Consider the following 229,202-nt stretch of genomic DNA (forward strand, 5'->3'; position numbering starts at 1 on the left):
TGAGGGTGGCCGGTTTGGGCGCCAGGTCGTCCTGGTGGACGGCGATGAGTTCGGCGAAGGTACCGATGCGGTCCTTGTCGGGCCGGGCGTAGACCTCGTCGCCCACCGCGAAGCGGGTGACGGACGGGCCGACCCGGACGACCGTCCCGGCGAGGTCGTTGCCCAGAATGAGCGGGAGGCGGTATGGCATGAACGCCTTGAAGTCCCCGTTGCGGATCCTGAGGTCCAGCGGGTTCACGCCCGCCGCGTGGATCTTGACCAGGACGTCGTCGGCACCTACCTGGGGGTCGGGTGTCTCGGCGGCGCGCATCCCGGCCTGGTCGCCGTACTTCTCGACCATGAAAGCCTTCATCGTCGTCTCCGTTCCGTTTCCCGTCCGTGAAAGGTCGGGGTCTCCGCTCGCCCCGGGCTTCCCCCAGAACGAGATAGCTGTGTTGCGCTCTTGGCTGCGGCGCGGGCGCACCTCGTCCTCAGCCGCGTTCACCCATCAGGCCACCGGCACGACCGGGGCGGTGACGCGGTCGGCGGCGCCTCCCTGGAGGCGGTCCAAGGTGGCGGCGATCCCTTCGTGGGGCTCGCCGAGCGGCACCGCGCTGACCTCGGCCAGGCGGTTGTACTGCTCATCGGTCAGCTGGACGTCGAGGGCGCCGAGGTGGCTGTCGAGTGGGAGAGACCGCGCGGGCCGATGATCGGGACGAGCGTGACGACGGAGCGGGCGGCGCGCTCGCGCACCCAGGCCACCGCCACCTGGGCGGGCGTCACGCCGGTCTCCTCGGCGATCGCCAGGACGGTGTCGACGACGGCGGTCTTCTGGCCGGTGCTCTCGGTGTGGATGACCATGCCCAGGTCGCTCAGGCGCCCCTCGGCGGAGCGGCGGTACTTGCCGGTGAGCAGTCCGCCGCCGAGCGGGGACCACAGGGCTGCGCCGAGCCCGAGTCCCGCCGGCCTCGCCGAACCGGTCGAAGATCCGCCGGGCCTCGTCGGGCTCGGCGCCTGCGCCCCAGCCGGTGCCGAAATTCGCGGTGCCGAGCGCGTACTCGGAGACGCGCAGCCCGGTCCGGTGGCCGAAGGCCGTGTAGCGCATGAGATGTCCTTGCATGAGGGGTGTGAGGGTGGTCGCGCCGGGGTGGAGGGGTGAGCGTCAGTCCGCGTTCGGCTGGGGTGCCGCGGACAGGCTCTGCTTGACGTACCGGCTGGTCTCGTCGGCGAGGATCTCGGGCAGGCCGGTCTCGATGCCGTACAGGGCCTGGGCTGCGACGTCGGCGGCGGCGACCTTCTGATCGGCGGGCACGCCGGCGGCCATGTCGGTGTCCATGTAGCCGACGTGCAGCGCCGAGACGGTGATCCCGCGCGGTGCCAACTCCTCACGGGTCGCGTCGCTCAGCGCCCAAGCGGCGGCCTTGGACGCGGCGTAGGAGCCGAGTCCTGCCGGGTGGAACCAGGACAGGGCGGACAGGACGTTGAGCACGGCGCCGCCGCCGTTGCCCTCGATGACGGGGGCGAAGGCGCGGGTCGCGGCGAGCGGGCCGAAGAAGTTGGTCTCCATCTCCCGGCGCACCTCAGCCACGTCGCCTGCGATGAGCGTCGCGCCGGTGGAGATGCCCGCGTTGTTGATCAGCAGTGTCGCGTCGGACGCCACGCGCGCGGCCTCTCGTATCGACGCCTCGTCGGTGACGTCCAGCCGCAGCGGGATGACGCCCGGCACGTCGACCGTCTCGGGGCCTCGGGCCGAGCCGTACACCCTCGCGCCGCGCTGGACGAGCTGGGCGGCCAGGTGCCGCCCGAAGCCCCGGTTGGCGCCGGTGACGACTGCGACCGCGTTCCTCAGTTCCACGTTCACTCCTGGCCGTGGCGGGCGACGGCGGCCACCCGCAACTGTTTAGATTATGAAAGCAATCTAAACATGGGTCTATGATAGATGCCAGTCGACATCTAAATGGGAGGTGACCATGGGCCGTGTATCGCAGGCGCAGGCGGAGGAAAATCGCAGGCGGGTGGTGGACACTGCATCCCGGCTGTTCCGGGAGCAGGGCATGCAGGTCAGCGTCGCCGACCTGATGAAGGCGGCCGGTCTGACCCACGGCGCCTTCTACAAGCAGTTCGCCTCCAAGGAGGCACTCGTCGACGAGGCCACCGCGCACGCGTTCGCCGAGCTCGCCCAGCGCTACAGCGCCGGGCTCGAGCGGCACGACGGGCAGCGCGCCGCCGCCCAGCAGGCGCTGATCGACGCCTACCTCTCCGTCGAGCACCGCGACGACCCGGCGGGCGGCTGCCCGGTCGCCGCGCTCGCCACCGACATCGCGCGCGAGGGCGGGGGGCGCGAGGCCCGTCGCGTCTACGCCGAGGGGGTGGCCGACTACGCCGGTTTCCTGGCCAGTGACGACCAGGACGGCATCGTCCGCCTGTGCACCCTGTTCGGTGCGCTGGTCCTGTCCCGGGCCACCAAGGGCTCCCCGCTCTCCGGGGAGATCCTCGCCGCCGCGCACGCGGCCTTGACTGAAGCAGGCTGATCACGGGCGCGGTGGCCGCGTCGTGGCAGCCGTCCGGTCCCCGGGGAGGTGACGAGCCGGTCGTCATGACGCTCGTTTGACGCTCTGCGCACGTGGAGAGGGAGGCAGAGAGCCGACATAGCGCTCTGACCTGGTATTTCACAGCATCTGCTCAGGCCGACATCTTTCCGATGACGCATCAACGTGGAGTGCGTGGCGATTCTGGAGCCTGCGCAGAAGAGGGTCTGACCTGCGGTTTCATCTGATTTCGCAGGGTCCGGGTGCAATGCGTCGACGTGTTTCCGTGCCGGCGCGACGTGGAGTGCGCCGCTTGCCGGACGAGCGCTCCGACATGCGGTTTCAGCGAGTGTCGGGGAAGGACGGGTGCGGTTCCTCCCGTCTTCGCACATCCTGCGCAAACCGTTCTCGACGCTCGTTGGGCGCCGCACAGCGAACAGATCCTCGGCCGGCCCCCGAAGGGCGACAACCAGTCGAACGTGGCTCCCGGTCGTACGTCCTGTGCGGTTTGCCGGCGCCTTCGCACGATCCCGTTGAGGGCCATCCGGTCCGATGCCGGTGCCTCAAGCGTCCACCGCGTCGAGGTGCTCTTGTAGGACGCGGGAGATCTCGTGCAGATCGCCGGTCGCCGGGATTCGCCCGTATTCGGTGACGCCCAGTTCCAGAGCCCTTTCGCTGGTGAAGTGCACGAGGTTCGGTGTGGGCGCGTACCGGTCCCTGAGCCAGCGTGCCAGGACGGCTGCCTCGTCGGCGGTGGCGTCCAGGGCCATGACGCCGCCGACCTTCGGGTACGGCGTATTCACGAGACCCTCCATGCGGGCGCCTCCGCCCAGTGGCATGTCGAACCCGAGGCCCTCCTGGGGGTGTGGTGCCTGGGAGCCCAGCGGCCAGGTTTCTGTGCCCGGGAAGCCCTGCATCAGGCGGTTGGCGAAGTCGTTCAGTTCGATGCGCCACGCTGCGGCGTCGTCCACGGGAGGCGCGAAGCCGAATGTCGTGCGTCGGGCGTTGCTTTCAGTCATGTCTGCCTTCGCTAAGGGCTGTCGCACAACTGATCTCGGCCTGAAGGTGGTTGGTCAGGACTGGATCCTGGGGACTACTGGGGCGCTCCACCGCCACGGTCGCGTCGTTCTCGTGGACTGTCCGGTTTGATCACTTGGCGTCCAAGGCGTCCCAGGATGCGACGGGTGACGGGCGGATCTGCCTGGGGAAATGAGCGGCAGGGTCCCCCTGGTACGCGGTACGGTGCGCCGATGTCAGCGATCAGGAAGTTCCAAGTCACCTTTGACTGCGCAGAACCTGAGCGCCTCGCTCGCTTCTGGTGTGAAGTGTTGGGGTACGTCATACCGCCGCCACCGGAGGGGTTCACCACCTGGGATGATTTCAACCGCACTCTGCCTCCTGAGAAGCAGGGATCATGGTTCGCCTGCAGTGATCCCTCAGGCGTGGGCCCGCGCCTGTACTTCCAGCGCGTCCCCGAAGGAAAAATCGTTAAGAATCGGGTGCATCTCGACGTCCGGGTCGGCACCGGGCTCGTGGGGGCCGAGCGCCTCGCCGCGCTCGAAGCCGAGTGCGCACGACTGGTCGCGCTCGGCGCGACCCACGTGCGAACGCTGTACGCCGATGAGGAAAACGAGTCGTGCATCCCGATGCTCGACATCGAGGGCAACGAGTTCTGTATCGACTGAACATTCTCCGAGCCGGGGAGGTGGGGCGCTTCGGTCCGGCCGCGTTCACGGCGGTGCGGAATGAGCAGGCCGGTGCCCCGATAGCCGCCGTCCGCGATGACCGTGGCCCGGCCGACGGCGGCCTTCGCACCGGAAAGTTCCCACGCCTTGCAATCTTTGCGGTTGCCCGTGACCGGTCGGCCGACGGCGACGACGAGTCTGAGCACCCGCACCCGGAGCTCGTCTCCGCGCCCCACCACGCACTCGCCCCCGCCGGCCCTCCGCCGCAGCTGCCCACGGCCGGGCCAACTCCTCAACCAATGACGCCAGATGTGCCATCGAGATGCCCGTGAACAACGGATGCGCCAACACCGCCCGATCGACCATGCCCCTCACCGCGAGAGCATGCCCACCCGCTATCACGCACCAACTCATTAGATGCCCAGCTGGTCTTGCTTCCCACTTCACCGGTCGCCGTGCTCAACGATTTCTTGCAAGAGAGCCTAAGGGCGTGCCGTTGAGGCCCAGGCTTTGCCGGACAGCGATGAAGTATCGCCCTCGGCGCAGGTCAGCGGTCTGGTCCGCTTGGCAGTCCAGACCGCTGGCCAGGGATAGCGCGGAGGGGTGCTCACCCGAGCTGCATCACCTCAGGGCGAGGGATTCCTGCCTGTCGAATCACTGTGGTTTGGGCTCGGTTCCACAGTCGGTTGCTCTTGCTGCGAGCCAAGTCGGCTCCTCAGTATGGGGATCGAGGCTGCCATTACGGCAGCAGCTGTGCTCACTGGCGCCGCAAGGTGAGGGAAGATCCACACGGTAGGGATGATTCCCAGCGAAAGGATCCCCCACAGGCAGAACGACAGTCCGGCGCGGGAGCTCTGTGGTCTGGAGCGAACTCCCGATGGCGCGGGGGCCGCTCGCCCTAGTGGCCTTGCCCGTCGCGGACGACATGGCGCCGGGTCCCGTCCAACTCGTGCGTTTCTTCGACGTAGCACAGGAGGCGGAGCGCCGCGTGGCCCTCATGCAGCGTGAACTAGGGCCGAACGGGGCCGCTCGACGGAGCCGACTGCGAGGCGTCAGACCCTTCCCAGGCCACGGGAGTCGCGCGCGGCTCCGCCGTCGTTCTACTCCTGCTGCCTTGGCTGAACGCCACGCCGTCTCCAGGGTCATTCCCGTGGGGGTGTCGGCTCGCGCCTAACTTTGAGGGTGGGCAGCAGTGATCGTGGATCATCCGTACTGTCCGGCCGGGGCCGGGTGGCTCGGACAAGAAGCCGGTCCGCCGCGCCTGTGTCACCTGCGGCGCGGCGGACCGGTCCGGTCAGCGATGAAGGGGCGGCAGAGCTCCGCGAGCGGCAGTGCTTCGCGAGCGGCAGTGCTTCGCGAGCAGCAGAGTTCCGCGCTCGAAGCAGCTCCACGGTGCCGCCACTTCACCTTCTCGAAGCAGCCCTTCAGTGCCCCAGCTTCACCTTGCTGAGCGCCGCCACTCCGAGAGCGGCCAGCGCGATCTGGAGGAGCCATTCGACCCAGTCGACGCCGTTGGTGTCGGCCACGCCGATGCCCGCTGCGACGGCCGTGCCGATGAAGGCGGCGACGATGCCGATGACGATCGTCCACAGGATGCCGATGTGCTGGCGGCCGGGGACGACGAGTCGGCCGAGGACACCGATCACGATGCCGATGACGATCGCGCTGATGATGCCCGAGATCTCCATGCGGTCTGTCACCCCTTCACTAGTTCGTGCCACTCGGGTGCCCGGAGGAGCCGCCGGCACTCCACTCCCGGTCTATCGTTTTGATGGTTGCGCAATCTGGTAACTATGAGCCGACTCCCTGCCCGGGATGACGAGTGGTGGGCGTGCAGACGGTGAGGCCTTCAGGCATCGGGGGACGTATGGCGGAAGTAGGTCCGATGCGGCCGGAGTTGGAGCCGGAGCTCGGTGTGGTGTTCGAGCGGGTGCTGGACCAGGCCATGGGCCTCGGGCAGGTCGTGGAGGCGATCGGGCGTTGCGAGCGTCTGATCGCGCGCGAGGAGCTGCGTGCCAGGGCGCTTCAGCGGATGCGGGCCATCGTGGCTTTCGCGCACATCGAGTACCGCGAGTATCTCGAAGCCATGGCCGCTGCTTCCGGCCGTCACGGCAGCCGGCCGACCGCGCGCGGCGGCGGGCCGGTGTCGTCTGACGCCGACGGACCGCCGATTGTGCCCGCGGTGCGTGTGTCGGCTGCGGCAGGGTTGGTCCTCCTACTGTCCGGCTATGGGCTTTGCTCCTACGGTGGTTGGCCCCATCTCGGCGATGGCCTGGTCACGGCAGGGCTGGTGCTGGGCGTGGTGGCTGTCGGTGCCGTGATCGGTGACGTGATCTGGCAGCTGGTGGCGGCGACTCCTGGCCACTCGGCTGCCGGCGGAGGTGCGGTGTGCCGCGCGGAGGCCGAGGTGGTGCAGGCGCGCCAAGCGTGGGAACTCGCCTTGCTGGAACGAGGGGTGATCCCCTTTCTGCTGGGCCGCCTTGAAGAGGCGCGCATAGCGGAACAGCGGAGTCGCGCCGTCACTCGTGATCATCACGGCAGCCCTGGAGCAAGGGGAGTCGACATGGTCCTGGGGGATCGCATCAAGGACTCGGTGTCGCAGATGCAGACCCGGCTGGTGGCAAAGAAGAGCGGCCTCTAGAGCGGCGCGTTCCGCGACGCGAGCATGGTGAGGACAACCTCAACAAGCCGACCGACGACTTCCACTTCGGCCGGCCACCAGGCCGCCGGGCCGTCCCGCCCGCGCAGGACTGCGGGAGACCCGCCCTTACCATGGGTGGGCGCATGTGCGTCGACTGTGAGCAGGGCCGGGACGGGAGAAGGTTGTGACGGAGAGCGCCGGTGGCTTCCAGGATCCGCCCTCCGAGGTGCTTACGGCGGCAGCCGCCGCCTTCGGTCTGCTCGCCTCATCGGCCCGACTGCACCTGATGTGGGCCCTCTCGCAGGGTGAGAGCGACGTGACGCACCTTGCCGGCCGGGTGGGCGGTGCGCTGCCGGCGGTGAGCCAGCACCTGACCAAGCTGAAGCTCGGCGGGCTCGTGCGCTCCCGGCGTGAAGGCAGGCGGCAGGTCTACTACATCGACGACCCCGACGTCGTGACACTGGTCCGGGTGATGGTCGGGCAACTCACCGCACGGTCGCAGCACGCCTCCGCGCCGGTGCACCGACTGCGCGGGATCGGCGGCTGAGAGCGCCGCGCCACCCGGTCCGGAGGTGCAGGCGCCGGCTACCGATGCCTCGGCAGTGCCGGGTGGCAACCGGGCTGCCGCCGCACCATCCGATCCTGGGCGCCGTGCACCGACCGTGCTCGAAGTGCTGCGGGAACTGGAGTCGCCGGCCCCGAACATTGCAGAGGTTGCGCAAGTATTGGTGAGTAGGCTCCGTGGGCACGTACGGGGAGTCGCGCGGCGCGAGGCCGCTCGGGTGATCGCGTGCGGTTGGGCGCTGTCGGCGGTCGCCGCGGCTTGCCTCGGCTTCTTCGACGACCCGCAAGGTCGAACGTCGCCGTGCCCGTGGTGGTGCTGCTGAACCGCTGGTTCGGTCCGCCGGCGCAAGGAACGCCTGTGGGCTGACCCGTCTTCCGGGGTGAGGGCTTGGCGGCCCGGCCCTCAGGAGGTGCCGGGAACCCGCGAGCGGTCACGATCGTTTCCCGAACACCACTGCTATGAGAGGAGCGCAAGCCTTGTCCGCCAGATCGACGGATCCCTCGTGGCGCAGTTTCCGACCACCCCGCCAGGTTCTTCCTGGGTACGGCACGCGGCGGGATGGTCTTCGATGAGCGCCGTGCCGGGACGCTGGGCGTTTCAGGACGCCGTTGCCGGTCGGCATTCCGCAGGGGCTGCCACGCCGCATCGCTCGGATAGCATGTTCGAACTCGCGATGGTCACCCTCATCGCTTTTTATATCCGACCTATTCGAGTAAATCGGCCAAACGATTGATATCTAGAGCGTCGCGGGTGTTTTCGCGGATAAACGGCATAACTGCGTTGGTCGCGTGGCGTCAACGGCGCGCGGTGCTGTGGGTCGCAGCGGGTGTGGTGGCTCTCGGATTCCTCGTCGCGCTGGAGATCGCCGCACGCCGATACGGTGAAGCGGGGCCGATTACCAGCCAGGTGGAGGGGCTGGTATTCGCCCCGAAACCGGGGCCGCTGTACGGCGGTCTGGCGTTGATGATGGTGGTGCTCACCTGGCGGCAGCGGTTCGTCGCGGCTGGTGTCGCGATCGGTATCGACGTCGTCTTCGTGCTGGTGCGGTGGGCGGTCGGCGCCAAGACGACCGACGGCCATCTCTTCGGCAACGGCGCGTTGTGGGTGATGCTGGGCTGCGCGGTCATCGCTGTCACGCGCCGCACCGGCCGGGAACGCGCCCTGCTGCTGAAGGGCGTCGGGCTGGGCCTGCTGCTGGTGGCCGGCCGGAAGACCGGCGACACCTGGCTCCTCATCACATCCAAGGCCCGCCCGGCGGTGCTCGACCAGTATGTGGCGACCGCCGATCAGGCGCTGGGCAACCCGTCGTGGCTGGTGGGCCGGATCGTCAACGCCACCGACCCGATCGGCCCCGGTCTTCTGCACCTGGTCTACGGGCAGCTTGCGGTGGCCGCGGTCGTCGTCGCGCTGTACCAACTGCGGAACGTGGCGGTCGAGCGCCGCTTCCCGAGCCATCATCTGGTGCGCACCTTCCTGGTGATCGGTCTCCTCGGGCCGGGCATCTACATGATCTTCCCGGTGGTCGGACCGGTCTTCGCCTACGGTCCGGGTGCCTCCGGCACCGGCGGCGTGCAGTGGGCGGTGGCCAACCTGTGGCCGGACACGCTGCCGCCGATCAGCACCCCGCACCCGATGACGTACGACGCGATCACCCCCCGCAACTGCATGCCCAGCCTGCACACGGCGTGGGCTACGGCGATCTTCATCCATTCCCGCAAGGGCCCACGGGCTCTGCGTTTCGCAGGCACGTTCTGGCTGACCGCCACGCTCACCGCGACGCTGGGATTCGGCTACCACTACGGCACGGATCTCGTCGCCGGCGTGGTGTTCGCGCTCACCGTCGAGGCGGCGTTGCGTTCGCTCGACCGTGGCTGGGACCGGGCAGGAATCCACCTGGTCAGCTACGGCACGACGGTCTTTGCCGCGCTCTTGCTGTCGTACCGCTATCTGCCGATGGAAATGGCAAGACATCCGTGGGTGTTCGGGCCACTTCTCATTCTGGTGATGACCTCAGTGATCTACGGCTACGTACAGACCACCAGACTGTGGGCACCGACGGCCGTACCGACGCGCCAGCCGGAACCGCAACCCGAACCCGTTTGAGCCGTGTTGCTCCGCGGGCCGAGTCGGCGGGCGCCCGTGATCCGGCTGCCGGGCCCCCGGTAGGCGCCCGCTCGGGGCCACTATCGTGCGACCATGAGCACTTCATCGCAGACGGCTGAGCGGACCCGGAACAAGCCCGCGTGGGTGAGCGCGTGGGCCGCCTTCGCCGGCGTGGTCTACGCGAGCGGTTCCGTCATGGGTGGCTGGCTGACGGTGACGTACTCGGCGGCCATCCTCAGCCTCCTGATCGTGTGCGCGCTGGTCGCCATCGTCTCCGGGCACATCGGGCGCCGCCGCGCCAAGAAGCATGGCATCGAGGGCCGCTGGCTGTCCTTGGCGGCCATCGTCGTCGGATGGCTGTGCATTCTGTACGCGGTGCTGGTCAACCTGGTCGTCATGGGGCTGATCGCAGCCCTGGCGGTGCTGGTCGACTCGGCCGGCTGACGGCCGGGCCGACCGCGGCCGAGACCAGTGCCGTCTGCACCGCTTCCGAGGCCCACGGGCGCGGCCACGCCGCCCGCCTGGTCGGCGCGCTCGTCGCACGGATCGTGGCGCGCGGCGAACGGCCCGTCCTGCACGTGGCCGAGGCGAAGGCCGGAACGATCGCACTCTACGAGCGGCCAGGGAGGGGAGGCCGGCCGCGTGGAAGGCCGGTTCGATCTCTTGCCGGAGCAGGTAATGGCGGCGACCGGGGTGAGCAGCACCGGATGCGCGCCTCTGGCCAGGGCGGCCCGCGCCATCATGGTGATCAGCTGCTGGTAGCGGGCCCGGCCGACGTGCCGAGGGCAGGTCGAGGAGGAGTAGACGCCGGCCTTCATCCCGGTGCTCGCGTTCGGCATCGCCTGCCAGCGCGCCGAGCACGTGGGAGACGTGATGACGCACTCGCCGTCGGCGTGTCCAGTTCGGCGAGCGCGGCCGCGGTGGCGATCGCCCCGGCGGTCGCGGTGCCTGCCTTGAGCAGGGTCCGGCGGCTGATCTGCCCGGAACCGGATACGTGGGTGGGGGACATGTTCGCTCCCTTCGGTGCGCCGGCCGCGCCGCGGGAAGACGGTGCGGCCGGCGGACGGTTGGTCGTGGGGGTGTGGTCAGGAGCCGGTGCGCGTGAGCGGGGCGGTGGGCGGTGTGCCGCCGGTGACGGACCCGAACGTGCTGGAGCCGGATGCCCGCAGCGAGCTGTCGCCGGAGGCGTTGCGCGCCGTCGCCGCCGAGCCGCTCGTACCGAAGGTGCCCGGCGGTACTACACGGTGCGGGCGGTGGTGAACGGCACGGAGCAGCCGGCCTCCGAGCACGCGCTCCAGTTCCGCGCCGGGTATCTGGACGTGCCGATCTCCCCGCCGGCCGGCGGCACGACCCCGGACGGGGTGGCCTACACCTACGAGGCCACGACGCCTCCGTCGGCGACCTCGACGGCGACGGCAAGGCCGAGGTCGCCATGAAGACCGCCGACGGCACCCGGGACGGCACCGGCACCGTGATCGGCAGCTCCTCGGCCGACTACCGCAATGCGAACGGATACGTCCTGTCCGGGCCCGAGTACCTGACCATGTTCAACGGGCAGACGGGCAAGGCGATGCAGAGCGTCGACTACGTCCCGGCCCGCGGCACGGTCTCCTCCTGGGGCGACTCCTACGGCAACCGCGTCGACCGTTTCCTGGCGGGCACGGCCTACCCGGACGGCTCCCGCCCGTCCCTGATCATGGCCCGTGGCTACTACACCCGCACGGTCATCGCCGCCTGGGACTGGCGGAACGGCCAGTTCACCCGCCGCTGGACCTTCGACACCACCTCCTCCACCAACAGCGGAAAGGGCTACGACGGCCAGGGCAACCACAGTCTGTCGATCGCGGACGTCGACGCCGACGGCAAGGACGAGATCGTCTACGGCGCCATGACCGTCGACGACAACGGCTCCGGGCTGTGGACCACCAAGCTGGGCCACGGCGACGCGGCGCATCTCGGCGACCTCAACCCCTCCCGTGCGGGCCTGGAGTACTTCAAGGTCTCCGAGGACTCCGGCCAACCCGGCTCCTGGATGGCCGACGCACGCACCGGGCAGATCCTGTGGCAGACGGCCTCGGGCTCCGACAACGGCCGGGGCGTCGCCGCCGACATCTACGCCGGCAGTCCGGGCGCCGAGGCGTGGTCGGCCTCCGACACCACCCTGCGCTCGGCGACCGGCGCCTCCCTCGGCCGGGAACCGTCCAGTATCAACTTCCTTTCATGGTGGGACGGTGACACCGTCCGGGAACTCCTCGACGGCACGCACATCGACAAGTACGGCACCTCCGGCGACACCCGCCTGCTCACCGGCTCCGGTGTCTCCTCCGACAACGGCACCAAGTCCACTCCGGTGCTGTCCGGGGACCTCCTCGGCGACTGGCGCGAGGAGGTCGTCTGGCGGACCGGCGACAACCGCGCCCTGCGCATCTACTCGACCCCCCACCAGACCGGCACCAGGATCACGACCCTGCTCCACGACAGCCAGTACCGCACGGCCCTCGCCTGGCAGAACACCGCTTACAACCAGCCCCCGCACCCCAGCTTCTTCATAGGCGCCGGCATGCCCACCCCGCCGCGTCCCACCGTCCACACCCCCTGAAACGGCGGCCGTCGAAGAGCCTCGGACGACGGCCGGGCTCCTCGGGGAAGGCCCGGCCGCGCGGACGGCCCGCACGAGTGATGCGAGGCCACCGACGACGGCTCTCCTGCCCCGGCGACCGGCCCGCCGCATTCGTGAGCGCGGCGGGCCGGAGGCGGTTCGCTCAGGTGCCGGGTGACGGCGCCGTACGGCCCTCGAACGCCGCCAGGATGCGTTCCGCCGCCAGTGTCGCCGTCAAGCGGCCCTCTCTGACCTCCCGTTCCAGGTCCGGCGCGGCCTCACGCACCGCCGGGTCGGCGTGCAGCCGGCCGAGCAGTTCGTCGCGGACCATCGCCCAGGTCCAGCCGACCTGCTGGTCCCGGCGCTTGGCGGCCAGCCGGCCGGTGGAGTCCAGCAGGGTGCGGTGCTGCTCCAGGCGTTCCCACACGGTGTCCAGACCGCTCGACTCCCGGGCGGAACAGTGCAGCACCGGCGGTGTCCAGAAGGCGTCCCTGCCGTGCATCAGCCGCAGCGCGCCCGCCAACTCCCGTGCCGCGGCCCGCGCGTCGCGCTCGTGCGGGCCGTCCGCCTTGTTGACGGCGATCACGTCGGCCAGTTCGAGGACGCCCTTCTTGATGCCCTGGAGCTGGTCACCGGTGCGGGCCAGGGTCAGCAGCAGGAAGGAGTCGACCATGTCCGCGACCGTCGTCTCCGACTGGCCCACCCCGACGGTCTCCACGAGGATCACGTCGTAACCGGCCGCCTCCATGACCACCATCGACTCCCGGGTGGCCTTGGCGACCCCGCCCAGCGTGCCCGCGCTGGGGGAGGGCCGGACGAAGGCCGCCGGGTCGACCGCCAGCCGCTCCATCCGTGTCTTGTCACCCAGGATGGAGCCGCCCGTGCGGGTGGAGGAGGGATCGACGGCGAGGACGGCCACCCGGTGGCCCAGCGAGGTCAGCATCGTGCCGAACGCGTCGATGAAGGTCGACTTGCCGACACCCGGCACCCCGCTCACGCCGATCCGCCGCGCCCGGCCGCTGTGCGGCAGCAGCTCGGTGAGCAACTGCTGTGCCAGCGCCCGGTGCTGTGGCCGGGTGGACTCGACGAGCGTGATGGCGCGGGCCACCAGGGCCCGCTTACCGTCGAGCACACCCTTCACATACGTGTCGAGATCGATCGCTGCCATCGCCGCTAGAGCTCGTGGCCCAGGTCGGCCGACAGCTGCTTGACCAGGTCGTGGGCCGCGTCCGGGATCACCGTCCCGGGCGGGAACACGGCCGTGGCACCCATCTCCAGCAGGGTCGGCACATCCTGCGGCGGAATCACCCCGCCGACCACGATCATGATGTCCTCGCGGCCCTCCTCGGCGAGCTGCTCGCGCAGCGCCGGAACGAGCGTGAGGTGACCGGCGGCCAGCGACGACACCCCGACCACGTGCACGTCCGCCTCGACCGCCTGCCGGGCGACCTCCTCGGGCGTCTGGAACAGCGGGCCGACGTCGACGTCGAAGCCGAGGTCGGCGAAGGCGGTGGCGATCACCTTCTGGCCGCGGTCGTGGCCGTCCTGGCCCATCTTGGCGACCAGGATGCGCGGCCGGCGCCCCTCGGCCTCCTCGAACGCGTCCACCAGGGCCCGGGTCCGGTCCACGGACGGGGACTGGCCTGCTTCGTTGCGGTACACGCCGGAAATCGTACGGATCTGGCTGGCGTGCCGCCCGTACACCTTCTCCAGGGCGTCCGAGATCTCGCCGACCGTCGCCTTGGCACGGGCCGCGCGCACGGCCAGCTCCAGCAGGTTCTCGCTGCCGTCGGCGGCCCGGGTGAGCGCGTCCAGGGCGTCCTGGCAGGCCTGCTCGTCCCGCTCCGCGCGCAGCCGCCGCAGCTTCTCGATCTGCTGGGCGCGCACGGAGGAGTTGTCGACCTTGAGGACCTCGATCGCCTCGTCGTTCTCCACCCGGTACTTGTTCACGCCGATCACCGGCTGCCGTCCGGAGTCGATACGGGCCTGGGTCCGCGCGGCCGCCTCCTCCACGCGCAGCTTCGGGATGCCGGCGTCGATGGCCTGCGCCATGCCGCCCGCCTGCTCGACCTCCTGGATGTGCTGCCAGGCCTTGCGCGCGAGGTCGTACGTCAGCCGCTCCACGTAGGCGCTGCCGCCCCACGGGTCGATGACCCGGGTGGTGCCGGACTCCTGCTGGATGAGCAGCTGGGTGTTGCGGGCGATGCGCGCCGAGAAGTCGGTCGGCAGCGCCAGGGCCTCGTCCAGGGCGTTGGTGTGCAGCGACTGGGTGTGGCCCTGGGTCGCGGCCATCGCCTCCACACACGTGCGCGTGACGTTGTTGAAGACGTCCTGCGCGGTCAGCGACCAGCCCGAGGTCTGCGAATGGGTGCGCAACGACAGGGACTTGCTGTTCTTCGGCTCGAACTGGGAGACCAGCTTGGCCCACAGCAGCCGGGCCGCCCGCAGCTTGGCGACCTCCATGAAGAAGTTCATGCCGATCGCCCAGAAGAACGACAGCCGGGGCGCGAACGCGTCCACGTCCAGGCCGGCCTCCCGGCCCGCCCGGATGTACTCCACGCCGTCCGCCAGCGTGTACGCCAGCTCCAGGTCGGCCGTCGCGCCCGCCTCCTGGATGTGGTAGCCGGAGATGGAGATGGAGTTGTAGCGGGGCATCCGCTGCGAGGTGTACGCGAAGATGTCGGAGATGATCCGCATCGACGGCTTCGGCGGATAGATGTAGGTGTTGCGGACCATGAACTCCTTCAGAATGTCGTTCTGAATGGTTCCGGCCAGCTTCTCGGGCGGTACGCCCTGCTCCTCCGCCGCCACGATGTACAGGGCGAGCACCGGCAGCACGGCGCCGTTCATCGTCATCGACACCGTCATCTTGTCCAGCGGGATGCCGTCGAACAGCTGACGCATGTCGTAGATGGAGTCGATGGCCACGCCCGCCATGCCGACGTCACCGGTCACGCGCGGGTGGTCGCTGTCGTAACCCCGGTGCGTGGGCAGGTCGAAGGCGACCGACAGGCCCTTCTGGCCGGCCGCGAGGTTGCGCCGGTAGAACGCGTTGGACTCCTCGGCGGTCGAGAAGCCCGCGTACTGGCGGATGGTCCAGGGCTGGTTGACGTACATCGTCGGGTACGGGCCGCGCAGATACGGCGCGATGCCCGGGTAGGTGCCCAGGAAGTCCAGGCCCTCCAGGTCACGGCCGGTGTACAGCGGCTTGACCCCGATGCCCTCCGGGGTCTCCCACAGGGGCTCGGTGCCCCCGGTGGCCCGCTCGACGGCCGTACGCCACTCGGCGTCGGTGGCGTCGGCGACCGGGGTGCCCAGCTCGATGCCGGAGAAGTCGGGGATTCCCATCAGGACACTCCCATGCGGTCGAGGGTCGCGGACAGCACGTCCACGGCGTCACAGCCCGCGAAGACGTACGAGTCGATGCCGGGGTGGTCTCCCCGGCCTGCCAGGAACACATGCCGGGCCCCGGCCGCGCGCAGCGACTCGGCCGTCCGCCCGGCCTCTTCGGCGTAGCGCGCGTCGCTGGAGCACAGCACGGCCTCGGCCGCGCCGCTGTCCTCGAAGCGGCCCTCGGTGACCGGCTCGATGCCACCCGCCTGGAAGAGGTTGGCGGCGAAGGTCGCGCGCGCGGTGTACTCGGCGGGGGAGCCGATCGTGGCGAGGAAGATCCGGGGCCGGGCGCCGGTCGCCGCCAGGTGGGCGTCGGAGCGGGCGCGCAGCTCCTCGTAGGCCTCGTCGCGGCGCACCCGCGGCAGCCCGCCGGAGGGCGGCTCGGGCGCGGGCGCGCGCTCCACCGGCTTCTCGGACAGCAGCGGGAACTCGCTGACCCCGGTGATGGGTTCGCGCCGCTTGGCGAGCTTCTTGGAGCGCTCCGCCCAGGTCGTGGCCAGGTCGGTGCGGAGCCGGCCGGAGCGCAGCACGGCCGCCTGACCGCCGTCGCGCTCGATGGTGCGGAAGAACTGCCAGGCTGCCTCGGCGAGTTCGTCCGTCAGCCGCTCGACGTACCAGGAGCCGCCCGCCGGGTCGATGACCCGGGCCAGGTGGGACTCCTCGATCAGGATGGCGGAGGTGTTGCGGGCGATCCGCCGGGCGAACGCGTCGGGCAGCCCGAGCGCGTGGTCGAACGGCAGGACGGTCACGGAGTCGGCGCCGCCCACCCCGGCGGCGAGGGTCGCGATCGTCGTGCGGAGCATGTTCACCCACGGGTCGCGGCGGGTCATCATCACCGGCGAGGTCACCACGTGCTGCACCTGCGCGCCTGCGCCCGGTGCCCCGCACACGTCGGCGACCCGCGCCCACAGCCGGCGGGCCGCGCGCAGCTTGGCGATGGTCAGGAACTGGTCGGCGGTGGCCGCGTAGCGGAACTCCAGCTGGGCCACGGCCTGTTCGACGCCGAGCCCGGCCTCGGTCAGGTCCCGCAGATAGGCCACACCGGTGGCCAGCGAGGCGCCCAGCTCCTGTGCGGCCGAGCCGCCCGCCTCGTGGTACGGCAGCGCGTCCACGGTCAGCGCGCGCAGGCCCGGGTACTGCCCGGCGCAGCGCGCGGCGAGGGCGGCGTACGGCGCGAAGTCCAGTGCGGTGCCGGTACGGGCTTCGTACCCGAGCGGGTCGGCACCCAGATTGCCGCGTACGGCCGTGGCGTCCACGCCCTTCTCCGCGTGGAGCCGTAGCAGGGCCTCGGCGGCCTGCTCGGTGTCGCGGCCCGCGTCCAGGACGACCGGCGCCAGGTCGAGGTAGACGCCGTCGAGGGCGCGGCCCAGCTCGGAGACCGGGATGCCGCCCTCGCCGAGGACCAGCCAGAGGGAGGTGCCGCCGTTCTCCAGGTCGGCGAGCACGGCGTCCGCTGTGCCGGCGGCGAGTGCCGTGTGCCGCTGCCGTACGTCCCAGCCGCTCGTGATGCCGCCCTCCGGGCGGCTGCCCCGCACGAAGGGGGCGAAGCCCGGCAGGCCGGGGTCGGGCGCGCTGTCGCGCGCGGTGTACAGGGGCCGGGTGCGCAGCCCGTCCTCCAGCGTCGTGGACAGGGCGTCCTCAGCTGCCGCGCCGGAAAGCTCCTTGCCCGACTTGCGCAGTACGCCCTCGACCAGGCGTTGCCACTGCTCATGTGTCGCGTCGGGGAACTCGGCGGCCAGGGAGAGCCCGTCGTCAGGCAGGACCGTCATGGCTCGGATGCTAGGGCAGCGCGCTGGAGTGCGAGCAGGGCGCGGGCTGTGAGGTTTCCCTCCTTTGGGCTGTGGCCTGGCTCTCTTGCCTGATGGGGGCCGGTTTCAGGAGGCCGGCTTCGGGTGCAGGGAGCAGGGGGCGGTGCGCGGCGGGGGGACCGCCGCGACGATCTGGCCGGAGGGGTGCGGGACCCGCCAGGCGGTCCGGATCGCCATGATCAGCGAGCGCGCGCTGTACGGCGACACCTCCAGCTCGTGCCGGGCCTGCGCCAGTACGTCCGGGTCGCCGTCCGTGCGGAGTGCCGCCGCTGTCCTGCGCCGCGCGAAGTCGGGGGCACCGAAAACATCCAGCAGCGTGAGCGAGAAGAGCACATAGGTGGAGGCCTCCTGGAGCAGCGAGCGTGCCTTGTCCGAGAGGCCGCCGGCCGCGTTCCCCAAGTGCTGCTCCGGGTCGTAGAAGGCGATGTGGTGCAGTGCCCGGTGCAGGTTGCCGTCCGGACACGGGCACACATGGCGCAGATGCCCCATGAGGGTCCGGAAACTCAGCAGCACCGCGCTGGTCTCACCGGTCCACTCCTGTTTGGCGAGCAGGGTGCGGAAGCCGGCCAGTGTCTCCGCCAGCTCCTCGAGGATCATCTGCCGGGAGATGTCCGTCAACTCGAAGAAGCGCGTCTTGTCCTCGATCTCCATGATGCGCAGGCCGTAGCGGATGAGGTCCCGCGGTATGCCCCCGGAGAGCGCGTGGGCCAGCAGGCTGTACGGCTCCGACAGTCCGGGCGCTCGGCGTTCGAGGATGTCTTTCGACTCCTCCAGCGTGCAGGGCTGCACATGGACGATGTCGTCCAGCGAGCTGTCGGTCACCCCGCGGTGCGGCAGACCACGGCGGACGAACGACGCGCCGACGTCCTCGGCCACCGAGATGAGGTAGTGCACATGCGGCACACCCAGGATCGCCTTGATCTCCCCGAGGAACGCCAGAGCCTGCGTGTCGGAACCGAGCCGGTCGACCTCGTCGATGGCGATGACCACCCGGCCCTTCTTGGCGAACCGCTCCCGGGCGATGCTCGTCAGCAGCTCCCGGAAGTCGGAGACCAACGTGGGAAAGCTGGGCGGCACGGTGGACAGAGACGTCGTGTGAGCGGACACCAGGGCGGCCGGGCCCGTGGTGACGGCGGAGGACGAGGTCTGCACCGTCTGGAGCCGGTAGAGCTGGTTGCGGCACCGGGTGACGAGCGGAGGCTCCGGCTGCGGGGGGGTCCAGGTACGGGCCCGCAGAAGCAGCAGACCGAGCAGCACACAGGCGGCCCGTAGGGTGTTGCCGGTGTCGGTCACCATCGCGTGCAGGGGCGGAGTCCGGTAGAGCAGGACCAGGGCGCCGGCCAGCAGGACACCGTAGACGGGCCGACGGGCGAGGCTGAACCGGCCCACGGTCCATTGGGACCGGCTGTCCAGACGCAGGAGGAAAAAGCCCGTGAGCACCACGGTCAGGGCCGCTCGCGACATTCCGTCGAGCGTCTCCCGGGTGCCATGCCGGATTCCCTCGTCGAAGTAGAGGGAGACCGGGGCCGCGAGAATGAGGAGCATGCCGCCCACGGTGGTGACCAGCAGGCGCAGCGTTCCGAACAGCGCGCCCCAGCCGTTCCACCGGCGCAAGCGCCACAGCAGCACTCCGGCGACGGTGACCGCCAGGGCCGCGCCCACCCGCTCGCCGCGCCAGATGGCCTGCGCGGTGTCGGTCAGGTCCGCCCAGAGCCCCTGCGCACCGTCGCGCACCCCGTCCTCGTACCGCGCCTCCACGGAGCGTGTCGCGGCCGCCAGCCCGAGGACGACCAACGCGCTCGCGGGCAGGGCGAAGCCGAGCCACCGCACGACGCGCCGGGCCGTCGGGGCGAACTGCCGGGCGACTCTGCGCAGCAGGGTCAGCCGGGCGAACTCCGGGGCGTCGTGGCCCTGCTCGGTGAGGTACCGCTCGCAGACCTCGATGTACAGCGACACGAGGAACTCGTGCGGCGAGTAGGTCGCGGGCGCCTGGACCACGACCGCGAAGTCCGCCTCCTCCGCACAGCTCTCCAGCAGGGTCGACTTCCCCGCCCCGCGCGGTCCGCTGACGGCGATGGTGCCGCCCTCCAGCTGTGCCATCTTCCGGGACAGCCGCTGGGACGCCTCGTTGTCGATCACGTACTGCCGGTTCCGCGGGGAACGGAGCCCCTCGTAACTGTCCGGCAGGAGCAGCGAGTCGCGGTCCTCGCCCAGGAGCGCCTCGACCACCCGTGCCATCAGCGGACCGGCGCCGTCGGCTTGCAGTGCGCGGCGCCAGGCCCGCTCCCTCGAGTCCGAGAGGGCCTCGTACACGGGCCTGATCGATGTCAGGGCCAGTTCTGCCGCGTTGTGCCGTACGTGCATACGCCACACGGGATGGCGCCGGACGGCGAACCCGGCCACGGCCGGCGGGATCGCCGCCACGGCCGTCACCGTCCACGGAGCCACGGCGAGGACGAGCAGGAAGCCGAGTGAGAGCAGGAGGAGAACCACCGTCTCGGGGGCGACCGGGTCGTGCAGGTAGTCGATCCGTGTCCGTACGGACTCGTACCGGCGGAGCGCGGCACGGAACCGCTCCTGCTGTGCCCGGCACGGTTCGAGCGCCCGCCCGACGTTGGCTTCCGTCAGCATGGTCGCGCGGACGTTCTCCGCTGTGGCCTGGGGTCTCATCCCCAGCCGTCGTGCGATGTCCCGCTCGGCCAGACAGGCGTCGAGCACGCCGTCGTAGGCGGTGGCTTCCCGCTCGTACGCGAAGTGATCGGCGACCTGCCATGGTGCGGCCCGGCGGCGTCCCGGCATGGTGTGGCGAACCTTTCGGAGTGCGGAAACGGTGTCAGGAGGAAGGCCGGGAAGCCCGCAGGGCCACGAGGCGCTGCCGCGGTATGCGCGTGCCTCGCTCGTGCTTGATCCGGAAGAAGGCGGCGAGCCCCGGTTCTTCCTGACGGTCGCCGTAGGTGACCGCGTGGGCCGACCCGTCGTCCAGCAGTCGGCCCACGCACTGAGCGAGGGTGCGGGGCCCCGAGCCGTTGTATCCCCAGGAGAGCCCCGGAGCTTCCAGGCACGGCGCCGGATAAAGGGTGCCGTCCGTGGTCCGGACCCAGATCGGTTCGTCGAGGACGACCTCTTTGAGGACGGAACCGGCCGGTAGCCGTTTGGGTGCGCTGCTCAGGTAGCTGATCTCGCGGCGGTCGCGGTGGGCGAAGCGGCCCCTGAACGCGAGCACGGGACCGCCGGTGACGGGGTCGACGAACGTCCCCACGGGAGCCTCCCCGTTGCCCGTCCACAGCCGGTGGATCGCCGTCGGGCTGACGCGGCGCAGCCGGTTGATCCACTCCGCGCCCTCGCGGGAGACGTCGGTGCGCGTGATGCTGAAGACACCACCGAACGGCAGGTGCTCTCCGCTCCACATGCTGATCTGTTCGAGGCACTCCACCGAGTGGTCGTCGGTGCGCCGGCACAGTTCGGCGAGGCCGAGTGCGACGACGTCGGCGGAGACGGTCTCGGACCGGCCGGGGTCCTCGGTCGCGGGGACGGCCGGAAGAACCATCGCCGCCCTCTCGGCCACCGCCTCGGGGCTCTTGCCGCTGCCGAAGTCCCCCAGGGGGGCGAGGATCTGCGTCACCTCGTGCTCGATCCACTCGACGGCCTTCGTCCTCATCTCGTGCCCGATCGTGAAGCACGCGCCCCGCACCGGCGACCCCTCGGGTTCCGTCCGGGCCAGCTCGTACAGCGGCTCCCAGGACGGCCAGGTGACCACGTCCACGGGGACCGGATCGTCGCCCGGACGCCACGCGGTCAGGTGCTCGGGACGCCGCAACAGACTGGGCCACCAGGGGACCTGGGTGCCGATATGCGCGGCGACCTCCGACCACATGGGCTCGTACTGGAGGTCGGGAAGGGCGCGGTCGACCGCCTCCAGGGAGGGGCCGTAGAGGCCGTAGTCGGGCTGGACGGTCACGACGGTCGCGGCGTTCTCGTGGAACTCCAGGAGATCGCGAGGGGCGCGGACAGGGGATCGCGGATAGATGACCGCCACGACCCCGGCGCGGGTCTCCCACAGCCCGGCGAAGTGCTCCCGGTCCCACCCCGCCTCCTCGGAGGTGGCGTAGCGACCGCCCAGGTAGCCGGGTTTGGAGACGGGCGCCGGGTGGAGCAGGGACGGGACCTTGCCGGCCAGCAGGGGGTGCTGACGGGCCAGCCAGCGGGCGAAGAACTGTCCGGCCCACTTGGTGACGCCGTCCGTGTACTTCGGATCGGTCGGCTCGGGCATGTCAGGGCTGGAGGTGATCTGCTCCCAGCTGTTCGCCGACAACCCGAACGTGCTCTGCAGTTCGGCCGCAGTCATGGCCTCCAACGCATCCCCCCGCGACTCTCGCCGTGTCTCCGCCCCATCATGCACGGCCCCACTGACAGTCCCGGCCCCGACAGGAGCGGGGCGGCTCAGCGGTCCGCGTGGTCCGCTACGAGCGCGCCACGGCCGCTCGCCGGTCGGGGCCCGTGGAGCCGGTGAGGGCCTGGCGGACCGTTCCGCGAGCAGTTCGGCCTGGGCTGTGACCAGCTGGGCATGATGCGCGGCCCGACCACGGTGACGGCCGCGCTCCGCTTCACCCGGGCGGCCGGCTGAGACCCAGCTCGGCCCGCCGCACCTCCCGGGTGGACAGCGTCTGCGGGCCGGCCGTGAAGGCGCGCAGCCTGAGCCGGGTGCCCCGCTTCGACGGCACCCGGAAACCGCCCGACGGCGCCCGGAGCTCGACGGTCGCCGTCCCGTGCGCGGGCAGGCGTGCCGGGCCGCGCACCAGTGACCAGTACCGGCTCATGCCCGGGCCGGTGGTGAGCATGTAGTGCGGAGTGAGTGCGGTGTCGCCGGTGTTGGTGACCCGCAGGGTGAGCCCGGACAGCGTCTGCTGCGAGGTGTGCCGGGCCGTCGCGACGTTCATCCGCAGCGGCGGGGTCCCCGTCGCCGCCAGGGTCGCGCTCACCAGCGCGGGCGCCAGCAGGGCCGCGACGGCCACGGCCAGGGCGGTCCGGCGGCGCGGGCCGGTCAGCGGGCGGGGCCGCGGCTGCCAGGCGTGGGCGAACTCCGCCGGCGGCGCGGTGACCGCCGCGGCCAGCCACAGCGGGGTCATCATCAGGTAGTAGCCGTCCTGGGAGCGGGTCGCCACATAGAAGGCGCACCACGGCAGCACGGTCGCGGCCGGCCCCAGCCGCCGGACGAAGAGCACGAACACCGCCAGCAGGGCCGTGGCGAGCAGCGCGCTCGCACGGCCGTACCAGTCGAGCCGGTCGCTGCCGTGGGTGAAGTACAGCGAGACGTCCACCAGACCCTGGCCGTGCAGCACCGCGCCCTGGGTCAGCGGCAGGGCGATGCCCCCCAGCCACGCGCCCGGCTCGCGCACGACGAAGTACGTGTTGATCAGCAGCCAGGTGAGCACCGCGATCCCCGTGATCCGCAGCACCACCCGCGCCGCCGCCCGCCCGCCCAGCTCGCCGCGCCGCACGGCGTAGATCCCGGCCAGCAGGAACGGCGTGACGAACCAGGGCAGTTGCTGGGCCGCGCAGGCGGCCCCGAGGCACGCCGCCCGCGCGATCCCGGCCGCGCCGAGCCGGCCGCGCGCGCCGAGCCGGGGCCAGCCCACCACCACCGGCACCAGCAGGGCCATGCCGATGATCGCCGGATAGCCATGTCGGGCGTACCCGGGCAGGAAACCGAAGCCCAGACAGCTCATCGTCGCCGCCGAGCGCCACGGCACCGGCAGCAGCCGCCACAGCCCGATCGTGCCCACGACCAGCGCCACCGTCGCCGCCGCCGTGGCCGGGGCACCTCCGTGGCCCAGCCACAGCAGGGGCGCGGTGAGCAGCGGCGCCAGTGGGGGATAGCCGTACGTGAAGTCGTACCCACCGTCCATGGTCGGCGTCAGTGCCACGCCCTTGCCCTGGAACAGCCAGGGCCAGGGCTGCCCGTACACCGGGTGCCCGGCGGCGAGTTCCCGCGCGGCCTGGGCGGTGAGGACGGCCTCGTCGCCGCCCGTGTGGTCGAGCGCCCAGGCGCACAGGGCCAGGGTGACCGCGGTCACCAGCACCAGCAGGTCCAGCCGGGCCAGCGAGCGGGTCCGGCGGACCGTCAGGGTCAGTACGCCGGTCACCAGGATCGAGGCGTAGCAGACCGAGATGACCCCGGCGAGGACCAACTGGTGCGTGGCCGCCTGCTTCCACACCGCGCGCGTGCCGATGAACAGGCTCATGGCGGCGAGCAGTGTCAGCACGCGGTGCCACTGGGCGGGGGAGTCCGGGGCTTTTGCGCGCGCCCCCGGGCCGCTGGACATCGCTGAGGGTGCCCACCGGTCGGCTGTCAGCTGTGTTTCTGCCACGTGCACGGCACGGGACGCTAGCGGCGGCCGGTGAGCGAGTCGCGGAGGCCGGTGAAGAGTCGGGTGTGAGCCGGGTAAGAAGGGGACGAATGGGTGAATACGGCGCGGACTATGGCGGGGAAGGGCGGCCGAGCCGGTCGCGCACCGTGTCGTTGTTGGGCCGAACAGGTGACTTGGCGTAAGAATTGGCTGGTGCAGGCATTGAGTGCGAGTCAGGTCGGGGGGAGCCGGTGAGCCGTTACGACGTCACCGATGAACAGTGGGAAGGGCTCGCCCAGGTCGTGCCGCTGCGGGGCCGGGACGCCTGGCCGTCCGCGGTGAGCCACCGCTCGCTGCCCGACGCCGAGACCGAGACCCGGCGCCGGTTCGTGGTTTTGCGTGTCAACGTCTTCGCGGACGCCCGCGAGGTCGCCGAGACCTTGATGGCCGGCGTTCCGGTCCTGCTCGACCTGTCCGGCGCGGAGGGCGACGTCGCCAAGCGCGTCCTCGACTTCAGCACGGGCGTCGTCTTCGGCCTGGGCAGCGGGATGCACCGTGTCGACCGCAACGTCTTCCTCCTCACGCCGCCCGGCACGGAGGTCAGCGGCCTGATGGAGGGCGCCGGCATGTCGGGGACGTGACGCCGGGGTGTCACCGAGGTCCGGGAGGGGCGCGGTGACACCGGCACGCCGGCGGGGCAGGGTCCGGCAAAGCCTTGGCGGTATTGACGCGCCGGCTGAGGGTCCGGCAGGGCGTGCGCGGTGCCGGCATGTCCTCGTGGACCTGGGAGCGGATGCGCGGCTCGCTCGTGCTCGGTCGGGCGGCGCACGCCGTGTCAGTACGGCTTCCGGGGCCTGTACGTGGATGTGTGGCTCGGCTCGGCCGTGTCCGGCCGGGCCCGACGCACGGTGTTCCACGGCGCACCTGCCGGCGGCCTGTTGGGCGCCGTCGTCCGTGCGTGCCGGGCAGGTGTCGGGGTGCTGAGCGTCCCCCGATCGTAGGAAGGCGCCGGAGGTGAAACGGTTCGTCGGTGGGGTGGAGCCTTACGGTCCGCATATGGCCGTGCCTTCCGTGCCCTCCGTGCCTTGCGTGCCCTCCGCGCCTCCCGTGCCCTCCGCGCCTCCCGTGCCCGCAGAGCCGCCGGTGGCCGACGCGTCCGCCGGGACCGTCCCCGCGCCGTCCCGCGCGCCCCTCGACGTCCGTGCCCGGATCACCGAGCTGCGGCTGTCGGCCTTCGCCGGGCACCGGCGGGCCGGGTTTCCGCTGGGGCCGGTCACCTTGTTCGCGGGGCCCAGCGGGTCCGGCAAGACGACCGCGCTCGCCGCGTACGAGGCGCTGGCCCGGCTCGGCGGCGGAGCCTCGCTCGCCGAGGCGTTCCCGGACCCGGTCGCCTGCGTACCGGAGCGGGCGCGCCCCGACGCCCAGGGGCGGCGGGGCTTCCGGATCGGGTGTACGGCCGACGGGGCGGAGGGCCCGGTCCGGCTCGACATCGCCGTACAGGCCGAACCGGACCTGCGGATCGTGGGGGAGCGGCTCACCGCGGGCGGAGTCGTCCTGCTGGAGACCGCCCTGCGCGATCCCGGGCGCCGGACCGTCCAGGCCGCCTGGCACACCGCGGGCTCCGCCCCGGTGACCCGTGCCCCGCTCCCCGACGATCGTCTCGGCACCGCCCTGCTGCCGTTGCGCGTGGCCGGCAAGACGGACGGACAGCGCCATGTGCTGGCCGCGGCCGAGCAGATGGTCGTCGCCCTGCGTTCCGTCTTTCCGTGCGACCCCCGCCCCGAGTGCATGCGCATCCCCGTCCCCACCGGCTCCGGCCGGCTGCTGCCCGGCTGCGACAACCTCGCCGACGTCCTGTGGCGCACGCGCGCGGAGTGCGGCCGGCGGCACGGCCGGCTGGTCGAGGCGCTGCACACGGGCTGCGCGGGCCGGGTGACCGACCTGATCGCCGAACCGCTGGCCGACGGCACGGTGCGGGCGCTGCTCGACCGCGGTGACGGCTTCCGCACCGACATCGCCCGCATCGGTGACGGCGAGCTGCGCTATCTCGCGCTGACGCTGGTGCTGTTGACCGGGCCGGGCGTGCTGGACATGGACGCGCCGGGCGAGGTGCCGGACGCCCTGCGCACCCTCACCGTCCTCGCCGACGGGTTCGACCGCGGCCTGGATCCGTCCCAGCGGCGGGAGTTGCTGCGGCTGGCGGCCCGGATGGGTGAGCGCGGGCACATCCGCTGTGCGGCCGCGGTGCACGACGCCTCATGGGCCGCGAAGACGCCGGGGGTCACGGTGGTACACCTGAACCCGTGACGGAACACTCCGACCTAAGCCGACTCCAGCGCAGGCTGGCCGAGTTCGCCGCCGCGCGGAACTGGCAGCCCTACCACACGCCCAAGAACCTCGTCGCCGCCCTCTCGGTGGAGGCCTCCGAACTGGTCGAGATCTTCCAGTGGCTGACCCCGGAGGAGTCCGCCCGGGTGATGGACGACCCCGGTACGGCGCACCGCGTCACCGACGAGGTCGCGGACGTCCTGGCCTATCTGCTCCAGCTCTGCGAGGTCCTCGGCGTCGATCCGCTGGCCGCCCTGTCCGCCAAGATCGAGCGCAACGAGCGGCGCTTCCCGATTCCGGGTGCACCGGGCTGGCAGGACGCCGGTCCGGAGGACCAACAGGCGGACTCCTGAACTCCGCCATTACTCTCCGGAGTCAAAACGCGCGTCGAATCCGAATTGTTGTCCGCAGATTTCGGTCTTCCTCTGGCTTTTCGCCCCATGGGCCTTCACTCTGGGTAGTGGACAAGAAAGTTCAGGCAGACGTGCGAGAGCGCACGGCGGAGGGACGGGGGCACGGCATGGATGCGATACGGCTCATCCTCACGAGCAGGCGCGCCCTGGCGGGTGGCGCCGACGCGGTGGAGATGATGGCGGAGGTCTGGCAGGCGCAGGCCCTGGCGCAGGCGATCGGGAGCCGCCTCGCGGTCTCCGGCCCGCCGGAGCTGCGCGGTGAGGCGCTGGGGCTGACCGAGCTGGCGGGTCGGGGCTGCGGAGTCCTGGATCCGCCCGTGATCGACCCCGGCGACCTGCGCGCCGCCCAGCTCACCGAGCTGGCCGACGCCCGCGAGACTCTGCTGTGCCTCGGCGGCCTGCTTGCCGAGGTCGGTATGGCGCTGGTCGGCATGGCCAGCGCCGCGGCGGACGAGACGACGTACTGGCAGTGCATGGAGGCCATCGACGCGGCCGACGAGTCCCGCGACCGCGTCCTGGAGATGCTGCGCAAACTGGCGGCGCGGGAGGAGGTGTTACCGGAGGACACCCAGGACAGCCCGTCCGGCGTGTGAACGACCAGCCTGCGCACGAGCCCCGTCCGACGCACCCCGCACGCCCTCCGGATCACCCCGGCTCGTCCGTCGAGCCGCGTACAGGTGCCCCGGACCGGAGGTCCGCCAGTGCCGACAGGTCCGCGTTCAGGGCTGCCATCAGTTTGCCCGACGATCATCGCCGGGGCCGGTCACCGGCCTGGAGCAACGCCCGCGCGCAGGGTGAACGATTTTCACCCGACCGGGAACGGCCGTGCCGGGCGGTACCGGCGCGGTTGACGCGGCGGGCGCCGTGCAGGATAGGTGTATGGACCTTCGAATCTTCACCGAGCCCCAGCAAGGGGCCACGTACGACACCTTGCTCACCGTGGCGAAGGCCACCGAGGACCTCGGTTTCGACGCCTTCTTCCGCTCCGACCACTACCTGCGCATGGGCACCGTGGACGGCCTGCCCGGCCCCACGGACGCCTGGATCACGCTGGCCGGCCTGGCCCGCGAGACCAAGCGCATCCGCCTCGGGACCCTGATGACCGCCGGTACCTTCCGCCTGCCCGGCGTGCTCGCCATCCAGGTCGCCCAGGTCGACCAGATGTCCGGCGGCCGGGTGGAACTCGGCCTCGGCGCGGGCTGGTTCGAGGAGGAGCACAAGGCGTACGGCATTCCGTTCCCGAAGGAGAAGTTCGCCCGGCTGGAGGAGCAGCTCGCGATCGTCACCGGGCTGTGGGCGACCGAGGTGGGCAAGACCTTCGACTTCCACGGCACGCACTACGACCTCACCGACTCGCCGGCGCTGCCCAAGCCCGCGCAGAAGAAGGTCCCGGTGCTGATCGGCGGTCACGGCGCGACCCGGACCCCGCGGCTCGCCGCCCGGTACGCCGACGAGTTCAACATCCCGTTCGCCTCGCTCGAGGACAGCGAGCGGCAGTTCGGCCGGGTGCGGGCCGCCGCGGTGGAGGCGGGCCGCGGCGCGGACGAGCTGACGTACTCCAACGCGCTCGTGGTCTGCGTCGGCAAGGACGATCGGGAGGTGGCCCGGCGCGCCGCCGCGATCGGCCGTGAGGTGGACGAGCTGAAGGCCAACGGGCTGGCCGGTTCCCCGGCCGAGGTCGTCGACAAGATCGGCCGGTACGCCGGGATCGGCTCGCAGCGGATCTACCTCCAGTTGCTCGACCTCGGTGACCTGGAGCACCTGGAGCTGATCTCCTCCCAGGTCCAGTCGCAGCTGTCGTAGCCCCCGGGGCGCGGCCCGTCCGGGGCCGGTCCGAGCCGTGGCAACCCTGTGACCGGAACTATGGCTTCCGTCATGGCTCGGCCGGAGCCGCCCTGGTGGGGGTGATGGCCGCAAGGGCGTCCGGCCGCCGGGGTGCCGGGGGGAGCCGGTGATCCCCCCGGCCGCGCTCGGTCGTTACCGCGTGAAGCCGTAGTCGAGGATCTTCTTGGCGTCCGCGAAGCGCTGGTCCGGCGAGGTGTCCGCGAGCAGGGTGCCCACGACCGTCTTGGAGCCGCGGGTGGCGGCGAACACCAGGCAGAACTTCGCCTCCGGCCCGGAGCCGGTCTTCACACCGATCGCGCCCCGGTAGGAGCCGAGGAGCTTGTTGGAGTTGTTCCACGGCTTCATGGCGTGCGTTCCGCCGCCGGGCCGGTACGACTTCATGTCCTTGTAGACCGGCGTGCCGACGACCTTCTTGAACGTCTTGTTCTTCAGCGCGACCTGGGCCAGCTTGGCCAGGTCACGCGGCGAGGAGTAGTTCTTGCCGTTGGACACCCCGTCGAAGGAATCGAAGTGGGTGTTCCTCAGGCCGAGGTCGCGCGCCTTGCCGTTCATCTTGGCGATGAACGACTTGGTCCGCTGGGCCGTCGTCGAGCCCGTGCCGTAGGTGTCGGCGAGTGCGTAGGCCGCGTCGCAGCCGGAGGGGAGCATCAGGCCGTACAGCAGGTCGCCCACCGACATCGAGTCGCCGAGGAACAGGTTCGCGCTGGAGTAGCGCTGGACGTGCGTCGCCGGGTCGATGACGTAGTCGGTGTACGCCTTCTTGATCTTCACCTTCTGACCCAGGTTCACGTTCCGCTGGGACAAGACCACGAGAGCCGTCATGATCTTCGTGGTGGAGCCGGTCCGCAGCTGCGCGTCCGGCGCCTTGCCGTAGAGCTGCTTGCCGGTGGCCGCGTTCATCGCGTACGCGCCCTGGGCCGGGACCTGCGGTGCCGCCGCGGCGGTCCGGGCCGCCCCGGCCGTGGCCGGCGCCGGGGCCGCCTGGGCGGGAGCGGAGGCGAGGACCCCCGCGCCCAGGACGGCCCCGGCCGTCAGCGCGACGGCCGCTCTTCTGTGTCCGCGGACACCCTGGCCGATCGTCATGGTTCCCCCTTCGATCAGTGGTCAGTTGACGAGGGGTCACTCCATCAGGTCCGGCCCCCGGACGGCCATAACGGAGATCACATGAGGTTTCTGTGCACGGCTTGTAGCGGAACTGTGGGCTCCATCACGGCGCACTTGATCCGGGGCTGATCGTATGACCGCGTGCGTAAAATCCTCCCCCTCGCTCTCACTGGCCTGCTCGCCGTGTCGGCATGCCAGTTCCTCGGCGACGACGACGCCGGCGACGAGGCACACCGCCTCAACACGATGAAGTCGTTCCCGCTGAACGCCTACCTCGGGGACCCGACGTCCACCGACGGAAAGGCCGTCGGCACGGCGCAGTGGCTCCTCGCCAAGAAGTGCATGGTCCGGCTCGGGTTCACCGGCTTCAAGACGCTCGACATCAGGACGGTCGACTCGACGTACCCGGTGCGGCAGGGCACCCTCGCGAGCCGCAGCAAGGTCGGTGACGACAGCCCCTACGGCGTGGACGATCCCGACCTGGCGGCCGAACACGGCTACCACAACCGGGTGCAGGACGAGGCCACCGACCAGCCCATGGAGTGGCCCGCCGACCAGTACACGGCCCTGACCGGCACCTTCGAGTCCGGCGACAGCCACCGGGCGCACGGCCACCCCATCCCCGAGAGGGGGTGCATGGGCGAGGCGGTCCGCAAGATCGTCGGCCCCGCGCCCAAGCCGACGAAGATCGGCGGCGTGCAGCTCACCGGCTACTCCTCGGTCGCCGCGACCCTCTGGTACCAGGCGCACAAGGAGGCGAGGAAGGACCCCGCCTGGAAGAAGGCCGACCGCGCCTGGTCGAAGTGCATGAAGGAGAAGGGCTTCCGCTACCCGGACCCGGACAAGGCGTCCATCGACTCCGACTGGTTCGGCACCGACCAGCCGTCGGGCAAGGAGAAGAAGACCGCCGCCGCCGACGCCCGGTGCAAACTCGACACCGAGTACATCCAGACGGTGCACGCCATCGAGAGCCGCACCCAGAAGTCCGCCATCGCCAAGCACAAGAAGCTGCTGGAGGAGCGGCGTGCGGCCGACGGACGGACCATGGCGAACGCCCGGAAGATCGTCGACGCCGAGTCGTGAGCGCGGCGGCCGGCCCCGCGCACCCCGGCCGGCCGCCCAGGGGAGGAAAACCGGTGGTCGGCGCGGGTCCGGCCAGGGAGACTCGACAGCATGTTCGTGACGATCTCCACCACCGGTACGGCCGAGAGGCCGGCCACTGACCTCGGGTACCTGCTGCACAAGCACCCCGGCAAGGCGCAGGCCTTCTCCACCTCGTACGGCAAGGCGCACGTCTTCTACCCCGAGGCGGACGCCGAACGCTGCACGGCCGCCCTGCTGCTGGAGATCGACGCCGTCGCCCTGGTCCGCCGGGGCAAGGGCAAGGGCCGCGGCGGCGCACCCGACGCGGCCCTCTCGCAGTACGTCAACGACCGCCCCTACGCGGCCTCCTCGCTGCTCGCGGTCGCGCTGAGCGGCGTCTTCTCCAGCGCCCTGCGCGGGGTGTGCAACGCCCGCCCGGAGCGGGCCGCCGCCCCACTGCCGCTGCGCATCGAGGTGCCCGCGCTGCCCGCCCGCGGCGGCCCGGACCTGGTACGGCGGCTGTTCGCACCGCTCGGCTGGACGGTGACCGCCGACCCCGTCCCGCTCGACACCGCGTTCCCGGAGTGGGGCGACTCGCGGTACGTGCGACTGCTGCTGGAGTCGGAGCGACTGACCCTCGCCGAGGCGCTGCGCCACCTGTACGTGCTGCTGCCGGTGCTCGACGACGCCAAGCACTACTGGGTCTCCTCCGACGAGGTCGACAAGCTGCTGCGGGCCGGCGAGGGCTGGCTGGCCGGCCACCCCGAGCAGCAGCTGATCACCAACCGCTATCTGTCCCGGCGCTGGTCGCTGACCCGGCAGGCGCGGGAGCGGCTGGAACTGGTGCGGCTGGCCGAGGCCGACGACAGCGCGGTGGAGGAGATCGACAACGCGGTCGCGGAGGAGACCGAGGCGGAGGAGAAGCCGACCCCGCTCGCCGAGCAGCGCCGGGCCGCGATCCTGGCCGCGCTGAACGCCTCGGGTGCCGCCCGGGTCCTCGACCTCGGCTGCGGTGAGGGCCAGTTGGTGCAGGCGCTGCTGAAGGACACCCGGTTCACCGACATCGTCGGCGTCGACGTGTCCGTACGCGCGCTGACCATCGCCGCCCGGCGGCTGAAGCTCGACCGCATGGGGGAGCGGCAGGCGGCCCGCGTCCGGCTCGTCCAGGGCTCCCTCGCCTACACCGACAACCGCCTCAAGGGCTACGACGCCGCCGTGCTCAGCGAGGTGATCGAGCACCTCGACCTGCCCCGGCTGCCTGCCCTGGAATACGCCGTGTTCGGCCACGCCCGCCCGCGCACGGTCGTCGTGACCACCCCGAACGTCGAGTACAACGTCCGCTGGGAGAGCCTGCCCGCCGGCCATGTCCGGCACGGCGACCACCGCTTCGAGTGGACCCGCGAGGAGTTCCGCGCCTGGGCCGCGGCGGTGGCCGGACGGCACGGCTACGACGTGCAGTTCGTTTCCGTCGGCCCCGACGACCCGGAGGTCGGGCCGCCCACCCAGATGGCCGTTTTCGAGATGAGCACGGCCACGATGCACACCCTGAAGGAGGCGAAGACAGCATGACCGCGACAACGCACAAGGGACGGGTCCTCCCCGTCACCGACCTCTCCCTGGTCGTCCTCGTCGGCGCCTCCGGCTCCGGCAAGTCCACCTTCGCCCGGCGGCACTTCAAGCCCACCGAGGTGATCTCCTCCGACTTCTGCCGCGGCCTGGTCTCCGACGACGAGAACGACCAGAGCGCGACCCGGGACGCCTTCGACGTCCTGCACTACATCGCCGGCAAGCGGCTGGCCGCCGGCCGCCGTACCGTCGTGGACGCCACCAGCGTGCAGCAGGACGCCCGGCGTCAGCTGATCGAGCTGGCGAAGAAGCACGACGTGCTGCCCATCGCCATCGTGCTGGACATGCCCGAGGAGGTGTGCGCCGAGCGCAACGCGGCCCGCACCGACCGGGCCGACATGCCCCGCCGGGTCATCCAGCGGCACATCCGCGAACTGCGCCGCTCGCTGCGCCACCTGGAGCGCGAGGGCTTCCGCAAGGTGCACGTCCTGCGCGGGGTGGAGGAGGCCGAGAACGCCACCGTCGTCACCGAGAAGCGCTACAACGACCTGACCCACCTCACCGGCCCCTTCGACATCGTCGGCGACATCCACGGCTGCTCGTCCGAACTGGAGTCGCTGCTGGCCGAGCTGGGCTACGTGGACGGCGTGCACCCCGAGGGCCGTACCGCCGTGTTCGTCGGCGACCTGGTCGACCGCGGCCCGGACAGCCCGGGCGTGCTGCGCCGGGTGATGGCGATGGTGAAGTCGGGCAACGCGCTGTGCGTGCCGGGCAACCACGAGAACAAGTACGGCCGCCACCTCAAGGGCCGCAAGGTCCAGCACACCCACGGCCTCGCCGAGACCGTCGCGCAGATGGAGGGCGAGAGCGAGGAGTTCAGGGCTGAGGTGCGGGAGTTCATCGACGGACTGGTCAGCCACTACGTCCTGGACGGCGGCCGGCTGGTGGTCTGCCACGCCGGCCTGCCGGAGAAGTACCACGGCCGCACCTCCGGCCGGGTCCGCTCGCACGCCCTGTACGGCGATACCACCGGCGAGACCGACGAGTTCGGGCTGCCGGTGCGCTACCCGTGGGCGGAGGACTACCGGGGCCGCGCGGCCGTGGTCTACGGCCACACCCCGGTCCCGGAGGCCACCTGGCTCAACAACACCATCTGCCTGGACACCGGTGCCGTCTTCGGCGGCAAGCTGACCGCGCTGCGCTGGCCGGAGCGCGAGCTGGTCGACGTACCGGCCGAGCAGGTCTGGTACGAGCCGGCGAAGCCGCTGCGCAGCGAGGCGCCCGGCGGGCAGGACGGCCGGCCGCTGGACCTGGCGGACGTGCACGGCCGCCGGGCCGTGGAGACCCGGCACGCGGGCATGGTGGCGGTCCGCGAGGAGAACGCGGCGGCCGCCCTGGAGGTCATGAGCCGCTTCGCGACCGACCCGCGCCTGCTGCCGTACCTGCCGCCGACCATGGCACCCACGGCGACCTCCGAGGTCGAGGGCTACCTGGAGCACCCGGAGGAGGCCTTCGCGCAGTACGCGCGGGACGGGGTGGCGCGGGTGGTGTGCGAGGAGAAGCACATGGGCTCGCGGGCGGTGGCCCTGGTGTGCCGGGACGCGGAGGCGGCGCGCAAGCGGTTCGGGGCCGGGGGTACCTCCCGCGCGAACGAAGCCGAGCGTGGGGGAGGGCCCACCGGCTCGCTGTACACCCGTACCGGCCGGCCGTTCTTCGACGACGAGAAGGTGACCGAGGAGATCCTCGGCCGGCTGCGTTCGGCGATCACCGACGCCGGTCTGTGGGACGAACTCGGCACGGACTGGCTGCTGCTGGACGCCGAGCTGATGCCGTGGTCGCTGAAGGCCTCGGGGCTGCTGCGCGGACAGTACGCGGCCGTCGGCGCCGCCGCCGGCGCGGTGTTCCCCGGCGCGCTCGCCGCTTTGGACGCGGCGGCCGCGCGCGGTGCCGACGTGGGCGGCCTGCTCGCCCGGCAGCGGGAACGCGCCGCCGACGCCGCCGCGTTCACCGCCGCCTATCGCCGCTACTGCTGGACCACCGAGGGCCTGGACGGGGTCCGGCTGGCCCCCTTCCAGCTGCTGGCGGTCCAGGGCCGCAGCCTCGCCGCGCTGCCGCACGACGAGCAACTGGCCCTGATCGACCGGCTGGTGGAGCACGACGGCACCGGACTCCTCCAGACCACCCGGCGGCTCTACGTCGACACCGGCGACCCGGAGTCGGTCCGCGCGGGCGTCGACTGGTGGCTGGAGATGACCGGCCGGGGCGGCGAGGGCATGGTTGTCAAGCCGCTCGGCGCGCTGGTGCGCAACGGGGAGGGACGGCTGGTGCAGCCCGGCATCAAGTGCCGGGGCCGCGAGTACCTGCGGATCATCTACGGTCCCGAGTACACCCGGCCGGACAACCTCGCCCGGCTGCGGCAGCGGTTCCTGAACCACAAGCGGTCGCTGGCCCTGCGCGAGTACGCCCTCGGCCTTGAGGCCCTGGACCGGCTCGCCGACGGTGAGCCGCTGTGGCGAGTGCACGAGGCGGTGTTCGGGGTGCTGGCGCTGGAGTCGGAGCCGGTGGACCCGCGCCTCTAGACCGTCCGTCACACAACGCCCTTGTGTCGCACACACATCTGTCCATATGGTGGACAGCCGTGCGGCACAAGGGTGTTCGCATGCCGTGAGGGGAGTGGTGGACGTGGAGATCAAGAAGGTCGTGGTCCGCGAGGACCGGCGGAGCACCACCCGCCGGCCGGCGATCCTGGAGAAGCGGCCGACCCGCTGAGCATGCGCGTCCATCTGGTCACCATGCCGTGGCATCCGCTCGACCTGCCCTCGCTCCAGCTGGGCCTGCTGAACCGGATCGTGCGGCGGGCCCGCCCCGGGGACGAGGTGACCGAGTTCCACGGCTCCCTGCGCTGGGCCGAGTTCCTGCTGGAACACTCCGGCGGCCGGCTGCGGCCGGGTGACTGCGTCGAGGTCGGCAGCGACGCGATCTTCCATGGCCTCGGCGACTGGGTCTTCTCCGGCGCCCTGTACGACGACCCCGGCTGGGGCACGGCCCGGCTCCGGGACTACGCGGCCGACCGGGGCGTCTTCATCGACACGGCCCTGGCGATGCGCCCGTACGCGGCTCCCTTCATCGACGCCTGCGCCACCGAGGTGCTGGCGGCCGCGCCGGACGTGGTCGGGTTCACCAGCACCTTCATGCAGAACGTGCCGTCGCTCGCCCTGGCCCGCGAACTCAAACGAAGACGCCCGGCGCTGACGGTCGTCCTCGGCGGCAGCAACTGCGACGGCCCGATGGGCCACGCCCTGCACCGCAACCACCCGTTCGTCGACCACGTCGTCCGCGGCGAGGCCGAGTACGCCTTCCCGGCCCTGTTGCACCACCTCGACGCGGGCACCGAGCCCGTGGACGTCCCCGGCCTGTGCTGGTGGGACGGCGCGGTGTCCCGGGCCAACACGGAAACCCGGCGGACCGTCGCCCCCGCCGACATACCCTCGCCCGACTACGACCAGTGGCAGGCCGCCCTCGACGCCTCCCCGGTGCAGGAGTACCTCCACCCGAAACTGGTCGTGGAAGGCGCCCGGGGCTGCTGGTGGGGCGAGAAGCACCACTGCACCTTCTGCGGGCTGAACGGCACCACGATGGCCTTCCGGGCCAAGCCGGGCGACCGGCTGTGGGCGGAGATCGAGCGGCTGGTGCGCCGCCACCGCATCCTCGACGTGGTCACCGTCGACAACATCATCGACATGGCCTACTTCCGCGACTTCCTGCCCCGCGTGACCGCGAGCGGCTGGGACCTGCGGCTGCACTACGAGGTCAAGTCGAACCTCACCCCCGCCCAGCTCCGGCTCCTCGGCGCCTCCGGCACGGTGCACATCCAGCCCGGCATCGAGAGCCTGGGCAGCCGCGTCCTGGACCTCATGGACAAGGGCGTCACCGGCGCCCGCAACGTCCGCACCCTGCGTGAGTGCGAGAACCACGCCCTGACGTGCTCCTGGAACCTGCTGTACGGCTTTTCCGGCGAGAGCGCCGACGACTACACGCCGGTCATCGACCAACTCCCCGCGCTGGTCCACCTCCAGCCGCCCAGCGGCGCCCACCGCATCCAGCTGGAGCGGTTCAGTCCGCACTTCACCGACCCGGCCCTCGGCTTCGGCAAGCGCCGCCCGGCCGAGATGTACCAGCACGTCTACGACCTGCCCGAGGAGGAACTCGCCGACCTGGTCTACCTGTTCGACACCGAGCCCACCGGCATCACCGGCCCGGTGGAACGGCGGCTGACGGAGGCGGTGGCCGCCTGGCGGGCCGGACACGCGGACTCCCGACTGCTGTTCGAGGAGGACGGCCCCGAGCTGCTGGTGCACGACCGCCGGCACGGCCGCCCGCCCGCCACCCACCGCTTCACCGGCTGGCGCGCCACGGCCCTGCGCCACCTGGAGGACGGCCGGACGGTCCCCGCGCTGCACCGCCTGCTGACCGCCGACGGCCACGAGGTGCCGGAAGAGGCCCTGGACGCCTGGGTCCGGCAGGCGCTCGTTCTGGGGCTGCTGTTCCGGGACGGCGCCACCTTCGTGTCCCTGCCGACCTGGGGCGAGCCGGTCCGGCTGCCCGAGGGGTCCGGATGAGCGGGCTGCCCGGCACCGTGCCGCACCGGCTCACCGGGCGCCGGGTGACGGCCGCCGAGCCCCTGGACCTGAGCGGCGAGGGCCGTCGGACGGCGGAGGCCGTGCGGTTCCTGCGGGAGTGCCAGAGCCTCGGCCTGCACGTCGGCTGGCGGGCGACGGGCCGGCCGGCGTACGACCCGCGCATCCTGTACCACCTGACCCCGCCCGCCGAACTGCCCGCCGCACAGGGGGCGTTGACCGACTGGCAGGAGGCTTACGGCCATGGGCTCCTCTACCACCGGCGTGGCCCGGGCTTCGTCACGGTCCTGGACCGCAGAGAGCGCGGCACGGCCGTCCGGCTCACCCTGGACCATCCCGCTCTGCTCGCCGCCTTCCTGCGGCTGCTGGAGCCCACTCCCGTCGGCGCGCTGGACGCGGTCGAACAGGAGGCGCTCGGGCTGCTCGTCGCCGAGCGGCTGGCCCTGGCCTGCGGAGGCTGGGCGGTGACCCTGCCTCCGCGCATCCGCCGGTGGCCCGTGCCGTGCACCGCGATCTGAGGAGCGCCGCGGTCGGCGGGCGGCACCGGAAGCTCCTTCTCGTCGGCAGGATGAAAACAGGAAGGGGCGGAAACGGCCAAGAAGGGCGTGAAGGCGGGCGTCTATGGCCAGGATGGTGGCATGGCATACCACGTCGACTCCGAGGCCGGGCGGCTGCGCCGCGTGATCCTGCACCGGCCCGACCTCGAGCTCAAAAGGCTCACTCCCAGCAACAAGGACGCCCTGCTGTTCGACGACGTGCTGTGGGTGCGCCGGGCGCGCGCCGAGCACGACGGGTTCGCCGACGTTCTGCGCGATCGCGGGGTCGCCGTCCACCTCTTCGGCGACCTGCTCGCGGAGGTGCTGGAGCTGCCGGCCGCGCGGGCGCTCGTCCTGGACCGGGTCTTCGACGAGAAGGAGTACGGTCCGCTGGCCACCGATCACCTCCGGGCCGCCTTCGAGACCCTGCCCGCGCGCGAGCTGACCGAGGCCCTCGTCGGCGGGATGACCAAGCGGGAGTTCCTGGAGGCGCACGAGGAGCCGACCTCCGTGCGGTTCCACGTCATGGACCTGGACGACTTCCTGCTCCGCCCGCTGCCCAACCACCTCTTCACCCGTGACACCTCGGCGTGGATCTACGACGGCGTCTCCATCAACGCCATGCGCTGGCCGGCGCGGCAGCGCGAGACCGTGCACTTCGAGGTGATCTACCGGCACCACCCGCTCTTCCGTGACGAAACGTTCCACATCTGGTCCGAGGGGCAGGCGGACTACCCGTCGACCATCGAGGGCGGCGATGTCCTGGTGATCGGCAACGGTGCCGTCCTCATCGGCATGAGCGAGCGCACCACCCCGCAGGCCGTCGAGATGCTCGCGCACAAGCTGTTCGCCGCCGGGTCGGCGCACACGATCGTCGCGCTCGACATGCCCAAGAAGCGTGCGCTGATGCACCTCGACACCGTGATGACCATGGTCGACGGCGATGTCTTCACCCAGTACGCGGGCCTCGGCATGCTCCGCTCGTACACCATCGAGCCGGGCAGCGCCGACAAGGAGCTCAAGGTCACCGACCATCCGCCGGAGCACATGCACCGCGCGATCGCCGCCGCCCTCGGGCTGAGCGAGATCCGCGTCCTGACCGCCACCCAGGACGTCCACGCGGCCGAGCGCGAGCAGTGGGACGACGGCTGCAACGTCCTGGCCGTCGAGCCCGGTGTCGTCGTCGCCTACGAGCGCAACGTCACCACCAACACCCATCTGCGCAAGCAGGGCATCGAGGTCATCGAGATCCCGGGCAGCGAGCTGGGGCGGGGAAGAGGCGGCCCCCGGTGCATGAGCTGTCCCGTAGAGCGAGACGCCGTATAGAAATGTGAAGGCTCGTATAGAATTCCATCATCATCCCTTGTAGTCGTACCTCTGGAGCGCCCCATGGCGACAGTCCCGACCGCCCTCGCCGGCCGCCACTTCCTCAAGGAGCTGGAATTCACCGAGGAGGAGTTCCGGGGCCTGGTCGAGCTGGCCGCCGAGCTGAAGGCGGCCAAGAAGGCCGGGACCGAGACCCGGTATCTCCAGGGGCGGAACATCGCGCTGATCTTCGAGAAGACCTCGACACGCACTCGCTGCGCGTTCGAGGTCGCCGCGGCCGACCAGGGCGCCTGCACGACCTACCTCGACCCGTCCGGCTCGCAGATCGGGCACAAGGAGTCGGTGCGGGACACCGCCCGTGTGCTGGGCCGGATGTACGACGCCATCGAGTACCGGGGCGACAGCCAGGCCAAGGTCGAGGAGCTGGCAGCATACGCCGGCGTGCCCGTGTACAACGGCCTCACCGACGACTGGCACCCCACCCAGATGCTCGCCGACGTGCTCACCATGACCGAGCACAGCAGCAAGCCGCTGCGGAAGATCACCTTCGCCTACCTCGGTGACGCCCGCTTCAACATGGGCAACTCCTACCTGGTCACCGGCGCCCTGCTCGGCATGGACGTGCGGATCGTCGCCCCGAAGTCCTACTGGCCCGCCCCGGAGATCGTCGACCGTGCGCAAGCACTCGCCGCCGCCAGCGGGGCGCGCGTCACGCTGACCGAGGACGTCGCCGAGGGCGTCGCGGGCGCCGACTTCGTCGCCACCGACGTCTGGGTCTCCATGGGCGAGCCCATGGCGGTGTGGGACGAGCGGATCGCGGCCCTTTCCCCGTATGCCGTGACCATGGACGTGCTGCGCGCCACCGGCAACCCGGACGTGAAGTTCCTGCACTGCCTGCCGGCCTTCCACGACCTCGGCACCACGGTCGGCCGGCAGATCCACGACACCCACGGCCTCACGTCGCTGGAGGTGACGGACGAGGTCTTCGAGTCCGCCCACTCCGTCGTCTTCGACGAGGCCGAGAACCGCCTGCACACCATCAAGGCGGTGCTGGTCGCCACACTCGCCCGGGAAACCCTTGCCTGACCCGCCTCACCAGGCCGTATCCTGGCCGGCGGCCCGGAGCCACCCCTTCCGAGGCCGCCGCCGCGCCGCTACGACAGGCGCCCGCACCACCAGAAACGAGCACCACCCGCATGCCCGCTCCCCGCATCAAGTCCCCGCACCTGCTCGTCGCCGAATCCGGAGCCGACCGCGAGGGACACGGCCTGAAGCGCACCATGGGCCTCTTCCAGCTCATCTGCTTCGGCGTCGGCGCCATCGTCGGCACCGGCATCTTCGTCGGCCTCTCCGACTCCGTCGCCCAGGCCGGCCCTGCCGTCGTCGTCTCCTTCATCCTCGCCGCGCTGACCTGCGTCTTCACCGCCTTCTCCTTCGCGGAGCTGGGCGGCGCGATCCCGGTCTCCGGCTCCTCGTACTCCTTCGCCTACGCCGGCCTCGGCGAGTCCACCGCCTTCCTGGTCGGCTGGTGCCTGCTGCTGGAGTACGGCATCTCCATCTCGGCCGTCGCGGTCGGCTGGAGCGAGTACGTCAACGAGCTGCTGCACAGCCTCACCGGAGTCCAGCTCCCGGCCGCCCTGTCCGCGGGCCCCGGCGACGGCGGCGTCGTCAACCTCCCCGCCGTGCTCGTCATCGCCATGGCCTCCGTGCTGCTGGTGCGCGGGGTGCGCGAGAGTGCCCGGGCGACGGCCGCCATGGCCGCGGTCAAGCTCGCGATCCTGCTCGCCTTCTGCGTCATCGGATACAGCGCCTTCAAGGACGGCAACCTCACCCCGTTCTCCCCGGCCGGCCTCGGCGGCATCGGCGCGGGCACCACCGCCGCGTTCTTCTCCTACATCGGCTTCGACGCGATCACCACGGCGGGTGAGGAGGCGAAGAACCCGCGCCGGGACATCCCCGTGGCGATCCTCGTCTGCATGGGCCTGGTCACGCTGCTCTACTGCGCGGTCGCGCTCGCCGCGATCGGCGCCATCGGCGGCGACCAGGTCGCCGGCCGCCCCGCCGCCCTCTCCTACGTCGTCAACCAGGTCACCGGCTCCGCCGTCGGCGGCGGCGTCATCGCCTTCGGCGCGGTCGTCGCCATCGCCTCCGTGGTCCTCGCCGTGATGTACGGCCAGACCCGCATCCTGATGTCGATGTCCCGGGACGGCCTGATCCCGCGCGTCTTCGAGAAGGTGTCCCCGAGGACCTCGACGCCGGTCGCCGGCACGCTGATCGTCGCCGTCGTCTTCGCGGTCCCGGCGGCCTTCGCCTCGCTCGACGCCGTGATGAACCTGTGCACCATCGGCACGCTCGCCATCATGGCCGTCGTCAACATCGCGGTGATCGCCCTGCGCCGCCGCGAACCGGCCCTCGCCCGCAGCTTCCGGGTGCCGCTCTACCCGGTGGCCCCGCTGCTCGGCGTCGGCTTCTGCCTGTACCTGATGTACGAGACCGGCTGGCAGACCTGGCTCCAGTTCGCCGTGTTCCTCGTGGTGGGCCTGCTGGTCTACGTCGCCTACGGCCGCCGGCACTCCACGCTGGCGCAGCCGGCGTCCGAGGTCACGTCGGCCGTCGCTGAGCGGGAACCGCAGGCAGTCTGAACCACACCGCCTTGCCCGACGGGGTCGGGCGGTGACCGCAGGAGGAGCTGAGGGCGCGGATCAGCAGCAGGCCGCGCCCGCCCTCCTGCCACACGTCCGGCTCCTCGATCACGGGCCGGGTCAGCTGGCCGGGCGGCGCCGGGTCCGGGTCGTGCACCTCGACCTGGCAGCCGGTCGGCGCCAGCTCCACCACCAGCTCGATCGGCCCGCGCCCGGCGGTGTGTTCCACCGCGTTCGCCACCAGCTCGGCCGTGAGCAGCTCCGCCGTGTCATGGTCGGCCGTGTGCTGCACCTCGGTGAGCGCCGTACGCACCAGGGCGCGCGCCACGGGCACCGCGGCGGTGGTGTGCGGCAGCGCGATGCGCCAGGAGGCCGATGGGGCGGGGCGTTCGTGCAAGGCGAGTCCGTTCATGGAGCAGGCTGTCCTGCTTTCAACCTCAGAAATGGTACGGGGCCCGGCCACAGGGACCGTCGTCGGGCACCGCCCGGGACCTTCGGCCCCGGCTACCGGGCGGCTTACCCAGGCCGACCGGCCGCCTCGCGCGCCCGCGCCCTCTGTTACCGCGCTGTCGCCAACCGGTGACCGATGTGACCGGCGGCGGGCGGACCCCGACAGACGTGTCGCGCGCCGGTGACGACAGTCACAAACAAGTGATAACTTCGTGGGACAGAGCAACGTACGGCACCGCCGCCCTAGGAGGCCGCACGTCATGAGTCCCTTCACCGGCTCCGCCGCCCGCACCGCGGCCTGGGAGCATCTGCGGGTCCGGGTCGCCGACGGGGTGGCCACCGTCAGCCTCGCCCGCCCCGACAAGCTCAACGCCCTCACCTTCGGCGCCTACGCCGACCTGCGCGACCTGCTCGCCGAACTGTCCCGGGAGCGCTCGGTCCGCGCCCTGGTGCTGGCCGGAGAGGGGCGCGGCTTCTGCTCCGGCGGCGACGTCGACGAGATCATCGGCGCCACCCTGTCCATGGACACCGCCCAGCTGCTCGACTTCAACCGGATGACCGGTCAGGTCGTACGGGCGATCCGCGAATGCCCGTTCCCGGTGATCGCCGCGCTGCACGGCGTGGCGGCCGGCGCCGGCGCGGTGCTCGCCCTGGCCGCCGACTTCCGGGTCGCGGACCCCTCGGCCCGCTTCGCCTTCCTCTTCACCCGGGTCGGTCTGTCCGGCGGTGACATGGGCGCGGCCTATCTGCTGCCCCGGGTCGTCGGTCTCGGCCACGCCACCCGGCTGCTCATGCTCGGTGACCCGGTACGGGCCCCCGAGGCCGAGCGCATCGGCCTGATCAGCGTACTGACGGAGGAGGGCCACGCCGACGAGGCGGCCGCCGAGCTGGCCCGCCGCCTGGCCGACGGCCCGGCCCTGGCCCACGCCCAGACGAAGGCCCTGCTCACGGCCGAGCTGGACATGCCGCTGGCGGCATCCGTCGAGCTGGACGCCGCGACCCAGGCGCTGCTGATGAACGGCGAGGACTACGCGGAGTTCCACGCGGCCTTCACGGAGAAGCGCCCGCCGAAATGGCGGGGGAGGTGAGTCCTCATGCGCGTGGCGATCATAGGCGGCGGTCCCGGCGGGCTCTACGCCGCCGCCCTGCTGAAACGCCTCGACCCCGCCCGGGAGATCACCGTCTGGGAACGCAACGCCCCCGATGAGACCTTCGGCTTCGGCGTGGTCCTCTCCGACGAGACCCTCGGCGGCATCGAACACGCCGACCCGGTCGTCTACGAAGCTCTCCAGCGGGACTTCGTCCGCTGGGACGACATCGACATCGTGCACCGGGGCGTACGGCACCGCTCCGGCGGCCACGGCTTCGCCGCACTGGGCCGGCACCGGCTCCTGGCGATCCTGCACGAACGCTGCCGCTCGCTCGGCGTGGAGCTGCGGTTCTCCACCGAGGCGCCGCCCATCGGCCGGCTCGCGGAGGACTACGACCTGGTCGTCGCCGCCGACGGTGTGCACAGCACCACCCGCGAGCGCTATGCCCATGTGTTCGGCCCCCATGTGGCCACACACCGCTGCCGCTATGTCTGGCTCGCCGCCGACTTCGCCTTCGACGCCTTCCGCTTCGAGATCGCCGAGACCGAACACGGCGTGATGCAGCTGCACGGCTACCCCTACGCCCGCCCGTCTCCCGACCCCCACTCCTCGACGAGGCCCTCCGGGCCGCAGAGCCGATTCGGCGCCTCCACCGTGATCATCGAGATGCGCGAGGAGGTGTGGCGCGCGGCCGGATTCGGGGAGCTCGACCCACAGGAGTCCCTCGAACGCTGCGCCAAGATCTTCGCCGACGCGCTGCGCGGACGCCCGCTGCGCTCCAACAACTCCGCCTGGACCACCTTCCGTACGGTGGTCAACGACCGCTGGTCGCACGGCAACGTCGTCCTCCTCGGCGACGCCGCCCACACCGCCCACTTCTCCATCGGCTCCGGCACCAAGCTCGCCGTCGAGGACGCCCTGGCCCTCGCCGCCTGCCTGCGGGAACAGCCGGACGTCCGCAGCGCGCTGGCGGCCTACGAGGAAGAGCGCAAGCCCGTCGTCGCCTCCACCCAGCGGGCCGCCCGGGCCAGCCTGGAGTGGTTCGAGAACCTGCGGCTGTATCTGCGCCAGCCGCCCCGCCAGTTCGCCTTCAACCTGCTCACCCGCAGCCGTCGCGTCACCCACGACAACCTCCGGCTGCGTGACGCCCACTTCACCGGGGCCGTGGAGCGCGAGTTCGGCTGCCCGCCCGGCACGCCCCCGATGTTCACCCCGTTCCGGCTGCGCGGCCTGACCCTGCGCAACCGTGTCGTCGTGTCCCCGATGGACATGTACTCCGCCACCGACGGCGTCCCCGGCGACTTCCACCTCGTCCACCTGGGCGCCCGCGCCCTCGGCGGCGCCGGCCTCGTGATGACCGAGATGGTGTGCGTCAGCGAGGAGGGCCGGATCACCCCCGGCTGCGCCGGCCTGTACACCGGCCGGCAGGCCGAGGCGTGGCGGCGCGTCACCGACTTCGTGCACCGGCAGGCACCGGGCACCGCGATCGGCGTACAGCTCGGGCACTCCGGCCGCAAGGGCTCCACGAAGCTGATGTGGGAGGGCATGGACGAGCCGCTGCCCGCCGGCAACTGGCCGGTCGCCGCCGCCTCCCCGCTGCCGTACAAGCCGGGCAGCCAGACCCCGCGCCAGCTCTCCCGCGCCCAGCTCACCGACATCCGCGAGCAGTTCGCCGCCGCAGCCTGGCGGGCCGCCCGGGCCGGCTTCGACCTGCTCGAACTGCACTGCGCCCACGGCTATCTGCTCTCCGGATTCCTCTCCCCGCTCACCAACCGCCGCACCGACGCCTACGGCGGCTCGCTGGAGCGGCGGCTGCGGTTCCCGCTGGAGGTCTTCGACGCCGTACGCGGGGTGTGGCCCGCCGAGCGGCCGATGACCGTCCGGATCTCGGCCACCGACTGGGCGGAGGGCGGGACGACCGCCGAGGACGCCGTCGAGATCGCCCGCGCCTTCGCCGCGCACGGCGCCGACGCCATCGACGTCTCGACCGGGCAGGTGGTGGCCGAGGAGGAACCGGAGTTCGGGCGGTCGTACCAGACCCCGTTCGCCGACCGGATCCGCAACGAGGCCCGGATCCCGGTGATCGCCGTCGGCGCGATCTCCTCCTGGGACGACGTCAACTCGCTGATCCTGGCGGGCCGTACGGATCTGTGCGCGCTGGCCCGGCCGCACCTGTACGACCCGCACTGGACCCTGCACGCGGCGGCCGAGCAGGACTACACGGGCCCCGGTGCGCTCTGGCCCGCGCCCTACCGGGCGGGCAGCCGGCGCCCCCGGACCGGACGCACCGACGCCCCCAAGCCCCGGCTCTCGCTCAGCGGCTGAGGCCCACCGTCCCGGCGGTCGGCGTGCTGCCGTCCGCCGGGCCGGTCAGCAGGAACGCGCCGGTGCGGCGGGAGACGGCGTACGCGTCATGTCCCGGGTACCCCGGAGACGAGTGACGGGCGTTACAGCCCCGCGAATTCCGCGCCCGCGTCCCGCAGCCGCTCGTGCAGCGCCCGGAAGACCTCCGTCGAGCGGGCGCCCGGCCAGCCGGCGGGCAGGAGGTGGGCGGGCAGGCCCGGGTCGGCGTAGGGGAGGTGGCGCCAGGAGTCGAGGGCGAGGAGGTAGTCGCGGTAGGCGTCCTCGGGCGGGGTGTCCGCGCGGCGCTGCCAGGCGTGCAGCACGGGCGCGTGCGCGTCGAGGAAGCGCTCGTGTTCCTTGGCGATCGCGGCCAGGTCCCACCAGCGGGCCACCGCCTCGGCCGTCGGCGCGAAGCCCAGGTGCTCGCCGCGGAAGAAGTCCACGTACGGATCCAGGTGCAGCCGGCGCAGGGTGTGTTCCGTCTCCTCGTGCAGACGGGCCGGGGCGATCCACACCCCCGGGGCCGCCGTGCCGAAGCCCAGGCCGGCCAGCCGGGAGCGCAGCACGTGCCGCTTCTGCCGCTCCGACTCGGGGACCGAGAACACCGCGAGCACCCAGCCCTCGTCGGCCACGGGCGCGCCGGCATAGATGCGCCGGTCGCCGTCGTCCAGCAACTGCCGTGCCTCGGGGGAGAGTTCGTACCCGGCCGCGCCGGACTCGGTGCGGGCCGGCAGCAGCAGGCCGCGCCGTTTGAGCCGGGACACCGATGAGCGCACGGAGGGCGCGTCCACGCCGACCGCGGCCAGGAGCCGGATCAGCTCGGCGACGGGCACCGGGCCGGGCACGAAGCGGCCGTACGCGCCGTAGAGCGTGACGATGAGGGACCTGGGGGCGTGCTGCTCGGACACGTTGATCATTTTAGGTCGTCGGCATCACTGCTGGTCACCTTCGGTGCGCAGCCGGAACCGCTGCAGCTTGCCGGTGGCCGTGCGGGGCAGCGCGTCGAGGAAGACGAACGCGCGCGGACATTTGTACGGCGCCAGTTCGGCGGTGAGGAACGCGCGCAGCGCTTCGGGGTCGCGCCGGGCTCCCTCGCGCAGCACCGCGTAGGCCACGACCACCTGGCCGCGGGCCTCGTCGGGGCGGCCGACGACCGCCGTCTCGACCACGTCCGGATGGCGCAGCAGCGCCTCCTCCACCTCAGGGCCCGCGATGTTGTACCCGGCGGAGATGATCATGTCGTCGGCGCGGGCCACATAGCGGAAGTAGCCGTCGGGCTCGCGGACGTAGGTGTCGCCGGTGATGTTCCAGCCGCCCTGGACGTACTCCCGCTGCCGCGGGTCGGTGAGATAACGGCAGCCGACCGGCCCGCGCACGGCCAGCAGACCCGGCTCGCCGTCCGGTACGGGCTTGCCGTCGGCGTCCTGGACGCGCGCCTGCCAGCCCGGTACCGGCACGCCCGTGCTGCCCGGTCTGATGTGCTCGTCGGCGGCGGATATGAAGATGTGCAGCAGCTCGGTCGCGCCGATGCCGTTGATGATGCGCAGGCCGGTGCGGTCGTGCCAGGCCCGCCAGGTGGCCGCGGGCAGGTTCTCGCCGGCCGACACACAGCGCCTGAGGGATGAGACGTCGTACGCGTCCAGGTGGTCCAGCATGGCGCGGTAGGCGGTCGGCGCGGTGAACAGGACCGAGACGCGGTGCTCGGCGATCGCCGGGAGCAGCTGCTTGGGGCCGGCCTGTTCGAGGAGGAGAGCGCTCGCGCCGGCCCGCATCGGGAAGATCACCAGTCCGCCGAGGCCGAAGGTGAAACCGAGCGGGGGACTGCCGGCGAAGACGTCGTCCTCCCGGGGGCGCAGTACCCGGGCGGAGAAGGTGTCGGCTGTCGCCAGTACGTCCCGGTGGAAGTGCATGCACCCTTTCGGGCGACCCGTGGTACCGGAGGTGAACGCGATCAGGGCGACATCGTCGGCCGCGGTGTCCACCGCCGGATAGGGGGTGGCGGGTGCCGGGCGGCGCAGAAGGTCGTCGGGTGTGTCACCGCCGTACGTAGTGATCCGCAGCCCGGGTATGCCGGCCTTCGCCAGGTCGTCCACCGCCCGGATGTCGCACAGCGCGTGCCCGACCCGGGCCATCTCGCACAGGGTGGCCAGCTCGTGCGGGCGCTGCTGGGCCAGCACGGTCACGGCGACCGCGCCGGCCTTCAGCACCGCCAGCCAGCAGGCGGCGAGCCAGGGCGTGGTGGGGCCGCGCAGCAGGACCCGGTTGCCCGGGATGACGCCCAGGCCGTCGGTGAGCACGTGCGCGATCCGGTCGACGTGCGCGCGCAGCTCGCCGTACGTCCAGGTCGGGCCGGCCGGGGTGTGGAACACCGGGCGGGCCGGGTCGGCGTGGTCCAGCAGCTCCGCGGCGCAGTTCAGCCGATCGGGGTACCGCAGTTCCGGCAGGTCGAACCGCAGCTCGGGCCACTCGTGCGGCGGGGGCAGATGGTCGCGCGCGAAGGTGTCGACATGGGCCGAGAGATGCATGACGGTCCGCCCCCTTGCCGTGACAGATGTCCGGGACAGATGTCCGAACGGGCTTCCTGGTGGGCTCGCGCATCGAGCGTATCGTGTTGGTGACGGCAGTCAACTGTGCGCGATAAGGTCGGTGGGGGTGGGTAGGAAAGGGCAGGGCGGGTGGGCCCCGGCCTCCCCCCGCACGAGGTGACGGGAAGGCCGCCCCCGGCGCCCGGAGGGCGATGGGCCGTTCTGGGAGGCGCCCGGAGGGTGACGGGGCCGGTCCTGGGAGGCCGCCCGGACGGTGACGGGGACGGTCCTGGGGGCCGCCCCGGAAGGAGGACCGGCTGTGTCCGCATTCTCACTCGGCCCGGAGCAGACCGCCTGGTGCGCCGAGCTGCGCGAGCTGGCCGCCCGGCGGCTGCGCCCGCTCGCCGACCGGGGCGAACCCGGCCGGGTCAACCGGCCGCTCCTCGCCGAACTCGGCCGGCTGGGCCTGCTCTCGCGGCTGTTCGACTCCGGTGCGCTGGATCTGTGCCTGATGCGGGAGTCCCTCGCCCAGGCGTGCACCGAGGCCGAGACCGCGCTCGCCCTCCAGGGCCTGGGCGCCCACCCGGTGCACGCCCACGGGACCCCGGCCCAGCGCGAGCGCTGGCTGACCCGGGTCGCCGACGGCAGCGCGGTCGCCGCCTTCGCGCTGAGCGAGCCCGGAGCCGGATCGGACGCGGCGGCGCTGTCCCTCGCCGCCGAGCCCGACGGCGACGGCTGGCGGCTCACCGGCGCCAAGAGCTGGATCTCCAACGCCCCCGATGCCGACTTCTACACCGTCTTCGCCCGCACCACACCCGGCGCCGGAGCCCGCGGGGTGACCGCCTTCCTGGTCCCCGCCGACCGGCCCGGACTCACCGGCAGCGCCCTGGAGATGATCTCGCCGCACCCCATCGGCGCCCTCGACTTCGACGCCGTGCCCGTCACCCCCGCCGACGTGCTCGGCGAGCCCGACCGCGGCTTCGCGGTCGCCATGGGCACGCTCAACCTCTTCCGCCCCAGCGTCGGTGCCTTCGCGGTCGGCATGGCCCAGGCCGCGCTGGACGCCACCGTCGGCCACACCAGCCGGCGCGAGGCGTTCCACGGCAGGCTGATGGACCTTCAGGCCGTGTCCCACCAGGTCGCCGAGATGGCCCTGCGCACCGAGGCGGCCCGGCTGATGGTGTACGCGGCGGCCTCGGCGTACGACGCGGGAGCCGCCGACGTCCCCCGGCGCGCCGCGATGGCCAAGCTGCTCGCCACCGAGACCGCGCAGTACGTCGTCGACACCGCCGTCCAGCTGCACGGCGCCCGCGCCCTGCGCCGCGGCCACCTCCTCGAACACCTCTACCGCGAGGTGCGCGCGCCCCGCATCTACGAGGGTGCCAGCGAGGTGCAACGGGGCATCATCGCCAAGGAGTTGTACGCCACGGCACAGAAGGAGGCCCGGTGACGACCGAGCGCGTCAACCCGCCCGAGCTGTCCCCGCCCACGGGCTTCTCGCACGCCGTCGTCGCGGCCGGCTCCCGCGTGGTGTTCCTCGCGGGCCAGACCGCCCTGGACACCGACGGCGAGATCACCGGTGACACGCTGCCGGAGCAGTTCGAAAAGGCCCTCGGCAACCTGCTCACCGCCCTGCGCGCGGCCGGCGGCACACCCGCCGACCTCGCCCGGGTCACCGTCTACGCCACGGACGTCGCCGCGTACCGGGAGCACGCGCGCCGACTCGGCCGCATCTGGCGGGAGTCGGCGGGCCGGGACTATCCCGCGATGGCCGTCGTGGAGGTCGTACGGCTGTGGGACGAGCGGGCGCTGGTGGAGCTGGACGGGTTCGCCGTACTGCCGTAGCCCCGCCGGCGCTCGGGCCGTCGGTCCCGCCGTGACCGGCCCGGACGGTTGCATGACGCGCCACCGATGGGGTGACGATCGCGGCCGCCGGCACGGCCGCCGGGTACCAGTGGAAGCCCTCGTCCCACGGAACCGGGAGGCATTCCATGCCCGTACGCCCCGTCATCGCCACGGCTCTCGGGGCCGCAGCCCTGCTGTGCGCCGCCGTCGGCCCGGCCGGCGCCGACCCCTCCGAGCTCATCACCGTGGACCCCGTCGGCCGGATCGCGCCCGACGGCACGGTGACGCTCTCCGGCAGCTACCGCTGCACCGGCGGCACCGTACCGGTGTTCGTCAGCTCCTCGGTCAGCCAGGCCGACCCGGGCCTCAAGCACGGCATCGGCGGCGGCACCGCCCGGTGCGACGGCTCCGAACACCGCTGGGAGAACTCCGGGAAGGTCTCGCCGGAGGCGCTGAAGGCGGGGGTGGCGCGGGTGGAGGCCACCCTCACGGAGCTGCGCCACTCGGGCGTCCTCCTGCTGCCGGCCTTCCACGCGGTGACGGACCGGGACGTCACGCTCACCCAGGAGTGACCCCGGGCGCCGTCGCCCGGCCGCCGTCCGGCCCTTGTCGAAGGGGCCGGACGTTCGTGTCTCCGGCGGTCCGTCAGGCGCCGTGCGCATCGTGTCGTCGCTGCGCAGGTGAGGTGGAGGGCCAGGTCGGCCGGGCCGCGTAGTGCCGCGTCCGGTCGGCCTCCGCGACCGTGCCCTTCCGGGGCGTGCCCTTCCTGTCCGTGCTCTTCCGGTCCGTGCTCATCTTGGCGTCTCCATCGCCGACGGCGCCGGCCGCCAGGACAGCCCGGTCGGCGAGTGCGGCCCCCGCCCGAACACCCCCTGGTTCAGGCGAGGCTGAGCCCGTCCCGGTCCGGCGGAGCCGTTCTCCGCCGGACCACCGGGGTGCCCGGCCGGCGCAGGGCGGCCACGAACTTGTAGCGGGAACCCCGGTACACCGAGCGCACCCACTCCACCGGGGTGCCCTCCGCGTCCCGCGAGTGCCGGGACAGCAGCAGCATCGGCAGCCCCACGTCGGTGCCGAGCAGCTGCGCCTCGCGCGGGGTCGACAGCGAGGTCTCGATGGTCTCGTCGGCCTCGGCGAGATGGACGCCGTACACCTCGGCGAGCGCCGTGTACAGCGACGGGCAGGTGGCCAGGGACCGGCGCAGGCCGGGGAAGCGCCGCACGGACAGATGGGTGGTCTCGATCGCCATCGGGTCGCCGCTGGCCAGCCGCAACCGCTCGATGCGCAGCACCCGTTCACCGATCCCGATGCCGAGCAGGCCCGCCAGCTTCTCGTCCGCCGGGACCTCTCCGACGTCCAGCATCTGCGAGGCCGGGGTGAGGCCCTGGGCGCGCATGTCCTCGGTGTGCGAGGTGAGCTGGAGCGTGCGGTACAGCTTGGGCTGGGCGACGAAGGTGCCCTTGCCCTGGATCCGGTCGAGCCGGCCCTCGCCCACGAGCTCCTGGAGCGCCTGCCGGACGGTGGTCCGGGAGGTGTCGAACCGGACGGCGAGCAGACGTTCCGCGGGCATGGCCGAGCCGGGCTGGAGCGCCTCGGCCATGGTGAGGAGCTGCTGCTTGATCCGGTAGTACTTCGGCACGCGCGCGGTGCGGCCGGACGCCCCCCTGTGCGGCTGGGCGCTGCTGACGTCGGTGGTCATGCCTGCCTTCCCGACTGTGTCGATGGGCTCCCGTTATAGCGACCAACTGCCCTATGGTCTAGTCCAACCGAACGGTCCGGGGCGAAAGGGATGGATCCGGACGGACGTGCTCCGGTGACTTTCTCGTAACGGCCGGGACCGGCTTCCCGAACCACCCTTGACACTCCAAAAGGTCTAGGCCAAGCTCCACCGTACTGGTCTACACCATTAGTGGCCAGGTCCCGAGCCCTACGTGCAACAGCGTCGTACGCAGGTCACCGCCGAGGGCGTGGGGGGTTAGTGGCATCCCTGAGGAGGGTGGCGTGAAGCGCAAGCTTGCGGCCGCGATCGTGATCGCGGGCATGATGGTCTCCGTGTCGGCGTGCGGCGGAGACGACGGCGACGACAGCGGCAAGAACGCGGGACCGGACAGCTTCAAGGGCCAGACCCTGACGGTCTGGGCGATGGACGGCTCCACGCCGGACCAGTGGGTCAAGGACGTCACGGCCGCGTTCGAGAAGAAGACCGGCGCGAAGCTGAAGTTCGAGACGCAGAAGTGGGACGGGATCCAGCAGAAGATCACCACCGCCCTCTCCGAGTCCAACCCGCCGGACGTCCTGGAGGTCGGCAACACCCAGACCCCGGCCTACGCGGCCACCGGCGGCCTCGCCGACCTGAGCGACCTGAAGCAGGAGATCGGCGCCGACTGGACGCCGTCGGTCTCGCAGTCCTCCGTCTACGACGGCAAGCAGTACGCCGCGCCCTGGTACTTCACCAACCGCGTGGTCATCTACAACAAGAAGATCTGGGCGAAGGCCGGCATCAAGGACACCCCGAAGACCCGGGACGAGTTCTTCAAGGACCTGGACACCATCGGTAAGAAGACCGACGCCGAGCCGCTCTACCTGCCCGGCCAGAACTGGTACTTCTTCGACGGCCTGACCATCGGCCAGGGCGCCGACCTGGTGAAGAAGGACGGCGACAAGTACGTCTCCAACCTCGCCGACCCGAAGGTCGCCAAGGCCATGGAGATCTACAAGAAGTACGCGTCCTACTCCAAGGCCCCCAAGGACAAGGACGAGGCCACCCCGCAGCAGGCCGAGGTCTTCGCCAAGGGCAAGACCGGCGCGTTCATCGGCATGGGCTGGGAGGCCGGCACCGCCGTCACCGCCAACAAGGCGATCGAGAAGGACCTCGGCTACTTCACCGTCCCGGGCGAGACCGCGGACAAGCCCGAGGGCGTCTTCCTCGGCGGCTCCAACCTGGCCGTCGCCCAGGGCAGCGAGAAGCAGGCCCTGGCCAAGGAGTTCCTGAAGATCGCCCTGTCCGACCAGTACGAGGGCGAACTGGCCAAGCTCAACGGCGTCATCCCGAACAAGAAGGCGCTGGAGTCCAACCTCAAGGGCAACGCCGTCGCCGAGGCCGCCGTTCCGGGTTCCGCCGTCGGTGGCACCACCCCGCTGATCCCCGAGTGGGGCGCGGTGGAGAACAACCCGAACCCGATCAAGTCCTACATGACGGCCGTGCTGAACGGTAAGTCCCCGGCGGCCGCCGCCGGTCAGGTCGAGGACGAGATCAACAAGCGCCTGGCCCAGCAGAACTGATGACCGCGCCGGGGGCGCCACGAGGGGGCGCCCCCGGCCACACCTGCGCCGTGCCCCGGGCACGGCCATGGTTTCGTACGGCCACGGAAGAGATGGCAACTCATGTCAGTGCAGACCGAAGGCACGGACACGGCCGGGGAGCCCGCTGTCCGCAAGGCCCGGGTGCCGGCCCGGCCGCCAGGTGACGACCGCACCTCCACCCGCCCGTCCCGGCGCCACGCCACCGCCCCCTACCTGCTCCTGCTGCCCGCGCTGCTGGCCACCGTGGTCCTCCTCGGCTGGCCCCTGGTCAAGAACGGCATGCTGTCGTTCCAGAACCTCAACCCACGGCAGCTCATCCAGCACCTCACCGAGTGGAACGGCGCCGACAACTACCGGGAGGTGCTGACCGGCGAGGACTTCTGGCGCGTCGTCGAGCGGTCCGTCGTCTTCACCGCGGTCAACGTCGTGCTGATCATGGTGCTCGGCACCCTGACCGGGTTGCTGCTGGCCCGGCTCGGCACGAAGATGCGGCTGCTGCTCATGGTCGGCCTCGTCCTCGCCTGGGCCATGCCGGTCATCGCCGCCACCACCGTCTACCAGTGGCTGTTCGCCCAGCGCTTCGGCGTGGTGAACTGGGTGCTGGACAAGCTCGGCTGGCACTCCATGGCCGAGCACAACTGGCTGGAGACCCAGTTCTCCACCTTCGCCGTGGTCACCCTGCTCCTGGTCTGGCAGTCCATACCCTTCGTGGCGATCAACCTCTACGCGGCCACCACCACGATCCCCCGGGAGCTGTACGAGGCCGCCTCCCTGGACGGTGCCGGCGCCTGGAAGGGCTTCACCTCGGTGACCCTGCCCTTCCTGCGGCCCTTCCTGTACGCCACGACCTTCCTCGAGGTCATCTGGATCTTCAAGGCGTTCGCGCAGATCTTCGCGATGAACGAGGGCGGTCCCGACCACCTCACCGAGACCCTGCCGATCTACGCCTTCGTCGAGGGCGTCGGCAACCAGCACTTCGGACTCGGCGCGGCGATCTCCTTCCTGACCATCCTGGTCCTGCTCGCCATCACCTCGTACTACCTGCGCATGGTGCTCAAGCAAGAGGAGGACGAGCTGTGAAGCGCTCGCTCTTCGGCCGTTTCTGGCCCAACGCGACCGCCGTCGTCCTCTTCGTCGGCTTCGTGTTCCCCGTCTACTGGATGTTCGCCACGGCCTTCAAGCCGACCGGCGACATCATCTCCGACGACCCGGTGTGGTTCCCGACCCACGCCACCCTCGAACACTTCAAGAAGGCCGTCGACGCCGACCACTTCTGGACCCTGGTGGTCAACTCCGTCACCGTCACGGTCCTGTCGGTCGTGTTCTCGCTCGTCGTCGCCCTGTTCGCGGCCTTCGCGCTCGCCCGGATGCGGTTCCGGGGCCGGCGCGGCCTCATCGTGACGTTCATGCTGGCGCAGATGGCCCCCTGGGAGGTCATGATCATTGCCATCTACATGATCGTCCGCGACAACGAGATGCTCGACAGCCTCGTCCCGCTCACCGTCTTCTACACGATGATGGTGCTCCCGCTGACCATCCTGACGCTGCGCGGCTATGTCGCCGCCGTGCCCAAAGAGCTGGAGGAGTCGGCGATGGTCGACGGGTGCACCCGCATCCAGGCCTTCGTCAAGGTGATCTTCCCGCTGCTCGCGCCCGGCCTGATGGCGACCTCGCTGTTCGGCTTCATCACCGCCTGGAACGAGTTCCCGCTCGTCCTGATCCTCAACAAGGACGTCGAGAAGCAGACCCTGCCGCTGTGGCTGTCCCAGTTCCAGACCGCCTTCGGCGACGACTGGGGCGCCACCATGGCCGCCTCGTCCCTGTTCGCGCTGCCCATCCTGATCCTCTTCATCTTCCTCCAGCGCAAGGCTGTCAGCGGTCTGACCGACGGCGCCGTGAAGGGATGAGCCTCCGATGACCACCATCGCCACCAGTACGTCCGGCAGCGGCTCCGCCGCGCGCGACACCCTCACCCGCGACGCCCTCGCGGTGCTCCAGCCGGGGTTCGACGGCACCACCGCGCCCGACTGGGTGCGCCGCCGCCTCGGCGAGGGCCTCGCCTCCGTCGCCCTGTTCGGCCGCAACGTCGTCAGCGAGGAGCAGGTCACCGCCCTCACCGCCCAGTTGCGGGCCGAGCGCGACGATCTGCTGGTCGCCATCGACGAGGAGAGCGGCGACGTCACCCGGCTCGACGTACGCACCGGCTCCTCCTTCCCCGGCAACCACGCCCTCGGCGCCGTCGACGACCCCGACCTCACCCGGGCCGTCTCCCGCGAGCTGGGCCGGCGCCTGGCCGCCTGCGGCGTCAATTTCGACTGGGCACCGTCCGCCGATGTCAACGCCAACCCCGACAACCCCGTCATCGGCGTCCGCTCCTTCGGCGCGAGCCCCGGCCTGGTGGCCCGGCACACCGCCGCCTGGGTCGAGGGCCTCCAGTCCACCGGCGTCGCCGCCTGCACCAAGCACTTCCCCGGCCACGGCGACACCAACGTCGACTCCCACCACGCCGTACCGCGCATCGACGTCGACGCCGACACCCTGTACGAGCGCGAACTGCCCCCGTTCCGCGCGGCGATCGCGGCCGGCACCCGGGCGATCATGAGCGCGCACATCCTCGTCCCGGCCCTGGACCCCGACCGCCCCGGCACCCTCTCCCGGCGCGTCCTCACCGAGCTGCTGCGCGGCGAACTCGGCTACCAGGGGCTGATCGTCACCGACGGCATGGAGATGCGCGCGATATCCGGCAGCTACGGCCTGGAACACGGCGTGGTCCTGGCCATCGCGGCCGGCGCCGACGCCATCTGCGTGGGCGGCGGGCTGTGCGACGAGGGCACCGTGCTGAAACTCCGCGACGCGCTCGTGGCCGCCGTACGCTCCGGTGAACTGCCCGAGGAACGGCTCGCCGACGCGGCCGCCCGGGTGCGGGCGCTGGCCGCCTGGACCCGGGCGGCCCGCGGCGACGCGGAGAAGACCGCTCCCGCACCGGAGATCGGCCTGGTCGCGGCCCGCCGCGCGCTCACCGTGACCCGCGCCGGTGCCGCCGCACCGGTCACCGAACCGTTGTTCGCCGCCCAGTTCAACCCGGTCCCCAACATCGCCGTCGGCGACCAGACCCCGTGGGGCGTGGCCGCCGAGCTGGAGCGGCTGCTGCCCGGCAGCACCTCCGGCTCCTTCACCGGCGAGGGCGCCGGTGCCGCCGCCCTCGCCGCCGCCGGCGGACGCCGGATCGTCGCCGTGGTCCGCGACGCACACCGGCACGACTGGATGCGCTCCGCGCTCGACACCCTGCTCGCCGCCCGCCCCGACACCGTCGTCGTGGAGATGGGCCTGCCGCAGGCCGCCCCGCGCGGTGCCCTGCACATCGCCACCTACGGCGCCGCCCGCGTCTGCGGCGTGGCGGCGGCCGAGGCCGTCCTCGCCGGCTGACCCGCCCGCCAGGCCGCCCGCACCTCCCCGCGGGCGGCCGACTTCCTCATCCGTCAGGGAATCCGGTGGCTGCGCACGCCCACGCGCTTGCCACCGGCACATGTCTCACGTCCGACCCCACGGTGTTTTCCTCCCGATCACCCCGGAGTGAACGCATGCACACGCCCGCCCCCTACCTCCACCGAGCGGCGACCGGCCGCCCCTGTTTCAGCGCCGACGGCGAGACCTACCTCGCCCCCACCCCCCTGCGCGACCTCGTGAAGACCCAGCCGCTGCGCGTGCTCTCCGAGGAGGACTTCGCCTTCTGGCAGACCTACGGCTACGTCGTCGTCCGCGAGGCCATCACCCCCGGCGAGGCCAAGGGCCTGCTCGACTTCGCCTGGCGGTTCCAGGGACTCGACCCCGACCGCCCCGACACCTGGTACGACGCACCGGAGTTCCGCTCCGCACTCGACCAGCACCTCTATGTCTACGGCTTCGTCGAGGCGTACCACCACCAGCTCATCTGGGACAGCCGGCAGACACAGCGCGTCTACGACGCCTTCGTGGACGTCTGGGACAGCCCGGAGCTGTGGGTCACCCTGGACCGGCTCAACCTCAACCCGCCCAACATCCGCACCCGTTCCCGCTCCCTGATCGAGCCCACCGACCAGGGCTTCGACATCGAGCTGCACTGGGACGTCGACACCACCCTCGCCGTGCTCCCGCAGCGCGTCCAGGGCATCGTGGCGCTCACCGACACCCGTCCCGAACTCGGCGGCTTCCAGTGCGCGCCCGAGCTCTTCCGCCGCTTCGAGGAGTGGCGCGTCGCTCAGGCGCCCGGCCGCGACCCCGTCCGGCCCGCCGTCGACCGCGCCGAGTTCCCGGTGATCCGCCCCGACCTCCAGGCCGGCGACCTGCTGATCTTCAACGGGCTGCTCGCCCACGGAGTGGCACCGAACCTCTCTGACAACGCTGTCCGAGCCGTGCAGTACCTGTCGATGATGCCCGCGCTGGAAGAGCACACGGCCCTGCGCGACTCCCGCGTGGAGTCCTGGCGCACCCTCGCCACCCCCGACTGGAACGCCACCCTGCTCGGGGACGCCCGCGAACCGGAAGCCCTCCGCTACGGCCCCGCCACCCTCAGCCCCCTCGGCCGGAAGCTGCTGGGGCTCGACTCCTGGACGACACCGGGGACCGCACAGTGAACCAGGCGACCGCACCGCACCGCATCTGCCTCTGCCTGCCCACCAACCGGGCCTGCTCCGCCACCATCACCGCCCTGCACGCCGAAGCCGGCTACGCCGCCCGCCGCTTCGGCGCCGACGTCCGGCTGCTGATCCTCGACTCCGCAGACGACCGCACCCGGGCCGCGCACACCCGCACGGTCGCCGCCCTGCCCGAGCGGCCCGGCGTGACCGTCCACCATCTCGACGAGGAACGGCAACGCGCCTGGCTGCGCCGCGTGATCGCGCGCGCCGGCCTGCCCGAGCCGGACCGGCTGCTCCGCCTCATGCTCCCGCCCGCCGTCTCCTACGGCGCCTGCACCAACCGCGCCTTCCTGCTGGCCGCCGCCCTCGGCTGCCGCTCGCTGCACCGCAGGGACTCCGACAGCACCTACCAACTCCACGCGGGGCGACCGGTGTTCCCGGTCCACCACGAGCTGCCCTGGCTCGGCAGGCCCGCCGCCGAGGCCGCGGCCGCCGTCAGCCGCACCGACCTCGACCCGGCACCGGCACACCGCCCCGTCTCCCTCGCCGGCGCCTCCTTCATCGGCGAACTCTCCGTCGACATCGGGGAGATACGGCGGCTGGACGAGGGCGTCTACCACGACATCGTCAGCCTCTGGGCACCCGGCGACTGGCCCGAGGACCGCACACACGCGCTGGTCGAGGAGTCCTTCACGGGCGCGGGCACCGCCCCGTTCACCGGGGACCACTCCACGCTCACCTTGGTCGACCCCATGCGCGTCGACATGTGCAACATCGCCTTCGACCGGGAGGTGTACGAGCGGATCCCGCTGCCGCCCGCCACCGACACCATCGGCAGCGACTACTTCCTGCTGCACCTGGTCCACGACGCCGGCCTGCCCGGCATCCTGCACAACCGGCACATCGAGAACTTCCACACCCCCGAACGCCGATCCGACACCGGCTTCCCGGCCTACCAGCGGCGGTTCGTGAAGTTCCTGCTGTCGATGCTGTACTTCCACGACGTCTACGACCGGATGGCTGCCGAAGGTGCCGGGTTGCTGGACGAGCGACACCGGGTGCGCGCCGAGACGGTCACCGGTTTTCTGCGTGAGAGCACCGGCCTGGACCGCACCGAGAACGTCTGGCGCCTGGACCGGGTGGACGCCGGGTACCGCAAGCTGGGCGGTCGTTACGCTGCGTTCGCCGATCAACTCGCCGCGGAACGTGACCGGTTACTGGACGAGGCCCAGTCGGACATGGAGGACTTCGCGTACCTGGCCGAGGCTTGGCCGGTACTGATCGAGACGGCCCGCGCATGAGCGCCCCGAAGGGGCGCGGGGCCCGGTCCGATGCGCGGCTACCGCCGCGTGAGCGCGACCAGCCACAACGAACCGGCAGAAGACCACTCGGCGAACCCCTCGCCACCGAACTCGCCGCAGCCGAAACCGACTGCATCATCTACGACCTGACCGGCATAGAGCACCAATACGACATCCTGCTCGACGAGTTGCCCGGAACCCGCATCCGCTTCGCCCTCAAGGCATGCCCGGTGGACGAGGTCCTGCACTGCCTCGCCGAGCGCGGCGCCGGGTTCGACGCAGCAAGCCCCGCCGAAATCATCCAGGCCCTCCACGCCGGGGCGGAGCCCACCCGCATCCACTACGGCAACACCGTCAAGTCCGACCAGGACATCGCCGAAGCCCACCGCCTGGGCGTCCGTACCTTCGCCACCGACAGCGTCGAGGACGTCACCGCCATCGCCGCGCACGCGCCCCGCGCCCGGGTCTTCTGCCGCCTGGCCACCAGCGGGGAGGGCGCCCTGTGGGGCCTGAACCGCAAGTTCGGCTGCGCCCCGGACGACGCCGTCCGGGTCCTGGCCACCGCCCGCGCGGCCGGCCTGGTCCCGGCCGGTCTGTCCGTGCACGTCGGCTCTCAGCAGATGACAGGCGAGGGCTGGCAGCAGGCCCTGGACACCGTCGCCGGGACCCTCACCGCCCTGGCCGCGCAGGGGATCGTGCCCGACCACGTCAACCTCGGCGGCGGCCTGCCCGCGCTCGGCTACCAGGACCGCCACGGCAACCCCCTCGAACCGGCCCTGGACAAGATCCTCACCGTCATCCGCGAAGGCATGGAACGCCTGAGCGACCTCACCCCCGCCCCGCTCGCGTTCGTCATGGAACCGGGCCGTCACCTGGTCGCCGACCACGGCGCCGTACGCGCCCGGGTCTCCCGGCTGACCCGGCGCCGGCAGCCGGACGGCGAGGACGCGCACTGGCTGTATCTGACCTGCGGCAAGTTCAACGGCCTGTACGAGATGGACCAGGTGACGCACCGGCTGGTCTTCCCCGGACACCAGGACGCCACCGACCAGGTCCGCGCGATCGTCGCGGGCCCCACCTGCGACAGCGACGACGCCTACGGCGGCGGCCGGTACCCGGTACCCGTGCCCCGGTCCGTCGCCTCCGGCGACCCGGTCTGGATCCTCTCCGCCGGCGCCTACGCCACCAGCTACACGACCCAGGGGTTCAACGGCATCCGCCCGCTGCCGTCCGTGTGCGTACGCGCCACCGGCACCGGATCCCCCGCCCCCGAAGCACGGCACTGACCCCGGAAGAACGGCATTGAAAGGACACCCCATGCGCATACGGGGGATCACCGAGGCCGACTGGCCGCGGCTGGCCGCCCTGGAGAGCGAGGTGTACGCGGACCTCTCCCTCGCCGAGGGCGAGGAGATGCTGCGCTCCCGCTCCCGGGCCTCGGCCGGCACCTGTTTCGTCCTCGATCTCGACGGTCGCCTCGCCGGCTATGTCCTCGCCCTGCCCTACCCCCGATTCCGCTGCCCCGACCTGACCCGCCCGGAGCAGACCGTCCACCACACCACCAACCTCCACCTGCACGACCTGGTGGTCAGCCCGCGCCTGCGACGCCAGGGCCTCGGCACCCGGCTGGTGCGCCATCTGACCGAGGCGGCCCGCAGCCGCGGCTTCGCGACCATGTCGCTGGTCGCCGTCGCGGGCAAGGAGCCGTTCTGGCGGGGCAACGGCTACCGCACCGACCCCGCGGCCCCGGTCCCGCCGGACTACGGCAGCGACGCGGTCTACATGTCGGCCAGGGTGGCCGCCGCGCCCCGGCGCCAGGGAACCCGGGAGGCCGTCTGATGTCCGAGCCCTCCTTCCGGCGCGCCAAGTGGTCGATCGCGGCGCTGTTCTGCTTCCTCGGCTTCCAGTACGGCACCTGGGTTTCGCGCCTGCCCGCGCTGAAGTCCCGGCTGGACCTGGGCGCCGGCGAGGTGGGGCTGCTGCTGATGGCCTGCGGGGCCGGCGCGGCGGCTTCCTTCCCGCTGGTCGCCGCCCTGATGCGCCGGCTCGGCTCCCGGCTGCTGTCCCTCGCCTCCGCCGGCTGCCTGGTCGCGGTGCTCGCGGCCCTGTCCGCCGTACCGAACTACCCGCTCGCACTGCTCGTCGTGTGCGCCGACGGAGTCGCGGTCGGCTGTCTCAACGTCGCCATGAACGCGCAGGGCGCCGCCCTGGAGAGCGCCCACGGTCGTACGGCCATGTCCCAGCTGCACGCCACCTTCAGCGGCGGGCTGCTCGCCGCCGCCCTGCTGGCCTCCGGCGTCACCGCCCTGACCGGGTCGATCCCGGCCCACTTCGCGCTCGCCGGGGCTGTGCAGCTGCTCCTGCTCGGCTGCGCCCGCCCGGGCCTGCTCACGCACCGGGAGCCGAGCCCCCCGGCACCGGACGGACCGAAGCGCCGCACCCGCCGTGCCCTGCCGTCCGCCACGACCCTGCTCATGGGCTGCGCCATGGCCTTCGGCACGATCACCGAGGGCGCCATGAACGACTGGTCGACGCTCTACCTGAAGGACGTCGTCAGGGCGTCGGCGACCGTCGCCCCGCTCGGCATCGCGGTCGTCTCCGTGATGATGCTGCTGGCCCGCCTCCGCGCGGACCGGTGGCGCACCCGCTGGGGCGACGGACGCGTGGTCCGCACCGGCAGCGCCGTCGCCGCCGCCGGCCTGGCCCTCGCCCTGGTCGCCGGCGGGGTGGTCCCCACGCTGCTCGGCTTCGCCTGCGTCGGCCTCGGCGCGGCCGCGGTCACCCCGTGCGTGTACGTGGCGGCGGCCAGCCGCGGCTCGGACGCGCTGGCGCTGGTCGCCGCGATGGGCACCACGGGCCTGCTCGGCGGTCCCGCCGCGATCGGCTTCGTCGCCGGTGCGGTGAACCTGACGGTCGGGATGGCCACGGTGGCCGGCTCGGCACTGATCGTCACCCTGGCCGCCCTCCGGATCCCCTGGCGGACCCGCACCCCGGCACCGGCCGGCTGACCCACCCTCGGCTCGGGGACGTGCCGGGGCCGAGGTGGTGGGTGATTCTGGACAGGTGTGGGGTGTCCCAGTCGGACGGCTGCCGGCGGCCTACGTCGCCTCCGCCCGTCGTGCGCTGCGCGTGACCCTGGCCGCCGCGGCCGGCTTCTACCTCTTCCGCTACGGCCTCGGCCGCCCCGTGGCGGCCACCTACGCGCTGTTCACCGCCGTGGCGCTGGGCGGGCTGTCCAGGATCCCCGGCACCGGGCGGCAGCGTTCGGCGCTGATGCTGCGCCTGCTGCCGGTGTGCTGGGTGCTCGTGGCCGTCGGCACCTGTCTCTCGGTGCGGACGTGGAGCCCGGTGGCCGGCATGCTGGTGGTCGGCTTCTCGCTGGCCTTCGCCGCTGTGGGCGGGCCGCGCCCGGCGGGGGCGGCACCGGGCTTGCAGCTCCTCTACATCCTGCCGTCCTTCCCGCCGTACGATCCCGGCTCGCTCGGGCAGCGGCTGACCGGCACGACCACGGGGGCGGTCCTGCTGGTCGCCGCCGAGGCGCTGCTCTTCGCCGAGCCGCGCCCGCTGCCGTACCGGGAGCGGGCGGCCCGGGGTGCGTTGGCCGCCGAACACTGCGCGGCACTGCTCGCCGCACCCCCGTACGCCCTGACCGGCCCGGACGTCCGGGCCGCCCATGACGCGGGCCAGGCGCTGCGGTCGCTCACCGTGCCGGAGGGGGACCGTCCGGCCGGGCCGGGGGTGCGCGAGCGCGCCCTCGCCCACACCGGTCTCGCCATTCGCACCCTGCTCGCCCGACTGGCCCGGCCGCCCGCCGTGCCGGGGCGGGATCCGGGCCCGGAGGTGACCGCCGTCCTGCACGCGGTGGCCCGACTGGCCACGGCGACCGCGGCCTGCCTGCGGACGGGACCGTCCCCCGCGGCCCGCCTGACGGAGCTGGCCGCGGCCCGCGCCCGCCTGTCCGCCGTGTCCGCGGGCGCTCCCTCTGCCACGGCTCCCGACCGGATCGCGCCGGGGCCCGGCCTCCCGCCCGCCGTCCTGCGCTGCCACGCCGCCGTGCTGGAGATCGCCGACGCGGCGCTGGCGATGGGCACGGCGGCGGATCTGGCGGTACGCGGTCGGCACGCCACGGTGCGGGTGCCGCCCGGCCGTTTCTGGTACGCCACGGTCCGGGCCCCGCTCCTGTGGTGGCACCGGCTGCGCGGCCACGCCGGGCGCCGCTCGGTGTTCTTCCAGAACGCGGTCCGCATCGCCCTGGCCCTGACCGCGGTCCGGCTGGTGGCCGGGGTGGACACGCTGCCGCACGGGTTCTGGGCCATGCTGGCGACGCTCACCCTGACCCGTACCACCGTGGACCAGACCTGGCGGACCATCCGCGTGGCGCTCGCGGGCACCCTCGCCGGGGCCCTGGTGACCGCCGGAATGCTGAGCGTCGTGGGGTCCGACACCACCGTGTACGCCGTCGTGCTGCCGGTGTGGATGCTGTTCGGCTTCACGGTGGGGCCGGTCCGGGGCGTCGGCTGGGCCCAGGGGCTGTTCACCGTGCTCGTCGCTCTGGTCTTCGCCCAGCTGGCGCCGCCGACCTGGCGGCTGGCGGAGGTCCGGATGCTCGACGTGCTCGTCGGCAGCGCGATCGGCGCCGTCTTCGGCGTGCTGGCCTGGCCGCGCGGCGCCCATGACGAGCTGCGCCACGCGGCGGCCGAACTCCTGCGCCGGGCCGCGGAGATCGTGGTGGCCACCGGTGCCGCGGTGACGGGCGGCGCGGCGGCCGCGGTGCCCTCGGGGGTGCCCGGCCCCGGCCATCGGTCGCTCCAGCACGCCGTCGTCCTCGCGGAGTCGGCGTACGCCCAGTTCCTCAGCGAGCCGACGCCGCTCGGCGGCCGGGGAGGCAAGGGGGAGCTGCCCGACGTGGACTGGCAGGCGGCCCTGATCGCCGGGCACCACACCCTGTGGGGGTCCGCCCGGCTGCTGGAGGGGCCGCGCACCGCGCTGAGCCCGGCGGCGGCCGAGTCGGCCGGCGTGCTCGGGGAGCGGGTGGCCGGGCGGATGCTGCTGGTCTCGGCGGCGCTGGACCCGGGAGACGACACCCCGGCGGCGATACCGATGACGGACCGCGCCTTCGCGGCCGTCACCGACCTCGCCACCGAGCCGCCCGGCGCACCGCGGCTGTACTACGCGACCGTCTCCTGGCTGGCCGCACTCCTGACCGACCTGACCCGGCTCACCCACACCGGCCCCACGACGGAGGCCGGGCGCGACAGCGAGGGCCGGCACTGAGCGGGCGGTGCGCACGGACAGGCATCGGGTCTGCGCGAAGCCGCTGCGACAGGAGCCACGCGGTGAGGGATGCGAGGATGGCCGCATGGACGTGCGCATCAGGAACCACGTCAGGCTGACCGGCCGTGAGGACGGGCCGGTGGTGGTGCTGTCGCACGGATTCGGGTGCGACCAGAACATGTGGCGCCTGGTGGTACCGGCGCTGGAGCCGGACTTCCGGGTGGTCCTCTTCGACCACGTGGGCGCCGGTCGTTCGGACCTGTCGGCGTGGAGCGAGGAACGGTACGCCTCGCTGGACGGCTATGCGCAGGACGTGCTGGAGATCTGCCGGGAGCTGGACCTGGGGCCCGTGGTCTTCGTGGGGCATTCGGTGAGCGCCATGATCGGGGTGCTGGCCGCCGGTGCCGAGCCGGAGCGTTTCGCGGGACTTGTCCTGCTCACGCCGTCGCCCTGTTACATCGACGACCCGGCGGCCGGTTACCGGGGCGGCTTCAGCACGGAGGACATCAATGAACTCCTGGAATCGCTGGAGTCGAACTATCTGGGCTGGTCGGCGGCGATGGCCCCCGTCATCATGGGCAACCCGGAGCGACCCGAGCTGGGGCAGGAGCTGACCAACAGCTTCTGCCGCACCGATCCGAAGATCGCCCGCGTCTTCGCCCGCGCCACGTTCCTGTCCGACAACCGGACCGACCTGGCCTCGGTGACCGTACCGACCCTGATCGCGCAGTGCTCCAGCGACGCGATCGCCCCCGCGGAGGTGGGCGCGTTCGTCCACGCGCAGATCCACGGCAGTCGGCTGGTCACTCTCACCGCGACCGGACACTGCCCGCAGCTGAGCGCGCCCGAGGCCACCGCCGCGACCATTGCCGCATTCGCGTCCGAAGTGGGCCGGTGATGTGCGCGACCGGTGACGGCCACGACCCCGATCCGGACCCGGAAGGCGAGCCGGACGACGAGCGGGCCCGTTTCTCCGCCCTGCCGGAGGACAGCGCCGAGGACCTCTACGAGAACGCGCCCTGCGGCTACCTCTCCACCCTGCTGGACGGACGGATCGCCAAGGTCAACGCGACTCTGCTGAACTGGCTCGGCTACCAGCGCGACGATCTGGTCGGACGCAGACGGTTCGCCGATCTGCTCACCGTGGGCGGCAAGCTGTACCACGAGACTCACTACGCCCCGCTGCTGCGCATGCAGGGTGAGATCAGCGGCATCGCCCTGGAGCTGAAGGCCGCGGACGGCAGTCGGCTGCCGGTCCTGGTCACCTCCACCGTCAAGACCGGCAGCGAGGGCGAGCCGCTGCTGATCCGTACCACCGTCTTCGACGCCCGCGACCGCCGCGCCTACGAAACCGAACTGCTCCGCGCCCGGCAGGAAGCCGACCGGGAACGTGAACGCCTCCAGCGCCTGGCCGGCACGTTGCAGCGGACACTGCTGCCGCCCACCCTGGACAGTGTTCCCGGTCTGGAGGTGGCCGCGCACTACCACATCGCCTCCATCGACGAGGTCGGCGGCGACTTCTACGACCTGTTCCCCCTCTCCCAAGGCACCTGGGGACTGTTCCTGGGGGATGTGCGCGGCAAGGGCGCCGCCGCGGCAGCCGTCACCTCCCTGGTCCGCTACACCCTGCGGGCCGCAGCCGTGTACGACCCCGACCCGGCCGCCGTACTCGCCAATCTCAACACCGTCCTCCACCAGGAATCCAACGGCACGGACCCCCGCTTCTGCACCGTCATCTTCGGCCTGCTCACCCCCTGCGACACCGAGGGGTTCCGGATCGTGCTGGCCAGCGGCGGACACCCACCGGCCTTGCTCCTGCGCGCCGACGGCAACGCCGACTACCTGCCCACCCCCGGAGGGCAGCTCGTCGGCGTCCTGCCCGACGCCCACATCGCCACCGCCACCGTCCACCTCGCCCCCGGTGACACGCTCCTGCTGTACACCGACGGCCTCACCGAAGCCCATACCGGCCGACCCGGTGAACGCTACGGCGACGAAGCCCTGCTGGACTTCGCCCGTGCCCTGGCCCCCACCACCGCATCGGCCGCCATCGACGCGTTGAGCGGCCTGCTCGACACCTTCGGCACCGGCCTGGACGACGACACCGCGGTCCTCGTCGTCAGTGTGCCCCGACGCACCGGTGAAGAGCGGCAGTGACCTGGGCGGCATCACCTACTGCGACTCCAGTGGCATCACCGTGCTCATCGCCGCCCGCAACCACGCCCTCCAGGCAGACGCGGACATCATGCTGGCCGCCGTACCGGAACGCATCGACCGGATCTTCCGCGTCGTCGGCCTGGACGAAGTCTTCGCCACCCACTCCACGGCCCGCTCCGCCACGGACGCTGGCAAGCGTCGACTTCCGCGGAACGACCACGGCACACACTCGGCCGCCCCGCAGACACAACCGCACCTCGACGTGCGAAGAATGCCGGTCGGAGGCGGGACATGAACGGATCCTCGGCCGGCCCCGAGGGTTCGGCCCCTGCTTCCGCACAGGCACCGGACGGCGACCGCGCCCTCGGCTCGCACAGGCCGTCCCCCTCCGGACAAGAGGCGACACAGGGACCCACCCCGCTACGCGCCCGACGCCCGCACGCATCGTGGAGCAGAACACCGCGAGCGACCTGATCGCCGGCACCGCCTTGTCGAACGGGCTCTGGCCGACCGGGTCCGCCAGTCTGCTCCCCGGACGCAGCCACCTGCCGAGGACCATGTCGCCGAAGCCGCCTCCAGGGAGAGGGTCGACGGAGTAGAGGGCCCGGATGTGGCCGCGGTCGCCCGACACGCGGGGAGCCGGACGGTGGTGGTACGGCGGAGCTGTTGCGGGGTAATCCTGTGGCGCTTTGCCGCTCACATACCGAGGTGGATATGGGCCGGACCGTAGTGATCTTTGCCGCAGGGTCCCGGGGAGACGTCCAACCGTGTCTGGCACTGGGCCGAGGACTGAGACGTCGGGGTGATGCCGTACGGGTGATGGCCAGCCACCGGTATCGCGGCATGGTCGCGCAGGCAGGCCTGGACTTCCACGCGCTCTCGCTGGATCCCGCCGAGATCATCGCGTCACCCGAGGGCCAGGAACTACTGGCCGGTGGACGCAGCGCGGTCAAATTCATTCGCGGTATGCACCGGATTCTGGGGCCGCTGATCGCCCGCATGCTCTCGGAGGTGCAGACGGGCGCCAAGGGAGCCGATCTCTTCCTGACTCCCAGTCTGAGTTTTCTCGGCCTCCATTTGAGTCAGTATCTGGAGGTCCCGTACGCGGTCATCCACTTCCAGCCGAGCCAGCCCTCCGGGGCATTCCCGCACCCCTTCCTTCCCGCCGCGCGCTTCCTGGGCGCGTTCGGCAACCGTCTGAGTTTCTACGCGGTCGACCTGGCCCTTTGGCTGGCATCACGTCCAGCGGTCAACACCTGGCGGTGCGAGGAGCTCGGCCTTCCTGCCATGTCCCCTCTCGGCCCTTTTCGCCACGCCCGTGACACCCCCGTGCTGTGTGCGTTCAGCCCCGTCGTCGTGCCCCGCCCTGGCGACTGGGGATCGAATGTCCATCTGACCGGTTACTGGTTCCATGAGGAGCCGTCCTGGACCCCGTCGCCAGACCTCCTCGCCTTCCTGGAGAGCGGGCCGCCGCCCGTCTACGTGGGCTTCGGCAGCATGAGCACCAGTGACGGCGGGGTGACCGGCCGCGTCGTACGGGCGGCGCTCCGGCGCGCCGGTCTGCGCGGTGTGCTGACGGGGGACTCCGCGACCAGCGACGACGATGTCCTCGTGGTCGACGACGTCCCCCACGGCTGGCTGTTCCCGCGCATGGCGGCGGTGGTTCATCACGGCGGCGCGGGCACCACTGCCGCGGCGCTGCGAGCCGGCGTGCCCTCCCTGGTCTGCCCCTTCTTCGGGGACCAGCCCTACTGGGCGGAGCGGGTACACCGTCTGGGCGCGGGCCCGAAACCGCTTCCGGCCCGGCACCTGACGGTCCCGGCTCTCGCTGAACGGCTGCGCGCCGTCGCCGGGAACAGCGAGTACACCGAGACTGCCCGGCGACTGAGCCGGGCGCTGAACGCCGAGGACGGCGTGGCAGAGGCCTGCCGGGTTCTGGACCGGCTTGTTCTTCTCTAGCGTCCGAGTTCGTGCATCACCGTGGGCCAGATGAGGTGCAGTTCGCGTCTCCAGTAGGGCCAGGAGTGCGTCCCGGGGTTGTAGATGTGCGTCGTGACGTCCACACCCGCGGCGCGCAGTGCCTGGGCGAACCGCTCCTGGCTCGGCGTGAAAATGCTCTCTGACGTCGACGCGATGGCCGAGACGGCGTCTCGGCCCGCGTCCAGAGGACCCAGAGCACCGGTCCCGACGCACAGGTGGACTTTCATGCCGCGGTAGGCGGTCACCATGGCGGACGGGTTGTGCGCCCGCCAGATGTCCGGATGTTCTGTCGGGTCACCCCAGGCACTGATCAGCTTGTGGCCGTGTAAAGCGTCGTAGACCCGGAGGAATCTGCGGGTCGCTGGGTCGTCGAGGTCGACGATTCCGCTGAAGCTGGCCGCGTAGCGGAACATGCCCGGGTGCCGGCCCGCATAGTTGAGCGCACCGAGTCCGCCCACGGAGAGGCCGACGACTGCCCGCGCGGTATTCGCTCGGAGCTTCCGTTCCATGAGACGGGGCAGTTCGCGGGTGTGAAAGGTCTCCCAGCGCGGCTGGCCGACGTACCAGTCGGAATACTGACCGTCCTTGCCGCCGTCGGGCATCACGATCAGCGCTTCGGCATCCTTAGCCAGGTCCTCGATGTCCGTCTCGCGGGTCCACGAGGTGTAGTCGTCCTCCCCGCCGTGGAGCATGTAGAGCGTGGGGTGGCTCCCTCTCGGCTCGCTGCTCCAGCTCTTGGGAAGAATGACACGGACAGGCACCGTGCGCCCCATGGCCGGTGACCACACGGTGAGATCCAGTGTTCGGGCATCAAGTCTCTTCACGGCCGTGACCCGGGCGCCACTGTCCTCCGGGGCCATAGGACCGGAGGCGGACGCGGTCGGCCCGGCAACGAACGGCACTGTGACGAGGATCAGCGATCCGAGGACGGAATAGCTGATCAGCTTCGCTTGGCCGAGGCTCTGTCTGAAGTCAAATGGCATGCGCTGAGGACCGCCTTAGCAAGTCGGACGGGTTTTCCCTTACTGCGGAGACTCAGACGCAGCGTCGCATGACATGATGTCAGGTTCGGTATTTGATTTTGCAGACCATTATAAGATTGACTCGTTCGGCGGCGGTCTCTGCGGTACGTGAGGCGGGCCGTCCACGCGAGGGCGGCGCAGGGCCCATACGGCGACCGGGGCTCCCGCGCCGACGAGTGCCGCCGCGATGCACAGCCCGGCTTGATACCCGGCCAGGGAGGCTTCGGCGCGGGAGAACTGCCGGGATGCGCACAGGCGCTGCACGAACGTCACCACCGCGCCCACGAGCACGATGCCGAACACGCCGGACAACTCGCGTGTGGCACTGAAGAGGCCGGCCGCGAAGCCGGAGAGGTGGCCGGGGGAGGACGCCAGCGCCCGCGTGGTCAGGGGGATGGCAAGGGAAGAGCCCGCGCCGACAGCCGCCAAGCCGGGAATCAGATCGGCCAGCCCGCCGTGCTCACTGCCCAGCGCAACCAGCAGCAGCCCCAGGGCGACCAGGAGCAGACCCGTCGCGCAGACGCGGGCCTCCCCCCACCGCCTGACCATGGCGGTGACGAACGGGGCTGTGCACAAGAGCGCCGAGAACACGGGAGTGAAGGCCAGGCCCGCCTGTACGGGGCTCAGCCGTAAACCGCTCTGCAGAAACTGGCAGGTGTAGAAATAGACACCGCTCACTCCCAGGCCCCACAGGAGCTGGGTGACAAGCCCGCCGCTGTAGGGTCGCTGCCGCAGGAGCTGTCCCAGAGCCGGATGGCGGCCGAGTTCGCCGCGGCCCAATGCGACCACGCTTGCCGTCGCCACCACCCCGCACAGGACCACGGGCGCCCTGGTGAATCCGTAAGCGGGTCCCTCGATCAGGCAGTACACGAAGCAAGCCAGACCCATGCAGGCCAAGGCGATCTGGTGGTTCGGTACGGGGACCGCGGTCCCGCTGCCCGGACGGTTCCGGCGGCCGGACGGTCCGGGAACGGCCACGGCTCCGACAACGAAGGCGGACACCCCCAGCGGAGCGTTCATGAGGAAAAGCCATTCCCACCCCAGGTGCTGTGTCACCACACCGGAGAGAACCGGCCCGAAAGCCAGGGCACAGGCCGCAGCGGCGGTCGTCGCGCTGAACGCGGCGGTGCGCACCCGGGGCGGCAGGTCCTGCGCCGTCAACGCCAAGGACGCCGGCAGGACGAAGGCCGCCCCGACGCCCTGCAGAGCCCGGAAGAGGACGAGCGTCCCCCCGGTAGCCGACAGCGCACAGCACACCGACGACACGGTGAACACCGCCACTCCGGTGAGCAGGGCCCAGCGCCGCCCTCTGGCGTCCGTCAACTGACCGGCCCCCAGGAGAGAGCCGGCCAGCGCCAGCGGGTACGCCGTCCCCACCCATTTCACATCGGTCTCCGTCAGGTCCAGCTGGGCGCGGATCCGAGGCAGAGCGATATTCACCACGGTGTTGTCCAAAGCCGTGAGGAAAGTGCAGCAGACGACGGCCGTAATAACGCTCCAAAGACGCAGCCGACTCAGCACGAAGTCAGCACCGCCCTCCCGTCCTTGTCCACGGCATTCACCGGTATCCGTATGCCGTGAACCTGAACCCTAAGCCTTTCCTGGTCCAGGAGGTGTGAGCGCAGGCGGTGGTATTGGCGTGTCGACATAGGAGGACGACTGCCGCGTGTTTTGCTGGCCCTTGCCGACGCGTCCGCTTCTGCACGCTGAAAAAGAAGGTTCGGTGAGCCAGTGCTGCCATCATCGGTGACAGATACACTCAGCCACCATCTCGCCCACTTCGCCGCTCTCACACCGGACGACACCGCCTTCACGTTCGTCGACTACAGCGCACACGTCGAGGGAGCGGTGTCCTCGCTGACCTGGCAGCAGCTTCAGGAGCGGGTCCGTACCGTTGCGACCGGAATGCGTCGGCTGGTGGCGGAGGGCGAGAGGGTGGCCATCGTCGCGCCGCAGGGTCTCGAATACGTGGTGGGCTTCCTCGGCGCCGCTTGTTCCGGAGCGATCGCGGTCCCTCTGTTCCCCCCGACCCTGCCCGGGCACAAGGAGAAGCTGGCCGCGGTCCTCCGGGACGCCGCCCCCACGATGCTGCTCACTGTCGAAGCCCAGAGCCGGCTGCTCGCGGACTTCTGCGCGCAGCACGGTCTCGCCTCCGGTCGCCGCATCATCACCGAGCGGGAGCTGGGCCAGGAGGCTGAGCACGCGCAAGCCGGGTTCACCCCGCCGCAGCCCGACGACGTCGCATACCTGCAGTACACCTCGGGCTCCACCCGCACTCCGTCCGGTGTGGAGATCACGCATGCCAACGTGTGCGCCAACGCCCGCCAGGCCCTCGAAGCCTACGACATCCGCCGAGGCCGCAACTGCACCGTCGGGTGGCTGCCGCTCTACCACGACATGGGTCTCGTGCTGGCGATCGCGCTGCCGGTCGTCGGCAACATTCCCTCGGTCCTCATGGACCCGTTGGCCTTCATCCAGCAACCGGTGCGCTGGCTGCGCCTGCTCAGCCGGCACACCGGGGCCCTGACCGCCGCGCCCAACTTCGCCTACGAGTACTGCGCCCGGCAGGTGGACGCCGACGAGCGTGCCGGACTGTCGCTGGGCTCGGTCGCCGCCATGGTCAACGGCAGCGAACCCATCACACCAGGCACCCTCGAACGGTTCCAGAGCGCCTTCTCCTCGGCCGGCATGCTGCGCACGATCATGCGCCCCTCCTACGGGCTGGCCGAGGCGACCGTGTTCGTGTCCGCCTCACCCGCGGGCGAGGAACCGACCGTCATCGCCGTCGACCGCGAGGCGCTCGGCCAGGGCATGGCCCGCCCCGTGGAGATGGACGACCAGCCAGCGGCGGTGGAACTGGTGGCGTGCGGCCGGCCGACCGGCCAGGAGGTCGCGATCGTCGACCCTGCGACGTGCCGGCGCAGAGAAGACGGTCACATCGGTGAGATCTGGGTGCGCGGCCCCAACACCGGACGGGGTTACTTCAGCCGCCCCGAGCAGAGCGAGGCCACCTTCCGCGCGGTCCTCCACGGCGAGGAGCAGGGCGGGCCCTGGCTGCGTACCGGAGACCTCGGTGTGTGGCACGAAAAGCAGCTGTATGTGACCGGCCGGTTGAAAGACCTGGTGATCATCGACGGGACCAACCACTATCCGCACGACATCGAAGAAACGGTGCAGGGCGCCCATCCGGTCATCCGCCCGCACCACATCGCCGCCTTCGCCGTGGCCACCGGCGACGGCGAACATCTCGTAGTCGTGGCCGAGCACCGCCGTGACGCGAGCACCGGCGACATCAGCCGGCATGAGGTGACGGACGCGGTGCGAGCGGCGGTCAGCGGCCGGCACGGCGTCGCCGTCCACGACTTCCTACTGGTGCCGCCCGGCAGCGTGCCGCACACCACCAGCGGCAAGGTCGCCCGCGGGGCGTGCCGCGAGCAGTACCTGGCCGGCGCCTGGACCACGGATGCCAGAAGCTGAAACGCCGCCGGACGGCACCATCTCAGGGTGCAGGCAGAGAGAGGGAGATGAAACCAGACAGGGCATCGGCCACAGCGACCGGGCAGGCCCCGGCCGGCGCTGACGAACTTCGGGCAACGCTGCGCACGCTCATCACCGAGACCTGCGGCATCACCGAGGAAGAACTCGACGACAGCCGCCCCCTGATGGAGTTCGGTCTCGGCTCCCGTGCCGCCGTCGGCCTGACCGGACGTCTGGAACGCGCACTCGGCCGGCCCCTGCCCGCCACCCTGCTGTGGGAGCAGCCGACCGTCGAACGACTCGTGCGGCACCTCAGCACGACCCGGCAGCCCGCACCGGAGGCCCGGCCGGAACGCCGGGAGCACGCCTCGCCCCGCGGCCCACACGAGATCACTGCGACCACCACCGGCGCAGACGGCGACGGACCGGCCCCGGGGCTCTGCCCCATCGCCGTGATCGGCGTCGGCTGCCGCCTTCCTGGTGGGGTCAACGGACCCGAGGAGTTCTTCAAGCGTCTCCTGTCGGGCAGCGACCTCGTCGGCCACGTCCCCGGCAGACGCCGACGGGACTTCGCCACCGCCCCCGGCGCGCCGGCGGAACAGACCACCCGCCACGGGGCCTTCCTCGACGACGTCGCGGCCTTCGACGCCGGCCACTTCGGCATCACCCCGCGCGAAGCCGACGTCATGGACCCCCAGCAACGCCTGCTGCTGGAAGTCGCCTCCGAAGCGCTGGACCATGCCGGACGCCCTGCCTACAGCCTCGAAGGCAGCGACACCGGGGTGTTCGTCGGCATCAGCGCGGTCGAATACGGCCAGCTGACCACCGCGGACCCCGCGTGCCTGACCCCGTGGACCAGTACCGGGGCCGCCGGCAGCATCATCGCCAACCGGCTGTCCTACGTGTTCGACCTGCACGGTCCGAGCCTGACCATCGACACGGCCTGCTCCTCGTCCCTGGTGGCGGTGCACCAGGCATGCCGGAGCCTGGACAGCGGCGAGTGCGACACCGCCCTGGCGGCGGGCGTCAACGTCCTGCTCTCACCGGTGGTCATGGCGTCGATGGGGCAGATGGGGGCACTCGCCGCGGACGGACGCTGCAAGCCGTTCGACGCGTCGGCGAACGGCATCGTCCGGGGCGAGGGCTGTGGCGTCGTCGTACTGAAGCGACTGGCCGACGCCCAGCGCGACGGCGACCGGATCCTGGCCGTCATCAAAGGCACAGCCGTCAACTCCGACGGCCGCTCGGCGGGTCTGATGGCCCCCAACCCCGCCGCTCAGGAGCGTCTGTTGCGCAGTGCGCTCGGCAACGCGCAGGTCGACGCCACCGACATCGACTACGTCGAGGCACACGGCACCGGGACACTGCTGGGGGACCCCATGGAGGCAGCCTCCCTGGGGGCCGTCCTCGGCCGTGGCAGGCCGGCCGACCAGCCCCTGCTGATCGGCTCCGTGAAGAGCAACCTGGGCCACCTGGAAGGCGCCGCGGGCATCGTCGGACTGATCAAGACGGTCCTGGCACTGCACCATCGGCGCATCCCGCACAGCCTGCACTTCCACACGCCCAACCCGCACATCGACTTCCGCGCGCTGTGCCTGCGCGTCGTCACGGAGCCCACTGCCTGGCCCCGGCGAGGCCACCCGCCGCGGGCCGGCGTCTCGGCGTTCGGCTTCGGTGGCACCAACGCGCACGTCGTCCTCGAACAGGCACCCGCGAGCCCACCCGCCGGCGGCCTGTCCGCACGCGGCGACGCCCGGGCGGAAGGCCCGCACGCACTGGTCGTCTCTGCCCGCTCTCCGCAGCGCATCGGCGACGTCGCGGCCGGCCTGGCCCGGCAGACGGCGGCCTCCGACGGGCCGGCGTTGAAAGACCTCGCGCACACTCTGGCCCGGCACCGCAGGGGCCCGGCGTGTGCCGCCGTCGTCGCACGCACCCACCAGGAGGCGGCCGCCCGGCTCGCCGCCCTGGCCAGGGGCGAGGAGGTCCCCGGCCTCCTGCCGCCCTGCACCGACAACCACGCCGGCCGCTCGTCCGGCACCCGCCGCCCCGTGTTCGTCCTCTCCGGCCACGGCTCGCAGTGGCAGGGCATGGGTCTGCGCCTGCTCCAGGACGACCCCTTCTTCGCCGCCGCAGTGGACGAGCTGGACTGTGCTTACCGGGAACAGGCCGGCGTCCCGCTGAGGGACATGTTCAGCCGGCTCGACCCCGGAAGCGGCTTCGAGCACCTCCAGCCCGCGCTGTTCGGGATGCACATCGCCCTGGCCCGCACCCTGCAGGCCTACGGCGTGCACCCTGCCGCCGTCATCGGCCACTCGATGGGAGAAGTCAGCGCCGCCGTCATCGCCGGAGCCCTCGACCCGGCCGACGGCCTGCACGTCATCCTCAGCCGGTCGGCGGCACTGGCCACCCTGGACACCGAAGGCGCCGGCGCGATGGCCGCCGTGGAGCTGGCCGACGAGGACCGCGCGGAGGTTCTGTCACGCTTTCCCGGCGTGGAGATCGCCGTGGACTCCTCCCCGCGCCGGTGCACGGTCGCCGGACCCGCACACACCGTGCGGCAGCTGGTCGACGCACTCTCCACCGACGGCCGTTTCGCGCGGCTTCTGGACATCGGGGCAGCGGCGCATTCCCCCGCGGTCGACCACCTCCTGCCCCAGGTGCGGCAGACCCTGGGCGGACTGAGCCCGCATCCGGCCGGCATCGCCTGGTACAGCACCGTGCTCGACGACCCACGAGCCGACGTGGCCGCGGACGCCGCGTACTGGTGCGCCAATCTGCGCCGTCCCGTACGCCTGCACCAGGCGGTCGCCGCCGCCGCGGCCGACGGCCACGAAATCTTCCTGGAGGTCTCGCCCCACCCGATCGCCCTCATTCCCCTCGACGAAACCCTGCAGACGGCGGCGAACGCCTCCGCGGCCCTCGCCCTGCCCACACTGCGCAAGCAGGGTGACGAAGCAGTCGACCTGCGCACGGCACTGACCCGGCTGCACTTCGCCGGGGTACCGGTGGAGGAGAACCGCCTGTGGCCCCGGGGCAGGCGGATCCCGCTGCCCAGCCCCGTCTGGCGCCACGAGCGCCACTGGTTCGGCCACCGCGGCCCGGCAACCGGTGGCGGTGCGTCCCGCACCGCGCTGGGCCGCCGTATCGACGACCCCCGCTCGGGCGCCGTCCTGTGGCAGACGGACCTCGGCACCGGTGATGCACGGGCCGCCGGACGCCACCTCCACGGCCGGCCCGTCCTGGACCTGCCCGCAGCCGCCGCACTCATGATCATGGCGGCGCAGGACATCCACGGGCGGGACTGTGTCGACGGCCTGCGCATCGAGGAGCTCGCCGTTCACCGGTGGCTGCCGCTCGCCCGCAGTACACCCGTCACCCTCACCTGGGAGCCCATGGACTCCCACGCGGCCGTCGCGGTCAACGCCCGGTCCGCGGACGGCACCTGGCACTGCTACGCATCGGCACGGATGCACACCGACCTCGCGCCGTTCAAGGACGGGACCCCCGACACCCCGCCCGCCGTCGTGACGCACTGGAGCCCCACCACGGCGGAGGAACCCCGCCCGCGCTCCTACGAGGAACTCCTCACCGCCCTGTTGTACGCGCCGGCCGAGAGCGGCGCGGCCATCTCGGCGAGCGACGCCACCTCCGACGACGCCCGCACCGAGAACGTCCCCGCCCTCGTGCGGAGCCTGCGGCTCGAAAACCTCACCGACATCGGCACGTCCTACACGGTTCAGGCCTTTCCCCAAAGCGATGATCAGGGGCTGAGCTGGACGGTCGTGGCCGGCGCGGCACCATCGAGGATCACTGCGACAGGCCTGCAGTTCGGTCCGGCCTCGCGTTACGACGTTCCCAAGCCCCTGGAAGCACTCACCTACGAGATCGAGTGGCAGAAGTCGCCCGTTCCGCTCCCCGGCCGGCTCGCCAGCGCCCTGCTCCTCGTCGACGAGCCGGCAGCCGGCACGGACAGCACCCTGGCCACCGCCCTCGGCGCGGCGCTGCAGGCGCGGGACGTGTCCGCCACCACCGAGGCCCTCGTGGCGGCCGACGCCGGGCAACTGGTCGGCCAATGGCTGCGGAAGACCGCGCCGGAGGAGCCCAGGGCGGTCGTGCTGCTGCTCACCAGCCCGGCCCGGACGCATGACCTGACGGCTCTCCACTCCGCCGCGCAGATCGCCCGTCGCCTCGCCTCCCGCCCCGGCGGAGTGCAGCCGCCCCGGTTGTGGCTGGTGACCGAGCGTTCCCGTTGCACGGCGCCCGGGGAACCCGGCCGGCCGGACCTGGCCTGCCTGCGGGGTCTGGTGCGCACCCTCGCCATCGAGGAGCCCGCCCTGCGGGTCTGCCTGCTCGACATCGACACCCACCCGGAAGCCGTCGACAACCTCGTACAGGAACTGCTCGGCAACAGCACCGAGGACGAGGTCGTCTGGAGGGCCGGGACTCGCCTCGTCGCCCGTTTGACCTCCGCCGACCTGTCGGGACAGCAGTACGAGGCACCGTTCGTCCGCGGCAACGGCGCCTACGTCATCACCGGCGGCCTCGCCGGTCTCGGCCTCGAAACGGCTCGCCGCCTCGCCGAACAGGGGGCCGGCCGTCTCGTACTCAACGGCCGGCGGGCTCCCACCCCCGAGGCCGAGGAGATCATCACCCGGCTCGGCGCCTGCGGAACCTCCGTCACCGTGGTGCGAGGAGACATCACCGATCCCGGCGTCGCCGAGCGCCTGGTGCTGGCCGCGGTCAGCGAGGGACACACCTTGCGCGGAGTCGCCCACTGCGCGGGCGTGCTGTACGACCGCATGATGACCGACCTGGAGAGCACCGATCTCGACACCGTGCTACGGCCCAAGGTCATCGGAGCGCTGAACCTCGAGGCCGCCCTGGCTGACCACGACATCGACTGGTGGGTGTTCTACAGTTCGGCGGCGGCCCTGCTCGGCTCGCCCGGGCAGGCCGCACACGCGTCCGCCAACGCCTGGCTGGACGCGATGGCGCAGCGTCGCAGGGCGGAGGGCAAGCCCGCCACGTCCATCGCCTGGGGCCCCTGGCGTGACGCCGGCGCCGTCGCCGACGATCGCGTGCTGGGCCTGGACTCCCTCACCGTGGAGGAGGGACTGGATGCCCTGCAGACACTCGTCGCCCACAACCGCACGCACACCGGCGTCCTCCATCTGGATGCCCCGCGCCTCCTGGAGGCATTCCCCGGTCTTTCGGGCATTCCCTTCTTCTCCCACAGCCTCCGAACCGCCGACCTGTCCCCGGAGGACTGGAGGGGCCCCGCCGGCATCGACTCCCTCGGTGCCGAAGCGGCGGACAAGGTGCTCCAGCGCCTGGCCTGCCGCGCCGCCGCCATCATGGGCTTCGGCGCATCGGGCCTCGACGAAGCCGTGCCGTTGCCGCGGCTCGGCCTGGACTCGCTGATGGCGGTGCGCATCCGGAACGCCGTCCAGCAGGACTTCGCCGTCGACCTGCCCCCGGACCTCATGCTGCGCGGCGCCGCGCTCCGCGACGTCGGCGACACCGTCCTGCGAACACTCGGACTCCGACGGGGGGAGGCCGACACAGCCGCACCGCCGGCACGGCTCGACGCAGCCGAGACAACCGAAGCCGACGCCGACACGGCCGAAGCCGACGCGGCCGGTCATACCACGCCACCCGGCACGCCCTCCGTCACGCTGCCGTCCACCATCCAGCCGCGCGATGCCGCCGAACGGCTGGTGGCCGGCGCCTGGACGGAGGTCCTGCGGCAGCCTCCCACCGACGTCCGCGCCGACTTCGTCGCGGCCGGTGGCAACCAGCGCGCGGCCGAAGAGCTCGTCGGCATCGTCCGCCGCCGTCTGGGCGGCGTCCAGCTGGCCCTCGCCGCCCCCGACGTACTCGAGCAGCGCACCGTCGCCGCCATCGCGGAACTGATCCGCCCGGCCGTCAACCCGGCCGGCGAGCACGTGGTGAATGTCCTGCGTCCGCCCCGAACAGGCTCCCCCAGGCTTCCGCTGTTCACCTTCCACCCGGGCGGCGGCCCCACGTCCGTCTACCAGCCCCTGGCCCAACTCCTGCCGCCGGACCAGGCCGTGTACGGGATGGAACGGGTGGACGCGCTCGGCACCATGGAGGAGAAGGCCGCGCATTACATCACTCTGATCAAAGAGCTCCAGCCGCAGGGACCCTATCGGCTCCTGGGCTGGTCCTTCGGCGGTGGCCTCGCGTACGAGACGGCGCAGCAGCTGACGGACGCCGGGGAAACCATCGACTTCCTCGGTCTCATCGACACCATCCTGCCCGCGTCCCTGCCGGACGTGGACTCCTCCCAGGTGCTGCTCGAACGCTTCGGCAGCTTCGTCGAATACATCGCGAAGACCTACGGCCACCGTGTGGAACTCCCCTACGAGGAACTGGCGGTCACCCCCACGGAGGAACAGATCGACGTCGTGATGCGCCTGGTGGCCGAGTCCGGCCTCGACATGAGCCCGGGGATCATGGAGCACCAGCGGACGTCCTACATCGACGCCCGGGTCGGCGAGCGCTACCGGCCCCGCCCCTACCACGGCCACGTGGTGCTCTACCGTGCCCGGCAGGCCAACAGCCTCATCACCGCGCTCGACCCGCGCTATGCGAGGACGGAAGCCGACCTCGGTTGGGCGTCCTTGTGTCCGAGCCTCGAAGTGGTGCCCGTCGACGGCGACCACCTCTCCCTCATCGATCCGCCCCACGTCACCACGATCGCCGACCACCTCGGGCAGTCCTTCAGAGCGTGACCGCGAAGCAAGCGGACCGGCGAAACGGCATGGGCGGGGGAGTGCCGGTCACGGTGCAGGTGGCCGATGGCGGGTTGTGGAGGCAGACGTGAGGTGAGTCGGCCGGGTCGGGTGCCGATGACGTAGGCGCCGCGGGCCTTGGCGATCTGGACGGCCAGATGCCCGACTCCGCCCGCCGCGGCGTGGATCAGCACCCGCTGTCCGGGGCGGACATCGGCGGTGTCGACCAGCGCCTGCCATGCCGTGAGACCGGCCAGGGGCAAGGCGGCGGCCTGGGTATGGGTGAGCTCGGACGGCTTGCGCACCAGATGCCGAGCCGGGGAGGTGACGTATTCGGCGTAGCCACCCGCGGGCCGCGGATGGCGTGGCATCCCGAACACCTCGTCTCCGGGTGCGAGGGTCGTGACACCCGCTCCGACGGCCTCTACCACGCCCGACACTGATGGGGGCGTCGCCACCTGCCAGCCCGGCGCTGGAACGGTGCCAGGCGTCGGTCGGGTTGACCCCTGCCGCCACCACCCGCACGAGCACCTCGGCGGGCCCCGCCTGAGGCCGCACCGCCTCGACCATCTTCAACACTTCGGGACCACCGAAAACGTCCTGGCCGATCGCCCGCATCATCATGGTTCCCCTGTTTCCGCTGGTCGGGATCACGTGTCGACCACTCAACCGCCCCGCTGCGCAGGCCATCAAGGCACGATCGCAACAGGGCTGTTTAGCGAAACTCAAGGGCTCGGGCAGTGCCAGCGCTGTGGGAACGGGCACGGAGGCCGGCGCGTCGTGTCATTCCATGGGCCGGCTGGTGACATAGAGGGTACGGAGGACGATGGCGGCGGAGAGAATCAGGAGGTTGAAGCCCGTCAGCCCGTAGAGCCCGAGGCTCTCGCTCACGCGCGGCCCGCCCTCCATACCCAGGAGCTGGAGGCCCGCGAACCCGAGGAAGATACCGACGAGGGCGTGCACCATCCGCCCGACGAGCTCGCCGACGACCCGCCGGTCTCGGGGATCGGCGAAGAGCCGCACATTGAGCCCGAGCCGACCTTCCTCGAGCGCACCGCCGAGGCGGTCGAGGCGGCGGGGCAGCCGTCGCAGGACGGGCAGCAGGGCGATCAGTTCGTCGCGGGCGGTGTCACGGGCACTGCCTGGTCCCAGCCGGTCGGCGAGCCGGGCTGAGGCGTACGTACGGGAGGCCTCCAGCATGTTGAATCCGGGGGAGAGGCGGACCAGTGTGCCCTCCAGGGTGGCCAGGGCCCGGAACACCGCCGCGACTTCCGGCGGAACCGCCAGCCGGAAGTCGGCGACCAGCCGGAACAGATCGTTGAACATCTCCACGTCGGGCGCGGATCCGCGGCCCAGGTGGCGGGCACTGAACTGCCCGAGTGCGCGCAGCAGCCGCTGTTCGTCGACCTCCTCGGGACGGCCGGTGATCTCCAGGAGGGCCTCGCGCAGGGCGAGCGGATCGCCGCGGTCGACGGCGAGGAAGAGACCGCCCATCGCCTCGCGGAGCCCGACGTCGAGCCGTCCGACGGATCCGAAGTCGAGCAGGGCGGCCGTGCCGTCGGGCTGGAGCAAGATGTTGCCGGGGTGCGGATCGGCGTGGAAGACGCCGTCCAGCATGATCTGGTTGAGCAGCGTGCTGAGAAGGGTCTCCGCCAGGTGGGTGCGGTGTCGCTCGTCGTCGGGGACCGCCTTGCCGAGCGAGGTGTCCTCGACCCGGCTCATGACGAGGACACGCTCCGTGCTGAACTGCCCGTGCAGGACGGGGACGGCGACGCTGGAGTCGCCGCGAGCCTCGGCGGCCCGACGCACCGCGGTCATGTTGCGGGCCTCGACGCGGAAGTCCAGCTCCTCGCGTAGTGCGACGGCGAAGCCCTGCGCCAGCTCCTTCAGCCCGAGGCCGCGCCCCCACGCGGTGCGGTCGCTCAGCGCGGCTGCCAGGCGCCCGACGATGTCCAGATCCCGTTCCACGAGTTCCGGTATCCCGGGCCGCTGCACCTTGACGACGACCTCGGTGCCATCGTGCAGGACGGCCGCGTGCACTTGCGCGATGGAGGCCGCGGCCAGCGGGACCCGCTGAAACGTGGCGAACACCTCCCGCACCGGCGCACCCAGGCTTTCCTGAAGCAGTGTCTCGACCTCGCTCCACGGCGCGGGCGGCACTTGGTCCTGAAGCAGACTGAGCTCCTCGGCATACACCTCGGGCAGCAGGTCCCGCCGGGTCGACATCAGCTGCCCCAGCTTCACGAACGTGGTTCCGCCGGCCTGCAAGGCCTGCCGCAACTCCCGCGCCAGCAACTCGTGCCGTACCCCGGGCGCGCGCCGCCGGCCCCGCAGATACGGCCCGAGCCCGTGCCGGCCGGCGATGCGCACCACACTGGAGTATCGCCGCGCCCGCGCGATCCGCCCCCGCACCGACTGCGCCCACCCGAGCGGCCGTACGGCGCCCATGGGCATCACGATGTCCAGCACGACGAGAACCACCATCGAGGCGAGCATCCCCACCCCGACCATCAAGGACAGCAGCGGCGCGAGCTCCCCAGACTCCTCCAGCCGGGGCCCGAACAACCCCCCCGGACACCGCGAGTCCGCACGCCCCCGCGGTCGCGACCCGCACCGCCCCCGCCCGCACCCCCAGCAGCCGCCGCCCCACCACCGCAGGGCCCACCACTACAAGCAAGAAGACAAGCGTCCCGACCAACGCACCGGTCATCCACATGACGCCATTCAATAGCACATGCGTGCGATTCTCGGCCTGTGGTATTCCGACGAAGTTGCCCAGCGCGTACGTGACTTGACGGGCCTGGTGTCGGGGCCGGCGTGCCCTCCCGTGTGTCGGCGCGGTCCTCGACAAGCCGCTGCGATCAGCGGAATCAGCAGTCGAGCTCATTCGCTCGGCGAGGCACGGCGCAGACGTCGACGATGGCCTGCGTGTCCCAGTAGAACGGACGGACCTCGGTGATCCGCCCGTCTTTGACCGTGATCGCCTGCAGGATCGGGAAGCCGAGTTCCCGGCCTGTCGCACGGGCGCGGGCGCGGACCTGTGTGAGCACCACCGCAGTTTCACCGGTGGCGAGAAACGCCTGCTCCACCATGTCAAACCTCTCCCACACCTGGCCCATCACAAGGAAGAACTGCGCCATGCCGTCGTGCCCGCGCCACGTGCCGCCGTAGGGCAGAGCATCTGCTTGATGCAGCTCGACATCTGGCGCGAAAAAGGGCGCGAGCAGGTCGAACGAAGCCTCGCCTGGGCCTCCGGCCGCCAGGTGCTTGGCTTCGGCCGCATACATGTCAGTGAGGACTGAGCGTGAGTCAGTGGTGGATGAAATCGTCATGTAGCCAGCATGATCAGCGGCGGCGGATCCCGCTGGCGGCAATCAGACATCGTCATGCAGGACAGTCAGCACTTCCGTACCGCGCCCCGGAAACTTCTGGAACTGCCGTCTCGACCCCGGGGACTCCGTGATGTTCTCCGCCCACGGAACGGCGACCTGGCGCGGGCGCCAGTACGCCTGGAGCGTCGGGCAGAACTTCGGTGGCGGAGGCCGCTACTCCTGACCCATTCTGAATCCCGGCCGGCGGACCCCGCCGGCCGGGCCCCTTTCACGGAGCGACATGTCTGCAGAAACCTCCCCGGCCACGGACGACCCGGCGTTCCGGACCTGGCTCCGCATGCTCGCTGACGACCTCGACACCGACCTCGAGGACCACCTCGGCTCACCGGATGTCCGCGACTTCCTCTGGACCACCTTCACGCGCAACGGCGCCATGCAGGCCTCCTACTTCGCCCCGCTATCGGGGACGTACCGGCGGGAAATCGCCGAGCGGACAGTCGCCGCACTCCTCGCGCGGATGCACCGGGACACCGGCCGCGTCCTCGACGTACCGGTCTTCTACGAGCCACCCAGCGAGCGCGAACCGACCGGCCATCTCACCGTCGGACACGACAGGGTGCGAGGCATCGACCCGGTCGACATCACCGTCGAGACGGCGGAGGGCGTGCAGTACTTCCTCGCCGACCGCGACCATCCCGTCTGGCCTCTTTGCCCCGACCACCGCGTCGCCCCACACCCGGCTCGCATTCCCACCAAAGCGGCCTGGGTCTGCTCCGTCACCTCGCATGTGGTGGAGACGCTCCCTGTCTGACCCCGCCGGGTGCGTCGCCGACTACAGCCATGACAGTGGCAGGGGGCCCTTGTTGCTCCCAGGGCGCCGATCGTCAGCGGGTGGAGCGCCGACCGGCTCGCGCACCCAATCAAGGAATGCGGGAAGGTATGGGGGGACTGGAAAGGGACCAAACTCCAGTGTGATGAATACCCCTTCGCATCCACGAAGGAAGGATCAACCAAAGGCGACAATCGGTTCTCCGTAAGGCTGATCGATGGTGCGGACAATGAGACAGGCGGTCGCAGGCTAGACCAGATGTATACCCTCAATCGAATTCTAGACGGCGACGCCTTCTATATGAAGATCACCAACTAGTCGAAGGGCGGCGGCAGCGTGGAACTGCTTCAGGAGTACAACTGCAAGGCGAAACCGGCCCGATGCTCTGTAGAGGTCATGGACGCCGAGGCTGATCTCTACGATGAGGATGCCGCGACTGCTGCCCGCAGTCAGGTGGTAGCCGGCAACGGCTACCACCTGTACATCCATACCTTGCAAGCCGACATCGACGTCGCAGTCACCATTCGCGTCTGGGATGCCCCGCCGACCGCCCCCGCGCAGGCAGAAGGCAGTGTCCCCGTCAGCATCGAATCGGAAACTGGAATCCTCGTCGTCTACCAACTGGAATACGGACCCGCCGGCCAGATGACCCTGCCCCGACCCGGCGTCTACGAAGGTCACGCCTGGTGGGGGAACCGGCAAGCAACGGCCGACTATTACGAGACGACACTCGACTACCCCCCTGACGACACATTCGAAAACCACCTCGACCAGGCATGGAAGAACTGCCCGGTCACCGAGCGCTACGTCCTGGATCTCGCCTACACCGGAGAACCCGAACCCACCGACGATGACTTGTGATGTTCAAACGCCAGGGCATCCCGGTTCTCGCCGATCGTGCCTATATGGGAGCCGGCCCATGGGTGACGACGGCCCTCAGACGCCCGCCGTGCCGTGACCTCACACCCGCGCTACAGACCGTCAACCACGCACTGTCCGCAGCACGGGCACGGGTCGAGCGCGGCGTCGCACGACTGAAGTCATGTCGGATCTTCCGCAAGGCCCGGTGCAGCCCGAATCGAACGACGTCGATCGCCGCCGCCGTCCTCACCCTGGAGCGGCAACGCTGAAAGACCTCTTGGTTGTGGCAGCCTGTTCCCTCCCGGAGAGGAGGGATGTGCTGTGCGTCATGACGCTCGTTTGACGCTCTGGTCTCCCGCAGACGGGACAGCGAGCCGAGAAATGGCCTCTGACATGGCCTTTTCCGAGACCCGCTCAAGCCGACATCTTTCCTATGACAGATCACGTGAAGTGACATTCACTCGACAACCGTCACGCCCGGCCAGAAGTCCCAGAAAAGTCCCAGAGGTGCCTACGAATCCCCTCCCGCCTGGTAATTCGTGCCGGTCAGGAGGGGATTGAGGGGATTTTTTCTTGGAGTCCTCAGATGTCCCGGAAGATCTCGATCTGCGCCCCGATCGAGTTCAGGCGCTCGGCGAGGTCCTCGTAACCGCGGTTGATGACGTACACGTTGCGCAGCACCGACGTGCCCTCGGCCGCCATCATCGCCAGCAGGACGACCACCGCGGGCCGCAGGGCCGGCGGGCACATCATCTCGGCGGCGCGCCAGCGGGTCGGGCCCTCGACCAGTACCCGGTGCGGGTCCAGGAGCTGGAGCCGGCCGCCGAGGCGGTTGAGGTCGGTCAGGTAGATCGCCCGGTTGTCGTAGACCCAGTCGTGGATGAGGGTCTGGCCCGAGGCGACCGCCGCGATCGCCGCGAAGAACGGGACGTTGTCGATGTTCAGGCCGGGGAACGGCATCGGGTGGATCTTGTCGATCGGTGCCTCCAGCTTGGAGGGCCGGACCGTCAGGTCCACCAGCCGGGTACGGCCGTTGTCCGCGAAGTACTCGGGGCTGCGGTCGTGGTCGAGGCCCATCTCCTCCAGGACCGCCAGCTCGATCTCCAGGAACTCGATCGGCACCCGGCGCACCGTCAGCTCCGACTCGGTGACCACCGCGGCGGCCACCAGGCTCATCGCCTCGACCGGGTCCTCGGAGGGGGAGTAGTCGACGTCGACGTCGATGTTCGGCACGCCGTGCACGGTGAGCGTGGTGGTGCCGATGCCCTCCACCTTGACGCCCAGCGCCTCCAGGAAGAAGCACAGGTCCTGGACCATGTAGTTGGAGGAGGCGTTGCGGATGACCGTGACGCCGTCGTGCCGGGCGGCGGCCAGCAGCGCGTTCTCGGTCACCGTGTCGCCGCGCTCGGTCAGGACGATGGGCCGGTCGGGACGGACCGAGCGGTCGACCTGCGCGTGGTACTGGCCCTCGGTGGCCGCGATGTCCAGGCCGAACCGGCGCAGCGCGATCATGTGCGGCTCGATGGTCCGCGTGCCCAGGTCGCAGCCGCCGGCGTACGGCAGCTTGAAGTGGTCCATGCGGTGCAGCAGCGGGCCGAGGAACATGATGATGGAGCGGGTGCGGACGGCGGCCTCCGCGTCGATCGCCGCCATCTCCAGCTCGGCGGGCGGGACGAGCTCCAGGTCGACGCCGTCGTTGATCCAGCGGGTGCGCACGCCGATGGAGTTGAGCACCTCCAGCAGGCGGTACACCTCCTCGATCCGCGCCACCCGGCGCAGCACCGTGCGCCCCTTGTTCAGCAGCGAGGCGCACAGCAGGGCCACGCACGCGTTCTTGCTGGTCTTCACGTCGATGGCGCCGGACAGGCGGCGGCCGCCGACCACGCGCAGATGCATCGGACCCGCGTAGCCCAGCGACACGATCTCGCTGTCCAGGGCTTCACCGATTCGGGCGATCATCTCAAGGCTGATGTTCTGGTTGCCGCGCTCGATGCGGTTGACCGCGCTCTGACTGGTGCCGAGCGCCTCCGCGAGCTGCGCCTGTGTCCAGCCCCGGTGTTGCCGGGCGTCACGGATGAGCTTGCCGATGCGTACGAGGTAGTCGTCTGACATGAGGTTGAGGCTATCTCAGATATGAGATGGCGCCCGTCAGGGGGTCCGTTCGAGTGGTGTCGGTGACGGTCCGTCAGTGGCGCCTGGCGTAACGGTATGACGATGCCCGGAAAGATCCGGGCAAATCAGCTGATGTCCTGTGACGCCCGGTCGTCCAGGCAACCCCGGCCCGTGTGTGTCCCTCTCAGTCCCCGAAGGGGGATACACGTGAACACCAAGATGTATCGGTATGTCGCCGCCGCGTTGCTCGCCGGCTGCTGCTCGCTAGTCGCCTGCGGTACGCAGCACGCGGGCGCGGACGCGGGCCGGGGCGGCCCATCGGTGCCGCGCTCGTCCGCGGCCGACGCGGAGTGCGCCGTCAGGGAGGTCCCGGACACCACGGACGACGACGGAGAACTCCCGGACACCACGTCCGACGACCAGGAGCTCCCGGACGCGACCAGTGACGACCAGGAGTTTCCGGACACCACGAGCGATGACCAGGAGCTTCCGGACACCACGTCCGACGACCAGGAGCTCCCGGACGCGACCAGTGACGACCAGGAGTTTCCGGACACCACGAGCGATGACCAGGAGCTCCCCGACACCACCAGCGACGACCAGGGTCCCCCCGTGGACGACACCACGGAGGACGACGCGGGCGTGCCGGACGTCGGTCCGCACCGCTGGTTCTCGATGACCCGCGACTTCCGTGCGTATCTGAAGGCGAGCGCCCGGGAGGGCGACGCCGCCATCGCCGCCCATGTGGAACGGGTCTGTCTCCGGATGCCCGAGGGCGACGGCCGCATGGTGGCCAGTGTGTGGGTCGACTACGGCGTGTGGGAGGACGACGAGCTGGACCGCGCCGCCCGGGCGTTCGCCCACTGGCGGAAGGCCGTGTACGGCGATCACGGCCATGTGTCCGTCCTGGCGCCCGCCAAGATGGACTCCGATCTGGACTGGTAGCCGCCGCCGGGCCGGCCCGGAGTGCGCGCCGGGCCGGTGTCCTGTCTCAGTTGATCTGAGGCATCACACCCGGCTTGGCCAGAGGTGCATCAGATTGATTGAGACGTCGGTGTCGGAGTCGTCTCAATCAATCTGAGGCAACGGTGAGAGATCGGGTTGAGCAAGATCGATGGCGCCGTGAGGCGGTGGGTGCGTGATTCAGGCCGCGGAGGCATTTTCGGCGGCTTGGAAGTGGGCCTGCTGCGCGTTCTGGAGACTTTGCGCCCAGCGGACCGCGAGTGGTGCTGCCAGGCCCGTCAGCGCGAACATGGCTCCCACGACATACCACCCAGGCCGCCCCCAGGTGATGCAGAGCCAGATGAGCAGTCCGGGCCCGACGGCCTCCGCCAGCCCGGCGCCGAGACCGAACACGCCCAGGTACTGACCGGTGGCGTGCGGCGGAGCGAGGGCGAAGGACACCTCGAATCCGGCGGCGGAGTGCCATAGCTCGCCGACTGTGTGGATCACCACTGCGCCGATGAGCAGCGTTGCGGCAGCCCACGCCGGTATCCCTCCCGACATCGAGATCATCAAGCACGCGATGAGGAAGGCGATTCCTGCTCGGCGGTAGGCGTTTCCACCGGCTGTGGGGGAATCGATGTTGCGGCTGGCCCTAACTTGGAACGCGACGACGATGACCGTTCCGGTGAGCATGGTGCCCGAGATGAGCCAGTGCGGGGCGGTGGTGGCGCCGACGATCCAGAGCGGGATGGCGACGGTGAGCACCTTGAACTGGATGGCCATGATGCCGTCGAGGGTGGTGAGTAGTAGGTAGGGGCGGTCTTGCAGGGCGATCCAGCGAGGGCCGTCGGTGCTGGGGAGGGGCTTGACCGACGGGAGGGAGACCAGGAGTGTCGCGGAGACGACGAAGGCGATCGCATTGCCGATGACCATGAGCTGGTAGGCGGTGAGGGTGCCCACTTGCACTACCCATCCTGCTCCCACGGCGCCGAGGGAGATGCCGAGGTTGGTGACCGCGCGGAGATAGGCGCGGAACTCCTGCGGCCGATCTCCGCCGTAGTGCCTGATGAGCGGAGAGCGGGCGGCTATCCCGGCTGCCTTCGCCCCGGCGGCTGCGCAGACCACGAGGACGAACGGCCAGAAGCTGTCCGCCAACACGAAGCCGGCCGTGGCCAGAGCCTGGACAATCAGGGTGGCCGCATAGACGCCGCGGGCTCCATGCCTGTCCGCGAGGTGGCCAACGGCGATCCCCAAGGCCAGCGAGATGAATCCCGCGATCCCGAGTCCGAGGCCCACCTGGCCGGCAGGCAAGTGGGCAGCCTGGGTGAAGTAGAGGACGCCTGCCGTCAGATAGAGGCCGCTGCCGATGGTGTAGACGAAGTTCGACGCGGCTAAGACGCGTTGCGGTCCGGTATCCGGCAGCAGTTGGGGCACGACTGGCTCCGCATCCAGGTCGGTTGGTAAGGACCTGAATAGCTTGTTGCATGTTACTTGCAATAGCAAGAGGATTGCGGTTCTGTCCGCCTGCCTGGTCGGCGCTCAGCCGACCACAGTGCGTACTCCCACGTCAGTAGCGGGGGAAGGTCAAGGGGCAGGTGCGGAAGTCTTTTGTCGGCTGCTTGGTGGCCCTGCGGGTTGTCTCGTTGCGCAGGATCAGCGAGAGCGTGTCCCATCCGGCGTGATGAAGGGCGAATTTGTAGTGGGTGAGGCGATCGCGGACCCACTTGATGAGGGGGTCGTCGATGTCATCCGGTTCGTAGCCGACGACGATGCCGCGGGCGCTGACTTCGCGGATGAACGGGGCAAGGCCGCCGTCCCGCAAAGCGGTTCGCTCCCAGTGGTCGGAGGCGAGCAGGCCGCAGAGCGCGACGATTTCGGGGTGGAAGCCAGCCGCGAGGGCCAGTCCGTGGGCCACGGATTTCCCGGAGGGGTAGGTCAGGGCTGTCAGGCGCCGGACGATGGCTTCCTCCGGGCCGAACTCGTAGCGCTCCTTCCAGGCGAGGAAGATCTTCTTCGCGTCGTGGAAGGCGAGGTTGACCCAGCGCCGCCCGTGGCGCGCGATGAGGTTGCGGTGCTGCCGATGGGCCAGAACGGTAGTGGGCAGTGGGGAGATGTCGACCTGCTCATCCGGGTTCTGACAGCCGTCACCGATCCAGAGCCAGTGGCGGAGACAGACATTGCGGTCGTGGGTCATCCAGCAGATGACCGGCTCGGCGATGCCCGCCCGGAGGGTGCAGAGACGGCAGGCGGGACGCTGGGGTGTGCGGTCGTTGACCAGAGGCCGGTCGATGAGGCCAGGGGTGTCGGTGTTCTTCACCGTGATGAACTCAGGCAGGGCCAGGGTCAGTTGGTGCTCGGTGTAGCCGGAAACAGTGGCGAGCGGTTCTCGCAGCACCGTGACGGGGGTCTTCTTCAGCATGCGGACATTGAGAAGCGCTCGGAGTTCTTCGGTGTCCACGTGGTTGGCTGCGGCGATCCGGGCCAGGAACGAGTCGACTGTTTCGTCCCGAAAGAGGGGAGCGAGTCTGGGAAGCCGACGAGTAGGAGGCATCAACTGTCCCGCGTCCGCAGATAGACGATGATCGTGGACAGGCTCACAGACGTGTCGTACTCGTTCATCAACCGCGTCCAGATCTCCCGGGCCCGGCAACCGCGTGCCGCCATGGCGTCGATCGTCGGTTGCAGCGATGACAGTGCCGAAGGCCCGCGACGGCCGGCGGAGCGCGTCGGCGGAAGATCGAGTGTGAGGGCATGCCGGAGAGTGCGTCGGCTGATGCCGTGTCGGCGGGCCAGCACCGGCAGCGGCAGGGGGCGGAGTGCGGCATCGTCTCGGGCGGCCCGGAGCTGGTCGGCGAGGACGCCGGGCCAGGCGGCGCGGGTGGGCGCGGGCTTGCGGCGCCGGCGCGGGGAACTCGCATCTGCCAGAGCGGGCTGCAGTGCGTCGCTGCTGTGGCCGGTCAGGGCGGCGAGACGTGTCAGATGAGGCTTGCCGAACCAGTTCGGCGGCCCGCAGAGGAACCCATGGAGGTAGCTGGGCCTGAGATGGTTGGCGCGGGCCAGCCGCCGGATGTACGAATCAGTACTCTCGCCCAGGTGCGGCCGCACTCTCATCGGCAGTCGGGCCAGTTCCGCGGTCATGGCTGCTTCGCCTTGGCGAGCTTCGCGCGGCGGTCGGACTCAGCGGCGAAGTCCAGCGGGACGGCTTCGATCCCCGCTTTGGTGATCTTCTCGGTGTTGGTGAGGATCGCGTCGATGGCCGCGCCGCGGACGGCGTGGGACAGGGCGCCGATCATTCCGCCCGTGTGCGTATGCAGCCAGCCGTCGAGCCGACGCAGACTACCCGGCTGGTGGCGACGCAGCCGGAGGGTGTCCTCCAAGGTGGCGACCAGACGGCTCCACTCCGGTCCCGGCGGGAAGGGCGCGGTCCGGATCAAGGTGAATCGTCCCGCGATCTGCGCGCCGCGGGTGCCTTCCAGCAGGCCCTTGCTGTCCAGGTCGAGCCCGGCATAGACGAACGTGGCCGGGATGCGTTCGGAGAAGTACTTGAGCGTGTCGGAGACTTCGGCGCCGTTGCGGGTGGTCAACGAGATGTTGTGCACCTCGTCGACCAGGACCAGGCTGCAGCGGGCGTCGATGAGCACGCCGACCACGGCCTCGATGATGTCCGTCATGTTCAGCCGGGCACGGACCGGCAGGCCGAGAAAACGGGCGAACTCAGCCGCGATCATCCGGGCGTCGCGGCAGGCGGCACGGTCACGTAGATCGCCGGAATGCGGTCGACCACGCCGGGGTGCCGTGCCCGGTCGGCGAGCTCGTGCGAAAGACCGAGCTGAGTGATGGCGATGGATTTGCCGGTGCCGGCCGGGCCGGACACGAGCAGGCCCCGGCGGGCGCCCCGCTCGTGGCGGTTCATCAGCACCTGGCGACGTCCACAGGTCACGATGTGCCGGATCGCCGGCGTGGCCACCACGAGCGTGCGTGCGTGGTAGTCGATGCGATCCTCGTCGTTCAGCACCTGCGCGCTCTTCGACAGCGCCTGGTGTTCCTGCTCGGTCAGCAGCGGGGGCGGCGGCGGAGTGTCGGTGACGAAGTCCCGCCATCCTTCCAAGGTGGTCAGCTGCAGCTGTGTTTCGGCGTCCCGCTCAGCGAGAGAGCGTGACGTGGACTGATCGCTGGTCGTCATGAACGCCTCCAGGGATCCTCGCGCGGATCGAACAGGCCAAGAGGGATCACATCCGCCGTCTTCTCCTCCGCTTCCGGCTCGGCCGGTGTGGCCCGCTCAGTGCGCGGTGGGATCGCGGGTCGGGGATAGGCGGGCTCGGCTGTGGCGCGGGTGCGGGCGGCAACCCTGCGGTTGCGCCGACGGGCTCCCTTGCCCTGCCTGGGCCTCTCCTGCGCCGGAGATTCGGGCCCGGCGGCCATGACGTTCAGCAGATCCGCCGCAGCCTGGCTGATCGCCGTCTCGTTGTCGCGGCCAGGGCCACGTTCGGCGACGATCCTGCGGGCGTGGTCCCAGGCCAGCTCTCCCATGGGAACCGGCGCCGTGCGCAGATGCCGCCAGAACACAGTGATCCATTCGCGGGTCTCGGGGTGGCGCACCCAGACACGGGAGATGTCGTAGGGATCGTGGTGGACATCCCAACGATGTCCACCACGGCCGCTGCCCATGTGCCCCCGCGCAGATCAGCCAGTTCCGGGCCGTCATAGATCCGGTGATTGATCCTGAAGCCGTAGGAGTTGAGGGTCCGCTCCTGGCGAGGGAGCAGCCCGACGTACTCGTCCGGCGACAGTGTGATGGGGACATGGCCGGCCGTGGTGACCAGCACGGCGTACTTCTCGTTCGGGCTCAGTGGCCGACCTGGCATCAAGGGATCACGTAGTCCGTCATGCGGCCGGTTCTGCCACCGGGCCACGGTCCACTCCTCCAGGAGCGCCTGCAACTGGTGGATCGACCAGACCGCTTCCTCCTCCGGCGCCCTGCCGCGATGCTCGGTGCTGCGGCCCGTATGGCCCGGCAGGAACTGGACGAACATCGACGCCACCGACTGGAGCGTCCGCTCGACATGCGGCTTGTCCGTCGGAGTGTCCGGATGCGCAGGCTGCAGAGAAATCTCCAGTGTGTGACAGGCCCGGCGGAACGTCTCGGACACGAACACTTTGCCGCGATCGCACACGATCGTCTCGGGTGTGATCACCGGCACCCCCGCGGCCTGGGCCAGCCGCGCGTCGAGATCCAGCAGCGAGACGTGGGGCAGCACCGACCGGGTCATGCGCAGTGCCTACGGCCAGCCGGGCCGCATCGGCTCGGGCGTCATGGCCCGGGCCAGCAGTAGTGCGGCGTCCACCGCCTTCGTCGTTGGGCGCAGCACCGCGGCCGCCAGCGTCCGCGTCGCCAGATCCACCAGGCCGGTCAGTTCGCAGGAATCCGTCGTGCCGTCGTCGTGGACCACGAGAACGTCCAACGGCGTCGAGTCGATCTCCATGACCTCGCCAGGCCGAACCGCCGTCAGCATCCCGAACATGCCCTCCGGACGCTTGGCCAGCGATCGGCGAGTGCGGGCCGAGCCCAAAGTGTGACGGCCTGCGCTGACCGCGGACAGCAGCCGGTAGAACGTCGCCCGTGAGGGCAGCGACACCGCGTCCCGACCGTGATCGGCCTCCAGAGCGCGTTCCATCCGGTGCCGCAAGACCTCGCCGGAGACCGTCGACCGCTCGGGCTGAGCAGCCACCACCTGCTCCAGCGCGGCCACCACCCGGGGATCCACCCGGCCCGTCGGCCGACAGACCGCCCGTGAGCGCCGGTCAACCAGCCCGGCAATGCCCTCGGACTCGAACCGGGCCCGGAAGCGCTGGAGCCGGGACAGAGATACCGGCGTTCCGCACTCCCGCAGCTCGGCAAGCTTGGCGAGCTCCCGCTGCCTCAGAGAGCGAGTCGCCGGGTCGTACTTCTCGCGGACCGGGCCCCCAGGATCATCCAGCGGCCGGCCGGTCAGCACCTCCACCAGATGCCGCTGCCACCACTCCGCCCGCTCCACTGCCTCCTGAGGCAGCCCGTCCAATACTCCCGAGGCCGCCACCGGCGGTCGGGCGGGAACAGCACTGAGGACCTCGAAGTCCTCCGACCCCACCAGATGCGTCAGCAGCACCACGGCGGCTTCCTGGTCGTCGTCGACCAGCCGCACCCGCGGCCCGGACAAGGCCACCACAGTCTGCTCCCGGCCAGCGAACCGGACCCGGTCACCCACCGACAGCAGCCGCGGACGCATCACCATCCCCGCTCCCTTCCCGCGCCACCCGGCCCGGCGTCACCCATGCGGACGCCGACAACGGCGACGACTCCAGGTCGACCGCCAGCTGCCTGCACCACAGCAAGTGGTAGACCACCGGAAGCACGTGAACCGGATCACCGCAGGCCCGAACCCCGGCCAGCAAGCCGGCTCCACCCACGAACACCTTCCGCAGAGCCGCCGCGGTGTCCTCCCGCATCACCCGCGCATGCCGGAACCCCGCCAGCCAACGCAGATTCGCCGCGAACACGGGATCCAACTCGCCGACCCGCTCGTACCCCCAGCCGACCAGAGTGCACGCAGCCCGGGTTCCGGCGAACTTCACCGTGTAGCGGTCGCCGATCCGGTCGTCCGGCCTGACATCTACCACCAGACCCGTTCCATCGGTCCGCCGCGCGAAGAAGTCCGGTGTGTGCGTCAGCGGACCCAACTCGCTGTCCCGCCAGGACAACCCGAACGGCTGGGCAGCCACGGCCAGTACCTCGGAATCGAAATCGAGCCGCATGAGGTGATCACGCTCCAGCCAGGACTCATACGGAACATGCCCTTCAGCCGTCGCCGACCAGTACCAGCCCGTGAAGTTCCGCTGCCCGCGATACGACGGAAAGGACCGCGACGGCATCCCGGACTCGAACCGCACCGGCCACATCGCAGACAGCGGCCCCTCACGCCGGACACCATCCGGCCCGACCAGCCGCACCCAGAAGTCCGCTGCATCCATCCAAGCCCCCACGACCAAGCACCGACGCGGTACAGCGACCGTAGGGAAGGCGCGGCAGCGGTGCCTCAGGAAGAGTGCCCGAGTAAGACTGAGACGCGGCCACCGATGCCACAGAAAGACCGAGACTGCCCCAGCTCCGCTGAGACAGGACAGCCGGGTCGGGCATGACCAGCCGCCACCCATGTACTAGAGTTATCTCGACATCGAGATATCTGCCGAGGCGCACCGCAGCCGCCACCCAGTAAGGGTTACCTAACTTAGCCTTACCTCAGCGGATTGGCCAAGCCGGCGTGGCGGCACGATTGACGGTGGTACGCGCACATCAATGAAGGAGACTGTCGTGTCGGCGAACAGCTTCGACGCCCGCAGCACGCTGCAGGTGGGCGACGAGTCGTACGAGATCTTCCGGCTGGACAAGGTGGAGGGCTCGGCCCGCCTGCCGTACAGCCTCAAGGTCCTGCTGGAGAACCTGCTCCGCACGGAGGACGGCGCGAACATCACCGCCGACCACATCCGTGCCCTCGGCAGCTGGGACTCCCAGGCCCAGCCCGCCCAGGAGATCCAGTTCACGCCGGCCCGCGTGATCATGCAGGACTTCACCGGCGTTCCCTGTGTCGTGGACCTCGCCACGATGCGTGAGGCCGTGAAGGAACTGGGTGGCGACCCGGCCAAGATCAACCCGCTGGCGCCGGCCGAGCTGGTCATCGACCACTCCGTCATCGCCGACAAGTTCGGCACGAACGAGGCCTTCGCGCAGAACGTCGAGCTGGAGTACGGCCGCAACAAGGAGCGCTACCAGTTCCTGCGCTGGGGCCAGACCGCCTTCGACGAGTTCAAGGTCGTCCCGCCGGGCACCGGCATCGTCCACCAGGTGAACATCGAGCACCTCGCCCGCACCGTCATGGTCCGCAACGGGCAGGCCTACCCCGACACCCTCGTCGGCACCGACTCGCACACCACCATGGTCAACGGCCTCGGCGTCCTCGGCTGGGGCGTCGGCGGCATCGAGGCCGAGGCCGCCATGCTCGGCCAGCCGGTCTCCATGCTCATCCCGCGCGTCGTCGGCTTCAAGCTCACCGGCGAGCTGCCCACCGGCACCACCGCCACCGACCTGGTGCTCACCATCACCGAGATGCTCCGCAAGCACGGTGTGGTCGGCAAGTTCGTGGAGTTCTACGGCGAGGGCGTCTCCGCCACCTCGCTCGCCAACCGCGCCACCATCGGCAACATGTCGCCGGAGTTCGGCTCGACCGCCGCGATCTTCCCGATCGACGACGAGACCATCAAGTACCTGAAGCTCACCGGCCGCTCCGAGCAGCAGCTCGCGCTCGTCGAGGCCTACGCCAAGGAGCAGGGCCTCTGGCTGGACCCGAAGGCCGAGCCGGACTTCTCCGAGAAGCTCGAGCTGGACCTCTCCACGGTCGTCCCGTCCATCGCCGGCCCGAAGCGCCCGCAGGACCGCATCGTCCTCGCCAACGCCGCCGAGCAGTTCAAGCAGGACGTCCGCAACTACGTCGACACCGTGGACGAGGCGGGCCAGGAGTCCTTCCCGGCGTCCGACGCCCCGGCGATCCACCCCAACGGCGCCCCGTCGAACCCGGTCACCGTGACGGCCCCCGACGGCTCGACCTACGAGATCGACCACGGTGCGGTGACGGTCGCGGCCATCACCTCCTGCACCAACACCTCGAACCCGTACGTCATGGTCGCCGCCGCCCTGGTGGCCAAGAAGGCGGTCGAGAAGGGCCTGACCCGCAAGCCGTGGGTCAAGACCACCCTCGCCCCGGGCTCCAAGGTCGTCACGGACTACTTCGACAAGGCGGGCCTGACCCCGTACCTCGACAAGGTCGGCTTCAACCTCGTCGGCTACGGCTGCACGACCTGCATCGGCAACTCCGGCCCGCTGCCGGAGGAGGTCTCCAAGGCCGTCAACGACCACGACCTCGCCGTCACCTCGGTCCTCTCCGGCAACCGGAACTTCGAGGGCCGTATCAACCCCGACGTCAAGATGAACTACCTGGCGTCCCCGCCGCTGGTCGTCGCGTACGCCCTCGCCGGCTCCATGAAGGTGGACATCACCAAGGACGCCCTGGGCACCGACCAGGACGGCAACCCGGTCTACCTGAAGGACATCTGGCCCTCCGAGGCCGAGGTCAACGACGTCGTCGCCAACGCCATCGGCGAGGACATGTTCAACAAGTCCTACCAGGACGTCTTCGCGGGCGACGCCCAGTGGCAGGCGCTGCCGATCCCGACCGGCAACACCTTCGAGTGGGACGCGGAGTCGACGTACGTCCGCAAGCCTCCGTACTTCGAGGGCATGACGATGGAGACCACCCCGGTCTCCGACATCACCGGCGCGCGTGTGCTCGCCAAGCTGGGCGACTCGGTCACCACCGACCACATCTCCCCGGCCGGTGCCATCAAGGCCGACACCCCGGCCGGCAAGTACCTCACCGAGCACGGTGTGGAGCGTCGTGACTTCAACTCCTACGGCTCCCGCCGAGGCAACCACGAGGTCATGATCCGCGGTACGTTCGCCAACATCCGCCTGCGCAACCAGATCGCGCCGGGCACCGAGGGCGGCTACACCCGCGACTTCACGCAGGACGGCGGCCCGGTCTCCTTCATCTACGACGCCTCCCGCAACTACATCGAGCAGGGCATCCCGCTGGTCGTCCTGGCCGGCAAGGAGTACGGCTCCGGCTCGTCCCGCGACTGGGCGGCCAAGGGCACCGCGCTGCTCGGCGTCAAGGCCGTCATCGCCGAGTCGTACGAGCGCATCCACCGCTCGAACCTCATCGGCATGGGCGTCCTGCCGCTGCAGTTCCCGGAGGGTGCCTCCGCCCAGTCCCTCGGCCTGACCGGCGAGGAGACCTTCTCCATCTCCGGCGTCACCGAGCTGAACGAGGGCCGCACGCCGCGCACGGTCAAGGTCACCACCGACACCGGTGTCGAGTTCGACGCGGTCGTCCGCATCGACACCCCCGGTGAGGCCGACTACTACCGCAACGGCGGCATCATGCAGTACGTGCTCCGCAACCTGATCCGCAAGTAAGCGACTGCGGCACGGCCGTCAAGGGCCGCATCCCCGGTGTCGGGGGTGCGGCCCTTCGCCCATTCGCTCGATCCGCAGCGGCCGGCCGCACGCCGCGCGGACCACCCGAAACGACGGTGAACACCAGCAGCAATGCGCCGGCGGCCCACAGCCCGGCCGGTCCGAGCGGCGGTCATCCCGCACACTCAGGCGGAACACAGGGCTCCCCCAGGAGACCGGCACACAATCGCTACATGTCCGGTACCCCTGGGTCCCGCGGATGAGCCCCCGGCCGCGGGTCCGTTCGCTCCACGCCCGCCTGCAGCTCCTCGTCACCGCGGCCCTCGCCGTGGTGTGCGCCGCGCTCGTGCTCACCGCCGTCCTCGCTCAGCGCGCCTTTCTGCTGGGCGCGTTGGACGACCGCGTCACCGACGCCGCCGAGCACGGCGTGGGCGGTGCCGCGCGCCACCCCGAGGCCCCCGCCGGCCTCGCCTTCCTCGAGGAGCGCGGCCACCCGGCCGGGCTGCTCGCCGCCCGGCTGGACGCCCGGGGCCGCATCGTGTCGGCCGCGGTCGTCCCCCGGAACGCCTCACCGCGCCCCCTCACCCCCGCCCAGCGCACCGCTCTCACCGGCATCCGGCCCGACGGCTCGGCGCACACCCGGGCCGTGCCCGGGCTCGGCACCTACCGGCTCACCGCCCTCGACGCGAGCGGCATCCGCGTCCTCACCGGCCTGCCCATGGATGCCGTACAGGCCACCCTCCGCCGACTGGCCGAGACCGAGGCGGTCGTCGGGGCCGCCGGACTCGCGGTCGGCGGCGGAATCTGCGCGGTGGTCGTCCGGCGGCAGTTGAGGCCGCTCGGCCGGATCACCGCCACCGCCGTCGAGGCCACCCGGGTGCCGCCCGGCCACGGCCGGGGCGCCGCGCTGCCCCGGGTCCCGGCATGCGACACCGACCCCCGCAGCGAGGCCGGCCGGGTCGGTGCCGCCCTGAACGGGATGATCGAACAGGTCGAGGCCGTGCTCGGCGAACGCCGGCGCGGCGAGGAGGCCATGCGCCGCTTCGTCGCCGACGCCGGCCACGAACTGCGCACCCCGCTGGCCGCCATCGCCGGGTACGCCGAGCTGATGAACCGCGTCGCGCCCGACCCCGCCTGGCGCCGGGTCTCGGCCGAGTCGGCCCGTATGACCGGCCTGGTCGAGGACCTGCTGCTGCTCGCCCGCCTCGACCGGGGCCGCGCGCTGCACCGCGACCGGGTGGACCTCGCCGCCGTGGTCCACGAGGCGGTACGCGACGCCCGTGCGGCCGGCGCCGACCATGTGTGGCGGCTCCCAGCGCTCCGGCACGGACCGGCGTGGGTGACGGGCGACGCGGCGCGGCTGCGGCAGGCGGTGGCGGCGCTGCTGGCCAACGCACGCGTGCACACCCCGCCCGGTACGACGGTCGTCGTCAGCGTCGACTCCACCGCAGGCCACCACGTCGTCCGCGTCCGGGACAGCGGACCCGGCATCCCGCCCGCGGTCCTGGCCACCGTGTTCGACCCCTTCACCCGTGCCGACCCCTCCCGCACCCGGACGGGCCTCGCCGAGGGCGGCTCGGGACTGGGGCTCGCGGTGGCGGCGGCGATAACCGGCGCACATGAGGGGCGCATCGATGCGCGCAGCGAGCCGGGCCGCACCGAGTTCAGCATCCGGCTGCCCTCCGCCGAGCCCGCCCGCCCCGCCGTGACCGGCGAACGAAGAGCCGTACCGGGGTGAACCTCCGGTCCGTACCGACAGGGCGTCGAGCCCACAGGGCGCCCGAAGTCGTAGGCCACTTCGACCGGTTCGGGTATGGAAGAGAAGGGCCGCCGTCTTCTAGGCTTGTTTTCGGTAGCTGAGAGTAGTCTTCTGGGTGCCGCGGGTGGCGGGCGATCAGGGATCCGTCCCGCTTTTCGGGGTACTCGCCTGCGGCGGTGCACAACCGTCCACTAACATGAACGGGCGCCGCAGTCCAGGCACATCGGGGGAGCAGGAGGGGCTGAGGTGGGGCATGGGGGGGGAACCCTTATGGCGCAGGAGCAGCATGTGTGGCAATGAGAACGAATGCCTGGAGGTCGCCGTGCGAGAGGGCCGGGTCTTCGCGCGCGACTCCAAGCAGCCTCGACACGCGCCCCTGTCCTTCACCGCTGCCGCCTGGACGGAGTTCCTCCGTGCCGTCATCCAAGTGGATTCGCACGGCCCGTGACGTTCTCATCGAGCCATCGGCAACAGGTAGGGGGACTTATGCGTGCCGAGGCACCTCCAGTGCAGCATGCGGGAGGCGGGGCACCGAGGCCGAAGCGGGCCGTGACCGGTGCGGTCGCGCTCTCCCTGGGTGCGGGCGCGGCGGCCACGCTGGCCGCGGCACTCGCCTCGATGCTCGTCGACAACCTGACGGCGAGGCGGATCCTGTGGGTCGTCGTCGCCGTCGCGGTGGCCGTCGGGGCGGGCCTGTGGTGGGCCGAGGGCGGGCCTACGGCGCCCCGACCTGATTCTGATCGCCTTGCGCACCGTTCTGCGCCTGGTTCACCGGAGCAGTAGCGGCGGCCCGGCGTTCTTTGCGCCGCTTGTGCAGCAGTGCGGTCGCCAGCGTGATCAGCGTGGTGCTCACGAAAGTGCCGGCCACGGTGGCTATTCTCGGCCAGGGCAGCTTCAGGTGCCCGACCGCGTGCAGAGACACGAGCGTCCACGCCGCTATCGCCAGGGCCACGAGGAGCACCCCGCCCGCGATCAACGCGAGTTGAACCTTCCACGCATGGCGCGCTTTCTCTATCGCTATCAGATTCCGGGTGTGCTCCGGATTCTGCATGGCCTGAGCCTTGAGCTCCTCATCGGACATTCCGGCTGCCTCAGCGCCGGGTCCATTGCTGAGGGCCAGGCTCTGCAGACCCTGCCATATCGACCTGAAGACCACGTCGGTCCTCCCCCTGGCTCCGCCGCCCACGGATGCCGCGTGTACTAGCGGGCCCCGAGGTCCTGCCTGATGCGACCGATCAGGTCGAGGGACTCGGTCTCACCGAGCGCAAGATCCATGATCGTTTGGAAGCACTCCTGATAGCGGGCCAGCAGCTCCATGTCCTCACCGCCGGTCATGCTGCCCGCCGCGTGCTCCAGATACAGCAGATCGTCGTCGTCCGGAAAGCCCAGCAGGACGAAGCTGCCCAGTGTGCTGTAGTGCGCGCCGGCCGAGAAGGGCAGCACGCGGAGCCGTACCCGCTCGCGGGCGCCGAGGTCGAGCAGCTGCTCCAACTGCCCGGCGAGCACCGCCTTCCCGCCGATCTCCCGGCGCACCGCGGCCTCGTCCAGGACGAGCGTGGCGACGGGCCCCTCCGTGCCCTCGAGCATGCGCTGCTGCCGCTCCATCCTCAGGTCCACCACGCGCCGGGCCCGTTCGGGGTCCAGGCCGCGCGGGGCGAGGAGCGCCTCGGCGTAGCCGCGGGTCTGGAGGTGGCCCGGGACGACGATGGGGTGGTACGTGTTCAGGGACGTCGCCGCGCTCTCGTAGCCCAGATACTGCGCGAACTGCGGGGTGACGACCTCGTGGTACTTGGACCACCAGCTGGGGCCCTTGCTTCCCCGGGCGGCCTCCTCCAGCTCATGGACCCGGTCGGCGTCGGAGATCTCGTACAGACCGAGCAGCGCCCGCAGATCGCTGACGGACACGCTGACCGTGCCGGTCTCCACCCGGATCAGCTTCGACTGCGACCATTCGACCCGCTCCGCCGCCTCCCGCTGGCTCAGGCCGGCACGCTCACGCGCCTGCCGGAGGGCAAGGCGCAGTTTGCGCCGGTTGAGGCTGGGGTCCACAGGGGGTGTCATCGCCGCTCCTTCGACCGTGCACGTACCCGGAACCCGATCGGCCATGCACAGAACGCTCCAAGCTGTTGGACAACTCCATTATGCCCCGAGCTTTCTGCATAGAGCCGAACGATGATGGCGAACCCGGGCGTTGTCCGTCTGCCCCCTTTGACTCCCTCAACGCACGAACGGCCGTCGCGGATCCCGGAACGCCGTCCGGACTCCGCCGGACGGGAGTGAGGGGGGCGCGCACGGGCGTGAAAACGGCGAAGGGGGCGCCGGTTCGCGCCCCCGGGTGTCCGGAGCCGTCCCGGGCCGAGCGCGCGCCGACCTCCGGCTCGGCACCGCGACCGGCCGCGCTCAGCCGGCGAGCAGCCCGGCGAGGTCCGGCAGCGTCAGTTCGGCCCAGATCACCTTGCCCTGCGGCGTGTAGCGGGTGCCCCAGCGCTCGGCCAGCTGCGAGACCAGGAACAGGCCGCGGCCTCCCTCGTCGGTCGACGCGGCGTACCGCAGATGCGGCGAGGTGCTGCTGCCGTCGGCCACCTCGCAGATCAGCGTGCGGTCGCGGATCAGCCGCACATGGACCGGATCGGAGCCGTAGCGGATGGCGTTGGTGATCAGCTCGCTCAGCACCAGTTCCATGCCGAAGCCCAGCTCGGACAGGCCCCACTCCTCGAGCTTGTCGGACACGGCCAGGCGCATGCCCGACACGGCCGCGGGGTCGCGCGGCACGTCCCAGTCGGCGACGTGCTCGGCCGGCAGCGCCCGGGTGCGCGCGATGAGCAGGGCGACATCGTCTCCGGGGCGCTCGGGCAGCAGCTCCTCCAGCACCGCCCGGCAGCTCTCCTCCGGTGACCGGCCGGGGTGCCCCGCCAGCGCCCGGCGCAGCAGCTCCATGCCCTCGTCCAGATCGCGCGTGCGGTCCTCGATGAGGCCGTCGGTGTACAGGACGAGCTGGCTGCCCTCGGGCAGCACCAGCTCGGCCGTCAGGAACGGCATGCCGCCCAGACCCAGCGGCGGACCGGCCGGCAGCTCGGGGAAGGTGACACTGCCGTCCGGCGCGACCAGCGCGGGCGCCAGGTGCCCGGCCCGGGCCATGACGCAGTGGCGCGTCACGGGGTCGTAGATCGCGTACAGACAGGTGGCGCCCACGACCTCCCCGGCCGTCTCCGGGCAGGCCTCGTCCTGGTCGATGCGGCCGACCAGCTCGTCCACATGACTGAGCAGTTCGTCGGGCGGCAGGTCCAGGGTGGAGAAGTTGTGTATCGCGGTCCGCAGCCGGCCCATCGTCGCCGCGGCGTGCAGGCCGTGGCCGACCACATCGCCGACGGCCAGCGCCACCCGGCCGCCCGGCAGCGGGATCACGTCGAACCAGTCGCCGCTCACGCCCGACTGCGCGGGCAGATAGCGGTAGCCGACCTCCAGGGCGCTCTGCTCGGGCAGGGCCCGCGGCAGCAGGCTGCGCTGGAGGGTGACCGCCAGCGCGTGTTCACGGGTGTAGCGGCGGGCGTTGTCGATGCTGACTGCGGCCCGGGCCACCAGCTCCTCGGCCAGGGACAGCTCCTCCTCGTCGAAGGGCTCCCGTTTGGAGCGCCAGAAGTTGGCCATGCCCAGCACCACCCCGCGGGCCTGGATCGGGGCGCTGATGAGGGAGTGGATGCCGTAGTCCAGTATCTGCCGGGTCCGTTCCGGGTCCTGCGCCTGCCAGCCGTCGGCGGTGGACAGGTCGGTGACCAGCTCGGAGCGGCCGGTGCCGTAGCCGCGCGCCTGGGGCGTGGACGGCAGGAAGTCGATCAGCCGGCCCTCTTCGTAGAGGGGGTGGTCGTTGCGGATGCCGCCCACGGCGACGCGCCGCATGTCCGTCGCGGTGGGGGCCGGCTCCTCGCCGTGCAGCACCGCGTCGGCCAGGTCCACGGTGACGAAGTCGGCGAACCGCGGGACGGCGACCTTGGCCAGCTCGTCGGCCGTGCGGACCACGTCGAGGCAGGTGCCGATGCCGAGGCCAGCGTCGTACAGCAGCTCCAGCCGCTCCCGGGTGACCTCCGCGCGGCCCGAGACCGCCTGGAGCTCTGTGGAGTCCCGGAGCGTCACCACGGTGCCCTTGGGGCCGCCCGCGTGGTCCGTGGGCCGCTGGTTGACCGCCAGCAGGCGTCCGCCCGCGAAGTGCACCTCGTCGCTTGCCTCGCGCCCGGAGACGAGCAGCTCCACCGTGGCCGGCTCCAGGTCCGACAGCTCCCGCACATCGCGCCCCTCGGCCTCGGCGGGCAGCTCCAGCAGCCGCCTGGCCTCGTCGTTGGCGAGCAGCAGCCGTCCGTCGTCCCCGATGATGAGTACGCCCTCGCGCACCGAGTGCAGCACCGCGTCGTGGTGCTCGTACATGCGGGTCATCTCGTCCGGGGCCAGGCTGTGGGTCTGCCGCCGCAGCCTGCGGCCCACCAGGGCCGTGCCGCCGATCGACACCGCGAGCGCTCCGGCCCCGGCGGCCAGGATGATCGGCAGCTGCCGGTCCACCTGGCTGGTCACGTTCTTCACCTTCATCCCGGCGGAGACGAGGGCGGTCACGTGACCGTCGGCGTCGTTGACGGGAACGGTCGCCTGCACCTCGTCGCCGAGCGGGCCGTGGACGCTCTCCGTGTACACCTTCCCGGCCAGCGAGGGGCCGATGGTGCCCACGAACCGGTGGCCGATCTTGCCCGGCATGGGATGGGTGTAGCGGATGCCGTTGGTGTCCATGACCACGATGAAGTCGACGCCCGCGGACTTGCGTCCCGCCTCGGTGAGCGGCTGGAGCACCTTCGACGGGTCGGCGGAGTCCAGCGCCCGCACGAGGCCGGGGGAGTGCGCGAAGGTCTGTGCGACGGCTATGGAACGCCGCCGGGCCTCCGTGCTCGTGTCACGTTCCGACTGGAGGACGAGAGCGATGACGCCGCAGATGACGAGCAGTATCACCAGCGCCACCTGAAGAAGCAGAACCTGCCCGGCGACGCTGCGCGGGCTCCGGCCAGCCACGGCACGCCATGCAATACGCCTGAATCGGGCGAATGGGTCCGACATGCGGCATTTGTAGCACCGGCTGATGGTCGTGACTACGGCGTCCCAGTAGATGGACGCAGGTTTTGTGACCTCATCAAGCCCACTAGCCCACATTTGTCACATAAGCCCCATGCGTATCACCTCCGTAAGCGCTCCGACGCGCCCTGTGCTCTGGGCGGACCCGGTGGATGTGCGCACCGGGTCCGCGAGCCGGGCAGGGGAGGGGGGTGGGGGCCTGCCCGGAGGGGATGGCTCGAAGGGTGCGCGGCTTGTGCGCCGGTCGGCGCGCGACAACGTTGTCGAATGGTCTATACATGACTCTACCGCCTCAACGGACAACGATGTCAACCCACTTGGGGTAGCCCGACCGAGTGATCCCGGCGCGCGCCGGCGCGGGCGCACGCGGTCTTCCGTGGTAGGGCCGGCGCGCGCTACTGTCCCTGCGGCTTGTGCGACCTGTGGTGCGCGACCCGTCCGTCAGGAGGAAGGGCCGCGCCATGCGTTTCAGACCCACGTCCCTGCTGCTGGCCGCGCTGCTCGCGACCGGCGCCACCCCATCCCCCGCCCTCGCGGCGACCGCAGCTGCTCCCGGCCTCGTCAAGGACCCGACCCCGTACGTGGACCCGCTGATCGGTACCAGGAACGGCGGAGACGTCTTCCCGGGCGCCGTGGTGCCGTTCGGCATGCTCTCCTGGAGCCCGGAGAACACGCGCGGTGACGCGACGAGAACCGCGGCCCCGGGCGGCTACCAGTACGACGCCACCCGCATCCGCGGCTTCAGCCTCACCCACATGTCCGGCACCGGCTGCGCGGGCGGCAGCGGTGACATCCCGTTCTTCCCGTACGCCGGCGAGGTCACCTCCTCCCCGGCGAGCGACACCGAGGACTCCGTCTACGCGGCGGACTTCAGCCACGCCGACGAGACCGCCGAGCCCGGCCACTACCGGGTCGGCCTGGCCTCCGGCGTCACCGCCGACCTCACCGCCACCGCGCGCACCGGCTCGGCCCGCTTCACCTACCCGGCCGGGAAGCCCGAGTCCCTCCTCGTGCGCACCGCCAACTCCGAGGTGGGCTCGACGGGCTCGACGGTCAGGATCGACCCGGACACGCGCACCGTCTCCGGCTCGGTCACCTCCGGCAACTTCTGCGGCTACCTCGACCCCGAAGGCCGTCGCGCCTACTACACCCTGCACTTCACCGCCCGCTTCGACCGTGCCTTCCAGGCCACCGGCACCTGGCACGACGACACGCTGGAGCCCGGCTCCAGGGAGGCGTCCGGCGGCACCGGGGGCTTCGCGCACGGCGGGCGGCCGGTGGCGGGCAAGGGCGCCGGCGGGTACGTCGAGTTCGCGCCCGGTGACGGCCCGGTGCACGTCAAGGTCGGCATCTCGTACGTCAGCGAGGCGGCGGCCGAGGCGAACCTCGCCGCCGAGAACCCGCCGGGCCGCTCGTTCGACGCCGTCCGGGACGCGGCCCGGCGGGCCTGGCGGGAGCGGCTGGGCGCCATCCGGGTCGGCGGCGGCACGGACGCCGAGCGCACCACCTTCTACACCGCGCTGTACCACTCACTGCTGCACCCGAACGTCATCAGCGACGCCGACCGCCGATACCGCGGCGGCGACGGCAAGGCGCACACGGTCGGCAAGGGCCACCGGGCCCAGTACGGCACCTTCTCCGGCTGGGACGTCTACCGCGACCAGGTCCAGCTGCTCACCCTCCTCGACCCGGACACCGGCTCCGACATCGCTCAGTCGCTCTACGCGCTCGCCCGGCAGAACGGCGGGGTCTGGGACCGCTGGCTGCACGGCGCGAGCGGCACCCACGTCATGAACGGCGACCCCGCGCCGACCGCGCTGGCCGGCATCCACGCCTTCGGCGGCACGGACTTCGACCTGCGCGGCGCGCTCGCCTCACTCGTCCGGGCGGCGACCGTCCCCACGGCACAGGACCTGTCCGCCGCCGGGAAGCCCGTGCTGTCGGTGGGACAACGGCCCTCCCTCGACAAGTACCTCAGGCTGCACTACATGCCGTCCGTGTCCAACGCCTGGGGCGGCGCCGCCGAGACCCTGGAGATGTCCACCGCGGACTTCGCCCTCGCCCGACTCGCCCGCGCGGCGGGGGAGAAGGACACGGCGGACGCCTTCGCCCGCCGCGCCCAGTGGTGGCAGAACGCCTTCGACATCGCGGCCGATCCCGGCGGCGGCTACATCGCCGGCCGCAAGGCCGACGGCAGCTGGGTCACCGGGTTCACCCCCGGCACCGGCAACGGGTTCGTCGAGGGCACGGCCGCCCAGTACACCTGGATGGTCCCGCACAACCCGGCGGGCCTCTTCGCCGCGATGGGCGGCCGGGACAGGGCGCTCGCCCGGCTGGACGACTTCTTCCACGACGCCGACGGCCACTGGGCCTTCACCGGCAGCGGCGGCACCAAGTCCGAGCTGGACAACGAGCCGTCGATCAACGTCCCGTACCTGTACGCCTACGCGGGCGCGCCCCACAAGACGCAGGAGACCGTCCGCGCGGCGATGCGGCAGCTGTGGTCCACCCGGCCCGGCGGCATCCCGGGCAACGACGACCTCGGCGCGATGTCGGCGTGGTACGTCTTCTCCGCTCTCGGCATGTACCCGCAGGTACCGTCCCGCGCCGAACTGGTCCTCGCCTCACCACTGTTCGAGCGGATCGAGATCCACCGGCCGCAGGGCAACGACATCTCCGTCCACGCGGTCGGAGCGGCGGCCGGCGCGCCCTACGTCCGGTCCCTGAGGGTCGACGGCCGCGGCAGCGACCGACCTTGGCTGCCCGCGTCCTTCGTCCGGGACGGCGGCCGGCTCGACTACACCCTGTCCGCCACCCCGGACCGGAGCTGGGGCGCGGACAGCCCGCCGCCGTCCTTCCGGGAGGGCGAGCAGCCGTACCAGATCGGCGTCGGACCCACCAGCGCCACCCTCGCCCCCGGGGCCGGCACGAAGATCGCCGTCCGGGCGCTGTCACTGACCGGCGGCACCGGCCCCGAGGTACGCTTCCGGGTCCGGGCCCCGGCCGGGGTGACGGCCACACCCGCACAGGGCACGGTCACCGACGGCGTCCAGGAGATCACCCTCACGGCGGCGCCGGACGCCGAGCAGGGCTTCGCCGACGTCGGGGTCACGGTGACCTCGGGCGACTCGTCGTACGAACAGCCGGTGGCGCTCACCGTGGCCGCGCCGGGCACCCTGCTCGCCGCCTACGACAACACCGGCGTCTCCGACGACGACGGCGACCACGACGAGGCCGACTACGACGGCGGTGGCTGGAGCTACTCCCGCCAGGCCCTCGCGGCGGCCGGTCTCACCCCGGGCGCCCGCGCCACGGTCGACGGCCTCGCCTTCACCTGGCCGAACTCGCCCACAGGCCGCCCCGACAACGCCTCCGCGGCCGGCCAGACCGTCCGACTGACCGCTCCCGCGGACGCGTTGTCGTTCCTCGGCAGCGCGGTCAACGGCAACCAGCAGGCCAGGGCGACCGTCACCTACACCGACGGCACCACCGACACCGTCGACCTGTCCCTGACCGACTGGACCGTCGGCGGCGGAGGCGGCACCGTCCAGTACGGCAACGAGGTCGTCGCCCGGACCGCGTACCGCAACGTGGCCGGCGCGGACCGGGACCCGGTGGCGACGTACGTCTTCGCCACCGAGCCGTACCGGGCACCGGCGGGCAAGCACATCCAGAGCGTCACGCTCCCGCGGAACGGGGACGTCCACGTGTTCACCCTCGCCACGGGCTGACCCGCGCACACCGCAGCGGCCCGCGCCCGGACTCCGGGCGCGGGCCGCTGCCGCACGACGCGCTCGTCGTCAGGCCAGCAGTTCCACCTCCGCAAGAGTCGACTCGCCGTCCAGGATCAGGCGGTACTTCGTGTAGACGCCCGGTGCCGCGAGGGTGAAGGCACGGGTCTGCCGGCCCCAGGCGAACGTTTCCCCCGAGCGGTGGTCCAGGGTCTGCCAGGCCGTGCCGTCGGTGGAGCCCTGGAGTCTCCAGCTGGTCGGCGCCGACGCGCGGTCCGCCGCCGAGGTCAGCGTGTACTGCACCGGCCGCACCGCGCCCTCGGCCGGCAGGTCCGCCGAGGTGAGCGTCGCGCTCGTCGCCGAGGTGTCGTCGAAGAGCGCGCCCGCGCCCTTCAGGACGTCCGCGCGGGGCGCCGGCACCTTGTCGTCCTGGGTGACGGAGACCGGCGCCGCGTCCTTGCCGGAGCCCCACGCCGATGGCCTGGAGCCCATGAAGAAGTCCAGCACCCCGCCCTTGGACAGCAGCGAGTGCGGGAGCGATGTGGACGTCCAGGGGCGGCCGTTGACCATGACGCCCTGCACGTACACGTTCTTCGCGCTGTTCCTCGGCGCCCGCACCACCAGGTCCCGGCCGTTCTCCAGGTGCACGGTCACCTTCTTGAACAGCGGGGAGCCGATGGAGTACTCGCCGCTGCCCATGACCAGCGGGTAGAAGCCGAGCGCGGAGAAGAGGTACCAGGCCGACTGCTCGCCGTTGTCCTCGTCGCCGTGGTAGCCCTGCCCGATCTCGCTGCCGGTGTAGAGCCGGGAGAGCGCCTCGCGCACATACTGCTGTGCCTTCCAGGGCTCACCGGCCGCGTCGTACATGTAGATGACGTGGTGCGCGACCTGGTTGGAGTGGCCGTACATGCCCATCCGGACGTCCCGGGCCTCGGTCATCTCGTGGATGACACCGCCGTAGGAGCCGACGTAGTCCGGGGAGGCCGTCTCCGGGGTCGCGAAGTACTCGTCCAGCTTGTCGGCGAGGCCCTGCCGACCGCCGTACAGGTTGGCCAGGCCCCGGCTGTCCTGCGGGGCGGTGAAGGCGTAGCCCCAGCCGTTGGTCTCCGTGTAGTCGTAGCCCCACACACGCGGGTCGTACGTCGCGGAGTCCACCCGCCAGTCGCCCTTGGCGTCCCGGCCCTGGAAGAAGCCGGCCTTGGCGTCGAACAGCCGCACATAGCCCCGGGCCCGGTTGAGGAAGTACTCCGACTCCTCCCGGTAGCGCTTCTCGCCCGTCTTCCGGTAGAGCGCCTCGCCCATCTTCGCGATGCCGTAGTCGTTGACATAGCCCTCCATCGCCCACGACAGGCCCTCGTGCGTGTCGGTGGAGGTGTAGCCGAGGAACGGCGAGGTGGTCATGCCCTTGCGGCCCACGCCCGACATCGGCGGGACGACGGTCGCGTTCTTCACGGCCGCGTCGTACGCCGCCTTCGCGTCGAACTTCACGCCCTTGACGTAGGCGTCGGCGAACGCCACGTCCGAGGAGGTGCCGGTCATCAGGTCGGCGTAGCCGGGGGAGGACCAGCGGGAGGTCCAGCCGCCGTCCTTGTACTGCTGCACGAACCCGTCGACCATCTCGCCCGCCTGGGAGGGGGTCAGGAAGGAGTACGCCGGCCAGGTGGTCCGGTAGGTGTCCCAGAAGCCGTTGTTGACGTACACCTTGCCGTCCACGATCTTCGCGCCGGTGTGGTCCGGGGTGTCCGGGCCCGGCATCGGGGAGAACGGGGACGCGTACCGGTCCGTCCCGCCGACCTTCTCGAAGCCGGAGTTGGGGTACAGATACAGCCGGTACAGGCCCGAGTAGAGCGTGGTCAGCTGGTCCGGGGTCGCGCCCTCCACCTCGACCCTGCCGAGCAGCTCGTCCCAGGCGTGCCGGGCCTGCGCCTTGACCGTCTCGAAGGACGTGCCGTCCGGAATCTCCTGGCGCAGGTTGTCCTTCGCCTGGTCGAGGCCGATGAGCGAGGTGGCCAGGCGCAGGGTGACGGTGTGGTCGGCGCCCGCGCCGAAGCGCAGGAAGCCCTTCACACCGCTGGAGCCGCCGTCCGTCACCGGCCTGTCGAACTCGCCGTACACGAACAGCCGGGTCGCGCCCGTGGACAGTCCCGACTTCACGTCCGAGTAACCGGTGACGGTCCCGTGCTCCGCGTCGAGCGTCAGGCCGGCCTGCTCGGTGACGTTGTCGAACAGCACGCTCGCGTCGTCACCGGGGTAGGTGAAGCGGAGCACGGCCGCGTGGTCGGTCGGGGTCATCTCGGCCTTGAGGCCGTTCTCGAACCGGACCCCGTAGTAGTAGGGCCGCGCGGTCTCGTTCTCGTGCCGGAAGGCCAGCCCGCGCGCCGCGCGGCCGGTGTCCGGGGTGCCGGCCACTGCCGACGGCATCACCTGGAAGGTCTGCCGGTCGCCCATCCACGGACTCGGCTCGTGGCTCGCGCTGAACGCCTGGATCGTGGGCAGGTTGTCGGCGTTGTTCGCCCGTGCGTACTCGTACAGCCAGCTCAGCGAGGACGCGTTGGTCACCGGCGTCCAGAAGTTGAAGCCGTGCGGAAGCGCCGTCGCCGGGAAGTTGTTGCCGCGTGAGAAGCTGCCGCTGGAGTTGGTGCCGCGGGTGGTCAGCGCGTAGTCCACCGGATGCGCCTTCGGCTTCTCGGGTGCCACCGGCTTCAGGGACACGTCGTCCAGCCAGCCGCGGAACTTCGCCGGGCCGTCCGGGGAGTCGTACGCCACCAGGATCCGGTCGACGGTCTTGCCGGCCGCGACCGAGCCGATCCGCGCGCTCACGTGGTTCCACTGGTTGACGTACAGCGCCTTCGACGCGCCCTGGCCGCGCGGGGAGAGCGGGAAGCCGTGCTGGTCCAACGCCCCCAGGCCGCTCAGATAGGTGCCGTCGGTGAAGGCCAGGTCCACGGAGACGTCGGTGGCGTCGTAGTCACGGTCGCCGTCGGCCATCGACGGGAAGATGCGGTACGACAGCCGGGTGTCGCCGCCGACCTTCACGTTCACGTCGAAGACCTTGTTGAAGGAGTACGCCCGGCCGTCCGCGGTGTGCCGGCCGGCGTAGCGCAGCGCACGCTTTCCGGTGAATCCCGCCCGCGCCTTGGCGGTCGGTGAGCCGCTCGGGCCCTTGTCGACCAGGGTCAGCATGTCCTGCGGCACCGGCCCGCCGCCGCCCCCCGTGGCGAACTGCACATCGGCGAGCTGGAGGATGTCCGGGGCACCGCCGTTCTCCGTCACCTCCAGCCGGAAGTGCTGGTATTCGACCGGTTCGGGAAGGTCGTAGGACTTCGTCTGGAAGCGCTCGGCGAAGGTCTCGCCCGTGCGGGTGTCGAGCGTCTTCCAGTCCGTGCCGTCGGCGGAACCCTTCAGGGTCCAGTCCCTGGGGTCGCGCTCGGCGAAGTCGTTGGCCGAGGTGAGCGCGTACGTCGCTATCTTGATCGGCTTGTCCAGGTCGAACTCCACCCAGCCGGTGGGCTCGAAGGACAGCCACTTGGTGCCGGGCTCGCCGTCGACGAGGTTCTCCTTCACCTCGCCGGCGCCCGTGTTCTCGCCGCTCGCCCGGACCTCGGTGACATGGTCGGTGACATTGCCCGGAACGCCTGTGCTGTAACCGCCGTCGACGCCCGAGGCACGCTTGCCGCCGTCCGGCCCGGTGTCCACCGTGTTCAGCCAGTCCGGCGCCGGATCGCCCGTCTCGAACGAGGATGCGAACTCCCGGTCGGCCGCCGGAGCCTTGGCGGGCAGGGCGACCGCCGCGCCCTGCGCGCCGACGGCCATGACAAAGGCGGCCGTGAGGACGACCGCCGGACCCCATCTGTGCCGAGTTCTCCGCTGCATCTACGGATTTCCCCTCCTGCGCCCCCTCCGGACAACGTTGTCAGCTACGGGCGCAGGAACCAGTAGGTGGTCAAGTGGTCCGTGATGTCAAGGGTGTTGGCTGTGGCATTCAGGGAGTTATGCCGCGAATTCTTCGCGCGCGGCAGGTGCTCAGGGCTCATATTTCCGCGAGGTCTCAACTCGGAAAAGACCCATCGCGAACCTTGCATTCGATCTTGCTCCGCCGACGGTAAGTGGACTATACCTGTCGGCGCCCGGTACGAACGCACTTCCGGCAGAACGCGCACTCAGTACTTCCTGCACCACCCAGCTTGACCCGACCGCGGTGCCGGGGAGGATCCGGTTCACCGCCTGAGTCCTGGAGAAGGCGAGGACTTGAGCATGGGATCCACTTCCGACGAGAACCACGGTTCCGCAGGTGTCGGCCGCCGCGACCTGATCAAGCGGTCCGCCGCGCTCGGCCTGATCAGCGTGCCGACGATGAGCTTCCTGTCCGCGTGTGCCAGCGGCGGAGGCGACAGCTCCGACGACGACACCACCAAGGGGAAGACGTCCAAGGACAACCCCTTCGGCGCCAAGAAGGGCAGCAAGCTCGACGTCGTCGTCTTCAAGGGCGGATACGGCGACGACTACGCCAAGGCGTGGGAGGCCGACTTCGGCAAGAAGCTCGGCATCACCTCCACCCACACCGGCACGCAGGAGATCACCGGCAAGCTCCAGCCGCGCTTCAACGCCGGCAACCCGCCGGACATCGTGGACGACTCCGGCGCGCAGCAGATCAAGGTCGACGTCCTGTACAAGAACGGGCAGCTGCTGGACCTCGCCGAGGTGCTGGACGCGCCGTCGGTGGACGACCCCGCCAAGAAGGTCCGCGACACCCTGATCCCCGGCACGCTCGACCCGGGCATGCAGGCCGGCAAGGTCGTCGCGCTGAACTACATCTACACGGTGTGGGGTCTGTGGTACTCCGGCAAGCTCTTCAAGGAGAAGGGCTGGGAGGAGCCCAAGACCTGGGACGACTTCCTCGCCATCTGCAAGGACGCCAAGTCCCAGGGCATCGGCGGCCTCGCCCACCAGGGCAAGTACCCCTACTACATCAACGTCGCCATCATGGACCTGATCGCCAAGAAGGGCGGTCTGGACGCCATGAAGGCGATCGACAACCTCGACCCCAAGGCGTTCGTCGGCTCCGAGGCGGCGCAGGCCGCCGCCGAGGCCGTCTACGAGGTGGTCGAGAAGGGCTATCTGATGCCCGGTACGAACGGCCTGACCCACACCGAGTCGCAGACCCGCTGGAACCAGTACAAGGCCGCGTTCATCACCTCCGGCTCCTGGCTGGAGAACGAGCAGCTGAAGCAGACTCCGACGGACTTCGACATGAAGTTCCTGCCCATGCCGCTGCTGTCCGGCAGCAAGCTGCCGTTCGAGGCCATCCGGGCCGGCTCGGGCGAGCCCTTCATCATCCCGGCCAAGGCGAACAACCTGCCGGCCGCCAAGGAGTTCATGCGGCGCATGCTCTCCAAGGAGTGGTCGACGCTCTTCGCCAAGCAGGCCAACTCGCTCACCATCCTCAAGGACGGCGTCGACCCGGGCGTCCGGTTGCGGCCGGGCACCCAGTCCACGGTCGAGGCGTCCAAGGCGGCCGGTGACAACACCTTCCGGTACCTGTACACCGAGTGGTACAGCGAGATGGGCACCGCCATCGAGGCCGCGTCCAATGAGCTGATGGCCAAGCGTATTCAGCCGAAGGAGTGGCTGAAGAGGTGTCAGGCGGCGGTGGACAAGCAGGCGAAGGACCCCGCGTCCAAGAAGAACCACCGGGATTAGTTCGCTGGAGCGCCGCAGGGGTGCGGGTGGTGTGGCGGCCGCGGGCTCGTCCCGGCCGGTCGCGCCGGCGCGACGGAGCCGCATGCCGACACAGCTCCGCACCCCTTTCGGGGCGCTCTACCACAGGGCAGGGAAAAGTCCATGCGCAAAGGGCAGTACCGGTTCGTCGCGGGGTTTCTCCTCGTTCCCGTGGCGCTTTATGTGATCTTCGTGATCTGGCCGTACATCCAGACGTTCGGCTATTCGCTGACCGACTGGAAGGGGCAGTCGCAGACCTTCCGCTTCGTCGGTCTGGACAATTACAGGGCGCTGTTCCAGGACGACGTCTTCCTGAAGGCCATCTGGCACAACATCCTGTTCCTGATCTTCATCCCGGTGATCACGATCCTGCTCGCCCTGTTCTTCGCCTTCATGCTGAACGCGGGCGGGCGCAGCAGGGCCGGCGGGGTGCAGGGAGTCGCCGGATCGAAGTTCTACAAAATCGTCTACTTCTTCCCGCAGGTGCTGTCGCTGGCGATTCTCGCGGTGCTGTTCAACGCGGTGTACCGCAGTGACGGCGGCGGTCTGCTCAACGGCTTCCTCATCAAGCTCGGACTGGTCGACGCGACCAGCCCCGTCGAATGGCTGAACGAGCCCGACATGGTGCTGTGGGCGCTGCTGCTGGTCGTGGTCTGGCACGGCGTCGGCTTCTACCTGGTGCTGTTCTCGGCCGCCATGCAGTCCATTCCGAGGGACATCTACGAGGCCGCCCTGATCGACGGCGCCGGCCGCAACCAGTCCTTCTTCCGCATCACCCTGCCCCTGCTGTGGGACACCGTGCAGACGGCCTGGGTCTACCTCGGCATCGTCGCCATGGACATGTTCGTGCTGGTCTCCTCCATGACCCAGAACATGGGCGCCTACGGCGGCGGCCCCGACCACCACAGCGACGTGATGTCGACGGTGATGATGCGGAACTTCCTGTACTACGGCAAGAGCGGCTACGCCTGCGCCATGGGCGTGGTCATGCTGCTGCTCACGCTGGTCCTGTCCGTGGTCACGCTGCGCGCCACCCGCCGCGAGCGCATCGAGTTCTGAGCGGGAGAGACGACGATGAGCGCACCCCTGAAGGAGACCGCCCCCGCCCGCCCCGAGCGGGCCGTCGCGAAGGTCCCGGCCCGGCCCGGCGACCGGCGCGGCGAGGGCGTGGTCCTGAACGTCTTCTCACACGGCTTCCTCGCCCTGTGGGGACTGCTGATCGTGCTGCCGCTGCTGTGGCTGGTGCTCAGCTCCTTCAAGACCGACACCCAGATCGGCGGCTCGGCCTTCGGCTGGCCGCAGCACTGGTCCCTCGACGTCTTCGGGCGCGCCTGGGACAAGGGCATCGGCGACTACTTCCTCAACACCGTGATCGTCCTGTTGTTCTCCGTACCGCTGACCATGCTGTTCGGGTCGATGGCCGCGTACGTGCTGGCCAGGTACCGATTCTGGGGCAACCGGCTGCTGTACTACTTCTTCGTGGCCGGCGCGATGTTCCCGGTGTTCCTGGCCCTCGTGCCGCTGTTCTTCATGGTCAAGCGGCTGGACATGCTGAACACCTACCAGGGGCTGATCCTGGTCTACATCGCCTACTCGATGCCGTTCACGGTGTTCTTCATGCACGCCTTCTTCCGGACCCTGCCCACGGCGGTCTTCGAGGCGGCGATCCTGGACGGCGCCTCGCACACCCGGACCTTCTTCCAGGTGATGCTGCCGATGGCGAAACCCGGACTGATCAGTGTGGGGATCTTCAACACTCTGGGGCAGTGGAACCAGTTCATCCTGCCCACGGTGCTGATGCAGCCGCAGAGCGGCGACGACCCCGAGCGGTACGTCCTCACCCAAGGCCTGATCCAGCTCCAGCAGCAGCAGGGATACGCCTCCGACCTGCCCGTTCTGTTCGCGGGTGTGACCATCGCCATGATCCCGATGCTGGTGGTCTACCTCTCCTTCCAACGCCAGGTGCAGGCGGGTCTGACCTCGGCCACCCTGAAGTAACCGCACGTCACGACGTCCGCGCGCACGCCGCTCCGGGTCACCCGGGCGGCGTGCACGCGTGCGTAGCGGGTACCCGGAAACGGTTCAACCTCTTGACGGAAGTCGCCCCGAACGGCTCAGCTTAGAGTTCACTAGTTGGACATACACGGGGCCTCGCCGAAGCGGCCCCGCGCTCAGGAGGTCGTCGTGGAGACTCCAGGGTCGCAGTCATCGCTGCACCGAGCCAACCTGGAGCGGGTCGTCCGGGCCGTTCGCCTGGCCGGGTCCCTCACGCAGGCGGAGATCGCGCGGACGACCGGACTGTCCGCCGCAACCGTCTCCAACATCGTGCGGGAGCTGAAGGACGGCGGAACCGTCGAGGTCACGCCCACGTCGGCGGGCGGGCGGCGCGCCCGCAGCGTCAGCCTGAGCGGGGACGCCGGCATCGTGATCGGCGTCGACTTCGGGCACACCCACCTGCGGGTCGCCATCGGCAACCTCGCCCATCAGGTGCTGGCCGAGGAGGCCGAGCCGCTGGACGTCGACGCCTCCGCCGACCAGGGCTTCGACCGCGCCGAACAGCTGGTCAACCGGCTGATCGCGGCGACGGGCGTGGACCGGGGCAAGGTGGCCGGCGTGGGACTCGGCGTGCCGGGCCCGATCGACGTGGAGTCGGGCACGCTGGGCTCCACCGCGATCCTGCCGGGCTGGGGCGGCACCAAACCCGCCGAGGAGCTGCGCGAGCGGCTCGGCGTGCCCGTGCACGTGGACAACGACGCCAACCTCGGGGCCCTCGGCGAGCTGGTCTGGGGCAGCGGCAAGGGCGTGCGCGACCTGGCGTACATCAAGGTCGCGAGCGGTGTCGGCGCCGGCCTGGTGATCGACGGGAAGATCTATCGCGGCCCCGGTGGCACTGCGGGCGAAATCGGACATATTACACTCGATGAATCCGGCCCGGTCTGCCGTTGCGGCAACCGTGGCTGCCTGGAGACCTTCGCGGCGGCGCGCTACGTGCTGCCGCTGCTCCAGCCCAGTCACGGCACCGATCTGACCATGGAGGGCGTCGTGCGGCTGGCCAGGGACGGTGACCCGGGCTGCCGTCGGGTGATCGCCGACGTCGGCCGCCACATCGGCAGTGGAGTGGCCAATCTCTGCAATCTGCTGAACCCGAGCCGGGTGGTCCTCGGTGGTGATCTCGCCGAGGCCGGTGAGCTGGTGCTCGGGCCGATCAGGGAGTCCGTCGGCCGCTACGCGATCCCCAGTGCGGCGCGCCAATTGTCCGTTCTCCCGGGGGCACTTGGGGGCCGCGCCGAGGTGCTCGGGGCACTCGCCCTCGCCCTCAGCGAGATGGGTGATTCGACCCTTTTGGAGGGTGCGGTACCCGTGGCGACCCCTGCCTTCACTTAGAGAACGGATGGCACCGTTGCCATCTCGTTAAGGATTTACTTCTTGACGTCGCACGTGTGGCCGAGTTGACTTCCAGCCACCTCGGCCGCAACGACGCGGCCTCGTCAGGGAGGTTTCTGAAGTGAACGCACGTATGCGTCGTGCCGCCGTTGTCGTAGCCGCCGGTGCGATGGCCGTCTCGCTCGCAGCCTGTGGCAGCGCCAAGGAGTCGAAGGGCAACGACGGCTCTTCCTCCGCGTCGGCCAAGAAGGGCGACGACATCAAGGTCGGCCTGCTCCTTCCGGAGAACAAGACCGCGCGCTACGAGAAGTTCGACCGGCCGCTGATCGAGAAGAAGATCAGCGAGCTGACGAACGGCAAGGCGAAGGTCGACTACAACAACGCCCGCCAGGACGCGAACCTGCAGGCCCAGCAGGTCGACACCATGATCACCAACAAGGTGGACGTCCTCATCGTGGACGCGGTGGACGCCAAGGCGATCCAGAACTCCGTCAAGAAGGCCGTGGACGCGGGCATCAAGGTCGTCGCCTACGACCGCCTCGCCGAGGGCCCGATCAGCGCCTACACCTCGTTCGACAACGAGCAGGTCGGCAAGACCCAGGGCGAGGCCCTGCTGAAGGCGCTGGGCGACAAGGCCAAGAAGTCCACCAAGATCGTCATGGTGAACGGCTCGGTGACCGACCCGAACGCCGCCCAGTTCAAGAAGGGCGCGCACTCCGTCCTCGACGACAAGGTCACCGTCGCCAAGGAGTACGACACCAAGGAGTGGTCGCCGGACAACGCCAACTCCGAGATGGAGGCGGCGATCTCCGCGGTCGGCAAGGACAAGATCGCGGGCGTGTACTCCGCCAACGACGGCATGGCCGGCGGTATCATCACCGCCCTCAACGCCGCCGGCATCAAGGTCCCGGTCACCGGCCAGGACGCCGAGCTGGCCGGTGTGCAGCGCATCGTCGCCGGTGAGCAGTACATGAGCGTGTACAAGCCGTACGCCCCGGAGGCCGAGGCCGCCGCCGAGATGGCCGTCGCGCTCGCCCAGGGCAAGTCGCTGGACTCGGTCGCCAAGGACAAGGTCTCCAGCGCCTCCCAGAAGGACGTCCCCGCGGTGCTGGTCCCGGTCACCTCGCTGACCAAGGACAACATCAAGGACACGGTCATCAAGGACGGCGTCTACACCGCCGCCGAGATCTGCACCGGCAAGTACAAGGCCGCCTGCGACAAGCTCGGCCTCACCAAGTAAGCAGTGCACGGCCGCTGCCCGGCCGCGAGCGTTCACCCCGTGAACACCCGCGGTGAAAGCGGCCGGCTGCCCCCAGGCTCCTCCGGCGCCCCGGCGCATTCAGACAGCCCCGCAAGCTCGGCTCCGGGGCGCCGGACGGAACTCCCACGGGTTTCCCCAACCCGCCCACCCAGATTTCTGCACAACCTCCCGCCGGGTCAGGCGGCGAAGGAGATGGTTCACGTGTCCGCTACGCCCGTGCTGGCGTTGCGCGGGGTCTCCAAGCGGTTCGGTGCCGTTCAGGCGCTCACCGACGTAGAGCTTGAGGTCCACGCCGGTGAGGTGGTCGCCCTGGTCGGCGACAACGGTGCCGGAAAGTCCACGCTGGTCAAGACGATCGCCGGCGTCCACCCGATCGACGAGGGTGCCATCGAGTGGGATGGCAAGCCCGTGTCGATCAGCAAGCCGCACGACGCCCAGGCGCTGGGCATCGCGACGGTCTACCAGGACCTCGCGCTGTGCGACAACATCGACGTCGTCGGCAACCTGTTCCTCGGCCGTGAGCTGAGGAAGTGGGGTGTCCTGGACGAGGTCGAGATGGAGCGCCGCGCTCGCGAGCTGCTCACCACGCTCTCGATCCGCATCCCGAGCGTCCGCATCCCGATCGCCTCGCTCTCCGGCGGCCAGCGCCAGACCGTGGCCATCGCCCGCTCCATGCTCGGCGACCCCAAGCTGGTCATCCTGGACGAGCCCACCGCCGCCCTCGGCGTCGAGCAGACCGCCCAGGTCCTCGACCTCGTCGAGCGCCTGCGCGAGCGCGGCCACGCCGTCATCCTCATCAGCCACAACATGGCGGACGTGAAGGCGGTGGCCGACAAGGTCGCCGTCCTGCGCCTCGGCCGCAACAACGGCGTCTTCGAGGTCAAGACGACCTCGCAGGAGGAGATCATCTCCGCCATCACCGGCGCCACCGACAACGCCGTGACCCGCCGTGCGGCGCGCACGAACGGGGAGGTTTCCAAGTGAGCATCGACAAGACCTCCGCGACCCCGCAGGACGAGCACGTCGTCGAGAACCCCGAGGCGGCGGCCGCGGCCGTCACCGCGGTCGACCCGCGTCTCCTCGTGCGCGAGCAGGGCCTGCTCGGCTACTGGAGCGAGTTCAAGCGGAAGATGAAGGCCGGCGAGCTGGGTTCCCTCCCGGTCGTGCTGGGCCTCGCGATCATCTGCATCATCTTCCAGGTCCTGAACTCCGAGTTCCTCTCCGCGCAGAACATCAGCAACATCACGGTCACGATGGTCGGCACGGGCATGATCTCCGTCGGCATCGTCTTCGTGCTGCTGCTCGGCGAGATCGACCTGTCGGTCGGTTCGGTCAGCGGCGCGGCCAGCGCCCTCGCCGCCGTCCTCACGGTCAACCAGGGCTGGCCCGAGTGGCTGGCCGTGCTCGTCGCCATCGCCGCCGGTGCCGCCATCGGCGCGCTGCACGGTTTCTTCTTCGCGGTGCTCGGCGCCCCCGCCTTCGCCGTCACCCTGGCCGGCCTGCTCTTCTGGCTCGGCTTCATGCTGAAGGTGCTGGGCGAGGACGGCACGATCAACCTCGACAGCGAGGGTCTGATCGGCAAGCTGACCACGTACACCTTCACCGACATCGCCGCCGCCTACGGTCTGGCCGTCGTCGTGGTCGTGCTGTTCTTCCTCAGCTCCTACCTCGGCAACCGGCGCCGGGAGGCCGCGGGCGTCCCGTCCCGGCCGCTCAGCGACACCGTGCTGCGCACGGCGCTGCTGGCCGTGGTCTCCTTCGCGGGGGCCTACATGTACAACCAGTACAAGGGCCTGCCGCTGGCCACGGTGATCTTCCTGGCCTTCCTGGTCCTCACCGACTTCGTGCTGCGGCGCACCACCTACGGCCGCAAGGTCTTCGCGCTCGGCGGCAGCGTGGAGGCGTCCCGCCGTGCGGGTATCAGCGTCACCGCGGTGCGGATCTCCGTCTTCGCGATCTCCGGTGGGTTCGCGGCGATCGGAGGCCTGTTCCTGGCCTCGAAGATCGCTTCCGCCAACCAGAGCGCCGGTACGGGCGACCTGCTGATGAACGCGATCGCCGCGGCCGTGATCGGTGGCACGTCGCTGTTCGGTGGCCGTGGTCGTACCTGGAACGCGCTGCTCGGTGTGCTGGTGATCGTCTCGATCCAGTACGGTCTCCAGCTGGAGTCCATCGCCGAGCCGGTCAAGTACATGATCACTGCGGCTGTGCTGTTGACCACGGTTGTGATCGACTCGGTCACCCGTAAGACACAGAAGACGGCGGGGCGCGCGTAGCGCGGTTTCGCCGCAGGGGTGCGGGTGCGGGTGCCGGTCCGCTGAGGCCGGTCGCGCATTCGCCCGCGCCCCTGGGTGCAAGTCGCCCGGCACCGGAAAGGTGCCGGGCGCTGTCATGTGCCGGCAACCCGGAACATTAGACTCGGGCGAGCCCGGCGAAAGCTCGATCAGCTACTGCAAGGAGGCACGGGTGCCGCTGCTGACCCGCATCAGGGGACCGCGCGATCTGGACCGGCTCAGCCTGGAGGAGCTGGACCAGCTGGCAGAGGAGATCCGGACCTTCCTCGTCCAGGAGGTCTCCAAGACCGGCGGGCACCTCGGCCCCAACCTCGGTGTGGTGGAGCTGACCATCGCCCTGCACCGGGTCTTCGAGTCCCCGAAGGACAAGGTCCTGTGGGACACCGGCCACCAGTCCTACGTGCACAAGCTGCTCACCGGCCGGCAGGACTTCTCCCGGCTGAAGATGAAGGGCGGTCTGTCGGGCTACCCCTCCCAGGCCGAGTCCGAGCACGACGTCATCGAGAACAGCCACGCTTCGACCGTGCTCGGCTGGGCCGACGGCATCGCCAAGGCCAACCAGCTGCGCAAGCGGGACAGCCACGTGGTCGCCGTGATCGGTGACGGCGCACTGACCGGCGGCATGGCCTGGGAGGCGCTGAACAACATCGCCGACGCCAAGGACCGCCCGCTGGTCATCGTCGTCAACGACAACGAGCGGTCGTACGCCCCCACCATCGGCGGTCTCGCCAACCATCTGGCGACGCTGCGCACGACGGACGGGTACGAGCGGTTCCTCGCCCGGACCAAGGAGGTCCTGGAGCGCACCCCGGTCGTCGGCCGGCCGCTGTACGGCACCCTGCACGGCGCCAAGAAGGGGCTGAAGGACTTCATCGCCCCGCAGGGCATGTTCGAGGACCTGGGCCTGAAGTACGTCGGCCCGATCGACGGGCACGACATCGAGGCGCTGGAGTCGGCGCTGGCCCGGGCCAAGCGGTTCGGCGGCCCGGTGATCGTGCACTGCCTGACCGAGAAGGGCCGCGGCTACCAGCCCGCTCTCCAGGACGAGGCCGACCGGTTCCACGCCGTCGGCAAGATCCACCCGGACACCGGACTGCCGATCGCCTCCTCCGGCGCCGACTGGACCTCGGTCTTCGGCGACGAGATGGTGCGGCTCGGCGAGGAGCGCGAGGACATCGTCGCGATCACCGCGGCCATGCTCCAGCCGGTCGGCCTGGACAAGTTCGCCAAGCGCTTCCCCGAGCGTGTGTACGACGTCGGGATCGCCGAGCAGCACGGCGCCGTCTCGGCGGCGGGCCTCGCGCACGGCGGTGTGCACCCGGTCTTCGCCGTCTACGCCACCTTCCTCAACCGCGCCTTCGACCAGGTCCTGATGGACGTGGCCCTGCACAAGTGCGGGGTGACCTTCGTGCTGGACCGGGCCGGCGTCACCGGCACCGACGGCGCCTCCCACAACGGCATGTGGGACATGTCGATCCTCCAGGTCGTGCCGGGGCTGCGGCTCGCCGCGCCGCGTGACGCCGAGCAGGTCCGGGCCCAGCTGCGCGAGGCCGTCGCCGTCGAGGACGCGCCGACCGTGGTGCGCTTCTCCAAGGGCGCCGTCGGCCCCGCCGTACCCGCGGTGGGCCGCGTCGGCGGCATGGACGTGCTGCGCGAGCCCGGCACCGACCGCCCGGACGTGCTGCTGGTCTCCGTGGGCGCCCTCGCCCCGATGTGCCTGGAGATCGCCGAGCTGCTGGACCGGCAGGGCATCTGCACCACCGTGGTCGACCCGCGCTGGGTCAAGCCCGTCGACGAGGCCCTCGCCCCGCTGGCCGATCGGCACCGGGTCGTCGTCACCGTGGAGGACAACAGCCGCGTCGGCGGGGTCGGCTCCGCCGTGGCCCAGGCCCTCAGGGACGCGGGCGTGGACGTGCCGCTGCGCGACTTCGGCATCCCGCCGCGCTTCCTCGACCACGCCTCCCGCGCCGAGGTCATGGCGGAGATCGGGCTGACCGCGCCCGACATCGCCCGCCAGGTCACCGGACTGGTCGCCAAGCTGGACGGCCGGTTCGACCGTACGGCCGAGGCGGTGGACTCCGTGGAGCCCGCGCGCGACTAGCGAAATGCCCCCACGGGCCGGTTCCGCCTCTCTCCCCCGGTGGCGGAACCGGCCCGTTTGCGTGAACCTGCCTGTGCCGGGGAATACGCTCCCCGACCCTCTCGATCATGTTGAGCCATATCGAGGCCTCACAAGCGTGGGAGGCAGGCACGTGAGCAACGCGCTGTTTAGGACGAAGAACGTCGAGCAGTCCATCCTGGACACCGAGGAACCCGAGCATTCGCTCAGGAAGTCGCTGACGGCTCTGGATCTGACCGTCTTCGGCGTCGGCGTCATCATCGGCACCGGCATCTTCGTCCTCACCGGTACGGCGGCCAAGAACACCGCCGGTCCGGCCGTATCGCTGTCCTTCGTCGTGGCCGGTGTCGTCTGCGCGCTCGCCGCCCTCTGCTACGCGGAATTCGCCTCCACGGTCCCCGTGGCGGGCTCCGCCTACACCTTCTCCTACGCCTCGCTCGGCGAACTCCCCGCCTGGATCATCGGCTGGGACCTGGTCCTGGAGCTGGCGCTCGGCACGGCGGTGGTCGCGGTCGGCTGGTCCGGCTACATCCACTCGCTGCTCGACAACGCGGGCTGGGACCTGCCCGCGGCGCTCTCCGGCCGGGACGGCGCCTCCGGCTTCGGCTTCGACATCCTCGCCGCGGCCCTCGTCCTGGTGCTCACCGCCATCCTCGTCGTCGGCATGAAGCTGTCCGCGCGGGTCACCTCCGTGGTCGTCGCGATCAAGGTGGTCGTGGTCCTCGTCGTGATCATCGCGGGTGCCTTCTTCATCCACAGCAGCAACTACGACCCGTTCATCCCGAAGGCGCAGTCCGCGGAGGCGGGCGGGAACCTCAAGGCCCCCCTGATCCAGTTGATGTTCGGCTGGGCGCCCTCCCACTTCGGCGTCATGGGCATCTTCACCGCGGCGTCCGTGGTCTTCTTCGCCTTCATCGGCTTCGACGTCGTCGCCACCGCCGCCGAGGAGACCCGTTACCCGCAGCGCGACGTCCCCCGCGGCATCCTGGGCTCCCTGATCATCTGCACCGCCCTGTACGTCGCCGTGTCGATCGTCGTGACCGGCATGCAGAAGTACACCGCGCTGTCCGTGAAGGCGCCGCTCGCCGACGCGTTCAAGGCCACGGGTCACCCGTGGTACGCGGGCCTGATCAGCTTCGGCGCCGCCGTCGGCCTGACCACGGTCTGCATGATCCTGCTGCTCGGCCAGTCCCGGGTCTTCTTCGCCATGAGCCGCGACGGGCTGCTGCCCCGGTTCTTCTCGCACACCCACCCGAAGTTCCGCACCCCGTACCGGTCGACCATCCTGCTCGGCGTCGTCATCGCGATCGTGGCCGGCTTCACCAGCCTGAGCGAACTGGCCGAGCTGGTGAACATCGGCACGCTGTTCGCGTTCATCGTGGTCGCCCTCAGCGTCATCATCCTGCGCAGGACCCGCCCGGACCTGCACCGCGCCTTCCGCACCCCCTGGGTGCCGGTCGTCCCGATCCTGTCCGTGTGCGCCTCGCTGTGGCTGATGCTCAACCTGCCCGCCGAGACCTGGATCCGGTTCGCCGTCTGGATGGTCATCGGCTTCTTCGTCTACTTCTTCTACGGCCGCTCGCACAGCCGGCTCGGCCGGCACCAGGAGACCACGGTCAGCGAGGTCATGCGCCCGCCGGGCGGAACCGCCGAGTAGCCCCGCAGACTCCCGCTCCGGCCCCGTATGTCCCGCTTCGGCTGGGACCGCGGGGCCGGATAGCGTGCTGACCATGCTCGCCGCCCCGCTCGCCCCCACACGGACCGCGGTCACCCGGACGGCGTACTGGGCGCGGCTGCTGCCCCTCCTGGCGGTCCTGGCCTGCCTCACCCGGCTGCCCTCCTTCGTCCGGCCGCTGTGGAACCCGGACGAGGGCTTCCTCGCCGTACAGGCCCGGCTGCTCGCCCAGGGCGGCCAGCTGTACGACACGGTCGTGGACCGCAAGCCGCCGCTGCTGCCGTGGCTGTACCAGGCCGCGTTCGCGCTCTGCGGCTCCGGCTCACTGACCCCGCTGTGGGTGCTCGCCGTCCTCGCCCAGCTGCTCACCGCCGTGCTGCTGGCCTCCCTGTCCCGCCGCCGCTGGGGCGACCGCGCCGGCCGCACCGCCGGCGTGCTGTACCTGCTGGTCTCGGTCGGGCTCAACCCCGAGGACGCGCAGGCCGCCACCTTCGAGGTGTTCATACTGCCCTGGACGGCGGCCGCCCTGTGGTGCGCGGACCGGGGACGCTGGGGCGCGGCCGGGGCCGCCGTCGCCGCCGCGTTCCTGACCAAGCAGACCGGCGGCGCGGTGCTGCTGCCGGTGGTCTGGCTGCTGTACCGCCGGGGCGCCCGGCGCGCGGGCCCGGCCCGGCTCGCGGCCGGATTCGCCCTGCCCGTGCTCGGCGTGGCCCTGCTGACGGACCCGGCCGGCTTCCTGTTCTGGACGGTGACCGGATCCGCCGCGTACGCCTCCGTCACCGGTTCCGAACTCCACGTCCTGGCTCGCGCGGTGACCAACACCGCGATCCTGGCGGTGGCTTCGGCGGGGCTGCTCCCGCCGGTCGTCCGGGCCGCGCGCCGCGCCAGCGCCGTAACGGCCGAGTTGTGGCTGTGGCCGGCCTCCTCGGCCGTCGCGGTGGCCCTCGGCTGCCACTTCTTCGGCCACTACTACCTCCAGCTCATCCCGCCACTCGTCCTGCTGGCCACCGCCGCGCTGCACGGCCTGCCCCGGGAGCGGCACACGGCCGCCGTCCGCACCTCGGCCTGCGCCTGCGCCCTCTTCGTCGGCTGGGGCCTCATCGCCCCGCGCCCCGAACTCGCGCACGCCGAGCGGCTGGCGGCCGCCGTCGCCCACCGCACCGCGCCCGCCGACCGGGTCCTCGTCTGGGGCATACACCCGGAGACGTACTGGCTGGCCGGCCGCACCCCCGCCACCCGCTACCTCACCGCGGGCCTGCTCACCAACTACAGCGGCGGCCGGGACGGTCCGCAGGTCGGCGAGAAGTACGCCGTCGACGGCGCCTGGCCGGTCTTCCGGCGGGAGCTGACCGCGCACCCCCCGGCCCTCGTCGTCGACGACTCCCGGGGCAAGCCGTACGCCCCCGACCGCGTCCCCACGCTGCGCCGCCTGCTGGCGGCGGAGTACGCGGAGGTGGGCAGGGTGGACGGGGCGGTGCTGTACGCCCGGCTGCCGGGGGAGTAGCGGGCGCGGCTCAGCCGAGGACCGTACGCGGGCCGGCCACCTCCGCGCCCAGCTCCGTCACCCGGCGCCGCAGCTCGCGGTCGGCGGTCACCACCAGCCGGGCCCGGCCGGTGCTCGCGGCGGCCAGCTCCACGATCCGGTCGTCCCCGCTGCCCGGGGCCGACTCCACCCGGACGCCCGGCACGGACGCCACGCCGCGGGCCGCGCCCTCGACCACGAGCACGATCTCCACGGCTCCCGTGTGCCCGGGCAGACCGTCGCCCGCCAGCCGGTCCCGCAGCCGCTCGGCCGCTCCCTTGCGGTCCCGCCACCAGCCGTCGGGCCGCGAGCCGACGACGTTCGCGCCGTCCACGACTACGAGCAGCGGGGCGGGGGTGGCGGGGGTGTCCGGGGAGTCGCCGGGAGCGTTCATACGGCAAGGGTCCCACGGCCCGGGAGGCGGGGGCCGGGCCCCGGACCCGGTGCCGAGCGGCTTAAAGTGAACCGGTGAACGGCGACTGGCTCATTCGCGGCCGAGACGGCCGGCTCAGTGTCTACCAGCTGTCGGACGACGCCGTCCTGTGCCGGGCGGAGCGCGGCCCCGGCGGCCCCTGGTCCGCCCCGCGCAAGGTGGGCGGCGAGCAGAAACTGCACCGCGTCCTGGCGGTCGGCCAGGGCGCCGACGGCTATGCCCATCTGGTCTCGTGGCGGCCCACGGTCAAGGGCGAGTCCGGGCTGGTGCACTCCACGCACTTCCGCCCGCATCTCGCGGCCCTGGACTGGAACCCGATCGGGCACCCGCACAAGAAGGGCGACCGGACCGGCACCCCGGCGGTCGCGGTCGACGCGCAGGGCCGCGCCCATGTGTTCGTCCCGAACAAGGACGGCGGGGTGAGCATGCTCGCGCAGAGGGAGAAGGGCGGCTGGGACCCCTGGCGGGACCTGAAGGGCCGTGAGGTGCGGGACGGCCTGGCCGCGGTCACGGGGGAGTCCGGCCGGGTCGAGCTGTACGCGGCCGTCCCGCAGGGCCTGCTGTACTGGCGTCAGGAGGAGCCGGGCGCCCAGCCCGTGCTCCAGGAGGCCCTCAAGGCCGCGGTCCGCCCGGGCACGCTGCGGGCCCTCGCCACCTCACCCGACAGCACGACCGTGTTCTACACCGACACCTCAGGCGAGCTGTGCGCCTGGCGCCCGGGCGGCAAGCCGGCCACCCTGCTGCCGGTGGCGGGCCCCGGCCCGGTGTCCGCGGTCCGCTGTGACCTGGACGGCCACGACTGCACCCTGCTGGTCCAGCGGTCGGAGAACCGCCGGGTCGCCTTCACCGCGTACCCGACCGAGCTGGAGTCGGCGGGTGCCTGGTGGACCGAGTCGGGCCCCGAACTCCCGCTGGACGCGCTGGTGAGCCTCGCGAAGGACGCGGAGGACCGGGTGGTGGCGGCAACGTTGTCCCCGTCGACCGGACGGCTGCTGCTGACGCGACGGAAGGACGAGCCGGGACTGGCGCTGGAGGCGTGGCGGGAGAGGTGAGCCTCTCCGGCGATTGAGGACGAGGCCGACGGCCGATACGGAAACGCCGGGTGCCCGCACCCCGACAGGAGTGCGAGCACCCGGCGTTCACCGGTGGAGCGTTACGCGGGCACGCTCGCCACGCCCGGAGCGAGGAACCGCTTGCCGTTCACCCGCTCGGAGACGCCCTCACGGTCCAGGTACGGCGTGATGCCGCCCAGGTGGAAGGGCCAGCCGGCGCCCGTGATCAGGCACAGGTCGATGTCCTGGGCCTCGGCGACGACGCCCTCGTCCAGCATGAGGCCGATCTCCTGCGCCACCGCGTCCAGGACGCGGTCGCGCACCTGCTCCTCGGACAGCACGACATCGCCCTGCTTGAGCAGCGCGGCGACCTCCGGGTCCAGCTCCGGCTTACCGCTGTCGTAGACGTAGAAGCCGCGCTTGCCCGCCTCGACGACCGCCTTGAGGTTCGGGGAGACCTTGAAGCGGTCCGGGAAGGCCCGGTTGAGGGTCTCGGAGACGTGCAGGCCGATCGCGGGACCGACCAGCTCCAGCAGCACCAGCGGGGACATCGGCAGACCGAGCGGCTCGACGGCCTTCTCGGCGACCTCGACCGGGGTGCCCTCGTCGATGACGTTCTGGATCTCGCCCATGAAGCGGGTCAGGATGCGGTTCACGACGAACGCCGGGGCGTCCTTGGTGAGAACGGCGGTCTTCTTCAGCTTCTTGGCGACGGCGAACGCCGTGGCCAGCGAGGCGTCGTCCGTCTTCTCGCCGCGGACGATCTCCAGCAGCGGGAGGATGGCGACCGGGTTGAAGAAGTGGAAGCCGACGACCCGCTCGGGGTGCTTGAGCTTCGACGCCATCTCCGTCACGGACAGCGAGGAGGTGTTGGTGGCGAGGATCGCGTGCGCCGGGGCGACCGCCTCGACCTCCGCGAACACCTGCTGCTTGACGCCGATCTCCTCGAACACGGCCTCGATGACGAAGTCCGCGTCGGAGAAGCCCTCGGCCTTGTCCAGGACACCGGTCACCAGCGCCTTGAGGCGGTTGGCCTTGTCCTGGTGGATACGGCCCTTGCCGAGCAGCTTGTCGATCTCGGCGTGGACGTAGCCCACACCCTTGTCGACGCGCTCCTGGTCGATGTCGGTCAGCACGACCGGCACCTCCAGGCGGCGCAGGAACAGCAGGGCGAGCTGCGAGGCCATCAGACCGGCGCCGACGACACCGACCTTGGTGACCGGGCGGGCCAGGCTCTTGTCCGGGGCACCGGCCGGGCGCTTGCCGCGCTTCTGCACCAGGTTGAACGCGTAGATGCCGGAGCGCAGTTCGGCGCCCATGATCAGGTCGGCGAGGGCCTGGTCCTCGGCGTCGTACCCCTGCTGGAGGTCGCCGTTCTTGGCGGCGGCGATGATGTCCAGGGCGCGGTATGCGGCCGGGGCGGCGCCGTGCACCTTGGAGTCCGCGATGAAGCGGCCCTTGGCGACGGCCTGGTCCCAGCCCTCACCGCGGTCGATGACCGGGCGATCGACCTGGATGTCGCCCTTGAGTACCTGGGCCGACCAGATCAGCGACTGCTCCAGGAAGTCGGCGCCCTCGAAGATGGCGTCGGCGATGCCCAGGTCGAAGACCTGCTTGCCCTTGAGCTGCTTGTTCTGGTTCAGGCTGTTCTCGATGATGACCGAGACGGCCTTGTCGGCGCCGATCAGGTTCGGCAGCAGGGTGCAGCCGCCCCAGCCCGGGACGAGGCCGAGGAAGACCTCGGGCAGCGAGAACGCCGGGATCACCTTGGACACGGTCCGGTAGGTGCAGTGCAGGCCGACCTCGACGCCGCCGCCCATCGCCGCGCCGTTGTAGTAGGCGAAGGTGGGAACGGCCAGCTGCGACAGGCGCTTGAAGACCTCGTGGCCGCCCTTGCCGATGGCGAGCGCGTGCTCGTGCTCCTTCAGCAGCTCGACGCCCTTGAGGTCGGCGCCGACCGCGAAGATGAACGGCTTGCCGGTGATGCCGACACCGACGATCTCGCCGTCGGCCGCCTCCTTCTCGACCTGGTCGATGGCGGTGTTGAGGTTCGCCAGCGAGGCCGGGCCGAAGGTGGTCGGCTTGGTGTGGTCCAGGCCGTTGTCCAGCGTGATCAGCGCGAAGCGGCCGGCGCCGAACGGCAGGTCGAAGTGGCGCACGTGCGCACTGGTGACGACCTCGTCGGGGAACAGGTCCGAGGCCTGCTTCAGAAGCTCGGCGGTGGTGCTCACTTGTCCCCCTCGAAGTGCGGGTTCTCCCAGATGACCGTCGCGCCCATGCCCAGGCCGACGCACATGGTGGTCAGGCCGAAGCGGACCTCGGGCTGCTCCTCGAACTGGCGGGCCAGCTGGGTCATCAGCCGGACGCCGGAGGCGGCCAGCGGGTGGCCGAAGGCGATGGCGCCGCCGTACTGGTTGACGCGCTCGTCGTCGTCCGCGATGCCGTAGTGGTCGAGGAAGGCCAGGGCCTGGACGGCGAAGGCCTCGTTGATCTCGAAGAGACCGATGTCGGAGATGGACAGACCCGCCTTGGCGAGCGCCTTCTCCGTGGCCGGGATCGGGCCGTAGCCCATGACCTCGGGCTCCACGCCCGCGAAGGCGTAGGAGACGAGCCGCATCTTGACCGGCAGGCCGTTCTCGCGGGCGAAGTCCTCGCTCGCGATGATCGACGCGGTGGCGCCGTCGTTCAGACCGGCCGCGTTGCCCGCGGTGACCCGGCCGTGCACGCGGAACGGCGTCTTGAGGCCGGCGATGGCCTCCACGGTCGTGCCCGGGCGCATCGGCTCGTCGGCGGTGACCAGGCCCCAGCCGGTCTCGCCGGCCTCGGGGCTGGTGCGACGCACCGAGATCGGGACCAGGTCCGGCTGGATCTTGCCGTTGGCGTACGCCTTTCCGGCCTTCTCCTGCGAGCGCACCGCGTACTCGTCGGCGCGCTGCTTGGTGATGTGCGGGTAGCGGTCGTGCAGGTTCTCCGCGGTCATGCCCATGAACATGGCGGACTCGTCGACCAGCTTCTCGCTCACGAACCGCGGGTTCGGGTCGGCGCCCTGGGCCATCGGGTGACGGCCCATGTGCTCGACACCGCCGGCGATGGCGACGTCGTACGCGCCGAAGGCGATGGAGCCGGAGACGGTGGTGACGGCGGTCAGCGCGCCCGCACACATGCGGTCGATCGCGTAGCCGGGCACGGACTGCGGCAGACCGGCGAGGATGCCCGCGGTACGGCCGATCGTGAGGCCCTGGTCGCCGACCTGCGTGGTCGCGGCGACGGCGACCTCGTCCACGGTCTTGGGGTCCAGGCCGGGGTTGCGGCGCAGCAGCTCCCGGATCGCCTTCACGACAAGGTCGTCGGCACGGGTCTCGTGGTAGATGCCCTTCGGGCCCGCCTTGCCGAACGGGGTGCGGACGCCGTCGACGAAGACGACGTCCCTGACGGTACGAGGCACGATGGCTCTCCTCCAGGGTGCGGGATGGCACTGCTGCGATGCGCTGAGCGCGCGCTCAGGACCATGCTACTTATGAGTAACGTAGCTGCACAGTCCTCACCCCTGGAGCGGCGAACGTCACACCCGCGGCGGAGCCGTCGACCCCCGGGGAATCAGCACCGGCGTCGGCACCGGACGGGACCCCGGACCGCCCCCCGTGATCAGTCCGAACAGCGTCCTGGCCACCTCCGCCCCGAAACCGTGCACGTCATGGCTCATCGCCGACAGCGTCGGGTGCGTCAGCCGGCACAGCTGGGAGTCGTCCCAGGCCAGCAGGGAGACGTCGGCCGGGACCCGCAGGCCCATCTCGGCGGCCACCGCGAGCCCGGCCACCGCCATGATGTCGTTGTCGTAGACGATCGCCGTCGGCCGGTCCCGCGGTGTCGCCGTCAGCAGGGAGCGCGTCGCCCGCGCCCCCGACTCGCCGGAGAAGTCGGTCGCCACCTGCCACGCCCCGGCCAGCCCCAGCGCCCGCCCCGCCTCGTCGAACGCCGCCGCGCGGATGCCGGTGTGCCCGAAAGCCGCCGCGCCGCCGACACGGGCGATCCGCCGGTGCCCGAGCGCGGCGAGATAGCGCACCGCCTCGGTGACGGCGGTGGCATCGTCCGTCCACACGGAGGTGAGCCCGCCGGTCAGCGACGGGTGCCCGACGGCGACCACCGGCAGCCCGAGCCGCCGGGCGACCGGCACCCGGGGGTCGTCCGCGCGCAGGTCGACGAGGAGGGAGCCGCCGATGTGCCGGCCCTTCCACCACGACTCCAGCAGCCCGGCCTCCTCCTCGGGGCCGCGCACCAGCCGGAGCAGCAGTGAGCAGGAGTGCTCGCTCAGCACGCTCTCCACGCCCGAGACGAACTCCATGTAGAACGGCTCCAGGCCCAGCATCCGGGCCGGCCGGCAGATCGCCAGGCCCACCACGTCCACCCGGGCCCCGGCCAGCGACCGCGCGGTGTGGCTCGGCGTCCAGCCCAGCTCCCGGGCCGCCGCGAAGATCCGGTCGCGGGTGGCCTCCGACAGCCCCGGCTTGTGGTTGAAGGCCAGGGACACGGCCCCCTTGGAGACACCGGCGCGCGCGGCGACGTCCTTGATGGTGATGCGGTCAGGCCGGGTCGAGGACATCAGGCGGGCTCCATGCAGGACAGCGCGGAACGGGCGGCGGACGCGTCGGGAGTCTGTCGGCCGTGCACGCCGATCGTGACCCGTTCGCGGGGGAGCAGGGTGACCAGTCCGCGGTCGGCCCGCGCGGCCGGGTCCAGCCGGTCGGCTCGGAGCAGCAGGTCACGCACCAGCGTACGGGCCGTCACCGTCACCGCACCAGGAGCGACCTCCACCTCGAACTCCGGCCTCGGGTAGGGGATTTCGCGATCCGGAGCCGGGAGGTGCAGGGCGCGCGGGCTGCCCCCGCTCCCGGCCTCGCCCGAGCGGGGCCCCATGCGTCGGCCACCAGGAACTCCTCCGGGCCGTCGGGTCCCGGTCTCCCTGGACGAGGCGGCCCGGCTGGACGGGGCGAACGCGTTCACCGTCTACCGCCGGATCATCCTGCCGCTGCTCAAGCCGGCGATCGCCACGGTGGTGATCGTGAAGGGGACAGCCGTCTACAACGACTTCTACATCCCCTTCCTCGACATGCCGTCCCAGGATCTTGGCGTGATCTCGACGTCCCTGTTCCGCTTCCGCGGCCCCTACGGCGCACACTGGGAAGTCATCTCGGCGGGCACGATCCTGCCGACCCTGATCGTCTTCCTCGCACTCCAGCGGTTCCTCTACAACGGCTTCATGCGAGGAGCGACCAGATGACGTTGCTCAGGCGCCCTTGGCCACCAGCGCATCCACCAGCACCGGGGTGACCAGCCCGACCTGCCACGGACGCGCGCCGTACCCGGCCAGCGCCGCCTCCACGGACTCGGCGTCGACCACCTTCGGCGGCTCCCAGCAGATCCTGCGCACCGTATCCGGAGAGATCAGGTTCTCCTGAGGCATGGTGAGCCGCTCGGCGAGAGAGGACACCCCCGCGCGGGCGGCGGACAGCCGAGCCGCGGCGGCGGGGTCCTTGTCGGCCCACGCCCGCGGCGGGGGCGGCCCGGCCACCGGCTGCCCCGGCTGCGGCAGCGCCGTGTCCGGCAGGGCCTTGGCCCGGTCCACCGCGGCCTGCCACTGCTCCAGCTGCCGCCGTCCCGTCCGGTGCCCGAACCCGTTCAGCGCGCCCAGGGCGTGCACAGTGCTCGGCAGGGCCAGCGCGGCCTCCACGATGGCCGCGTCGCTCAGCACCTTGCCCGGCGACACGTCCCGGCGCTGCGCGATCCGGTCGCGGGTCTCCCACAGCTCCCGTACGACGGCGAGCTGCCGGCGCCGCCGCACCTTGTGCATCCCGGACGTACGGCGCCAGGGGTCCTTGCGCGGCTCGGCCGGCGGCGCGGCCGCGATCGCGTCGAACTCCTGGCGCGCCCACTCCAGCTTGCCCTGCCGGTCCAGCTCCTTCTCCAGCGCGTCCCGCAGGTCGACGAGCAACTCGACGTCGAGCGCGGCGTACCGCAGCCACGGCTCGGGCAGCGGCCGGGTCGACCAGTCGACGGCGGAGTGGCCCTTCTCCAGGACGAAGCCGAGGACGCCCTCCACCATGGCGCCGAGGCCGACCCGCGGGAACCCGGCGAGCCGGCCGGCCAGCTCGGTGTCGAACAGGCGGGTCGGGATCATGCCTATCTCGCGCAGGCAGGGCAGGTCCTGGGTGGCCGCGTGCAGCACCCACTCGACACCGGAGAGGGCCTCGCCGAGGCCGGACAGGTCGGGACAGGCGACGGGGTCGATCAGCGCGCTGCCGGAGCCCTCGCGGCGCAGCTGCACCAGGTAGGCACGTTGGCCGTAGCGGTAGCCGGAGGCGCGCTCGGCGTCCACGGCGACCGGGCCGGAGCCGGCGGCGAAGGCGGCGATCACCCGGGCGAGGGCGGCCTCGTCGGCGACCACGGGCGGAATGCCCTCGCGGGGTTCGAGCAACGGAGTCGGCGCCCCCATCACAGAAGATCCGGCATCGTCCGGAGGCGTGCCTCCGGTGATGCGCAGGGAGCTGTCTGCTGCGGTCTCTTGGGCGTCGGTCACCTGTCAAGGGTATCCGTGTGTGGACGGCGCCCGTCGACGGAACGTTCCGTCGACGGGCACGGGAGGGGCGTAAACCAGTCAGCTCGCGGCACCATCCCGTTCACCTGGGTGAACACGGGATTCCGCCGAAGGGGGCATCCGGTGGGCTCAGTGGATGATCCCCGTCCGCAGGGCCACGGCCACCATGCCGGCCCGGTCGCCCGTGCCCAGCTTCCGAGCGATCCGGGCGAGGTGGCTCTTCACGGTGAGGGCGGACAGGCCCATGGAGACGCCGATCGCCTTGTTCGACTGGCCCTCCGCGACCAGCCGCAGCACCTCGACCTCGCGTCCGGACAGCTCCCGGTAGCCGCCCGGGTGGCTCGGGGCACCCGGGGGGCGGCGGTGCATACGGGCGGCGGCGCCGAGGGGGGTCGCACCGGGTCGGGTGGGGAGCCCGATGTTGGTGCGGGTGCCGGTGACGACGTAGCCCTTGACGCCGCCGGCCAGCGCGTTGCGGACCGCGCCGATGTCGTCGGCGGCGGAGAGTGCGAGTCCGTTGGGCCAGCCCGCGGCGCGGGTCTCGGACAGCAGGGTGAGGCCGGAGCCGTCGGGGAGGTGGACGTCGGCGACGCAGATGTCGCGGGGGTTGCCGATGCGGGGACGAGCCTCCGCGATGGACGAGGCTTCGATGACATCGCGCACGCCGAGCGCCCACAGATGGCGGGTGACGGTGGAGCGGACGCGCGGGTCGGCCACGACCACCATGGCGGTCGGCTTGTTCGGGCGGTAGGCGACCAGGCTTGCGGGTTGCTCGAGGAGAACGGACACCAGGCCTCCTGGGTGGGGGGACGGGGCCGGCTTGTGGGGATGAAGCCGGGACGAACCGTGCTTTCAAGGTCACAGTCGTCTTCGGCAGCAAACTCGTCCGCCTTTAGAGAACGATCACGATCTAGTGAGTAACAATCTGTGCAATTCGGACACGCGATCGATCATCCGAAGATCGAGTCGGTTCAAGCGGGTGCGATTCGAGTGCAGAAAGTGGCCGTATCGACAAAGAGATGGTCAACCGGGCGTTTCGCGGCGACCGCTCAGGCGCGACGGGCGGGACTTAGCGGGGCTGCGGGCCCCTGCGCTGCGGCAGGGTCACCACCGAAGCGTCACCCGGACCGGCCGGCGGCAGCCCCCCGACCTGCGCCAGCAGATCGCACCAGGCGGCCAGATGGGCAGCGGTGTCCGGCACCCCGCCGAGGCCCTCCCGGGGCGTCCAGGACGCCCGGATCTCGATCTGCGAGGCGGCCGGCCGCTCGGCCAGCCCGCCGAAGTAGTGCGAGCTCGCGCGCGTGATCGTGCCGCTCGGCTCGCCGTAGCCCAGCCCGCGCGCCGCCAGCGCCCCGGTCAGCCACGACCAGCACACCTCGGGCAGCAGGGGATCGGCCGCCATCTCCGCCTCCAGCTCCGCGCGCACCAACGTGACCAGCCGGAACGTGCCCCGCCAGGCGTCGTGCCCGGCCGGGTCGTGCAGCAGCACCAGCCGCCCGTCGGCCAGCTCCTGCTCGCCGTCGACCACCACCGCCTCCAGCGCGTACGCGTACGGGGCGAGCCGCTGCGGGGCGGGCGTCGGCTCCACCTCGACCTGCGGCCGGAGCCGGCTGTTGCGCAGAGCCTCGACCGCGGAGCGGAAAGCGGGCGGACCCGAGGCACTGGAGTGCCGGTCCGCCTCCTCGGTGTCCTTCACGTCGCCCGTTCCGTCAGCGCTGTCCGACATTCGTCCGTGAGCCGCAGCCATGCGGGGAAGAGTAAGGGGAAGCGGGGCCCCGTGGAGGGCAAGACACCCCGCGCCGCCGGTCACCGATGTCATGCGAGACTTGCCTCGTGACCGCCAACGACACCACGCAGCCGACAGCGACGTACGACAGCGCCTTCCTCAGGGCGTGCAGGCGCGAGCCCGTGCCGCACACCCCCGTGTGGTTCATGCGGCAGGCCGGCCGCTCGCTGCCGGAGTACCGCAAGGTGCGCGAGGGCGTTCCCATGCTGGAGTCCTGCATGCGGCCCGAGCTGGTCACCGAGATCACCCTCCAGCCGGTGCGCCGGCACGACGTGGACGCGGCGATCTTCTTCAGCGACATCGTCGTCCCGCTGAAGGCCATCGGCATCGACCTCGACATCAAGCCCGGCGTCGGCCCGGTCGTCGAGCAGCCGATCCGCACCCGCGCCGATCTGGCCCGGCTGCGCGACCTCGGCCCCGAGGACGTCCCCTACGTCACCGAGGCCATCGGCATGCTCACCCGCGAGCTGGGCGCCACCCCGCTGATCGGTTTCGCGGGCGCGCCTTTCACCCTCGCGAGCTACCTGGTCGAGGGCGGTCCCTCGCGCACGTACGAGAACGCCAAGGCGATGATGTACGGCGACCCCGAGCTGTGGGCCGACCTGCTGGACCGCCTCGCCGAGATCACGGCCGCCTTCCTGAAGGTCCAGATCGAGGCCGGCGCGAGCGCCGTCCAGCTCTTCGACTCCTGGGTTGGTGCCCTGGCCCCCGCCGACTACCGGCGCTCGGTCATGCCCGCCTCGGCGAAGGTCTTCGACGCGGTCGCCGGGCACGGCGTCCCGCGCATCCACTTCGGCGTCGGCACCGGCGAGTTGCTGGGGCTCATGGGCGAGGCCGGCGCGGACGTCGTCGGTGTCGACTGGCGCGTCCCGCTGGACGAGGCCGCCCGCCGCGTCGGCCCCGGCAAGGCGCTCCAGGGCAACCTGGACCCGACCGTCCTGTTCACCGACAAGGACACCGTCGCGACCAAGGCCCGCGAGGTGCTCGACGCCGCCGCCGGCCTGGAGGGGCACATCTTCAACCTCGGCCACGGTGTGCTGCCGACCACCGACCCCGACGCGCTGACCCGGCTCGTGGAGTACGTCCACACCGCCACCGCGCGCTGACTCACCAGGAGTAGTGGGGCCGCGCCCGCCTACCGAACAGCAGGCCGGGCGGCTCCGGTGGCTGCGGGGTGCCGGGCTTGAGCGGCCAGGCGAGCAGCATGCCCGCCACGAAGCCGACCACATGGGCCGCGTACGCCACGGTGCCGGCGCCGGAGACCCCGTGCCCGGACGAGTACACCGCCTGGAGCCCGAACCAGAAGCCCAGCACCAGCCAGGCGGGCAGCCGCAGCGGCAGGAAGATCAGGAACGGCACCAGGACCCACACCCTGGCCTTCGGGTAGAGCACCAGATAGGCGCCGAGGACGCCGGCGATCGCGCCGGACGCGCCGATCAGCGGTTCGCCGGAGCCGGCGTTGAGCAGCGCGAAGCCGTAGCCGGCCGCGTAGCCGCAGGCGACGTAGAAGAGGAAGTAGCGGATGTGGCCCATCCGGTCCTCGACGTTGTTGCCGAAGATCAGCAGGAAGAGCATGTTGCCCAGCAGGTGCAGCCAGCCGCCGTGCAGGAACATCGCCGTGAAGACCGACAGCGCCGGCGACTTGTCGTAGGCGGGCGGTTGCACGACACAGCCGGGGCCGTGCGGGCCCACGCCGACGTCGCCGGTCGGGACGACCCTGGGCATCTGATGGTGGATCAGCTCGCGGGGGACCGCCGCGTAGTGGTCCATGAAGGCCTGGAGATGGCAGAGCTGCACCAGATCGTTGCCGCCGGCCACGGCACCGGCTATGCCGGGCGTGGTGACGAACGCCAGCAGGTTGGCGGCGATGAGGGCGTACGTCACCCAGGGGGTGCGGCGCACCGGATTCACGTCATGGACGGGGATGACCACACAGAAGTAGTGCCCGCGATGCGGCGGGCGAATCGGTGAACGCCGCCGGGCGGGTGTGCGTATCTGTTCTCAACCGACGTGAGGATCAGGCGATGACGAACGCTCCGCAGGTTTCGGCGATGCACGCTCTGCCCGATGGCGAGGCCGAGCTGTCCTTGGTGGTACGCCTCCCCTGGGAGGATCTCGCCCGGCTCGGTCAGGAGGCGGGGCGGCTCGCTTCGCAGATGCAGCGGCCGGTGACGCTGGACGAGGCGGTGAGTTACCGCTTGCGCTCGACCCGGCCGTCCGCCTCCCACGCGAAGCCCTCCGGGGAGCAGCCTTCGGCTGTGTCGACGGCGGTCACGTCGTTGCCGCGGATCAGTGGGACGGCCTAGGCGGGGGTTTCCCGCGCCCGCACTTTGGAGGCGGCCTTCCTCGCCGCCACCAGCACCGGGTCCCACACCGGTGAGAACGGCGGGGCGTACCCCAGGTCCAGGGCCGTCATCTGTTCCACCGTCATCTGCGCGGTCAGCGCCACCGCCGCGATGTCGACCCGTTTCGCCGCGCCCTCCCTGCCGACGATCTGCACGCCCAGCAGCCGGCCCGTGCGGCACTCGGCGAGCATCTTGACCGTCATGGGGGCGGCGCCGGGGTAGTAGCCGGCGCGGCTGGTCGACTCGATGGTGACCGTCTCGAAGCGGAGCCCGACCCGGCGGGCGTCCTTCTCGCGCAGGCCGGTGCGGGCGATCTCCAGGTCGCAGACCTTGCTGACCGCCGTACCGACGACCCCCGGGAAGGTGGCGTAGCCGCCGCCGGCGTTGGTGCCGATGACCTGGCCGTGCTTGTTGGCGTGGGTGCCGAGCGGGACGTACTGCACCTGACCGGAGACCAGGTTCAGCACCTCCACACAGTCGCCGCCCGCCCAGATGTTCTCGTGCCCGCGCACCCGCATCCCGAGGTCCGTGAGCAGGCCGCCGTGGGCGCCGAGCGGCAGGCCGGCCGCCCGGGCCAGGCTTGTCTCCGGACGGACGCCGATACCGAGGATCACCAGGTCGGCGGGGTACTCGGCGTCCTCCGTGGCCACGGCCCGGACCCGCCCGTCCTCGCCCGTGAGGAGCTTGGTGACCTCGGCGTCGTTCACCATGGTGATGCCGAGGCCCTCCATGGCCCGGTGCACCAGCCGGCCCATGTCCGCGTCGAGCGTCGACATGGGCTCCCGGCCGCGGTTGACCACCGTCACCTCGAAGCCCCGTTTGATCAGCGCCTCGGCCATCTCGACGCCGATGTAGCCGGCCCCGACGACCACCGCCTTGCTGCCCTGCGTGCGGGCCAGCGTGTCCAGCAGGCCCTGGCCGTCGTCCAGGGTCTGCACGCCGTGCACGCCGGGGGCGTCCGCGCCGGGCAGGTCCGGGCGGACCGGGCGGGCGCCGGTGGCGATGACGAGCTTGTCGTACGGCGTCCAGGACTCGGCGCCGGAATCGACGTCACGCGCGCGTACCCGCTGTCCGGCCACGTCTATCTCCGTGACCTCGGTACGCAGCCGCAGATCGATCCCGCGCGCGCGGTGCTCCTCGGGCGTACGGGCGATGAGCCGGTCCCGCTCGGGGACTTCGCCGCCCACCCAGTACGGGATCCCGCACGCCGAGTACGAGGTGAAGTGGCCGCGCTCGAAGGCCACGATCTCCAGCTCCTCGGGGCCTCTCAGCCGCCGTGCCTGCGACGCCGCGGACATGCCCGCGGCGTCGCCGCCGATCACGACCAGCCGTTCCCTGCCGCTGCCGTCCCGCCCACCGCTCATGCTCATGAAGAACACGCTACGCGGCGCGGGTTGTCAGTCGCGCTCCGGCTCCTCGGCCCAGCCGGGTGCCGGGCGGGCCGACGGCAGCGGGCCGAGCGCGGTCGTCGCGGGCGTGGACTCCGCGCGGCGCGGCAGCCGGGGGCGTACGACCCGCAGCCACAGCACCACCACGAGCGCGGCGAGGGCCACGAACGGCAGGGCGGCGCCGAGCGCGAGGACGATCCAGCGCAGCATGGCGACGAACACGTGCCAGCCGCCCGCGAGCGCGTCCGTGATGCCCGGCCCGTCGTCCGCCTGCCGCACCGGGGTCTCGGACAGCGACAGGGTGATCGTGGCCAGGCTCGTGCGGTCCTTCAGGGAGGCCTGACGGGCCAGCAGCGCCTCCAGGTCGGCCTGACGGCTGCTCAACTCGCCCTCCAGGGAGACCACGTCGCTCAGCTTGGTCGCCTTGTCCATCAGCGCCCGGATCCGGGCCACGCTGGCCCGCTGCGACGTGATGCGGCTGCCGACGTCCACGACCTGGTCGGTGACGTCGACCGCCTTGGCCGTGCGGTCGACCACCCGACCCGTGCCCTGCAGCCCGGCGAGGACATCGTCGTACCGGTCGGTGGGCACGCGCAGCACGACCCTGGTGTGCTCGTGGCCGTCGGCGTCGCGGCTCGTCGTCTCCCTGCCGACGAAACCGCCCGCCTCCTCGGCGGTCGTGCGGGCCGCCGTCAGCGCCTTGGGCGCGTCCTTGACCTCGACGGTGAGGGACGCGGTCCGGATGATCGCGCTCGGGGCGAGCACGGGGGTCGCGTGCGGGGTCTTCCCGTCCCCCTCGTCCGCCCCGCCGCCGGGGGCGCCGGCCGGCAGGGCCCTGGAGTCCGAGGCGGCCTTGGCGGAGCCGCCGCTCGTGTCGTCCGCGCCGCTGCATCCGGCCAGCGCCAGGGATGCGGCGAGCAGGATCCCGGCCAGGGCCTGCGGGGAACGTGCGGAGCGGGCGGCGCGTGGTGTGCGCATGGTCGGTACCCCCCGAGGGCTGTGGTGTGTGACGGTCCTTCGACGGCAATACGGGCCGGAACGTTTGACGTGGCCGGTCCCGATGAGGTCACGGTCCGGACTCGTCCCGGCCACCGGGGCCCCGCGGGAGCGTCGGTGGGGTCTGAGAGAGTGGGAGGCATGAGCGCAACGGGTAGGGGCTTGGGGCACGTCGTCGTCATCGGGGCCGGTATCGCCGGGCTGGCCGCCGCGCACCGGCTGCTGGGGCGCGGGGCCCGCGTGACCGTGCTGGAGGCCGGCGACAGAGTCGGCGGCAAGCTGCTGCCCGGTGAGATCGCCGGTGTGCGGGTCGACCTGGGCGCCGAGTCCATGCTCGCCCGCCGCCCCGAGGCGGTGGCCCTCGCGCGCGAGACCGGCCTCGCCGAGCAGCTCCAGCCGCCGGCCACCGCGACCGCCTCGATCTGGACCCGGGGCGCCCTGCGGCCCATGCCCAAGGGCCATGTGATGGGCGTGCCCGGTACCGCCGCCGCGCTCTCGGGTGTGCTGTCCGACGAGGGCCTGGCCCGCATCGAGCGCGACACCGACCTGCCCCGCACGGAGATCGGCGACGACGTCGCCGTGGGGGAGTACGTGGCGGCCCGGCTCGGCCGCGAGGTCGTCGACCGGCTGGTCGAACCCCTGCTGGGCGGGGTGTACGCGGGCGACGCCTACCGCATCTCGATGCGCTCGGCCGTCCCGCAGCTCTTCCGGGCCGCCCGCGCCCACACGTCCCTCACGGAAGGCGTCCGGGAGATCCAGGCGAAGGCCGCCGCGCAGCAGCAGACCGGGCCGGTCTTCACGGGCATCGCCGGCGGGGTCGGGCTGCTGCCGCTCGCGGTCGCCGAGTCGGTGCGCGCCCGGGGCGGCGAGATCGTGACCGGGACGCCCGCGCGCGCTCTGCGCCGCGAGGCGTCCGGCGGCTGGCGGATCACCGCCGGGGAGCGCATGCTGCACGCCGACGCGGTGATCGTCGCCGTGCCCGCCCCGGCCGCCGCCGAGCTGCTGCGCGCCGAGTCCCCGGGAGCCGCCGTCGAGCTGGCCGCCGTCGAGTACGCCTCGATGGCCCTGATCACCCTCGCCTACCGGCGCGCCGGCCTGCGCCTGCCCGAGGGCAGCGGCTTCCTGGTGCCGCCCGTCGACGGCCGCACCATCAAGGCGTCCACGTTCGCCTCCCAGAAATGGGGCTGGGTCGCCGAGGAGGACCCGGACGTGGTCGTGCTGCGCACCTCCGTCGGCCGCTACGGCGAGACGGAGGTGCTCGGCCGGGACGACGCCGACCTGGTGGAGGTCTCCCGGCACGACCTGCGGGAGGCCACCGGCCTGGACGCCGTACCGCTCGAGACCCGGGTCACCCGCTGGACCGACGGCCTGCCCCAGTACCCCGTCGGGCACCACGCGCGCGTGGCCCGCATCCGCGAGCAGGTCGCGAAGCTCCCGGGGCTCGCGGTGTGCGGCGCGCAGTACGACGGCGTCGGCATCCCGGCGTGCATCGCGAGCGCGTACGCGGCGGTGGACCAGCTGGACGGAGACCTGAGCGGTGTGGAGGAGCTCACCGCCAACCCGGTGCAGAGTCTCCACGGAGGAGCGGGAGAATAAGGGACATGAGTGACGACGCCCCCACCACCGAGTCCGGCAGGATCCCGAACAAGGGCAAGCTGGCCAAGGACCTCAACGAGGTCATCCGCTACACCCTCTGGTCGGTCTTCAAGCTGAAGGACGCGCTGCCGGAGGACCGCGCGGGATACGCCGACGAGGTCCAGGAGCTGTTCGACCAGCTCGCCGCCAAGGACGTGACGATCCGCGGCACCTACGACGTCTCCGGCCTGCGCGCCGACGCCGACCTCATGATCTGGTGGCACGCCGAGACCAGCGACCAGCTCCAGGAGGCGTACAACCTCTTCCGCCGCACGAAGCTGGGCCGCGCGCTCACGCCCGTGTGGTCGAACATGGCGCTGCACCGCCCGGCCGAGTTCAACCGCTCGCACATCCCGGCGTTCCTCGCCGACGAGACGCCGCGCAACTACGTGAGCGTCTACCCGTTCGTGCGTTCCTACGACTGGTACCTGCTGCCCGACGAGGACCGCCGCCGCATGCTCGCCGACCACGGCAAGATGGCCCGCGGCTTCCCGGACGTGCGCGCCAACACGGTCGCCTCGTTCTCCCTCGGTGACTACGAGTGGATCCTGGCCTTCGAGGCCGACGAGCTGTACCGCATCGTCGACCTCATGCGCCACCTGCGCGCCTCCGAGGCCCGGATGCACGTCCGCGAGGAGATCCCGTTCTTCACGGGCCGCCGCAAGGACATCGCGGAACTGGTGGCGGGCCTGGCCTAGGCGCCCCGAAGGGCGCGGGGCTGTATCGCCAGGCGGCTCCGCCGCGCGGGCGCGACCGCCACGATGCTCCCGCACCCGCCGGACGGCACAGCGCGCACCCCGGCAGGCGGCCTAACGCAGGTCGCCCTTCCCCTTGAGGGCCTCCCGCTGGACCTTCTCACCGGCCGGACCGCCGGAGGCAACCGGTTCAGGGCGCGGCGCGCACGACGCGTGCCGCGCCGGGATCCGGTCCGCCAGCAGATAGGCGTCCAAGTAGCCGTTGACGCACTTGTTCGGGCCGCCCCCGATGCCGTGCGTGCCCGCGTCCCGCTCGGTCACCAGCACCGAGCCGGCCAGCCGCCGGTTCATCTCCAACGCGCCCGCGTACGGCGCGGCGGCATCCCGCTCGGCCGCCAGGATGAGCACCGGCGGCAGCTCACCCGGCCCGGTCCGCACGTCCAGCGGCCGCTGCCGGGGCGCCGGCCAGTAGGCGCACGGCAGGTTCATCCACACGTTGTCCCAGGTCTCGAACGGCGCGACCCGGGCGAGTCGCGTGTTGTCGCGGTCCCACACCTTCCAGTCGGCCGGCCAGGGCGCGTCGTTGCACTCGACGGCCGTGTACACCGCGCTGCCGTTCTCCGCCTCGGCGGCCGACTCCGGGCTCGGCGCGGCCAGCCGGACCAGCCTCTCGGGGTCACCGCGCAGAAAGGCCGAGAGGGCCTCGGCCCGGCTCGGCCAGAAGTCGTCGTAGTAGCCGGCGGTCAGGAACACGTTCTGGAGCTGGCCGGGACCGACCTTGCCGGCCGCCGCCTTCCCGGCCAGCCGCTCGCGCGCGGTGTCGTAGCTGCGCTGCACCTTCGCGGGCGTGTCACCGAGCCGGTAGACGTCGTCGTGCCGGGCGATCCAGTCGCGGAAGTCCGCCCAGCGCTCCTCGAAGGCGGCCGACTGGTCGAGGTTGCTGCGGTACCAGATCTTCTCCGGGTCCGGGTTCACCGCCGAGTCCAGCACCATGCGCCGCACGTGGGAGGGGAACATCGTCGCGTACAGCGCGCCGAAGTAGGTGCCGTACGACGCCCCCATGAACGTCAGCCGGTTCTCGCCCAGCGCCGCCCGCAGCACGTCCAGGTCCCGGGCGTTGTCGAGCGAGGTGTAGAACCGCAGCCGGCTGCCGGACCGCCGGGCGCAGCCGCGGGCGTGCGCCTTCGCCTGGGCGATGCGCTGCTGCTTGTACGCCTCCGACGGGTGCGTCGGGGACCCGGTGGGCGCCTTGAAGAAGCGCTTCGGGTCCTCGCAGGACAGCGGCGCGGACCGGCCCACCCCGCGCGGGGCGTAGCCGACGAGGTCGTAGGCGGCGGCGATCCGCTTCCATTGGGGGACCGTGCCGATGAGCGGGAAGTACATGCCGGATGCGCCGGGGCCGCCCGGGTTGTAGACCAGGGCACCCCGCCGGGGCACCTTCCGCTTGCTGTTGTGCGGGTCCTTCTGGGTGGCCCGGGCACGGCTGACGGTCAGCTGGATCTGCTTGCCGTCGGGGTGGGTGTAGTCCAGCGGGACGGTCACCGTGCCGCACCGTACGTCGGCCGGCGCCTTCGGCACGTCGTCGGGGGAGCAGGGGCCGAAGTCGATGCCGGCCGCCCGGGCACGGGCCACGGCCACCCCGGTGCCGTGCAGTTCGGCCGTGTCGGGGGCACCCGGCGTGCCCGGGGTGCCGGGTGTGCCGCCCGCCGGGGCCGCGGCCAGGGTGGTCAGGAGCAAGGACCCGGCGGCCGAGTAGAGGGCGGCAGCTTTCATCGCGTATCCCTTCGGTGCGCGGCGGCGATGGCACGGCTGCCACGGCCCGGCGACGACACAAGGGATGTTTCGTTCGGTTGTGGGGGAAGGCAAGCACCACCCGGCCGGTGTCGGCGCCAATGCCCCCTGTGCGCCCCTCGAAAGCCGCCCTCACTCCCGCCAGGGCTGGTCGCGGTGGGTGAAGGCCGCGCGCAGCTCCGGCTCGCCGATCGCACGGATGCCCCGGACGGCGACCGAGGTGAGGAGCGACCGCTCGTCACCGGCCGGCCTCCCGGTCAGGGCGATCAGCAGCCGCTGCCCGGCCGGGGAGGCCCAGCGCGAGTAGGGATGCACCTCGAACCGGGCGATGGCCAGGCAGCTCAGCGACAGCGTCAGGGGCAGCGCGAACCACAGGCCCACCAGCAGGCGGGGCGTATCGGTCTGGAAGGGCAGCAGCAGCGCGGTCACGCCCAGCGCCGCCACGGCCAGCGCGGCGGCCCGCACCTGGCGGACAACGGCCCCCACGCTGGTCCCCGCGCCCTCGGGCACCGCGAGCCCCGCGCGCACCAGCCCGTCGGCCAGCCGGCGCACGGCCTCGGCGCCGGCCGCCCGGGCCCGTACCGGCGCGATCCGCGACTGCCCCTCGGGCCCTATGGCCCCTATGACGGACCGCTCCATCTCGTCCCGCCCCCGCGGGTCCACGACCGTGGCCCAGCCGGTGTGCGCGAGCAGCAGCCGGCGCTGGCGGGCCATGGAGACCAGGGTGACATCGGCGACCCGTGCCGGGCCGCCGGAGAGGAAGGCCGCCTCGTACAGCGTCAGATCACGCTCCCGGTCCGCCGGCGCGTCGCGCATGTCCACGGCTGCCGCGCGGACGGCCGTCAGGCACAGCCGGGCGCAGGCCGTACCGGCGAACGCCCAGGCCAGGAGCAGGAGAAGGACCCAGAACATGACGTGTTTGTAAGCCAGGGGACCGGGTGAACGCCATGCCTTTTCAGCATCCGGACGGAGTGTTGTAGGTATGTGACGTTCCGTTTCCCGGGCCGGTCAGCGGCGGTCACAGACCGTCAGGGGCACCGTCTCCCGGCGAGGGAGCGACCGGTACCGCCGCGCTCGGGTCGACCTCCGGCGGGGTCGGCACCGGGGACGCGGAGACCGTCAGCTCCTCGGCCAGCCCGGCGAAGTCGACGTAGCCCGTCGCCTCCAGGACCTTGATGTGGTCCAGCACGGTCGCGTTGGCGTCGTCGGCGAGATCGCGGACCAGGGAGTTCTGGGTGCCGGCCCGGACTTGGGCGACCAGGGAGAACACCCGGCCGTGCGCGAGCCGCAGAATCGCGGCGAACTGGCGGTCGAAGTCCTGCCCCTGGGCCGCGTTCAGGGTGGCGAGCCACTCCTTCTGCTGCGCGTTGGGCTCGTTGGGCAGGGCAGCGCCCAGCTGGGTCGCGACCGTCCGGACATGCGCGTCCAGGGAGGTGTGGCCGTCGACCAAGTGCCGGCCGGCGGTGCGGACGGCCGCCGTGGTCCCCTTGTGCTGTGCCAGCTCTCCGGCGGGCAGCTCCCACAGGCCCGCGAGGCGGACCTTGGTGATGAAGTCCCGGTCCTGAGCCGACAGCGGACCGAACGGGGTCGTCACCGTCTGTGCGCTCAGCACGCTCGCGCTCGCCGGGTCCTGCCGGTCGGCGTACGACCAGAGCGGGACCAGCAGCGCGACGACCGTGGCCGCGAGGGCGGTGATGATGAGTCCGGTGCCGCTGAGTATGCCTCGGCCGTGGACGGGGGGACGCGGTCGCATGGTGCCTCCTGCACCGCACGCCGGGGGTGCTTGGGGGGTGGGTGCGGGGTTGGCATATTACTGGGCGGCCGGGACCGGCTTTCGTGCGCAGGCACGTCGTGGCCGGTCGTCCGCGGCGCAGGCCGCGAATCGGCCGGGTGCGTCGTGGCCGGTCGCGCTCACGAGGCGGAGGCACGTATCGGGCAGGTAGGTGCGGCCGGTCGCGCTCAGGCGGCGGAGGCCGCCTACCGAGCAGGTGCGTGCGGCCGGTCGCGCCCACGCGGCGGAGCCGCGCGTCGAGGCAGCCCCGCGCTCCTCCGCAGCGGGCTGCCGCACGTCGAGGCAGCCCCGCGCTCCTCGGGAGCGCGCAGCCGCACCGGCTCAGCCCCGGCGCCGCAGCACCCGGGCCGCAAGCCCCCGCCGGCGCGGCGCCGGTCCGGACCGGTCCAGCCACCAGTCCCGCAGTTCCCGCCGCGCCCCCGCACCCGCCGGCCGCCCCAGCTTCAGCAGATGCCCGGCGAAGTCCAGCGCGTCCTGCCGGTACCCGCCCCGCATCGGCCGCTGCCGCGCGTACTCCAGGAACGCCTCCCGGTACGCCGCCCCCAGCATCACCGGCAGTTCGGGCGCCACCTTGGCCACCACACCCGCCCGCTTCGCCGCGAGCGCCCGAGCCTGCACCCCCATCCGCACCCGGTCGAACCCCTCCGGCACCGGCGTCCCCGCGACCAGGGACGACAGCACGGCGGTCTGCGCCACCCCGACCCGCTCACGCACACCGGCCACCGGCCGCGCCAGCACACCGACAGCCCCGGCCCCCGAGCCGGCGGCGCCCGCCGGCACCGTACCCCCGGCCGCCGTACCCCGTGCCGCGCGCGCCCGACCCGCGGCGACAGCACCCCGAATGGCCGCCAATTCCCGCTCCAGCTCGGCCGGTTCGGGGAAGTCCTCGTCCCGTTCCAGCAGTACCCCGGGCGGCGCGACGCGGGCGGCGAGGCCGGTGAGGATGTCCAGTACCGGGCGTGGCACGGGGTGGGCGTGGCTGTCGTGCCAGACGCCGTCGCGTGCGAAGCCGCCCGCGACATGGACGTAGGCGATCGCCTCCAGGGGCAGCGCGGCCAGCGCCTCGGCCGGGTCCTCGCCACGGTTGACGTGGTTGGTGTGCAGGTTGGCCACGTCGATCAGCAGCCGTACGCCGGTCCGCTCGACCAGCTCGGACAGGAACTGACCCTCGGTCAGCTCCTCGTCCGGCCAGGAGAACAGCGCGGCGATGTTCTCCAGGGCCAGCGGCACCGGCAGCGCGTCCTGGGCGATACGGACGTTCTCGCACAGCACGTCCAGGGCGTCCCGGGTGCGCGGCACGGGCAGCAGATGGCCGGCCTCCAGCGGCGGTGACGCGGTGAGGGCGCCGCCCGCCCGGACGAACGCGATGTGCTCGGTGACCAGGGGCGCCCCGAGGGCCTCCGCCCGCTCGGCGAGCGCGGTCAGCCGCCCCTCGTCGGGACGGTCCGCGCCGCCGAGACCGAGGGAGACGCCGTGCGGGACCACCGTCACCCCGCGTTCGCGCAGGCGCAGCAGCGACTCCGGGAGGTGACCGGGGCAGGCGTTCTCCGCCACGACCTCCACCCAGTCGATGCCCGGCATGCGCTCCACGGCGTCGGCGATCTCCGGCCGCCACCCGATCCCCGTCCCCAGTCGCCACATGGTTCCTCCCCCTCCTCGGCAGCTTGCTCGCGCGTCGAGTGAGGGGGGTATGGCCCCGGCGAACGGCCCCGAACCTCCCGTGCCCCCGGTTCAGAGCAACATTTGAGGTTCAGCCCCGGCTCCTCACCGGCGCGCGGGCCCCTGTCCGGTCCGGCCCCTCAGCGCAGCGCGGGATGGTCGGCGACCACCGTGCACGACCCCGGTGCGATCTCCGTGAAGCCGGCGTCGCGTACCACCGGCAGGGCGCCGCTGGTGAGCCGGGGCCAGTCGGCGGGGGCGGCCGGGCGGACGGCGAGCGGGAAGCCCGCGTCCCGCCAAGCGGTGCGGTCGGGGCCGGAGAGCGCCCACCAGGCCAGCTGGGCACCGTGGCCGGCCTGGGCCATCGCCTTGCCCGCCGACATCTCCAGGTCCGGGTTCAGCCACAGCACGGGCCGCGCCGGCTCGGCGGCGGCGGGCGGCTCCGGGTCGTCCAGCTCGGTGCCCGACACCTGGAGCTTCGCCAGGTCCTTGGGCCAGCCGTCCAGGGGGATCGGCGGGAAGACGCGGACCTCCGCGGACGTGCCGGTCACCGTGATTCCGGGCAGTGCCTCGGCGCGCCGCCACTCGGCGCCCCGGGCCCGCCGCACCACCTTCCGGATCCGCGCGTCCTCCCAGTTCCGCACCGCCTCGGCCCACTCCCCGTCGCCGTGCGCGCGCTCGTCGCCGAGCAGCACGAGGACGGCCCGGGCGGCCGTCTCCAGCGCGTCGGTACGGGCGGGCGGTGCGCTCCGCTCGATCCGTACGACGAGCGGCAGCACGAACTGCGGCGCCTCGTCGCGGGCCTGGCGTGCGGGCCGGAGGGAACTGTCGGCGGAGGGTGCGGGAACGTGGCTCACGGAAGCCCACCCTACGAAGCCGCGTCCGGGCCGATCAACGCGCGGTGCCCCGGGCGGACGTTCCGGCGACCGGCGATGAACCACCGGCCACGCTCACCCGTCCTGATCACCGGAGGGGGGAGTGCAGATGATCCATTACGTCGAGAAGGACTGCACACAATGACTCATGCACCGTGATCTGCGCCTGACCGCCGTGGGCCGCCGCTACGGCATCCGCGGCCCGTGGGTGTTACGAGGCGTCGACCTCGCCATCGCCCCCGGCACCCTCACCCGGATCGAAGGGGCGAACGGAACCGGCAAGTCCACCCTGCTCCGGCTGCTCGCCCGGCTCGACGCGCCCAGCGAGGGCCGGATCACCGGCCGCCCGCGCACGGCGTACGTGCCCGAGCGGTTCCCGTCCGCCCTGCCGTTCACCGCCGCCGGCTATCTGACCCACCTCGGCGCCGTCCACGGCCTCGGCCGGAAGGCCGCCGCCCACGCCGCGGGAACCTGGCTGGAGCGGTTCGGCGCGGGCGCGTACGCCGGTACGCCGATGACGCGGCTGTCCAAGGGCAGCAGCCAGAAGGTCGCCGTGGCCCAGGCGCTGCTCGGCGACCCGGAGCTGCTGGTGCTGGACGAGGCGTGGACCGGCCTCGACGCGGCGGCGCGGGACGAGCTGGAGCGGGCGGTCGCCGAGCGGACGGCCGCCGGCGGCGCGGTGGTGTTCGTGGACCACGACCCGCGCCGCCTCGCCGGGGCACCGGACGCCACCTACACGGTGCTCGACGGCGCCCTGCACCGCCGTACCGGCAGTGGTGGTTCGCCGGCCGGGCCGGTCACGCTCGTCAGCGCGCAGGGGCCGGCGGGCGGGCAGCTGCCGCCCGACGTGGTCCGGGCCGCCGTGTCCACCGAGGAGACCGCCCCCGGCAGCTACCGCCTCGCCGTCCCCGCCTCCCACTCCGACGTCCTGCTGCGCGCCCTGCTCACGGCCCGCCCGCCCTGGCACGTGGTGCGCGTCGAACCCGCCGGCGCACCGCCCCCCGACCCCGGAAGCCGTCCATGACCGCACTCCTGCGCTACCAGGCCGACCTGCTGCTGCGCTCCCAACGCTGGCTGCCGCCGGTGATCCTCTACGCCGTGTTCCTGGGGATCGGGGTGCGCGGCGGCGAGCCGGTCCTGGACTCGCTCGGCTACGCGGCCGCCGCCCTGCTGCCGGTGGCGGCCTGGCTGGTGCGGATCTGTGCCACCGGCGAGCCGGACGCGGCCCGGACCTGCGTCGCTGCCGCCCGCGGCCCCGCCCGGGCGCACCTCGCCTGCCTGCTCACCGCCCTGCTCGCGGCCGTACTGCTCGGCGTGACCGCCACCGTGGTGGTGACGCTGATCAGCGACCCGGCGAGCAACGGCCACCGGGTGCACGTCCCCCCGCTGCGGGCCGCGGCGGCCGGGCTGCCGGCCGCCCTCGCCTGCGCGCTGCTCGGCAGCGCCGTCGGCGCGCTCACCAACCGGCCGGTGCTGCGTTCCACCGGCCGCGCGGTGCCCGCGATGCTGCTGGGCGCGCTGCTCGCGGTGGTCCTCACCGGCTCCCCGGCGCAGGCCGCGGTGAGCGGCCTGGTCACCGGCTCGCAGTCCGGCCGGGCGCCGCTGCCGCTGCTGTCGCTGGTGGGCGCGGCCCTGCTCACGGCCGCGGCCTTCGCCGTCGCGGCCGGGCTCACCGCCCGCAGGTCACCCTGAACGCACCGCACAGCGGAGCCGTTCACCCGGAACAAGCGGTGCGCTGTGCCTCCTGCCACTCGCACCGGGGGCACAGCGTGATGCCCTTGTACGACTCCGGGTACTCCGTAGGCTCCCGGCACAGTACGCACTCCGCGTACGGCGGCCCGTCGGCCTTCGCCGGCTTCACCGCCTCGACGATCGTGCAGTAGTCCTCGTCGCTCATACCCTCAGCGTAGGACGGTCACGGGTGTGCGCGGGTCTGGCCGATCAGCTCGGAGACCTTCACGAACCGGTAGCCGCGCCTGCGCAGCTCCGGGACGACCGTGCGGACGACCCGCTCGGTGGTCGGGGCGGCGCTGCGGGTGCAGTGCATGACGACCACCGAGCCCGGCTTCACCCCGTCGAGCACCTGCCGGGCCACCGCGTCGGCGTCCGTGGCGAACGCGTCGCCGCTCACCACGTCCCACTGCACCGCGGTCACCCCGAGCCCGCTGAGCGCGCGCAGCGCCCGCTGGTCGTAGCAGCCGCCGGGAAAGCGGAAGTACGGCATCGGGTTCGGCACGCCCGCCGTTCGGAGGGAGGCGTACGCCCGCTGGACGTCCGCCCGCATGCCGTCGGCGGCGACGGTCGGCAGGCCGTAGCAGTCGTCGGTGAAGGCGTAGTGGCTCCAGGAATGGTTGGCGACCTCGAACCGCGGGTCGTGGCCGAGATCGCGGGCCTCGGCCGGGTACTGATCGGCCCACCGGCCGGTCATGAAGACGGTCGCCGGCACCTTCAGCGTGCGCAGGGTGCCGATCAGGCCCGGGTTGTCGAAGTGCTCGCCGGAGGCCGCGCGGGGCCCCTGGTCGGCGGTCATGTCGGCGTCGAAGGTGAGCGCGACGGTCTTGCCCCGGGTGCGCGGGCCGTGCTCGAAGACCGGGGTGAGCCCACCGGGGCCCGGAGCCAGCACGGGCGGACGGGCGGGGGAGGCGGAGGCAGCGGTCGTGGCCGGACGCCCGCCTCCCCCGCTGTCGCAGGCGGCGAGGGCCGCGCCCAGGACGCAGACGGCGGTGATACGGCGTACTCGTGGGATCACCGTACGAACGTAGGGCGAGATTTCTGTTTATGAGGTGATATGACTAATGGCGCGGCCGTGCGGTCACCCGCCTGGCGGGCGGCACCGCGTGCGTCACTCCAGCTTCCGTCGCTCCAGCGGCTTGACCGCCGGGCCCTGGATCACCGTGCCGTCGACGGCGAAACGGGAGCCGTGGCACGGGCACTCCCAGGCGCCCTCGGCACGGTTGAAGGAGACCAGGCAGCCCAGGTGGGTGCAGCGGGGCGACAGGGCGTGCAGGGTGCCGTCCCCGTCCCGGTGCACGGCAAGCCGTTCGCCGCCCGCCCGTACCAGCGCACCGTCGCCGGGGGCCAGCTCGTCCACCGACGTGGGCGGTTTCAGCCGGTCGCCGACGAAGTGCCGAGCCACCTCCGCCTGCGTCTTCAACAGCGACCCGGCCTCGCGGACCACCGACTTCAGCCGCCGTGGGTCGTACAGCTCCCGCCAGGCGCAGTCCCCGCCGGTGATCAGCGCGGTCAGCAGCAGACCGCTCATGACGCCGCTGCTCATGCCCCAGCCGCCGAAGCCGGTGGCGACGTACGTGTGCCGGGCGCCCGGATGGAAGAGGCCGACCAGCGGGACCGTGTCGGTGGACGAGTTGTCCTGGGTCGCCCAGGCGTGCTCCATGGTCGCGCTCGGGAAGTGCTCTTCGGCCCAGGCGGCCAGCCGGTCGAAGCCGGCCTGCGGATCGCCGGTGCCGGGCGTGAAGTGCTCGCCGGTGATGATGAGCAGCCGCTGCCCGTCCGGGCCGTACGGCGCCGTGCGCACCGAGCGGGTGTTCTCGTCGGGGGTGATGTACGTGCCATCGGGGTCCGGGCCGTCTCCCAGCGGTCCGGCCACGACCAGTTCCCGGCGCGGGGACAGCCGGGCGAACAGCAGGGCCCGGTCGAAGACCGGGTAGTGGGTGGCGATCACGACGTCCCGGGCGGTCACCGTGGCGCCCGCCTCGGTGGTCAGCCGGCACGGGTCGCCCTCCGCCAGGCCGGTGACCCGCGTCTGCTCGTACAGCCGGCCGCCTCGCGCGAGCAGGTCGGCGGTCACCGCCCGCAGGTACTTGATCGGGTGGAACTGCGCCTGCCCGGTCACCCGGACCGCGCCCGCCACCGGGAACGGCAGCCCGGTCTCCGTGGTGAACTCGGCCGGCAGCCCCGCCGACCGGGCGGCCTCCGCCTCCGCGCGCACCTCGTCCACCCGCGACCGGTCCACCACATACGTGTACGCGTCCCTGGTCTCCCACTCGCAGTCGACGCCCAGCTCGGCCGCCAGGGCCGCCGCGTGCTCGATCGCCTCCGTCTGGGACCGGGCGTACAGCCTCGCCGCCTCCGGGCCCCGGGTGCGCCGGAGCCGGTCGTAGATCAGCGTGTGCTGGACGGTCACTTTGGCCGTGGTGTGGCCGGTGACGCCGGCCGCGGCCCGCCCGGCCTCCAGCACCGCCACCCGCCGCCCGGCCCGGGCCAGCTCATGGGCGGTGCTCAGCCCGGCGATGCCCGCGCCGATCACGGCCACGTCCACCTCGATGTCCCCGTCCAGGGCGGGGTGGGACGGCCCGGGGGCGGTCCGCAGCCAGTACGAATCGGTGACTTTCCGCTGCTCGCGCATGCCCGCCGGGTACCCCGCCCGGTCCGGGTCACGTCTGCTGCAGCAGCCGCTCCCGGCACTCCGCCACGTCGAACCCGGCCGCGGGGTAGCGCGGATCCAGTTCCCGCAGATGCTCCAGCAGCAGCCGGGTGATGGCCCAGTTGCGGTACCACTTGCGGTCGGCCGGGACCAGATACCACGGCGCGTACGGGGCCGCGCAGCGCTCCAGGGCCAGCTCGTACGCCTCCTGGTAGGCGGGCCACAGGGCGCGTTCCTCGATGTCGCCGGGGTCGAACTTCCAGTGCTTGTCGGGGCGGTCGAGGCGGCGCAGCAAGCGGCGCTTCTGCTCTGCGGGGGACACGTGCAGGAAGCACTTGACCAGGGTGACGCCGTCCTCGGCGAGGGACCGCTCGAAGTCGTTGATCAGGCCGTAGCGGCTGCCGATCTCGGCGGGCCGGGCGAGGTGCCGGACGCGGGCGACGAGGACGTCCTCGTAGTGCGAGCGGTCGAAGATGCCGATCTCGCCGGGCTCGGGCAGCGCGCGCCGCACCCGCCACAGGAAGTCGTGCCGCCGCTCCTCCTCGGTGGGTGCCTTGAACGCCGTGATCCGGCAGCCCGCCGGGTTGAGCTGGCCGATCACATGCTTGACCGTGCCGCCCTTGCCGCTGGTGTCCATGCCCTGGAGCACCAGCAGCACCCGGCGGCGGTCGCCCGCGGTGCCCGCCGCCCACAGCTGCTCCTGGAGCCTGGCCAGCCGTCTGCCGGTACGGGCGGCGTCCGCCAGCGCGGCCTCCTTGCCGTCCGGGGCGCCGGGCGTGGCCCGGGCGTCGTACCCGGCCAGATCGATCCGCTCGCCCTCCGGGAGGCGCAGCAGCTGCCGGAGGGCCTGGTCCTTCTTCCCGGCCGGGTTCTTCGGCACGGGCGCTCCTTCCGTCCGGGATCTCACGGGTCCCCGGTGCGGGCCGGGTGCCTCCAGAGTGCCCCGGCACGCTAGCCGGGATGCGCTCCGCCGTCGGTGTGCGGTGTGAGGGCCTGCTCCTGGAGCTGCGGCTGGCCGCCCCGCTCCAGGAAGTGCAGCAGCTCCACCGGGATGGGCAGGACCAGCGTGGAGTTCTTCTCGGCCGCCACCGCCATCACCGTCTGGAGCAGCCGCAGCTGGAGCGCGGCCGGTGTGCCGGACATCTGCTGGGCGGCCTCAGCGAGCTTCCTGGACGCCTGGAGTTCCGCGTCGGCGTTGATGATCCGGGCCCGGCGCTCCCGGTCCGCCTCGGCCTGGCGGGCCATCGACCGCTTCATCGTGTCGGGCAGGGACACGTCCTTGATCTCGACCCGGTCGACCTGGATGCCCCAGCCCACCGCCGGGCTGTCGATCATCAGCTCCAGGCCCTGGTTGAGCTTCTCGCGGTTGGAGAGCAGATCGTCCAGATCGCTCTTGCCGATGATCGACCGCAGGGAGGTCTGCGCCATCTGCGACACCGCGAACTTGTAGTCCTCGACCTTCACCACGGCACTCGCCGCGTCGACCACCCGGAAGTAGACCACCGCGTCCACCCGGACGGTGACATTGTCGCGGGTGATGCCCTCCTGGGCCGGGATCGGCAGGGTCACGATCTGCATGTTGACCTTCTGGAGCCGGTCCACGAAGGGGATGATCAGGTTCAGGCCCGGCGGCCGCACATCCCCCGCGACCCGGCCGAGCCGGAACAGCACACCGCGTTCGTACTGCTTGACCACCCGCGCCGCCGCCGCCAGGTACACCACACCGGCGGAGGCCACCCCCGCCAGGATCAGCAGCAGGTCCTCGACCATGGTGACCTCCTCGCCCAGAGGTCGGGTTTGTCCGCTGCTGCCACGATAGGCCCGTGGGGCCGGGATGCCGAGAGGTCACGGCGGCCCGGCCCCACGGGCGGGACTCAGTGGCGGGCGCTCACGCGGCCGTGACCAGCTTCACCGGTTCCGTGCCCGCCGCGCTGTGCCGCGCGGCCCAGTTGTCCAGGGCCGTACGGCAGGCGTGGTCCAGGTGGTGCAGCCCGGACAGGTCCAGTCGGACCGGCCGGTCCTGGGGCAGTGACTCCAGGCTGTCCAGGATCTTCGGCAGCCGCAGGAAGGTCGCGTTGCCCGACAGGTGCGCCTCGATGGGGCCCGCGCCCTTGTCCACGACCTCCAGCCGGACGTGCGAGGCCTCCCAGGCGGTCTTCACCACCGCCAGCGCGAGACCGATGAGCACGCCCTCGAACATGCTGACCGCGACGATGGAGACGGCCGTGGCGGTGAGGACCAGCGCCTCCCCGCGATGCTCGCGCCACAGTCCGGCGAGCGACCGGACCGGGATCAGCTTGGCGCCCGCGTGGATCAGGATGCCCGCGAGGGCCGGGATCGGGATGTACGCGAGCACGTCGGGCAGCAGCGCCGCGAACAGCAGCAGCCAGACTCCGTGCAGCACCCTGGAGGCCTTCGTCCGGGCGCCGGCCTGGACGTTGGTCGCGCTGCGCACGATCACCGCGGTCATCGGCAGCGCGCCGAGCGCGCCGCACACCATGTTGCCGGCGCCCTGGGCGACGAGTTCCTTGTTGTACTGGGTGCGCGGTCCCGAGTGCAGCCGGTCGACGGCCGCCGCGCTGAACAGCGACTCGGCGGACGCGATCAGGGTGAAGGCGACGACCGTGCCCAGCAGGCCGACGCCGGCCAGCTCGCCGAAGGCGCTCAGCGGCGGCGGCTGGATCGAGCCGAGCAGACCTTGCACCTCGACCGTGGCCACGGGCAGGTCCAGCGCGAACGCGGCCAGCATGGCGAGCCCGACCGCGGCGAGCGGACCGGGCAGCGCGCGGACCTTCGCCGGGGTGTGCTTCCACAGCAGCAGCACCGCGACGGTGCCCGCGCACACCGCGAGCGAGGCCAGGGCGGCGGTGTCGCCGAAGGCGTCCCAGAACGCGCCGGGCAGCTCGAAGATCTTGTCCAGGCCGGAGTCGGGTGCCTTGGTCGCCATCGCCGGGTACAGCTGCCCGGCGATGATCACCAGGCCGATGCCGGCCAGCATGCCCTCGACGACGGAGACGGAGATGGCGCGGAAGTAACGGCCGAGCCGGAGCAGGCCCATGGCCACCTGGACGACACCGGCGGCGAGCACGATCACGCCGAGCACCGGCAGCCCGAACTCCTTGATCGCCTCGAAGACGAGCACGGTCATGCCGGCTGCCGGGCCCGACACCTGAAGGCTGCTGCCGCGCATCAGTCCGGTGACGAGACCGCCCACGATGCCGGTCACCAGGCCGAGTTCGGCCGGCGCACCGGAGGCGACGGACACGCCCACGCACAGCGGCAGCGCGACCAGGAAGACCACGAGCGAGGCCGCGAAGTCCTCCTTCAGGTAGGGGAAACGGGATATGAGGGTGCGGTTGTCGGTCATCGGCGCGCTCACAAGGCCTCGAAGGTGTCGGTCTGCGGGCGGTGCGTCCGTACGGCGCCGGTGTGCACCTCGTAGTACCAGGCGTGCAGGTCCAGCTGACCCTCCTTCAGCTTCCGCTCGACGCAGGGGTACGAGCGCAGCCGCAGCAGCTGGGTCAGGACATGGCTCTGCACGCCCTCGGCGACCTCCGGGTCCTCGGCCGCGCCGGCCGGGCGCGGGGTGGCGGAGACCAGCCAGTCGCGCACGGCGGGTACGGCGTTCAGGTCGTCACCGCGCACCAGCGCGCCTACGGCGCCGCAGTGCGAGTGGCCGCAGACCACGATGTCGCGGACGCCGAGCACCTCCACGGCGTACTCGATGGTGGCGGCCTCGCTGGTCGGGTGTTCGGAGGCGTACGGCGGGACGATGTTGCCCGCGGTGCGCAGCTCGAACAGCTCGCCGGGGCGGGCGCCCGTGATCAGGGCCGGGACGACCCGGGAATCGGAGCAGGTGATGAAGAGCACCTGGGGGGACTGGCCTTCGGCGAGCTTGGCGAACTCCTCAGGGCGCTGTCCGAAGGTACGGGCGTTGTCGATGAGGGGCTGCATGTGTGTGGGTTCCTCCTGGCGCGCCTGCCTGGCGCGTCGGACTTGAACGAGATTGTGGGGGGGAGAGAGAGAGCGGCCCGGCTGTCAGCAGCGGAAGACCTGAAGCGCTGCCGATGTGTGGGCTCGGGAGGCTCTGGGGGCGCGGGGGTGCGGGGCGCCGGAGGGCTCCGACGGGCCCGCCCCGGCCGCCCGGCCGGATATGAGGGGGTGCTCCTGGGTCCACCCGGACGCGGTTCCGCGGTGGCGGTGGCACACGTGCGGGGCGCCCAGGGGTTCACCCGGGTGGCCGGGGGTGCGGACGGTGTCCGCCCCTCTCGCCCGCAGGTTGCACGGAGGGGGTGATTCCGGTCGCTCGGCCTTGGCCATTGCCTGACCGGGAGTGTGCGCGGATGCGAAGGTTCCGGCAGGGGTGAAGAGCTGGAACGCGAGCAGCGTCACGCCGAGGAGGGCGAGCAGGGTCCGGGCTGTCGTACCTCGGAACATGAGCCCCCCTCCGTTGTGTTCACGTTTCTTGTCCAGACCAAGTGTTGGTCAATGGATGGTCAAGAAACACGTTAACCCTGCAAAGTCCTTTGCAGGGTCAACTGCGCGTTACGCGCACAAGAGAGCGTGAAAAGTGCGGGTGGCGTGGCGTGAACTCGCCCTTGACCCGCAGAGGCTTGATCGACTATTGGGTGGCCGCGAGGAGGGTCGGCTAGGCGCCGATGAGGCCCTTCGCGTCCCGGGCCAGTGCGGTGAGCCGGGATATGGCGCGGAAGTACTTCTTGCGGTAGCCGCCCTTCAGCATCTCCTCGCTGAACAGCTTGTCGAAGGGCAGCCCCGAGGCCAGCACCGGGACCTCGCGGTCGTAGAGGCGGTCCGCGAGGACCACCAGCCGCAGCGCGGTGGACTGGTCCGGGACGGGCTGGACGCCGGTCAGGCAGACCGCCCGCACGCCGTCGGTCAGCGCGCCGTAGCGGCTCGGGTGCACCTTGGCCAGGTGCTCCAGCAGGTGCGGGAAGTCGTCCAGCGAGGCGCCCTCGGTGGCGAAGGCCGTCTTCATGACCTCCTCGTCGGAGAAGGGCGCCGGCGCCTCGGGCAGGCCGCGGTGGCGGTAGTCCTCGCCGTCGATGCGCAGGGCGCGGAAGTGGGCCGAGAGGCCCTGGATCTCGCGCAGGAAGTCGGCGGCGGCGAAGCGGCCCTCGCCCAGCTTGCCGGGCAGCGTGTTGGAGGTGGCGGCGAGTGCCACGCCCGCCTCGACCAGTTTGCCGAGCAGCGTCGAGACGAGGACGGTGTCGCCGGGGTCGTCCAGCTCGAACTCGTCGATGCACAGCAGGCGGTGGCCCTGAAGCGTCTGCACGGTCTTCTGGAAGCCGAGCGCCCCGACCAGGTTGGTCAGCTCCACGAAGGTGCCGAACGCCTTGAGCTCGGGCTCGGCCGGGGTGGCGTGCCAGAGCGAGGCGAGCAGGTGGGTCTTGCCGACGCCGTAGCCGCCGTCGAGGTAGACGCCCCGGGGGCCGGCCGGGGCCTTCGGGGCCTTCGGCCGCCCGAACCCGAAGAAGCCGCGCTTGCCGCCGCCGACGGCGTGCGCCCCGCCGAGTCCGGCCGCGAAGCCTTCCAGGACCCCGACGGCCTCGGTCTGGCTGGGCTGGTTCGGGTCCGGGATGTACGTGGAGAAGCGGACCGAGTCGAAGCGCGGCGGTGGCACCATCTCGGCGACCAGCCGGTCGGCGGGGACGTGCGGCTCGCGGGTGCACAGGGACAGCGGGCCCGCGTCCGGCAGAGGGCTGGATCCAGGGGCGGCGGAGGAGAACGACACGGGTTTCATGCTAAGCGCCGTGCCAGACTGCACGACATGCGACGCCTGTTCCCTGTGACCGAAGAAACAGCAGCCCAGGCCCCCGGTGGGGGCGCCGAGTCGGCCGGCCGGGGCCCGGCGGAGGAGGGGGTGAGCACGTCAGGCGCGGACGTTCGCGCCGGTGGGGCGCGTGCGGCGGCCGAGACCGCGGTGCCGGACGGTGGGGCCGAGGCGCACACCGGTGCCGGTGCGGCGGGCGCCGGAGGACCGGTCGGGGCCGCCGCGCTCGCGGACCGGGAGTGGAGTCTGGCCGAGCTGGCCGCCGCCTACGCCTACCCGGAGCCCGCCCCGGGCGCCCCGCGCCCGTGGCTGCGGGCCAACATGGTCTCCTCCCTCGACGGCGCGGCCCAGCACGAGGGCCGCTCCCAGCCCATCTCCAGCGCCACCGACATGCGGATCTTCGGCACGCTGCGGGCGCTCGCGGATGTCGTCGTGGTCGGCGCCGAAACGGTACGGCAGGAGGGGTACCGGCCGGCACGCGCGCGTGCGGAGTTCGCCGGGGCCCGCGAGGCCGCCGGACAGGGCCCGGTGCCGGCGATCGCGATCGTCACCGCGAGCCTGGAGCTGGACTTCACGCTCCCGCTGTTCACCTCGCCCCTGGTGCCCACGCTGATCCTGACCGGAGCCGCGGCCGCCCCCGACCGGGTCGCCGCCGCCGAGAAGGCCGGCGCCCGGGTGGTGATCGCCGGTGCGGGCATGGGTGTCGAGCCGGCCCGGGCGGTCCAGGCCCTCGCCGGGCTCGGGCACACCCGGCTGCTCACCGAGGGCGGCCCCCGGCTGCTCGGCCAGCTGATCGCGGCCGAGGTGCTGGACGAGCTGTGCCTGACCGTCTCGCCGATGCTCACCGCGGGGGACGCCCAGCGCATCGCCGGGGGGCCGTCGGTCGCCGTGCCGCGCCGGTTCGAGCTCGTGTCCCTGCTGGAGGAGGACGGATTTCTGTTCAGTCGTTACCGTCGGTCCTGACATCAGCGGAATGTTTCGTTCCGCTTAGCTTCCGGCGGGCAGACTTAGTCCGGCAGTACCCGTGCGATCACGGGGAAGGATGGTTTCCGCAGGGGCCCTCCCGGGCCCTCTAAGGAGAAGAGGCGCCTGGTGTTCACAAGCGTTCTGATGATCGAGAAGGCCCTGACGTCCGCCGACGTGGAGTTCGTCACCACCTTGCACGGAGACGAGCCCGTCTCCTTCCACGTGCTGCTCCAGCCCCGCGGCGACCAGGCGGACCGGCTGCTGCGGGCCATCGACGACATCGCGCTCGGCGAACTCGACGAGGCGGTGCGCGAAGGGGAGACGCCGGAGGGCCACGAGGCGCGGAGCGTGGGCCGCCAGGCCCTCGACGTGTCGCTCCAGGCGTTGCGCTCCGCGGGGAGCGCCGCGGAGGGGCGGCTGGTCGAGGATCACCCGCTGGACGCGCTGAAGTCGCTGGTCGCCGAGGTGGGCGCCGACGAGGTGATCGTGCTGACCGATCCGCACTATGTGGAGGAGTTCTTCCACCGGGACTGGGCTTCCCGGGCTCGGCACAAGGTGGGGGTGCCGGTGCTGAAGCTCTTCTCGCACAGCAAGGCGTAGGCGCCGTGGGGGCGGTGCGATTGCGGGTGCGGCGCCGTTGCGGCCTGCTCGCGCCCACGCGGCGGAGCCGCACATCGGCCCGGTCCCGCGCTCCTGGGGTCGGACCGGTGCCCTCCTTGCGAGGCGCCCGGTGTCCGAGCGCATAGGCTAGGTCTGCTTCCAGCTCGTACCGTCTCTGGGGAGAAACGCATGGCACCCGGCCTTCCTACCGCCATGGACCGACCGCACTTCATCGGCATCGGCGGCGCCGGAATGTCGGGTATCGCCAAGATCCTCGCCCAGCGCGGGGCCAAGGTGGCCGGCAGTGACGCCAAGGAGTCGGCGACCGCCGAGGCGCTGCGCGCGCTGGGCGCGACCGTGCACATCGGGCACACCGCGGAGCACCTCGCCGACGACGCGAGCTGTGTCGTCGTGTCGTCGGCGATCCGCAACGACAACCCCGAGCTGGCCCGCGCCGCCGAGCTGGGGATTCCGGTCGTGCACCGCTCCGACGCGCTGGCCGCGCTGATGACCGGACTGCGCCCGATCGCCGTGGCGGGCACGCACGGCAAGACCACGACGACCTCCATGCTGGCCGTCTCGCTGACCGAGCTGGGGCTGAACCCCTCGTACGCCATCGGCGGCGACCTGGACGCACCCGGCTCCAACGCGCTGCACGGCGAGGGCGACATCTTCGTCGCCGAGGCCGACGAATCGGACCGGAGCTTCCACAAGTACGCCCCCGAGGTCGCGATCGTCCTCAACGTCGAGCTGGACCACCACGCCAACTACGCCTCGATGGACGAGATCTACGAGTCCTTCGAGACCTTCGCCGGGAAGATCGTGCCCGGTGGCACGCTGATCGTCTCCGCCGACCACGAGGGGGCCCGGGAGCTGACCCGGCGGCTGGCCGGGTCGGTGCGGACCGTGACGTACGGCGAGGCCGAGGACGCCGACGTACGCGTCCTGTCGATCGTCCCGCAGGGACTGAAGAGCCAGGTCACCGCCCTGTTCGACGGGCAGGAGCTGACCTTCGTGGTGTCCGTGCCCGGCCGTCACTACGCCCTCAACGCGGTCGCCGCGCTCGCCGCCGGTGCCGCCCTCGGCGTCCCGGCCGCGGAGCTGGCGCCCGCGCTCGCCGCCTACACCGGTGTCAAGCGGCGCCTCCAGCTCAAGGGCGAGGCGGCCGGCGTCCAGGTGATCGACTCCTACGCCCACCACCCGACCGAGATGACCGCCGACCTGGAGGCCATGCGCGCCGCCGCCGGAGACGCCCGCATCCTCGTCGTCTTCCAGCCGCACCTCTTCTCCCGCACCCAGGAGCTGGGCAAGGAGATGGGGCAGGCGCTGGCCCTCGCCGACGCCTCGGTGGTGCTGGACATCTACCCGGCCCGCGAGGACCCGATCCCCGGCGTCACCAGCGAGCTGATCATCGAGTCCGCGCGCGCGGCGGGCGCCGACGTGACCGCCGTGCACGACAAGACGGAGATCCCGGCGGTGATCTCGGGAATGGCGAAGCCCGGTGATCTCGTTCTCACCATGGGCGCGGGCGACGTGACCGACCTGGGCCCGCTGATCCTGGACCGCCTGTCGCAGTAGAGGGGCTGAGAGCTCATGTCGTACGACGTCGAGAAGCCGGACGAGCAGTGGCGCGCGGAGCTGACCCCGGCCGAGTACGCCGTGCTGCGCCAGGCCGGCACCGAGCCGGCCTTCATCGGTGAGTACACGGACACCAAGACCAAGGGCGTGTACTCCTGCCGGGCCTGCGGCGCCGAACTGTTCACCTCCGAGACCAAGTTCGCGTCGCACTGCGGCTGGCCGTCCTTCTACGACCCGAAGGACACCGACGCCGTGGAGCTGGTCGACGACCGCTCCCACGGGATGGTCCGTACCGAGGTGCGGTGCGCCCGCTGCGGCTCCCACCTCGGGCACGTCTTCGAGGGCGAGGGGTACCCGACCCCGACCGACCAGCGCTACTGCATCAACTCGATCTCCCTGCGCCTGACCCCCGACGAGGGCTGAGCCGGGAACCGCACCGCCTCGGCGCCCGGTGAGGGACGGTGCGCCGGGCCTTTCCGGTCCCCCGGGACGCGGCGCGGCGCGCTTCTCCGCCGGGGACGCCCTCGAAGCGGTGCCGGAGTCCATCCTCGGCCGCCTGGACGCCCGGCACGCGGAGGACGACGTCGCCCTCCGCGCCGCCCGCCCGCACACCCGGCAGGCGACGCCGGTGACTCCGTCGTAGGCGGACGGGCCGCCGGCCGGCGCCTTTCCCGGGGGCGCCCGCCCGTGCGGCCCGGCGAGTGGCGGTCTCCGCGTCGGCGGTCGCCCGCTCAGGAACCGGCGTGGGCCAGCGCGGCCCAGGTCCAGGGGCGGTCCGGGGCGGCCGTGCGCAGGGCGCGGACCGTGTCGTGCAGGGCGAGCGCCGCGGGCAGGGGGGCGGTGGACGGCAGGGCCGGGGCCAGGGCGTGGTGGAAGGCGGCCGCGGCCTCGGCGGCGAAGGCGTCCCCGACCTCCCAGAGGGTCGCCACCGACTGGGTGTAGCCCGCCAGCTGGAAGACCGAGGCGAGATGGATGACCTCGTCGACGAAGGCGGGTGAGGCACTTCCACGGGCCGTCCCGCAGGCCGACAGATACGCCAACTCGGCCGACTCCAGGTGCAGTTCGGCGATCTCCGAGACGTACAGGTCGCCGTCGGCGAGCAGCAGCCGGCCCGCCGCGGCGTCCTCGGGGTCGCTGTCGGCGTGGCAGGCGAAGTGCACCACGGCCGCGTCCGGCAGCGCTCCGCGCACCGCCGCCCGGGTGGCGTCCGGGCCGATCAGCCGCGCGCCGCCGCTCGCCGCGACCGCCACCCCGGCCTCGGCCACGGTCCGCGGCAGCGGCGCCTGCCCCGGCGTCTGGGGCATGGCCACCGCGAGGACACCGCGCCGCCCCGGCACCGCGCGCCGGCGGGCCCGGCTGTACAGCAGCGCCCGCAGCGTCGGCGTATAGGAGGAGGCCACCCGGTCCAGGACCGCCGCCCCCGCGGGCGCGCCCGGCCCGTGGTGCCCGGCGGCGTGCAGCGGGAAGGAGTTCAGCACGCCGGACGGCGACCACCACAGGCGGGGCCAGGACGCGCCCGGGACGGGCGGCCCGGTGAACCCCAGGGCGTTCAGGACCGGTTCGGCCAGCACGTCCCACAGCCAGGCCAGTGTGCCGGTGAAGACCTCCCGCGCCCCCTCGAACAGCGGATGGCGCGATCCGGCGGTGAGCGCGCCGACGGCCAGCCCGAAGGATTCGGCCTGGGCGGCGAGGTCGGCGGCGTCCAGCCCGGGCAGCGGCACCGGCAGCACCCCCTCGGGGCGCAGCACCAGCGCGTCACAGCGCCGCGGATGGACGTTGACGCTCACCACCGGGCCCTCGGCGGCGGCCGGCCGCAGGTCGTCCAGGCCGAGCGGCAGCGGGGTGAGGAACCGCCGGAAGCCCGGGCGCTGTTGCAGCTCGGTGATCAGCCGGGCCGCGTCCTCGCCGGCGGCGCGCTGCTCGGCCAGCTCCTCGGGACCGGGCCAGCGGCCGGGGTCCACGCTCCGGCGCAGCGCGCGCAGCCGGTCAAGGGCGGACCGCAGCCGGCCGTGCAGCTCGGCGTCGGCGCCTTGCAGGACGGCCAGTTCCCGGCGGGCGTTGAGCGCGGTGGACAGCAGATGGGCCCGGCCGTCCTCCAGGGTTTCCAGGGCCCCCACCGGGTCGTGCCGGTCCAGCGCCTGGGCGGCGCCGTCGGAGGCGAACCGGGTGATCACGCTGGGCGAGCGTCCGGCCCCGGCCGGTTCCGCCTCCAGCAGCCGTGCCCGCTGGATGCGGTGTTGTGCGGCCGAGGCCCAGTGGTGCACCAGCATGGCGGTGCGCACGTCCGGCTCGGCGCCGGCGAGCAGCTCCCGGGCGAGGGCCTCGGCCTCGGTGTAGTCGGCCTCCTCCGCCCACATGCCGTGCCGGATGAACAGGTGCAGGGCCAGCGTCGTACGGGTGTCGTCGTACTCCCGGGTGCCCGGCGCCGGCCCGGCCAGCCTGCGGCGGGCGCCGCGTACGCCGTCCTCCAGCGCCTGAACCCGGTCGAACGGCGAGTCGTACGCGAACGCCAGCGACGCGTGCCCGGCGAAGAGGTCGGAGCTGATGCCCACGTCCTCGACCAGTTGCGGCAGTTCCTCGTACAGCTCGCGCAGCACCGGCAGCGTCTCGCGCATCCGTGCCAGGACGGCGGCCGTGTCGCCCGGGGCGTGCATGCCCCGCATGACGACCAGCCCGGAGCGGCCGGTCCGCAGCAGGCGGTGTTCGCGGGAGCCCGGCGGGGCGGCGGCGAGCAGCCGGTCGTAGACGGCGAGGATCTCGTCCAGGGTGCTGGTGTCGGCCGGTTTCGGCGGGACCGGATCGGAAGCGTCGTCCCGCAGAAGCTCGGTGAGGGCCTGCGCGCGCTCGGCCTCGGGCATCCTGGCGAGGCGCTGGAGCTCCAGTTCCACGCCATGGCGGAAGATGTCGCCCAGCGAGGCGTCCGCTGGGTGGCCGAGGACGAGCTTGCCGAAGTCGAGCAGCTCCTGGCCGCGTCCGCCGCCACCGCCGTGCGGGCCCATGCCGAGCAGGCCCAGTACGGCGGCGATCGGGTGGCTGCCGTCCTCCCCGGACATCGCCGGGCGCACGATGGCGTCGATGGCGTCCGAGTCGGCCTGCAGCTCGGGCGGGAGACCGGCCTGGGCGGCCGGCACGTCCGGTCGGATGATCTCCTCGCGCAACTCCTCGGCGGCCTGGCGCAACAGGTCCGGCTCGGCGAACATCGGGGCGGAGGCGACGAGGAGGGCGGCGCCTTCCTCGGCCCGCCCCGCGGCCATCAGGTTGGCGAACAGCCGGGTCCGGACGTCCTCCCGCTCGGGGTGGCCCGCCGGGGTCAGGTCGAGCAGCCGGCGGAGCGCCTCGGCGGCGTCCGCGGCGAGTTCCGCCGCGCCGGCCGGGCCGGCCCCGGGCAGGCCGATCAGCGCGGCGCGGGAGAGCCGGTCGAGGTGGGTGCGGACCGCCTCGTGATCCTCGGCCGGGGTGAGGTCGAGGGCCCGCCGGAGCGCGGCGACGGCCTCCTCCCGGACGGCGGGTGCCGCCTCCTCCGCCCCCTCGCTGCCCATGGCGTGCAGGGTCAGGACGTACCCCAGGTCGGAGTGCAGCTGCGCCGCGTTGCCGTCGGCCGGGCCGGCGCTCCGGGTCGCCGTGCGCAGCAGCTCGATCACCTCCGGCAGCAGGGCGGGGTCCTCCGTCCGTGCCGCGGTGGCCAGCAGTGCGGACGCGAGGCCGCCCGCGCAGCGGGCGTGGTCCGGACGGTCCGGGGCAGTGGCCGCGAACGCCGTGCGGAACACTCGACCGCCTCGTCCAGTTGTTCGGGCCGGGGGCTGCCGGGCCGGCCGCCGAGGATCAGCAGTGCGTAGCCGAGGTTGCAGCCGGCCACCGCCCGGTCGGGCCCCTCCGGCGCCAGGTGCGGCAGGGCCCCACGGGTCAGCACGGCGCACGTCTCCAGCGCCTCGGGCCAGGACAGGCCGATGCCCAGCTCCAGCAGCAGGAAACCGAGGTTGGTCAGGGCCGCGGCATGCTCCTGGACGGCGGCCCGGGGGTCCTCGGGCCGGCCGGTGCCCAGCAGCTCGTCGAGCCCGGCGCGCAACGGCGGCGGCAGGACGTCGGGGGTGCCCGGCGGATGGAAGTGGAAGGGGCCGAGCAGCAGCACGCCCATACGGGTGTCCGCCGCGCCGGCGTCACCGCGGCCGTCGGCGCGGAGCAGCAGGGTGACGCCGAGCGCGTACGCCACCTCCTGGTCCACCCCCGGGCCGCCGTCCGCCTCGGCGAGCACCAGGTGCCGCAGCAGGGCGTCGGTCTCGGCACGGGCCTCCTCGGTGAGCAGCCCGCCGCTGCCGCCCGCCCCGGCCAGCCGCCCCCGGACGGCCCGTAACAACCGCTCCCGCTCGACCGCCGGGTCGGCGCCGGCCGGGATGTGCTCGTGGTTGCCGTGCGCCTTCTCTCCGGCTGGATCTTGCGCGTGATTGCCGTGCGTGTTCTCTCCGGCCGGCGTCTGCCCCCGCTCGCCGCCCCCGTCCTCCCCAGCCGGTTCCCGTTCCCACGCCGTGTTCGGCGTCATCGTCCGCACCCCCTGTCCGCGGAGCCGGGCCCCGCGTGTCCGGTTCCCGTCATCGGCGCCGTGCGCCCGCTCCCTTGCGGAACCGCTCGGTGACCGTGCGGCCGAGGCTCGCCCGTACCGGGTGCGTCTCCTCGTCGAACCGATCGAACAGCTCCGGGAGGTGGACGTCCACGGCGGACTCCACCAACTCCGCGTACTCCTCGACACGTTCCCGCCCGCGCCGCCGGGCGACCAGGACCGCGCCCGCCCCGGCGACCGCGGCCGGCCACCACACCGCGCCGAGCAGCAGATACAGCACCGCCCAGCCGCCGAGCCGCATCGCCTCGTCCAGCCGCTGCCGGGACTCGGCCAGCGGCAGCCGGGTGGTGTCCGGCAGCAGCAACCACAACCGGGGCCAGGCGTCGGTGAGTTCGATCCGATAGTGCAGCCGGACGCGGGTGGCCGGGGCGCGCAGCCGGTCCCCGGCCCAGGTCGGGCACTCCGGCCGGACCAGGGCCACCGCGTTCCGCTCGGCCTCCCGCTCGGCCAGCGCGCCGATCTGCCGGGCCGCCGCGCAGGCCCGGTCGCGGCTGTCCCAGGCGCGCCGCCGGCGCTCGGTGAGCCGGTGGGCCAGCGGGCGCAGCGGACGCGGCCAACTGCCGTGGAGGACACGCTCGTACGGCCCGGCCAGCGCGTCGGCGAGCAGCGCGGCGGCGAAGGACGCGGCCAGCACGCCGAGCAGCAGCACCGCGGCCCGGGTGGAGTCCGAGCCGCCGGCGGTCAGTTCGCGCAGCCGGTGCCGCAGCAGGTCGAGGTCCGCCCAGTGCCGCTGGCCCAGGGTCAGACCGGTGGCCGCGAGCGCGGTGAACACCAGCCCGGGCAGCACCAGCGCCGCCGCCCAGCGCTCGGCCAGCTTCCTGCCGACGTCCGTGACGAGTCCGGTGAGCACGGCCGCCCGCTCAGCTCTCGGCGTCGAAACGCAGGGCCACGTCGAACACCTCGCACACCGGCAGCTCCTGGTCCGCCCGCCGCCGCTCACGCCGGGCGCAGACCCCGCGTGGGCAGACGTGCGCCCCGGACACGGTGTGCGGACCGTCGTCGGCGACGGAGGTCGGCCGCGACGAGCGGGCGTCGGCCCCGGCCGGCGCCCCGGCCGTGTCCGCCCTGTCGGCCAGCAGCCCCAGTTCGGCGAGGTGCGCGGCGATGGGCTCACCGGCCCGGGCGGCCTGGACGGCCTGTTCGACGGCCCGCCGCCCGGTCGCACCGACCGGACCCTGGTGCAGACGGCGCAGCAGTGGCAACTGGCCGCACAGCAGCGCCAGTTGCTGATCACGTTCCTCGGGTGACCGCACGTCACCCATGGTAGGCGGACGTCTCGGAAGTGCCCCGGGGTTTCATGGCACTCGTGCCGGCCGCCTGGCCCGGCGGCCGCAGGGTGAACACCGCCGGCCCGTCCCGCCGTTCCAGCTGCGGGCGGCCCCGGTGCGCCGCCGCCGTCTCGGCTGCGCTCTCCCGCCAACGCGCCCGAACACGCGCGGTCTAGACTCTCCCCGCGTCAGCCAGGATCGGTCGGACCCGAAGGGTACGCGGCGTTTTGATACGGATAGATTCAGTCACGAAGCGGTATCCGGACGGCACGGTCGCGGTCGACCGGCTGTCGCTGGAGATACCGGACCGCGCGATCACCGTCCTCGTCGGGCCCTCCGGCTGCGGCAAGACGACGACCCTGCGGATGATCAACCGGATGGTGGAGCCCAGCGAGGGCAGCATCCTCCTCGACGGCGAGGACATCCGGCAGCAGCCGGTCAACACCCTGCGCCGCTCGATGGGGTACGTCATCCAGAACGCCGGGCTCTTCCAGCACCGCACCATCCTGGACAACATCGCCACCGTGCCCCGCCTGCTCGGCCGGACCAAGCAGCAGGCCCGGGCCCGGGCCGCCGAGCTGATGGAACGGGTCGGGCTGGACGCCGCGCTCGCCAGGCGGTACCCGTACCAGCTCTCCGGCGGCCAGCAGCAGCGCGTCGGCGTGGCCCGCGCGCTCGCCGCCGACCCGCCGGTGCTGCTGATGGACGAGCCGTTCTCCGCGGTCGACCCCGTCGTCCGCAAGGGTCTCCAGGACGAACTCCTGCGCATCCAGGAGGAGCTGGGCAAGACCATCGTCTTCGTCACGCACGACATCGATGAGGCGATCAAGCTGGGCACCAAGGTCGCCGTGCTGCGCACCGGCGGCCGGCTCGCCCAGTTCGCCCCGCCCGCCGAACTCCTCAGCGCGCCCGCCGACCCCTTCGTGGAGGACTTCCTCGGCGCCGACCGCGGCATCCGCCGGCTCTCCTTCTTCCCCGCCGACGGGATGGAGCTGGAGACCGCGCCGATCGTCGCGATCGACGCGGACGCCGGGCAGCTGGCCTCCCGGGCCGCGGCCCCCTACCTGCTCGTCACCGACCTCGACGGCCGGCCGCTCGGCTGGAGCGAGCCGGACCGGCTCTCCGCCGGCGCCATCGACCGGGACCGACTGCTCGACTTCGGGCGGCCGTTCGTGCCCGGCGCCGACTCGCTGCGCACCGCGCTGGACGGTGCCGTGCTCTCCCCGACCGGGTGGGCCGTCGCGGTGGACGGCGAGGGACGCGCCGTCGGTGTCGTGTCCCAGCAGGTCATCGGCGAGGCGATCCGCGCCGCCCACAGCCGGGTGGCGGAGCACGCCGACGCGAAGGCCGGCCGATGAGCGGCTTCTTCGACCTCCCGAGCGACCTCCAGCACAGCTACCTCGGCCTGGTCGGGCTGCATCTGCGCGAGGCCCTGCTGCCGGTGCTGGCCGGACTGCTCGTCTCGCTGCCCGTGGCCCAGCTGTGCGTCCGGTTCCGCTGGATCTACCCGCCCGTCCTCGGCATCACCACCGTGCTCTACGCCATCCCGTCCCTGGCCTTCTTCGTCGTCCTCATCGACTACTTCGGCCAGAGCGAGACCACGGTGATGATCCCGCTCGCGCTCTACAGCCTGGTGGTGCTGGTCCCGGCGATCGTGGACGGCGTCCGTTCGGTGCCGCCGGAGACCCTGGCAGCCGCCCAGGCCATGGGCTTCGGACCCGTACGCCGGTACTTCCAGGTGCAGTTGCCCATCGCCGTACCCGCCATCATCGCCGGCCTGCGGGTGGCGACCGTCTCCAGCATCTCCCTGGTCAGCGTCGGCATGCTCATCGGCAACCAGGGCGCCCTCGGCAACATGCTCTACGACGCGCAGACGTACCACCGCCCCGCCCTCGCCGTGAACTCGGTCCTGACCATCGCCGTGCTGGGCATCCTCGCCGACGCCGTGCTGGTCCTCGTCCGCCTCCTCCTCACCCCCTGGATGCCGAGGAAGGGTGCCACCCGGTGAACGTCCTGAACTACGCGCACGCCTTCTTCAGCGACAGCGCCCACTGGCACGGCTACGACGGCATCCCCACCCGGTTCGCCGAACACGTCCGGTACTCGCTGGAGGCCCTGCTGATAGCCGCCGCGATCGGACTGCCCGTCGGCCTGCTCACCGGCCACTTCGGCCGCGGCGGCAACGCCCTCGCGCTCGTCGCCACCGCCGGCCGGGCGCTGCCCAGCTTCGGCCTGCTGGTGCTGATGTTCATCTGGATCGGCTTCGGCCTGCTGCCGGTGATGATCCCGCTGGTCGTGCTCGCCGTACCGCCGATCCTGGTGACGACCTACGAGGCGGTCCGCTCCGTCGACCCCTCGCCGGTGGACGCGGCCCGGGGCATGGGGATGTCCGAGGCGCGCGTGCTGCTCCAGGTGGAGGTGCCGGTCGCGCTCCCGCTGATCTTCAGCGGCCTGCGCACGGCGGCCATCCAGATCGTCTCCACCGCCACCATCGCCGCCTACGTCAGCCTCGGCGGGCTCGGCCGGTACATCATCGACGGCCTCTACCAGAAGAACTACGAGAAGGTCGTCGGCGGCGCCACCCTGGTCGCCGGTCTGGCCCTCGCGACCCTCGCCCTGTTCTGGGCGGCATCCCGGCTCACGGTGTCGCCGGGAGTGCGCCGGAGCGGCTGACGGCTATCCCTCGGTGCGGGCCAGCGCCAGTTCGAGTACGACGAGCAGCGCGTCCCGCACCGAGCCCCGCTCCCGGGCGTCGAACACCACGACCGGAACCCCGTCGGAGACGTCCAGCGCCCAGCGGACCTCCTCCAGGGAGTGCTCCGTCCTGCCGTCGAAGGCGTTGACCGCGACGGCGAACGGGATCTCTTTGTGCTCGAAGTAGTCGACGGCGGCATAGCAGTCGTCCAGCCGGCGCGTGTCGACGATGACGAGGCCGCCGACCGCGCCCTCCACGATGTCGTCCCACATGAACCCGAACCGCTCCTGCCCGGGCGTGCCGAACAGGTACAGCTTCAGCGTCGGGTCGATGGTGAGGCAGCCGAAGTCCATCGCGACGGTCGTCGTGGTCTTGCGCGGGGTGTGCGTGAGGTCGTCCACCCCGGCCGCTACCTCGGTGATCGACGCCTCGGTGGTCAGCGGCTCGATCTCCGAGATCGCGCCGACGGCCGTGGTCTTGCCCACGCCGAAGCCGCCCGCGACCACCATCTTCACCGGCAGCGGCGGCCGAACGGCCGAGGCCGCGGCCGGGCCCCGGGCCTGGAGCGGTTCAGTCGGTGTCACTCGGTACCCCTCGGGAGTCGGGGACGGCCCGCAGGCCGTCGATAACCCTGCGCAGGACGGACGCGTCGTGGGTGGCCGCGGCGTCCGGCACGTACACCGCCAGCTGCCCGGCCTCGCGCAGGTCCTCGGCCAGCACGCGGACCACGTTGAGGTGCAGCCGCAGCCGGGCCGCCAGCTCTGCCACGGACTGCGGCAGCCGGCACGCGGCGACGATGTCGTGCTGCTCGAAGGAGAGCCGGCCGAGCGCGTCGAGCCCGTCGGCGGTGGCCACCACCTGGGTCTCCACGGGCAGCGCCCGGCCGGAGCCGGCGTCCGCCACCCGGCCGGCGGTGACCAGGTACGGCCGTACGGCGGGGGCGGGGCCGACCGGGTCCGGGCCCGGGGGCGGGATGCCGTCCGCCATGGGAACCTTCTCCTCCTCAGCGGGCCGCGGCGGCGCCCACGCTGTTCTTCAGCTCCAGTACCAGCTGCGGGCTCAGCGCGGCACCGGCGCGGTTGGCGAACAGCGTCATCTCGTAGGCGATGTTGCCGAGTTTGGCCTCCTTGTCGGTGACGACGCCGAGTACGGCGCCGCTGCCGATCGCGGAGACGATGACGTGTCCGCCCTCCAGGTCGATGATGACCTTGTTCAGGCCGCCCAGGCCGTAGTTGCCGGAGGCGCCGGCGGCCAGGCTGGTGATGCCGGAGACGATCGCCGCGAGCCGCTCGGAGTCGGCGTGCTCGCGCAGCTGCGACACCGCGATCAGCAGACCGTCGGAGGACACGGCGATCGCGTCGACGACGCCCGCGGTCTCGGTCGCGAAGCGGTTCAGCAGCCAGGTGAAGTCGGCCGCGGCCGCTTGCAGGTCGGCCGGCGGGGTGCCGCCCGTCGGGGTGTCACCTGTCGACGTGCTCACTGCTCGGCTCCTTCCGGTTCGTGGTTCGGGTCGTGCGGCGGTGTGGTCGGGCGGGGGTGCGTGGTCGGGTCGTGCGGTGTGGTCGGGCCGGGGTGCGTGGTCGGGTCGTCCGGGTGCGCGGCCGCCGTGGTGTCCGCCGGACGCGTGAAGCCGCCGGTGTCGCTGTCCCGCCGGGCGCGCTCCACCGCCTCCTCGAACTCCTCCAGCGCGCTGCGGACGGCCTCCGCGTCCAGCGGCCGGGCGGCCTCCGGCACCGCCGGCGCGGCACCGGCGGTGGTCCGCAGGGTGGCCCCGCGGACCCGGCGGCGCAGCGGGCGCCCGGTACCGGAGGGCGGCTCGCTCCGCCCCTCGGCAGGGGACGGTCCGGAGGTCTCCGGCGCTGGGGTGGCCGGTGTGGGGTGGGTGTGCGGTGGCTTGGGTGGGGAGGTGGCCGGTGTGTCGTCGGCGTGTGGTGGCTTGGGTGGGGAGGTGGCCGGTGTGTCGTCGGCGTGTGGTGGCTTGGGTGGGGAGGTGGCCGGTGTGTCGTCGGCGTGTGGTGCCTTGGGTGGGGAGGCGGCCTGCGGTGCGCGTCGTGGGACTCGGCGGGGCAGGGGGCCGCCGCGTTCCGCGCGGGCGGGCTCGTCCCGGCCGGTGCCGTCGGCCGCCGCCTTCTCGTGGGCGGTGTCCGGCGTCGGTGCGGACGGCGGCTCGCGGCGCGCCGCCACCGGCCGCGGCACCCCGGCCACGGGCCCGCGCCCCGCGGTGACCGGCGCGCTCGGCCGGACCGGAGCCTGCGTCCCCGTGGGCGGCGTGAGCAGCAGCGAGGGCGGCAGGGTCACCTCCGCCGTCACACCGCCGCCCGGCGTCCGGGTCAGCTCGACCCCGACCTCCCAGCGGCGCGCCAGCGCACCCACCACGAACAGGCCCAGCACCTTGGTCGGAACCAGGTCCAGCCGTTCCCGGCGGATCAGCCGGGCGTTCTCCTCGGCGAGCCGCTCGGCGCTCATGCCGAGGCCGTGGTCGGTGACCACCACGTGCGCGGCCTCGGCGCCGGAGCGGACGGTGACCTCGACGGGGCTGCCCTCGGGCGAGAACGACACCGCGTTCTCCAGCAGTTCGGCCGTCATCAGCGTGAGGTCCCCGATGACGTCCGGCTCCACCATGGCGTCCGACGCCACGTACAGCCGTACCCGCTGATAGCCCTCGATCTGCCCGAGCGCGGCCCGGACCACGTTGGACAGCGCCGTCGGCCCGGCGTCCAGCACGGTCTCGCGGATACCCGCCAGCAGCATCAGGCTGTCGGCGTTGCGGCGCAGTCGTACGGCGATGTGGTCGATGGAGTACAGCCGCTCCAGCAGCGCGGGGTCGGTCTCACCGCGCTCCACGGCGTCGATCAGCGCGAGTTGCCGTGTCGTCAGGTTGCTGACCCGGCGGCCCACGTTGCCGAACATCTCGGCGGTGTTGCGCCGGCTGAGCACCTGGCGCTCCAGCAGCGCGGCGGCGGTGGTCTGGACGTGGTTGAACGCCTCGGCCAGGTCGCCGATCTCGTCGCGGGCCGTGACCGGCATGTCCCGCAGCCGGGGCGGCCCGTCGTCCTCGGCGTCGTCGTCGGCCACCCGGGCCAGCTCGCGCTCCGCCACCTCGGCGACCTCCCGCGCCGCCCCGGTGAGCGCCTGCACGGGCCGGACCACCGAGCGGCGCATCAGCACCGCGAAGGCGATCCACAGCGCGAAGGCGATCACCGCGCCGCTCAGCAGCAGGCCGGCCCGCAACCGGGCGGAGTCGGCGGCGCCGTCGGCACGGTCGGCGATCTGGCCGATCAGCGCGGTGGTGATCTTCAGCCGGGCGGCGGCCTGTTCCGGGTAGGCGGGGTAGTCGGTCAGCGCGTCCTGGACCGCCCGCCTGGTCTCCTCCTGGCCGTCCGCCTGCAACGAGCCCGCGCTGACCTGGAGTTCGGCGTACGCCTCGGCGATCTCCCGCTGCGCTTCCGTGTGTTCCATACCGGCGAGCCGCTCGGCCTGCGCGCCGGTCGCGAACCGGGTGAAGCGCTCGGCCTGGTGGGTGTAGAGCTGGTAGGCGCCGACCGCGCTGGTGAACTCGATCTGTGCGTTGGTGTCGCCCGTGGTCGCTGCGAACACGTTGGTCTCGAACGCACCGTGGGCGGCGTCCGCGCGCAGCAGGGAGTCGAGCAGGCTGCCGGCGAAGGTCTCGGCGAGGTCGGCGTCGCGGTCGAGACCGAGGCCGTCGATCAGGCTCTGGGCGGCGCCCGCGTAGGCCGGGTCGATGTTGTCGGCGGGCAGGTACGACTGCTCCACCGAGGTGCGCAGACTGCTGAGGCCCGCGACCCCGCGCAGGGCCTGGGCCTCGCGCTGCGGCAGCCGGTCGCCGAAGGCCGCGCGCACCTCGGCCACCTGCGAGTCGACCGCTTTCCGCGCCGCGCGGTAGGCGGACGTCGAGGGCCTCACGTCCCCGGACTCGTAGCGCGTCGAGAGCAGGATGGCCTGCTGGTGCTCGGCCTCCACCCGGTCCACCAGCCGCGCCACCTGCGTGCTGGCGCGCACCAGCCGGGCGGCGGAGGCGGCGCTGGACGACTGCTGTGCCAGGTTGGTGAACAGGTAGGCCAGCAGGCCCGCGATGACCGCGAGGGGGATGCCGACGAGCAGGTTGAGCTTGCGCCGGAAGGGCCAGCGGTCGGCGAAACCCCGGGCTGAGCCCCCCGTCGGGGCGTGCCGGGCGGGTGCGTCCACCTGCGTCGTGGACACCGGGCCTCCTTCGTGGGTGTCTTGACCGGGGGAGCCGTCACCCCCCGGTAATCCGGAGAGCCGTCACCCCAGGACCCGGGGTGCCGTCTCCCCGAACGGAAGAGCGCCGTCCCCCGACCCGAGAGCCTCGTCGCCCTCGACCGGGAGCGCCGTCGCCCCCGGAACGCCTGTGTCAGGGACACCGGAGCGGTCCCCGCGCACCGCTGTGGTCGATACCAACCGGCATGAGGCTACAGCCGGTTGAGGACTCGGCCGGCTCGCCTTTCATCAAGAATCCGTTACGAAGAGACCGCTCTCCGTGCACAACTGACCACAGAAGGAGACCAATCGGTGATCCACGGCACTTGACTGACCGAGAACCGGCTGGATTGGATCGACGCGTGACTTCAACGACCCACATCAGCAGGTCCATCCGGAGGAACCGAGGCGCGGCGGCGGTCGCCCTCGTGGCGGCGACGGCTCTGCTGGCGGGCTGTTCCTCCAAGGACGACGACAAGGACAACCCCCTCACGGACGGCGGCAAGGCGAGCGGCGACAGCGTGGTCGTCGGGTCCAACAACTTCCCCGAGAGCACCCTGCTCGCCGACATCTACGGCGAGGCCCTCAAGGCCAAGGGGATCAAGGTCACGTACAAGCCGAACATCGGCAGCCGCGAGACCACCTACGGACTGATCAAGAACGGTTCCATATCGGTACTGCCCGAGTACAACGGCGCACTGCTGGCCTACCTCGACCCGAAGGCCGCACCGAAGAGCGTCGGCGACACCACGGCCGCCATCGACACCAAGCTGGACTCCAAGCTCACCCTGCTGGAGCCCTCGTCGGCGCAGAACAAGGACTCGGTCACGGTCAACGCGGCCACCGCGAAGAAGTACCACCTCACCGAGAAGTCCTCCATCGCCGACCTGAAGGACGTCGCCGGGGACCTGGTCATCGGCGCCTCGCCGGAGTTCCAGACCCGACAGCAGGGCCTGGTGGGCCTGAAGTCCGTCTACGGCCTGGAGTTCAAGTCCTTCAAGGCGCTGGACGCGGGCGGCCCGCTCACGCTGGCGGCGCTGAAGAAGGACGCCGTACAGGCCGCGGACCTCTTCACCACGGACGCGAACATCTCCAAGGAGAAGTTCGTCGTCCTCCAGGACCCGAAGAACCTCTTCGGCTTCGAGAACGTCCAGCCGCTCGTGTACAAGAGCGCGCTGTCCAAGGAGGGCGTGGACGCGCTCAACGCGGTCTCCGCCAAGCTCGACACGGCGACCCTGCTGGACCTGGACACCCAGGTGCAGGCGCAGAACAAGGACCCGCTGGACGTCGCCAAGGCCTGGCTGAAGTCCACCGGTCTCGGCTGACGCCCCACCGCCCGGAACGAGGCGTGGACGTGCCGACGCGGGTGCCCCCGAAGCCCGGGGACACCCGCGTCCTGCTGGACCACGGCGGCTTCTTCGCCGCCCCGCTCGCCCTGGCGCTGGACGGTCTGAACCTGCCCACGCGCAGCCCCGCCTCGGCGTGGCGCCGGCGGCAGTGGCGGGCGACGGTCTGCGCCTCGGCGGGTCTCTTCTGCGCCTCGGCGACCCGTCCGCGGGGCTGCGCCGGCCGGCCGGTCAGGCCGTCCCCTCCGCCCCCTCCGGCGCCAGGGCGCGGGCCGTGGCTCTCGCCTGTTTGCGGCGTTTGCGGCGGCTGACGCGGGGTTCCTGGTCCGGGAGCCAGCCGAAGGCCAGGCAGCTGCCGGTGACGCCGAGGAGCAGGCCGAGGAAGAAGCCGCCGAGGTTGGAGGTGAGCCAGGTGCCCAGGGAGAGCAGGACACCGGTGATGGAGTAGAAGAGCCGCTGGGAAGGGTTGAACAGGGTCAGCAGGCCCAGGATCACCATGAGCGCCGGCAGCAGATAGCCGGCCAGGCCCTGCATGCCGATGTGCAGCACGACCTTCAGCGAGGCCTTCTCGGTGAGCAGGATCTCGCCGCCGCCGAGGGCGAGCAGCAGCCCGCCCCAGAACGGCCGGCGGGCCCGCCATCCGCGGAAGGCGAGCCTCGGTCCCCGGTGCGGACGGTCCCCGGCGGTGTGCGGATCGGGCACGGTGATCAGCAGCCCGAGTCGCTGAAGCGGAGCCGGAGACCCGGCAGCTTGAACACGCCGGCCGTGGTGGCGTAGTTGGTCTGCCGCAGATTGCCGATGTGTACGGTGTCGGCCTGCTGGCTGAAGACCCCGATCGGACCCTTCACGCCCGCCTTGGTCAGCGTGCTGGCGTCGTTGCCGATCTCGATGTTGTCGAACTTCGCGTTACCCGTCAGCTCGGTGGAGTCGGTGGTCAGGTCGGTCGCCTGGACCTTCTCCGACCCGCTGCCCGCCGTGATCAGCAGGTTGGTGCCGCCGAGGTCGACGCTCTGGCACAGCTTGGTGAGCGTGGCGTTCTTGATGGCGGAGGTGACGACGAGCACCTGGCCGCCGGAGTCTCCGGCGTTCGGGCTGCCCTCCGCCATGTTGTCGAGCGCGCCGAACTGCTCGAACCCGGTGCCGTTCAGCTCGGTCGCGGTGACCGTGAACGGCATGCCGGAGATCGCGAACTGCACGCCCAGCGCGCCCTGCGCGGTGAGGACCGCGAGGCCGGCGGCGACCAGGGTGGCGGGTACCGCCATCACCGCGGCCCGGCGGGCCCGGACACGCCCCCGTCTCTGACCGCCCGGGGTGGTCCCGGCGTTCGGGGCTTCGGTCGGGGTGTCGCTTCCCGGGTTCTCGGGGGTGTTGCCGACGGACGGGACGTCCGGGGACGAGGCCATGTCTGCTCCCATGGGCACGGATCAATGCGGGTTGGGGTTCAGTGGCGCGGTGTCCTGGCGCGGACAGCAGGATGCCGCGCACGCCTCCTCACAACTCCCGGTGGGTGCAAGGGCTTTCTCGTTACGCGGCAGTAGCCTTCGAGGAAGTTACCGCCGGTTACTTTGAAGGGTCAAGGGAGTTGTGGAAAAACGGTGTCGGATGTGCGCGGCCCGCTTTTCCGTGCCACAACTCGCCTTTCTCACCTTGACGTTGATGGTTGAGCGGGTCTACAACTTCCCCTGTTTCCACGGATCCGTGGCGCCGGATCCAGCAGGCGGCATCCGCCGCGTCCCCGGCGCGGCACCGACCGCGTTCCCGGCCCTTCACGGCAACCGCTCCACCTCGCAGCGCGGCTCCGGCACGGTCGTTCCCCCCCGTCATCCCGTGCCCGGCCGCGCCCTTGTCCGGCCCGGCCGGAGGCCTTCCCCCGAGGTCTTCGGCCGGTGCCCGGTGTGCCGCCGTCGCCGGTCCGTCGCGTACGGAGAAGGCGTGACGGACCTGCGCCGGCGGCATCGCCCGCACCACCCGCCACCCGCCACCCCCCACCTCACCTCATCTGTCCCCCCACTTCGAAAAGAGAGGTACCCGCATGCGTACGCGATCCCTCGTCGCCCTCGCCGGCGCCACCACCGCGCTCGCCCTAGCCTGGGCCACCCCGGCCTCCGCGGCCGGCACGGTCCTCACCACCGGCAGCACGGGCGGCACCGCGGTCGCCGTCGGTGACACCCTCATCGCGCCCCTGGCCTCCGGCACGTACGCCACCTTCTACTCCAGCGCGACCGGCACCAGCGGCGTGAAGTGCACGGGCTCCCAGTTCACCGCCCAGGTCGCCGGCAACCCGGCCGCCCCCGGCACGGCCACCGAGTCCGTCACCGGGCACACCTTCGACAGCAGCACCTGCACCAGCAACGTCACCGGTGTCCTCGGTGTCAACGGCATCACCATCAACAACCTGCCCTACTCGGCGACGGTCACCTCGGACGGCACCCTGACCATCTCGCCCCCGAGCGGGTCCGTCATCCAGGCCACCGTCCAGCTGCGCACCCTGCTGGGCACCGTGACCTGCGTGTATCAGGCGCCCGGCCTGAGCGGCAAAGCCGACAACGGCGACAGCAGCATCACCTTCACCAACCAGCAGTTCACCAAGACCTCCGGTTCGTCGCTGTGCTTCGCCAACGGCTACTTCACGGCCAAGTACGCGCCCGTCACCGACGGGGGTGTCCGCGTCTACGTGAACTGACCGACCGGAGGGTCCGGTTCAGCGCCATCGTAGCCGCAGGGCGAGGACGGCGCCCCCGGTGAGCAGCAGCACTCCGGCGGCGCCGCCCGCCAGCAGCGGCGCCGAGGGTCCCGAGCCGCCGTGCGTGGCCTGCACCACCGCGGTCGCGTCGTCGCCGGCGGCCCGGGACCGCCCCTCACCGCTTCGTGCCACAGGAGGTGAACTCTCCGCCGGGGCGCTCGCCGTCCGGTCGGGCCGCGGACGCGGCGCGGCCGGCGTCGCCGTCGCGGGCCGCGTGGACCGCGCCGCCCCGGCGGCTTTCCCACGCTCCGGGAAGACCACGTCGGAACACGAGTAGTAGGTGTCCGGCGTACTGCTGTTCCGCCAGACCGTGTAGAGCACCTGACGCCCCGTCCGGTCCGCCGGCAGCGTGGCGCTCATGCGGTACGCCCCGTCGCGCAGCGGCGGGTCCGTGATGCGTGCGAAGGGCCGCTCCGGCAGATCGGACCACGTCAGCGGCCGCCCCGGGTCGTAGCCCTGCCTGGTCAGGTACAGCTCGAACGTTCCGGTGTGCGCGATGGTCGAGGCGTACGTCAGCGTCAGCCGGCCGCCCGGTGCCAGTCGCGTCGCCGGCCAGTCCCGGCGGGCCAGGTCGAGGCCCCGGTACGCCGGCAGATTCCCGCTGCACAGCCTGCCGTCCGGAATCACCCGCCGGTCACGGCCCCCCACCCCCGCCAGGCGCAGGTTGTCCCACGCGGTGAACGGGGCGCCGTTCGCCGCGACCGCGGCCCGGCAGGCCGCCGACCGGGCGGCGTCGCCGCCCTCGGGGGAGCAGGCGCGGACCCGGCTGACCGGGTCGATGGGGGCTCCGTGCGCCTGGGCGGTGCCCGCCCCCCACGGCAGAAGCAGGAGCGGCGCCGCCGCAGCGGCCACCCTGACGCTCAGGCGGGCGGTCATCCGAGTCATCCGGGGCGTCTCCTCGGCAGGCGCGGGAAAGGGGTCTGCGGCGACCAGTACGGCGCCGGCGCCCGCCGCGTTCAGCCGGACCGCGCACTCGACCCCGGGGGGCGTGAAAGCACCGACCGCTTCGGCTGTTTCGCGCCTGCTCCGACGCCCCGTTGAGGAGCCGGCCGTCGGCCTCGTATCGTGGCGATCACAGGTGCGGCACCCGTCGCCCCGAGGCAGCCGGGCGCCGGCTGGCAGCGAAGGGGGAACCGGTGTGGTCTCGCCCGTTCACACAGCGCCGAGGACGCGATCTGCGCCGAGCGTGTCGCTGACACGTGTCGCCCCTCGCGCCCGGCACGCCGGACTCCCGTTGCCCCTGGGTGAGTTATCGTATGCAAGGGGTTAAAAACAAACCGCATGTCCTGTTCGTTTGAGGTGCGAGGAGGGGTCCCAGGATGGCGAGGCAGTTACGCGCCGAACAGACCCGGGCAACGATCATCACGGCCGCCGCCGACCTGTTCGACCGGCACGGCTACGAATCCACCAGCCTGAGCGACATCGTCGCACACGCGAAGGTCACCAAGGGCGCCCTCTACTTCCACTTCGCCGCCAAGGAGGATCTGGCCCACGCCATCCTGGAACTCCAGGCCAGGGCGGCGCAACAGCTCGTCGCCGATGTCGAGAACCGCGGCTGCTCCTCGCTGGAGGCCCTCATGCGCACCACGTTCGGCATCGCCCGGCTGGCCGTGGAGGACCCGGTGCCGCGCGCCGGACTGCGCCTCGCCACCGCCGACATCGCCGTACGGCCGCCGCTGCGCCACCCGTTCACCGAGTGGCAGGAGTTCGCCACCCGCAAGTTCAGCGGAGCGGTCAGAGAGGCCGATGTGCACGGCGATCTCGACGTCGGCGCCGTCGCCCACTCCCTCGTCTGCTTCTTCATCGGCACCCGGGTCGCCGGCCGCTCGCTCGAACCCGTCGGGCGGCTGCCGCGCAGAGTCGCCGAGATGTGGCACCTCGTGATCCGCGGTCTCGTGCCGGTGCACCGCCGCCCCCGCTACGTCACCCTCGCCACGCACCTGGAGCGGGAGATCAGAACCGCCTGACGCCCGCGATACGGTGACGGACATGCCCCACACCCCCTTCGCACCCGTGATCCTCGGCAACGAACCCGGCTCGTTCCCGCACAGCGTGCTGGCCGAGCGGCACCCCGCGATCATCCGGCAGGTGCGGGAGGCCTTCCCCTACGGCCCCGGGCAGCACACGGCGCTCGACGAGCTGCTCAAGAGCTGCAGGGAGGGAACGGTCGAGCCGCTGCCCGCCCACGCCCCGGACCGGGAGCGGTGGCACGCCTGGGGCTTGGCCGACCACACCGGACGGTCCTGGTACGACATCCCCTGGCTGTGGTCCGAGAGCTACTTCTACCGCCGGCTGCTCGACGCCGTCGGCTACTTCGGCCCGGGCGCCTGGCAGGGCATCGACCCCTTCCGCCCCTTCAAACGCGCCGAACTCGACGCCCCGGAGACCGGCGAGGAACTGGCCGCCCTGGACGGCCTGCGCGACCTGCCCGAGCAGGAGCGGGGGCACGCCCTGCTGCACGGCTCGCTGTGGGGCAACCGCGCCGACCTCGGCTTCCGGCTCTCCGCCGCGGGCACCGCGGCCCACGAACCGGCCCCTGCACTGGTCGCCGACGACAGCGAGACCCTGTGGTCGCTGCTGCCGCCCACCGGGACGGGCACGCTCGTGCTCGTCGCGGACAACGCGGGCCGCGAACTCGTCCCCGATCTCCTCCTGATCGCCCACCTCCTCGCCGAGGGCCGGGCCGCGCGGGCGGTGCTGCACGTCAAGCCCCACCCGTACTACGTCTCCGACGCGACCACCGCCGACGTGGTAGACGCGCTGCACCGGCTGCGCAGGGCACCGGGGGCGGCCGCGCAGCACGCGCGCGTGCTCTGGTCGGCCATGGCCGACGGCCGGCTCACCGTCCGCGCCCATCCCTTCTCCTGCTCCCCGCTGCCGTACGCCGACATGCCCGACGACCTGCGCGCCGAGTTCGCGGCGGCCACGCTGACCCTCGTCAAGGGCGACCTCAACTACCGCCGCCTGGTGGGCGACCGGCTCTGGCCGCCCACCACGCCCTTCCGGGAGACGACCGCCTACTTCCCCGGCCCGGTCGCCGCGCTGCGCACCCTCAAGTCCGATGTGATCACCGGCCTGTCCGCAGAGACGGAGGCCGCGCTGACGGCGGCCGAGGGAGACGGCTGGCGGACGAGCGGCACCCACGCCCTGATCGAGGTCGATCCGTCAGGTGACGTGCAGCCGCAGTGACTTCAGGCCATTGATGAAGTTCGACACCAGCCGGCCGGCCGGTCCTGCCGGGCGCGGCGGTAGCGGCAGGGCGCACAGCGCCTCCTCGTGGAACAGCCGCAACTGAAGCCGGGCGAAGTGAGCGCCCAGGCACACGTGCGGGCCGTCCCCGAAGGAGACGTGCGGATTGGGGGAGCGGGCAAGATCGAGCCGGTCCGGTCCGGCGAAGACGCGCTCGTCCCGGTTGGCCGAGGCGTGGAACACCACCACCTTGTCGCCCGCCCGGATCTCCCGGCCCGCCAGCTCGGTGTCCCGCACGGCCGTCCGGCGGAAGGTCAGCACGGGCGGATGCCAGCGCAGCAACTCGTCGACGGCGGACGGTATGCCGACCTTGCCGGCACGCAGCAGCTCGTACGCCTCCGGATGCTCCGCCAGCGCCAGCACGCCGCCCGGAGCCGCGCTGCGCACGGTGTCGTTACCCGCCACCGTGAGCAGGAAGAAGAACATCTCCAACTCGGCATCGGCGAGTTCCGTGTCGTGCGCGAGCGTGGTCATGATGTCGTCGGCGGGGTGCCGCCTCTTGTGCACGGCCAACTGCCGCGCGTAGCCGAACATGTCCCGCAACATCGCCGGCGACCGCGGGTTCACCGGTCTGCCCGACCCGTCCAGCACCGGCGGACCGGCCTCGTCCGGGTCCTGGTAGCCGATCACCCGCTGCGTCCAGTGCAGCAGCAGCCCCCGGTCGCTCTCCGGGACGCCCAGCAGATCCGCCAGATTCAGCAGGGCGTACTCGTCGGTGACGGACGCCACCAGGTCGACCGTGCCGTCCCCCTGCCGCGCCTCCTCCACGGCGCCCGCGAGCAGCGTGCGCGCCCGCTCCCGGGCGACCGCCGCGAACCGGTCCACACGCCCCGGCGTGAAGGCCCGGCTCACCAGTCGCCGCAATCTGCCGTGCCGCGGCGGATCCTGATTGAGCATCATCCGCCGGATGAACGGCAGATCCTCCGGGTCCGGATCCCGGATCTGGGTCGCGCCGAGGTACGAGGAGTACGCCGTCGCGTCCTTCAGCACGTGCACGACGTCCGCGTGCCGGGTCACCGCCCAGAACCCGGGTCCGGCCGGCCAGCCCAGCACCGCGGGCTCCTCCTGCCAGGCCACCGGATGATGGTCGCGCAGCACACGGTAGTCGTCGTAGGGCACGCCGGCGGCGTACCGGCGCGGATCGAAGACGTCCGGCACCGGCGGCGCCTCGCGCAGACTCACGCCGGCTCGCCCGCGGCCGCCGCGCTCACCCCGTCCGCCGCGCTCACCCCGTCCGGCTCGGCCGCCGCGTCCGACTCGTCCGCCCGGAGGAAGTCCTCGACGGTGCGGACGAGTTCCAGCGGGGTCTCGTCCATGGCGTAGTGGCCGGCGCACGGCAGCACCGCCAGCCGGGCGCGCGGATACCAGGACATCCAGGTCTGCCGCATCACCTCCGGCGACAGCGCCGGATCCAGCGCGCCGGCCACGGCGAGCGCCGGCACCTCGCTGCCTGCCACGGCGGCGCTGAAGTCCTCGCCCGCCCACGAGTCGAGCCAGGCCCGGAACGCCTTGGCGTCGCTGCGCTCCAGCGAGCGGGCGACCGTCCGGTCCAGCCAGGCGGCGGGCCGCCGGCCCCCGGTGGTGACGTCGATGATCGCGCGCCGGTTCTCGGCCCGGTGCGCGGCGTCCATGAACAGCGCCGCCTGCTCGCCGGGCAGCGGCATGCCCGAGGCGGGTACGGGCGAGACACCCACGATCCGGCGCAGCCGGTGCGGGGCGACGGAGAGCAGCCGCTGCGCCACCGCGCCGCCCATGGAGTGCCCGATCACCGAGAACCGCTCCCAGCCGAGCCGGTCCGCCAGCTCCACCAGGTCCACGGCCGCCTCGGCCGTCGTGTACGCGCCCGTCGCGTCCCGGGCCTCGCCGTAGCCGCGCAGGTCCACCAGCGCGTAACCGAAGGACGTGCGGTCGAGGTCCGGCAGGACGGCCGCGTAGGCGGACCGGTCGGCGAACCAGCCGTGCACGGCGAACACCTTGTGGGCGCCGACGCCGTGCACCTCATGGGGCAGCACGAAGGAGGTCATGCGCCTACCGTGGCGCCCGCGGGCGGGCACGGCAAGGGAGCGAACGCCACAACCACACCCCGGAGTTCCAGGTTTCGGGGCGGGTTCACGCGATGGTGTGATCATGTGCAGCACGGCGGATGGGGGTCACGGGCCACGGGTAGGGCCCGGCCATGACGCAGCCGTTCGAACTCCCGCACTTCTACATGCCGTATCTCGCACGGCTCAACCCGCACCTGGACGAGGCCCGGGCCCACTCGACCGGTTGGGCCCGCGAGATGGGCATGCTGGAGGGCTCCGGAATCTGGGAGCAGGCCGACCTGGAGGCGCACGACTACGGGCTCCTGTGCGCCTACACCCATCCGGACTGCGACGGACCCGCCCTGTCGCTGATCACCGACTGGTACGTGTGGGTGTTCTTCTTCGACGACCACTTCCTGGACATGTTCAAGCGCACCCAGGACCGCGCCGCCGGAAAGGCGCACCTGGACCGCCTGCCGTTGTTCATGCCGCTCGACCTCGCGACACCCGTGCCCGAACCGGAGAATCCGGTGGAGGCCGGACTGAGGGACCTGTGGGCACGGACCGTGCCGTCGATGTCAGTGGACTGGCGCCGCCGTTTCTCCGTCGCGACCGAACACCTGCTCAACGAGTCGATGTGGGAGCTGTCCAACATCAACGAGGGCCGCATCGCCAACCCCGTCGAGTACATCGAGATGCGCCGCAAGGTGGGCGGCGCGCCCTGGTCGGCGGGGCTCGTGGAGTATGCGACCGCCGAGGTGCCCGCCGCCGTCGCCGGCACCCGGCCGCTGCGCGTCCTCATGGAGACGTTCTCCGACGGCGTCCACCTGCGCAACGACCTCTTCTCCTACCAGCGCGAGGTGGAGGACGAGGGCGAGAACAGCAACGGCGTGCTGGTTCTGGAGAAGTTCTTCGGCTGCACCACCCAGGAGGCCGCCGAGACCGTCAACGACATCCTCACCTCCCGGCTGTACCAGTTCGAGCACACGGCGCTCACCGAAGTCCCGGCCGCCGCCCTGGAGAAGGGACTCACCCCCGGCGAGGTCGCGGCGGTCGCCGCCTACACCAGGGGACTTCAGGACTGGCAGTCCGGCGGCCACGAGTGGCACATGCGCTCCAGCCGCTACATGAACAAGGGCGCGCGGTCCGACTCGCCGTGGCGGCTCCCGAGCGGTCCCGGCACCTCGGCCGCCGATATCGGCGCACTCCTCGCCGCGGCCGCCCGGGACCGCCTGCGCGCCTATTCCCACGTGCCCTACCAGAAGGTCGGCCCGGCCCGCATCCCCGACCTCTACATGCCCTTCGAGGTGGCGCTCAGCCCCCACCTGGACCGGTCCCGCGGTCACCTCGTCGACTGGTGCCACAGCATGGGCATCCTCCAGGAGGGTGTCTGGGACGAGGACAAGCTCGCCGCCTACGACCTCGCGCTGTGCTCCGCCGGCCTGGACCCGGACGCCACCCCCGAGGCCCTCGACCTCAGCGCACAGTGGCTGGCCTGGGGCACCTACGGCGACGACTACTACCCCCTGGTGTACGGCCACCGCCGGGACCTCGCCGCGGCCCGGCTGACCACGGCCCGGCTCTCGGAGTGCATGCCGGTCGAGGGCGCGCCGGCCCTCGTCCCCGGCAACGCCATGGAACGCGGGCTGATCGACCTGTGGACGCGCACCACGGCCGAGATGACCGTCGACCAGCGGCGCACCCTCAAGACGGCCGTGGACAAGATGACCGAGAGCTGGGTCTGGGAGCTCTCCAACCAGCTCCAGAACCGCGTCCCCGACCCGGTCGACTACCTGGAGATGCGCCGCTCCACCTTCGGCTCGGACCTCACCCTCAGCCTGTGCCGGATGGGCCACGGCCCAGCCATCCCCGCCGAGGTGTACGCCAGCGGCCCGGTGCGCTCCCTGGAGAACGCCGCCATCGACTACGCCTGCCTCCTCAACGACGTCTTCTCGTACCAGAAGGAGATCGAGTACGAGGGCGAGATCCACAACGCCGTCCTGGTCGTGCAGAACTTCTTCGGTGTGGACTACCCGGCCGCGCTCGGTGTCGTCCATGACCTGATGACCCAGCGCATGCAGCAGTTCGAGCACGTGGTCAGTCACGAACTGCCCGTTCTCTACGAGGACTTCCAGCTGTCGGCCGAGGCGCGCACGGTCATGGACGGCTATGTGCTGGACCTCCGGAACTGGCTGGCCGGCATTCTCAACTGGCACCGGGAGGTCGACCGGTACAAGGCCGAGTGGCTCGGCCGCCGCGCCCACGGTTTCGTGCCCGACCGTCCGCCCGCCGTACCGGCCCTGTCGTTCGGCTGACCGTCGCGGAATCTTCTCGTACGGAACCGGGCATTCGGGGAACTTCGGTGAGCCCTCGGGAGTCTTGTGGAGTAAGGGGAACAACAGACCGCAGAACACACGGGGGTGTTCGACCTTGTCCGAGACCATCGAGAGGCTCACCGGAGAGACCGCGCAGGAGAAGAAGCCGGCGCCGAGCGAACTGACGCCGTATGCGGCTCCGTTGACCGTGCCGCCCGTCCTGCGGCCCGCCGCGGACGACGTCCGGCGCGAGACCGAGATCGCCCTGCGCCCGTCCTGGGTGCGCCTGCACCCGCAGCTGCCGCCGACCCTGATGTGGGGCTACGACGGACATGTGCCGGGCCCGACCATCGAGGTCCGGCGCGGACAGCGGGTCCGCATCGCCTGGACCAACCGCATCCCCAGGGACAGCGAGTACCCGGTCACCTCCGTGGAGGTGCCGCTGCGCACGGACGGGCGGCCGCAGGCCACCACCGAGCCGGGCCGCGAGGGCGTCGAGCCGAACAAGGACGTCGCCGCCCTGCCCGCCTGGTCGGTGACCCATCTGCACGGCGCCCAGACCGGCGGCGGCAACGACGGCTGGGCGGACAACGCCGTGGGCCACGGCGACGCCCAGCTCTCGGAGTATCCGAACGACCACCAGGCGGTGCAGTGGTGGTATCACGACCACGCGATGAACATCACGCGGTGGAATGTGATGGCGGGCCTGTACGGCACCTACCTCGTCCGTGACGACGAGGAGGACGCCCTCCATCTGCCTTCCGGCGAGCGGGAGATCCCGCTCCTCATCGCCGACCGCAACCTCGACACCGACGAGGACGGCCGCCTCAACGGCCGTCTGCTGCACAAGACGGTGATCGTCCAGCAGAGCAACCCGGAGACCGGCAAGCCCGTCTCCATCCCGTTCACCGGCCCCTACACCACGGTCAACGGCCGGATATGGCCGTACGCCGAGGTGGATCCGGCCTGGTACCGCTTCCGGCTGGTCAACGCCTCCAACGCGCGCATCTTCGAACTCGTCCTGATCGACGAGGACGGCGAGCCGGTGCCGGGGATCGTCCACCAGATAGGCAGCGACGGCGGCCTGCTGCCGCGTCCGGTGCCGGTCGACTTCGCCGCGGACCTGCCCGCCCTGACCGCCGCGCCGGCCGAGCGCTTCGACCTGCTGGTCGACTTCCGCGGCCTGGCCGGCCGGACCCTGCGGCTGGTGAACAAGGGCCGCAACCAGCCGGCCGGGGTGCCCGACCCGGCGGGTGACGTGCCCTACCCGGCCGTCCTGGAGTTCCGGGTCCGGGACACCTGCCCGGAGGACACCTTCGAACTGCCCGAGGTGCTCTCCGGCTCCTTCCGCCGCCTCAGCCACGACATCCCGCACGGCCACCGCCTGATCCTGCTCACCCCGCCCGCCACCAAGGGCGCCGGCGGCCATCCGGAGATCTGGGAGATGACCGAGGTCAAGGCCCCGGACGGCCTCCGGCTCCCGGCCGATGGCATCGTCCAGGTCACCGGACCCGACGGCACCACGAAGACGTACCGGCGCACCGCCCGGACGTTCAACGACGGGCTCGGCTTCACGATCGGCGAGGGCAGCCACGAGCAGTGGAGCTTCCTCAACCTCGCGCCGATCGTGCACCCCATGCACATCCACCTGGCCGACTTCCAACTGCTGGGCCGGGACGCCTACGACGTCTCCGGCTTCGACCCGGAGGCCGGGGGCACCCGCACCCCGATCCGGTACGACGCGGGGACGGCGATTCCGCTCGCCCCCAACGAGCGCGGCTACAAGGACGTCTTCCGGGTGCCGGGGAACCAGATGCTGCGGGTCATGGGCCGCTTCGACGGTGCGTACGGCCGGTTCATGTACCACTGCCACCTGCTGGAACACGAGGACATGGGCATGATGCGGCCCTTCGTCGTCATGCCCCCCGAGGCCCTGAAGTTCGACCACGGCGGCGCCCACGCCGGCCACGGCGAGGGCCACACGGGCTGACCCCCGCAGCGCCGGGGTGCGTCCGGATCGGCAGACGGCCCGGCGCGCCGGACCCGGCCCGTACCCAGCCGCGGCCGCACACACCCCGTCGGCCCGGCGGGGTGCCGTGCGCTGCGTCGACGGCTATGGCTACCCTCCGCCACCCTCCGGCCAGTCTCACCCTTTCGTGTCTCGTCGCGGCGCACCGTCCCGGGTAGAGCACCAGCCGGAGGCGAGCGAACCATGGAACAGACTGCGTTGCGGCCGAAACCGATGCCAGGTCAGGACCGGCGGGACGACGACACGACAGGCCCGGCGCGCCGCCCGCACGCCGCGCCCCGGCGCGGACGGCGGCTGCGGACCCTGATCTTCGGCCTGTGCGCCGGCACCCTGCTGCTGCTCGTCGGCATCGGTATCGGCACGGTCGGCGCCACGGTGATCGGCATGAGCCGACTCGCCGAGCTGCACGGCCGGACCCCGCCGTCCGCGCCCTCGGCCGGGGCCACCCCCGCGGCCACGCCGGCCCCCGCCCCCGCCGGGCCCGGAGCGACCCTGGGCGTGGAGGCCGTCGACGCCGAGAAGGCGGGCGCGCTGGTGGTGGGCGTGCACGTGCCCGGCCCCGGCTACACGGCGGGCCTGGTCCGCGGGGACGTCGTGCTCCAGCTCGGCGCGGCCCGCGTCGACACCGCCGCCGACCTCGCCCGAGCCGTCACCCGGGCAAGCCCGGGCAAGGCGGTCCTGCTCACCGTGCGCCACACCAGCGGCGGTTACCAGCAGTTGACGGTGACCCCCGGAGTGGTGACCTGACCGAGCCGGGATGCGGCCCGGCCCCCCGGATCTCGTACACGCCACGAAACACGCTGGTCACCCTCCGTCCCGCGGGTCATGATGAACCCATGCCGAGCCCCCTCGCCGTGGACCGTGGGACGCCGGACCGCGTGACCGGCTCGCGTGGCTCCGTCCGGGCGGGCAGGATGCTGCCCGAGACGCATCGCCCCTGTTTCCTCACCCGCGCCCGGAGGCCCGGATGACCGGTACCGCACCCGCGCCCTTCACCGCCGCCGACTACGCGGCCCGCATGGAGCGTGCCGCGCGCTCCGCCGCGGACGCCGGCCTCGCGGGGCTGCTCGTGGCCCCGGGACCGGACATGGTGTGGCTCACCGGCTACACGCCCACCGCCGTCACCGAACGGCTCACCGTGCTGGTCCTCGCCCCCGGCCGGGACCCCGTGCTCGTCGTGCCCACCCTGGAGGCCCCGGACGCCGAGCACGCGGCCGGCGCCGGCGCGCTGACCCTGCGCGACTGGACCGACGGCAAGGACCCCTACGCCGTCACCGCCGGCCTCCTCGACACCCGCGGCCGGTTCGGCATCAGCGACAACACCTGGGCGATGCACCTGCTGGGCCTCCAACGCGCCCTGCCCGACACCTCCTACGCCTCCCTCACCGACGCCCTCCCCATGCTGCGCGCGGTCAAGGACGCGGCCGAACTGGAACTCCTGGCAGCCGCCGGAACCGCCGCCGACCAGGCGTTCGAAGAGATCCGGAAGGTTCCCTTCGGCGGCCGCCGCGAGTCCGACGTCGGCCACGACCTCGCCGGCCTGCTGCGCCGCTTCGGCCACTCCCAGGTCGACTTCACCATCGTCGGCTCCGGGCCCAACGGCGCCAACCCGCACCACGAGGTCGGCGACCGGGTCATCCGGCCCGGCGACATGGTCGTCCTCGACTTCGGCGGCCTGAAGGACGGCTACGGCTCCGACACCACCCGCACGGTCCACGTCGGCGAGCCCACCGAGGAGGAACGCCGGGTCCACGACGTCGTGCGCGCCGCCCAGGAGGCCGGCTTCCGGGCCGTACGCCCGGGCGTGGCCTGCCAGGAGGTCGACCGCGCCGCCCGCGCGGTGATCGCGGACGCCGGGTACGGCGAGTACTTCATCCACCGCACCGGGCACGGCATCGGCGTCACCACGCACGAGCCGCCGTACATGATCGAGGGCGAGGAGCAGCCCCTGGTGCCCGGCATGTGCTTCTCCGTGGAGCCCGGCATCTATCTGCCCGGTCGCTTCGGGGTGCGCATCGAGGACATCGTCACGGTCACCGAGGACGGGGGCCGCCGTCTCAACAACACCACCCGTGAGATGGTCATAGTGGACTGAGAGACACAAGGAGACCCTTCTCGACCACACCCGGAACGGTTGCGCGCGACCCATGACCCAGGCACCGACACCCACCGCGGACAGCGTCCGCAGACTGGTCCGCTCGCTGCTCAAGGAGGGCGACGACGGCACCGGGGGACCCGATGTGCGCCCCGTGACGGAGGATCGCGAGCACACCTGGTGGATCGGTGGCCGCCATGTGCTGCGCCTCGCCCCCGACCGCGAGGCGTCCGTCCGCCGCCGCCGGGAACTGCGCCTGCGCGACCTGGTCCGCCCGCATGTGCCCGTCGCCGTCCCGACCAGCGTCGCGCACGGCGACTGGGCGCCCGGCCTCGCCTACACCCTCGACACCCGGGTGCCCGGCGGCACGGCCGACGAGCACGACGTCTCCGCGGTCGGCGAGGCCGACCTCGCCGGGCTGCTCGGCGGGCTGCGCGCGGTGCCGGTCCGCCAGGCCGAGACGCTCGGCGTGCCGCGCACCGCGCCGCGCTCGCTGGAGGCACTGCGCCGGATGGCCGTGCACGCGGCCGAACGGCTCGCCGCCGCCGACGAGTTCGACGCCGCCCGGCTGCACCAGCTCACCCCGCCCGGCGCGGCACAGCTCGCCGCGCAGCCCGGCACCGCCGTCCTCACCCACCACGGGCTGACCGGCGCGCACGTGGTGGTCAGCGCCGACGGCCGGGTGCGCGGCGTCCTGGACTGGACCGCGGCGGCTCTCGGCGACCCCGCCGAGGACATCGCCGGACTCGCCGTCGCCGTCGGCTCCCCGGCCGCCGTCCGCGCCGCCACCCTCGCCGGCTACGGCGCCCGCCCCTGCCTGCGCGGCCTGTGGCTCGCCCGCTGCGACACGGTCATCCGCCTCACCGACCACCTGGAAGGCCGTACGAGCGGCTCCCTGCCGCTGCTGAGGACCCAGCTGCGGCACGCCTGGGAGCCGATCCTGCTGGAGCGGGTCACCGACTTCCCGGAGGACGGGCCGGAGCCCTGACGGGGCCGCTCAGGGCTGTGTCAGCACCACGCACGACTCCCCGGGCACCTGGAGCAGTCCGTCCGGGCCCGGTGCCTGGACCGGCTCCCAGGCCGCGAGGACCTCCACCCGGCCGGTGCCCAGCGGGATCGCCGCCGGCTCCTTGCCCAGGTTCACCGCCACCCGGACGTCCCCGCGCCGGAAGGCCAGCCAGCGGGCCTCCGCGTCGTACGCCACCTTCGTGTCGGCGAGGTCCGGGTCGGTGAGGTCGGGCTGGGCGCGGCGCAGCGCGATCAGCTTCCGGTACCAGGCCAGCACGCGCGCGTGGGGCTCGCGTTCCGGCTCCGACCAGTCCAGGCAGGACCGCTCCCGGGTCGCCGGGTCCTGCGGGTCCGGTACGTCCTCCTCGGCCCAGCCGTGTGCCGCGAACTCCCGCCGCCTGCCCCGCCGTACCGCCTCGGCCAGCTCGGGGTCGGTGTGGTCGGTGAAGAACTGCCAGGGCGTGCCCGCCGCCCACTCCTCGCCCATGAACAGCATCGGCGTGAACGGCGCGGTCAGCGTCAGTGCGGCCGCGCAGGCCAGCAGACCGGGGGAGAGGTGCGCGGAGAGCCGGTCGCCCTGGGCGCGGTTGCCGACCTGGTCGTGGGTCTGGCTGTAGCCGAGCAGCCGGTGTCCGCCCACCCGCGCGCGGTCCAGCGGACGGCCGTGGTGGCGGCCCCGGAAGCTGGAGTAGGTGCCGTCGTGGAACCAGCCGCCGGTGAGCGTCTTGGCGAGCGCGGCGAACGGGTCGCGGGCGAAGTCGGCGTAGTAGCCCTGGGACTCGCCGGTCAGCGTGGTGTGCAGGGCGTGGTGGAAGTCGTCGTTCCACTGCGCGTGCAGGCCCAGGCCGTTCTCCGTGCGCGGGGTGATGAACCGCGGGTTGTTCAGGTCCGACTCGGCGATCAGGAACAGCGGCCTGCCCACGTCGCCGGCCAGGCCGTCCACGGCCGCCGACAGCTCCTCCAGGAAGTGGCGCGCGCGCGTGTCGTACAGCGCGTGCACCGCGTCCAGCCGCAGCCCGTCGATCCGGTAGTCCCGCAGCCACGCCAGCGCGCTGCCGACCAGGTACGCGCGCACCTCGTCCGAGCCGGGCGCGTCCAGGTTCACCGCCGAGCCCCACGGGGTGTGGTGGGTGTCCGTGAAGTAGGGCCCGAACGCGGGCAGATGGTTGCCCGACGGGCCCAAATGGTTGTGGACGACGTCCAGGACGACACCCAGTCCCAGCTCGTGCGCCCGGTCGACGAAGCGTTTCAGGGCCTCGGGGCCGCCGTACGGCTCGTGCACCGCCCACAGCGACACGCCCTCGTAGCCCCAGCCGTGCCGCCCCGGGAAGGGGCACAGCGGCATCAACTCCACGTGGGTGACACCCAGTTCCACCAGGTGGTCCAGCCGGGCCGCGGCGGCGTCCAGGGTGCCCTCGCGGGTGTACGTGCCCACGTGCAGCTCGTACAGCACCGCACCGGGCAGCCCGCGCCCCGCCCACCGAGTCCGCCATGCGTAGCGCCCGTGGTCCACGACCGCGCTCAGCCCGTCCGGGCCGTCCGGCTGGCGGCGCGAGCGCGGATCGGGCCGCACCGGGCCGTCGTCCAGCGCGAACCCGTACCGCGCGCCGTCCCGCGCGTCCGCCTCGCCCGACCACCAGCCCGCGCGCGCGGGATCACGCGCCAACGCGCGCGTGGTGCCCTCGCAATGAAGCGTCACCCGGTCTGCCTGCGGTGCCCACACCTCGAACTGCACGACGGTTCCCCTTCGTCCGCTCACCGTGATGGTGTCTCTGCTCACCGTGATGTCCCGCGCCTCCATCGTGCCGCCCGGACGATCAATTCGCTTTCCAATACCGCCTTTCCCGGCAGGTGTCGTCGCCGTACGCGTGCGTGGGCACCGATTCCGTGTTTTCTGGACACCCGGGGTTCACTGCCCGACAATCACGTGCGTGACGTCGTCTTTCGAGTTCTCCACCTACCCGGCGCGCCTGTCCGACGCGGAGCGTGACAAGGCGCTCCAGGTGCTGCGCGACGGCGTCGCCCTGGGCCGGCTCTCGCACGACACGTTCGTGCGCCGCATGGAGCTGGCGCTCGCCGCGCGCCGCTCCGACGAACTCGCCGCCCTCGTCGCCGACCTGCCCCGGGAGAACCGCCTCTCCCGCGCGGTCTTCGGCACCGTGGAGGCCGTCTCCGGGTTCACCGTACGGCTGCGCCGGGCCTGGCAGGCCGAGCGGCTGCCCAAGCTGCTGCTGCCGCACCCGGAGCACACCCACCCGCTGCGCATCGGCCGCGACCCGGCGAACGGGCTGCGCCTGAACCACGAGACCGTCTCCCGCGTGCACGCCGAGCTCCGCAACCACGGCGGCATGTGGGTCCTGAAGGACCTGGGCTCCACCAACGGCACCACCGTCAACGGCCGCCGGGTGATCGGCTCGGTCGTCGTCCGCGAGGGCGACCAGGTCGCCTTCGGCAGGATGGCGTTCCGGCTCTCGGCGAGCTGAGCCTGCCTGGCCGGTCCTGTTCGAACGCATGCGCAGCGACGCGCGCGTACCGTCCCGTTCGGGTGAGCCGCACTGCGGAAGACGGGCCGCCGTGCCGATGCAACGGGCATGACGTACATCACCAGAGCGGCAGCGGCGGCCGGCGCCCTGCTGGCCGCCGCCGGCCTTCTCGCCGCGGGCCCGGCCCGGGCGGCCTCCCGCGACATCCTCCCGGGTAACTGGCTCTACCTGACGGTCACCAAGGGCGACGCCCGGTCCAGCGACACCCGCGGCACCCTGCTGCTGTGCGACCTGCCCCAGGGGCACGCGCGCGCGGCCGCGGCCTGCGCCGAACTGGCCGCCGCCGACGGTGACATCGGTCGCATCCCGGCCAAGAGCGTCTTCTGCCCGATGATCTACGCCCCGGTGACCACCCACGCGCGCGGGCACTGGAACGGCCGGTCGGTCGACTTCAAGGAGACGTACACCAGCGCGTGCGTCATGAAGGCGCGCACCGGATCCGTCTTCGCCCTGGACGGCTGACGGACCACCCGCGACCAGGTGGCGTGGGGGCGTGCGCCGGGCTCACGCCACCTGATCCCGCGCCTGCTGTGCCGCCACCAGCACCGTCCGGGACTGGTGCTCCACCTGGTGCTCCAGCGGCACCCAGCGGGCCCGGAACCGCTCCGCGAAGGAGTCGCACCAGGTGGCGACGAGCTGCTGGAGGACCGGCGCCGCCCGGTCGTCCGCCTCCCGCAGCACCCGCAGCAGCATCGCCGCGGCCCGCAGCGGCAGCCGCCGCCCGAAGGCGTCCACACTGCCGACGTACGCCATCGTCGTGCCCGCCGGAGGGGTGTGGATCCAGTCCTCGGCCAGGCCCGGGATCAGCTCCAGCGCCCACCGTGCGGCCCGCAGCAGCGGCCCGTCCACGCCCTCCAGCCGGGGCAGTGCCTCGCCGAGGATCCGCTCCACCTCGTGCGCGTCCCGCAGCAGCCGCGCGGCCAGGCGCCGCATGGCCGCCGCCGGTGCCGGGTGCGGGGCCGGGTCGTCCACCAGGTCGCTGGCCCACATCGGCACCTCCACCACGGCCGTCAGGCCGCCGTACCGGTGCGCGTGGTACCAGGTGCTGTGCCGGGCGTCGTCCGGCATGCTCGGGTAGGCCACGCCCGTCTCCGGGCCGGGCATCACATGCACCCCGGGGCCGGAGGCCGGCCAGCCCGCCGCGTCCGAGGCGCCCGTCTCCACCGGGATGTGCAACTCCGCCGCGGACTTGGCGAACGGCTCGGCCAGGCCCGGCACGTCCTTGGTCAGCTGGACCCAGCTGCCGCCCAGATCGGTGCCGTGCAGCGTCACCTGGAGGTAGGGGCGCAGTTCGTCGATCACGCCGGTCAGCGCCCGGGTCTCGGGCGGCAGCCGGTCCGGCGGCAGCACCGCGGGCGACCACTCCGGCTGCTCCGCGCCCGTCGGCCGGTAGAAACCGAGGTGGTAGTCGAGCAGGCTGCGCGGCGCCGGCGTCACATGCAGACTCGCGCCGTCCGGGTCCGCGCACAGCAGGAAGTGCCAGGAGGTGTCCGCCCGCAACTCCCTTTCCGCCAGCACTCTTTCGGCAAGCACCCGCAGTGTGGAACCGCCCGTCGGCTCATTGGCGTGGGCGCCGGCGACGACCAGCACCGCCCGGGGGGCGCGTCCCACCGACAGCAGGTGCAAAGGTCTTCCCGCGCGCGAGGCACCCACCTGACGCAGCGCGCACAGCCCGGGTTCCTGAGCGGCCAACGCCCTGGCGCTGGCGATCAGTTCGGGAACGCTGGGATAGCGCAGCTCCGGCAGAGGACTCACCCCCGACTTGTCCGCCCGGCTTCGCCCTCCCAGTCCCGCACGGGATGGGTGACGTGTCAAGCAGGCGGCAGGTGACTGCCGGGGGCGCCCGGACGCAGTGACCCGGCGGGTGACGGCCACTGCGTTCCCTGGGATCACTGCTGGTGCAGTCCGCGTCCCGCGAGCGTCAGGAACACCTCGCCCACCGCCTCCGACAGGGTGGGGTGCGCGTGCACGTGCCGGGCCACGTCCGAGGGCTCGGCGTCCCAGCCGACGATCAGCTGGCTCTCGGCGATCATCTCCGACACGTGCGGGCCGACCAGGTGCACACCGAGGACCTGACCGCCGCCGGCCTCCGTCACGACCTTCACCATGCCGCCCTGCCCGTGCACCATCCCCTTGGCCACGGCGGTCAGCGGCATCGTGTTGACATCGACCTCCTGCCCACGCGCGTGTGCCTCGGCCTCGCCGAGACCGACCGACGCGGTCTGCGGCGAGGAGTACGTCACCCGGGGCACGGCCGCGTAGTCGACCGGCGCCGACGGCAGCCCGGCCAGGGTCTCGGCCACCAGCAGGCCCTCCGCGAACGAGGCGTGGGCGAGGCCGAGCGAGGGCGGCGGCAGCAGGTCGCCGACGACGTGGATGCCCGGAACGGCCGTCTCCAGCCTGCGCCAGTCCGCCGGTGCGACGAAGCCCCGCTCGTCCGTCGTCAGCCCGGCCGCGTCCAGGCCCAGGCCCTCGGTGACCGGAGCGCGGCCGACGGCCACCAGGAGCCGTTCCGCCTCCACGGTCCGGGTCTCGCCGCGCGCGGTCCGCACGCGCGCGCGTACGCCGTTCTCCAGCAGTTCCGCGTCCAGCAGCCGCGCGCCCGCCTGCACATCGATCCCGCGCTTCTTCAGGCCCCGCGTCAGATGCCGGCTCACGTCCGCGTCCTCCAGCGGCACGATCCGGTCGGCGGCCTCCACCAGGGTGACCTCCGCGCCCATGGACCGGTGGAAGGAGGCGTACTCCACGCCGATCGCGCCCCCGCCCAGCACCAGGACGGACGCCGGGAGCCCGGGCGCGAACAGCGCGTCGTCGCTGGTCACCACCCGCCGCCCGTCCGGCGCGAGGCCTGGGAGCGTGCGCGGACGCGATCCGGTCGCGAGTACGATCGCGCGGCGCGCGGTGAGTTCGTGCACGCCGGATGCGAGACTGCCGCCCGCGTCCGGAGCGGCATCCGTGCGCACGCCCTCGACACGCACCAGGCGCGGCCCCATGAGCCGTGCGCTTCCCCGCACCACCCGCACGCCGGCGTGCGCGAGATGCGCCTCCACGCCCTTGTGGTTGCGCGCCACGATGTCGTCCCGGGTGGCCACCAGTGCCCCCCAGTCGACGGAGTCCACGGTCGCCTTCACGCCCCAGCGCTCGCGGGCCTCGGCGATGCCGTCGACCAGTTCGGCGGCGTGCAGCATCGCCTTGCTCGGGATGCAGCCCCGGTGCAGGCATGTTCCGCCGACCTTGTCGCGTTCGACGAGCACGACGTCCAGACCGAGGGAGGCGGCGCGCAGGGCGCTGCTGTAGCCGCCCGTCCCGCCGCCGATGACGATCACGTCGGATGTGTTGATGGTCATGACATCAACCTTCCGTCCACCCCTTGTCATGAGTCCAAGGCAATGTTGTTGTGGAATCCATGCACGATCTTCATGGGGGGCCGGGGAGTTGAGCCTGCGGCAGATGGAGTACTTCGTCACCGTCGTCCAGGAGGCGTCGTTCACCCGTGCGGCGGAGGCCCTGCACGTCACCCAGCCCGCCCTCTCGCACCAGATCAGAGCGCTGGAGAAGTCGGTCGGCGGTGCCCTGCTGGAGCGGCTGCCCCGGGGCGTGCGCCTCACCCCCATGGGGCGCGCCTTCCTGCCGCACGCCGAACTCGCCGTCCGCAGCGCCGCGCAGGCCCGCCGCGCGGCCCGCGCCACCGCCGGCGCCGAGGGCGGCGAACTGCATGTGGCGGCCCTGCACTCCCTCGCGGTCGGCGCCCTGCCCGACGTCTTCCTCCGCTGGTGCGCGGCGCACCCGAGGGTCCTGCTGCGCCTGCACGAGTACGCCACCGCCGAGGCCCTGGAGGAGGCCGTCCAGCGGGGCACCGCCGACCTCGCCCTCGGCCCCGAGCCCGTCAGCCGGCCCGGCACCGTCCTCCCCGTCGGCGAGGAGGAACTCGTCCTCGTCGTGCCCTTCGACGACCGGCTCGCGGGCCGTACGACGGTCACCCTGCCGGAGCTCGCCGACCGCGCCTGGATCCGCTGCGCCATGGAGCCCGTCGTGCACGGCGAACGGTTCCTCGACCGGGCCTGCGGGAATGCGGGGTTCCGGCCCCGGACCGCCGTGTGGACCGAGCACACCTCGACGGCCGTACGCATGGCCGCCGCCGGCGTCGGGGTGTGCATCGCGCCGTCCCACATCGTGCGCGGCGCCGTCGGCGAGGACTGCGTGGTCCTCACCCACGACCCGCCCTGGAGGCGCCCCCTGACCGTCTACGCGCGCGTGCCGCCCACCGGCGCCGCCGCGGCTTTCGTCCACCTCTTCCGCACCACCTGGCCGGCCCTGACCGCGACCGCCCCGCACGAGAACGCCGAGCCGCCTGCCACACCGGCCCCCTGAGCCGGCACGGGGGCGGGGCCCAGGGGCGTGGGAACCACCCAGGACAGCGCCATGGTCCTGCGGAGCCGCCCCGCCCCTCAGTCCTCCCCGACCCGCTCCAGCAGGGCCACCGGCAGTTCGGCCAGAAGCTCCGCCACGCGCGCGTGGCCGGTGAACTCCCGTCCCGGGGTGAGGACGTCCGTCCACCGGCCGGGCGGCAGTGGCAGCAGGGTCTCCCGCCAGCCGCCCGCCTCCGCGAGCCGCAGCGACAGCCGGGTCACCGCCGTGACCACCGCACCCGAGCGCGCGAACGCCAGGCAGTGCTCGGCCGCCGGGCCCTCGGCGGCCAGCGGGTCGTACGACGCGCCCGCACCGAAGGCGTCCGGCCGCCGGGCGCGCAGCCGCAGCGCCGCCGCCGTCAGCGCGTCCTTCTCGCCGGGCGTCTGAGACGGCAACGCCACCGGCCGCCGGTTGTCCGGGTCCACCAGCGCCCGGTACTCGCCCTCCGTGCCCTGGTACACGTCCGGCACCCCCGGCATCGTCAGATGCACCAGCGCCGTACCGAGGACATTGGTCCGCACATGCGGCTCCAGTGCCTTGCGGAACGCGGTCACCCGCTCGCCGGACGGCCCGCACGGTCCGGCCGCCACGAAGGCCGCCACCGCCTCCTCGTACGGCGGCTCCTGCTCCGTCCAGCTGGTGTACATGCCCGCCTCGCGCACATGCTTCAGCAACGCCTGCAGGACCCGGTCCTCCTCGGCCGGGCCCAGCCCGAACACCGTCTGCCAGGCGGCCCAGGCCAGCTGCCCGTCCGGCACGCTCTCCTCGGCCCTGGTCACCTCGGCGAGCAGCTTCGTCCACCGGTCCGGGCATTCGGTGAGCACGGCCAGCGCGGCGCGCACGTCCGCGCTGCGCTTGGTGTCGTGCGTGGAGACGACGGTGCCGGTGAGCGGCCAGTCGCGCTGCACGCGCGCGCAGTACGCGTGGAAGTCCTCCGGGGCCACGCCCGGGCTGCCCGGATCGCCGCCCACCTCGGCCACCGACAGCAGCGGCACGTAGCGGTAGAAGGCCGTGTCCTCCACCGACTTGGCGCGCAGCGCCGACGCGGTCTGCGCGAACCGGGTGCGGAACTCCACCCGGTCGGCATGGTCCGGCGCCGCCGCGTCGCCGGGCGGCTCGACCAGCAGCCGGCGCACGATGCCGACGGCCTCGGACTCCTGCGGCACCACGAAGGCCAGCCGGGCCTCCTCGGCGGCCTCCTCGGTGATCACGGCGGAGGCGTCACCGGAGGCGTACGGCCGGTACACGCGCATCCGGACCAGCAGCTCCTCCACGGCCGTACGCAGCGCCCAGGGAGCGCGGTCGCGCAGCGACAGGTCCGGCGAGGTGGCGCACAGCCGGGCGGCCACCCGGGTGAGCCGGTCGGTCTCGGTGGCCAGTTCATGGGTGAGCACCTTGTAGGCGGCCCGCCGGACCGTGGCCTCCCAGTTGCCGCCCCGGTCCGTCTGCGGCGCCGCGAAGGCCCGGTACCGCCCCAGCAGTTCGTACGCCCCGGTGCGGTCCGTGAACACGCCGTCGACGTGCCGCAGCGCGTCGTAGCCCGTGGTGCCCGCGACCGGCCAGGAGGCCGGCAGGTGCTCGCCCTCCGCCAGGATCTTCTCGACGACCGTCCAGCGCCCGCCGGTCGCCTCGTGCAGCCGCGCGAGGTAGCCGTCGGGGTCGGCGAGCCCGTCGGGGTGGTCCACCCGCAGCCCGTCGATCACGCCCTCCGCCAGCAGCGCGAGGATCTTGGCATGGGTGGCGTCGAACACCTCCGGGTCCTCGACCCGCACCCCGATCAGCTCCGAGACGCTGAAGAAGCGCCGGTAGTTCAGCTCGGTGCGAGCCAGCCGCCACCACACCGGGCGGTACCACTGGGCGTCCAGCAGCTCCGGCAGCGGCAGGTGCTCGGTGCCCGGGCGGAGCGGGAGGGCGTGGTCGTGGTAGCGCAGTACGTCGCCGTCGACCGCCAGGTGCGCCAGCTCCGAGCCGATCGGGCCGCCGAGCACCGGCAGCAGCACCCGCCCGCCCTGCGCCTCCCAGTCGATGTCGAACCAGCGCGCGTACGGCGAACCGGGTCCCTCCCGCAGCACCTCCCACAGGACGGGGTTGTGCCGGGGCGCCATCGCCATGTGGTTCGGCACGATGTCCACCACCAGGCCGAGGCCGTGCTCCCGCGCGGTCCACGCCAGCGCGCGCAGCCCCTCCTCGCCGCCCAGTTCCTCGCGCACGCGCGCGTGGTCCACCACGTCGTAGCCGTGCGCGGAGCCCGGCACGGCCTCCAGGACCGGGGACAGGTGCAGATGCGAGACGCCGAGCGACGCCAGGTACGGCACGGCCGTGGCGGCGGCGGCGAACGGGAACGCGGGCTGGAGCTGAAGCCGGTAGGTGGCCGTGGGCACCCTCGGTCCGGGACGCGCAGAAGTCATGGAAACCTACGTACCCCGCTCGCCGTCTTTCGTGTCATCCACCTTTGTCCGGACCATGCGCGTGTGCCTGGGTTCGAGCGATGGGGACGACGGGGAAGCCGGGGCGCCGCCGCACGTGGGACACCTACCACGCCCGGCCGGGACGGCCCCGCCCGGCCGGAGCGACCTCGCCCGGCCGGGACGGTTCCGCTACGCCGGCCGCTGGAGCACCGTCAAGCTGCGGTCCGGCAGGGTGATGCGGTCGCCGGCCGCGACCTTCGGGCCCGTGCCCGGTGGTACCCCGTCCGGGCGAGCCGTGTCGACCACCACCTGCCACTGCCGGCCGTGGTCGACCGGAACCAGGAAGTCCAGCGGCTCGGGGGAGGCGTTGAACATCAGCAGGAAGGAGTCGTCGGAGATGCGCTCCCCGCGCGGGCCGGGTTCGGAGATGGCGTTGCCGTTCAGGAACACCGTCAGCGCGGACGCCTGGGCGGAGTTCCAGTCCCGCTGGGTCATCTCGCGGCCGTCCGGCGTGAACCAGGCGATGTCGGACAGCTCGTCGTGGGTGCCCTCCACGGGCCGGCCGTGGAAGAAGCGGCGCCGGCGGAGGACCGGGTGGTCGCGGCGCAGCCACACCATCGCGCGCGTGAACTCCAGCAGGTCGCTCTCCAGGGACTCCGGCCAGCGCACCCACGACACGTCGTTGTCCTGGCAGTAGGCGTTGTTGTTGCCGCGCTGGGTGCGGGCGAACTCGTCGCCGTGGCTGATCATCGGCACGCCCTGGGACAGCATCAGCGTGGCGATGAAGTTCCGCATCTGCCGGTCGCGCAGCTTCAGCACGTCCGGGTCGCCGGTGTCGCCCTCCGCCCCACAGTTCCAGGACCGGTTGTGGCTCTCGCCGTCCCGGTTGTCCTCGCCGTTGGCCTGGTTGTGCTTGTCGTTGTACGACACGAGGTCGCGCAGGGTGAAGCCGTCGTGGCAGGTCACGAAGTTGATGGAGGCCAGCGGGCGGCGGCCGTCGTCCTGGTAGAGGTCGGAGGAGCCGGTGAGCCGGGAGGCGAACTCGGCCAGCGTGCGCGGCTCGCCGCGCCACAGGTCCCGCACGGTGTCCCGGTACTTGCCGTTCCACTCGGTCCACAGCGGCGGGAAATTGCCCACCTGGTAGCCGCCCTCGCCCACGTCCCACGGTTCGGCGATCAGCTTCACCTGGGAGACCACCGGGTCCTGCTGCACCAGGTCGAAGAACGACGACAGCCGGTCCACCTCGTGGAACTGCCGGGCCAGCGTGGCCGCGAGGTCGAAGCGGAAGCCGTCGACGTGCATCTCGGTGACCCAGTACCGCAGCGAGTCCATGATCAGCTGGAGGACGTGCGGAGACCGCATGAGCAGCGAGTTCCCGGTGCCCGTGGTGTCCATGTAGTAGCGCGGATCGTCGGTGAGCCGGTAGTACGACGGGTTGTCGATGCCCTTGAAGGACAGCGTCGGGCCCAGGTGGTTGCCCTCGGCGGTGTGGTTGTAGACGACGTCCAGGATGACCTCGATCCCGGCCTCGTGCAGCGCGCGGACCGCCGACTTGAACTCCAGCACCTGCTGGCCGCGGTCGCCCCAGGAGGCGTACGCGTTGTGCGGGGCGAAGAAGCCGATGGTGTTGTAGCCCCAGTAGTTGTTCAGCCCCATGTCGACCAGCCGGTGGTCGTTCACGAACTGGTGTACCGGCATCAGCTCCAGGGCCGTCACCCCGAGCTTGGTCAGGTGTTCGATGATCGCCGGATGGGCGAGCCCCGCGTAGGTTCCCCGCAGCTCCTCCGGCAGCCCCGGGTGACGCATGGTCAGCCCCTTGACGTGGGCCTCGTAGATCACCGTGTGGTGGTACTCGGTGCGCGGCGGGCGGTCGTCACCCCAGTCGAAGTACGGGTTGATCACCACGGAGGTCATGGTGTGCGGCGCCGAGTCCAGGTCGTTGCGCCTGTCCGGGGCGCCGAAGTGGTAGCCGTACACCTCCTCCCCCCACCGGACCGACCCGCTGATCGCCTTCGCGTACGGGTCGAGCAGCAGCTTCGCCGAGTTGCAGCGCAGCCCGCGCCCGGGGTCGTACGGGCCGTGCACCCGGAACCCGTACCGCTGTCCGGGCATCACACCCGGCAGGTACGCGTGCCGCACGAACGCGTCGCTCTCGCGCAGTTCCACCGCCGTCTCCGAGCCGTCGTCGTGCAGCAGACACAGCTCTACTCGGTCCGCGGCCTCCGTGAAGACCGCGAAGTTGGTTCCGGCGCCGTCGTAGGTGGCGCCGAGCGGATACGCCTCTCCAGGCCAGACCTGCATGGATACGACTCTCCCAGGTGTGCCGTCCGCGAGGGGCCGCGTTGGCCCCGAGTCTCGTCCGAAAGTGAGGCAACCTCCCGTGGCTCACCCGCCCTCTTATCCGGTGACCAGTGCGCACGGCGGTTCTGGTACCCGCCGTGCGCCGAACACGCGGGGCAGACACGTACTCCCGGGGACCAGGGGGAGTAGGGGGCAAATGTGCGCGAGAAAGTCCACCGCCATCTGGGCAAAGTACTGACCGGTGCGGCGCTGGCGGCGGCGGGGACCGCCGCCATGGTCGCGGTCACGCTGCCGGGCACGGCGGGCGCGGACGACTCCGGAGGGGCCGGCAGCGGTACGCGGGCCGCGCGGCAGGCCGGGCAGGACCGGGATGCCGCACCGCCCGGCGTCGTGGAGCAGGCGCCCGCCGAGGAGGAGCAGGGCACCGGCCGCGACCCGCTCACCGACCACGAGATCAGGCAGGTCGAGAAGATCGCCGCGACCGGACGGCTTTCGGCCACGGGCCGGGACGTCGAAGGAGAGCGCGGGCCGCAGCGGCTCAGCGTCGACCTCGCCGAGCCCGAGGCCGACGAGGCGGACGACCCGCAGGCGCCACGGCGGGCCGACGTGACCTACTACGACTACGCGAACGACACACTCGTCACCAAGATCGTCAACCTGAGGACCGGCAAGGTCGAGCGGACCGGCACCCAGCGCGGCGTCCAGCCGCCGCCGAGCCGTGCCGAGAGCGCCGAGGCGGCCCGGATCCTGATCGCCGGCCCGCTGGGCGCGGGCCTCAGGGCGGACTACAAGGACGCCACCGGCAAGGAACTCACCTCGCCGGACCAACTGGAACTGAGCGGCGGGATCTACCAGGCCGCGCCGGGCGCCCAGCCCGCGGTGCTCGACGACTGCGGCGCACACCGGTGCGTGCGGCTGTTCTCCAAGGTCCAAAACGGGCCGTGGATCGACACCAGGGACCTGGTGATCGACCTCAGCACCCGCAAGGCCGCCGCTCTCGACCGCGGCTGACGGGCCGCCGCCCGCCTCTCACACCCGTACCTCCGGCAAGGGAGTCATCTCTTCATGCCCGACATGTACCTGCTCGGCGGCGCCCGGCCGCGAGCCGTCAGCCGTGCCGCCCGCAAGAAGGCGGCCGTCGGACTGTCCCTGGCCGCGCTGGCCGCCGGCGCGACGCTGAGCGCCGGCCCGGCCGCGGCCCGCCCGCAGACCGCCCCCGCGGCCGCCCCCGGGTGCAGCGCCGCCTACACGATCGAGCAGAAGCTCTCCACCGGCACGACCTGGCGGATGTGCTGGCACTACGACGGCAAGGCCGGCCTCGTCCTGGAGAACGTCTCCTATCAGCCCAAGGGCGAGGCCAAGCCGATCAAGGTGCTCAACAGCGCAAGACTCGGCCAGATCCACGTCCCGTACGACGACGGGAAGCACGAGTACTCCGACCTGACGGGTGAGAGCTTCGGCCAGGACCTCCAGGAGCTGGCGCCCGGCGAGTGCCCCGGCGGCACCATCAAGACCGTCCGGGTCCCGGACGGGGACCCGCGCCACCCGAACGTCAAGGGCCTGTGCACGACCACCCGTTCGCGTGGCCACGCCTACCGCATGCACGACTTCGCGACCGAGAAGGTCCACCAGCAGCAGGGCAAGGACCTCCTGGTGTACACGGTCAACCAGGTGGGCTGGTACGAGTACATCACCGAGTGGCGCTTCCAGGACGACGGCACCGTCCACATGAACGTCGGCGCGACCGGCAGCCTCTCATGGGGGGACTACAACGCCCAGGACGGCCGCGGCTGGCCCATCGGCAAGGGCGCCAAGGACTACGCCACCAGCCACAGTCACAACGTCTTCTGGCGGCTCGACTTCGGTCTCGACGGCTCGTCCAGGACGAAGGTCGAACAGTACGACTCGACCGTCAGCGCCCCCACCGGCCGGCAGGAGGGCCCGACCGCCAAGACCACCCGGACCAAGATCGACAAGGAGTTCGCGGGCGACTACAAGGCCTACCGCTGGTGGCGGGTGGTCAGCGCGACCGGCAAGAACAAGGACGGGCACGCCCGTTCGTACGAACTGGTCCCGGGGCCCACCACCAAGTACCCGGGCCGCAGCTTCACCCGGCACGACATGTACGTGACCGAGCACAACGCGTGCGAGCTGTTCGCGAGCCAGAACCTCAAGTGCCCGAGCAGTCACCCGAACTCCGTCGACAAGTGGGTGGGCGGCCAGGCCCTCACCCACCCGGTGGTCTGGATGAACGTCGGCTTCCACCACATCGCCCGGGACGAGGACCAGCAGCCCATGCCGGTGCACTGGCAGGGCTTCTCCATCGCCCCGCGGGATGTCACGGCTATGAATCCGCTCACTCCCAAGGACCTGGCGTGGCAGAACGGCCACTGGGAATGGCGCAGTTGAGGTAAGCGGTCGGGAAACCGACCTGTCCATCCGGCTGCACCGCCGACCGCTTGCGGAGTACCCTTCCTTGATCGTTGAGACGGGAGAGGCCCGGGGTGGCGGAAGGCGGTGCACGGGTGGGCTCGGGAGGGCTGGAGCTGCCTCCTGGTGACGAGGGTCACGAGGGAAACTCCACAGACGTCCCGCCCGGCGCGGTGTCCCTGGCCCGGCCGATGGACGCTGGGTCCATCGGCCCGGAGCTGGACTGGGGTGCCGACGCCTGGCGCGAGGTACGCATCCGCGCCCAGCGGGCCGGCCGGGCCTACATCTGGCTGAATCTCGTCGAGCAGCGGCTGCGCTCGGTCGTGGCCGCCGTGCTGCGGCCCGTCTACGAACCCGTCCACGGCGACGAGTGGGTGGTGGCCGCGGCCGGCCCGGCCGGGCAGGAGTGGGTGCAGCGCGCCGTCGCCGTCCGCGAAGTCAGCCGTCGCAAGGGCTACTTGCTCGACCCGGCCGACGACAACGTGCTGAGCTTCCTCACCCTGCCCCAGCTGCGCGAGCTGGTGGTGCAGCACTGGCCGTGCTTCGAGCCGTACTTCGACGAGCGCCGGGACCTCGAACTCGCCCTGGACGAGTTGGAGGTGACCCGGAACGTCGTCTCCCGCAACCGGGCCCTGTCCGAGGCGGTCCTCGGGCAGGCCGAACGGGCCTCGGCCCGGCTGCTGGAGATGCTCGGCGCGGGCGGTGACGTGCCCTCGGCGCGCCGGCTGCCGGTCGACGCGGTCGAGGACCTGGTCGGCGACCGGTACGCCGACGTCGTCGCCGTCCATCCCGACCGGGTGCGGCTGCTGCGCCGGTTCCCGGCCGAGGACATCTTCGGCGGGGCCCGCCGGCTCGACGCCACCGGCATCGGCCTGAACCTGCTGGTGCAGAACTTCTCCGGGCGGCGCCTGCTTCGGCTCGCCGAGTCCGGGTGCCGGGTCCGGCTGCTCTTCCTCAACCCGGCCTCCAGCTCGGTCAAGCGCCGGGAACGCGAACTGGGGATGAAGCGGGGCGAACTGAGCCGCTCGGTCGAGATGAACATCCTGCACATGCGCCGGGTGCGGTCCCGGCTGCGCGACCCGGGCGCCTTCCAGATCCAGGTGTACGACGAGACGCCCCGCTTCACCGCCTACCTGGTGGACGGCGACGGCGCCGACGGCATCGCCGTGGTGCAGTCCTATCTGCGCGGCGCGCGCGGAATGGAGTCGCCGGTCCTGGTGCTGCGTAACGGCAGCAAGCTGGTCAAGTCGGATGACGCGGCGGAAGCAGGACTCTTTCCGACATACCGCGAGGAATTCGAGCTGGCTTGGGCGGATTCGCGCCCAGTGTCCTGAACGGCTGCGCGAGGGAAGCGGAACGCTGTCCTCGGATTGTCAGTGCCGCGTGCGATGGTGGAGGCCACTGGGGGAAAGCACCACCAAGAAGGGGGGCCGCCCATGGGCTGGCACCGGGAGCTGCTGATCGGCTTCGACCTGGAGACCACCGGGACCGATCCGCGCGAGGCACGCATCGTCACGGGGGCCGTGATCGAGGTCAGGGCCGGTGAGCCCATGGGGCGCCGGGAGTGGCTGGCCGATCCGGGCGTGGAGATCCCGGCCGACGCGGTCGCGGTGCACGGCATCAGCAACGAACGCGCGGCGGCCGAGGGCCGCCCCGCCGACCAGGTGGCCGACGCCATCGCGGACGTCCTGGTCTCCTACTGGACGGCGGGCGTCCCGGTCGTGGCGTACAACGCGGCCTTCGACCTCACGCTGCTCTCGGCCGAGCTGCGCCGGCACGGCCTGCCGTCCCTGGTCGAGCGGCTGGGCGGCGCCCGGCCCGCCCCGGTCATCGACCCGTACACCATCGACCGCTGGGTCGACCGCTACCGCCGCGGCAAACGCAATCTGGAAGCGGTCTGCGCCGAGTACGGCATAGTCCTCGACGCGGCGCACAACGCCACCGCCGACGCGCTCGCCGCGGCCCGCCTCGCCGCCGCGATAGCCGGCCGCCATCCCAAGATCGCGGCCCTCGGCCCGGCGGAGCTGCACCGCCGCCAGATCGAGTGGTACGCCGAATGGGCGGCGGACTTCCAGGCGTTCCTGCGCCGCAAGGGGGACACGGACGCGGTGGTCGACGGGGTGTGGCCGTTGCGCGAGCTCGCGGATCTGGCGCAGGAGAAGGTCTGAGCCGGTCGGTCAGGCCGGCGCGGGGCTCGCGATGCGGGCCACCCGCGGCCCGGCGAGCCGCGCGTAGTCGGTGCCGGCGAGACACAGCGAGCGGTCGAGCCGGGCGGCGTTGAAGTACAGCCGCGGCTGGGTGACGACGTCCGGGTCGGCGACGAGTTCCAGCTCGGGATCGAAGCTGAACGGCAGCACGGTTCCGGGCACCGAGCGGGCCAGCCGCTCGGCGGTCGCGGCGTCGCTGAAACCGACGTACCGGGCGTCGAACAGCGCACGCACGGCGTCCAGGTCCACCCGCCGGTCCCCGGGGACCACCGCGAGGACGTGACGCGTGGTGCGGCGGTCGACCTTGACCCGTAGCACGATGCACTTCGCGGCTTGGTCCATCGGATGGCCGCGCAGGGCGCTGACGGCCTCGGTGGCGCCCTCGGGCGCGTGGTCGATGAGGCGGTAGTCGACGCGGGAGGCGTCGAGCAGGGAGATCAGGTGTTGGTAAGTGTCGTGGTCCGGCATGCGGCGTCTTCTCCGTTTCTCTCGGGGGTCATGGCGGGCGCGAACGTCCCGGCCGGCCCGGTGGTCTCGGGGCCGGCGGTGGGCCGGGCGGCCCGGTGGGCACGTTCCACGGCCTGGCCCCAGTAGGTGCCGGCGACCATCAGGACCGCGCCCAGGGCGGTGAGCGGTGTGAGGTGTTCGCCGCCGAGGGCGATGCCCACCGCCGCGGCCCAGACCGGCTCGGTGCCGAGCAGCAGGCTTGCCCGGCTGGCGGAGGTGCGCTGCACCGCCCAGGTCTGGGCGAGGAAGGCGAACACGCTGCAGAAGAGGGCCAGGTAGACCAGCTGGGCCCAGGTCGCCGCGTCGGCCCGGGTCAGGGTCGGCAGGTCGCGGGCGGCGGGGAGGAGGAACAGCCCCGTGCCGACCAGGGTCTGCACCGTCGTCAGGTGCAGCGGGCGGATCGCCCGGCCCGCGGTGAGCCGCCCGACGAGGGCGACGTGCGCCGCCCGGACGCAGGCCGCGGCGAGCATGAGCAGGTCTCCGAGGCGCGGCGCGTGGAAGCCGTTGCCGGACATGAGCAGACCGACGGCCAGGACGCATACGGCGGCCGCGGCGAAGAAGGCGGGCGGCGGACCGCCGCGGCGGCCGGTCCGGTCCAGGAGCGGGGTGAGCACGATGGTGAGGCTGATGATCAGGCCCGCGTTGGCGGCGGTGGTGTGGGCGACGCCGTACGTCTCCACGACCAGGACCGCGGCCTGGGTGATCCCGAGCGGCAGCCCCGCGCGGATCTCGTCGCGGGTCCATCCACGCGGTCCGCCGCGGGCGGCGACGAGAGCGAGACAGGGCAGCGCGGCGAGGGCGTAGCGCGCGAACAGGACGAGGAGGACGGGCAGGGCGGCCGCGGCCGTCTGGGCGGAGAGATAACTGGAACCCCAGACGAGCGCGACGAGGAGGAGTACCGCGTCGGTACGGCGGGCGTCGGTCACCCGCCAACGGTGCACCGCCGACGTGTCTGAAGCCCAGGACCACTTTCTTAAACGATCTTTTAGCAGCACTACATCGTCGCCCTAGACTGACCGGATGGACGAACGGCAGCTGAGGATCCTGCGGGAGCTGGGCGAACTGGGCAGCGTGACCGCGGTCGCCGAGGCGCTGCTGGTGACGCCGTCGGCGATCTCGCAGCAGCTGCGGCTGCTGCAACGCTCCCTGCCCGTGCCGCTCACCGAACGGCACGGGCGGCGCCTGGTCCTCACCGACGCCGGGCAGGCGTTGGCGGACGCGGCGGTCGAGGTGGAGTCGGCGCTGGCCCGGGCCCGGCACGCGGTCGAGGAGTTCGTGGCCAGGCCGGCCGGCGAAGTGTCGCTGGCGGCGTTCCACAGCGCGGGCGCGGCGTTCTTCCCGCTGCTGCTGCGCGGCCTCGCCGGGCCGGACGCGCCGACGGTGGCGCTCGCCGACGAGGATGTGCCGCAGGAGGACTTCCCCCGGCTGACCCGCGCGTACGACCTGGTCCTGGCCCACCGCCTGGACCACGCCCCGCCCTGGCCGCGGACGGTGACCGTGACCACCCTGCTGCACGAGCCGCTCGACGTGGCGATGCCGGCCGGGCATCCGCTCGCGGCCAAGCGGCGGGTGACGCCGCGTGATGTCGCCGACCAGCCGTGGATCACCGTGCACGACGGGTTCCCGGTCATGGCCACCATCGAGGCCATCGCCGCGGCGGCCGGCCGGCGGCTCCGGCTGGCCCACCGCATCAACGAGTTCGCGGTGGTGGCCGAGGCGGTCGCCGCCGGGGGCGGCATCGCGCTGATGCCGCGATGGACCATGCGCCCGCACCCGGCGCTGGTCCTCCGGCCGCTCAGCGGCGTCCAGGCCACACGCCACATCGACGTCCTGTGCCGCCCCGAGCGCACGGCCCGCGCCGCCGTCCGCAGAGTCCTCACCGAACTCCGCACCGCGGCGCGCACGATCCGGGACAGGGACACCGGGAAACCGGCACCGGCCAGCACCGACGGGACAGCCACCCGAAACCGACCCGCCGACTGACCGCCTCCCGGCCACCCCGCCCGCCCGAGAGGCTGCGGGCCCGGTCACCCCTACGCCCTGGAGGCCGCCGCCCGGTCACTCCCGGGCGCCGAGAGGCCGCCGCCCGGCCACCCCATCGCCCGTGATGAGCCGCCGGCCGGCGCCGGTACCCACGGAAGGCCGTCGGCCCCGTGTGTTCGTCAGAACGGATACCAGCGCACCGTCTCGTCCCCCTCCCGGAGGGACCTCACCCGGCGTTCGAACTCGGTCAGGGCCTTGGGGTTGGTGGGTGCGTGCTGGGCCACCCAGGCGCAGCTCGCTGTCTCGCGGGCGCCGCGGAGGACGGTGCAGCCCTCCCAGTCCCGTACGTCCCAGCCGTAGGCCTCGGTGAAGGAGTCGTAGGCAGCGGCGGGCAGGCCGTAGCGGTCGCGGGACAGGGCCATGACCACCAGGTCGTGCTCGCGCAGGTCGGCGGAGAAGGTCTCCAGGTCGACCAGGACCGGGCCGTCGGGGCCGACATGCACATTGCGGGGCAGCGCGTCGCCGTGGATCGGCCCCGGCGGCAGATGCGGCGTCAGCGCGGCCGCGGCCGCCGCGAAGCCGTCCCGGCGCGCCCGCAGATAGGCCGCGTCCTCGGCGTCGATCGCGTCGCCCGCGAGCCGCAGCCAGCGCTCCACACCGCCCAGCAGCTCGCGGGGCGGCAACGCGAAGGGCGGAGCGGGAAGGGCGTGCACGATCCGCAGCAGCCCGGCGAGATCCCGGGGCTCGGCCGGCCGTACCGGCTCGGGCAGCCGGTGCCACACCGTCACCGGATGTCCCTCGACCAGCAGCGGCTTCCGCTCGGCGGCCCGCACGGCGGGGACGCCGGCCTCCTCCAGCCAGCCGGCGATGTCCAGTTCGCGCCGGGCGCGTGCCAGCAGCTCGGCGTCCCGGCCCACCTTGACGACCAGGTCGCCGGCGGCGAACACCGCGTTCTCGCCGAGGGCGAGGAGCCGCACGTCCCGCGCCGGACCGGGCAGCACCCGCGCCGCGGCCAGTACGCCCCGCGCCCGTGCCTCGTCCATCGTCCGCCTCCGTGTCGTCGTCCCGTGCCGTTCGTCCGGTGTCGTCTCGTCCGGTGCCGCCGGTCCGGTGTCGTCTCGTCCGGTGTCGTTCGTCCCGTGCCGTGCGTGTCCGGTCTGCGGACAGTCTCGCATTCGTACAGGTCGGCCCCTGTGCGCGGTCCCTTGACGAGGTCCCACGCCTTCACGACCATGAACACGCCAACCAGACCTGGCAAAGGGGCTGATTCCGTGGCATCAGTGGCCGAAGCAAGACCGCCGACCGGACGCCTCTCCGGTCGCGGCGCCTGGTTCCTGGTCCTGCCCGCCCTGATCCCGATCCTCCTGCTCAGCGTGGGCCCGCTGCTGTACGGCATCCTGCTGGCGTTCACCGACGCACAGTCCGGCCGGACGTCGGCCACCCGGTGGATCGGCGGTCTCAACTTCCGCGACCTGCTGCACGACACGCTGTTCTGGGAGTCGTTCCGGATCGGGCTGGTGTGGGCGGCCGGCGTCACCGTGCCCCAGTTCCTGCTGGCCCTCGGCCTGGCTCTCCTGCTCGACCAGGAGTTACGGCTGCGCTGGCTCGCCCGCGCGCTCGCGATCGTCCCGTGGGCCATGCCCGAGGTCGTCGTCGGCATCATGTGGCGCCTGGTCTACAACCCGGACGCCGGCGTCCTCAACGAAACCCTGCGCGACCTGGGCCTGGGCGACGGCCGGGACTGGCTGAGCGGCCTCGCCACCGCCCTGCCCGCCGTCATCGTCGTCGGCGTCTGGGCGGGGATGCCGCAGACCACCGTCGCCCTGCTCGCCGGCCTGCAGAACACCCCGCGCGAACTGCACGAGGCGGCGGCCGTGGACGGCGCCGGCGCCTGGCGCCGGTTCCGCACGGTCACCTGGCCCGCCCTCAGACCGGTGGCCCTGGCGATCACCGCACTCAACCTGATCTGGAACGTCAACTCCTTCGCCCTGGTGTACGTCCTGACCAACGGCGGGCCCGGCGGCAGGACCCGGCTGCCCATGCTGTTCGCGTACGAGGAAGCCTTCCGCTACGGTCAGTTCGGCTACGCGGCCGCGATGGGATGCGTGCTGGTCGCGGTGGTCTCGATGCTGCTCGCGGTGTTCCTGGCCGGCCGGCTGCGGGGCGGTGAGGACGCATGAGGACCCGCCCCGCGGCCCGCGCCGGCCAGTACGCCGCCCTGCTGGCCTATCTCGTCTTCCTGGCCTTCCCGTTCCTGTGGCTGCTGTCCACCGCGGTCAAGTCGCCGCGCGAGCTGGGCAGTCCGCATCCCACCTGGATCCCGCGCCACCCCACCGTGGCCAACGTCCGGCAGGCCTTCGCGGAGCAACCCCTGGCGCACGCCGCCGCCAACTCGCTGCTGGTGGCGCTGGCGACCGCCGTCGTCGCGGTACTGCTCGCCACCCCGATGGCCTACGTCATGGCCCGGCACCGCACCCGGCTGGCCCGCGCCGCCACCGGATGGGTGGTGGTCAGCCAGGCGTTCCCGTTCGTGCTGGTGATCATCCCGCTGTTCCTGGTGCTGAAGAACCTGCGGCTGATCGACTCCCTGACCGGACTGGTGCTGGTGTACGTGGTGTGGGCGCTGCCGTTCGCGCTGTGGATGCTCGCCGGCCACGTCCGGGCGGTGCCCGCCGAGCTGGAGGAGGCGGCGGCCGTCGACGGGGCCGGGCGCCTGAGGACGCTCGTGTCGGTGACGGCGCCGCTGCTCGCCCCCGGTATCGCGGCGACGGCCCTGTTCGCCTTCGTCAGTGCGTGGAACGAGTTCTTCTTCGCGCTGGTGCTGCTCAAGAGCCCGGGGAAGCAGACCCTCCCGGTCGTCCTCACCCACTTCATCGGCGCGGAGGGCGTGGCCGACCTCGGCCCGCTGGCCGCGGCCGCGTTCCTCGCCACCCTGCCCTCCGTGGCCGTCTTCGCGCTCGTCCAGCGGCGGATCACCAGCGGCCTGCTGGCCGGGGCGGTGAAGAGCTGATGCGCACCCTCGCCAAGGCACTCGTGGTCCTGCTGCTCCTCGCGGGCTGCTCGGCACCGGGCCACCGCGGCGGCCCGGTCACCCTGCGCTTCCAGTCCCTGGCCTGGCAGCAGGGGTCCGTCGCCGCCAACAAGGAGCTGGTCGAGCAGTGGAACGCGACCCACCCGGAGGTCAAGGTCGAATATGTCCAGGGAAGTTGGGACGGAGTGCACGACCAGCTGCTCACCTCCTTCGAGGGCGGCGAGGCCCCGGACGTCATCCACGACGCGTCCGACGACCTCGCCGACTTCGCCTACGGCGGCTACCTCGCCGACCTGACCGGACTGCTCCCGCCCCGGCTCAGGTCCGACATCCCCCGCGGCAGTTGGGACGCGGTCACGTTCGGGCGCGGTGTGTACGGTGTGCCGTTCCTCCAGGAACCCCGGGTGCTGATCGCCGACACCGACCGGCTCCGCGCGGCGAAGGTGCGCCGGCCGACCCCCGAACACCCGTGGAGCTGGGCGGAGTTCCGGCAGGTGGCCAAGCGGCTCGGCGGGCCCGGCAGGTACGGCGTGGCCTGGCCGTTGAAGGAGCCCGTCTCGGCCACGCTCAACCTGTCCCTGTCGGCGGGCGGACGGCTCTTCCACCGGGGCGCGGACGGCAAGGTCACCGTGCGCTTCACCGACGGCGACGCGGTCGTGCCCCGCACCGTCCACGACCAGGTCGTCACCGACCGCAGCGCGCCCGCCTCGACCCTCGGCAGCGGCGGCTCGGACACCCTGCCCGGCTTTTTCGGTGGCCGGTACGCGATGGTCCCGCTCGGCTTCTCCTACCGCCAGCAGATCGTGCAGCAGGCCCCCGAGGGCTTCCACTGGGAGGTGCTGCCGGCCCCGGCGGGCGCCGACGGGCTCACCCAGGGCGTCAGCCCGCAGACCCTGTCCGTCTCCGCCGACTGCCCGCACAAGAAGGCGGCGGTCGCGTTCATCGACTTCCTGCTGCGGCCGCCGAACATGGTCCGCCTCGCTCTCGGCGACTGGATGCTGCCCACCGGCACACGGGCCCTGCGCGACCCCGCCCTGCACACCGCCCGGTACGGCTGGGCCACCGGCACCGCCCTGGCCGCCCACCTCCGGCCCGCGCCCGCCCAGTCCGTGCGCGGCTACCCGGAGTGGAAGGACAAGGTGGCCACCCCGGCCTTCCAGGAGTACTTCACCGGCTCGATCGGCCTGGACGAACTGCGCAAGCGCCTGGAGCGCGACGGCAATCTGGTCCTGGCCCGCTACCAGCGCTGACCGGACACGCAATTGATTGGACGAGACGTCTCGTCTCGCTTAACCTCGGGTCATGACCAGTCCTGCTCATATCGCCATGTTCTCCATCGCCGCGCACGGCCATGTGAACCCCAGCCTGGAGGTGATCCGGGAGCTCGTCGCCCGGGGCCACCGGGTCACGTATGCCATCCCGCCGGCCTTGGCCGACAAGGTGGCCGCCACCGGTGCCCGGCCCGTGCCCTACACCTCCACCCTGCCCGGACCCGACGCCGACCCCGACGCCTGGGGGACCACCCTGCTGGACAACGTGGAGCCGTTCCTGGCCGACGCGATCCAGGCGCTCCCGCAGCTCCTCGCGGCCTACGCCGACGACACACCCGACCTCGTCCTGCACGACATCGCCTCCTACCCGGCCCGCGTCCTCGCCCACCGCTGGGGCGTCCCGGCGATCTCCCTCTCCCCGAACCTCGTCGCCTGGGAGGGCTACGAGGAGGAGGTCGCCGAGCCGATGTGGCGGGAGCCGCGGCAGACCGAGCGCGGACGGGCGTACTACGCCCGGTTCGAGGCGTGGCTGGCGGAGAACGGCATCACCCGCCACCCGGACCCCTTCGTCGGCCGCCCGGAGCGCTCCCTGGTGCTCATCCCGAAGGCGCTCCAGCCGCACGCCGACCGGGTCGACGAACATGTCCACACCTTCGTCGGCGCCTGTCAGGGTGACCGCGCCGACCAGGGCGACTGGCAGCGGCCCGCGGACGCGGAGAAGGTCGTGCTGGTCTCCCTCGGCTCGGCCTTCACCAAGCGGCCCGACTTCTACCGCGCGTGCGTGCGCGCCTTCGCCGACCTGCCCGGCTGGCACACCGTTCTCCAGGTCGGCCGGCACGTGACCCGCGCCGAGCTGGGCGACGTACCGGCGAACGTCGAAGTGCACAGCTGGGTACCGCAGTTGGCGATCCTGCGGCAGGCCGACCTGTTCGTCACGCACGCGGGCGCCGGCGGCAGCCAGGAGGGCCTGGTCACCGCCACGCCGATGATCGCCGTGCCGCAGGCCGTCGACCAGTTCGGCAACGCCGACATGCTCCAGGGGCTCGGTGTCGCCCGGCACCTGCCCGTCGAGGAGGCCACCGCCGAGCGCCTCCGCGAGGCCGCCCTCGCCCTGGTGGACGACCCGGAGGTGGCGCGCCGGCTGAAGGAGGTGCAGGCGGAGACGGTCCGGGAGGGCGGCACCCGGCGGGCGGCCGACCTCATCGAGGCCGAACTGCCCGGCCGCGGCCGGCGGTAGGCGACCGTCAGAGGTAGGCCGTGGTGTCGAGCCGGGCCTTGTAGATCACGGCCCCCTCCCGGGCCCGGGCCACCCCGCTCACGTTGAAGTGGACGTACTTCGTGCCGAAGGCGTTGCCGCCCGCCACCGCGCCCGTCCACATCTGCTCGCCGGAGGAGTGGTGCACGTACGACTTGACGAGCTTGCGGGTGTGCAGGGTCGTCCGCTTCATCGTCGACTTGTCGACCGTGTAGACGCCGTTGGTGTCGGTGACCAGGAGCCGGCCCGGGTGCTGGTGGTCCGGCTGGAGGTCGTGCGGGTGGTGGAAGCCGGTGAGCCGGCGGTCGGTGTCCTCCACCAGCTGGGCCGAGCTCGCCGTCGTCACGATCCGGTACGCCTTCAGCACCGAGCCGCCGGCCGCCCACATCCGCTCGGACTGCGGGTCCCACAGCAGGCCGTGCGCCTGCGGGAAGGGGATCGGGGCGCCCGCGCTGACCAGCGAGCTGCCGTGGCTGTTCGTGGGCCGGAAGACGTGCAGGCTGCCGCCCTTGGCGTCGCCGCCGCCCGGGCCCTTGCTGCGGCCCGCCACCACGACCACGCCGGTGCCCCGGGCCCGCTCGATGGCGTGTGGATAGTTGGGGATGTTCGCGGACCACAGCAGCTTCTTGTCCCGGCGCCGGTAGATGCTCGCCGCCCCGCTGTTCGGGGTGCCGGTGACGGCGAGCAGGATCTGGCCGTCGCCGCTCGTGTCACGGAAGCGGTGCTCCATCGGGGCACCCGAACCCACCGGGTTCAGCTGCCACTTGATGTTGGCGTCGGTGAACGGCTTGTTGCGGTCGAAGAGAAAGATCCTTCCCGAGACGACGTCTCCGACGAGCACGTCGAACGCGGGCGGCGCCGCCGCGCCCGCCGCGTGCGCGGGTGCCGCGGTCAGCAGCCCCGCGGCCGGTACGGCCAGCGCGCCTTTCAACAGAATCCGCCTGTCCATGTGGTTCCTCCCCCGTGCCGGGCATGTCTGTCCGGACATCGAGAGCACGGACAGGGCCCGTCGGTTCCCTCCGGAACCGACGGGCCCTGTGTCAACGGGCGGAATCAGACAGTCAGCCGCTCGCCCCGGTCCGGCACCGGCATCGCGACCGCCTCCGGCGCCTCGTCGTGGGTGAGGTCCGGCAGCCGGTGCAGCCACTTCGGCAGGTACCAGTTGCGCTCGCCGAGCAGCGCCATCACCGCCGGCAGGAGTACCCCGCGGATCACGGTGGCGTCGATGAGGACCGCCGCGGCCAGGCCCACGCCCATCTGCTTCATGGACTGCATGGACAGCGTGCCGAAGATCGCGAACACGGCGACCATGATGACCGCGGCGCTGGTGACGACCCCGGCCGTGGTGACCACGCCGTGCCGGATCGCGTCCTCGGTCGTACGGCCGCGCATCCGCGCCTCGCGGATCCGGGACACCACGAACACGTGGTAGTCCATGGACAGCCCGAACAGGATCACGAAGAGGAACAGCGGCAGCCAGGTGACGATCGCGCCGACGCCCTCCGCGCCCACCAGCGAGGCACCCCAGCCGTGCTGGAAGACGGCGACGAGAATGCCGTACGCGGCGGCCACCGACAGCAGGTTGAGCATGATCGACGTGATCGCGACGGTCAGCGAGCGGAACGACAGCAGCATCAGCAGGAAGGCGAAGACGACCACGAACACGAAGACCGGGACGACCGAGCCCATCAGCTGGTCGTTGAAGTCGTGGTTGCCCGCGACCTGACCGGTGACCGGTGCCTGCACCCCGTCCGCCTTGCCGAGGGTGGCGGGCCGCACCTCGTCGCGCAGCTTCTCCAGGCTCTTCGTCGCCTGGTCCATGTCGGACCCGCCGACCAGCGGCACGGAGACCAGGGCGACGTTCTGCGCGTCGTACAGCTTGACGTCGACCGGGCCGCGCGAGGCGCCCGAGGCGATCGCCTGCTTCCTGAAGTCGGCCAGCGCCTGCCGGACCTCGGGGGCGTTGATGTCCCTGGCCTTGACGACGACCTGAGCCGGTTCGCTGCCGCCCGGGAAGGCGTCGTTGATGCGGTTGTACGTCTGCACGATGGGCAGCGAGTCGCCGAACTCCTGGTCCAGCGTGAGCTGCTGGGTCTTCATGCCGAGTGCGGGCGCGGCGACCGCGAGGAGCGCACCGGCCGCGACGACGACCGAGACCAGCGGCCGGGCCAGCACGCCCCGCAGCACGGCCGACCAGAAGCGGCTGTCCCCGTTCCCCTTGCGCTTGCGGCGGCTCAGGAACGGGATACGGCCCTTCTCGACCCGCTCGCCGAGCAGGGAGAGCAGCGCGGGCAGCACGGTCACCGATCCGACCATGGCGACCGCCACCACCATCAGCGAGGCCAGGCCCATCGCCTCGAACTCGGCGAGTCCGGTGAACAGCATGCCCGCCATCGCCACGCACACCGTGACACCGGAGACGATGATCGCCCGGCCGCTGGTCGCGGCGGCGATCCTGAGGGCGGTGCCCGCATCGCGGCCGGCCGCCCGCTCCTCGCGCTCACGGCGGAGGTAGAACAGGCAATAGTCGACGCCGACGGCCATACCGACCAGCAGCATCACGGAGTTGGCGGTGTCGCTCATCGGCTGGAGATGGCTGACCAGGCCCATCAGACCCATCGTCGCCATGATCGCGGTGATCGCGAGGGCCACCGGCAGCAGCGCGGCCACCAGCGCGCCGAACGCGATCAGCAGGATGCCGAGGGCCACCGGCACCGCCGAGTACTCGGCCTGCTGGAAGTCGTTCCCGAAGGCGTCCTTGTACTGCTTCTGCATGCTGGCGCCGCCGATCTCCTCGATCTGCAGCGCGCGGTGCTTCTTCTGCACCCCGGCGACGGCCTTCAGCACCGGCTCGATCCGGTCGGCGGCCGTCTCCGCGTCTCCGCGCAGGTCGAACTGGACCAGCGCGCTGCGGCCGTCCCGGGACACGGTGCGCGTGTCGTACGGCGAGGTCACGCCGGTGACCTTCCCCGTGCCCTCCACCGCCTCGACGACGTCGGCGACGGCCGCGCGGAACGCGCCGTCGGTGGCCTTGACCGAGCCGTCCTTCGCCTGGATCAGGACGGTCTCCGAGGCGGGCTCCTCGATCCCGGCGTCGTCGATGATCCGTGCGGCGGTGTGCGTCTCGCCCTTGAGCTGGTCGCTCTGGTCGACGTCGACCCGGCCCGCCGCCGAGCCGAGCCCCATCGTCAGGACGACGAACAGCACCCATATGCCGACGGCCGCCCAGCGGTGCCGGGCGCTCCAGCCGCCGGCGCGGGCGGCCAGCCCCCGGACCCGCACCTCTGTGTTCCCCATGACGGGTCTGCCCCCTCGTGTGCGGTGACGGCCCCCTGCCGTCACCTCTGTGCTTGCTCCGGTTCGACAGTAGGGGCTGGGTAAAGGCGACTCGTCGTACTGCCCGGTGAAGTGCGCGGGGTCCGGATCATCGCCGGGGAGGACGGCGGCCCCTTACATCTATCGCCGGTTCTCGGGGGCGCGGCTCAGGGTCATGAAACTTTGTTGAACAAGTCACGGCTGTGTGGAGAGTTGCCCGGGCCCCGGCCGATCGGCCAGAGTTCCGCCCAGCCCGCCCAGCCCGCCCAGCCCGCCCAGCCCGCCCAGCCCGCCCAGCCCGCCCAGCCCGCCCAGCCCGCCCAGCCCGCCCAGCCCGCCCTGCACGCGGGCACGGCCGTCGTGCCCGCCCCCACGGGGCACGACGGCCGCACCATGCCCCCGTACGCCGGGTGCGGCAAGCCGGTTCGGGCACCGGATCGCGGCGCGGTCCGACCGCGTGTGCGAGGCTCTCGGCATGCGCTACGTCATCATCGGGGCGGGAGCCGTCGGCGGCACCGTCGGCGGCCGGCTGGCCCAGGCCGGGGGCGAGGTCGTCCTGGTCGCCCGCGGCCCGCACCTGGCCGCCCTCCGCGAGCACGGACTGCGACTGCGCGTTCCCGAGGGCGAGTCGACACACCGGCTGCCCGCCGTCGACGGGCCCGGCCCACTCGGCGAACTGCGCGCCGACGACGTCCTCGTCCTCGCCGTGAAGACCCAGGACACCGTGACCGCCCTGGAGACCTGGGCCGACGTCCCCGTCGCCGGCGGCGGCACGGCGGCCGAACTCCTGCCGCTCGTCTGCCTCCAGAACGGCGTGGAGAGCAACCGGCTCGCCCTGCGCCGCTTCCGGCACGTCTACGGCGTCTGCGTCTGGCTGCCCTCCACCTTCGTGGAACCCGGCGTCGTCTCCGCCGCCGGCACCCCGCTCACCGGCGTCCTCCACCTCGGCCGCAGCCCGCACGGCGCCGACGACACCGCCCGCCGGATCGCCGCCGACCTCGCGGACGCCCACTTCGAGGCGCCGGTCGTGCCCGACGTCGCCCGCTGGCAGTACGCCAAGCTGCTCGCCAACCTCGGCAACGCCCTCGAAGCGGTCAGCGGACCCGTGGCCGGCGCGGAGGCCCAGGCCCTGCTCGCGCGCGTCCGGGCCGAGGGGGAGGCCGTGCTCGACGCCGCCGGGATCCCCTACGCGAGCGCGGCGGAACAGCAGGCGGCACGGGGCGACAAGGTCACCCTCGTCCCGCTCGACGGCACCCCGCGCGGCGGCGGCTCCTCCTGGCAGTCCCTCGTCCGGGGCACCGGCACCATCGAGGCGGACTACCTCAACGGCGAGATCGTCCTGCTCGGCCGGCTGCACGGGGTCCCGACCCCGCTGAACGACCTGCTGCAGCGCCTCGCGAACCGGTTCGCGCGGGAGCACCGGGTGGCCGGCTCACTCCCGGTCGCCGACCTCGTCCGGCTGGCCGACGAGGCCGTACGGCACGGAGGTTGAACGTCCGGCCCGTTCGGCGTCTCACGTCGCTGACGACGCCGGCCTCACCCGGATCGACCTCGTGGCCTTGCCGCAACGTCTGCTCGCAGCCGTGCTCGGCGTAGTGGAACCCGTTCGGTGACATGCGCATTGGGCCAGTGGAACGGGTGAGGATTGGGCCGGGACTCGGGCCCACCGGCGCACTAGCGTCGCCGTCATGACGCACAGCAGCACCGGCACCACCACAGCCGCCCCGATCCGGGTCGATTTCTTCTTCGACCCGGCCTGCCCCTTCGCCTGGATCACCTCCCGCTGGCTGCTGGAGGTCGAGCGCCTGCGCCCGCTCGACCTCCGGTTCCGGGCGATGAGCCTGTATCTGCACAACACCGGGAGCGAACTCCCCGACTGGTACCGGGATCTGGTGGACCGATCGATCGGCCCGGTGCGGGTCGCCGTGGCCGCCGCCGAACGGCACGGGGAGAAAGTGCTGCGCGAGCTGTACACCGCCTTCGGCACCCGCATCCACGAACAGGGTGTCGAGGACTTCGACGCGGTGATCACCGAGTCGCTGGCCGAACTCGGGCTCCCCGCCGCCCTGTCCGCCGCTGCCCACGACCCGGCGTACGACGACGCCGTCCGACGTAGCCACGCAGCCGGCGCCGAGCCGGAGGCCGGCGGCTACGTCGGCACCCCCACCCTCCACGTCGACGGCACCGTGTGGTTCGGCCCCGTACTGCGTGCCGTCCCGCGCGGCGCCGAGGCGGCCGAACTCTTCGACAGCTTCCGGGTGCTGGCCCGGCACCCGGACTTCTTCGAACTGAAGCGCACCCGCACCGGCGCCCTCCGGTTCGACTGATCCGGGGAAAGATTGGCCGATAAGCGCCCCTGCGGCGCACCCGTCGCACCGCACGTGTGACACGGCTGCCCCGACCGGCGCAGAGAGAAGAGCCGTCGCGGCCCGACGTCACAGGGGAGCGCCGGACCGCGGCGGCCGATACCACACGCCCGCCCCCCGCACCCCGCCTCACCGAACCACGCGACAAATCCCCAGGGTTGTCCCTAGGGTGAAGCGCGCGGAAGGCCTGAGGGGGACGGACGGATGAGTGTGACCGGCAGACCATTGCCGTCATTGCCGCAGTACCGCAAGGACGGAGTGACCCGGCGCCTGAGCGCCTCGGTGCACCTCGACGACGACTTCGCCCTGTACGTCGACCGGGTCCTCACCGGCGACCGGCTGAATGCCCTCGGACTGAGCCTCGGCATCAACTTCGTCGCCCTCGCCCGCCACGCGCGCGTGGCCACCCGCCGCCGCGAGGCCCTCGACCGCCGGCTGGCCTGCCTCCAGGTGGCCGTCCCCCTCACCCTCCTCGGCGGGCTCTGGGGGCTGGTCAACGGATACCGGTCACTCGGATGGGTGGCGATTTTCGGCCCTCTCGGCGCCGGTGTCATCGCCTGGGCGCTCGTCCGGCACAAGGAGGCCCGTAGCCGCGACACGGCACGGGAGGTGTTCCTCGCCACGGAGAAACCCGAGCAGACGGCACCCCCGGTGGAGCCCGCCGCCGAGGCGGCGCTGCACGAGCTGAAACGCGCCAATGTCCTGCCGTACGCCGACGAGGCCGCCTACACCAAGCCGTTCGTCGGCAGCGGCCAAATGATCAAGGAGGTCGTCTGGCAGCCCATCGACATCAGCAGACCCGCCGACGCCCCCGGCGGCGGCCAACTCCCGCTGCTCCCCTTCGACGTCATAGACCTGCACACCTACGTGGCACGCCAGATGGAGGGCATCTCCGGCCTGCAGGGACTGCGCGCCAGGAACCGGCTCTACGTCCTCGGCAGCAACGCCCACCTCATACCCGAGCTGGTCCCCGATCCGACCCGGCGGCCCCGCGCCCACATCCCCAGCCGGTTCGTCCAGGCCGGGCTGCGGACACCGGGCGCCGGCATGCGCACCCACCTGTGCCTGGAACGCATCGGCGAGGGCGGCCGGCTCGTCGTCTCCATGTATCTGCGGGCCATCCTCCACCCGCCCAGCCTCAGTTGGGAGGTGGCCGCCTACGCCATACCGCCCCTGGACGGCCGCTTCTACCGCGTCGACCGCCTGCCGGTGGCGCCGTTCGAACGCTGGTGGGACCTCGTGCGCTACGCCACCCGCCGCACCGGCCCCGAGCTGCGCGGTGCCCTCGGCCGCCTGCTCCGGCGCCGCCGCTGGCAACGCGACCGGGAAAAGGTGCTGGTCAAGGCCCGCCGCGCGATCACCAAACAGCACGTGCGCCACGACTACGGCGCCACCGGCAGCCTGCGCGAGGACCTCGGCGCATGGGACGAGGCCGGCTACACCGACCGCACCGACGCGAAGGACTTCCTGTTCCGGCTCCAACAGGGCGTGCTGACCGCCACGGAACGGTTTCTGCGCGACCACAACATCGACACCAGCTCCTTCGACAAGGCCGTACAGGTCATCAACACGCAGACGTACAACATCGGTAACGTCAGCGGCCCCAGCAACTTCGGCGCGCACGGGACGATCCTCCTGGGCGGGCAGCAGGGGCCCGGACCCCAAGGAGTCCCGGGCGCCCAGGGCGGCCCCGGACCCGCGGGATCCGGACCGCCCGCGCCGAATCCGTAACCCCCAGCCATCCGACGGCTCCTCCAGCGAGGAGGTGAGCCGCCGGCCCCGAAAGCTAGGACAGGCCATGAGCACCTACAACTTCGGAAACGTCAACGGTCCGGCCAACTTCGGCGATTACAACCACATCCACATCAACCACGCCGCCCCGGACCTCGCGACCCTCATGCAGCTCGCGGACGGGCTCACCGAGGCCCTGCACGCCGAGTACCCGAACCTCGTACCGCAGGGAGAGATCATCCAGGCCCAGTTCGAGGAGTCCGCCGAGGACGGCCTGCCGCCGAACCGGGGCCGGATCCGCTCCGCGCTGGAGACGATCGCCATCGGCGCGGCGGCCGGCACCGGCAGTCTCGTCTTCACCCAGCAGCTCACGAACGCCCTCGGGCTGTGAGCCGCCGGGGCCCCGCCGCCACGGGGCCCCATGACTAGCGCGCCCGCACCACCGCCCGTACCCCGCCGCCCAGGTCAAGGTCGAGCCCCGACCGCAGCGGCACCGTCTGACCGGGCTCGACCTGCTGCACGGTGCCGTCCGAGCGGGTGCCCGTCCAGGTCTGCCCCGAGCGGTTGGCGAGCCCGAACCGCCCCGGCTTCTTCGGGTGTTCGACCAGCTCCGCCACGAGCGCCGCATCGGAACAGTCGTGCCGGGTCGGCTCCGGAAGCAGATGGTGCGCCTGCACCCGGGCGGCCCGGCGCAGCCGGATGTGGTGCTCGGTGCGGGGCGGGGGAGTGGTCACCGTCAGCCGCGGCGGCAGCACCAGCCGCGCCTTGCACCCCCAGCAGTCCCGCGGCGGCGGGTTCTCACCCGGCTCGGTCATGTTCTGCCGCCCGCACGCGGCACACTCGACCACCGCGTCCAGCACCGCCCGCAGCGCGTCCCGCCACTCCGACTCCCGTACCCGCGCCGCCGGATCGCGCAGCCCGGTCGTGAACGACCGCCGGAACAGCTCCCGCAGCTTCTCCGCCGCCGCGTCCCAGGTGGCCAGCACCGTCACGTGCTCCATCGGGTCGGGCGCGTTCGCGTCGTCCGCCGGGTCGAACACGAACAGCGGACTCTTGCCGTACAGCTTGCGCTCCGCCGCCTCGTCCAGACAGTGGATACCCAACTCCCGCCGTCCCTTGAGCGGGTGGTGGTTCATGAGCAGCATGAACAGCAGGACGGCGAGCGAGTGCAGATCGGACTGGGTGCCCGGGCGCGCACCCGGGTCCCCGCGCACCAGCTCCGGCGCCATGAACTCCATGGTCCCCGAGATGCCGCTGACGTCGCCCTCCACCACCGCGTTGTCGTTGTCGCACACCAGGACGTCACCGGTGTCCGGGTCGAAGAAGATGTTGCCCCAGGAGATGTCCCGGTAGGCGATGCCCCGCGAGTGCAGCGCCTGGTACGCCTCCACCGTGTACAGGCAGGCCGTCAGCAGCGCGCGCGGGCTGGTGCGCAACTGCCGCCGGAACAGCGCCGGAAGACCCTTGTAGCGGTCCGGGCGCAGCCCCATCAGATAGCCGAACGAGCCGTGGTGCGCCGGCACGAAGGCCTCCGGCCACAGGAACCGGTCGTCGGCGAAGTCCCGGGTCACCAGCTCCCGTACGATCGCCTCCTGCTCCGCGGTCGCGCAGGTCGGGTAGTACCACTTCAGGGCCCGCTCCCCGTCCGGCGTGCGGACCCGGTACACCTCCCCCTGGCCGCCCGCACCGAGGAAGCCGAGGATCTCGACGTCGTCACCGTTCTCCGCCGCGAGGTGCGCCCCGCCATCGAGCATGCCGCTCATCTACGTCTCCGTTGTCCCTTCCGTGTCCACCTCGCCGCCGGCCGGGCCGGGTGGTGTGTGTGCGTCCGTCGCGCCGGGGGCCGCGGGGGTGCCGGCGGGCGTGCAGGCCGCTCGGGCGTCTGCCGGGTCCTCGGCGTCCGCCGGAGTTTCGGCCCCTGCTGTGCTTGCGGTGTGCGCTGTGCCTCCGGCGTCCCCCGGGCGTTCGGCGTCCGCCGGGCCCTCGGTGCTCACCGGTACCAAGGCCTCCGCCGGGCCTGAGTGGTCCGCGGGGCCTGAGGCGTCCGCAACGCCCGAGCCGTCCGCCGGGCACGAGGCGTGCTCGGCGGCCGAGGCATCCGCGGGGCCCGAGCAGTCCGCCGGGTCCGAGGTGTTTTCGGCGGCCGAGGTGTCCGGTGGCCGTACCGCCGCCGCCAGGGTCGTGTCGTCGCCGGAGTAGCGGGAGGCCTGGGCGAGCCAGTCCGGCAGGGCAGCGCGGACGCCCGCGCTGCCCTCCCCGGCGAGCCGTCCCGCCAGCCCCGTGACGAACTCGCGGTACCCGTCCCCCGAGGCGAAGCTCTTCGACAGGCCGTCCGTGGAGAGCACGACCAGCCGCGGCGCACGCGACTCCTCGAACACCGGCGCCCAGTGCATCCGCATCGCCCGCCACGCCTCCCGCCCGCACAGCGACTCGGTCTCGTCGCCCAGGTCCTCCACGGCGGGCGCGAGTGGCCGGCTCAGTGCGCCGTCGTGCTCGATCACCGCGAGGTCCCCGTCGCCGATCTGCCAGGCCACGAACAGCCACGGCGTGATCACCGCGCCGATCAGCGTGGTGCCGTACAGCACCAGCTTCTCCTCGGGCGCCGGCTCCCGGGCGGCCTCCTCCACCACCGGCCGGTTCCGGTCCCAGTGGCCGAGGGCCTCCTGGCGCCACTCGTGCACCAGGGCCCGCGGGAAGTCGTCCCGGGCATAGGTCATCAGCCGGGCGAGCCGCCCCGGCTCATGGCAGTCGTGGGCCGCCCGCCCGAACCCGGCCGCCAGCGCAAGGAACCGGTCCACCGCGAACCGCGCGCCCAGCGCGCTGCGCGCGTGCACCGCCGAGCCGTGCCCGTCGGCCACGGCCAGGACCAGCGGATCCGCCCCGGACCCGGTGCCCTGGCAGGCGTACCAGTCCTGGTTGCGGCGCTTGCCCACGCCCTGGACGCTGTCGGCCAGCGTCTCCCACCGTCGCACCCCGAGCGTCACCACACGTCGTCGTCATCGTCGTCGTCCAGCACCGGCGGCGCGTACGGCTGCTTCGCCATGGTCACCCCGGAGCCGTCGCCGGCGACCGGCTGGGAGGCGGCCTTCACGGCCGCCGTCGACGCCCACCGGATCGCCGCGGCCAGCTGCTTGGGACTGTTGGCGTCCAGCGGCTGAAGTTCCGGGTTGCCGAGGAACTCCTGGAGCACCCCGCGGTCCGCGTCCGCGCCGATCGCGATCGCCACCCGGACCGCCTTGCGGCCCCAGGGGGAGGCGTCCACGGCCTTCAGGCCCGCCTTCCAGTCGTCGGTGGGCACGCCGTCCGACACCAGAGCCAGCACCGGTTTCAGCGCCCGCTGCGGCATCGGCGGGGTCTGCAGCTCGCGCGCCACCAGGTGCAGCGCCTCACCGAGGTTGGTCATGCCGTCGACCTGGACGTCCTGCCAGGTGAAGTCGTCCACCGGGACCGGTGTCTGGTGGTGCCACTGCGCGGTGGTGGAGAAGGTGACCGTGCGCAGCAGCAGTTGTGCCGCGGGGTTGTCGTGGGCCACCGACCGCATCTCCGGAACGGCCTCTCTGATCGCGTAGTTGAGCTTGGCGATCTTCTCGCCCTGCATCGAGTACGAGCAGTCGAGCAGCCAGATGAAGTGGACCGGCCGGTTGGCCATCGGCCCGCCGGGAATGTCACTCACGCCGCGATTCCTTTCGGGTGAAGGGGGTTGTCACAGTCGGGGCAGCAGCAGCCAGGCCCCGCAGGCCAGGCTCGCCGCCGCCAGGAGCAGGGCGGCGGCGAACAGTCCCGCCATCACCCGCCGGGCCCGGCCGACGGGCGGGGTCACGTGGTTCATGCCGGGCTGTACCTGCCTTCCCTGTCGTCGTCCGGCCGCCGCCGCGGCCACGGCACCCGTCCGGCGCCACGCCCGGCCTGCCCGGTCAGCGGGCCGGTGCGCAGGCCGGAGGCCGCGAGCAGCCACAGCACCGGTTCGGCGGCCCGGCGCTGCTCGCTCTCCAGCGGCCCGGTGCCGGTGGCCGCGTGCGCGCTGATCGCCCAGTAGCGGGCCGCCCGGAAGTCATGGCCGAGGGCCCGCACCAGCGCGCCCAGGCCGATGTCACCGAGCCACGCGTCGATCGGGCTGCCGGGCACCGGCAGCGAGGTCAGCCGGTCCAGCACGTCCCGCTTGGTGACGACCGCGGCCACCGGCAGCCGGCGCCGGCGTCCGGTCAGCGCGGCCAGCTCGCCGGTCAGCCGCTCGTACGTCTCCCGCGGACCCTGCGCCGAGGGCCGCGCCGGCTTCGCCCGCTCGGTGTCCGCCGGGCCGAGCCGGCCGCGTACGGCGGGATCGGCGAGCACGTCGGCGACCAGGACGACCCCGTCCGCGTGCGCCAGGTACCGCTGCGCCCGCACCCGTTCGGCGTCGCTCACCGACTCGCCCATCGGGTCGTACAGGTACAGCAGCCGGCGCCGCCGCCCCCGCGAGACAGTGAGCATCAGGGCGCGCGGCGGGCCGCCGGTCGTGGCGTGCGCCCAACCCGTCCGGTTCAGCTGCTGGTTGACCCCGGAGTGTGAGCGCCGGTCGGCGTCGGAGGCGTACTCGACGCGGAGTTCGCCCTCCCGGGCCCAGGCCAGCAGCCCCTCGACCATGGCCGCCATCAGCATCGTCTTGCCGGAGGAGGTGCCGCCGACCAGCGGGGTGTGCACCACCCGGGTGGTGGCCACCGCCTCCGGCAGGATCTGCTCGCAGCTCGGGCACAGCGCGGACAGCCTGCCCCGCCCGGTGAGCCGGGTGGCCGGCAGCCGGTGCCCGCAGCCGCACACGTGCCACAGGACGCCGTACCGCCCCGGCCGCAGTTCGGCGTGGCGGGACGGGCAGTTGGGGCAGTGGTGCACGGCCAGCGGCACCGGCGCGTAACAGCCCGGGTGGGGGCAGGTCACGCGCAGGCCCCGCAGCAGCGCCCAGCCCCGCTCCATCCCGCGCAGCAGGGGCACGCCCGCCGCCCAGCCGAGCCACACCAGCCCCAGCAGCAGCGCCTGGACGAGCAGGGCCCAGCCCAGCAGCAGGGTGGCGAGCACCGCACCGGTCAGCGCGCCCGCCGCCGTACCGGGAGCGATCAGCGTGGCCAGCAGGAACCGGCCCAGCGGCAGCCGCACCCACCGGCCCCCGGGACGCCGGCCGCGGAACAGGTTCCGCACGATCCGGTCCAGCCACGGGTCGGTGAACCCGCGCCACAGCATCCGCATGCCGTCCCGGCCGGCGGACACCGCGTCGGCCCACGACTGCCGCCGCCAGTAGGCGGGTTGCGCGGGCTCCGGGCCGGCGGCCCCGGACAGGCGCGGATCCAGGCGACCCGCCTCCCACGGCCCGAGCCCCCGCCACACCGCGCGCACACCCCGCCCGAGGAACTCCCAGAGCGTCCGCGACAGGCACACCGCGACGGCGACCAGCCCCGCCCAGCCGAACAGGGCCAGCAGCACCTGCACGGCGAGGTGCAGGTCCGAG

At 71.9% G+C, this 229,202-nt stretch carries 182 protein-coding genes and 9 pseudogenes (2 of these 191 running past the window's edge); 102 read left to right on the forward strand and 89 right to left on the reverse strand.

From position 1 onward, the window contains the following. From ACZ7DL_RS07785 to ACZ7DL_RS07795, 3 genes are all read right to left on the reverse strand, one after another. Nucleotides 1-352, reverse strand: partial view of an NADP-dependent oxidoreductase gene (locus ACZ7DL_RS07785; RefSeq protein WP_470772274.1) — the start only. It extends 653 nt beyond the left edge of the window; the window shows 352 of its 1,005 coding nt (coding positions 1-352); its start codon is at nt 350-352; its stop codon lies beyond the left edge, outside the window. A 275-nt stretch (nt 353-627) separates the two neighbouring features. Next, nucleotides 628-1,089, reverse strand: coding sequence for an aldo/keto reductase (locus ACZ7DL_RS07790; protein WP_470772781.1), 462 nt, complete (start codon nt 1,087-1,089; stop codon nt 628-630). A gap of 52 nt (nt 1,090-1,141) precedes the next feature. Then, on the reverse strand, nt 1,142-1,834 hold the full coding sequence (locus tag ACZ7DL_RS07795) for an SDR family oxidoreductase (RefSeq protein WP_470772276.1): 693 nt from the start codon (nt 1,832-1,834) through the stop codon (nt 1,142-1,144). 115 nt (nt 1,835-1,949) lie between these two features. Between ACZ7DL_RS07795 and ACZ7DL_RS07800 the strand changes: the two genes are divergently transcribed. Next, a complete protein-coding gene (locus tag ACZ7DL_RS07800; RefSeq protein ID WP_470772278.1) occupies nt 1,950-2,510 on the forward strand; it encodes a TetR/AcrR family transcriptional regulator in 561 nt (186 codons plus the stop codon). A gap of 560 nt (nt 2,511-3,070) precedes the next feature. On the opposite strand, the gene ACZ7DL_RS07805 is transcribed toward ACZ7DL_RS07800, so the two are convergent. Beyond that, a complete protein-coding gene (locus ACZ7DL_RS07805; protein ID WP_470772280.1) occupies nt 3,071-3,526 on the reverse strand; it encodes a hypothetical protein in 456 nt (151 codons plus the stop codon). A gap of 231 nt (nt 3,527-3,757) precedes the next feature. On the opposite strand from ACZ7DL_RS07805, the gene ACZ7DL_RS07810 reads away from it, so the two are divergent. Next, nucleotides 3,758-4,192, forward strand: a complete 435-nt coding sequence (locus ACZ7DL_RS07810; protein ID WP_470772282.1) for a VOC family protein — start codon at nt 3,758-3,760, stop codon at nt 4,190-4,192. A 23-nt stretch (nt 4,193-4,215) separates the two neighbouring features. Here the strand turns inward: ACZ7DL_RS07810 and ACZ7DL_RS07815 are convergent. The 3 genes and pseudogenes from ACZ7DL_RS07815 to ACZ7DL_RS07825 form a co-directional block, all read right to left on the reverse strand. After that, a pseudogene (locus ACZ7DL_RS07815) lies at nt 4,216-4,392 on the reverse strand (IS5/IS1182 family transposase); the annotation flags it as partial. Then, nucleotides 4,391-4,558: pseudogene (locus tag ACZ7DL_RS07820) on the reverse strand (transposase family protein); the annotation flags it as partial. The pseudogenes ACZ7DL_RS07820 and ACZ7DL_RS07815, both read right to left, overlap by 2 nt. 1,058 nt (nt 4,559-5,616) lie before the next feature. Then, the gene (locus ACZ7DL_RS07825) at nt 5,617-5,880 is read right to left on the reverse strand and encodes a GlsB/YeaQ/YmgE family stress response membrane protein (RefSeq protein WP_470772284.1); all 264 of its coding nucleotides are present in this window, start codon (nt 5,878-5,880) and stop codon (nt 5,617-5,619) included. Nucleotides 5,881-6,077: 197 nt separating this feature from the next. Between ACZ7DL_RS07825 and ACZ7DL_RS07830 the strand changes: the two genes are divergently transcribed. The 7 genes and pseudogenes from ACZ7DL_RS07830 to ACZ7DL_RS07860 form a co-directional block, all read left to right on the forward strand. Next, complete coding sequence (locus ACZ7DL_RS07830; RefSeq protein ID WP_470772286.1) at nt 6,078-6,833, forward strand: hypothetical protein; 756 nt, start codon at nt 6,078-6,080, stop codon at nt 6,831-6,833. Nucleotides 6,834-7,017: 184 nt separating this feature from the next. Then, nucleotides 7,018-7,380, forward strand: a complete 363-nt coding sequence (locus tag ACZ7DL_RS07835) for an ArsR/SmtB family transcription factor (protein WP_470772287.1) — start codon at nt 7,018-7,020, stop codon at nt 7,378-7,380. Nucleotides 7,381-8,169: 789 nt separating this feature from the next. Then, the gene (locus ACZ7DL_RS07840; protein ID WP_470772783.1) at nt 8,170-9,501 is read left to right on the forward strand and encodes a phosphatase PAP2 family protein; all 1,332 of its coding nucleotides are present in this window, start codon (nt 8,170-8,172) and stop codon (nt 9,499-9,501) included. A 93-nt stretch (nt 9,502-9,594) separates the two neighbouring features. After that, nucleotides 9,595-9,945 (forward strand): DUF4190 domain-containing protein, encoded by a 351-nt coding sequence (locus ACZ7DL_RS07845; RefSeq protein ID WP_470772288.1) that lies wholly within the window; start codon nt 9,595-9,597, stop codon nt 9,943-9,945. 8 nt (nt 9,946-9,953) lie between these two features. Next, nucleotides 9,954-10,127, forward strand: a pseudogene (locus ACZ7DL_RS07850) (GNAT family N-acetyltransferase); the annotation flags it as partial. A 475-nt stretch (nt 10,128-10,602) separates the two neighbouring features. Then, the gene (locus tag ACZ7DL_RS07855) at nt 10,603-10,761 is read left to right on the forward strand and encodes a hypothetical protein (protein ID WP_470772802.1); all 159 of its coding nucleotides are present in this window, start codon (nt 10,603-10,605) and stop codon (nt 10,759-10,761) included. Next, a pseudogene (locus tag ACZ7DL_RS07860) lies at nt 10,740-12,100 on the forward strand (rhamnogalacturonan lyase); the annotation flags it as partial. The gene ACZ7DL_RS07855 and the pseudogene ACZ7DL_RS07860, both read left to right, overlap by 22 nt. A gap of 163 nt (nt 12,101-12,263) precedes the next feature. On the opposite strand, the gene meaB reads toward ACZ7DL_RS07860, so the two are convergent. From meaB to ACZ7DL_RS07890, 6 genes are all read right to left on the reverse strand, one after another. Further along, nucleotides 12,264-13,268 carry a methylmalonyl Co-A mutase-associated GTPase MeaB gene (gene meaB, locus ACZ7DL_RS07865; protein ID WP_470772289.1) on the reverse strand — a complete coding sequence of 335 codons (1,005 nt, stop codon included), beginning with the start codon at nt 13,266-13,268 and terminating at the stop codon, nt 12,264-12,266. 5 nt (nt 13,269-13,273) lie between these two features. Beyond that, nucleotides 13,274-15,448 (reverse strand): methylmalonyl-CoA mutase, encoded by a 2,175-nt coding sequence (gene scpA, locus ACZ7DL_RS07870; RefSeq protein WP_470772291.1) that lies wholly within the window; start codon nt 15,446-15,448, stop codon nt 13,274-13,276. Continuing rightward, nucleotides 15,448-17,262, reverse strand: coding sequence for a methylmalonyl-CoA mutase family protein (locus tag ACZ7DL_RS07875; protein ID WP_470772293.1), 1,815 nt, complete (start codon nt 17,260-17,262; stop codon nt 15,448-15,450). The genes scpA and ACZ7DL_RS07875 overlap by 1 nt, the downstream gene beginning before the upstream one ends. 105 nt (nt 17,263-17,367) lie before the next feature. Beyond that, nucleotides 17,368-20,100, reverse strand: coding sequence for a hypothetical protein (locus ACZ7DL_RS07880; protein ID WP_470772295.1), 2,733 nt, complete (start codon nt 20,098-20,100; stop codon nt 17,368-17,370). Between the two features lie 34 nt (nt 20,101-20,134). Further along, nucleotides 20,135-21,646: a hypothetical protein gene (locus ACZ7DL_RS07885; protein WP_470772296.1), complete on the reverse strand. Its 1,512-nt coding sequence runs from the start codon at nt 21,644-21,646 to the stop codon at nt 20,135-20,137. A 259-nt stretch (nt 21,647-21,905) separates the two neighbouring features. Further along, on the reverse strand, nt 21,906-23,624 hold the full coding sequence (locus ACZ7DL_RS07890; protein WP_470772297.1) for a hypothetical protein: 1,719 nt from the start codon (nt 23,622-23,624) through the stop codon (nt 21,906-21,908). Between the two features lie 275 nt (nt 23,625-23,899). Here ACZ7DL_RS07890 and ACZ7DL_RS07895 point away from each other — a divergent pair, with 275 nt between their 5' ends. The 5 genes from ACZ7DL_RS07895 (at nt 23,900) to ACZ7DL_RS07915 (ending at nt 28,192) form a co-directional block, all read left to right on the forward strand. After that, on the forward strand, nt 23,900-24,289 hold the full coding sequence (locus tag ACZ7DL_RS07895) for a cell division protein SepF (protein WP_360737057.1): 390 nt from the start codon (nt 23,900-23,902) through the stop codon (nt 24,287-24,289). Nucleotides 24,290-24,704: 415 nt separating this feature from the next. Beyond that, complete coding sequence (locus tag ACZ7DL_RS07900; RefSeq protein ID WP_470772298.1) at nt 24,705-25,955, forward strand: AAA family ATPase; 1,251 nt, start codon at nt 24,705-24,707, stop codon at nt 25,953-25,955. Continuing rightward, nucleotides 25,907-26,329, forward strand: coding sequence for a nucleotide pyrophosphohydrolase (locus ACZ7DL_RS07905; RefSeq protein ID WP_470772299.1), 423 nt, complete (start codon nt 25,907-25,909; stop codon nt 26,327-26,329). The genes ACZ7DL_RS07900 and ACZ7DL_RS07905 overlap by 49 nt, the downstream gene beginning before the upstream one ends. 167 nt (nt 26,330-26,496) lie before the next feature. Continuing rightward, complete coding sequence (locus ACZ7DL_RS07910; protein ID WP_470772300.1) at nt 26,497-26,982, forward strand: DUF6099 family protein; 486 nt, start codon at nt 26,497-26,499, stop codon at nt 26,980-26,982. A 286-nt stretch (nt 26,983-27,268) separates the two neighbouring features. Next, entirely contained in the window at nt 27,269-28,192 is a 924-nt protein-coding gene (locus tag ACZ7DL_RS07915; RefSeq protein ID WP_470772301.1) for an LLM class F420-dependent oxidoreductase, read from the forward strand. A 174-nt stretch (nt 28,193-28,366) separates the two neighbouring features. Here ACZ7DL_RS07915 and ACZ7DL_RS07920 read toward each other — a convergent pair whose 3' ends face one another. After that, nucleotides 28,367-29,317 carry a D-alanyl-D-alanine carboxypeptidase family protein gene (locus ACZ7DL_RS07920; protein ID WP_470772302.1) on the reverse strand — a complete coding sequence of 317 codons (951 nt, stop codon included), beginning with the start codon at nt 29,315-29,317 and terminating at the stop codon, nt 28,367-28,369. 162 nt (nt 29,318-29,479) lie between these two features. Here ACZ7DL_RS07920 and ACZ7DL_RS07925 point away from each other — a divergent pair, with 162 nt between their 5' ends. The 8 genes from ACZ7DL_RS07925 to ACZ7DL_RS07960 all read left to right on the forward strand — a co-directional run bounded on the left by ACZ7DL_RS07925 (nt 29,480) and on the right by ACZ7DL_RS07960 (nt 41,128). After that, nucleotides 29,480-30,421, forward strand: coding sequence for a hypothetical protein (locus tag ACZ7DL_RS07925; protein WP_470772303.1), 942 nt, complete (start codon nt 29,480-29,482; stop codon nt 30,419-30,421). 90 nt (nt 30,422-30,511) lie between these two features. Next, on the forward strand, nt 30,512-31,990 hold the full coding sequence (locus ACZ7DL_RS07930; RefSeq protein WP_470772304.1) for a 3' terminal RNA ribose 2'-O-methyltransferase Hen1: 1,479 nt from the start codon (nt 30,512-30,514) through the stop codon (nt 31,988-31,990). Beyond that, the gene (locus ACZ7DL_RS07935) at nt 31,987-34,566 is read left to right on the forward strand and encodes a polynucleotide kinase-phosphatase (protein ID WP_470772305.1); all 2,580 of its coding nucleotides are present in this window, start codon (nt 31,987-31,989) and stop codon (nt 34,564-34,566) included. Before ACZ7DL_RS07930 ends, ACZ7DL_RS07935 begins: the two co-directional genes overlap by 4 nt. 192 nt (nt 34,567-34,758) lie before the next feature. Next, the gene (locus tag ACZ7DL_RS07940) at nt 34,759-36,606 is read left to right on the forward strand and encodes a RiPP maturation radical SAM C-methyltransferase (protein ID WP_470772306.1); all 1,848 of its coding nucleotides are present in this window, start codon (nt 34,759-34,761) and stop codon (nt 36,604-36,606) included. After that, nucleotides 36,603-37,142: a DUF5825 family protein gene (locus tag ACZ7DL_RS07945; RefSeq protein ID WP_470772307.1), complete on the forward strand. Its 540-nt coding sequence runs from the start codon at nt 36,603-36,605 to the stop codon at nt 37,140-37,142. Before ACZ7DL_RS07940 ends, ACZ7DL_RS07945 begins: the two co-directional genes overlap by 4 nt. Nucleotides 37,143-37,262: 120 nt before the next feature. Continuing rightward, on the forward strand, nt 37,263-38,486 hold the full coding sequence (locus ACZ7DL_RS07950) for an arginine deiminase (protein ID WP_470772308.1): 1,224 nt from the start codon (nt 37,263-37,265) through the stop codon (nt 38,484-38,486). A 63-nt stretch (nt 38,487-38,549) separates the two neighbouring features. Further along, nucleotides 38,550-39,572 (forward strand): ornithine carbamoyltransferase, encoded by a 1,023-nt coding sequence (gene argF / locus ACZ7DL_RS07955; protein ID WP_470772309.1) that lies wholly within the window; start codon nt 38,550-38,552, stop codon nt 39,570-39,572. Between the two features lie 110 nt (nt 39,573-39,682). After that, nucleotides 39,683-41,128, forward strand: a complete 1,446-nt coding sequence (locus ACZ7DL_RS07960; RefSeq protein ID WP_470772311.1) for an amino acid permease — start codon at nt 39,683-39,685, stop codon at nt 41,126-41,128. Here ACZ7DL_RS07960 and ACZ7DL_RS07965 read toward each other — a convergent pair. After that, a complete protein-coding gene (locus tag ACZ7DL_RS07965) occupies nt 41,088-41,540 on the reverse strand; it encodes an ATP-binding protein (RefSeq protein ID WP_470772313.1) in 453 nt (150 codons plus the stop codon). The genes ACZ7DL_RS07960 and ACZ7DL_RS07965 overlap by 41 nt on opposite strands. A 298-nt stretch (nt 41,541-41,838) precedes the next feature. On the opposite strand from ACZ7DL_RS07965, the gene ACZ7DL_RS07970 reads away from it, so the two are divergent. Next, on the forward strand, nt 41,839-42,666 hold the full coding sequence (locus ACZ7DL_RS07970) for an enoyl-CoA hydratase family protein (RefSeq protein WP_470772315.1): 828 nt from the start codon (nt 41,839-41,841) through the stop codon (nt 42,664-42,666). A gap of 6 nt (nt 42,667-42,672) precedes the next feature. After that, on the forward strand, nt 42,673-44,994 hold the full coding sequence (locus ACZ7DL_RS07975; RefSeq protein WP_470772317.1) for a bifunctional salicylyl-CoA 5-hydroxylase/oxidoreductase: 2,322 nt from the start codon (nt 42,673-42,675) through the stop codon (nt 44,992-44,994). A gap of 122 nt (nt 44,995-45,116) precedes the next feature. On the opposite strand, the gene ACZ7DL_RS07980 is transcribed toward ACZ7DL_RS07975, so the two are convergent. Continuing rightward, nucleotides 45,117-45,929, reverse strand: a complete 813-nt coding sequence (locus ACZ7DL_RS07980) for a PaaX family transcriptional regulator (RefSeq protein WP_470772319.1) — start codon at nt 45,927-45,929, stop codon at nt 45,117-45,119. 15 nt (nt 45,930-45,944) lie between these two features. After that, nucleotides 45,945-47,537, reverse strand: coding sequence for an AMP-binding protein (locus ACZ7DL_RS07985; RefSeq protein ID WP_470772321.1), 1,593 nt, complete (start codon nt 47,535-47,537; stop codon nt 45,945-45,947). Nucleotides 47,538-47,856: 319 nt separating this feature from the next. Here ACZ7DL_RS07985 and ACZ7DL_RS07990 point away from each other — a divergent pair, with 319 nt between their 5' ends. The 3 genes from ACZ7DL_RS07990 (at nt 47,857) to ACZ7DL_RS08000 (ending at nt 49,954) form a co-directional block, all read left to right on the forward strand. Further along, nucleotides 47,857-48,987: an acyl-CoA dehydrogenase family protein gene (locus ACZ7DL_RS07990; RefSeq protein ID WP_470772323.1), complete on the forward strand. Its 1,131-nt coding sequence runs from the start codon at nt 47,857-47,859 to the stop codon at nt 48,985-48,987. After that, on the forward strand, nt 48,984-49,382 hold the full coding sequence (locus ACZ7DL_RS07995; RefSeq protein ID WP_470772324.1) for a RidA family protein: 399 nt from the start codon (nt 48,984-48,986) through the stop codon (nt 49,380-49,382). Before ACZ7DL_RS07990 ends, ACZ7DL_RS07995 begins: the two co-directional genes overlap by 4 nt. A gap of 146 nt (nt 49,383-49,528) precedes the next feature. Beyond that, nucleotides 49,529-49,954: a DUF6299 family protein gene (locus ACZ7DL_RS08000; RefSeq protein ID WP_470772326.1), complete on the forward strand. Its 426-nt coding sequence runs from the start codon at nt 49,529-49,531 to the stop codon at nt 49,952-49,954. A 73-nt stretch (nt 49,955-50,027) separates the two neighbouring features. Here ACZ7DL_RS08000 and ACZ7DL_RS08005 read toward each other — a convergent pair whose 3' ends face one another. Together ACZ7DL_RS08005 and ACZ7DL_RS08010 are read right to left on the reverse strand one after the other, a co-directional pair. Next, the gene (locus ACZ7DL_RS08005; protein ID WP_470772328.1) at nt 50,028-50,177 is read right to left on the reverse strand and encodes a hypothetical protein; all 150 of its coding nucleotides are present in this window, start codon (nt 50,175-50,177) and stop codon (nt 50,028-50,030) included. 82 nt (nt 50,178-50,259) lie between these two features. Further along, nucleotides 50,260-51,078 (reverse strand): GntR family transcriptional regulator, encoded by an 819-nt coding sequence (locus tag ACZ7DL_RS08010; RefSeq protein ID WP_470772330.1) that lies wholly within the window; start codon nt 51,076-51,078, stop codon nt 50,260-50,262. 302 nt (nt 51,079-51,380) lie between these two features. Here ACZ7DL_RS08010 and ACZ7DL_RS08015 point away from each other — a divergent pair, with 302 nt between their 5' ends. The 14 genes from ACZ7DL_RS08015 (at nt 51,381) to ACZ7DL_RS08080 (ending at nt 67,989) form a co-directional block, all read left to right on the forward strand. After that, the gene (locus ACZ7DL_RS08015) at nt 51,381-52,661 is read left to right on the forward strand and encodes an extracellular solute-binding protein (RefSeq protein WP_470772331.1); all 1,281 of its coding nucleotides are present in this window, start codon (nt 51,381-51,383) and stop codon (nt 52,659-52,661) included. A 102-nt stretch (nt 52,662-52,763) separates the two neighbouring features. Then, nucleotides 52,764-53,762 (forward strand): carbohydrate ABC transporter permease, encoded by a 999-nt coding sequence (locus ACZ7DL_RS08020; protein WP_470772333.1) that lies wholly within the window; start codon nt 52,764-52,766, stop codon nt 53,760-53,762. Further along, the gene (locus ACZ7DL_RS08025; protein WP_470772335.1) at nt 53,759-54,589 is read left to right on the forward strand and encodes a carbohydrate ABC transporter permease; all 831 of its coding nucleotides are present in this window, start codon (nt 53,759-53,761) and stop codon (nt 54,587-54,589) included. Before ACZ7DL_RS08020 ends, ACZ7DL_RS08025 begins: the two co-directional genes overlap by 4 nt. Nucleotides 54,590-54,596: 7 nt before the next feature. Further along, on the forward strand, nt 54,597-56,108 hold the full coding sequence (locus ACZ7DL_RS08030) for a glycoside hydrolase family 3 protein (protein ID WP_470772337.1): 1,512 nt from the start codon (nt 54,597-54,599) through the stop codon (nt 56,106-56,108). A gap of 155 nt (nt 56,109-56,263) precedes the next feature. Beyond that, complete coding sequence (locus tag ACZ7DL_RS08035; RefSeq protein WP_470772339.1) at nt 56,264-57,295, forward strand: phytanoyl-CoA dioxygenase family protein; 1,032 nt, start codon at nt 56,264-56,266, stop codon at nt 57,293-57,295. Then, the gene (locus ACZ7DL_RS08040) at nt 57,292-58,599 is read left to right on the forward strand and encodes a DUF6271 family protein (protein WP_470772341.1); all 1,308 of its coding nucleotides are present in this window, start codon (nt 57,292-57,294) and stop codon (nt 58,597-58,599) included. The genes ACZ7DL_RS08035 and ACZ7DL_RS08040 overlap by 4 nt, the downstream gene beginning before the upstream one ends. Further along, nucleotides 58,596-59,885 (forward strand): type III PLP-dependent enzyme, encoded by a 1,290-nt coding sequence (locus tag ACZ7DL_RS08045; protein ID WP_470772343.1) that lies wholly within the window; start codon nt 58,596-58,598, stop codon nt 59,883-59,885. The genes ACZ7DL_RS08040 and ACZ7DL_RS08045 overlap by 4 nt, the downstream gene beginning before the upstream one ends. A gap of 31 nt (nt 59,886-59,916) precedes the next feature. After that, nucleotides 59,917-60,438: a GNAT family N-acetyltransferase gene (locus ACZ7DL_RS08050; protein WP_470772345.1), complete on the forward strand. Its 522-nt coding sequence runs from the start codon at nt 59,917-59,919 to the stop codon at nt 60,436-60,438. Then, nucleotides 60,438-61,607, forward strand: a complete 1,170-nt coding sequence (locus ACZ7DL_RS08055) for an MFS transporter (protein ID WP_470772347.1) — start codon at nt 60,438-60,440, stop codon at nt 61,605-61,607. Before ACZ7DL_RS08050 ends, ACZ7DL_RS08055 begins: the two co-directional genes overlap by 1 nt. A 55-nt stretch (nt 61,608-61,662) precedes the next feature. Next, entirely contained in the window at nt 61,663-63,873 is a 2,211-nt protein-coding gene (locus ACZ7DL_RS08060) for an FUSC family protein (protein WP_470772349.1), read from the forward strand. Nucleotides 63,874-63,958: 85 nt separating this feature from the next. Beyond that, a complete protein-coding gene (locus tag ACZ7DL_RS08065) occupies nt 63,959-64,771 on the forward strand; it encodes an alpha/beta fold hydrolase (RefSeq protein ID WP_470772351.1) in 813 nt (270 codons plus the stop codon). Further along, nucleotides 64,771-66,030, forward strand: coding sequence for a PP2C family protein-serine/threonine phosphatase (locus tag ACZ7DL_RS08070; RefSeq protein ID WP_470772353.1), 1,260 nt, complete (start codon nt 64,771-64,773; stop codon nt 66,028-66,030). The genes ACZ7DL_RS08065 and ACZ7DL_RS08070 overlap by 1 nt, the downstream gene beginning before the upstream one ends. After that, entirely contained in the window at nt 66,014-66,325 is a 312-nt protein-coding gene (locus ACZ7DL_RS08075; RefSeq protein WP_470772355.1) for an STAS domain-containing protein, read from the forward strand. Before ACZ7DL_RS08070 ends, ACZ7DL_RS08075 begins: the two co-directional genes overlap by 17 nt. Nucleotides 66,326-66,744: 419 nt before the next feature. Continuing rightward, the gene (locus ACZ7DL_RS08080) at nt 66,745-67,989 is read left to right on the forward strand and encodes a glycosyltransferase (RefSeq protein WP_470772357.1); all 1,245 of its coding nucleotides are present in this window, start codon (nt 66,745-66,747) and stop codon (nt 67,987-67,989) included. Here the strand turns inward: ACZ7DL_RS08080 and ACZ7DL_RS08085 are convergent. Together ACZ7DL_RS08085 and ACZ7DL_RS08090 are read right to left on the reverse strand one after the other, a co-directional pair. Further along, nucleotides 67,986-68,993: an alpha/beta hydrolase gene (locus ACZ7DL_RS08085; protein WP_470772359.1), complete on the reverse strand. Its 1,008-nt coding sequence runs from the start codon at nt 68,991-68,993 to the stop codon at nt 67,986-67,988. The two genes, ACZ7DL_RS08080 and ACZ7DL_RS08085, sit on opposite strands and share 4 nt — an antisense overlap. A gap of 108 nt (nt 68,994-69,101) precedes the next feature. Then, nucleotides 69,102-70,553 carry an MFS transporter gene (locus ACZ7DL_RS08090; RefSeq protein ID WP_470772361.1) on the reverse strand — a complete coding sequence of 484 codons (1,452 nt, stop codon included), beginning with the start codon at nt 70,551-70,553 and terminating at the stop codon, nt 69,102-69,104. Between the two features lie 225 nt (nt 70,554-70,778). On the opposite strand from ACZ7DL_RS08090, the gene ACZ7DL_RS08095 reads away from it, so the two are divergent. Together ACZ7DL_RS08095 and ACZ7DL_RS08100 are read left to right on the forward strand one after the other, a co-directional pair. After that, entirely contained in the window at nt 70,779-72,509 is a 1,731-nt protein-coding gene (locus ACZ7DL_RS08095) for a fatty acyl-AMP ligase (protein ID WP_470772363.1), read from the forward strand. 47 nt (nt 72,510-72,556) lie between these two features. Next, nucleotides 72,557-79,264, forward strand: coding sequence for an SDR family NAD(P)-dependent oxidoreductase (locus ACZ7DL_RS08100; protein ID WP_470772365.1), 6,708 nt, complete (start codon nt 72,557-72,559; stop codon nt 79,262-79,264). A 110-nt stretch (nt 79,265-79,374) separates the two neighbouring features. Here ACZ7DL_RS08100 and ACZ7DL_RS08105 read toward each other — a convergent pair. The 3 genes and pseudogenes from ACZ7DL_RS08105 to ACZ7DL_RS08115 form a co-directional block, all read right to left on the reverse strand. After that, nucleotides 79,375-79,882 (reverse strand): annotated as a pseudogene (locus ACZ7DL_RS08105) (quinone oxidoreductase family protein); the annotation flags it as partial. A gap of 165 nt (nt 79,883-80,047) precedes the next feature. Next, a complete protein-coding gene (locus ACZ7DL_RS08110) occupies nt 80,048-81,748 on the reverse strand; it encodes an ABC1 kinase family protein (RefSeq protein ID WP_470772367.1) in 1,701 nt (566 codons plus the stop codon). A 386-nt stretch (nt 81,749-82,134) separates the two neighbouring features. Beyond that, a complete protein-coding gene (locus tag ACZ7DL_RS08115; RefSeq protein ID WP_470772369.1) occupies nt 82,135-82,596 on the reverse strand; it encodes a nuclear transport factor 2 family protein in 462 nt (153 codons plus the stop codon). 280 nt (nt 82,597-82,876) lie between these two features. Here ACZ7DL_RS08115 and ACZ7DL_RS08120 point away from each other — a divergent pair, with 280 nt between their 5' ends. From ACZ7DL_RS08120 to ACZ7DL_RS08135, 4 genes and pseudogenes are all read left to right on the forward strand, one after another. Next, nucleotides 82,877-83,407 (forward strand): hypothetical protein, encoded by a 531-nt coding sequence (locus tag ACZ7DL_RS08120; protein ID WP_470772371.1) that lies wholly within the window; start codon nt 82,877-82,879, stop codon nt 83,405-83,407. 108 nt (nt 83,408-83,515) lie between these two features. Next, nucleotides 83,516-83,743 carry a NucA/NucB deoxyribonuclease domain-containing protein gene (locus ACZ7DL_RS08125; RefSeq protein WP_470772785.1) on the forward strand — a complete coding sequence of 76 codons (228 nt, stop codon included), beginning with the start codon at nt 83,516-83,518 and terminating at the stop codon, nt 83,741-83,743. An 18-nt stretch (nt 83,744-83,761) separates the two neighbouring features. After that, nucleotides 83,762-84,286: a hypothetical protein gene (locus tag ACZ7DL_RS08130; protein WP_470772373.1), complete on the forward strand. Its 525-nt coding sequence runs from the start codon at nt 83,762-83,764 to the stop codon at nt 84,284-84,286. Nucleotides 84,287-84,291: 5 nt separating this feature from the next. After that, nucleotides 84,292-84,555: pseudogene (locus ACZ7DL_RS08135) on the forward strand (transposase family protein); the annotation flags it as partial. Nucleotides 84,556-84,868: 313 nt separating this feature from the next. Here ACZ7DL_RS08135 and ACZ7DL_RS08140 read toward each other — a convergent pair. Then, on the reverse strand, nt 84,869-86,398 hold the full coding sequence (locus ACZ7DL_RS08140; RefSeq protein WP_470772375.1) for a helix-turn-helix domain-containing protein: 1,530 nt from the start codon (nt 86,396-86,398) through the stop codon (nt 84,869-84,871). A 207-nt stretch (nt 86,399-86,605) separates the two neighbouring features. On the opposite strand from ACZ7DL_RS08140, the gene ACZ7DL_RS08145 reads away from it, so the two are divergent. Further along, on the forward strand, nt 86,606-87,343 hold the full coding sequence (locus ACZ7DL_RS08145) for a hypothetical protein (protein WP_470772377.1): 738 nt from the start codon (nt 86,606-86,608) through the stop codon (nt 87,341-87,343). 198 nt (nt 87,344-87,541) lie between these two features. Here the strand turns inward: ACZ7DL_RS08145 and ACZ7DL_RS08150 are convergent, their stop codons facing one another. From ACZ7DL_RS08150 to ACZ7DL_RS08180, 7 genes and pseudogenes are all read right to left on the reverse strand, one after another. Further along, complete coding sequence (locus ACZ7DL_RS08150) at nt 87,542-88,777, reverse strand: MFS transporter (RefSeq protein WP_470772379.1); 1,236 nt, start codon at nt 88,775-88,777, stop codon at nt 87,542-87,544. Between the two features lie 133 nt (nt 88,778-88,910). Beyond that, entirely contained in the window at nt 88,911-89,762 is an 852-nt protein-coding gene (locus tag ACZ7DL_RS08155) for a hypothetical protein (RefSeq protein ID WP_470772381.1), read from the reverse strand. 131 nt (nt 89,763-89,893) lie between these two features. Further along, nucleotides 89,894-90,481 carry a TniQ family protein gene (locus ACZ7DL_RS08160; RefSeq protein WP_470772383.1) on the reverse strand — a complete coding sequence of 196 codons (588 nt, stop codon included), beginning with the start codon at nt 90,479-90,481 and terminating at the stop codon, nt 89,894-89,896. Beyond that, nucleotides 90,478-91,526: pseudogene (locus ACZ7DL_RS08165) on the reverse strand (TniB family NTP-binding protein). Before ACZ7DL_RS08165 ends, ACZ7DL_RS08160 begins: the two are co-directional and overlap by 4 nt. Nucleotides 91,527-91,770: 244 nt before the next feature. Next, the gene (locus ACZ7DL_RS08170; protein ID WP_470772385.1) at nt 91,771-92,613 is read right to left on the reverse strand and encodes a Mu transposase C-terminal domain-containing protein; all 843 of its coding nucleotides are present in this window, start codon (nt 92,611-92,613) and stop codon (nt 91,771-91,773) included. A gap of 9 nt (nt 92,614-92,622) precedes the next feature. Then, nucleotides 92,623-93,615, reverse strand: a complete 993-nt coding sequence (locus ACZ7DL_RS08175) for a helix-turn-helix domain-containing protein (protein WP_470772387.1) — start codon at nt 93,613-93,615, stop codon at nt 92,623-92,625. Continuing rightward, nucleotides 93,581-94,351, reverse strand: a complete 771-nt coding sequence (locus ACZ7DL_RS08180) for a TnsA-like heteromeric transposase endonuclease subunit (RefSeq protein ID WP_470772388.1) — start codon at nt 94,349-94,351, stop codon at nt 93,581-93,583. The genes ACZ7DL_RS08175 and ACZ7DL_RS08180 overlap by 35 nt, the downstream gene beginning before the upstream one ends. A 340-nt stretch (nt 94,352-94,691) precedes the next feature. Between ACZ7DL_RS08180 and acnA the strand changes: the two genes are divergently transcribed. From acnA to ACZ7DL_RS08195, 3 genes are all read left to right on the forward strand, one after another. After that, nucleotides 94,692-97,409 (forward strand): aconitate hydratase AcnA, encoded by a 2,718-nt coding sequence (acnA, locus tag ACZ7DL_RS08185; protein ID WP_470772389.1) that lies wholly within the window; start codon nt 94,692-94,694, stop codon nt 97,407-97,409. A gap of 259 nt (nt 97,410-97,668) precedes the next feature. Continuing rightward, nucleotides 97,669-99,147: an ATP-binding protein gene (locus tag ACZ7DL_RS08190; RefSeq protein ID WP_470772391.1), complete on the forward strand. Its 1,479-nt coding sequence runs from the start codon at nt 97,669-97,671 to the stop codon at nt 99,145-99,147. A 274-nt stretch (nt 99,148-99,421) separates the two neighbouring features. Next, entirely contained in the window at nt 99,422-99,616 is a 195-nt protein-coding gene (locus tag ACZ7DL_RS08195) for a DUF397 domain-containing protein (protein WP_470772393.1), read from the forward strand. A gap of 267 nt (nt 99,617-99,883) precedes the next feature. Here ACZ7DL_RS08195 and ACZ7DL_RS08200 read toward each other — a convergent pair whose 3' ends face one another. The 3 genes from ACZ7DL_RS08200 to ACZ7DL_RS08210 form a co-directional block, all read right to left on the reverse strand. Then, nucleotides 99,884-100,249 carry a hypothetical protein gene (locus ACZ7DL_RS08200; protein WP_470772394.1) on the reverse strand — a complete coding sequence of 122 codons (366 nt, stop codon included), beginning with the start codon at nt 100,247-100,249 and terminating at the stop codon, nt 99,884-99,886. A 119-nt stretch (nt 100,250-100,368) separates the two neighbouring features. Beyond that, nucleotides 100,369-101,229, reverse strand: coding sequence for a helix-turn-helix domain-containing protein (locus ACZ7DL_RS08205; RefSeq protein ID WP_470772395.1), 861 nt, complete (start codon nt 101,227-101,229; stop codon nt 100,369-100,371). A gap of 339 nt (nt 101,230-101,568) precedes the next feature. Further along, entirely contained in the window at nt 101,569-104,262 is a 2,694-nt protein-coding gene (locus tag ACZ7DL_RS08210) for a SpoIIE family protein phosphatase (protein ID WP_470772396.1), read from the reverse strand. Between the two features lie 476 nt (nt 104,263-104,738). Between ACZ7DL_RS08210 and ACZ7DL_RS08215 the strand changes: the two genes are divergently transcribed. Next, nucleotides 104,739-108,008, forward strand: coding sequence for a GH92 family glycosyl hydrolase (locus ACZ7DL_RS08215; RefSeq protein ID WP_470772397.1), 3,270 nt, complete (start codon nt 104,739-104,741; stop codon nt 108,006-108,008). Nucleotides 108,009-108,077: 69 nt separating this feature from the next. On the opposite strand, the gene ACZ7DL_RS08220 is transcribed toward ACZ7DL_RS08215, so the two are convergent. Continuing rightward, a complete protein-coding gene (locus ACZ7DL_RS08220) occupies nt 108,078-111,881 on the reverse strand; it encodes a GH92 family glycosyl hydrolase (RefSeq protein ID WP_470772398.1) in 3,804 nt (1,267 codons plus the stop codon). Nucleotides 111,882-112,262: 381 nt separating this feature from the next. On the opposite strand from ACZ7DL_RS08220, the gene ngcE reads away from it, so the two are divergent. The 10 genes from ngcE (at nt 112,263) to ACZ7DL_RS08270 (ending at nt 125,963) form a co-directional block, all read left to right on the forward strand. Beyond that, a complete protein-coding gene (gene ngcE / locus ACZ7DL_RS08225) occupies nt 112,263-113,708 on the forward strand; it encodes an N-acetylglucosamine/diacetylchitobiose ABC transporter substrate-binding protein (RefSeq protein WP_470772399.1) in 1,446 nt (481 codons plus the stop codon). 141 nt (nt 113,709-113,849) lie between these two features. Continuing rightward, nucleotides 113,850-114,785 carry a carbohydrate ABC transporter permease gene (locus tag ACZ7DL_RS08230; protein ID WP_470772400.1) on the forward strand — a complete coding sequence of 312 codons (936 nt, stop codon included), beginning with the start codon at nt 113,850-113,852 and terminating at the stop codon, nt 114,783-114,785. Between the two features lie 15 nt (nt 114,786-114,800). Beyond that, the gene (locus ACZ7DL_RS08235) at nt 114,801-115,724 is read left to right on the forward strand and encodes a carbohydrate ABC transporter permease (protein ID WP_470772402.1); all 924 of its coding nucleotides are present in this window, start codon (nt 114,801-114,803) and stop codon (nt 115,722-115,724) included. Between the two features lie 186 nt (nt 115,725-115,910). Continuing rightward, nucleotides 115,911-117,110, forward strand: a complete 1,200-nt coding sequence (locus tag ACZ7DL_RS08240; protein WP_470772404.1) for an ROK family transcriptional regulator — start codon at nt 115,911-115,913, stop codon at nt 117,108-117,110. A gap of 133 nt (nt 117,111-117,243) precedes the next feature. After that, nucleotides 117,244-118,350: a sugar ABC transporter substrate-binding protein gene (locus ACZ7DL_RS08245; protein ID WP_470772787.1), complete on the forward strand. Its 1,107-nt coding sequence runs from the start codon at nt 117,244-117,246 to the stop codon at nt 118,348-118,350. Nucleotides 118,351-118,563: 213 nt separating this feature from the next. After that, nucleotides 118,564-119,355 (forward strand): ATP-binding cassette domain-containing protein, encoded by a 792-nt coding sequence (locus ACZ7DL_RS08250; RefSeq protein ID WP_470772406.1) that lies wholly within the window; start codon nt 118,564-118,566, stop codon nt 119,353-119,355. Continuing rightward, nucleotides 119,352-120,647 carry a sugar ABC transporter permease gene (locus ACZ7DL_RS08255; RefSeq protein WP_470772407.1) on the forward strand — a complete coding sequence of 432 codons (1,296 nt, stop codon included), beginning with the start codon at nt 119,352-119,354 and terminating at the stop codon, nt 120,645-120,647. The genes ACZ7DL_RS08250 and ACZ7DL_RS08255 overlap by 4 nt, the downstream gene beginning before the upstream one ends. A gap of 190 nt (nt 120,648-120,837) precedes the next feature. Further along, complete coding sequence (dxs, locus tag ACZ7DL_RS08260) at nt 120,838-122,766, forward strand: 1-deoxy-D-xylulose-5-phosphate synthase (RefSeq protein ID WP_470772408.1); 1,929 nt, start codon at nt 120,838-120,840, stop codon at nt 122,764-122,766. A gap of 151 nt (nt 122,767-122,917) precedes the next feature. After that, nucleotides 122,918-124,441 carry an amino acid permease gene (locus ACZ7DL_RS08265; RefSeq protein ID WP_470772409.1) on the forward strand — a complete coding sequence of 508 codons (1,524 nt, stop codon included), beginning with the start codon at nt 122,918-122,920 and terminating at the stop codon, nt 124,439-124,441. 73 nt (nt 124,442-124,514) lie between these two features. Then, nucleotides 124,515-125,963, forward strand: a complete 1,449-nt coding sequence (locus tag ACZ7DL_RS08270) for an ArnT family glycosyltransferase (RefSeq protein ID WP_470772410.1) — start codon at nt 124,515-124,517, stop codon at nt 125,961-125,963. Nucleotides 125,964-125,973: 10 nt separating this feature from the next. Here ACZ7DL_RS08270 and ACZ7DL_RS08275 read toward each other — a convergent pair whose 3' ends face one another. Continuing rightward, nucleotides 125,974-126,375, reverse strand: a complete 402-nt coding sequence (locus ACZ7DL_RS08275; RefSeq protein ID WP_470772412.1) for a PIN domain-containing protein — start codon at nt 126,373-126,375, stop codon at nt 125,974-125,976. 74 nt (nt 126,376-126,449) lie between these two features. On the opposite strand from ACZ7DL_RS08275, the gene ACZ7DL_RS08280 reads away from it, so the two are divergent. After that, nucleotides 126,450-127,466 carry a PLL family lectin gene (locus ACZ7DL_RS08280; RefSeq protein WP_470772413.1) on the forward strand — a complete coding sequence of 339 codons (1,017 nt, stop codon included), beginning with the start codon at nt 126,450-126,452 and terminating at the stop codon, nt 127,464-127,466. A 101-nt stretch (nt 127,467-127,567) separates the two neighbouring features. Here the strand turns inward: ACZ7DL_RS08280 and ACZ7DL_RS08285 are convergent, their stop codons facing one another. The 4 genes and pseudogenes from ACZ7DL_RS08285 to ACZ7DL_RS08300 all read right to left on the reverse strand — a co-directional run. After that, a complete protein-coding gene (locus ACZ7DL_RS08285) occupies nt 127,568-129,697 on the reverse strand; it encodes a 3-hydroxyacyl-CoA dehydrogenase NAD-binding domain-containing protein (protein WP_470772415.1) in 2,130 nt (709 codons plus the stop codon). Next, complete coding sequence (locus ACZ7DL_RS08290; protein ID WP_470772416.1) at nt 129,694-130,911, reverse strand: thiolase family protein; 1,218 nt, start codon at nt 130,909-130,911, stop codon at nt 129,694-129,696. Before ACZ7DL_RS08290 ends, ACZ7DL_RS08285 begins: the two co-directional genes overlap by 4 nt. Before the next feature lie 117 nt (nt 130,912-131,028). Further along, nucleotides 131,029-132,066 carry a LacI family DNA-binding transcriptional regulator gene (locus ACZ7DL_RS08295; protein WP_470772418.1) on the reverse strand — a complete coding sequence of 346 codons (1,038 nt, stop codon included), beginning with the start codon at nt 132,064-132,066 and terminating at the stop codon, nt 131,029-131,031. Next, nucleotides 132,066-132,415, reverse strand: a pseudogene (locus tag ACZ7DL_RS08300) (glycoside hydrolase family 2 protein); the annotation flags it as partial. The pseudogene ACZ7DL_RS08300 and the gene ACZ7DL_RS08295, both read right to left, overlap by 1 nt. On the opposite strand from ACZ7DL_RS08300, the pseudogene ACZ7DL_RS08305 reads away from it, so the two are divergent. Beyond that, nucleotides 132,409-132,744, forward strand: a pseudogene (locus ACZ7DL_RS08305) (ABC transporter permease subunit); the annotation flags it as partial. The pseudogenes ACZ7DL_RS08300 and ACZ7DL_RS08305 overlap by 7 nt on opposite strands. A 6-nt stretch (nt 132,745-132,750) precedes the next feature. Here the strand turns inward: ACZ7DL_RS08305 and ACZ7DL_RS08310 are convergent. The 3 genes from ACZ7DL_RS08310 to ACZ7DL_RS08320 form a co-directional block, all read right to left on the reverse strand. Next, nucleotides 132,751-134,040: a ribonuclease D gene (locus tag ACZ7DL_RS08310; RefSeq protein WP_470772419.1), complete on the reverse strand. Its 1,290-nt coding sequence runs from the start codon at nt 134,038-134,040 to the stop codon at nt 132,751-132,753. 147 nt (nt 134,041-134,187) lie between these two features. After that, nucleotides 134,188-134,847, reverse strand: a complete 660-nt coding sequence (locus ACZ7DL_RS08315; RefSeq protein ID WP_387512466.1) for a helix-turn-helix transcriptional regulator — start codon at nt 134,845-134,847, stop codon at nt 134,188-134,190. Nucleotides 134,848-135,127: 280 nt separating this feature from the next. Then, complete coding sequence (locus ACZ7DL_RS08320; protein WP_470772421.1) at nt 135,128-135,805, reverse strand: DUF3000 domain-containing protein; 678 nt, start codon at nt 135,803-135,805, stop codon at nt 135,128-135,130. 65 nt (nt 135,806-135,870) lie between these two features. On the opposite strand from ACZ7DL_RS08320, the gene hemE reads away from it, so the two are divergent. After that, on the forward strand, nt 135,871-136,950 hold the full coding sequence (gene hemE / locus ACZ7DL_RS08325) for a uroporphyrinogen decarboxylase (protein WP_470772423.1): 1,080 nt from the start codon (nt 135,871-135,873) through the stop codon (nt 136,948-136,950). A gap of 1 nt (nt 136,951) precedes the next feature. On the opposite strand, the gene ACZ7DL_RS08330 is transcribed toward hemE, so the two are convergent. Then, nucleotides 136,952-137,776 (reverse strand): rhomboid family intramembrane serine protease, encoded by an 825-nt coding sequence (locus tag ACZ7DL_RS08330; protein ID WP_470772424.1) that lies wholly within the window; start codon nt 137,774-137,776, stop codon nt 136,952-136,954. Nucleotides 137,777-137,868: 92 nt separating this feature from the next. Between ACZ7DL_RS08330 and ACZ7DL_RS08335 the strand changes: the two genes are divergently transcribed. After that, complete coding sequence (locus ACZ7DL_RS08335; protein WP_470772425.1) at nt 137,869-138,150, forward strand: hypothetical protein; 282 nt, start codon at nt 137,869-137,871, stop codon at nt 138,148-138,150. Here the strand turns inward: ACZ7DL_RS08335 and ACZ7DL_RS08340 are convergent. Both ACZ7DL_RS08340 and ACZ7DL_RS08345 read right to left on the reverse strand, forming a co-directional pair. Then, entirely contained in the window at nt 138,147-139,559 is a 1,413-nt protein-coding gene (locus tag ACZ7DL_RS08340; protein ID WP_470772427.1) for an FAD-dependent oxidoreductase, read from the reverse strand. The genes ACZ7DL_RS08335 and ACZ7DL_RS08340 overlap by 4 nt on opposite strands. 27 nt (nt 139,560-139,586) lie before the next feature. Next, complete coding sequence (locus ACZ7DL_RS08345; protein ID WP_470772428.1) at nt 139,587-140,555, reverse strand: DUF4349 domain-containing protein; 969 nt, start codon at nt 140,553-140,555, stop codon at nt 139,587-139,589. A 159-nt stretch (nt 140,556-140,714) separates the two neighbouring features. Here ACZ7DL_RS08345 and hemG point away from each other — a divergent pair, with 159 nt between their 5' ends. Next, nucleotides 140,715-142,169, forward strand: coding sequence for a protoporphyrinogen oxidase (hemG, locus tag ACZ7DL_RS08350; RefSeq protein ID WP_470772429.1), 1,455 nt, complete (start codon nt 140,715-140,717; stop codon nt 142,167-142,169). A gap of 5 nt (nt 142,170-142,174) precedes the next feature. Further along, the gene (gene hemQ, locus ACZ7DL_RS08355; RefSeq protein ID WP_470772430.1) at nt 142,175-142,906 is read left to right on the forward strand and encodes a hydrogen peroxide-dependent heme synthase; all 732 of its coding nucleotides are present in this window, start codon (nt 142,175-142,177) and stop codon (nt 142,904-142,906) included. A 111-nt stretch (nt 142,907-143,017) separates the two neighbouring features. On the opposite strand, the gene ACZ7DL_RS08360 is transcribed toward hemQ, so the two are convergent. The 5 genes from ACZ7DL_RS08360 to ACZ7DL_RS08380 form a co-directional block, all read right to left on the reverse strand. Beyond that, nucleotides 143,018-144,676: an alpha/beta hydrolase gene (locus ACZ7DL_RS08360; RefSeq protein WP_470772431.1), complete on the reverse strand. Its 1,659-nt coding sequence runs from the start codon at nt 144,674-144,676 to the stop codon at nt 143,018-143,020. Between the two features lie 150 nt (nt 144,677-144,826). Beyond that, the gene (locus tag ACZ7DL_RS08365; protein ID WP_470772433.1) at nt 144,827-145,606 is read right to left on the reverse strand and encodes a TIGR04222 domain-containing membrane protein; all 780 of its coding nucleotides are present in this window, start codon (nt 145,604-145,606) and stop codon (nt 144,827-144,829) included. Between the two features lie 106 nt (nt 145,607-145,712). Next, the gene (locus ACZ7DL_RS08370) at nt 145,713-146,447 is read right to left on the reverse strand and encodes a DUF4142 domain-containing protein (protein ID WP_470772435.1); all 735 of its coding nucleotides are present in this window, start codon (nt 146,445-146,447) and stop codon (nt 145,713-145,715) included. Between the two features lie 360 nt (nt 146,448-146,807). Continuing rightward, nucleotides 146,808-148,127 carry an MbnB/TglH/ChrH family RiPP precursor modification enzyme gene (locus ACZ7DL_RS08375; protein ID WP_470772437.1) on the reverse strand — a complete coding sequence of 440 codons (1,320 nt, stop codon included), beginning with the start codon at nt 148,125-148,127 and terminating at the stop codon, nt 146,808-146,810. Between the two features lie 158 nt (nt 148,128-148,285). Continuing rightward, nucleotides 148,286-149,002, reverse strand: coding sequence for a peptidyl-tRNA hydrolase (locus tag ACZ7DL_RS08380; protein WP_470772439.1), 717 nt, complete (start codon nt 149,000-149,002; stop codon nt 148,286-148,288). 166 nt (nt 149,003-149,168) lie between these two features. On the opposite strand from ACZ7DL_RS08380, the gene ACZ7DL_RS08385 reads away from it, so the two are divergent. Then, nucleotides 149,169-150,044, forward strand: coding sequence for an ABC transporter ATP-binding protein (locus tag ACZ7DL_RS08385; RefSeq protein WP_470772441.1), 876 nt, complete (start codon nt 149,169-149,171; stop codon nt 150,042-150,044). Then, on the forward strand, nt 150,041-150,712 hold the full coding sequence (locus tag ACZ7DL_RS08390; protein ID WP_470772442.1) for an ABC transporter: 672 nt from the start codon (nt 150,041-150,043) through the stop codon (nt 150,710-150,712). The genes ACZ7DL_RS08385 and ACZ7DL_RS08390 overlap by 4 nt, the downstream gene beginning before the upstream one ends. A gap of 22 nt (nt 150,713-150,734) precedes the next feature. On the opposite strand, the gene ACZ7DL_RS08395 is transcribed toward ACZ7DL_RS08390, so the two are convergent. The 8 genes from ACZ7DL_RS08395 to zapE form a co-directional block, all read right to left on the reverse strand. Then, entirely contained in the window at nt 150,735-150,917 is a 183-nt protein-coding gene (locus ACZ7DL_RS08395) for a hypothetical protein (RefSeq protein ID WP_470772443.1), read from the reverse strand. Nucleotides 150,918-150,935: 18 nt separating this feature from the next. Beyond that, nucleotides 150,936-151,769: a polysaccharide deacetylase family protein gene (locus tag ACZ7DL_RS08400; protein ID WP_470772444.1), complete on the reverse strand. Its 834-nt coding sequence runs from the start codon at nt 151,767-151,769 to the stop codon at nt 150,936-150,938. Nucleotides 151,770-151,862: 93 nt separating this feature from the next. Then, on the reverse strand, nt 151,863-153,386 hold the full coding sequence (locus tag ACZ7DL_RS08405; protein WP_470772446.1) for an FAD-dependent oxidoreductase: 1,524 nt from the start codon (nt 153,384-153,386) through the stop codon (nt 151,863-151,865). Nucleotides 153,387-153,414: 28 nt separating this feature from the next. Then, on the reverse strand, nt 153,415-154,284 hold the full coding sequence (locus ACZ7DL_RS08410; RefSeq protein WP_470772447.1) for a PPK2 family polyphosphate kinase: 870 nt from the start codon (nt 154,282-154,284) through the stop codon (nt 153,415-153,417). 71 nt (nt 154,285-154,355) lie between these two features. Then, nucleotides 154,356-155,174, reverse strand: a complete 819-nt coding sequence (locus ACZ7DL_RS08415) for a slipin family protein (RefSeq protein ID WP_470772448.1) — start codon at nt 155,172-155,174, stop codon at nt 154,356-154,358. Nucleotides 155,175-155,292: 118 nt separating this feature from the next. Then, nucleotides 155,293-156,771, reverse strand: a complete 1,479-nt coding sequence (locus ACZ7DL_RS08420; protein ID WP_470772449.1) for a SulP family inorganic anion transporter — start codon at nt 156,769-156,771, stop codon at nt 155,293-155,295. Between the two features lie 8 nt (nt 156,772-156,779). Next, nucleotides 156,780-157,358, reverse strand: a complete 579-nt coding sequence (locus ACZ7DL_RS08425; protein ID WP_470772451.1) for a carbonic anhydrase — start codon at nt 157,356-157,358, stop codon at nt 156,780-156,782. A gap of 694 nt (nt 157,359-158,052) precedes the next feature. Then, nucleotides 158,053-159,156 carry a cell division protein ZapE gene (gene zapE / locus ACZ7DL_RS08430; protein WP_470772453.1) on the reverse strand — a complete coding sequence of 368 codons (1,104 nt, stop codon included), beginning with the start codon at nt 159,154-159,156 and terminating at the stop codon, nt 158,053-158,055. Nucleotides 159,157-159,192: 36 nt separating this feature from the next. Between zapE and ACZ7DL_RS08435 the strand changes: the two genes are divergently transcribed. From ACZ7DL_RS08435 to msrB, 4 genes are all read left to right on the forward strand, one after another. Further along, the gene (locus ACZ7DL_RS08435) at nt 159,193-160,158 is read left to right on the forward strand and encodes a pyrimidine reductase family protein (RefSeq protein ID WP_470772454.1); all 966 of its coding nucleotides are present in this window, start codon (nt 159,193-159,195) and stop codon (nt 160,156-160,158) included. A 129-nt stretch (nt 160,159-160,287) separates the two neighbouring features. Then, entirely contained in the window at nt 160,288-160,761 is a 474-nt protein-coding gene (locus ACZ7DL_RS08440) for an indole-3-glycerol phosphate synthase (RefSeq protein WP_470772456.1), read from the forward strand. Nucleotides 160,762-160,950: 189 nt separating this feature from the next. Continuing rightward, complete coding sequence (gene murC, locus ACZ7DL_RS08445) at nt 160,951-162,339, forward strand: UDP-N-acetylmuramate--L-alanine ligase (RefSeq protein WP_470772458.1); 1,389 nt, start codon at nt 160,951-160,953, stop codon at nt 162,337-162,339. 15 nt (nt 162,340-162,354) lie between these two features. Continuing rightward, the gene (gene msrB / locus ACZ7DL_RS08450) at nt 162,355-162,762 is read left to right on the forward strand and encodes a peptide-methionine (R)-S-oxide reductase MsrB (RefSeq protein ID WP_470772460.1); all 408 of its coding nucleotides are present in this window, start codon (nt 162,355-162,357) and stop codon (nt 162,760-162,762) included. A 308-nt stretch (nt 162,763-163,070) separates the two neighbouring features. On the opposite strand, the gene ACZ7DL_RS08455 is transcribed toward msrB, so the two are convergent. The 4 genes from ACZ7DL_RS08455 to ACZ7DL_RS08470 form a co-directional block, all read right to left on the reverse strand. Next, on the reverse strand, nt 163,071-165,878 hold the full coding sequence (locus ACZ7DL_RS08455; RefSeq protein WP_470772789.1) for a CHAT domain-containing protein: 2,808 nt from the start codon (nt 165,876-165,878) through the stop codon (nt 163,071-163,073). Nucleotides 165,879-165,976: 98 nt separating this feature from the next. Next, nucleotides 165,977-166,876, reverse strand: coding sequence for a hypothetical protein (locus ACZ7DL_RS08460; RefSeq protein ID WP_470772462.1), 900 nt, complete (start codon nt 166,874-166,876; stop codon nt 165,977-165,979). Nucleotides 166,877-166,925: 49 nt separating this feature from the next. Then, nucleotides 166,926-167,804, reverse strand: coding sequence for a hypothetical protein (locus ACZ7DL_RS08465; RefSeq protein ID WP_470772463.1), 879 nt, complete (start codon nt 167,802-167,804; stop codon nt 166,926-166,928). A 10-nt stretch (nt 167,805-167,814) separates the two neighbouring features. Then, nucleotides 167,815-168,207, reverse strand: coding sequence for a hypothetical protein (locus ACZ7DL_RS08470; protein ID WP_470772464.1), 393 nt, complete (start codon nt 168,205-168,207; stop codon nt 167,815-167,817). A gap of 242 nt (nt 168,208-168,449) precedes the next feature. On the opposite strand from ACZ7DL_RS08470, the gene ACZ7DL_RS08475 reads away from it, so the two are divergent. From ACZ7DL_RS08475 to ACZ7DL_RS08485, 3 genes are read left to right on the forward strand one after another with little or no spacing between them, the layout of a single operon-like run. Further along, nucleotides 168,450-169,580: an ABC transporter ATP-binding protein gene (locus ACZ7DL_RS08475; RefSeq protein WP_470772466.1), complete on the forward strand. Its 1,131-nt coding sequence runs from the start codon at nt 168,450-168,452 to the stop codon at nt 169,578-169,580. After that, nucleotides 169,577-170,230: an ABC transporter permease gene (locus tag ACZ7DL_RS08480; protein WP_470772468.1), complete on the forward strand. Its 654-nt coding sequence runs from the start codon at nt 169,577-169,579 to the stop codon at nt 170,228-170,230. Before ACZ7DL_RS08475 ends, ACZ7DL_RS08480 begins: the two co-directional genes overlap by 4 nt. After that, the gene (locus ACZ7DL_RS08485; protein WP_470772470.1) at nt 170,227-170,895 is read left to right on the forward strand and encodes an ABC transporter permease; all 669 of its coding nucleotides are present in this window, start codon (nt 170,227-170,229) and stop codon (nt 170,893-170,895) included. Before ACZ7DL_RS08480 ends, ACZ7DL_RS08485 begins: the two co-directional genes overlap by 4 nt. Before the next feature lie 3 nt (nt 170,896-170,898). Here ACZ7DL_RS08485 and ACZ7DL_RS08490 read toward each other — a convergent pair whose 3' ends face one another. Genes ACZ7DL_RS08490 through ACZ7DL_RS08505 form a run of 4 tightly spaced genes read right to left on the reverse strand, consistent with a single transcriptional unit; the run spans nt 170,899 to nt 175,138 of the window. Next, nucleotides 170,899-171,501 (reverse strand): GTP-binding protein, encoded by a 603-nt coding sequence (locus ACZ7DL_RS08490; RefSeq protein ID WP_470772471.1) that lies wholly within the window; start codon nt 171,499-171,501, stop codon nt 170,899-170,901. Continuing rightward, nucleotides 171,488-171,904, reverse strand: coding sequence for a DUF742 domain-containing protein (locus ACZ7DL_RS08495; RefSeq protein ID WP_470772473.1), 417 nt, complete (start codon nt 171,902-171,904; stop codon nt 171,488-171,490). Before ACZ7DL_RS08495 ends, ACZ7DL_RS08490 begins: the two co-directional genes overlap by 14 nt. A 16-nt stretch (nt 171,905-171,920) precedes the next feature. Continuing rightward, a complete protein-coding gene (locus ACZ7DL_RS08500) occupies nt 171,921-172,397 on the reverse strand; it encodes a roadblock/LC7 domain-containing protein (RefSeq protein WP_470772475.1) in 477 nt (158 codons plus the stop codon). Further along, entirely contained in the window at nt 172,394-175,138 is a 2,745-nt protein-coding gene (locus ACZ7DL_RS08505; protein ID WP_470772476.1) for a sensor histidine kinase, read from the reverse strand. The genes ACZ7DL_RS08500 and ACZ7DL_RS08505 overlap by 4 nt, the downstream gene beginning before the upstream one ends. 380 nt (nt 175,139-175,518) lie before the next feature. Between ACZ7DL_RS08505 and ACZ7DL_RS08510 the strand changes: the two genes are divergently transcribed. After that, nucleotides 175,519-176,481: an ABC transporter substrate-binding protein gene (locus ACZ7DL_RS08510; RefSeq protein WP_470772478.1), complete on the forward strand. Its 963-nt coding sequence runs from the start codon at nt 175,519-175,521 to the stop codon at nt 176,479-176,481. Between the two features lie 252 nt (nt 176,482-176,733). Here the strand turns inward: ACZ7DL_RS08510 and ACZ7DL_RS08515 are convergent, their stop codons facing one another. Beyond that, nucleotides 176,734-177,216 (reverse strand): DUF6114 domain-containing protein, encoded by a 483-nt coding sequence (locus ACZ7DL_RS08515; RefSeq protein WP_470772791.1) that lies wholly within the window; start codon nt 177,214-177,216, stop codon nt 176,734-176,736. Beyond that, entirely contained in the window at nt 177,210-177,905 is a 696-nt protein-coding gene (locus ACZ7DL_RS08520; RefSeq protein ID WP_470772480.1) for a DUF6230 family protein, read from the reverse strand. Before ACZ7DL_RS08520 ends, ACZ7DL_RS08515 begins: the two co-directional genes overlap by 7 nt. 629 nt (nt 177,906-178,534) lie before the next feature. Between ACZ7DL_RS08520 and ACZ7DL_RS08525 the strand changes: the two genes are divergently transcribed. After that, nucleotides 178,535-179,185 carry a Tat pathway signal sequence domain protein gene (locus ACZ7DL_RS08525; protein WP_470772482.1) on the forward strand — a complete coding sequence of 217 codons (651 nt, stop codon included), beginning with the start codon at nt 178,535-178,537 and terminating at the stop codon, nt 179,183-179,185. Between the two features lie 18 nt (nt 179,186-179,203). Here ACZ7DL_RS08525 and ACZ7DL_RS08530 read toward each other — a convergent pair whose 3' ends face one another. After that, nucleotides 179,204-180,130 (reverse strand): lytic polysaccharide monooxygenase auxiliary activity family 9 protein, encoded by a 927-nt coding sequence (locus tag ACZ7DL_RS08530; protein ID WP_470772483.1) that lies wholly within the window; start codon nt 180,128-180,130, stop codon nt 179,204-179,206. A gap of 434 nt (nt 180,131-180,564) precedes the next feature. Between ACZ7DL_RS08530 and ACZ7DL_RS08535 the strand changes: the two genes are divergently transcribed. After that, on the forward strand, nt 180,565-181,212 hold the full coding sequence (locus ACZ7DL_RS08535) for a ScbR family autoregulator-binding transcription factor (RefSeq protein WP_470772485.1): 648 nt from the start codon (nt 180,565-180,567) through the stop codon (nt 181,210-181,212). A 22-nt stretch (nt 181,213-181,234) separates the two neighbouring features. Further along, a complete protein-coding gene (locus tag ACZ7DL_RS08540) occupies nt 181,235-182,434 on the forward strand; it encodes a damage-control phosphatase ARMT1 family protein (RefSeq protein WP_470772487.1) in 1,200 nt (399 codons plus the stop codon). On the opposite strand, the gene ACZ7DL_RS08545 is transcribed toward ACZ7DL_RS08540, so the two are convergent. Then, on the reverse strand, nt 182,411-183,676 hold the full coding sequence (locus ACZ7DL_RS08545) for a cytochrome P450 (RefSeq protein ID WP_470772489.1): 1,266 nt from the start codon (nt 183,674-183,676) through the stop codon (nt 182,411-182,413). The genes ACZ7DL_RS08540 and ACZ7DL_RS08545 overlap by 24 nt on opposite strands. After that, a complete protein-coding gene (locus tag ACZ7DL_RS08550) occupies nt 183,673-184,518 on the reverse strand; it encodes an alpha/beta fold hydrolase (RefSeq protein ID WP_470772491.1) in 846 nt (281 codons plus the stop codon). The genes ACZ7DL_RS08545 and ACZ7DL_RS08550 overlap by 4 nt, the downstream gene beginning before the upstream one ends. 152 nt (nt 184,519-184,670) lie before the next feature. Here ACZ7DL_RS08550 and cyc2 point away from each other — a divergent pair, with 152 nt between their 5' ends. The 5 genes from cyc2 to ACZ7DL_RS08575 all read left to right on the forward strand — a co-directional run bounded on the left by cyc2 (nt 184,671) and on the right by ACZ7DL_RS08575 (nt 191,945). Next, nucleotides 184,671-186,833: a germacradienol/geosmin synthase Cyc2 gene (cyc2, locus tag ACZ7DL_RS08555; protein WP_470772493.1), complete on the forward strand. Its 2,163-nt coding sequence runs from the start codon at nt 184,671-184,673 to the stop codon at nt 186,831-186,833. Between the two features lie 115 nt (nt 186,834-186,948). Next, nucleotides 186,949-188,823, forward strand: coding sequence for an O-aminophenol oxidase PhsA (gene phsA / locus ACZ7DL_RS08560; RefSeq protein ID WP_470772495.1), 1,875 nt, complete (start codon nt 186,949-186,951; stop codon nt 188,821-188,823). A gap of 222 nt (nt 188,824-189,045) precedes the next feature. Then, nucleotides 189,046-189,609 (forward strand): PDZ domain-containing protein, encoded by a 564-nt coding sequence (locus ACZ7DL_RS08565; protein WP_470772497.1) that lies wholly within the window; start codon nt 189,046-189,048, stop codon nt 189,607-189,609. 220 nt (nt 189,610-189,829) lie between these two features. Continuing rightward, the gene (locus tag ACZ7DL_RS08570; protein WP_470772499.1) at nt 189,830-190,957 is read left to right on the forward strand and encodes an aminopeptidase P family protein; all 1,128 of its coding nucleotides are present in this window, start codon (nt 189,830-189,832) and stop codon (nt 190,955-190,957) included. Nucleotides 190,958-191,009: 52 nt separating this feature from the next. Beyond that, on the forward strand, nt 191,010-191,945 hold the full coding sequence (locus ACZ7DL_RS08575) for a phosphotransferase family protein (RefSeq protein WP_470772501.1): 936 nt from the start codon (nt 191,010-191,012) through the stop codon (nt 191,943-191,945). Nucleotides 191,946-191,954: 9 nt separating this feature from the next. On the opposite strand, the gene treZ is transcribed toward ACZ7DL_RS08575, so the two are convergent. Next, entirely contained in the window at nt 191,955-193,700 is a 1,746-nt protein-coding gene (gene treZ / locus ACZ7DL_RS08580; RefSeq protein ID WP_470772792.1) for a malto-oligosyltrehalose trehalohydrolase, read from the reverse strand. Nucleotides 193,701-193,896: 196 nt separating this feature from the next. Here treZ and ACZ7DL_RS08585 point away from each other — a divergent pair, with 196 nt between their 5' ends. Next, nucleotides 193,897-194,448: an FHA domain-containing protein gene (locus ACZ7DL_RS08585; RefSeq protein ID WP_470772503.1), complete on the forward strand. Its 552-nt coding sequence runs from the start codon at nt 193,897-193,899 to the stop codon at nt 194,446-194,448. A 108-nt stretch (nt 194,449-194,556) separates the two neighbouring features. Next, nucleotides 194,557-194,970: an SSI family serine proteinase inhibitor gene (locus tag ACZ7DL_RS08590; RefSeq protein WP_470772505.1), complete on the forward strand. Its 414-nt coding sequence runs from the start codon at nt 194,557-194,559 to the stop codon at nt 194,968-194,970. Between the two features lie 42 nt (nt 194,971-195,012). Here the strand turns inward: ACZ7DL_RS08590 and ACZ7DL_RS08595 are convergent, their stop codons facing one another. Both ACZ7DL_RS08595 and lpdA read right to left on the reverse strand, forming a co-directional pair. Continuing rightward, nucleotides 195,013-196,263, reverse strand: coding sequence for a M14 family zinc carboxypeptidase (locus ACZ7DL_RS08595; protein ID WP_470772508.1), 1,251 nt, complete (start codon nt 196,261-196,263; stop codon nt 195,013-195,015). A 134-nt stretch (nt 196,264-196,397) separates the two neighbouring features. Next, a complete protein-coding gene (lpdA, locus tag ACZ7DL_RS08600) occupies nt 196,398-197,855 on the reverse strand; it encodes a dihydrolipoyl dehydrogenase (protein ID WP_470772510.1) in 1,458 nt (485 codons plus the stop codon). A gap of 88 nt (nt 197,856-197,943) precedes the next feature. On the opposite strand from lpdA, the gene ACZ7DL_RS08605 reads away from it, so the two are divergent. Further along, nucleotides 197,944-198,879, forward strand: coding sequence for a LysR family transcriptional regulator (locus ACZ7DL_RS08605; protein ID WP_470772512.1), 936 nt, complete (start codon nt 197,944-197,946; stop codon nt 198,877-198,879). Between the two features lie 77 nt (nt 198,880-198,956). Here ACZ7DL_RS08605 and treY read toward each other — a convergent pair whose 3' ends face one another. Both treY and glgX read right to left on the reverse strand, forming a co-directional pair. Then, entirely contained in the window at nt 198,957-201,326 is a 2,370-nt protein-coding gene (gene treY / locus ACZ7DL_RS08610) for a malto-oligosyltrehalose synthase (RefSeq protein ID WP_470772513.1), read from the reverse strand. A 189-nt stretch (nt 201,327-201,515) separates the two neighbouring features. Next, entirely contained in the window at nt 201,516-203,627 is a 2,112-nt protein-coding gene (gene glgX / locus ACZ7DL_RS08615; RefSeq protein ID WP_470772515.1) for a glycogen debranching protein GlgX, read from the reverse strand. Nucleotides 203,628-203,825: 198 nt separating this feature from the next. Between glgX and ACZ7DL_RS08620 the strand changes: the two genes are divergently transcribed. From ACZ7DL_RS08620 to ACZ7DL_RS08635, 4 genes are all read left to right on the forward strand, one after another. Then, a complete protein-coding gene (locus tag ACZ7DL_RS08620) occupies nt 203,826-204,638 on the forward strand; it encodes a Tat pathway signal sequence domain protein (protein ID WP_470772517.1) in 813 nt (270 codons plus the stop codon). 63 nt (nt 204,639-204,701) lie between these two features. After that, complete coding sequence (locus ACZ7DL_RS08625; protein WP_470772794.1) at nt 204,702-206,036, forward strand: copper amine oxidase; 1,335 nt, start codon at nt 204,702-204,704, stop codon at nt 206,034-206,036. Nucleotides 206,037-206,152: 116 nt separating this feature from the next. Further along, on the forward strand, nt 206,153-207,391 hold the full coding sequence (locus ACZ7DL_RS08630) for an SAV2148 family HEPN domain-containing protein (protein WP_470772519.1): 1,239 nt from the start codon (nt 206,153-206,155) through the stop codon (nt 207,389-207,391). A gap of 102 nt (nt 207,392-207,493) precedes the next feature. After that, complete coding sequence (locus ACZ7DL_RS08635; protein ID WP_470772520.1) at nt 207,494-208,225, forward strand: exonuclease domain-containing protein; 732 nt, start codon at nt 207,494-207,496, stop codon at nt 208,223-208,225. A 9-nt stretch (nt 208,226-208,234) separates the two neighbouring features. Here ACZ7DL_RS08635 and ACZ7DL_RS08640 read toward each other — a convergent pair whose 3' ends face one another. Further along, nucleotides 208,235-208,732, reverse strand: coding sequence for a YbaK/EbsC family protein (locus ACZ7DL_RS08640; RefSeq protein ID WP_470772522.1), 498 nt, complete (start codon nt 208,730-208,732; stop codon nt 208,235-208,237). Next, nucleotides 208,702-209,697: a DMT family transporter gene (locus ACZ7DL_RS08645; protein ID WP_470772524.1), complete on the reverse strand. Its 996-nt coding sequence runs from the start codon at nt 209,695-209,697 to the stop codon at nt 208,702-208,704. Before ACZ7DL_RS08645 ends, ACZ7DL_RS08640 begins: the two co-directional genes overlap by 31 nt. Nucleotides 209,698-209,791: 94 nt before the next feature. Here ACZ7DL_RS08645 and ACZ7DL_RS08650 point away from each other — a divergent pair, with 94 nt between their 5' ends. Continuing rightward, complete coding sequence (locus tag ACZ7DL_RS08650; protein ID WP_470772527.1) at nt 209,792-210,754, forward strand: LysR family transcriptional regulator; 963 nt, start codon at nt 209,792-209,794, stop codon at nt 210,752-210,754. A gap of 179 nt (nt 210,755-210,933) precedes the next feature. Here the strand turns inward: ACZ7DL_RS08650 and ACZ7DL_RS08655 are convergent, their stop codons facing one another. Beyond that, nucleotides 210,934-211,797: a phosphotransferase enzyme family protein gene (locus ACZ7DL_RS08655; RefSeq protein WP_470772529.1), complete on the reverse strand. Its 864-nt coding sequence runs from the start codon at nt 211,795-211,797 to the stop codon at nt 210,934-210,936. A 189-nt stretch (nt 211,798-211,986) separates the two neighbouring features. On the opposite strand from ACZ7DL_RS08655, the gene ACZ7DL_RS08660 reads away from it, so the two are divergent. From ACZ7DL_RS08660 to mgt, 4 genes are read left to right on the forward strand one after another with little or no spacing between them, the layout of a single operon-like run. Further along, on the forward strand, nt 211,987-212,934 hold the full coding sequence (locus ACZ7DL_RS08660; protein ID WP_470772531.1) for a carbohydrate ABC transporter permease: 948 nt from the start codon (nt 211,987-211,989) through the stop codon (nt 212,932-212,934). After that, nucleotides 212,931-213,764 carry a carbohydrate ABC transporter permease gene (locus ACZ7DL_RS08665; protein ID WP_470772533.1) on the forward strand — a complete coding sequence of 278 codons (834 nt, stop codon included), beginning with the start codon at nt 212,931-212,933 and terminating at the stop codon, nt 213,762-213,764. The genes ACZ7DL_RS08660 and ACZ7DL_RS08665 overlap by 4 nt, the downstream gene beginning before the upstream one ends. Beyond that, nucleotides 213,764-215,035 carry an ABC transporter substrate-binding protein gene (locus tag ACZ7DL_RS08670; protein WP_470772535.1) on the forward strand — a complete coding sequence of 424 codons (1,272 nt, stop codon included), beginning with the start codon at nt 213,764-213,766 and terminating at the stop codon, nt 215,033-215,035. Before ACZ7DL_RS08665 ends, ACZ7DL_RS08670 begins: the two co-directional genes overlap by 1 nt. A gap of 52 nt (nt 215,036-215,087) precedes the next feature. Beyond that, entirely contained in the window at nt 215,088-216,293 is a 1,206-nt protein-coding gene (gene mgt / locus ACZ7DL_RS08675) for a macrolide-inactivating glycosyltransferase (protein ID WP_470772537.1), read from the forward strand. 7 nt (nt 216,294-216,300) lie between these two features. Here the strand turns inward: mgt and ACZ7DL_RS08680 are convergent, their stop codons facing one another. The 3 genes from ACZ7DL_RS08680 to ACZ7DL_RS08690 all read right to left on the reverse strand — a co-directional run bounded on the left by ACZ7DL_RS08680 (nt 216,301) and on the right by ACZ7DL_RS08690 (nt 220,007). Continuing rightward, a complete protein-coding gene (locus ACZ7DL_RS08680) occupies nt 216,301-217,260 on the reverse strand; it encodes a hypothetical protein (protein ID WP_470772539.1) in 960 nt (319 codons plus the stop codon). A gap of 104 nt (nt 217,261-217,364) precedes the next feature. Continuing rightward, nucleotides 217,365-219,608, reverse strand: coding sequence for an MMPL family transporter (locus ACZ7DL_RS08685; protein ID WP_470772541.1), 2,244 nt, complete (start codon nt 219,606-219,608; stop codon nt 217,365-217,367). A 213-nt stretch (nt 219,609-219,821) separates the two neighbouring features. Further along, the gene (locus tag ACZ7DL_RS08690) at nt 219,822-220,007 is read right to left on the reverse strand and encodes a hypothetical protein (RefSeq protein WP_470772542.1); all 186 of its coding nucleotides are present in this window, start codon (nt 220,005-220,007) and stop codon (nt 219,822-219,824) included. Between the two features lie 94 nt (nt 220,008-220,101). Between ACZ7DL_RS08690 and ACZ7DL_RS08695 the strand changes: the two genes are divergently transcribed. The 4 genes from ACZ7DL_RS08695 (at nt 220,102) to ACZ7DL_RS08710 (ending at nt 224,114) form a co-directional block, all read left to right on the forward strand. Continuing rightward, entirely contained in the window at nt 220,102-221,118 is a 1,017-nt protein-coding gene (locus ACZ7DL_RS08695; protein WP_470772543.1) for a ketopantoate reductase family protein, read from the forward strand. 196 nt (nt 221,119-221,314) lie between these two features. After that, nucleotides 221,315-221,953, forward strand: coding sequence for a mycothiol-dependent nitroreductase Rv2466c family protein (locus ACZ7DL_RS08700; protein WP_470772545.1), 639 nt, complete (start codon nt 221,315-221,317; stop codon nt 221,951-221,953). Nucleotides 221,954-222,226: 273 nt separating this feature from the next. After that, on the forward strand, nt 222,227-223,723 hold the full coding sequence (locus tag ACZ7DL_RS08705) for a hypothetical protein (protein ID WP_470772547.1): 1,497 nt from the start codon (nt 222,227-222,229) through the stop codon (nt 223,721-223,723). Between the two features lie 67 nt (nt 223,724-223,790). Next, nucleotides 223,791-224,114 carry a hypothetical protein gene (locus tag ACZ7DL_RS08710; RefSeq protein ID WP_470772549.1) on the forward strand — a complete coding sequence of 108 codons (324 nt, stop codon included), beginning with the start codon at nt 223,791-223,793 and terminating at the stop codon, nt 224,112-224,114. Nucleotides 224,115-224,148: 34 nt separating this feature from the next. On the opposite strand, the gene ACZ7DL_RS08715 is transcribed toward ACZ7DL_RS08710, so the two are convergent. The 5 genes in view from ACZ7DL_RS08715 to ACZ7DL_RS08735 are tightly spaced (at most 54 nt apart) and all read right to left on the reverse strand, a layout consistent with a single transcriptional unit that may run on beyond the window. Next, the gene (locus tag ACZ7DL_RS08715; protein WP_470772550.1) at nt 224,149-225,486 is read right to left on the reverse strand and encodes a protein kinase domain-containing protein; all 1,338 of its coding nucleotides are present in this window, start codon (nt 225,484-225,486) and stop codon (nt 224,149-224,151) included. Then, complete coding sequence (locus ACZ7DL_RS08720) at nt 225,487-226,710, reverse strand: PP2C family serine/threonine-protein phosphatase (protein WP_470772552.1); 1,224 nt, start codon at nt 226,708-226,710, stop codon at nt 225,487-225,489. It abuts the gene before it with no gap. Continuing rightward, entirely contained in the window at nt 226,704-227,372 is a 669-nt protein-coding gene (locus ACZ7DL_RS08725; RefSeq protein WP_470772797.1) for a vWA domain-containing protein, read from the reverse strand. The genes ACZ7DL_RS08720 and ACZ7DL_RS08725 overlap by 7 nt, the downstream gene beginning before the upstream one ends. Nucleotides 227,373-227,426: 54 nt before the next feature. Beyond that, nucleotides 227,427-227,552, reverse strand: a complete 126-nt coding sequence (locus ACZ7DL_RS08730; RefSeq protein WP_470772554.1) for a hypothetical protein — start codon at nt 227,550-227,552, stop codon at nt 227,427-227,429. Further along, nucleotides 227,549-229,202 carry the 3' portion of a TRAFAC clade GTPase domain-containing protein gene (locus ACZ7DL_RS08735; protein WP_470772556.1) on the reverse strand. The gene runs 20 nt beyond the window's last position, so 1,654 of the gene's 1,674 nt are visible here — the last part of the coding sequence; the start codon falls outside the window, past its right edge; its stop codon occupies nt 227,549-227,551. Before ACZ7DL_RS08735 ends, ACZ7DL_RS08730 begins: the two co-directional genes overlap by 4 nt.

The organism is Streptomyces sp. NPDC036984 (assembly GCF_055607665.1).

What these genes read in the sequence shown, in the direction of transcription:
- ACZ7DL_RS07800 (WP_470772278.1), top strand. Translation starts at nt 1,950, where the DNA reads ATGGGCCGTGTATCGCAGGCGCAGGCGGAGGAAAATCGCAGGCGGGTG.
- ACZ7DL_RS07805 (WP_470772280.1), bottom strand. Translation starts at nt 3,526, where the DNA reads ATGACTGAAAGCAACGCCCGACGCACGACATTCGGCTTCGCGCCTCCC.
- ACZ7DL_RS07810 (WP_470772282.1), top strand. Translation starts at nt 3,758, where the DNA reads ATGTCAGCGATCAGGAAGTTCCAAGTCACCTTTGACTGCGCAGAACCT.
- ACZ7DL_RS07825 (WP_470772284.1), bottom strand. Translation starts at nt 5,880, where the DNA reads ATGGAGATCTCGGGCATCATCAGCGCGATCGTCATCGGCATCGTGATC.
- ACZ7DL_RS07830 (WP_470772286.1), top strand. Translation starts at nt 6,078, where the DNA reads ATGCGGCCGGAGTTGGAGCCGGAGCTCGGTGTGGTGTTCGAGCGGGTG.
- ACZ7DL_RS07845 (WP_470772288.1), top strand. Translation starts at nt 9,595, where the DNA reads ATGAGCACTTCATCGCAGACGGCTGAGCGGACCCGGAACAAGCCCGCG.
- meaB (WP_470772289.1), bottom strand. Translation starts at nt 13,268, where the DNA reads ATGGCAGCGATCGATCTCGACACGTATGTGAAGGGTGTGCTCGACGGT.
- scpA (WP_470772291.1), bottom strand. Translation starts at nt 15,448, where the DNA reads ATGGGAATCCCCGACTTCTCCGGCATCGAGCTGGGCACCCCGGTCGCC.
- ACZ7DL_RS07875 (WP_470772293.1), bottom strand. Translation starts at nt 17,262, where the DNA reads ATGACGGTCCTGCCTGACGACGGGCTCTCCCTGGCCGCCGAGTTCCCC.
- ACZ7DL_RS07880 (WP_470772295.1), bottom strand. Translation starts at nt 20,100, where the DNA reads ATGCCGGGACGCCGCCGGGCCGCACCATGGCAGGTCGCCGATCACTTC.
- ACZ7DL_RS07885 (WP_470772296.1), bottom strand. Translation starts at nt 21,646, where the DNA reads ATGACTGCGGCCGAACTGCAGAGCACGTTCGGGTTGTCGGCGAACAGC.
- ACZ7DL_RS07890 (WP_470772297.1), bottom strand. Translation starts at nt 23,624, where the DNA reads ATGTCCAGCGGCCCGGGGGCGCGCGCAAAAGCCCCGGACTCCCCCGCC.
- ACZ7DL_RS07900 (WP_470772298.1), top strand. Translation starts at nt 24,705, where the DNA reads ATGGCCGTGCCTTCCGTGCCCTCCGTGCCTTGCGTGCCCTCCGCGCCT.
- ACZ7DL_RS07905 (WP_470772299.1), top strand. Translation starts at nt 25,907, where the DNA reads ATGGGCCGCGAAGACGCCGGGGGTCACGGTGGTACACCTGAACCCGTG.
- ACZ7DL_RS07910 (WP_470772300.1), top strand. Translation starts at nt 26,497, where the DNA reads ATGGATGCGATACGGCTCATCCTCACGAGCAGGCGCGCCCTGGCGGGT.
- ACZ7DL_RS07915 (WP_470772301.1), top strand. Translation starts at nt 27,269, where the DNA reads ATGGACCTTCGAATCTTCACCGAGCCCCAGCAAGGGGCCACGTACGAC.
- ACZ7DL_RS07920 (WP_470772302.1), bottom strand. Translation starts at nt 29,317, where the DNA reads ATGACGATCGGCCAGGGTGTCCGCGGACACAGAAGAGCGGCCGTCGCG.
- ACZ7DL_RS07930 (WP_470772304.1), top strand. Translation starts at nt 30,512, where the DNA reads ATGTTCGTGACGATCTCCACCACCGGTACGGCCGAGAGGCCGGCCACT.
- ACZ7DL_RS07935 (WP_470772305.1), top strand. Translation starts at nt 31,987, where the DNA reads ATGACCGCGACAACGCACAAGGGACGGGTCCTCCCCGTCACCGACCTC.
- ACZ7DL_RS07940 (WP_470772306.1), top strand. Translation starts at nt 34,759, where the DNA reads ATGCGCGTCCATCTGGTCACCATGCCGTGGCATCCGCTCGACCTGCCC.
- ACZ7DL_RS07945 (WP_470772307.1), top strand. Translation starts at nt 36,603, where the DNA reads ATGAGCGGGCTGCCCGGCACCGTGCCGCACCGGCTCACCGGGCGCCGG.
- ACZ7DL_RS07950 (WP_470772308.1), top strand. Translation starts at nt 37,263, where the DNA reads ATGGCATACCACGTCGACTCCGAGGCCGGGCGGCTGCGCCGCGTGATC.
- argF (WP_470772309.1), top strand. Translation starts at nt 38,550, where the DNA reads ATGGCGACAGTCCCGACCGCCCTCGCCGGCCGCCACTTCCTCAAGGAG.
- ACZ7DL_RS07960 (WP_470772311.1), top strand. Translation starts at nt 39,683, where the DNA reads ATGCCCGCTCCCCGCATCAAGTCCCCGCACCTGCTCGTCGCCGAATCC.
- ACZ7DL_RS07965 (WP_470772313.1), bottom strand. Translation starts at nt 41,540, where the DNA reads ATGAACGGACTCGCCTTGCACGAACGCCCCGCCCCATCGGCCTCCTGG.
- ACZ7DL_RS07970 (WP_470772315.1), top strand. Translation starts at nt 41,839, where the DNA reads ATGAGTCCCTTCACCGGCTCCGCCGCCCGCACCGCGGCCTGGGAGCAT.
- ACZ7DL_RS07975 (WP_470772317.1), top strand. Translation starts at nt 42,673, where the DNA reads ATGCGCGTGGCGATCATAGGCGGCGGTCCCGGCGGGCTCTACGCCGCC.
- ACZ7DL_RS07980 (WP_470772319.1), bottom strand. Translation starts at nt 45,929, where the DNA reads ATGATCAACGTGTCCGAGCAGCACGCCCCCAGGTCCCTCATCGTCACG.
- ACZ7DL_RS07985 (WP_470772321.1), bottom strand. Translation starts at nt 47,537, where the DNA reads ATGCATCTCTCGGCCCATGTCGACACCTTCGCGCGCGACCATCTGCCC.
- ACZ7DL_RS08000 (WP_470772326.1), top strand. Translation starts at nt 49,529, where the DNA reads ATGCCCGTACGCCCCGTCATCGCCACGGCTCTCGGGGCCGCAGCCCTG.
- ACZ7DL_RS08005 (WP_470772328.1), bottom strand. Translation starts at nt 50,177, where the DNA reads ATGAGCACGGACCGGAAGAGCACGGACAGGAAGGGCACGCCCCGGAAG.
- ACZ7DL_RS08010 (WP_470772330.1), bottom strand. Translation starts at nt 51,078, where the DNA reads ATGACCACCGACGTCAGCAGCGCCCAGCCGCACAGGGGGGCGTCCGGC.
- ACZ7DL_RS08020 (WP_470772333.1), top strand. Translation starts at nt 52,764, where the DNA reads ATGTCAGTGCAGACCGAAGGCACGGACACGGCCGGGGAGCCCGCTGTC.
- ACZ7DL_RS08030 (WP_470772337.1), top strand. Translation starts at nt 54,597, where the DNA reads ATGACCACCATCGCCACCAGTACGTCCGGCAGCGGCTCCGCCGCGCGC.
- ACZ7DL_RS08035 (WP_470772339.1), top strand. Translation starts at nt 56,264, where the DNA reads ATGCACACGCCCGCCCCCTACCTCCACCGAGCGGCGACCGGCCGCCCC.
- ACZ7DL_RS08045 (WP_470772343.1), top strand. Translation starts at nt 58,596, where the DNA reads ATGAGCGCCCCGAAGGGGCGCGGGGCCCGGTCCGATGCGCGGCTACCG.
- ACZ7DL_RS08050 (WP_470772345.1), top strand. Translation starts at nt 59,917, where the DNA reads ATGCGCATACGGGGGATCACCGAGGCCGACTGGCCGCGGCTGGCCGCC.
- ACZ7DL_RS08055 (WP_470772347.1), top strand. Translation starts at nt 60,438, where the DNA reads ATGTCCGAGCCCTCCTTCCGGCGCGCCAAGTGGTCGATCGCGGCGCTG.
- ACZ7DL_RS08065 (WP_470772351.1), top strand. Translation starts at nt 63,959, where the DNA reads ATGGACGTGCGCATCAGGAACCACGTCAGGCTGACCGGCCGTGAGGAC.
- ACZ7DL_RS08070 (WP_470772353.1), top strand. Translation starts at nt 64,771, where the DNA reads ATGTGCGCGACCGGTGACGGCCACGACCCCGATCCGGACCCGGAAGGC.
- ACZ7DL_RS08080 (WP_470772357.1), top strand. Translation starts at nt 66,745, where the DNA reads ATGGGCCGGACCGTAGTGATCTTTGCCGCAGGGTCCCGGGGAGACGTC.
- ACZ7DL_RS08085 (WP_470772359.1), bottom strand. Translation starts at nt 68,993, where the DNA reads ATGCCATTTGACTTCAGACAGAGCCTCGGCCAAGCGAAGCTGATCAGC.
- ACZ7DL_RS08100 (WP_470772365.1), top strand. Translation starts at nt 72,557, where the DNA reads ATGAAACCAGACAGGGCATCGGCCACAGCGACCGGGCAGGCCCCGGCC.
- ACZ7DL_RS08110 (WP_470772367.1), bottom strand. Translation starts at nt 81,748, where the DNA reads ATGGTGGTTCTCGTCGTGCTGGACATCGTGATGCCCATGGGCGCCGTA.
- ACZ7DL_RS08115 (WP_470772369.1), bottom strand. Translation starts at nt 82,596, where the DNA reads ATGACGATTTCATCCACCACTGACTCACGCTCAGTCCTCACTGACATG.
- ACZ7DL_RS08120 (WP_470772371.1), top strand. Translation starts at nt 82,877, where the DNA reads ATGTCTGCAGAAACCTCCCCGGCCACGGACGACCCGGCGTTCCGGACC.
- ACZ7DL_RS08140 (WP_470772375.1), bottom strand. Translation starts at nt 86,398, where the DNA reads ATGTCAGACGACTACCTCGTACGCATCGGCAAGCTCATCCGTGACGCC.
- ACZ7DL_RS08155 (WP_470772381.1), bottom strand. Translation starts at nt 89,762, where the DNA reads ATGCTGAAGAAGACCCCCGTCACGGTGCTGCGAGAACCGCTCGCCACT.
- ACZ7DL_RS08160 (WP_470772383.1), bottom strand. Translation starts at nt 90,481, where the DNA reads ATGACCGCGGAACTGGCCCGACTGCCGATGAGAGTGCGGCCGCACCTG.
- ACZ7DL_RS08170 (WP_470772385.1), bottom strand. Translation starts at nt 92,613, where the DNA reads ATGACCCGGTCGGTGCTGCCCCACGTCTCGCTGCTGGATCTCGACGCG.
- ACZ7DL_RS08175 (WP_470772387.1), bottom strand. Translation starts at nt 93,615, where the DNA reads ATGGTGATGCGTCCGCGGCTGCTGTCGGTGGGTGACCGGGTCCGGTTC.
- ACZ7DL_RS08180 (WP_470772388.1), bottom strand. Translation starts at nt 94,351, where the DNA reads ATGGATGCAGCGGACTTCTGGGTGCGGCTGGTCGGGCCGGATGGTGTC.
- ACZ7DL_RS08190 (WP_470772391.1), top strand. Translation starts at nt 97,669, where the DNA reads ATGAGCCCCCGGCCGCGGGTCCGTTCGCTCCACGCCCGCCTGCAGCTC.
- ACZ7DL_RS08195 (WP_470772393.1), top strand. Translation starts at nt 99,422, where the DNA reads ATGGGGGGGGAACCCTTATGGCGCAGGAGCAGCATGTGTGGCAATGAG.
- ACZ7DL_RS08200 (WP_470772394.1), bottom strand. Translation starts at nt 100,249, where the DNA reads ATGTCCGATGAGGAGCTCAAGGCTCAGGCCATGCAGAATCCGGAGCAC.
- ACZ7DL_RS08205 (WP_470772395.1), bottom strand. Translation starts at nt 101,229, where the DNA reads ATGACACCCCCTGTGGACCCCAGCCTCAACCGGCGCAAACTGCGCCTT.
- ACZ7DL_RS08210 (WP_470772396.1), bottom strand. Translation starts at nt 104,262, where the DNA reads ATGTCGGACCCATTCGCCCGATTCAGGCGTATTGCATGGCGTGCCGTG.
- ACZ7DL_RS08215 (WP_470772397.1), top strand. Translation starts at nt 104,739, where the DNA reads ATGCGTTTCAGACCCACGTCCCTGCTGCTGGCCGCGCTGCTCGCGACC.
- ACZ7DL_RS08220 (WP_470772398.1), bottom strand. Translation starts at nt 111,881, where the DNA reads ATGCAGCGGAGAACTCGGCACAGATGGGGTCCGGCGGTCGTCCTCACG.
- ngcE (WP_470772399.1), top strand. Translation starts at nt 112,263, where the DNA reads ATGGGATCCACTTCCGACGAGAACCACGGTTCCGCAGGTGTCGGCCGC.
- ACZ7DL_RS08230 (WP_470772400.1), top strand. Translation starts at nt 113,850, where the DNA reads ATGCGCAAAGGGCAGTACCGGTTCGTCGCGGGGTTTCTCCTCGTTCCC.
- ACZ7DL_RS08235 (WP_470772402.1), top strand. Translation starts at nt 114,801, where the DNA reads ATGAGCGCACCCCTGAAGGAGACCGCCCCCGCCCGCCCCGAGCGGGCC.
- ACZ7DL_RS08245 (WP_470772787.1), top strand. Translation starts at nt 117,244, where the DNA reads ATGCGTCGTGCCGCCGTTGTCGTAGCCGCCGGTGCGATGGCCGTCTCG.
- ACZ7DL_RS08250 (WP_470772406.1), top strand. Translation starts at nt 118,564, where the DNA reads ATGGTTCACGTGTCCGCTACGCCCGTGCTGGCGTTGCGCGGGGTCTCC.
- ACZ7DL_RS08270 (WP_470772410.1), top strand. Translation starts at nt 124,515, where the DNA reads ATGCTCGCCGCCCCGCTCGCCCCCACACGGACCGCGGTCACCCGGACG.
- ACZ7DL_RS08275 (WP_470772412.1), bottom strand. Translation starts at nt 126,375, where the DNA reads ATGAACGCTCCCGGCGACTCCCCGGACACCCCCGCCACCCCCGCCCCG.
- ACZ7DL_RS08295 (WP_470772418.1), bottom strand. Translation starts at nt 132,066, where the DNA reads ATGTCCTCGACCCGGCCTGACCGCATCACCATCAAGGACGTCGCCGCG.
- ACZ7DL_RS08320 (WP_470772421.1), bottom strand. Translation starts at nt 135,805, where the DNA reads ATGGCTGCGGCTCACGGACGAATGTCGGACAGCGCTGACGGAACGGGC.
- hemE (WP_470772423.1), top strand. Translation starts at nt 135,871, where the DNA reads ATGTCATGCGAGACTTGCCTCGTGACCGCCAACGACACCACGCAGCCG.
- ACZ7DL_RS08335 (WP_470772425.1), top strand. Translation starts at nt 137,869, where the DNA reads ATGACGAACGCTCCGCAGGTTTCGGCGATGCACGCTCTGCCCGATGGC.
- ACZ7DL_RS08340 (WP_470772427.1), bottom strand. Translation starts at nt 139,559, where the DNA reads ATGAGCATGAGCGGTGGGCGGGACGGCAGCGGCAGGGAACGGCTGGTC.
- ACZ7DL_RS08345 (WP_470772428.1), bottom strand. Translation starts at nt 140,555, where the DNA reads ATGCGCACACCACGCGCCGCCCGCTCCGCACGTTCCCCGCAGGCCCTG.
- hemG (WP_470772429.1), top strand. Translation starts at nt 140,715, where the DNA reads ATGAGCGCAACGGGTAGGGGCTTGGGGCACGTCGTCGTCATCGGGGCC.
- hemQ (WP_470772430.1), top strand. Translation starts at nt 142,175, where the DNA reads ATGAGTGACGACGCCCCCACCACCGAGTCCGGCAGGATCCCGAACAAG.
- ACZ7DL_RS08360 (WP_470772431.1), bottom strand. Translation starts at nt 144,676, where the DNA reads ATGAAAGCTGCCGCCCTCTACTCGGCCGCCGGGTCCTTGCTCCTGACC.
- ACZ7DL_RS08365 (WP_470772433.1), bottom strand. Translation starts at nt 145,606, where the DNA reads ATGTTCTGGGTCCTTCTCCTGCTCCTGGCCTGGGCGTTCGCCGGTACG.
- ACZ7DL_RS08370 (WP_470772435.1), bottom strand. Translation starts at nt 146,447, where the DNA reads ATGCGACCGCGTCCCCCCGTCCACGGCCGAGGCATACTCAGCGGCACC.
- ACZ7DL_RS08375 (WP_470772437.1), bottom strand. Translation starts at nt 148,127, where the DNA reads ATGTGGCGACTGGGGACGGGGATCGGGTGGCGGCCGGAGATCGCCGAC.
- ACZ7DL_RS08385 (WP_470772441.1), top strand. Translation starts at nt 149,169, where the DNA reads ATGCACCGTGATCTGCGCCTGACCGCCGTGGGCCGCCGCTACGGCATC.
- ACZ7DL_RS08390 (WP_470772442.1), top strand. Translation starts at nt 150,041, where the DNA reads ATGACCGCACTCCTGCGCTACCAGGCCGACCTGCTGCTGCGCTCCCAA.
- ACZ7DL_RS08395 (WP_470772443.1), bottom strand. Translation starts at nt 150,917, where the DNA reads ATGAGCGACGAGGACTACTGCACGATCGTCGAGGCGGTGAAGCCGGCG.
- ACZ7DL_RS08405 (WP_470772446.1), bottom strand. Translation starts at nt 153,386, where the DNA reads ATGCGCGAGCAGCGGAAAGTCACCGATTCGTACTGGCTGCGGACCGCC.
- ACZ7DL_RS08415 (WP_470772448.1), bottom strand. Translation starts at nt 155,174, where the DNA reads ATGGTCGAGGACCTGCTGCTGATCCTGGCGGGGGTGGCCTCCGCCGGT.
- ACZ7DL_RS08420 (WP_470772449.1), bottom strand. Translation starts at nt 156,771, where the DNA reads ATGACCGACAACCGCACCCTCATATCCCGTTTCCCCTACCTGAAGGAG.
- ACZ7DL_RS08425 (WP_470772451.1), bottom strand. Translation starts at nt 157,358, where the DNA reads ATGCAGCCCCTCATCGACAACGCCCGTACCTTCGGACAGCGCCCTGAG.
- ACZ7DL_RS08435 (WP_470772454.1), top strand. Translation starts at nt 159,193, where the DNA reads ATGCGACGCCTGTTCCCTGTGACCGAAGAAACAGCAGCCCAGGCCCCC.
- murC (WP_470772458.1), top strand. Translation starts at nt 160,951, where the DNA reads ATGGCACCCGGCCTTCCTACCGCCATGGACCGACCGCACTTCATCGGC.
- msrB (WP_470772460.1), top strand. Translation starts at nt 162,355, where the DNA reads ATGTCGTACGACGTCGAGAAGCCGGACGAGCAGTGGCGCGCGGAGCTG.
- ACZ7DL_RS08455 (WP_470772789.1), bottom strand. Translation starts at nt 165,878, where the DNA reads ATGGGCAGCGAGGGGGCGGAGGAGGCGGCACCCGCCGTCCGGGAGGAG.
- ACZ7DL_RS08460 (WP_470772462.1), bottom strand. Translation starts at nt 166,876, where the DNA reads ATGACGCCGAACACGGCGTGGGAACGGGAACCGGCTGGGGAGGACGGG.
- ACZ7DL_RS08480 (WP_470772468.1), top strand. Translation starts at nt 169,577, where the DNA reads ATGAGCGGCTTCTTCGACCTCCCGAGCGACCTCCAGCACAGCTACCTC.
- ACZ7DL_RS08495 (WP_470772473.1), bottom strand. Translation starts at nt 171,904, where the DNA reads ATGGCGGACGGCATCCCGCCCCCGGGCCCGGACCCGGTCGGCCCCGCC.
- ACZ7DL_RS08520 (WP_470772480.1), bottom strand. Translation starts at nt 177,905, where the DNA reads ATGGCCTCGTCCCCGGACGTCCCGTCCGTCGGCAACACCCCCGAGAAC.
- ACZ7DL_RS08525 (WP_470772482.1), top strand. Translation starts at nt 178,535, where the DNA reads ATGCGTACGCGATCCCTCGTCGCCCTCGCCGGCGCCACCACCGCGCTC.
- ACZ7DL_RS08530 (WP_470772483.1), bottom strand. Translation starts at nt 180,130, where the DNA reads ATGACTCGGATGACCGCCCGCCTGAGCGTCAGGGTGGCCGCTGCGGCG.
- ACZ7DL_RS08535 (WP_470772485.1), top strand. Translation starts at nt 180,565, where the DNA reads ATGGCGAGGCAGTTACGCGCCGAACAGACCCGGGCAACGATCATCACG.
- ACZ7DL_RS08540 (WP_470772487.1), top strand. Translation starts at nt 181,235, where the DNA reads ATGCCCCACACCCCCTTCGCACCCGTGATCCTCGGCAACGAACCCGGC.
- ACZ7DL_RS08550 (WP_470772491.1), bottom strand. Translation starts at nt 184,518, where the DNA reads ATGACCTCCTTCGTGCTGCCCCATGAGGTGCACGGCGTCGGCGCCCAC.
- cyc2 (WP_470772493.1), top strand. Translation starts at nt 184,671, where the DNA reads ATGACGCAGCCGTTCGAACTCCCGCACTTCTACATGCCGTATCTCGCA.
- ACZ7DL_RS08565 (WP_470772497.1), top strand. Translation starts at nt 189,046, where the DNA reads ATGGAACAGACTGCGTTGCGGCCGAAACCGATGCCAGGTCAGGACCGG.
- ACZ7DL_RS08570 (WP_470772499.1), top strand. Translation starts at nt 189,830, where the DNA reads ATGACCGGTACCGCACCCGCGCCCTTCACCGCCGCCGACTACGCGGCC.
- ACZ7DL_RS08575 (WP_470772501.1), top strand. Translation starts at nt 191,010, where the DNA reads ATGACCCAGGCACCGACACCCACCGCGGACAGCGTCCGCAGACTGGTC.
- ACZ7DL_RS08590 (WP_470772505.1), top strand. Translation starts at nt 194,557, where the DNA reads ATGACGTACATCACCAGAGCGGCAGCGGCGGCCGGCGCCCTGCTGGCC.
- lpdA (WP_470772510.1), bottom strand. Translation starts at nt 197,855, where the DNA reads ATGACCATCAACACATCCGACGTGATCGTCATCGGCGGCGGGACGGGC.
- treY (WP_470772513.1), bottom strand. Translation starts at nt 201,326, where the DNA reads ATGACTTCTGCGCGTCCCGGACCGAGGGTGCCCACGGCCACCTACCGG.
- glgX (WP_470772515.1), bottom strand. Translation starts at nt 203,627, where the DNA reads ATGCAGGTCTGGCCTGGAGAGGCGTATCCGCTCGGCGCCACCTACGAC.
- ACZ7DL_RS08625 (WP_470772794.1), top strand. Translation starts at nt 204,702, where the DNA reads ATGTACCTGCTCGGCGGCGCCCGGCCGCGAGCCGTCAGCCGTGCCGCC.
- ACZ7DL_RS08635 (WP_470772520.1), top strand. Translation starts at nt 207,494, where the DNA reads ATGGGCTGGCACCGGGAGCTGCTGATCGGCTTCGACCTGGAGACCACC.
- ACZ7DL_RS08640 (WP_470772522.1), bottom strand. Translation starts at nt 208,732, where the DNA reads ATGCCGGACCACGACACTTACCAACACCTGATCTCCCTGCTCGACGCC.
- ACZ7DL_RS08650 (WP_470772527.1), top strand. Translation starts at nt 209,792, where the DNA reads ATGGACGAACGGCAGCTGAGGATCCTGCGGGAGCTGGGCGAACTGGGC.
- ACZ7DL_RS08655 (WP_470772529.1), bottom strand. Translation starts at nt 211,797, where the DNA reads ATGGACGAGGCACGGGCGCGGGGCGTACTGGCCGCGGCGCGGGTGCTG.
- ACZ7DL_RS08660 (WP_470772531.1), top strand. Translation starts at nt 211,987, where the DNA reads ATGAACACGCCAACCAGACCTGGCAAAGGGGCTGATTCCGTGGCATCA.
- ACZ7DL_RS08665 (WP_470772533.1), top strand. Translation starts at nt 212,931, where the DNA reads ATGAGGACCCGCCCCGCGGCCCGCGCCGGCCAGTACGCCGCCCTGCTG.
- ACZ7DL_RS08670 (WP_470772535.1), top strand. Translation starts at nt 213,764, where the DNA reads ATGCGCACCCTCGCCAAGGCACTCGTGGTCCTGCTGCTCCTCGCGGGC.
- mgt (WP_470772537.1), top strand. Translation starts at nt 215,088, where the DNA reads ATGACCAGTCCTGCTCATATCGCCATGTTCTCCATCGCCGCGCACGGC.
- ACZ7DL_RS08680 (WP_470772539.1), bottom strand. Translation starts at nt 217,260, where the DNA reads ATGGACAGGCGGATTCTGTTGAAAGGCGCGCTGGCCGTACCGGCCGCG.
- ACZ7DL_RS08685 (WP_470772541.1), bottom strand. Translation starts at nt 219,608, where the DNA reads ATGGGGAACACAGAGGTGCGGGTCCGGGGGCTGGCCGCCCGCGCCGGC.
- ACZ7DL_RS08695 (WP_470772543.1), top strand. Translation starts at nt 220,102, where the DNA reads ATGCGCTACGTCATCATCGGGGCGGGAGCCGTCGGCGGCACCGTCGGC.
- ACZ7DL_RS08700 (WP_470772545.1), top strand. Translation starts at nt 221,315, where the DNA reads ATGACGCACAGCAGCACCGGCACCACCACAGCCGCCCCGATCCGGGTC.
- ACZ7DL_RS08710 (WP_470772549.1), top strand. Translation starts at nt 223,791, where the DNA reads ATGAGCACCTACAACTTCGGAAACGTCAACGGTCCGGCCAACTTCGGC.
- ACZ7DL_RS08715 (WP_470772550.1), bottom strand. Translation starts at nt 225,486, where the DNA reads ATGAGCGGCATGCTCGATGGCGGGGCGCACCTCGCGGCGGAGAACGGT.
- ACZ7DL_RS08725 (WP_470772797.1), bottom strand. Translation starts at nt 227,372, where the DNA reads ATGGCCAACCGGCCGGTCCACTTCATCTGGCTGCTCGACTGCTCGTAC.
- ACZ7DL_RS08730 (WP_470772554.1), bottom strand. Translation starts at nt 227,552, where the DNA reads ATGAACCACGTGACCCCGCCCGTCGGCCGGGCCCGGCGGGTGATGGCG.